Origin of the sequence: Bacteroides cellulosilyticus, from assembly GCF_020091405.1 — a bacterium.
Classification (GTDB): Bacteria; Bacteroidota; Bacteroidia; order Bacteroidales; family Bacteroidaceae; genus Bacteroides.
The window spans coordinates 288,356-519,041 of sequence record NZ_CP081903.1; the positions used below are offsets into that span (position 1 = coordinate 288,356).

The 230,686-nt window shown below is 42.6% G+C and carries 156 protein-coding genes, 5 tRNA genes, 3 rRNA genes, 2 pseudogenes and 1 riboswitch (2 of these 167 cut by a window edge); of the genes and pseudogenes, 37 read left to right on the forward strand and 129 right to left on the reverse strand.

Annotated features, from left to right (window positions below; all coding sequences use genetic code 11):
- A protein-coding gene (locus K6V21_RS00925; protein WP_007218803.1) for an NAD kinase crosses the window boundary here: on the forward strand, window positions 1–653 show its 3' portion. The gene continues 217 nt to the left of window position 1, outside the view; the window shows 653 of its 870 coding nt (coding positions 218–870); its start codon lies beyond the left edge, outside the window; it ends in the stop codon at window positions 651–653.
- A gap of 64 nt (window positions 654–717) precedes the next feature.
- Here the strand turns inward: K6V21_RS00925 and K6V21_RS00930 are convergent, their stop codons facing one another.
- From K6V21_RS00930 to K6V21_RS01005, 16 genes are all read right to left on the reverse strand, one after another.
- Entirely contained in the window at window positions 718–813 is a 96-nt protein-coding gene (locus K6V21_RS00930) for a smalltalk protein (protein WP_157445240.1), read from the reverse strand.
- A 47-nt stretch (window positions 814–860) separates the two neighbouring features.
- A complete protein-coding gene (locus tag K6V21_RS00935; protein ID WP_007210068.1) occupies window positions 861–1,370 on the reverse strand; it encodes an HU family DNA-binding protein in 510 nt (169 codons plus the stop codon).
- Window positions 1,371–1,689: 319 nt separating this feature from the next.
- The gene (locus tag K6V21_RS00940; protein ID WP_224320574.1) at window positions 1,690–2,637 is read right to left on the reverse strand and encodes an MraY family glycosyltransferase; all 948 of its coding nucleotides are present in this window, start codon (window positions 2,635–2,637) and stop codon (window positions 1,690–1,692) included.
- A gap of 35 nt (window positions 2,638–2,672) precedes the next feature.
- On the reverse strand, window positions 2,673–3,665 hold the full coding sequence (locus K6V21_RS00945) for an NAD-dependent epimerase/dehydratase family protein (protein WP_224320575.1): 993 nt from the start codon (window positions 3,663–3,665) through the stop codon (window positions 2,673–2,675).
- Between the two features lie 15 nt (window positions 3,666–3,680).
- Window positions 3,681–4,763 (reverse strand): GDP-mannose 4,6-dehydratase, encoded by a 1,083-nt coding sequence (gene gmd, locus K6V21_RS00950; protein ID WP_224320576.1) that lies wholly within the window; start codon window positions 4,761–4,763, stop codon window positions 3,681–3,683.
- On the reverse strand, window positions 4,763–5,527 hold the full coding sequence (locus K6V21_RS00955) for a glycosyltransferase family 2 protein (RefSeq protein WP_224320577.1): 765 nt from the start codon (window positions 5,525–5,527) through the stop codon (window positions 4,763–4,765). Before K6V21_RS00955 ends, gmd begins: the two co-directional genes overlap by 1 nt.
- A 35-nt stretch (window positions 5,528–5,562) precedes the next feature.
- Entirely contained in the window at window positions 5,563–6,537 is a 975-nt protein-coding gene (locus K6V21_RS00960; protein ID WP_224320578.1) for a glycosyltransferase, read from the reverse strand.
- 77 nt (window positions 6,538–6,614) lie between these two features.
- Window positions 6,615–7,721 (reverse strand): EpsG family protein, encoded by a 1,107-nt coding sequence (locus K6V21_RS00965; RefSeq protein ID WP_224320579.1) that lies wholly within the window; start codon window positions 7,719–7,721, stop codon window positions 6,615–6,617.
- The gene (locus K6V21_RS00970; protein ID WP_224320580.1) at window positions 7,718–8,860 is read right to left on the reverse strand and encodes a glycosyltransferase family 4 protein; all 1,143 of its coding nucleotides are present in this window, start codon (window positions 8,858–8,860) and stop codon (window positions 7,718–7,720) included. Before K6V21_RS00970 ends, K6V21_RS00965 begins: the two co-directional genes overlap by 4 nt.
- A gap of 3 nt (window positions 8,861–8,863) precedes the next feature.
- Entirely contained in the window at window positions 8,864–10,027 is a 1,164-nt protein-coding gene (gene wecB, locus K6V21_RS00975) for a non-hydrolyzing UDP-N-acetylglucosamine 2-epimerase (RefSeq protein WP_224320581.1), read from the reverse strand.
- Window positions 10,017–10,832: a phosphorylcholine transferase LicD gene (locus K6V21_RS00980; protein WP_224320582.1), complete on the reverse strand. Its 816-nt coding sequence runs from the start codon at window positions 10,830–10,832 to the stop codon at window positions 10,017–10,019. Before K6V21_RS00980 ends, wecB begins: the two co-directional genes overlap by 11 nt.
- 17 nt (window positions 10,833–10,849) lie before the next feature.
- On the reverse strand, window positions 10,850–12,271 hold the full coding sequence (locus tag K6V21_RS00985; RefSeq protein ID WP_224320583.1) for a lipopolysaccharide biosynthesis protein: 1,422 nt from the start codon (window positions 12,269–12,271) through the stop codon (window positions 10,850–10,852).
- 68 nt (window positions 12,272–12,339) lie between these two features.
- Window positions 12,340–13,287 carry a hypothetical protein gene (locus K6V21_RS00990; protein ID WP_224320584.1) on the reverse strand — a complete coding sequence of 316 codons (948 nt, stop codon included), beginning with the start codon at window positions 13,285–13,287 and terminating at the stop codon, window positions 12,340–12,342.
- Window positions 13,287–15,095 (reverse strand): aminotransferase class I/II-fold pyridoxal phosphate-dependent enzyme, encoded by a 1,809-nt coding sequence (locus K6V21_RS00995; RefSeq protein ID WP_224320585.1) that lies wholly within the window; start codon window positions 15,093–15,095, stop codon window positions 13,287–13,289. The genes K6V21_RS00990 and K6V21_RS00995 overlap by 1 nt, the downstream gene beginning before the upstream one ends.
- 30 nt (window positions 15,096–15,125) lie before the next feature.
- Entirely contained in the window at window positions 15,126–15,608 is a 483-nt protein-coding gene (locus tag K6V21_RS01000) for a UpxZ family transcription anti-terminator antagonist (RefSeq protein ID WP_224320586.1), read from the reverse strand.
- A 33-nt stretch (window positions 15,609–15,641) separates the two neighbouring features.
- The gene (locus K6V21_RS01005; protein WP_224321982.1) at window positions 15,642–16,175 is read right to left on the reverse strand and encodes a UpxY family transcription antiterminator; all 534 of its coding nucleotides are present in this window, start codon (window positions 16,173–16,175) and stop codon (window positions 15,642–15,644) included.
- A 690-nt stretch (window positions 16,176–16,865) separates the two neighbouring features.
- Between K6V21_RS01005 and K6V21_RS01010 the strand changes: the two genes are divergently transcribed.
- The 3 genes from K6V21_RS01010 (at window position 16,866) to K6V21_RS01020 (ending at window position 18,486) form a co-directional block, all read left to right on the forward strand.
- Window positions 16,866–17,126: a hypothetical protein gene (locus tag K6V21_RS01010; protein WP_007217151.1), complete on the forward strand. Its 261-nt coding sequence runs from the start codon at window positions 16,866–16,868 to the stop codon at window positions 17,124–17,126.
- Between the two features lie 169 nt (window positions 17,127–17,295).
- A complete protein-coding gene (locus tag K6V21_RS01015; RefSeq protein WP_224320587.1) occupies window positions 17,296–17,649 on the forward strand; it encodes an SH3 beta-barrel fold-containing protein in 354 nt (117 codons plus the stop codon).
- Window positions 17,650–17,682: 33 nt separating this feature from the next.
- Entirely contained in the window at window positions 17,683–18,486 is an 804-nt protein-coding gene (locus K6V21_RS01020) for a DUF4373 domain-containing protein (RefSeq protein WP_224320588.1), read from the forward strand.
- A 139-nt stretch (window positions 18,487–18,625) separates the two neighbouring features.
- Here the strand turns inward: K6V21_RS01020 and K6V21_RS01025 are convergent, their stop codons facing one another.
- The gene (locus tag K6V21_RS01025; protein ID WP_224320589.1) at window positions 18,626–19,852 is read right to left on the reverse strand and encodes an ATP-binding protein; all 1,227 of its coding nucleotides are present in this window, start codon (window positions 19,850–19,852) and stop codon (window positions 18,626–18,628) included.
- A gap of 172 nt (window positions 19,853–20,024) precedes the next feature.
- Complete coding sequence (mdh, locus tag K6V21_RS01030; protein WP_007210525.1) at window positions 20,025–20,966, reverse strand: malate dehydrogenase; 942 nt, start codon at window positions 20,964–20,966, stop codon at window positions 20,025–20,027.
- Between the two features lie 205 nt (window positions 20,967–21,171).
- Between mdh and K6V21_RS01035 the strand changes: the two genes are divergently transcribed.
- The 5 genes from K6V21_RS01035 to K6V21_RS01055 all read left to right on the forward strand — a co-directional run bounded on the left by K6V21_RS01035 (window position 21,172) and on the right by K6V21_RS01055 (window position 27,190).
- On the forward strand, window positions 21,172–22,050 hold the full coding sequence (locus tag K6V21_RS01035; RefSeq protein ID WP_060408283.1) for a hypothetical protein: 879 nt from the start codon (window positions 21,172–21,174) through the stop codon (window positions 22,048–22,050).
- Between the two features lie 117 nt (window positions 22,051–22,167).
- Complete coding sequence (locus K6V21_RS01040; protein WP_224320590.1) at window positions 22,168–23,658, forward strand: TolC family protein; 1,491 nt, start codon at window positions 22,168–22,170, stop codon at window positions 23,656–23,658.
- Between the two features lie 102 nt (window positions 23,659–23,760).
- Entirely contained in the window at window positions 23,761–24,747 is a 987-nt protein-coding gene (locus tag K6V21_RS01045) for an HlyD family secretion protein (RefSeq protein ID WP_007659678.1), read from the forward strand.
- Window positions 24,748–24,779: 32 nt separating this feature from the next.
- Entirely contained in the window at window positions 24,780–25,958 is a 1,179-nt protein-coding gene (locus K6V21_RS01050) for an ABC transporter permease (protein WP_007210521.1), read from the forward strand.
- A complete protein-coding gene (locus K6V21_RS01055; protein WP_044269465.1) occupies window positions 25,958–27,190 on the forward strand; it encodes an ABC transporter permease in 1,233 nt (410 codons plus the stop codon). Before K6V21_RS01050 ends, K6V21_RS01055 begins: the two co-directional genes overlap by 1 nt.
- A 16-nt stretch (window positions 27,191–27,206) precedes the next feature.
- Here the strand turns inward: K6V21_RS01055 and K6V21_RS01060 are convergent, their stop codons facing one another.
- The 3 genes from K6V21_RS01060 to K6V21_RS01070 are packed head-to-tail and all read right to left on the reverse strand — an operon-like array spanning window position 27,207 to window position 32,098.
- Window positions 27,207–28,721: a beta-N-acetylhexosaminidase gene (locus K6V21_RS01060; RefSeq protein WP_224321983.1), complete on the reverse strand. Its 1,515-nt coding sequence runs from the start codon at window positions 28,719–28,721 to the stop codon at window positions 27,207–27,209.
- Window positions 28,721–31,012 (reverse strand): GH92 family glycosyl hydrolase, encoded by a 2,292-nt coding sequence (locus tag K6V21_RS01065; protein ID WP_224320591.1) that lies wholly within the window; start codon window positions 31,010–31,012, stop codon window positions 28,721–28,723. Before K6V21_RS01065 ends, K6V21_RS01060 begins: the two co-directional genes overlap by 1 nt.
- A 21-nt stretch (window positions 31,013–31,033) precedes the next feature.
- Window positions 31,034–32,098, reverse strand: coding sequence for an SGNH/GDSL hydrolase family protein (locus K6V21_RS01070; RefSeq protein ID WP_224320592.1), 1,065 nt, complete (start codon window positions 32,096–32,098; stop codon window positions 31,034–31,036).
- A gap of 202 nt (window positions 32,099–32,300) precedes the next feature.
- On the opposite strand from K6V21_RS01070, the gene K6V21_RS01075 reads away from it, so the two are divergent.
- Window positions 32,301–32,657 carry a BlaI/MecI/CopY family transcriptional regulator gene (locus K6V21_RS01075; RefSeq protein WP_007210515.1) on the forward strand — a complete coding sequence of 119 codons (357 nt, stop codon included), beginning with the start codon at window positions 32,301–32,303 and terminating at the stop codon, window positions 32,655–32,657.
- Window positions 32,658–32,803: 146 nt separating this feature from the next.
- On the forward strand, window positions 32,804–34,831 hold the full coding sequence (locus tag K6V21_RS01080; RefSeq protein ID WP_217712768.1) for a M56 family metallopeptidase: 2,028 nt from the start codon (window positions 32,804–32,806) through the stop codon (window positions 34,829–34,831).
- Window positions 34,832–34,936: 105 nt separating this feature from the next.
- Here the strand turns inward: K6V21_RS01080 and K6V21_RS01085 are convergent, their stop codons facing one another.
- From K6V21_RS01085 to mnmA, 7 genes are read right to left on the reverse strand one after another with little or no spacing between them, the layout of a single operon-like run.
- On the reverse strand, window positions 34,937–36,037 hold the full coding sequence (locus K6V21_RS01085) for an Mrp/NBP35 family ATP-binding protein (RefSeq protein ID WP_224320593.1): 1,101 nt from the start codon (window positions 36,035–36,037) through the stop codon (window positions 34,937–34,939).
- 10 nt (window positions 36,038–36,047) lie between these two features.
- Window positions 36,048–36,806, reverse strand: a complete 759-nt coding sequence (gene trmB / locus K6V21_RS01090; RefSeq protein ID WP_195652775.1) for a tRNA (guanosine(46)-N7)-methyltransferase TrmB — start codon at window positions 36,804–36,806, stop codon at window positions 36,048–36,050.
- Between the two features lie 3 nt (window positions 36,807–36,809).
- Window positions 36,810–37,829: a branched-chain amino acid aminotransferase gene (locus tag K6V21_RS01095; protein WP_044269475.1), complete on the reverse strand. Its 1,020-nt coding sequence runs from the start codon at window positions 37,827–37,829 to the stop codon at window positions 36,810–36,812.
- Between the two features lie 52 nt (window positions 37,830–37,881).
- Entirely contained in the window at window positions 37,882–38,097 is a 216-nt protein-coding gene (xseB, locus tag K6V21_RS01100; RefSeq protein WP_044269476.1) for an exodeoxyribonuclease VII small subunit, read from the reverse strand.
- Between the two features lie 8 nt (window positions 38,098–38,105).
- Complete coding sequence (gene xseA / locus K6V21_RS01105; RefSeq protein ID WP_217712770.1) at window positions 38,106–39,344, reverse strand: exodeoxyribonuclease VII large subunit; 1,239 nt, start codon at window positions 39,342–39,344, stop codon at window positions 38,106–38,108.
- A gap of 38 nt (window positions 39,345–39,382) precedes the next feature.
- Window positions 39,383–40,750 (reverse strand): S8 family peptidase, encoded by a 1,368-nt coding sequence (locus tag K6V21_RS01110; RefSeq protein ID WP_224320594.1) that lies wholly within the window; start codon window positions 40,748–40,750, stop codon window positions 39,383–39,385.
- A 16-nt stretch (window positions 40,751–40,766) separates the two neighbouring features.
- Window positions 40,767–41,846 carry a tRNA 2-thiouridine(34) synthase MnmA gene (gene mnmA / locus K6V21_RS01115; protein ID WP_224320595.1) on the reverse strand — a complete coding sequence of 360 codons (1,080 nt, stop codon included), beginning with the start codon at window positions 41,844–41,846 and terminating at the stop codon, window positions 40,767–40,769.
- A 268-nt stretch (window positions 41,847–42,114) separates the two neighbouring features.
- On the opposite strand from mnmA, the gene K6V21_RS01120 reads away from it, so the two are divergent.
- Window positions 42,115–42,588, forward strand: a complete 474-nt coding sequence (locus K6V21_RS01120) for an HU family DNA-binding protein (RefSeq protein ID WP_224320596.1) — start codon at window positions 42,115–42,117, stop codon at window positions 42,586–42,588.
- Window positions 42,589–42,656: 68 nt separating this feature from the next.
- On the opposite strand, the gene K6V21_RS01125 is transcribed toward K6V21_RS01120, so the two are convergent.
- The 5 genes and pseudogenes from K6V21_RS01125 to K6V21_RS01145 all read right to left on the reverse strand — a co-directional run bounded on the left by K6V21_RS01125 (window position 42,657) and on the right by K6V21_RS01145 (window position 53,361).
- On the reverse strand, window positions 42,657–46,007 hold the full coding sequence (locus K6V21_RS01125) for a glycoside hydrolase family 2 TIM barrel-domain containing protein (protein WP_410490272.1): 3,351 nt from the start codon (window positions 46,005–46,007) through the stop codon (window positions 42,657–42,659).
- A 60-nt stretch (window positions 46,008–46,067) separates the two neighbouring features.
- Window positions 46,068–46,790, reverse strand: a pseudogene (locus tag K6V21_RS01130) (metallophosphoesterase); the annotation flags it as partial.
- Between the two features lie 143 nt (window positions 46,791–46,933).
- Window positions 46,934–48,391: a LamG domain-containing protein gene (locus K6V21_RS01135; RefSeq protein WP_224320597.1), complete on the reverse strand. Its 1,458-nt coding sequence runs from the start codon at window positions 48,389–48,391 to the stop codon at window positions 46,934–46,936.
- A gap of 24 nt (window positions 48,392–48,415) precedes the next feature.
- Window positions 48,416–50,158 (reverse strand): RagB/SusD family nutrient uptake outer membrane protein, encoded by a 1,743-nt coding sequence (locus K6V21_RS01140; protein ID WP_224320598.1) that lies wholly within the window; start codon window positions 50,156–50,158, stop codon window positions 48,416–48,418.
- Window positions 50,159–50,169: 11 nt separating this feature from the next.
- Window positions 50,170–53,361: a SusC/RagA family TonB-linked outer membrane protein gene (locus K6V21_RS01145; protein ID WP_224320599.1), complete on the reverse strand. Its 3,192-nt coding sequence runs from the start codon at window positions 53,359–53,361 to the stop codon at window positions 50,170–50,172.
- Between the two features lie 303 nt (window positions 53,362–53,664).
- Here K6V21_RS01145 and K6V21_RS01150 point away from each other — a divergent pair, with 303 nt between their 5' ends.
- Complete coding sequence (locus K6V21_RS01150; protein WP_224320600.1) at window positions 53,665–54,906, forward strand: DUF2264 domain-containing protein; 1,242 nt, start codon at window positions 53,665–53,667, stop codon at window positions 54,904–54,906.
- A 34-nt stretch (window positions 54,907–54,940) separates the two neighbouring features.
- On the forward strand, window positions 54,941–56,362 hold the full coding sequence (locus K6V21_RS01155) for an alkaline phosphatase (RefSeq protein ID WP_224320601.1): 1,422 nt from the start codon (window positions 54,941–54,943) through the stop codon (window positions 56,360–56,362).
- A 45-nt stretch (window positions 56,363–56,407) separates the two neighbouring features.
- Here K6V21_RS01155 and K6V21_RS01160 read toward each other — a convergent pair whose 3' ends face one another.
- Entirely contained in the window at window positions 56,408–60,424 is a 4,017-nt protein-coding gene (locus K6V21_RS01160; protein WP_224320602.1) for a hybrid sensor histidine kinase/response regulator transcription factor, read from the reverse strand.
- Between the two features lie 177 nt (window positions 60,425–60,601).
- Entirely contained in the window at window positions 60,602–62,752 is a 2,151-nt protein-coding gene (gene xyn10D/fae1 / locus K6V21_RS01165; protein ID WP_224320603.1) for a bifunctional endo-1,4-beta-xylanase/feruloyl esterase, read from the reverse strand.
- 324 nt (window positions 62,753–63,076) lie between these two features.
- Here xyn10D/fae1 and K6V21_RS01170 point away from each other — a divergent pair, with 324 nt between their 5' ends.
- Window positions 63,077–64,132 (forward strand): porin, encoded by a 1,056-nt coding sequence (locus K6V21_RS01170; protein ID WP_224320604.1) that lies wholly within the window; start codon window positions 63,077–63,079, stop codon window positions 64,130–64,132.
- 22 nt (window positions 64,133–64,154) lie between these two features.
- Here the strand turns inward: K6V21_RS01170 and K6V21_RS01175 are convergent, their stop codons facing one another.
- From K6V21_RS01175 to K6V21_RS01185, 3 genes are all read right to left on the reverse strand, one after another.
- Window positions 64,155–64,403 carry a DUF3098 domain-containing protein gene (locus K6V21_RS01175; protein ID WP_224320605.1) on the reverse strand — a complete coding sequence of 83 codons (249 nt, stop codon included), beginning with the start codon at window positions 64,401–64,403 and terminating at the stop codon, window positions 64,155–64,157.
- A 15-nt stretch (window positions 64,404–64,418) separates the two neighbouring features.
- Window positions 64,419–67,553 (reverse strand): DUF2723 domain-containing protein, encoded by a 3,135-nt coding sequence (locus K6V21_RS01180; RefSeq protein WP_224320606.1) that lies wholly within the window; start codon window positions 67,551–67,553, stop codon window positions 64,419–64,421.
- Window positions 67,554–67,695: 142 nt separating this feature from the next.
- A complete protein-coding gene (locus K6V21_RS01185) occupies window positions 67,696–68,784 on the reverse strand; it encodes a tetratricopeptide repeat protein (RefSeq protein ID WP_224320607.1) in 1,089 nt (362 codons plus the stop codon).
- A gap of 193 nt (window positions 68,785–68,977) precedes the next feature.
- Here K6V21_RS01185 and K6V21_RS01190 point away from each other — a divergent pair, with 193 nt between their 5' ends.
- From K6V21_RS01190 to K6V21_RS01205, 4 genes are all read left to right on the forward strand, one after another.
- Window positions 68,978–69,829, forward strand: a complete 852-nt coding sequence (locus tag K6V21_RS01190) for a hypothetical protein (RefSeq protein WP_217712778.1) — start codon at window positions 68,978–68,980, stop codon at window positions 69,827–69,829.
- 54 nt (window positions 69,830–69,883) lie between these two features.
- A riboswitch (TPP riboswitch) is annotated at window positions 69,884–69,978 on the forward strand.
- 59 nt (window positions 69,979–70,037) lie between these two features.
- On the forward strand, window positions 70,038–70,658 hold the full coding sequence (locus tag K6V21_RS01195; protein WP_224320608.1) for a thiamine phosphate synthase: 621 nt from the start codon (window positions 70,038–70,040) through the stop codon (window positions 70,656–70,658).
- 17 nt (window positions 70,659–70,675) lie between these two features.
- A complete protein-coding gene (gene thiC, locus K6V21_RS01200; RefSeq protein ID WP_224320609.1) occupies window positions 70,676–72,367 on the forward strand; it encodes a phosphomethylpyrimidine synthase ThiC in 1,692 nt (563 codons plus the stop codon).
- Between the two features lie 110 nt (window positions 72,368–72,477).
- Window positions 72,478–73,251, forward strand: a complete 774-nt coding sequence (locus K6V21_RS01205; RefSeq protein WP_044269488.1) for a sulfide-dependent adenosine diphosphate thiazole synthase — start codon at window positions 72,478–72,480, stop codon at window positions 73,249–73,251.
- A gap of 140 nt (window positions 73,252–73,391) precedes the next feature.
- Here the strand turns inward: K6V21_RS01205 and K6V21_RS01210 are convergent, their stop codons facing one another.
- From K6V21_RS01210 to K6V21_RS01220, 3 genes are read right to left on the reverse strand one after another with little or no spacing between them, the layout of a single operon-like run.
- Window positions 73,392–73,994: a thiamine phosphate synthase gene (locus K6V21_RS01210; protein ID WP_217716637.1), complete on the reverse strand. Its 603-nt coding sequence runs from the start codon at window positions 73,992–73,994 to the stop codon at window positions 73,392–73,394.
- Between the two features lie 4 nt (window positions 73,995–73,998).
- Window positions 73,999–74,817, reverse strand: coding sequence for a bifunctional hydroxymethylpyrimidine kinase/phosphomethylpyrimidine kinase (thiD, locus tag K6V21_RS01215; RefSeq protein ID WP_224320610.1), 819 nt, complete (start codon window positions 74,815–74,817; stop codon window positions 73,999–74,001).
- Between the two features lie 8 nt (window positions 74,818–74,825).
- Window positions 74,826–75,881, reverse strand: a complete 1,056-nt coding sequence (locus tag K6V21_RS01220; RefSeq protein ID WP_224320611.1) for a Gfo/Idh/MocA family oxidoreductase — start codon at window positions 75,879–75,881, stop codon at window positions 74,826–74,828.
- 177 nt (window positions 75,882–76,058) lie between these two features.
- On the opposite strand from K6V21_RS01220, the gene K6V21_RS01225 reads away from it, so the two are divergent.
- Complete coding sequence (locus K6V21_RS01225) at window positions 76,059–77,429, forward strand: glycoside hydrolase family 28 protein (RefSeq protein ID WP_224320612.1); 1,371 nt, start codon at window positions 76,059–76,061, stop codon at window positions 77,427–77,429.
- Between the two features lie 106 nt (window positions 77,430–77,535).
- Here K6V21_RS01225 and K6V21_RS01230 read toward each other — a convergent pair whose 3' ends face one another.
- The 13 genes from K6V21_RS01230 to K6V21_RS01290 all read right to left on the reverse strand — a co-directional run bounded on the left by K6V21_RS01230 (window position 77,536) and on the right by K6V21_RS01290 (window position 96,158).
- Window positions 77,536–78,552, reverse strand: a complete 1,017-nt coding sequence (locus K6V21_RS01230; RefSeq protein WP_224320613.1) for a metallophosphoesterase family protein — start codon at window positions 78,550–78,552, stop codon at window positions 77,536–77,538.
- A gap of 47 nt (window positions 78,553–78,599) precedes the next feature.
- Window positions 78,600–79,079, reverse strand: coding sequence for a 2-C-methyl-D-erythritol 2,4-cyclodiphosphate synthase (gene ispF, locus K6V21_RS01235; RefSeq protein WP_217716628.1), 480 nt, complete (start codon window positions 79,077–79,079; stop codon window positions 78,600–78,602).
- Between the two features lie 188 nt (window positions 79,080–79,267).
- Complete coding sequence (locus tag K6V21_RS01240; RefSeq protein ID WP_224320614.1) at window positions 79,268–80,563, reverse strand: histidine-type phosphatase; 1,296 nt, start codon at window positions 80,561–80,563, stop codon at window positions 79,268–79,270.
- A 73-nt stretch (window positions 80,564–80,636) separates the two neighbouring features.
- Entirely contained in the window at window positions 80,637–82,334 is a 1,698-nt protein-coding gene (locus K6V21_RS01245; RefSeq protein WP_224320615.1) for a RagB/SusD family nutrient uptake outer membrane protein, read from the reverse strand.
- A 21-nt stretch (window positions 82,335–82,355) separates the two neighbouring features.
- Complete coding sequence (locus K6V21_RS01250; RefSeq protein ID WP_224320616.1) at window positions 82,356–85,298, reverse strand: SusC/RagA family TonB-linked outer membrane protein; 2,943 nt, start codon at window positions 85,296–85,298, stop codon at window positions 82,356–82,358.
- Window positions 85,299–85,645: 347 nt separating this feature from the next.
- Window positions 85,646–87,265, reverse strand: coding sequence for a DUF6377 domain-containing protein (locus K6V21_RS01255; RefSeq protein WP_224320617.1), 1,620 nt, complete (start codon window positions 87,263–87,265; stop codon window positions 85,646–85,648).
- Window positions 87,266–88,048: 783 nt separating this feature from the next.
- On the reverse strand, window positions 88,049–89,041 hold the full coding sequence (locus K6V21_RS01260) for a DUF4249 family protein (RefSeq protein ID WP_224320618.1): 993 nt from the start codon (window positions 89,039–89,041) through the stop codon (window positions 88,049–88,051).
- 31 nt (window positions 89,042–89,072) lie between these two features.
- Entirely contained in the window at window positions 89,073–90,062 is a 990-nt protein-coding gene (locus tag K6V21_RS01265) for a DUF4249 family protein (protein WP_224320619.1), read from the reverse strand.
- A gap of 5 nt (window positions 90,063–90,067) precedes the next feature.
- The gene (locus K6V21_RS01270; protein WP_224320620.1) at window positions 90,068–92,290 is read right to left on the reverse strand and encodes a TonB-dependent receptor; all 2,223 of its coding nucleotides are present in this window, start codon (window positions 92,288–92,290) and stop codon (window positions 90,068–90,070) included.
- Entirely contained in the window at window positions 92,287–93,201 is a 915-nt protein-coding gene (locus tag K6V21_RS01275; protein ID WP_224320621.1) for a thioredoxin domain-containing protein, read from the reverse strand. The genes K6V21_RS01270 and K6V21_RS01275 overlap by 4 nt, the downstream gene beginning before the upstream one ends.
- Window positions 93,202–94,200 (reverse strand): hypothetical protein, encoded by a 999-nt coding sequence (locus K6V21_RS01280; RefSeq protein WP_224320622.1) that lies wholly within the window; start codon window positions 94,198–94,200, stop codon window positions 93,202–93,204.
- A gap of 45 nt (window positions 94,201–94,245) precedes the next feature.
- Window positions 94,246–94,623, reverse strand: a complete 378-nt coding sequence (locus tag K6V21_RS01285) for a DUF3244 domain-containing protein (protein ID WP_224320623.1) — start codon at window positions 94,621–94,623, stop codon at window positions 94,246–94,248.
- A gap of 137 nt (window positions 94,624–94,760) precedes the next feature.
- Window positions 94,761–96,158: a tetratricopeptide repeat protein gene (locus K6V21_RS01290; protein ID WP_224320624.1), complete on the reverse strand. Its 1,398-nt coding sequence runs from the start codon at window positions 96,156–96,158 to the stop codon at window positions 94,761–94,763.
- Window positions 96,159–96,665: 507 nt separating this feature from the next.
- Here K6V21_RS01290 and K6V21_RS01295 point away from each other — a divergent pair.
- Window positions 96,666–98,108, forward strand: a complete 1,443-nt coding sequence (locus K6V21_RS01295; protein WP_224320625.1) for a retropepsin-like aspartic protease — start codon at window positions 96,666–96,668, stop codon at window positions 98,106–98,108.
- Window positions 98,109–98,173: 65 nt separating this feature from the next.
- Here K6V21_RS01295 and porV read toward each other — a convergent pair whose 3' ends face one another.
- The 5 genes from porV to K6V21_RS01320 all read right to left on the reverse strand — a co-directional run bounded on the left by porV (window position 98,174) and on the right by K6V21_RS01320 (window position 107,196).
- A complete protein-coding gene (gene porV, locus K6V21_RS01300; protein WP_224320626.1) occupies window positions 98,174–99,346 on the reverse strand; it encodes a type IX secretion system outer membrane channel protein PorV in 1,173 nt (390 codons plus the stop codon).
- 130 nt (window positions 99,347–99,476) lie between these two features.
- Window positions 99,477–103,313 (reverse strand): type IX secretion system sortase PorU, encoded by a 3,837-nt coding sequence (gene porU / locus K6V21_RS01305; protein ID WP_224320627.1) that lies wholly within the window; start codon window positions 103,311–103,313, stop codon window positions 99,477–99,479.
- A gap of 16 nt (window positions 103,314–103,329) precedes the next feature.
- Window positions 103,330–103,947, reverse strand: coding sequence for a fumarylacetoacetate hydrolase family protein (locus tag K6V21_RS01310; protein ID WP_007210477.1), 618 nt, complete (start codon window positions 103,945–103,947; stop codon window positions 103,330–103,332).
- Window positions 103,947–104,609, reverse strand: coding sequence for a redox-sensing transcriptional repressor Rex (locus K6V21_RS01315; RefSeq protein WP_007218733.1), 663 nt, complete (start codon window positions 104,607–104,609; stop codon window positions 103,947–103,949). The genes K6V21_RS01310 and K6V21_RS01315 overlap by 1 nt, the downstream gene beginning before the upstream one ends.
- Window positions 104,610–104,706: 97 nt before the next feature.
- A complete protein-coding gene (locus K6V21_RS01320; RefSeq protein ID WP_224320628.1) occupies window positions 104,707–107,196 on the reverse strand; it encodes a DUF5686 family protein in 2,490 nt (829 codons plus the stop codon).
- 109 nt (window positions 107,197–107,305) lie between these two features.
- Here K6V21_RS01320 and K6V21_RS01325 point away from each other — a divergent pair, with 109 nt between their 5' ends.
- Window positions 107,306–107,653, forward strand: coding sequence for a translation initiation factor (locus K6V21_RS01325; RefSeq protein WP_007210473.1), 348 nt, complete (start codon window positions 107,306–107,308; stop codon window positions 107,651–107,653).
- A gap of 127 nt (window positions 107,654–107,780) precedes the next feature.
- On the opposite strand, the gene tsf is transcribed toward K6V21_RS01325, so the two are convergent.
- The 11 genes from tsf to K6V21_RS01380 form a co-directional block, all read right to left on the reverse strand.
- Window positions 107,781–108,773 carry a translation elongation factor Ts gene (gene tsf / locus K6V21_RS01330; RefSeq protein WP_217716549.1) on the reverse strand — a complete coding sequence of 331 codons (993 nt, stop codon included), beginning with the start codon at window positions 108,771–108,773 and terminating at the stop codon, window positions 107,781–107,783.
- A gap of 111 nt (window positions 108,774–108,884) precedes the next feature.
- Complete coding sequence (rpsB, locus tag K6V21_RS01335) at window positions 108,885–109,721, reverse strand: 30S ribosomal protein S2 (RefSeq protein WP_007210471.1); 837 nt, start codon at window positions 109,719–109,721, stop codon at window positions 108,885–108,887.
- Window positions 109,722–109,895: 174 nt separating this feature from the next.
- Window positions 109,896–110,282 (reverse strand): 30S ribosomal protein S9, encoded by a 387-nt coding sequence (rpsI, locus tag K6V21_RS01340; protein WP_007210470.1) that lies wholly within the window; start codon window positions 110,280–110,282, stop codon window positions 109,896–109,898.
- 5 nt (window positions 110,283–110,287) lie between these two features.
- On the reverse strand, window positions 110,288–110,749 hold the full coding sequence (rplM, locus tag K6V21_RS01345; protein ID WP_007659593.1) for a 50S ribosomal protein L13: 462 nt from the start codon (window positions 110,747–110,749) through the stop codon (window positions 110,288–110,290).
- A 289-nt stretch (window positions 110,750–111,038) separates the two neighbouring features.
- Window positions 111,039–111,530: a DUF4488 domain-containing protein gene (locus K6V21_RS01350; RefSeq protein WP_224320629.1), complete on the reverse strand. Its 492-nt coding sequence runs from the start codon at window positions 111,528–111,530 to the stop codon at window positions 111,039–111,041.
- A 141-nt stretch (window positions 111,531–111,671) separates the two neighbouring features.
- Window positions 111,672–113,075, reverse strand: a complete 1,404-nt coding sequence (gene asnS, locus K6V21_RS01355; RefSeq protein WP_217716547.1) for an asparagine--tRNA ligase — start codon at window positions 113,073–113,075, stop codon at window positions 111,672–111,674.
- Between the two features lie 28 nt (window positions 113,076–113,103).
- On the reverse strand, window positions 113,104–114,582 hold the full coding sequence (locus K6V21_RS01360) for a pseudouridine synthase (protein WP_224320630.1): 1,479 nt from the start codon (window positions 114,580–114,582) through the stop codon (window positions 113,104–113,106).
- Between the two features lie 145 nt (window positions 114,583–114,727).
- A complete protein-coding gene (gene purB / locus K6V21_RS01365; RefSeq protein WP_224320631.1) occupies window positions 114,728–116,074 on the reverse strand; it encodes an adenylosuccinate lyase in 1,347 nt (448 codons plus the stop codon).
- Between the two features lie 152 nt (window positions 116,075–116,226).
- Window positions 116,227–116,301 (reverse strand) — tRNA-Val (locus K6V21_RS01370).
- A 29-nt stretch (window positions 116,302–116,330) separates the two neighbouring features.
- Window positions 116,331–116,405, reverse strand: a tRNA-Val gene (locus K6V21_RS01375).
- 176 nt (window positions 116,406–116,581) lie between these two features.
- Window positions 116,582–117,139: a sugar O-acetyltransferase gene (locus K6V21_RS01380; RefSeq protein WP_224320632.1), complete on the reverse strand. Its 558-nt coding sequence runs from the start codon at window positions 117,137–117,139 to the stop codon at window positions 116,582–116,584.
- A 253-nt stretch (window positions 117,140–117,392) separates the two neighbouring features.
- Between K6V21_RS01380 and K6V21_RS01385 the strand changes: the two genes are divergently transcribed.
- Window positions 117,393–117,932, forward strand: coding sequence for a DUF5043 domain-containing protein (locus K6V21_RS01385; RefSeq protein ID WP_224320633.1), 540 nt, complete (start codon window positions 117,393–117,395; stop codon window positions 117,930–117,932).
- A 99-nt stretch (window positions 117,933–118,031) separates the two neighbouring features.
- On the opposite strand, the gene carB is transcribed toward K6V21_RS01385, so the two are convergent.
- Window positions 118,032–121,250: a carbamoyl-phosphate synthase (glutamine-hydrolyzing) large subunit gene (carB, locus tag K6V21_RS01390; RefSeq protein WP_224320634.1), complete on the reverse strand. Its 3,219-nt coding sequence runs from the start codon at window positions 121,248–121,250 to the stop codon at window positions 118,032–118,034.
- 301 nt (window positions 121,251–121,551) lie between these two features.
- Between carB and K6V21_RS01395 the strand changes: the two are divergent.
- From K6V21_RS01395 to trpS, 3 genes and pseudogenes are all read left to right on the forward strand, one after another.
- A pseudogene (locus K6V21_RS01395) lies at window positions 121,552–121,686 on the forward strand (ATP-binding protein); the annotation flags it as partial.
- A gap of 270 nt (window positions 121,687–121,956) precedes the next feature.
- A complete protein-coding gene (locus K6V21_RS01400; RefSeq protein ID WP_224320635.1) occupies window positions 121,957–122,589 on the forward strand; it encodes an HU family DNA-binding protein in 633 nt (210 codons plus the stop codon).
- A gap of 210 nt (window positions 122,590–122,799) precedes the next feature.
- Window positions 122,800–123,894 carry a tryptophan--tRNA ligase gene (gene trpS / locus K6V21_RS01405; RefSeq protein WP_044269539.1) on the forward strand — a complete coding sequence of 365 codons (1,095 nt, stop codon included), beginning with the start codon at window positions 122,800–122,802 and terminating at the stop codon, window positions 123,892–123,894.
- A gap of 90 nt (window positions 123,895–123,984) precedes the next feature.
- Here the strand turns inward: trpS and K6V21_RS01410 are convergent, their stop codons facing one another.
- From K6V21_RS01410 to tig, 19 genes are all read right to left on the reverse strand, one after another.
- Window positions 123,985–125,175 carry an OmpA family protein gene (locus K6V21_RS01410; protein ID WP_007210422.1) on the reverse strand — a complete coding sequence of 397 codons (1,191 nt, stop codon included), beginning with the start codon at window positions 125,173–125,175 and terminating at the stop codon, window positions 123,985–123,987.
- 247 nt (window positions 125,176–125,422) lie between these two features.
- The gene (gene mutL, locus K6V21_RS01415; protein ID WP_224320636.1) at window positions 125,423–127,354 is read right to left on the reverse strand and encodes a DNA mismatch repair endonuclease MutL; all 1,932 of its coding nucleotides are present in this window, start codon (window positions 127,352–127,354) and stop codon (window positions 125,423–125,425) included.
- Window positions 127,355–127,450: 96 nt separating this feature from the next.
- Window positions 127,451–127,741, reverse strand: coding sequence for a hypothetical protein (locus K6V21_RS01420; RefSeq protein ID WP_007210305.1), 291 nt, complete (start codon window positions 127,739–127,741; stop codon window positions 127,451–127,453).
- Window positions 127,742–127,746: 5 nt separating this feature from the next.
- A complete protein-coding gene (locus K6V21_RS01425) occupies window positions 127,747–129,408 on the reverse strand; it encodes an OstA-like protein (protein ID WP_217716205.1) in 1,662 nt (553 codons plus the stop codon).
- A 26-nt stretch (window positions 129,409–129,434) separates the two neighbouring features.
- Window positions 129,435–130,799 (reverse strand): peptidylprolyl isomerase, encoded by a 1,365-nt coding sequence (locus K6V21_RS01430; RefSeq protein WP_217716204.1) that lies wholly within the window; start codon window positions 130,797–130,799, stop codon window positions 129,435–129,437.
- A gap of 14 nt (window positions 130,800–130,813) precedes the next feature.
- Entirely contained in the window at window positions 130,814–131,656 is an 843-nt protein-coding gene (locus K6V21_RS01435; RefSeq protein WP_217716203.1) for a peptidylprolyl isomerase, read from the reverse strand.
- Between the two features lie 57 nt (window positions 131,657–131,713).
- Window positions 131,714–133,255, reverse strand: a complete 1,542-nt coding sequence (locus K6V21_RS01440; RefSeq protein ID WP_217716202.1) for a peptidylprolyl isomerase — start codon at window positions 133,253–133,255, stop codon at window positions 131,714–131,716.
- Window positions 133,256–133,410: 155 nt separating this feature from the next.
- Window positions 133,411–134,886: an IMP dehydrogenase gene (guaB, locus tag K6V21_RS01445; RefSeq protein ID WP_224320637.1), complete on the reverse strand. Its 1,476-nt coding sequence runs from the start codon at window positions 134,884–134,886 to the stop codon at window positions 133,411–133,413.
- 627 nt (window positions 134,887–135,513) lie between these two features.
- Window positions 135,514–137,736 carry a GH92 family glycosyl hydrolase gene (locus K6V21_RS01450; RefSeq protein ID WP_408912638.1) on the reverse strand — a complete coding sequence of 741 codons (2,223 nt, stop codon included), beginning with the start codon at window positions 137,734–137,736 and terminating at the stop codon, window positions 135,514–135,516.
- Between the two features lie 5 nt (window positions 137,737–137,741).
- Window positions 137,742–139,544, reverse strand: a complete 1,803-nt coding sequence (locus K6V21_RS01455; RefSeq protein ID WP_224320639.1) for a GxGYxYP domain-containing protein — start codon at window positions 139,542–139,544, stop codon at window positions 137,742–137,744.
- Window positions 139,545–139,593: 49 nt separating this feature from the next.
- Window positions 139,594–140,340 carry a DUF3823 domain-containing protein gene (locus K6V21_RS01460; protein ID WP_217716198.1) on the reverse strand — a complete coding sequence of 249 codons (747 nt, stop codon included), beginning with the start codon at window positions 140,338–140,340 and terminating at the stop codon, window positions 139,594–139,596.
- A gap of 20 nt (window positions 140,341–140,360) precedes the next feature.
- Complete coding sequence (locus K6V21_RS01465) at window positions 140,361–142,292, reverse strand: RagB/SusD family nutrient uptake outer membrane protein (RefSeq protein ID WP_224320640.1); 1,932 nt, start codon at window positions 142,290–142,292, stop codon at window positions 140,361–140,363.
- Window positions 142,293–142,309: 17 nt separating this feature from the next.
- Entirely contained in the window at window positions 142,310–145,441 is a 3,132-nt protein-coding gene (locus K6V21_RS01470; protein WP_224320641.1) for a SusC/RagA family TonB-linked outer membrane protein, read from the reverse strand.
- 151 nt (window positions 145,442–145,592) lie between these two features.
- Window positions 145,593–148,292: a GH116 family glycosyl-hydrolase gene (locus tag K6V21_RS01475; RefSeq protein WP_217716195.1), complete on the reverse strand. Its 2,700-nt coding sequence runs from the start codon at window positions 148,290–148,292 to the stop codon at window positions 145,593–145,595.
- A 257-nt stretch (window positions 148,293–148,549) separates the two neighbouring features.
- The gene (locus tag K6V21_RS01480; RefSeq protein ID WP_224320642.1) at window positions 148,550–151,099 is read right to left on the reverse strand and encodes a kelch repeat-containing protein; all 2,550 of its coding nucleotides are present in this window, start codon (window positions 151,097–151,099) and stop codon (window positions 148,550–148,552) included.
- Between the two features lie 110 nt (window positions 151,100–151,209).
- Window positions 151,210–153,393 (reverse strand): DNA helicase RecQ, encoded by a 2,184-nt coding sequence (gene recQ, locus K6V21_RS01485; protein WP_007210216.1) that lies wholly within the window; start codon window positions 153,391–153,393, stop codon window positions 151,210–151,212.
- Window positions 153,394–153,562: 169 nt separating this feature from the next.
- Window positions 153,563–154,810 (reverse strand): ATP-dependent Clp protease ATP-binding subunit ClpX, encoded by a 1,248-nt coding sequence (gene clpX, locus K6V21_RS01490; RefSeq protein WP_224320643.1) that lies wholly within the window; start codon window positions 154,808–154,810, stop codon window positions 153,563–153,565.
- A 2-nt stretch (window positions 154,811–154,812) separates the two neighbouring features.
- Window positions 154,813–155,475, reverse strand: coding sequence for an ATP-dependent Clp endopeptidase proteolytic subunit ClpP (gene clpP / locus K6V21_RS01495; RefSeq protein ID WP_007210214.1), 663 nt, complete (start codon window positions 155,473–155,475; stop codon window positions 154,813–154,815).
- Between the two features lie 139 nt (window positions 155,476–155,614).
- Window positions 155,615–156,970: a trigger factor gene (tig, locus tag K6V21_RS01500; RefSeq protein ID WP_217716193.1), complete on the reverse strand. Its 1,356-nt coding sequence runs from the start codon at window positions 156,968–156,970 to the stop codon at window positions 155,615–155,617.
- Between the two features lie 454 nt (window positions 156,971–157,424).
- Between tig and K6V21_RS01505 the strand changes: the two genes are divergently transcribed.
- Entirely contained in the window at window positions 157,425–157,673 is a 249-nt protein-coding gene (locus K6V21_RS01505) for an RNA recognition motif domain-containing protein (RefSeq protein ID WP_007210212.1), read from the forward strand.
- Window positions 157,674–157,784: 111 nt separating this feature from the next.
- On the opposite strand, the gene lptB is transcribed toward K6V21_RS01505, so the two are convergent.
- On the reverse strand, window positions 157,785–158,540 hold the full coding sequence (lptB, locus tag K6V21_RS01510; protein WP_007218708.1) for an LPS export ABC transporter ATP-binding protein: 756 nt from the start codon (window positions 158,538–158,540) through the stop codon (window positions 157,785–157,787).
- Between the two features lie 123 nt (window positions 158,541–158,663).
- Between lptB and K6V21_RS01515 the strand changes: the two genes are divergently transcribed.
- Together K6V21_RS01515 and K6V21_RS01520 are read left to right on the forward strand one after the other, a co-directional pair.
- Window positions 158,664–159,407 carry an MlaE family ABC transporter permease gene (locus K6V21_RS01515; RefSeq protein ID WP_007210210.1) on the forward strand — a complete coding sequence of 248 codons (744 nt, stop codon included), beginning with the start codon at window positions 158,664–158,666 and terminating at the stop codon, window positions 159,405–159,407.
- A complete protein-coding gene (locus K6V21_RS01520; RefSeq protein ID WP_007210209.1) occupies window positions 159,404–160,174 on the forward strand; it encodes an ABC transporter ATP-binding protein in 771 nt (256 codons plus the stop codon). Before K6V21_RS01515 ends, K6V21_RS01520 begins: the two co-directional genes overlap by 4 nt.
- 120 nt (window positions 160,175–160,294) lie before the next feature.
- On the opposite strand, the gene ltrA is transcribed toward K6V21_RS01520, so the two are convergent.
- The 20 genes from ltrA to K6V21_RS01620 all read right to left on the reverse strand — a co-directional run bounded on the left by ltrA (window position 160,295) and on the right by K6V21_RS01620 (window position 189,830).
- On the reverse strand, window positions 160,295–161,701 hold the full coding sequence (ltrA, locus tag K6V21_RS01525; RefSeq protein ID WP_224320454.1) for a group II intron reverse transcriptase/maturase: 1,407 nt from the start codon (window positions 161,699–161,701) through the stop codon (window positions 160,295–160,297).
- A 628-nt stretch (window positions 161,702–162,329) separates the two neighbouring features.
- The gene (locus K6V21_RS01530) at window positions 162,330–162,983 is read right to left on the reverse strand and encodes a response regulator transcription factor (RefSeq protein WP_224320644.1); all 654 of its coding nucleotides are present in this window, start codon (window positions 162,981–162,983) and stop codon (window positions 162,330–162,332) included.
- 7 nt (window positions 162,984–162,990) lie between these two features.
- Window positions 162,991–165,192, reverse strand: coding sequence for a tetratricopeptide repeat protein (locus K6V21_RS01535; RefSeq protein ID WP_224320645.1), 2,202 nt, complete (start codon window positions 165,190–165,192; stop codon window positions 162,991–162,993).
- A gap of 153 nt (window positions 165,193–165,345) precedes the next feature.
- Entirely contained in the window at window positions 165,346–166,659 is a 1,314-nt protein-coding gene (der, locus tag K6V21_RS01540) for a ribosome biogenesis GTPase Der (protein WP_007210036.1), read from the reverse strand.
- Window positions 166,660–166,706: 47 nt separating this feature from the next.
- Entirely contained in the window at window positions 166,707–167,588 is an 882-nt protein-coding gene (gene era, locus K6V21_RS01545; RefSeq protein WP_044269564.1) for a GTPase Era, read from the reverse strand.
- An 80-nt stretch (window positions 167,589–167,668) separates the two neighbouring features.
- A complete protein-coding gene (locus K6V21_RS01550; protein WP_007210034.1) occupies window positions 167,669–168,673 on the reverse strand; it encodes a beta-ketoacyl-ACP synthase III in 1,005 nt (334 codons plus the stop codon).
- A gap of 111 nt (window positions 168,674–168,784) precedes the next feature.
- Window positions 168,785–168,970, reverse strand: coding sequence for a 50S ribosomal protein L32 (gene rpmF / locus K6V21_RS01555; RefSeq protein WP_002562387.1), 186 nt, complete (start codon window positions 168,968–168,970; stop codon window positions 168,785–168,787).
- Between the two features lie 12 nt (window positions 168,971–168,982).
- On the reverse strand, window positions 168,983–169,567 hold the full coding sequence (locus tag K6V21_RS01560) for a YceD family protein (RefSeq protein WP_224320646.1): 585 nt from the start codon (window positions 169,565–169,567) through the stop codon (window positions 168,983–168,985).
- Window positions 169,568–169,641: 74 nt separating this feature from the next.
- Window positions 169,642–170,790: a sensor histidine kinase gene (locus tag K6V21_RS01565; protein WP_217716211.1), complete on the reverse strand. Its 1,149-nt coding sequence runs from the start codon at window positions 170,788–170,790 to the stop codon at window positions 169,642–169,644.
- Between the two features lie 112 nt (window positions 170,791–170,902).
- Window positions 170,903–171,012 (reverse strand): 5S ribosomal RNA (rrf, locus tag K6V21_RS01570).
- Window positions 171,013–171,081: 69 nt separating this feature from the next.
- A 23S ribosomal RNA gene (locus tag K6V21_RS01575) occupies window positions 171,082–173,964 on the reverse strand.
- A 142-nt stretch (window positions 173,965–174,106) separates the two neighbouring features.
- Window positions 174,107–174,180, reverse strand: a tRNA-Ala gene (locus tag K6V21_RS01580).
- 31 nt (window positions 174,181–174,211) lie between these two features.
- Window positions 174,212–174,285 (reverse strand) — tRNA-Ile (locus K6V21_RS01585).
- Window positions 174,286–174,423: 138 nt separating this feature from the next.
- A 16S ribosomal RNA gene (locus K6V21_RS01590) occupies window positions 174,424–175,946 on the reverse strand.
- The 16S, 23S and 5S rRNA genes sit together here with 2 tRNA genes alongside, the layout of an rRNA operon.
- Window positions 175,947–176,904: 958 nt before the next feature.
- Window positions 176,905–177,702 carry a DUF6266 family protein gene (locus tag K6V21_RS01595; protein ID WP_224320647.1) on the reverse strand — a complete coding sequence of 266 codons (798 nt, stop codon included), beginning with the start codon at window positions 177,700–177,702 and terminating at the stop codon, window positions 176,905–176,907.
- Between the two features lie 300 nt (window positions 177,703–178,002).
- The gene (gene bglX, locus K6V21_RS01600; protein WP_060407589.1) at window positions 178,003–180,327 is read right to left on the reverse strand and encodes a beta-glucosidase BglX; all 2,325 of its coding nucleotides are present in this window, start codon (window positions 180,325–180,327) and stop codon (window positions 178,003–178,005) included.
- Between the two features lie 2 nt (window positions 180,328–180,329).
- Complete coding sequence (locus K6V21_RS01605) at window positions 180,330–182,840, reverse strand: beta-glucosidase (protein WP_224320648.1); 2,511 nt, start codon at window positions 182,838–182,840, stop codon at window positions 180,330–180,332.
- A gap of 217 nt (window positions 182,841–183,057) precedes the next feature.
- Entirely contained in the window at window positions 183,058–184,734 is a 1,677-nt protein-coding gene (locus K6V21_RS01610; protein WP_060407588.1) for a RagB/SusD family nutrient uptake outer membrane protein, read from the reverse strand.
- A 20-nt stretch (window positions 184,735–184,754) separates the two neighbouring features.
- Entirely contained in the window at window positions 184,755–187,835 is a 3,081-nt protein-coding gene (locus tag K6V21_RS01615; RefSeq protein ID WP_060407587.1) for a SusC/RagA family TonB-linked outer membrane protein, read from the reverse strand.
- A gap of 90 nt (window positions 187,836–187,925) precedes the next feature.
- Window positions 187,926–189,830, reverse strand: coding sequence for a hypothetical protein (locus tag K6V21_RS01620; RefSeq protein WP_224320649.1), 1,905 nt, complete (start codon window positions 189,828–189,830; stop codon window positions 187,926–187,928).
- A 233-nt stretch (window positions 189,831–190,063) separates the two neighbouring features.
- On the opposite strand from K6V21_RS01620, the gene K6V21_RS01625 reads away from it, so the two are divergent.
- Complete coding sequence (locus K6V21_RS01625; protein WP_224320650.1) at window positions 190,064–194,056, forward strand: response regulator; 3,993 nt, start codon at window positions 190,064–190,066, stop codon at window positions 194,054–194,056.
- 79 nt (window positions 194,057–194,135) lie between these two features.
- Here the strand turns inward: K6V21_RS01625 and K6V21_RS01630 are convergent, their stop codons facing one another.
- From K6V21_RS01630 to K6V21_RS01640, 3 genes are all read right to left on the reverse strand, one after another.
- Window positions 194,136–195,500 carry an efflux transporter outer membrane subunit gene (locus K6V21_RS01630; protein ID WP_217716747.1) on the reverse strand — a complete coding sequence of 455 codons (1,365 nt, stop codon included), beginning with the start codon at window positions 195,498–195,500 and terminating at the stop codon, window positions 194,136–194,138.
- 131 nt (window positions 195,501–195,631) lie between these two features.
- Complete coding sequence (locus K6V21_RS01635) at window positions 195,632–198,811, reverse strand: efflux RND transporter permease subunit (protein WP_224320651.1); 3,180 nt, start codon at window positions 198,809–198,811, stop codon at window positions 195,632–195,634.
- Window positions 198,812–198,826: 15 nt separating this feature from the next.
- Window positions 198,827–199,930, reverse strand: coding sequence for an efflux RND transporter periplasmic adaptor subunit (locus K6V21_RS01640; protein WP_060407582.1), 1,104 nt, complete (start codon window positions 199,928–199,930; stop codon window positions 198,827–198,829).
- Window positions 199,931–200,153: 223 nt separating this feature from the next.
- Between K6V21_RS01640 and K6V21_RS01645 the strand changes: the two genes are divergently transcribed.
- On the forward strand, window positions 200,154–201,065 hold the full coding sequence (locus tag K6V21_RS01645) for an AraC family transcriptional regulator (protein WP_224320652.1): 912 nt from the start codon (window positions 200,154–200,156) through the stop codon (window positions 201,063–201,065).
- A gap of 686 nt (window positions 201,066–201,751) precedes the next feature.
- Window positions 201,752–203,788, forward strand: coding sequence for a patatin-like phospholipase family protein (locus K6V21_RS01650; protein WP_224320653.1), 2,037 nt, complete (start codon window positions 201,752–201,754; stop codon window positions 203,786–203,788).
- A gap of 2 nt (window positions 203,789–203,790) precedes the next feature.
- Here the strand turns inward: K6V21_RS01650 and K6V21_RS01655 are convergent, their stop codons facing one another.
- Both K6V21_RS01655 and K6V21_RS01660 read right to left on the reverse strand, forming a co-directional pair.
- Window positions 203,791–204,126 (reverse strand): hypothetical protein, encoded by a 336-nt coding sequence (locus K6V21_RS01655; RefSeq protein WP_022208652.1) that lies wholly within the window; start codon window positions 204,124–204,126, stop codon window positions 203,791–203,793.
- Window positions 204,123–204,431, reverse strand: coding sequence for an FtsB family cell division protein (locus K6V21_RS01660; protein WP_007211125.1), 309 nt, complete (start codon window positions 204,429–204,431; stop codon window positions 204,123–204,125). Before K6V21_RS01660 ends, K6V21_RS01655 begins: the two co-directional genes overlap by 4 nt.
- A gap of 147 nt (window positions 204,432–204,578) precedes the next feature.
- Between K6V21_RS01660 and K6V21_RS01665 the strand changes: the two genes are divergently transcribed.
- The 3 genes from K6V21_RS01665 (at window position 204,579) to K6V21_RS01675 (ending at window position 210,354) form a co-directional block, all read left to right on the forward strand.
- A complete protein-coding gene (locus K6V21_RS01665) occupies window positions 204,579–206,426 on the forward strand; it encodes a DNA polymerase III subunit gamma/tau (protein ID WP_217713695.1) in 1,848 nt (615 codons plus the stop codon).
- Window positions 206,427–206,527: 101 nt separating this feature from the next.
- Window positions 206,528–208,405: an ATP-binding protein gene (locus K6V21_RS01670; protein WP_224320654.1), complete on the forward strand. Its 1,878-nt coding sequence runs from the start codon at window positions 206,528–206,530 to the stop codon at window positions 208,403–208,405.
- On the forward strand, window positions 208,402–210,354 hold the full coding sequence (locus K6V21_RS01675; protein ID WP_224320655.1) for a histidine kinase dimerization/phospho-acceptor domain-containing protein: 1,953 nt from the start codon (window positions 208,402–208,404) through the stop codon (window positions 210,352–210,354). The genes K6V21_RS01670 and K6V21_RS01675 overlap by 4 nt, the downstream gene beginning before the upstream one ends.
- Window positions 210,355–210,356: 2 nt before the next feature.
- On the opposite strand, the gene K6V21_RS01680 is transcribed toward K6V21_RS01675, so the two are convergent.
- Window positions 210,357–211,058, reverse strand: coding sequence for a porin family protein (locus K6V21_RS01680; protein WP_217713698.1), 702 nt, complete (start codon window positions 211,056–211,058; stop codon window positions 210,357–210,359).
- 173 nt (window positions 211,059–211,231) lie between these two features.
- Here K6V21_RS01680 and K6V21_RS01685 point away from each other — a divergent pair, with 173 nt between their 5' ends.
- Entirely contained in the window at window positions 211,232–211,402 is a 171-nt protein-coding gene (locus K6V21_RS01685; protein ID WP_007211130.1) for a DUF362 domain-containing protein, read from the forward strand.
- Between the two features lie 73 nt (window positions 211,403–211,475).
- Here the strand turns inward: K6V21_RS01685 and K6V21_RS01690 are convergent, their stop codons facing one another.
- From K6V21_RS01690 to K6V21_RS01705, 4 genes are all read right to left on the reverse strand, one after another.
- Entirely contained in the window at window positions 211,476–212,669 is a 1,194-nt protein-coding gene (locus tag K6V21_RS01690; protein ID WP_217713703.1) for a pyridoxal phosphate-dependent aminotransferase, read from the reverse strand.
- A gap of 83 nt (window positions 212,670–212,752) precedes the next feature.
- Window positions 212,753–213,967 carry a bifunctional 3,4-dihydroxy-2-butanone-4-phosphate synthase/GTP cyclohydrolase II gene (locus K6V21_RS01695; protein ID WP_217713704.1) on the reverse strand — a complete coding sequence of 405 codons (1,215 nt, stop codon included), beginning with the start codon at window positions 213,965–213,967 and terminating at the stop codon, window positions 212,753–212,755.
- A 26-nt stretch (window positions 213,968–213,993) separates the two neighbouring features.
- Window positions 213,994–215,892 carry an LptF/LptG family permease gene (locus tag K6V21_RS01700; protein WP_217713705.1) on the reverse strand — a complete coding sequence of 633 codons (1,899 nt, stop codon included), beginning with the start codon at window positions 215,890–215,892 and terminating at the stop codon, window positions 213,994–213,996.
- A gap of 76 nt (window positions 215,893–215,968) precedes the next feature.
- Window positions 215,969–216,355 carry an START-like domain-containing protein gene (locus tag K6V21_RS01705; RefSeq protein ID WP_217713706.1) on the reverse strand — a complete coding sequence of 129 codons (387 nt, stop codon included), beginning with the start codon at window positions 216,353–216,355 and terminating at the stop codon, window positions 215,969–215,971.
- Window positions 216,356–216,611: 256 nt separating this feature from the next.
- Here K6V21_RS01705 and K6V21_RS01710 point away from each other — a divergent pair.
- Window positions 216,612–216,685: transfer RNA gene (locus tag K6V21_RS01710), tRNA-Met, on the forward strand.
- Window positions 216,686–217,675: 990 nt separating this feature from the next.
- Here the strand turns inward: K6V21_RS01710 and K6V21_RS01715 are convergent.
- The 8 genes from K6V21_RS01715 to K6V21_RS01750 all read right to left on the reverse strand — a co-directional run.
- Window positions 217,676–218,428 (reverse strand): NigD-like protein, encoded by a 753-nt coding sequence (locus tag K6V21_RS01715; protein ID WP_224320656.1) that lies wholly within the window; start codon window positions 218,426–218,428, stop codon window positions 217,676–217,678.
- Window positions 218,429–218,514: 86 nt separating this feature from the next.
- Window positions 218,515–219,333 (reverse strand): MBL fold metallo-hydrolase, encoded by an 819-nt coding sequence (locus K6V21_RS01720; RefSeq protein ID WP_224320657.1) that lies wholly within the window; start codon window positions 219,331–219,333, stop codon window positions 218,515–218,517.
- Between the two features lie 124 nt (window positions 219,334–219,457).
- On the reverse strand, window positions 219,458–222,706 hold the full coding sequence (locus tag K6V21_RS01725) for a S41 family peptidase (RefSeq protein ID WP_224320658.1): 3,249 nt from the start codon (window positions 222,704–222,706) through the stop codon (window positions 219,458–219,460).
- 86 nt (window positions 222,707–222,792) lie between these two features.
- Window positions 222,793–226,785 carry a hybrid sensor histidine kinase/response regulator transcription factor gene (locus K6V21_RS01730; RefSeq protein WP_224320659.1) on the reverse strand — a complete coding sequence of 1,331 codons (3,993 nt, stop codon included), beginning with the start codon at window positions 226,783–226,785 and terminating at the stop codon, window positions 222,793–222,795.
- Entirely contained in the window at window positions 226,782–227,666 is an 885-nt protein-coding gene (locus K6V21_RS01735; RefSeq protein WP_224320660.1) for a DMT family transporter, read from the reverse strand. The genes K6V21_RS01730 and K6V21_RS01735 overlap by 4 nt, the downstream gene beginning before the upstream one ends.
- Window positions 227,667–227,712: 46 nt before the next feature.
- Window positions 227,713–229,041 carry a DUF6055 domain-containing protein gene (locus tag K6V21_RS01740; RefSeq protein ID WP_224320661.1) on the reverse strand — a complete coding sequence of 443 codons (1,329 nt, stop codon included), beginning with the start codon at window positions 229,039–229,041 and terminating at the stop codon, window positions 227,713–227,715.
- A gap of 5 nt (window positions 229,042–229,046) precedes the next feature.
- On the reverse strand, window positions 229,047–230,225 hold the full coding sequence (locus K6V21_RS01745; protein WP_224320662.1) for a CotH kinase family protein: 1,179 nt from the start codon (window positions 230,223–230,225) through the stop codon (window positions 229,047–229,049).
- A gap of 245 nt (window positions 230,226–230,470) precedes the next feature.
- Window positions 230,471–230,686, reverse strand: the final stretch of a protein-coding gene (locus K6V21_RS01750) for a DUF6055 domain-containing protein (RefSeq protein WP_224320663.1). It continues 2,130 nt past the right edge of the window; the window shows 216 of its 2,346 coding nt (coding positions 2,131–2,346); its start codon lies beyond the right edge, outside the window; it ends in the stop codon at window positions 230,471–230,473.

Below are 230,686 nucleotides of genomic sequence, written 5' to 3' on the forward strand. Positions count from 1 at the left end.
GTACGTTCCTGAAAGCAGCCAGCCGGGTAGGCAAAAAGAATATTCCCATTCTGGGTATCAATACCGGCCGCCTCGGTTTCCTGGCAGACATTTCTCCGGAAGAGATGGAAGAGACTTTCGATGAGATTTATAATAACCACTACAAGGTGGAAGAACGTAGCGTGTTGCAATTACATTGTGATGATAAAAAATTGATGGAATCGCCTTATGCACTCAATGAAATTGCAGTATTGAAACGCGATAGTTCTTCAATGATCAGCATTCATACTGCTATCAATGGTGCCCATCTCACCACTTATCAGGCGGACGGGTTGGTGGTATCCACCCCTACCGGTTCCACGGCTTATTCGCTGAGTGTCGGTGGTCCGGTTATCGTGCCTCATAGCAAAACGATTGCTATCACTCCGGTAGCTCCGCATAGTTTGAATGTCCGTCCCATCGTTATTTGCGATGATTGGGAAATCACTCTTGACGTAGAAAGCCGCAGCCACAGTTTTCTGGTTGCCATCGACGGTCGTAGTGAATCCTGCAAAGAAACAACCCGTCTGCGAATCTCACGGGCTGATTACAGCATTAAGGTAATCAAACGCTTCAATCATGTGTTCTTTGATACGCTTCGCAATAAGCTGATGTGGGGAGCGGATGTAAGATAAAAAAGAGCCGTTACCCGAACTTCAACTTCTCGGATAACGGCTTCTCTTCGTCTATCAACTATACTTAAAATGTCATAGCCTGCCCTCCAATCACACCTGCGATGGCAGTAGCAACAGCAATAATCACTTTTAAAATCACCTTCCAATTCGTTTTCTTCATAGCGATTCTTTTGATTTTCACTCTCAACTTTTACTTTTCAGTTCTCCTTATCCGAGTGGATTCTCATCCAGTCCTCCATCGCCCGAGTTATCTCCCGAACCACCGTCCGAGCCACCTCCCGCAGGAACGTTTGATAGACCTTTCAGATAATCGTCCAAACTGACCAGATCCAACTTTTCACCGGCACGCGTAGCAGTCTTGGTTATCTTCAACTCTTTATTGGCTTGAAAGAATATGCGAACGCTGTCCACACTCTTGGCAGTCACATCTTCTGCCTTTTCCTCTCCTTTCGACTTAGCAGCCAGCAGAAATACACCCAACCCGGCAATATTCACTGTCTTACCTTCCAGCAACTGCTCTTTCAACTTCTCCACAAAGTTCTGCATGGTACTCTTGATATCACCAATAGAGAGTGAAGAACGATCCTGCATCTTCTGAGCAATAAATGCCAAATCTACAGTCTGTCCTAAAGTTATTAACTGCGGAAAATACTTTTTGGGAGAATTCTCAACCCGAGGGTCGGACGGTCTCTCCACCGTTCTAAAAATTACGCTCATACTTTTTTCATTTAGAGATTTAAATTCTATTCTTAATTCACTCGTTATGTTGATCAACGATGCAAAGGTGAGGATAAAATCTCAGATGAGAAGAAGAAAAAAGCATGTCAGCGACAGTTTTTCTGAGAAAAGTTGTAAGTAACAATAAATCAATCGGTAATCATATAGGCTCTTACCTCCAATATATAGCGTTTCACTCAAAATCCTACAATCCATTATTACCCAAACAACCGGAACCACTCTTTTTATAGAGTGATCCCGGCTGCTATCTAAAACAAAACAGTTATAAGTCAATTGTTTATCACTTTTTCAAGAATAACTAGTGCTGATGCAAATGGAAAAACGCTTTCATAAACAACACATAAATACCACTCAATAATACAATTATCCCCAACAAATACCAATAACCATATCCCACGAAACAGAAATAGCCCAATATGACCAAAGCCTGTGCCGCCATATAAATTAAGGATACCCCAACATGAGGTATCTTCAACTCGTTTGCCATCAATTGATACATGTGTTTCCGGTGGGGCAAACCAATGTTCTCATGAAGCATCAAACGATGAATAATAGTCAGGACACTATCAACACCATAAACAACCAATAGGATTATCCAGCTAAAATCTCCGGTCGTTAGAATCAACTTACCTATCAGAAAAAGAAGAATAAAAGCAATACTAACCGAACCAACATCACCCGCAAAACATTTGGCTTTCTTACGGAAATTGAAAAAACAAAAGACCAAGACGGAACAAAGAACTGTATTGATCAAAGCCAGCTCTACGAACGTAGTGATCTCAGAATTGATATATGCCAATGCAGCAAGGATAACCAATGAATAACCACCTGTGATGCCGTTGATGCCATCCATAAAATTATAGGCATTAATGATACCTGTACAGATAATCAAAGCTATGACAATCCACCACCAGGAAAGAGAATACAAACCCCATTGATAAAACATCAAGGCCATGGCAGAAAAGTGAAACACCAACCTCAGACCTTGAGAAGTAGAACGGATATCATCTACAAAACTGATGAAAGTAATTAGGGTTAATGCTAACATAAACCATGGATACTCCCAATGGTTACTCAGGAAATAGGCCAAAGCTCCGAAATAGAAAATAATGCCACCTCCACGCAAAGTTACTTTTGTATGTGAACTACGTTCATTGGGTTTATCAATGATATTGCACTTATCAGCCACTCTAAAATAAAAAAGTTCTGCTACAAAGAGCAGAACTAATATAATGATATAATACACGATTTACAAGTTATAAGTAGGTTAGAAACTTCGTATTACTCTGTGCTCTCCGCGGTGAAACTACGGATCGTTTTCATTATTCCATCCGCCGCACGGACAGGCATCCTGTCAATACCAAGGGCGGATTTTATTTTCTCATTACTCACCACGTAATTCTCAGTCAGCTTTCTCAGCCGCTCTGTATTCAAAGGCAGATGAAGCAGCGTACCCAGTCCTGCGCAGCCTTCCATCATTTTCCTGTTCATTTTCCAGATGTGAGGCACCTTACCCATAGCTTCACACATAAGAGCTATCAGTTCATTCGTAGACAAGGCTTCATCATCACCCATGTGATAAATACCGCTCGCTACGTCTTTTGTCAACAAACCTTCCACCACATAGCAAAGATTATCTATAGAAGTAAAAGAACGCTTGTTCTCAAAATCGCCTAAAGGCCAAGGAATACCTTTCTTTACCACATTATAAAGCAAGTTCAGATTACCCTTATTACCAGGACCATGAATCATACAAGGACGAAGTATATAGACCTGCTTATCACGCTGCATAGTAACTTTCAATTCCCCATGCTCACTTCTCAACTTACTAAGAATATATTCTTCAGCTGCAATCTTACTTTCTCCATAAGGACCAACCGGAGTAGGTATCACATCTTCTGTCAGCATATCCCCCACTACACTGTCTGCGGCAGCTTTTACAGAACTGAAAAAGATAAATTTCTTCACAGAAGATTCTAAAAAGAAATCGAATATCTTCTGCGTCAGCCCTGTATTGATATCAAAATATACCTGAGAAGCAGACTGATTCTTTGTATCATGCGCCTTGCCTGCCAGATGGATGATGGCATCAAAACGAGGTAAACGTTGCATGGGGAAAGAAGTTGTTTCAATATCTTTCCACGAGAAAGTCCTCACAACTCCCTTCTTTTCGGGAGAAATGATATCAAGACCATAGAGAGTATGATGTTCAAATAAGGCCGCTATAAGATTAGAACCCACAAAACCGTGAATCCCTGTTATAAGTATCTTCATGGAAGATTTAAAGATTTATTTTGCTATCTGTGATTTGAGATATAGCTTCTTCACGAAACGCATATCATGCGCCACCATTATTCTCACCAATTCAGGGAAACTGGTCTTCGTCGGATTCCAACCAAGCAGCGTCTTTGCTTTAGTAGGATCACCAAGTAGTTGCTCAACCTCGCAAGGACGGAAATATTTAGAATCAACCTCAACAAGCACCTTACCCGTTTTCAGATCAACACCTTTTTCATTAACGCCCTCACCTTCCCAGCGCAGTTCAATACCAACCTCATGGAATGCCAAAGTGGCAAACTCGCGAACAGTATGCATCTCACCAGTAGCTATCACAAAATCTTCCGGTGTATCATGTTGTAGAATCAACCACATACACTCCACATAATCCTTTGCATATCCCCAGTCTCGACGGGCGTCCAAATTTCCCAAATACAACTTATCTTGAAAACCTTGTGCAATACGAGCAGCAGCAAGAGTGATCTTACGAGTTACAAAAGTCTCACCTCTCCGCTCACTTTCATGGTTGAACAGGATACCGTTCACGGCAAACATATCATAACTTTCACGGTAGTTCTTAGTTATCCAAAAACCATATTGTTTGGCTACCCCGTATGGACTACGGGGATAAAAAGGAGTGGTCTCTTTCTGAGGAACCTCCTGTACCTTACCATAAAGCTCCGAAGTAGAAGCCTGATAAATCTTAGTCTTCTTCTCCAAACCCAAAATACGGACAGCTTCCAACATGCGAAGTGTACCTACCGCATCAGCTTCAGCCGTATATTCAGGAACATCAAAAGATACCTTTACATGACTTTGTGCCGCAAGATTATAGATTTCATCAGGTTGTACTTGCTGAATAATACGAATCAATGAACTGCTATCTGTCATATCGCCATAATGAAGATTGACTAAACGCTGTTGCTTCATATCACGCACCCATTCATCTAAATAAAGATGTTCAATACGTCCAGTATTAAATGAAGACGAACGACGAAGAATACCGTGAACTTCATACCCTTTTTCTATTAAAAACTCGGCAAGGAAAGAACCATCCTGACCGGTAATTCCAGTTAGTAATGCTACTTTTTTCATTATTCTTTCGTTAAAAACAACTCAAACACTTTTATAAAATATTTAAAAAACAGTAACGGCATGCATGTCCAAATCTCATTCTCACTACATGCACGAACTATTTCCTTATTTAGTAAAATATTACTTTTAATAGAGGCAGTGCTTGCACCACCTGTTCTCATTTTCATAAAATCCAGAGAAAGATATTTTGACTTCAATTGATGTGTATACAAAAAACGAATCAGCAATTCATAATCCGCTGCTATATGATAATCAGTTTTATAATATCCGAATTCTTCGAAATATTTCCGATAAGTGAAGAAAGTAGGATGAGCAGGCATAAAACCATACCGAAAACGACTAGGAGAAAAAATTCGGGACGAATAATAACGTACAGTCTTATCCAAATTATCCGGATTCACAAAGCGCACATCTCCATAAACGGCTTTAGTTTCCTCATTTTGAAAAGCCTCTACAACCCTTGAAATGATATCTCTCCGATGATAAAAATCATCGGAATTAATAATACCGACAATACCACCGGTTGACATACGAATGCCTTTATTCATGGCATCATAAAGACCATTATCCCTTTCACTTATCCATTTCAACCGTCCTTGAAACTGCGGCTCATATTTACGAATAATATCAACCGTATTGTCTTGGGACAGACCATCAACAATAATATACTCAATATCCGAATAGGTCTGATTAAGTACTGACTGAATAGTATCACGAAGAGTTTTATCACTATTAAATGTAACAGTAACAAGAGAAACCTTCATAATAAAACAACTATATATTTAAGCATTAATATAAATCAACTCTTTGACAACCGTTTTATCACTGCACATACCTCATGAACATCTTTAAAAGGCATATTCATAAATGCAGTGATAGCACCTCTATAAATAGCTTTCTTGTCTCTCTTTCTAAAAACAAAAGTTCCAATATAATTGAATACCAACCCTAAAAAATACAGGTAATAAAAAACATATAAATTAAAATAAGGAAATCTTATGGCACATTCATATAAGCAAATTACAGGATAAGCTAATCCAAAGCCATACAACATCTTATAGAAATATTCCTTATTAAGTCTATTAGATGGCATAATATGTTTATATAACAAAGAGTCATTCGCTTCTAATTTATATCCTAATAATAAAATGGCTTTTGTAAGCTCCGAATCTTCACCAGCTAATAACCCTTTCCCCTTTCTCCCCGTCAAAAACGAATGGAATTTCTTCTGATATAACTCATCAATTATCGAATGTTTTATACAAAGTCCCGCACCGTACAAAGAATTTCGTACAAGTTTTCCTGATTGTGACAATTGAGAACCCAAAGCATAAGAAGGTGCTGCCTTCTTAAACCATTCAGGCTCTTCCACTCCTAAAAACTCTGGAATTCCTCTACCACCACAAGCCCCAATCCACTCATTTTGTGATAAAATATCATATGCATTCTGAACATAATCAGGAAATAATAAATTATCGTCATCGCAAAACAATAAATACTCATACAGAGCATTCTTTATACCAGCATTACGAGCATATGTCAATCCCTGATTCATCTCATCGATTACTGAACAACTCCACAAAGGAAATAAAGTTTTCAATAACTGAGTAACTATTTTTTTTGTTTCATCAGTAGAAGCATTATTCACCACTATGAGCTCAACATTAATTCTTGTCCGAAACTTTTGCTTTGCCAAATAAGCCAACGTATGTTCTATTCTCCCTATACTATTATAACAACAAACAATTATCGATACTCCAAGTTGATATTTCATACTACTATCTTTTTAATTGTACAAAAACTAATTATCAATTTATCATGGTACAAAACAATAATTTTTGAATCAGCAAACTATTTATAAGGTGAATGCTTAAAATTATAATTAGATCTATAATCATAATCTAATTCTGTTCCCTCTATAGCATAGGGTATTATATTAGTATATGGCACATAATATGGCCGTTCTGTTATTGTTTTTATTGTTATCAGAAACGCAACCAGTAAGTAAAATACCTTAAACACGCATTTATTTAAAAAGGAAAAACGCTGTAAAATAAAAAACATCATTAACAAATAGAAAGGAGCTAAGAAAAAAGGCATTCTAAAAGTTATAGGAATAGAATAGGAAAGTAAACTAAATAATAAATAAGCATAGCACATATTAAAAACAAATCCAGAACTATCATAATGTCTATGAATCCAATTTCGATATTGCAACATAAAGAAAAGACAAATTAATCTCAAGACCAACCCTACCGACAAGACACTTCCTTGAAACATCGACGTATCTTCATAGAAGAATATTCTATCATAAATATACGGAAATGGGGCTAAGATTGCCTTTAGTACGAGTTTATCAACATGAACTAATAAAAGAAACAAAAAAGTAAAATAAATCAAATAAAGAGTTTTATTACTCATCTTTTTAAAATTCATAATTGGAAGAACCAACAATATGCTTCCTGACAAATGAAAAGAACAGACCAGTATTACAAATCCATAATATAAAATATATTTTTGTTGTTCTAAAAATTTAAAAGCCAATATAGCAATACCCATCGCTATTAGGTTACGAAAGGGACAATCTATGAAAAGATAAAAACCAAATGAACATAAAAAAAGCATCCAAACAAAAGCCAATCCTTGCCCGCTTACCCGATTTCTAAATATATAATAATAAGAAAAAAAAGAGAACGATTTAAAAATTATATGAAAAGGCCAAAACCCCACTCCCAAATCTGCAAAGAAGTTAGACAACATCATATATCCAGGCTCAACTAATCTCATTTTAAAATGAGCATAATATTCCTCTTCATAAATACGCCAATCACTGCCGCACATATAACCGTAACAAAGAAATAGATAGACTAATAAAAAAGAAAAAAAGAAAAATACTCTATTTTCCTTTATCAACGATAGTAGAAAAAACAGAAAAACAACAATTAAGTACGCAATCATAATCGTTCATTTTTCATTACTTCATCAATAAAAGAAAGCCATTCTAAAGTCCACTTTTCTTTTGAAAAAGATTTTTGAACAGTCGCATAAGCATTCAGCACTATTTGGCAAAAGTCTTTTTTATCCAATGACAACACATCAACAATCGCTTTATACAACATTCCCTCTGAAGGATAAACAAGTTTTCCATTATAACCATCTATCAACATATTAGTCATCCCCCCCACGTGAGTAGCTATTGGGAAACATCCTGAAGCCATTGCTTCACACAGTGACAATGATGTTCCTTCAGAAAAAATTGTAGGTACTACAGCAATATCAAAATTATAATGGAATAAAACACTTTCCGAACTTTCAAAAGATGTTATCGTTACACGTTTCTCATCCTTAAAGACATCACTAATCTGTTTTTTCAATGGGCCATCACCAGCAAATGTTATTTCAATATCATCATATTCAGCAATAATCCTCTTAGCTACACTTAGAAATAAAAGAGTTCCTCTATAGTCAACGAATCTCCTCGCAAAAATTATTCTCTTTTGATTGGAAGATTCCATTTTCTTCTTTATATCCCCAAAAGATATAGAAGAAGTAGAAAAATTAGGAATAACTTTCAAATGCATGCTTTCTGTTATCGTCCCAAGTGTCCTATACCAATTAAAATAATTATAATCTACACATACCGTATTGGGTGTATTATAAAATCGGTGAACATTCTTTATACATCGCAGCATTTTATTTAGGAGTTGAAGTGCAGCACTCTTTTTCCAGAATCCAGATAACATATTACCTGGTATGTCAAATGCTATACCATGTTGAATTGTAATTACATTCCTATAAGGAGCCCTTATGTCTAACTGATCAGTAGCCAAAATATATAGCCCTTTATTTGAATATATATTGTCAAATAATAATTGATAAATATTCTTTCTCCAAGTCTGCTTAATAGATATTGACTTTATCAATACTCCATTAAGAGACACTTCCTTTGTAAAATTGTCAATTTGGTAAATTGAAACATCCATTTTAGCAGATTTCAGAATGTGAGCCAAATCATAAATATAAGTTTCTACCCCACCTATCTTCAAACTATAATTTTCAAAGTCATATATTAATGGAGAAATAATAGTAACATCCATAAATCAATCTCTAAAACTGTCTATAATCCTCTGGCTAGCTTTCCCATCCCCATAAGGATTTATAGCCATACTCATCCTCTCATAATATTCTGCATCGTTAAGCAATGCCGAAACTTCGCTTACAATCTTATTGCAGTTAGTACCTACCAATTTCACAGTACCTGCATCCAAGGCTTCCGGTCGCTCGGTAGTATCACGCATTACCAATACAGGCTTACCCAATCCAGGAGCCTCTTCTTGAATGCCGCCACTATCCGTCAATACCAAAGTACTCTTCTCCATTAGATACACAAATGAGAGATATTCAAGTGGCTCAATAAAAAACATATTACCCAAATCAGACAATTCGTCACCAAATACTTCATGAATGGGTTTGCGTACATTGGGATTAAGATGCATAGGATATACAAAATCCACTTTCGGATATTTTCTTGTTAAATCCTTGATAGCAGTACACACTGATATGAATCCATCACCGAAGTTCTCACGACGATGACCAGTGATAAGAACCAACTTTCGTCCATCCGCCAAACGATTTACATCGTAGCCAACATTAGTCAGAACATTCTTCAACTCCATATCCAATGCCTTATTGCTTTTTATTTTATCCACCACCATATAAAGCGTATCAATCACGGTATTACCTGTCACGATAACAGTCTCAGGATTTACACCTTCAGACAACAAGTTCCGCCTACTGAGAGGTGTTGGCGAGAAATGATAGGCCGCAATACGTCCCGTAATAAGACGGTTCATCTCTTCCGGCCAAGGGCTGTAAATATTATGTGTGCGCAATCCTGCCTCCACATGCCCTACAGGAATCTGCTGATAGAAAGCAGCCAAGGCTGAAGCAGTGGAAGTGGTAGTATCGCCATGCACCAGCACCACATCAGGTTTGGCTTCACGTAATACATCACGCATACCTATAAGTACACTAGCTGTTACATCATAGAGATCTTGCCCCTGCTTCATTATATTCAGATCGTAGTCCGGCTTTATATCGAATATTTGTAATACTTGATCCAACATCTCACGATGCTGTCCCGTAACACAGACAATCGTCTCAAAAAAGTCTGGATAATTTAAGAACCCCTTTACTAGTGGTGCCATCTTTATAGCTTCCGGACGAGTACCGAAAACTAACATTATCTTCTTTCTATTTGCCATAAAATTCAATCCTATTGATATGTTTTTTTATTTTATTCAAATCTGGTAATTTCATATAATCACCATAAATATTCTTCAAATAATTATCATAATTCCAAGGGACAGGAAATGACAGACCTTCAAATTTCAAGTTATCCAATGGAAAAATATCCGTTGAGTATCTTGGCTTTACAAAATAGCTGCCATGTACATGCCGGAGTTGATTTCTTGCACCTATTTTACCCAAAGCACTAAAACAAGGAAAAATAAACTTATAAGCAATACAATAAGAACACTTAGTTAGTATTTTCCTCCATAATTCCAATTTTATTGTATTTACACAATAAAGTGTCCTTCTTTGAATTCCTCCCGATATTCTAGTTAACCAGTAAGAGGAAGAAGGTTCCAATGCAAATATATCAATATAAATTCCATGATATTTATAATGCAAATCATTCATATTTTCTTCCTTCAAATAAGAAAACATATCTCTGAGTTTTCCATATGGGGCAAAATAATTAGGATCATTTTTATGAATTTGAAGCGAATAATCTTCACTCTTCTCTTGTTCCATAACCTCAACAAATTTTCCGAAATCTTCTTTTAACATTTCAATGTCCAAATCATCATCCCATGGAATAAAACCTCCATGTCTTACAGCACCCAATAAAGTTCCTGAAGTTAACCAATATTTGATATTATGCTTCTTGCAGATAACATCTATATATTGAAGCATCTCAAGCATTCTCAATTGCTGCCTGCGTAATGTGGAACCATCGGGGTTGTATCGTTCACGTAATTCGTTTTGTAAAGTATCAGTTATCATTATTATTATGAGTAAAATCAGTTATTATCAATTTTCCTTTTAGTAAACAAAACTACAATTTGAATGCAGTTCTTCCACGCCTCCATTCTCATCGACCAGGCCATCACCATATAAACAATCATGTACATCACGATAGTCACACCAAAAAGTAAAGGCAACCATTGATTGAACAGCCATACAAACACTGCCACCAAGAGTGACAATAAAAAGACAGGTAACAATTTTTTCAATTGCTTGGTTAGAGGATAATGGCAATATTTTGAAACTAATAAGGCATTAACCAAATAGATATTCAATGAACTGAGCACCATTCCCCATAAGATACCGTGTATCCCCCAGTGCATACCACCCAGCAAAAGGACAAACAGCATGCCCCATTTATAGAAACTCCATCTGAAAAGAGGTTTGCTCTTTCCCAAAGCAGCTACCGCATAATAATTCACATTTTGCAAGCAGGCAAACAATCCTCCTACGCACAATATTTGGAAATAAGGTATAGCTCCCTCCCACTTATTACCGTACAAGAAACCAATCAAGGGGTGAGCCACCAAAATGAATATCGCAACCAAAGGAAAGGTAACAAAAGAGATAACCTGCACACTCATGTCCAATGTTTTTCTCATCTGTTTCAAATCGTTTTGCAACTGCGCGTAAACAGGAAACAACACCTGCATAATAACATTAGGCAATGTCAGGCAGGCTACATCATCCAGTTTTTTGGCTTGTGAGTAAAGCCCCATTTCGGTGGAAGAAAACTTACGGCCTATAATCAACCCTTGCAGATTCTTGCATATTTCCTGCAATACATTGGAAGCCAAAAGAAAACCGCCAAAACCAAATAGTTCCTTCAGAGTAGCAAAAGAAAAAGTCCAAGAAGGATACCAACGAGCCACTAACCACAATGTTCCGGCATTGAGCAAAGCATTAATTAACTGCATAGCAACCAGACTCCAAACACCCCAGCCCCGATATGCCAAAAAAACTCCCACCAAAGAAGCGGCAGAAAGAGAAAGAACATTAACTAATGAAATTTTCTTGAAGGCCAGTAATTTACGCAACCGATTATTTTGAATGATTCCCAAAGAATTAATTATCAAAATAAGTCCTAAAACTTTCAAGACATCACTTAATAGCGGCATTTTAAAAAACAAAGCTATCTGGGGCGCAGAAAAGAACAACACGACATAAAGGAAACAAGCAAAAAATAGATTCCAAAAGAAAATTGTGGAGTAGTCCACCTGTGTCGGTTGCTTTTTCTGTATCAGAGCTGAACCAAATCCTCCATCAATCAACACCTGTGAAACCACTATAAAAATGGCTAGCATTCCAATACAACCATAATCAGCAGGAGTAAGCAGACGCGCCAATATCAAATTGACGAAGAATTGCAAGAACATTGTACCGAACTTATCAACCGAAACCCAAATTGTTCCGGACAAAATTTTCGCTCCTAATGACATTTAAATATTAGCTATATTTAAAGCTACGTCAATCTTAAGAAAAAATATTAAATCCAAAACCTCTCCTCCGGATAAGACATCGGCATCTGAATGCAATCATCCCCAGCCTTCTCCAAAATTTTCATAGCGTAGTATAAATCATGTATAGCAACTCCTCCGTCATATACAACAATTTGTTGTTCATCATTTTCACGTCCGGTAACTCGTTGATTGGCTACATCAGTAATCCTTATCATCCTCTCCTGAAATTCATTAAAATACCGATAACCTTTTACGTGCCCTATATCATCTACCACTACTTTATCGAAAGCCAAATCACAATTCTGAAAGCCACTTGTATGGACAGGCACTACCGTACAACCTTTTGGATACACCAATATATCGCATAATTCCTTTCTGGCAAAACTTACACATGACACTATTATATCCGAATGAAACAATTCCTCCAAATTATCGCATATCTGAAATTTCAAATTAGGATTAGACTTAAACTTATCAATAAACAGTTCTGCCTGATTTTTGTAACGCATCAACTTTATCGTAATGGGACGCTTAAATATAGCCGTAAAGAAAAACATAAAAGCGCGAGCTGTTAATCCCAAACCATATACAGCTAATGTCTCAGGCTTGGATTTAGCAAACGTTATCGCATTATACGCCGCATTAGCTCCTGTACGCATATTAGTAATATATGTACCATCCATAACAGCCAGTAAACCATGTTTGGAACAATTTTGCAGCATAATATTAGAGTTACGGGCAGGAACTCCATCCACATCATCCACATTCCGGCAGATAAATTTTACTCCGGAAATATCGTATTGAGGCAGCACACAAGGCATAGTGAAATACCGTCCACTTTCACCTTGCAACATTTTTGATTTCGGCGGCAATATGAATGAATCCTGTTGTTTCCATACATTTTCTGTCCAGCTATACATTTCCTCTGCTGACAAATTCAAAGATTTAATTTTATCAAAGTCCAGTATTTTCATTATAACTTCTTTAAAGATTCAACCAATTTATCATTATCCGCTTTCCCACGTACCGCAATACGGATATAATTCCTTCCTTCAAACCCTGACTTGGTACTACAATCTTTTATCAAAACTCCATACTTGATCAACAAAAGTTTCAACAAATCCTTCGAAGTGTATTTATCCAATACCTCGCAGAGAAAATAATTAGCTTGTGAAGGTATGACACGAAGCCAGGAAATTGCGGAAAGTTCTTTTTGGAATCGCGCGCGCTCCTCCACAAAAAGACGGGACGCTTGCCTATAGTCATCCTCATACTTTCCAAAGATCTGCATATAGAATTCTGCAAACGAATTAATATTCCAAATGGCAACATCTTTCCTCATCCATTCGATCAGTTCCTTATCAGCTGACGCCAATACGCCTAAACGAAGCCCAGGAACTCCATAGGATTTTGAAATACTTTTCATCACAGTCAAATGAGGATAACGAGAAAGTATGTCATTACGCAACAAGGTATTCTGTTCGTAACCCACACTAAAATCAACAAAAGATTCGTCCACCACTAACCGGATACCACATTCTTCGGTCCACGAAATCAAAGAAAGTAAATCAGCATACGGAATAAAATTGCCAGAAGGATTGTCAGGGTTGATAAGAAGAAGCGTAGAAATGGACTTACCCGCAAAGAACATCTGCAAATCCAAAGCCGAATAGGTAAAGTCCGCATTCTGAGGAACATATTTTACCAAACGATTCTCTGCATAGCGATTAGGATACTCTTCGAATGTAGGAAACACAACACCCACTTTCCCGTCCAAATAACGCATCAACGACTTTATTAATTCAGCAGCTCCATTTCCAACTACCGCATAATTTTTGTCTATATGAAAATATTTAGATATGAGTAGTGAATTAATTCTCATACCCGAAGGATATTCACTCAGCAACACATCGAAATTAGCTTTCAATTCTTCTTTCAGTTTCTGCGAAGGAAAGTAAGGATTAACCAGATAGCAGAAATCCAGCAAATTCGGGAAACGCCAATACCCGCCATAACGCTTTTGATAAAGAGGCAACTGCCTGTCTTCATCACTAAAGATAGTCTCGGCAATATCCAAATCCTGCACATCGTCTATCTCATACCATTTCTGTCCATCAAGCGGAAGTACTTTCAACGGACAATTATCAAGTAGTGTAACAACCCGCAATACTTGTTCGTAATACTCATTATTGCCTAACGCCTTGGTATAAGCCTCCAAAAAAGGAACATATTGCGAAGAGGAAAATTCACGACTGAATTTGTAGACATTTACCGTTTTATAATAAGAGTTTACATCACTGTACCTGAAAGCCTGCTTAGGTACAAAGTTTACAATATTATCCTCTTCGCCTATACATACCATGGTCCCGTCCATCCAAGTCTCATATTTGGCCACCAATGCCAGGTTGGGTGAGGGGTTACTTACCAGCATCGGAAGAAGAGCGTCATCCAATATCAGATCGGATTCTATCAATAACGTGTCATCCTCTTGAAGTTCCTTCTTTGCCAGCGAAAGCGAATAAATATTATTGGTTTTGTCATAAACTGGATTCTCAATGTATTGCAGAGGCATCCCTTTATAAGAATTACCCAAATAGTCCTGTAACTTTTTCCCTTGATAGCCCACTACAATGATAACCTTTGAGAGATTTATTGTAGATAACTGTGTCAAAACACGGTCTATCAAAGACACACCGTTCACTTTGACCATGCATTTTGTATTGCCCTTAGTCAGTTCGCCAAGGCGTTTGCCCATACCAGCAGCTAAAATAATTGCTTGCATTATGTATTATGAAATAAAATTATAGACACATCAATCAAGTACCTCAAAAGGATATTGATTCTCTTCAATATTCTTTAGTTCCTCCATGATCTCCGTTTGCTCGGGAGTCAAAGCATTCTTATCCCACTGTCCTATAATAACACGAGCTTCCTGGAGCAGAGCCTCTTCATAGATTTCACCATAACAATAAGTCAGCAAGCGAACTTTAAGCAAAGAAGTAGGAAGTTGTTCTAAGATAGTATATGCACGGTCTAGAACAGATTGCTTTTTCTGTTCTTTATCCCCATAATCATAAATAGTAGCGTTATAGCCCATTAAAAGAGCCAAACACAGGTTGGCTTCTTCTTCGATATCGGAACTCTTAGAGGAAAAAAGAGAATTGGATTTAACGAGAACTTCCTTATTCAAACGACAAAAAGTGTCGGAATATATAGGTTCTCCGTCCATACCAAGATACATCAGCTCATGAGCAGCATGCTGAAGCTCAAGAGCACAAGAAAGTAAAGAATTCATTTGGTATATGATTAAAATATAATTGAGAAAGTGTTACTCTATTATTTTCAGATAAGATTTGGGAACTTTGACACTTGCAACCAAAACGCCCTTGATGCGAATGACAACATATGTCTTATTGGCTTCCGTAGCAACCTCTCCCTCAATGCCGATAAATTCACCCTTGACAACTCTCACTCTGTTTCCAGCGGCAAGGGGTTCAACATCAAAACCGATACTATCAGGATTCAAATCCATCACAAACATGAAGTCTTCCATCTGCTTATCAGGAACAACCAGCATGGAATGAGTAAATAGATCCTTCATGTAGAAAAGCTGGACATTATAAACATTGGATATGTCGCAAGCGGTTTGTTTAGTAGCACGGATGAAGATTAAATTTCGGATAACAGGAACCTCACTACGTTTACGGCGATACTTCAGCTGTGATATCACAATTCGCGTGGGAAGATAACAGTCAAGATCCAGCTTCTCTTCGGACTTAAGCTTATCTAAGGATTTTCGGACAGCAAACTCTTGCTTGTCACGAGTGCGGGCAGCAAACCAATATTTTTGATTTTCAATCACTTGCAAAAAGAGAATCAAGGATTTTACTATAGTTCCGGGTGCGCTTCGCGGTTTGAACGAGACATATTCTCTTTCAAACCGTAGCAAATAGATATTTCGACTTAATGCGTTATAAACGAAGATATTAAATTCAAAAAAGTGTTTTTTAATCGTTCGTTTAATAGACAACACGATCATGCCTTCAACATGAAATTTGAAATCATAAAAATGAGAGGATATTAAATATATATATTATTAATATTATCACATTGATTACTAATAATATAACTGACAAAAAATGAAATAATAGAAATATTTTTATTAAACATCTTGCACGTTCGAAAAATACCCCTTATCTTTGCGCCCATTAAACGAACGTTTTTTAAACACCCCCTATTTTTTACTATACCATTCTAATTTACTGCATATTACATCTGCCAAAAAAGTTTTAATTTCATTTTATTCATCTTCCTCAACTCTGCACATCTACAATCCTAGTATCTTTGCACCCTTATTTACAAATTAACTGTTTTTAATTAAATATTTTCATAAAATGAGTAATTCAAAAAAAACGCTGCTAAAAGCGAAGAAAAAGAGTTAGTAAAACCAAGTGAACAGAACAGGCAATCCTCTGAACAAGCGGAAAATAAACCACACAGAGGCCGTCCTAAGGGTAAAAAGGTTAAAGGAATTAACAATAACCAAGAAAGTATGCTGGGAAATCTTTTGGATGGATACATCGAGGGTAATTTCTACGTTGGAAACAATGAAAAGATTCCACCCGAAAAACTCGAATTAGCCCCGTTCATAGAACGCATAGCGGAAACCAAACTCTTCCTAAATGATGACGGAACCCCTATGTCAAAGAGCACTTTAACCAAAATGGCAGAAAAAATGTGGCAAAAGGATAAAAGAGTCAGACACAACGAAAAGCATAAGGAGAAATCACACTCCAGAAGAGGCAGGAATTAAAAAGATACTGTCAAAACAGCAAGACCTACCTTTGCCCCCACGTTAACAAGACCAAGTCAGACTTCAATGAGATGCCGCTTCCTCTTATGCGAAGCGACATCTTTTTTTTATGCTATGGCATGGGCTTGAAAACGTAACCAACATTATTATTAATTAAATATATCGTAAGATGAAAAGACACGAGTTCAAAAATCCGGTTCCAGTCCGTGAAAGAATGGCAGAAAAATGGAAAAAACGGTTCATGTTCGAAAAGGGGTATTCCGAAGAATGTGCAGAATACATGGCACAAAGATTGATCGACCTCATTGACCACATGCAGTATGGCTATGCCCTTATTGCCTTTCACAAACAAGGCACAATATTCAAAATGGTGAAAGCAACCCTCATGCCCTATGAAAGTTTCTTCCACCGATTCTATGAAATGAAGCGCATAGAAAGTACTGTAGTTTACTGGGATGTAGAGTCACAGGCTTGGAGAAGTTTCCAGTTGGAGAATTTACTAGACTGGAGCCCCGTCTGCTAATCATTAATCACTAATCGTTTAATAACTAAAGAAATGGCAATGAATTGTACAGGGGTACTGTATTTCCCCATAACTATAAGTCTGCTCGAAGGAGTAGCAACAGAACTGATAGAAGCCCGGTTCGGACTGAAAGGTGTAGCGGCATTCATAAAGCTACTCGGAAAAATTTATAAAGAAGAAGGGTATTACCTGGTGTGGAACAAAGAGCAGTGCATGCTCTTTGCCCACAAATTAGGAAACGAACTATCGGACGAGGAAATGCAGGAAATCGTAGAACTTCTGATAGCGAAAGACATATTCGACCGGAAAATGTATGAGGAACATCACGTATTGACATCCGAACCTATCCAAAAAGTATGGTTGGAAGCCACCAAGCGCAGAAAACGGGACTTGAATCCTCTCCCTTACTTCCTCGTAGAAACTAAAGTTCCTAAAAACGGGAAAGAAGAAAATGAGGTACAGGATGTATTGTTTCCACCCGAAAATGCATGCAATTCCGAACAAAGTAAAGAAAAGCAAAGTAAAGAAAAGGAAAACACTCCCCCTCTAACTCCCCAAGGGGAGGATGGAGGAAAAGGAACGGAGGGTTCTTCGATCGAGATTCCGGGATACGCCTACAACAAGAAGACACACAATCTGGAAGGTTTGATGTTGGAGTTGCAACAACTTCATATCGTAGATCGAAATGAAATCAATGCCATTCTTCGACTATCCGACTACGGAAGACTGGGAGGATATGTGTTTAAAATAATCAGCAGTACACGGTGGAGTACCGTACTGGCAAAAGGGAAATACGTCATCGCCGCACTAAGAAAAGAGAAAACCGGAAACGGCTGATAATCAAGGCTAATATCTGATTAGCCAAGGCTACACCCTTTGCCTCCTATGGCTACACCCTTTATGACAAAGGGCTACACCATACGGGCGAAAGGGTGTAGCCATCCTAAAGTACCCGTCAAGACTTACAAAATATACATCAATGTATATTTTTGAAATAATCATATACAGGTAGTACACGAACCGTTTTATCCCCAATAATAAACTTGTCACGCTGATTAAATGACAGCAATAATCCCTCAGGCAGATTAAAAAAGGTCAAGGCATCCAACAGTCCTTCAACTTCACGCTTCCTGTTTTCGGCAGTCAATGAATAGCAAACCTGAATAGCTAAACAGGGTACACTGTTTTCAGCTATAATAAAGTCACATTCTTTCTGATTCTCATTATAATAAAAAATTTCCGAATAACGGCGACGCAACTCTGCAAAGACCATATTCTCCAATCGACGTCCTTCGTCACGGGTAAATGAAGGAGAGGCTATTGAAACTACACCATTATCCACGCAGTACACTTTCTTAGGATTTAGTAACTGTGCCTTATAAGAATATGAGAATCTCGGGACAAAACTTATTAAATAGGTTTGCTCAAAATAAGAAAAATAGTCCGATACAGTAGACGTACTTTTCACTCCAAGCACTTGCTTGAGTTTATTGGCGGAAACCAAATTTCCTATATTCCCTACTAAATAAGCCAATAAACTTTTTAATGAATGCTCATCACGAATATTATACCTTACTGCGATATCACGATAGACGATATCATTGACCAAATCAGATAACACATCCGGATTATCTAATTGCAAGTATTGCGGAAAGCCTCCTTTATACAGGTAATCATATAAAGAGCCTTCACCAATCTCTTGTTCTTTATAACCACAATATTCTGCATAAGAAAAAGGAAAAAGTTCCTTAGTAATGTGCCGTCCGGTCAATTTGGTCCCCAATTCACGACTCAACATGGAAGCATTGGAACCAGTCACCACCACATAGAATCCTTCATCCAGCTTACCCCTGACATACACCTCCCATCCTTCAACAACCTGAACCTCATCGAAGAAAAGAACTCTACACTTCTCATTTTCCTTAATTACTTCATCTACTATGCGGAAATCGTTAAACTCAAAACCATATAACAGCGGAGTATCAAAATTCAACAAAACAGTCTCTTCCAACTGATATTTATCCATTAGCATCTGAAACAGCAAAGTACTTTTTCCACACCGGCGTATGCCCGAAATAATTAGTGCATAATCCTGCAATAACGGAGAAAGAGAAGATAACAAATCACGCCTGTATCCCTGACCTTTTTTTATCCGCTCACTCTGCATGCGGATTGCTTCTATGATATCTGACCGACTTATCATAATATTTATCTTTTTAAGTTCAAGTGCAAATATAGGTATTCCATTCTGAATGGACAAATTCATCCATTCTAAATGGATACTCCTTTCCATTCTGAATGGACAAAAAAAATAGCGGCTGACTCACAAAGGGAGTCAACCGCTACTGAATATTAATATAAAAACGCTTTCTTGATTAGAGAGCACCTACTTCTTTCAATGCAGCGTTAGTTCCGTGAACAGCCTTAGCACTGGCAGCGAATTTTTCTTTTTCGTCAGCAGTCAGTTCCAGTTCAACGATCTTTTCGATACCATTCTTGCCCAGGATAACGGGAACACCGATACAAAGATCAGATTCACCATATTCGCCTTCCAGCAATACAGAGCAAGGAATCATCTTCTTCTGGTTGTGGATGATAGACTCAACTACATAAGCTCCTGCCGCACCCGGTGCATACCATGCGGAAGTACCCAGCAACTTAGTCAGCGTAGCACCACCTACCATAGTAGAAGCTACAACTTCGTTCAGTTTTTCTTCGCTCAACAGTGTGCTAACCGGTTGTCCTTTGTATGTAGCCAGGCGAGCCAACGGAATCATAGTAGTATCACCATGACCACCGATTACCATACCTTCTACTTCGTTTGCATTGCAACCCAAAGCTTGAGACAGGAAATATTTGAAACGAGAGCTGTCCAAAGCACCACCCATACCGATAACACGGTTCTTAGGCAGACCCAAAGATTTCAATGCCAGATAAGTCATTGTATCCATCGGATTAGAAATAACTACAAGGATAGCGTTGGGAGAATATTTCAATGCATTTTCAGCAACAGTTTTCACGATACCGGCATTCACACCGATCAACTCTTCACGAGTCATGCCCGGCTTACGGGGAATACCTGATGTGATAACAATAACGTCAGAATTTGCAGTCTTCTCATAATCGTTGGTGCAGCCTACAATAGTGGTATCAAAACCCAACAATTGAGCTGTCTGCATCATATCCATTGCCTTACCTTCTGAAACGCCTTCTTTAACATCCAGCATTACCACTTCGTCAGCCACTTCATTAAAGGCCAACACATTAGCGCATGTAGCACCTACGTTACCTGCACCTACTACGGTTACTTTTGACATAATCTTCAATTTTTTGTTTATATGTGTAATAAAGTTGCGACAAAAGTACAACGACATTCGTAATTAAGGAAATTTTTCCGTAATAATTTTAGTTAAATGATTATTAAGTTAAGGGTTGGTGATTAGCGATTGACGATTAATGCTTATTTTTGCGGCGGAATAGACCTAACCCTATTTTACACACCTATTATATTAATGAAACAATATGGCAAATAACAAAAATAAGCTGGTGATTATTGCAGGTACTGTATTAGTATTAGCCTTGGTGGGCGTCACTGTATTATTACTCACCGAAAAGCAGACCAACAAAGAACTGGTACAGGAATTTCAACTGGAAAAGGAAGACCTGGAAAACGAATATACACGCTTTGCACAACAATATGACGAACTGAAATTAACAGTCTCCAACGATTCCCTGTCCGTACTATTAGAACAGGAGCAATTGAAAACCCAACGTCTGTTAGAAGAACTGCGTACCGTAAAAAGCAGTAACGCCGCTGAAATACGCCGTCTGAAGAATGAACTTGCCACCTTACGTAAAGTTATGATAGGTTATATCAACCAAATAGATTCACTGAATAGGCTTACCGCTCATCAGAAAGAGGTGATCGCACAGGTCACGCAGAAATACAACGATGCTTCCCGCCAAATCAGTAATTTGTCCGAAGAAAAAAAGAACCTGAATAAAAAAGTAACTCTTGCTGCCCAACTGGATGCGACCAACATCAACATTCAAGCCGTGAACAAACGGGATAAAGCAGCCAAGAAAGTAAAAGACGTGGTGAAATTCAAGATAGGATTTACTATCGTCAAAAACATCACAGCTGAAACAGGCGAACGTACCATCTATGTCCGCATCACCAAACCGGATAATGACGTGCTGACTAAAAACCCTTCCAATACATTCCCGTATGAAAACCGCGAGTTGGGGTATTCCATCAAAAAGTACATTGAATACAACGGTGAAGAGCAAAATATAACCGTGTACTGGAATGTAGAAGAGTATCTATATGCAGGTACCTATCGGGTAGATCTTTTCGCAGACGGAACACTTATCGGCTCGCAATCCTTTACATTGGACTAAAAAAGATTAAATTATTTTGAGGTCTCACTGAAAGCCTATACATTTGCATCGTTGTTTATGCAATTATTGTTGCATCACAAAACAACGTTTTAATCACCTTAATAATGTATAGACACGATGAGAAAGTTCTTCTGTTTCATTTGGTTGGTATGTCTGACCTTCTCTGTCGGCGCACAAGAGGTTTTGAGCCTCGATAGTTGCCGTGCATTGGCCATTGCCAATAACAAAGAACTACTGATAAGCCAGGAGAAAATTAACTCTGCACATTATCAGAGAAAAGCGGCGTTTACCAACTACCTTCCCGATATTTCCGCCACCGGTGGATATATGCGTACCCAAAAAGAGATTTCACTATTGAGTGATGCCCAGAAAGGTGCATTAGGTTCAATGGGAACTCAGGTGAGCGGTGCTATGCAAAATGGTATACAAGGTATACTGACACAGCACCCTGAGTTGACACAGAATCCGCAATTCATGGCGTTGATCCAGGCGTTAGGAAGTGTGGACGTTGCCTCTCCGCTCAACGGCCTCGGAAATTCCCTCGTTGACGCATTTCGTACAGATACCCGCAACATGTATGCCGGTGCCCTGACGCTGACACAACCTTTATATATGGGCGGCAAAATCCGTGCTTACAACAAAATCACCAAATATGCAGAAGAACTGGCACGCCAGCAACATGACAGTGGTCTGCAAGATGTAATACTTAGTACCGACCAGGCTTACTGGCAGGTAGTATCACTCGCCAGTAAAAAGAAGTTAGCCGAAGGTTACCTCAAGTTACTGCAAAAGTTGGAAAGCGATGTGGACAAGATGATTGCCGAAGGTGTTGCCACCAAAGCGGACGGTCTATCCGTAAAGGTAAGAGTGAACGAAGCGGAAATGACACTGACCAAAGTAGAAGATGGCTTGAGCCTGTCCAGAATGCTATTATGCCAGTTATGCGGTTTGGACTTGTCCTCTCCTATCATGCTGAAAGATGAACGGGAAGACGATCTCTCTCCTGATCCGGTAGCAGCAAATGGAATTGATCTGAATACGGTTTATGCTACACGGCCGGAAGTACGCAGTCTGGAACTTGCCACGGAAATCTACAAGCAGAAGGTAAACGTCACTCGTTCCGAATATCTGCCGTCACTGGCTCTGATGGGAAGCTATATGATGACCAACCCCTCCGTTTTCAACGGTTTCGAAAAGAAATTCAAAGGTATGTGGAATGTGGGCGTGGTATTACAGGTTCCTATCTGGCATTGGGGTGAAGGCATGTACAAGGTGAAGGCAGCCAAAGCGGAAGCCCGTATCGCCCAATACCAATTGGACGATGCTAAAGAAAAGATAGAACTTCAAGTCAACCAGTCCGTCTTCAAGGTTAATGAAGCCGCTAAAAAGCTGATTATGGCAGAAAAGAATCTGGAAAAAGCAGATGAAAATCTTCGATATGCCACCCTCGGATTTGAAGAAGGCGTGATAGCTGCCAGCAACGTACTCGAAGCACACACAGCCTGGCTTTCAGCTCAGTCCGAAAAGATAGATGCACAAATTGATGTGAAATTGACTGACATCTATCTGAAGAAGGCATTGGGACAGTTGAAAACAACCGATTACTAATTATAAATTATAGGGATTGCACAACGCTTTCCGCTTAGTTTGAAATTAGTAATCAGTAATCAATAACACCATAATTAGTAATTCGTAATTAGTAATTAAAAAATGGATACCAAATCACAAAACAGTAACATGCTATTAGCGTTCTTAACGCTGACAGGCGTCATTGCCATTGTAGCCGTAGTAGGTTTCTTCATGTTGCGCAAAGGACCGGAAATCGTACAGGGTCAGGCAGAGGTCACAGAATACCGGGTATCGAGTAAAGTACCGGGGCGTATTCTGGAATTCCGTGTGAAAGAGGGACAAAGCGTGCAGGCCGGAGATACACTCGCCATACTGGAAGCTCCGGATGTATTAGCTAAACTGGAACAGGCTCGTGCGGCGGAAGCCGCTGCTCAGGCACAGAATGAGAAAGCACTGAAAGGCGCCCGTCACGAACAGGTACAGGCTGCCTTTGAGATGTGGCAAAAGGCTAAAGCAGGACTTGAAATAGCCGAGAAATCTTACAAACGTGTGAAGAATCTTGCTGATCAGGGAGTGATGTCGGCCCAAAAGCTGGATGAGGTAACTGCACAACGGGATGCTGCCGTCGCTACAGAAAAAGCCGCCAAAGCTCAATACGACATGGCAAAGAACGGTGCGGAACGAGAAGATAAAGCTGCTGCTGCCGCCTTGGTAGACCGTGCCAAAGGAGCTGTTGCAGAAGTAGAATCTTATATCAAAGAAACTTATCTTATAGCCCAAACAGCCGGAGAAGTTTCGGAAATCTTCCCCAAAGTAGGTGAATTGGTAGGAACCGGTGCACCGATCATGAACATAGCCATACTGGATGATATGTGGGTAACATTCAATGTCCGGGAAGATTTGCTGCAAGGTCTGACAATGGGAACTGAATTCGAAGCTTTCGTTCCGGCATTGGATAAAAATATCCGCCTGAAAGTGAACTACATGAAGGATCTTGGTACTTATGCAGCCTGGAAGGCTACGAAAACAACCGGGCAATTTGATCTGAAGACTTTTGAGGTAAAAGCTTTACCACAGGAGAAAGTGGAAGGCTTGCGTCCCGGAATGTCGGTGATACTGAAGAAGTGATTAACGGTTAGTGATTAGTGATAAGTAAAGGAATGGCACGAGATAAGAAATATATAGCTTTGTGGAACGTCATGAAACGGGAAGGCCGACGGCTCGTTTCCCGTCCGCTGTACCTGTTCTGCATGGTGATAGCGCCGTTGTTCTGCTACGTCTTCTTCACGACACTGATGGATTCGGGGTTACCGGTCAATATGCCTGTAGGGGTGGTGGATCAGGATATGACATCCACTTCGCGCCAATTGATGCGAAACCTGGATGCATTTGAGCAGACCGCCATCGTAGCCCATTATCCTACTATCAACGAAGCACGTGCCGCCATGCAGAAAGGAGAAATCTACGGATTCTACTACATTCCGAAAGGTACCACCGCCAAGGCGCAATCTCAACGACAGCCTACCGTATCATTCTATACCAACAATACGCTGCTTATCGCCGGTTCTCTGCTCTACAAAGATATGAAGATGATGAGCGAGTTGGCATCGGGAGCCGCCGCACGCACCAGTTTGTATGCTAAAGGTGCTACGGAAGACCAGGCTATGGCATTCCTGCAACCCATCGTCATCGATACACATCCGCTGAACAATCCGTGGCTGAATTACTCCGTATACTTATGTAATACATTTGCACCGGGTGTATTGATGCTGCTTATATTTATGATAACGGTTTACTCCATCGGCGTGGAAATAAAAGACCGTACCGCACGCGAATGGCTGCGCATGGGAAATAATTCCATCTACATCTCCCTTGCCGGAAAGCTGTTACCGCATACGGCTATTTTCTTCCTGATGGGAATATTATATAATGTATATTTATATGGCTTCCTGCACTTCCCCTGCAACAGTGGCATCATGCCGATGCTTCTTGCCACTCTCTGCCTCGTACTGGCTTCGCAAGGGATGGGCGTACTAATGATAGGTACATTGCCTACCCTGCGTCTGGGACTGAGTTTTGCATCCTTATGGGGAGTGCTTTCATTCTCTATGTGCGGACTATCATTCCCAGCTATGGCAATGCATCCGGTTCTGCAAGGATTAGCCAATCTGTTCCCGCTGCGTCACTATTTCCTGATCTATGTAGATCAGGCCCTGAACGGTTATCCGATGATTTATTCATGGATAAACTATGTGGCGTTACTTATTTTTATGATGCTTCCTTTCTTTGTCGTACACCGGCTCAAAGAAGCGTTGATTTATTATAAATACGTGCCCTAATGAAACATCTGACGTTCAAACAGAAAGTAGTACAAGGTATCCACGACCTATTCTATATCTGGATACGGGAATTCCGCACGACCTTTCGCGATCAGGGTGTGCTCATCTTCTTTGTGCTTGTCCCGTTGGTGTATCCACTGATTTATGCTTTCATTTATACCAATGAAACCATACGGGAAGTACCTGCTGTGGTAGTGGATAACTCACGCAGTTCGTTAAGCCGCGAATACCTGCGCAAAGTGGACTCCAGTCCGGAAGTGAAGATTGTATCTTATTGCGCCGACATGGAAGAAGCCAAACTGATGCTGAAAGATCGTCTGGCTTATGGCATCATCTATATACCTGCTGAATTCAGTGAAGATATTGCACGGGGAAAGCAAACACAGGTCAGTCTGTATTGCGATATGAGCGGATTGCTTTATTACAAATCTCTGCTGAACACCAATACCAGCGTGTCACTGGATATGAATGCAGATATCAAAATGCAACGTGCCGGCAATACCACCAACCGCCAGGATGAAATTACCGCCTATCCGATAAAATATGAAGATGTTACCTTATTCAACCCCGCAAACGGTTTTGCGGCTTTCCTGATACCTGCGGTATTGATACTGATTATTCAGCAAACCTTGCTGCTGGGTATCGGACTTTCTGCCGGAACAGCCCGAGAACAGAATCGTTTCAAAGATTTGGTTCCTATCAACCGCCACTACAACGGCACATTACGTATCGTACTGGGTAAAGGTTTAAGTTACTTCATGGTGTATGCACTTGTATCCGTATATGTACTCTGTGTAGTGCCACGTCTGTTCAGTCTCATCCAGATAGCTCAACCGGGTGTACTGACCCTCTTTATGTTGCCTTATCTGGCAGCATGTATTTTCTTTGCCATGACAGCTTCTATTGCCATACGCAACCGTGAAACCTGCATGTTAATATTCGTCTTCACATCCGTACCTTTATTATTCCTTTCAGGTGTTTCCTGGCCGGGAGCCGCCATGCCGGATTTCTGGAGATACTTCTCTTATATCTTCCCGTCCACTTTCGGCATCAATGGCTACGTACGCATTAATAGCATGGGAGCTACACTCAACGAAGTAGCCTTTGAATACCGTGCATTATGGATACAGGCAGGCATCTACTTCCTGACGACTTGCTGGGTATATCGTTGGCAGATTATCCAGAGCAGGAAGCATGTGATTGAGAAATATAAAGAGTACAAGAATAAATAGTAATTTCAGGAGATTATTATCCATTCTGCAGGACATCTTCTTTCTCCGGAGCAGTAGGCTCCGGCCTCCTTTCAGGGGCAAACGGGTCAAAATAATAAATATCTTTGGTGTCCAACCAATGCAGGAAAAAGGGCAAGCGCCGCATAAAACGACTATAATCCTTACGCACGGCAGGCGTCCAGGCAGCTTCAGCAGCAGCTACAAGACGCGGGAAGACCATAAAATCCAATCGTTTGACATCAGCGACACGTTCTGTCCAAAGTGAATACTGCATACCCATAATCTGGCTTTCGTACCCCTTAAACAAATGTTCTATCGAGCGAGGGAATGAGAAGACATCCTCTATCGGATTATATCCATCCCAGTAACGCCCAACATTGTGTGTGGAATACTGCACAAAGTCGCCATACATCGGACGACGCGGAGTCATAATAACACGATATCCACTTTCGAGAGCTTTCAATAACTGATACCTACGATCATGACGCCACCACATCACTACTGCTTTATCCGGCGATACACCGGCATCCACAATTTCATCCCAACCGATCATTGTTTTACCTTTGGCAGCAATAATATCTGCCACACGGCGCACAAAATATTGCTCCAATCCGGTTTCGTTCATTAATTGTTTATCTTTGATGAACTGCTGTATCTGTGGATCTGTAAACCATTCCTGATTACCAAAATGTACTTCATCACCTCCAATATGAATATAAGGAGAAGGAAACAGAGTGATCAGTTCATCCAGCACATCATTTATGAAACGGAAAGTTTCTTCTTTGCAAGGGTGAAAAGTAAAATCTTTCCATCGTCCTTCACCCCCACCAGACAATTCCGGATAAGCACGGCAAGCAGCAGTGGCATGTCCGGGCATATCGAATTCCGGCACAATCATAATGTGCCGTGCAGCTGCATAGGCAACAATATCTTTAATATCCTCCTGCGTATAGAAAGCAGCAGGTGCCGACGGATCATGATAATTCCCTTTGGATCCAACCTTTGTCAACAAAGGATATTTCTTTATTTCAATACGCCATCCCGGTTCATCCGTCAGATGCCAATGAAAAACATTCAGGCGAAGAGAAGCCATTATATCAAGTAACTGCTTGACTTTCTCCTTGCCAAAGAAATGACGGCTCTCGTCGAGCATAAAACCCCGCCACGAATAACGGGGAGCATCATTGATTACACAAGCGCTCGTAGTGCCTTTCCCGGAACGCAAGAGTTGCTTCAAGGTTTCTTCTCCCCGGAATGCTCCGGTTACAGTAGCTGATTGAATAAAAACAGAATCGGGAGTTATCTCCAAACGATAAGCCTCATCAGCCCCCGTAGTGCAATCCGGTGCAATACGCTGTACCACTCGTGACGGAAGTACATTATTTGTCTCAAATGCCTTATTTTCGGCAATAGACAGTACGAACTCTCCTTTTGCCGGGCGATATTGTGCCGGTTCAGGAATCACATTTTGCGCAGAGATAAAGACTGGCAGAAAAAGACTCGCTGCCAACAAGCTGATTTTAGTTGTCATCATTGATATATCTTAAAACTATTTCCCATTTCAAATTCCAGTACTCCACCCTTCACGATCTCATCATGCGTTATCCACAGGCGGTTCAATTTCTTACCGTTCAATGATACCGACTGGATATAGATGTTCTGAGGCGAGTTATTACGCGCTATGATTTTGAAATTCTTACCGGAGTAAAAATGTGTATCCAGTTTTATCTCTACGCTTTCGAAGACAGGGCTGGTAATCTCATAACGGGGATTTCCCGGACAAACCGGATGAATGCCCATAGCCGCCAATACATACCATGCCGACATCTGCCCTACATCTTCGTTTCCACACAATCCCAGAACATCATCACCATAAGCTTTATCACAAATCTTTCTCGTCCACTTCTGTGTCAGCCACGGGCAAGAAGAGTAATTAAAAAGGAATGGTACATGATGGTTCGGTTCATTAGGATGATTATAATAATCATTCCACAAAAAATCTTCCGGAACATTGGCAAAGAACTCTTCTAGTTCCGCATCAAACTTCTTTTGTCCTCCCATCAGAGCTTTCATTCCGTCAATGTCATGAGGGACAAACCAACCTTGTTGGAAAGGATTGCTTTCCGTAGTACCCTGATCCTGTGCCGTACGACCTCGCCAAGGCAACCAGCCTCCACCCTTCACGCGGGCACGAAACCATTGCACACTGTCGCACCACACATTCCGGTAAGCTTTGGCACGCTTTTCATATTCAGCTGCTTCTTTCTTTTTGCCTAAGGAGCTCATGAGTTGTCCTAAGCACCAATCCGTATAAGCATACTCCAAAGTATGGGAAAGACTGCCGGGAGTATACCCCAGGTCTCCATTACCAAACTGCTTCTGTGTATTCGCAGCATATTCAACGGCTTTCTGTACATCATACTCCCGGATCCCTTTTTCATAGGCATCCGCCAGTACCGAGATAGCGGGATTTCCCAACATACAGCCAGAATATGCATTCACTACTTCCCAACGCGGATAATACTCCGTACCACTTAACTGGGCTATCTGGATCAAAGAGTTTATCTCATCATTCACCAATCGGGGATTAATCAATGTTTGCAATGGGAACTGACTACGGAATACATCCCAACCACTAAATACTGTACGATAAGTAAAATTCTTCGTCTGGTGAATCTTCTTATCCGCACCTATATATCGGCCGTCACAATCAGAGAAGCAACGTGGATCGATCATTGTATGATACAAAGAGGTATAAAAGATAGTCTTATCCCTTTCGCTTCCCTCAACCTTCACTGAAGAGAGTGCCTGATTCCACAGATTACGTGTATTTTCTTTTACCCGCTCAAAATTCCAGTCTGGAATGTCCTGTTCCAGATTGCGCTGGGCACCTTCCATGCTAACAAACGATATACCGCACTTCAGTAGTACTTGTTCATCTTTCCGAGTAGGAAACTCTGTATAAAAGCCCAAGTGCTTTCCCTGTGCCTTCCCGGGAGCAGGTATGAGCCGGGCATCCTTAATATAGTTGAAATAGACCGGATTATCATTAGCATCATTCTTTCTGCTAACACCCTCAGGAATAGAAACACTCCAAACACCGTATTCCGTCAATGGGCGATCGAAACAGCAATAGAAGTAAACGGTATAATCAGAGTTACCCGAGCCGTTTCCCCAACCTCCACAAGCGGGTGTACATTTCATCCATCCCCGAATCGTATATTCGTCTACTTTTTCCACATACTGTTCATCAGATGTGCCACCAATTCTACGGGCCAGATCGATCTGGATACGTGACTTTTCCGACTCCGGATATGTGAAACGCAGAATCCCTGAACGAGGAGCGGATGTCAGTTCCACCTTCACCTGATAATCTTGCAAATATACCGAATAGTATCCAGCCTGTGTAATCTCCGTATCATGGGAATATCTGGAGCGGTAACCTTCCTCCGGTTTATTTTCGGTTCCCTTGAATGTTCGTAATGATCCGGTGGTAGGCATTACCAGAAAGTTTCCGAAATCACCATACCAGCCAATACCGCTTAAGTGCGTAAAGCTAAATCCTTCGATAGTAGAATGATGCCACGAATATCCGGGACCATTATCGCCACCGGTTTTAGTATCCGGACTCAACTGTACAAGTCCGAAAGGAGTACAACTTCCCGGAAAGGTTTTTCCCAACCCATGCCCCGACTTTCCGGCCTCTGCCGAAGTTGAGGCACCAATAATCGTATTAACATAATCCACCGGCTCTTTTTGGGCAAATGAGGAAATAGAAAAAGAAATCAATAAAGCCGATAGCCAAAATCTGTCATATTTCATAGAATAATAAAATAGAAAAAGTTACCGGATATGTTTTTTAATTAACGGATATAATACTTCCGCATAGCGCATAAAGCCTAAATCCGTGAAATGAATACCATCAACAGTAGCCTCACCATCGTGCCCGATGATATCCTTTGAAGAAAGAAGATAGATATTCTTCTCACCCTTTTTCTTCATTGACTGGAAAATAGCCGCAATCGTTTCATTTTTAGCTTTCACTTCCCTTGCAACCTTTTTATCAAAACAGGAATGAGTGAAAATAGGATCTTCTACAAAAAGGATGGGAGTGTCAGGATGTTTGCTGCGGACGATCGAGTAGAATTGCTCCGCCCGTTCTTTCATCTGTTCCACTGTGGCATTAGGGAGGAAATCAAGCACAAACATGGAAGCATCGACCGTAGCTATAAGTTCCGCAATCTCCAGATCGAGCAAAGCATTACCGCTAAATCCTAAATTGATACATTCACGATTGAGCCAACGTTCCAGAATATTTGTATGGGCCATTCCGGGACGGGAAGCACAACCACCCTGCAAAATACTGGTCCCATAAAAAACAACGGGCCTCTCACGTACCGGCAAATCAACAGTAGGCTGATCAAGGGTCGAAAGGCTATCCACACCGATGGCCAATGAGGTGACCCCGTCATACAAAGAGAGATATAAAAGATATTCCCGTTCTTCAGGATCCATATTCTTCACGATAGTAGCCTCATTTACCTTTCCCTGAGGACGCCCACTACCGGCAAAAACCCACTTACCATCTTGCAGACAATAAAGATCCAATCCTTTGATTCCGGTAGGAGTCATGTGGTTCATGCTTCTGTTATCCCTCACTTCCCACTTTGCCCCAATGCATGTAGAGTTGGAACGGAAGCGCAAAGCAAGTCCGGCACTATTGCGTCCTAAATCCCAAAGCGGTTTGCGGGAAACTGATTCCAAAGAAGCCGGAAGGCGTTCGTAACGAGTAAGAGTAGCATCCGTTGCCTTGCCCAACAAGGGGAAAACGGAAGCATCGCGATAAAGAAGTTGGGCCTGAGTGGATGCAGCCAGCAACAATCCCAAAATAAAAACTCTGATTCTCATGATTAGTAGATATTAAGATGATTCAAAGGTACACTGAAAAACTGCATTTATAAACAATTTTACATCAATTAACAGGTAATAGACCTCCTATTATGGCTCCACAGCTCTTTTGAGTGCATTCACACTTATTAACCGTCTGAAGTTTGCTTTATTACGAAATATTCGTAGTTTTGTATCGAATTCATTTTAATACTTTATTTCCATGGAAAAGTTGACTATACAAGAAGAAGAAGCAATGATTTACATTTGGGAACTGGGCAGTTGCTTCGTAAAAGACATTGTTGCCAAATATCCCCAACCGGCACCTCCCTACACTACCGTGGCTTCCATCATTAAAAACCTGGAACGCAAACAATATGTTACAGCCGCTCGCGTAGGGAATACATACCAATACACACCTGCCATTCGTGAAAGCGAATACAAGCGTACCTTCATGAGCGGCTTCGTGCGTAACTACTTTGAAAATTCTTATAAGGAAATGGTTTCTTTCTTCGCCAAAGAGCAAAAGATTTCAACTAAAGACCTGAAAGATATAATAGATATGATTGAAAAAAGATAAACATAAAAAAGAATCGCATGAAATACTATTTTTCTTTTTTTATTTGCCCCGGATGGCACTATTGTTGCACGCAATCTTAGGGGAGATGGAATGAAACAAAAAGTGGCTGAGATTATGAAAGACAAATAATAACAAAACAAATCAAGATGTTAGCTTATTTTCTAAAAATCAATGTAGCCATTGCGCTATTTTATGCGTTCTACCGGCTATTTTTCTATAAAGACACGTTCTTCACGTGGCGCAGGGCTGCTCTGCTCTGTTTTTTTGCCGTTTCTGCCGTTTATCCGCTACTGAATATACAGACATGGATTACGGAACAGGAGCCTATGGTAGCCATGGCAGATTTATACGCTGACATCGTTTTACCGGAATTTACGATAACACCGGAACAGGCAACTTCCGACTGGAAAACCCTCCTGCTTCAAACGGTCGGTTTTGCTTATTGGGGAATGGTAATTGTATTAGCGATCCGCTTTTTCATACAGTTGGCTGGGATTATCCGTTTAGCTTTCCGTTGCCGGAAAGCAAAGATAGGAAATACGAATGTACATCTGCTCAAACAAGCAAGCGGACCTTTTTCCTTCTTCCACTGGATTTTTATTCATCCGACTTCACATACAGAAGATGAACTAAGCGAAATATTAACCCACGAACAAACTCATGCTAACCAATGGCATTCCATTGATGTACTTGTCAGTGAGATTGTATGTACATTTTGCTGGTTCAATCCTTTTGCCTGGCTCATGAAACGAGAAATCCGCACCAATCTGGAATATCTGGCGGATAACCGTGTACTGGAAACCGGACATGACTCTAAAGCCTATCAGTATCACCTGTTAGGATTATCACACCATAAGGCTGCAGCAACTATCTATAACAGTTTTAATGTATTACCTTTAAAAAAACGCATCAAGATGATGAACAAAAAGAGAACCCGAGAAATAGGGAGAACTAAATACCTTATGTTTCTCCCCTTGGCAGCCTTACTTATGATAATCAGCAATATCGAAGCCGTGGCCCGTACCACGAAAGAGATGGCAAAAGATGTCATAGAAGCTGTAGAAGAAAATCTGGCGTCAAATGCAACAACGCCGGAGATGGAAGTTGCTACTGAAGCGGCACCGCTGGAAACACCGGCACCGCAACAGGACAAAGACAAACTTGTGAACTACAAAGGAGTAGTAGTGGATAAAGACGGAAAAGCAGTGGAAGGCGCTGAGTTTTTCATTGATGGCGACCACAAACTACCACAAGGTCAATCGTATGTCACGGGAAAGAACGGTAATTTTTCTTTCAAAGCATTCGAGAATGCTAAAATGATAGTAATTTGGAAAAAAGATGGAAAAATGATGGGACTACCCGTAGCTGTCAACAAAGAAAACAACTCCAACATGAAGATTGTCATGGATAGGGAATGGCTAAATCCGCCAGCCAATGATCCTGATAATCCTGTATTTGAAGTAGTGGAACAAATGCCTGAATTCCCTGATGGCGGCATGTCAGGACTGATGCAATTCCTATCGAAAAACATCCAATATCCCATTAATGCACAGAAAAACCATACGCAAGGTCGAGTTACAGTGCAATTTGTCGTCGATAAAGACGGCTCAATTTCTGAACCAGGCATCATTCGTGGAGTCGATCCGGATTTGGATGGTGAAGCTATACGTGTTATCAGTTTAATGCCTAAATGGAAACCCGGCATGCAAAAAGGCCAACCTGTTCGAGTGAGATATACGGTACCTGTCATGTTCCGCTTATCGGATGATGGTCAAAAAGAGGAGTATAAGCCTATACCTAAAATTGATGAAACCGTTGTTGTGGGATATGCCCCCAAACAAGTCCCTACAGAGGAAGACCCGGTTTTTGAAGTGGTTGAAAATATGCCTGAATTTCCCGGTGGTATGGGAGGTCTTATGCAATACCTGTCCAAGAATATCAAATATCCGGTAGAAGCACAAAAAGCAGGAACCCAGGGACGAGTGATGATACAGGTTATCATCGATAAGAATGGTAATATTACCAACCCCAAAGTTATCCAGCCCGTAGATCCCTTATTGGATACAGAAGCGATTCGCGTCACCGCAAGTATGCCTAAATGGAAACCTGGTACACAAAGAGGAATGCCGGTCAATGTAAAATATACATTCCCTATCGTATTCAGATTGCAATAAAACAATCTCTTTTCAACATTAATTCTCTCTCACATTAAAGATTATCTGCAATGTCCTACTCCTGATTTTTAACAGCTCAATCAAGAGTAGGATGCAGATAACCATTTATTTATGCATCTTCACTACTTCTGTCGGTGCCATCTCCACATTCCGCTTATCTACCTGGCGAACCACGCTTGCCGCTAATTGCAGGAAAGCACGTCCGGTCACGGTATTCTCGTCAAGTGCTACCGGAGTACCCTTATCTCCACTTTCGCAAATGCTTTGTACAATAGGAATTTGCCCCAACAAAGGCACATTCATTTCTTCCGCCAGCTTCTTGGCACCTTCCTTTCCAAAGATATAGTATTTATTCTCCGGAAGTTCGGCAGGTGTAAACCAGGCCATATTCTCTACCAAACCGAGAATAGGCACATTCACCTTATCATTGATAAACATGTTGATACCTTTGCGGGCATCTGCCAATGCCACAGCCTGCGGTGTGCTGACTACGATAGCTCCTGTCAGTGCCAATGTCTGGACCACTGTCAGGTGAATATCACTCGTTCCGGGAGGAAGGTCGATTAAGAAATAGTCAAGCTCTCCCCAATTCGCATCCCCTATCAGCTGTTTCAAGGCATTGCTTGCCATGCCGCCACGCCACAACGTAGCCTGATCAGGATCAACGAAGAAACCAATAGAAAGCAATTTGATACCATACTTCTCAACCGGTACAATCAAGTCACGGCCGTCTACGTGCTCAGCATAAGGACGCGCATCCTCCACCTGAAACATCTTCGGCATGGATGGCCCGAAAATATCGGCATCCAACAAACCAACCTTGTAACCCAACTTCGCCAAAGATACTGCGAGGTTAGCGGCTACCGTTGATTTACCTACGCCACCCTTACCGGAAGAAACTCCGATTATATTCTTTACCTGAGACAACAGCTTACCCGGTTCGGGACGTGTTGCCTGTTTGCTTTCCGTAGTAATGGCTACCTCTACATCATTAGATACATACGTATGAATAGCCGTTTCCGCCGCCTTTATTACAGATTTCATGAAAGGATCGGTCGGTTTCTCAAATATCAGTGAGAAACTAACTTTCATCCCATCAATACGTAAATTATCGGCAACCATTTCCGCCTCAACCAGATTCTTTCCGGTACCGGGATATCGCACTGTGGCCAGTGCATCTAAAATTAGTTTAGGATAAAGTGTCATTACTCTTTTTTTATTTTGAAGTTTGCAGCCCACTCCGCTTACTGCGGTTATAACTGCGATACTCATCTAACTCTATTTCCACATCGGGTTCGTGCAGTTCGCCTTCCTTCGGCAGATGGAACTTGATATACTTGATGTTCAGCCCACGCTCCAACCACTGTTGCTCGTAATAAGTTTTGATACTGAGAATTTCATCAGCCATGCCGGAGTGATACAGATCTTCTGTCAGCACATCCACCGGAAGATGATTTTCCTCGATCATGCAACGGGTATAAGTGAACATAAAGTTACTATCTGTCTTGAGATGAACAATACCATCCGGTTTCAGGAATTTACGATAACGTTCCATGAAATAAGTGGAAGTAAGGCGCTTAGTAGCTTTCTTCATTTGCGGATCGGAGAAAGTCAACCAGATTTCACTCACTTCATTTTCCGAGAAAAAGCGGTCGATTATTTCAATGTTCGTACGCAAAAAGGCAACATTCTTCATGCCTGCCTGTAACGACTCCGTAGCACCGGACCACATACGGGAACCTTTAATATCCACTCCGATAAAATTCTTATCAGGAAACAATCGTCCCAGCCCGACGGTATATTCACCACGTCCGCAACCTAATTCCAAAACAATGGGACGGTCATTCCCGAAGAATGACTCGTTCCATTTTCCTTTCATCTCAAAGGGCACGTTATCTACTGCTGAATAAGGATATTCGAACACATGCGGATAACTTGCCATATCGGCAAACTTCGCTAACTTACCTTTGCTCATGCGTTATTCCACAATGGTTACCCAGCCATGCGTGTCAGGCTCGTCACCATATTGGATTCCACGCAGCTTGTTGTACAACTTGGTGCAGACAGGTCCCGGTTTACCGTCCTTAGCTATCACATAAGAATGTTCATTTTCAGGATCATCTATGCGCTCAATCGGACTAATCACCGCAGCCGTACCACATGCACCGGCTTCCTCGAACGTAGTAAGTTCCTCTTCTGCAATCGGACGACGTTCCACCTTCATTCCCATATCTTCAGCCAACTGCATCAGGCTCTTATTGGTAATAGAAGGCAGGATGGACGTTGACAGAGGAGTAATATAAGTATTATCTTTTATTCCGAAGAAGTTGGCAGCGCCACACTCATCAATGTATTTCTTCTCCTTAGCATCCAGATAGAATTCTGCAGAATAACCGGCAGCATGAGCTTCCTGACTGGCACGCAAACTGGCTGCATAATTACCACCAACTTTATAAATACCAGTTCCAAGCGGAGCAGCACGGTCATACTTACGTGTAATGACATAAGGAGTAGCAGCAAAGCCACCTTTAAAGTATGGGCCTACCGGAGTAACAAATATCAGGAACATATATTCATTGGAGGGACGTACACCTACCTGTGCTCCGGTTCCAATCAGCAACGGACGGATATAAAGGGAAGCACCGCTCTCGTAAGGCGGGATAAAGCGTTCGTTCATTTTCACCGCTGTCAGCACAGCTTCTTTGAAACGTTCTGTCGGCAGTTCTGCCATCATGATACCACGACACGTAGACTGCAAGCGGGCAGCATTCTCTTCCAAACGGAAAATACGCACCTTACCATCTTTGCCACGGAATGCCTTTAAGCCTTCAAACGCTTCCTGTCCATAATGCAGACAGGTAGCTGCCATATGCAGATTGATAAGTTCGCTACTGCTGATTTCAAGTTTTCCCCACTCACCTTCGCGGAAATTAATTCTCACATTGTAATCTGTCTTCATGTATCCGAATGACAGATTAGACCAATCTATTTCTTTCATATCTCAAAGTATTAGTAATCTCATTACGTACATTCTGCAACAAATTTAGTCTTTATTCTTCACTTTCCCGCTTCTCCGACAGTAATTTTTCGATTTCCTTGTCAGCTTTGGTCAATTTATCGCTGCAAAACGCAATAATCTCATTCGCTTCCTTTATTTTTTCGGCAAGCGCATCAATTTCCAATTCATTATTGTCTATTTGACGGACAATCTTCTCCAAGCGCTCCATGGCTTGGGAATAGGTTTCTTTTTTCTTTGAAGTAGGCATAGAAGTATTTATGATTTATGAATTACGATTGAGGTTGCTTCGCCCCGGTAAAAACGGGTGAGTATTTCATCATTCTCATTCAGAGAAGCGGCATCTTTTACAGCTTTTCCATCTTTCAGAGTGATGCTATAGCCACGGGCAAGCATCTTTTCGGGTGAAGCATCAGTCAAGCGTTGCTGTAACAGTTCCAGACGATGACGTTGGCGCGAAAAGGAAGATGTAACTGCCTGGGAAATATCTCTCCGGGCAGCCAGCAGAGTCAACTTAGCATCAGAGATACGGCGTACAACGGCAGAGGGAATGCGGTTCCTGTATAAATTCAATTTACGATGCTCTTCCGTCAGACGGGAAAGGACGCTTTCGTGTAAACGGCTGGCAAGAACTTCCAGTCCATCGGCAGCAAGATCCATACAATCAATAAGATATTCGGCAGCTGCTGTCGGAGTTTTCACACGAGTGTGCGCCACGGAATCAAGCACTGTATCATCTCTTTCATGTCCTATTCCGGTAATTATAGGTAGCGGGAATTGGGCACACGCAGCAGCAAGCAAATACGTATCAAAACCGGAAAGATCGGAAGTAGCTCCACCTCCACGGATGATGACTACAACATCAAAATCATTCTGACGATTTAAAATAAGATCCAAAGCTGCCAATACGGACTCTTCTACACGGTCGCCTTGCATCAAAGCAGGGAATAGCTCCGTATAGAAGAAAAAGCCACGGAGATTATTCTGCAACTGATGGCAGAAATCACCATAACCGGCAGCTGTAGGGGAAGAAATTACGGCAATACGTTGCGGCAAATCGGGCATCTCCAACTCTTTATTCAGCGTCAAGACACCTTCTTCTTCCAGTTGCTTCAGTATTTCCCGACGACGACGTGCCATATCTCCTAACGTATAAGTAGGATCGATATCCTGTACGGTCAGACTATAACCATAAAGCTCGTGAAAGCTGACAGTAACCTGAACCAGTACCTTGATACCGGAAACAAAAGCCTGCCCTGTTGCTTCTTCAAAATAAGGTTTCAGCAGCCGATAGACATTCGACCAGATAGTACCCCGCGCCTTTGCAACCAAACCATTGCTACGGGGATCTTTCTGAATAAATTCCAGATAGCAATGCCCGGTACTGTTCGTTCGCACATCGCTCAACTCTGCCTGTACCCAATATTCATCAGGCAGGCATTGTTCAAGACTGCGACGCACCAAGGCATTAAGTTCTAAGAGAGATAAAGTTTCCATTATTTTCGGTTATGAATCTAACCCACCACTGATTCGTCTTAATTCTTTGACTTATAATCATTATACGCTTTCCACATATCAGGCACTCCATACCCGTAAATATTATCCGGGAAAGCCGCACGGTCACCAGCCTGGCGCACAAGTTCCACCAGTTCTTTAGCCGTCAACTTCGGGCAAGCCTGCCACAAGCAAGCCACCATGCCACACATGATGGGAGAAGAGAAAGAAGTTCCATTTGCCCGTCCCTGATTTCCATCCGTACGGATGACGTCAGATCCGGCGCCAACCGCCACAACATCCGGCTTCACACGGCCATCAGCCGTGTTACCAATAGAAGAGAAGGGAGCCAGCACAGCCTTCTTATCAACAGCACCCACTGTCAGTACATTGTCAGCATCTCCCGGAGGGGTTATCTTCTTCCAGGAACCCATACCCGAATTTCCGGCACTGCACACCAATACCATTCCCTTATCTGCAATAAGCGAAGCCTGACGCGACATCAACGCATGATGCCCGTCCAAGTCACGGTATTTATAATTCTTCGATTTATCGTCAAACGCATAGTATCCTAAAGAGGTGTTCAGCACATCCACTCCCACACTATCGGCAAATTCAACGGCAGCGGCCCAATAGTCCTGTTCTACCAGATGCTCGGAATATTCATCTTCACTACGAAGCAGCCAGAAAGAAGCTTCGGGAGCCGTCCCTGTCATAATACCAGGTTGGTTCGTACCAATGCAGGAAAGCACCGACAAGCCATGACTGCTCTCGGCAAAGATATCAGCTTGAGGATTCACAAAATCTTTCGTACCGAGAATACGGATATTCTGCATAGCAGTAATCTTATCCACATTATGGAAGCCAGCATCGATAACCGCAATCGTCATACCCTGCCCTTTGAATCCGGCTTCATGGAGCTTATCGCCGTTGCTCAACTGAATCTGAGTAATGGCACGTCCGTAAATACTATCCGGGTGCATTGTCGGCTGATTGACCACGGAATCCCGTTCCGTTGCCATCGACGGTTTGTCGGCACCGGGAGAAATCCAGACCTTTTCCGTGGAAAGAACAAAAGGCAGTGCTGCGATTCGGTCAATCAGAGTTGTATCGTTGCAAGATACCGTTACAAAATTATTCCATTTCCCGGTCACTACGATAGTAACTCCTTGCTGGCGGATTTCATCTATATATTTACGACAAACCGGAAGGTCGGTAGAGTCAATGGGAAGATTCTGTTTCTTGCGGCGTTCAATTGCTCTTTCAGACAGGAACTTTTCCGGCCGTTTCAGCGAATACTCTGTGGCAGCCTTGTCTTTCAGGCTAATGCGATACTTCAATGTATCTTGCTGTGCCGATACCCCTGTTGTAAACACGGCAATGGCTAAAAGGGAAAACAATTTTCTCATGCTATTATTTAATTACTTATTTATTTTCTGAAATAACCAACCCGATGCCCCGCTGGGAAGCAATGAAAGAGCCCCCTACTACCCGCCTTCCAATATAGAATACGGCAGACTGCCCGGGCGCAATAGCTGATGCTTCGGACAAGAAATGTACAAATAGCCGCCCGTCTTCCAACCTTTTCACCGTGCAGGGAATCGGCTTGCTGCGATAGCGGATACGCACCGCCAAGTCAGAAGCTGAAAAGAATTCCTGTTCATCGATGATGTTATCCTGTTCGGCCAGCATATATTCAGTCTGTAGTTGTTCGGCATCTCCCAGCATCACTGTATTTTTCTGCGGATTTATTTTCAACACATAAGCTGGTTTGCCTAAAGCTATTTCCAGGCCTTTCCGCTGTCCGATGGTATAATAAGGAAAACCTTTATGTTCGCCCAACTTCACCCCTTCGGAATTGACAAACCATCCGGGACCGATTTCACGGTCTATTTCAGGAGAATGTTCGCGCAGGAAGTCCCGGTAATCACCCTTGATGAAACATACCTCCATGCTCTCCCCTTCTTCCGCCTTCAACTGATAGCCTTTCTCGCGCAAATACTCCCGTACTTGCAACTTAGTATAGGTGCCCAGCGGAAAAAGGCAACGTCTCAGCACATCCTGCCCCAGTCGCCAGAGGAAATAAGACTGGTCTTTCTTATCGTCATCTCCAGCCACTATATATATATTCCCGTTCTTTTCTTCCAGACGGCTATAATGCCCGGTAGAGATAAATGCGCAGCCAAGCTTATCCGCCCACTCAGTGAGTATGCGGAATTTAAACGTAGGATTACACATCACGCACGGATTGGGTGTCCGCCCCTGACAATATTCATCAATAAAGTTCTGCACAATTACTTTGCGGAAAGCCTCGCGTTCATCAGCCACATGGTGTTCGATGCCCATGCTATCGGCAAGTTGCCGCGCCTCCACCGATTCATCTCCCCACACCCACATGGTTAGTCCGACTATCTCATACCCCTGTTCTTTCAACATCAGACAAGTGGCGGTACTGTCTATACCGCCGCTCATGCCTACCAATACTCGCTTCTCAGGTCTGTTCATTTTAGAATATTCATTCAATTAGCTTACAAAAATAAATGATTTCGGGGAGAAGAAATAGAAAAGGCATACCTTTTTCACATGACTTCACATCATTCTCTTTGTTTCTCCCTATCTTTCCGTATCTTTGCAGTTATGAAAAACTTACGAGTTGTACAACTAGAGCAGCTTAAGTTGTACTACTGTAGCATTACAAGTTGTACAACTCGTAAGTTTCCCGTAGTAACCAAAAACAAGAATAGTAGTAAGTTCACAACTTAATAGTAGTAACATGTCAATTCCATACTTAGTAAGACAAAAAACAAACCTGCTAAATAAGGCAAAAAGCGGACTATGGTATGCCGTCATCCGTAAATTACAACGCCGTGGCGGAGTAAATGAAAAAGAACTTGGAGAACTGGTGGCCATGCGCGGAGGTTTTAACCGCGGAGTGGTAGAGGGAGTGCTGACCGCCGTCAGCGAAGTTATAGAAACGGAACTCAGCAAAGGACAATCGGTCACTATACGGGGATTCGGTACCTTTCAGACTGCCTTGACCAGCAAAGGATTCGAGCATCCGGGCCAGGTGACTCCCGGAGAGGTCAGCGTATCGAAGGTCTATTTCATGGCAGACCGCAACCTGCTCAGACGCCTCAAGAAGGTAGACTGCTATCGCATACCCTTAAGCTATTACCTCCCCAAAGAGCTACTGACACCTGAAATTCTGGAAGAAGAAAAAGGATTGAAAGAGGAAGGAATTATATAAGATATACAAATTTACTTTAAACAAAAGGAGTTTGCCATAAGCGTTAATAACTTATGGCAAACTAAAGATTACATCGGCACAATAGTCACTCCCCACCGATACTCTTGGTTAGCAGGAATAAGATATTGTGAATCGGGGATAGCTCCCCAACTGTCATACCCGCCTACTCCCATTTGTTTCATATCAATGCAGACTTCCACAAAATTTTCAGGCGTTATATCATTGATATGAGTTTGGCGCGGTCTCACATTTTTAGCCGCTATAGTATCATGTTTCAATTCTTCTTCGTTGCGGTTGAGCCATTGATAATCTCGCAGAATAGCCTCTTCACCGTCAAAGTCCTCTATTGAATTGCGCAATGCGGTAAAGCCCATAGTATGGTCAGCATAAATTGTCAGCCCTTTACCATTCTTTTTTTTCAGAGTAAGCCAGCGGGTATCGGTACGGTGCCCATTCTCCTGTGGCCGTACATACGGAAAATACATCTGCTCGGCAGTATTTTGAAATAAATCTACAGTTACCCCGGCATTGCGATCTATGTAATTCTCTTCCGGACCACGCCCGAAATAGGTAATTAAGTTCATATCCACGGGCAGACGGAAACGCATTCCAATACGTGGTACCACAAGTTCCGATCTTCTTTTCTGAATATCCTCACTACCCAAAGTAAAAGGATCTATTTCTACCTCTGCATCTCCTGTCCGACTGGTATTCTGTTCCACAGGGGTAAAAGTATAACCAGCCTTTATTACACCGGAAGGATGGATACGATAAGTGACAATATATCTGTTTCCGGCAGGTAATAAATAGTCAACAGTCAGTACGGCATCTTTACCATCCATTTTTACATTCGCATCTGCAACCTTGAAGTCTTTGCTAGCCTGTTTCCACGTTTGTAACCGTTTAGGCGACTGACTTCCATAATCATTGTCATTGGGTGCACGCCAAAAGTTGGGTTGAAAACCAAAATTATCCGTGAAATATTCAGTGCCGTTCATTCTATAGGAAGTAACCAGTCCTTCTTTCTTGTTAAATACAAAATTGACTTTTGACGATGCAACTTCCAACAACTCGTCTTCTACACTGCAACTTAACGCCGGGCCATCAACTTTGTAAATACGCGCCAATGATTCTATTGGCAAACGAATTTGTTCTTTAGCTATTTCATAACCTACAGGAATTAACGCTTCCTGCTGAGTAGTCGTCACACTGAATTCTACAAAATATTCAGTTCCCACTTTTGGTTTCAATCCGTTCACATTCACGTTCAGTAGTTTACTATCCTGAGGTGCAATATCCAAACACACTTTGCCGCTACGAATCGTTTTAGCATTTTCTTTCACCTTATAATGAATCATGTATTTCTTCAGATTCGTAAAATAAAATCGATTCTTGACGATGAATTCACCACGAACCAGATCTATAGCCTCAAAAGCTATATTCTGATGCACATATTTCACTTCACTATAAGCCGGGTGAGGAGTGCGGTCAGGGTTGACAATGCCATTACAACAAAAGTTACCATCGCTTGGCATGTTTTTCCCAAAATCTCCTCCATAAGCCCAGAATGAACGTCCATTTTCATCTTGGGTTAGAATCCCCTGGTCCACCCAATCCCAGATATACCCACCTTGCAAATTGGGATACTTATAAATAGCTTTCCACTGATCCCAAAGACTACCAGTAGAATTACCCATAGCATGTGCATATTCGGATGGCACTACCGGACGGTCACTTCCATTCTTTCCGATGTTTTCCAACCAGCCTGCACTTGGATATTGCGGGACGTACAGGTCTGAGTTCCACTCCCACTGAGCACGTTCATAATTCACCGGACGATCCATAATGTCCTTGTCCGCCTGCTTCATCCACAAATAGGTCTGATAAAAATTATAGCCGTTCCCGCCTTCATTCCCCAATGACCAGAACGTTAAAGAAGGATAGTTCTTATTACGTTCGAACATATTAATCGTACGATACATGTGAGGTTTCAACCATTCGGGATTATTCCCCAATGTACCACCTTTTCGTAAATCATAGCGCATGCCGTGACTTTCGATATTGGCTTCGTCATAAACATAAAAACCATATTCATCACACAATTCGTAAAAACGCCGGTCTTGTGGATAATGGCACAAACGGACTGTATTGATATTAGCACGCCTCATCAACTCAAAATCTTTACGCATCAACTCTTCGGTAAGATAATGCCCGGTTTCCGGATCATGCTCATGAACATTCACACCTTTCAATTTCAACGGTTGTCCATTAATTAACAAAACCGTGTAATTCTTCCCATTAGCAGACTTTTGTTCTATTTCCTTGATTTCAATACGACGGAACCCCACATTAAATGGCACCACCTCGCTTGTTTTACCATTCTCCCTGACAGTCATCATCAACTTATACAGATTCGGAGTTTCCGAAGTCCAAGTTTCCACATCCAGCAATTGTCGCTCAAAAGTCACTGTAACCATACCTTTCGATTTCATAGACACATTTTTTTCTCCGGTAGCAACCACTCTGCCTAAGTGGTCAATCAATTCATACCCAATAGTCAGATTGGCATTAGTGTCCTTATGATTCTTTAAATCAAGGGCCAAACGGAAAACACCATTCCTGTAACTGTCATCTAAAGTAGAAGTTATGCGGAAATCTTTTATGGCAGCTTTGGGCTGCGAATAAAGAAACACATCACGCTCAATTCCGCTCATACGCCAAAAGTCCTGACACTCCAGATAAGAGCCGGTGCTCCAACGAAATATTTTCAGTACAAGTGTATTTTCGCCTGATTTCAGATATCTATTAATCAGATATTCCGCCGGATTCTTAGAGTCCTCGTTATACCCTACTTCATACCCGTTTATATACACATAGCATCCCGACTTGGCACCTGCAATATGCAAATAAACGTCACGCCCTTCCCAATCGGTTGGTAGAGTGAACTCCTTACGATAAACACCCACCGGATTTTCTTCCGGCAATTGAGGAGGCTGCGGATTACTCGATTGAAACTCATAACACTGATTGGTATAGATGGCAGTTCCATAACCCTGTAGCTCCCAGTTCCCTGGAACTTTGATCCTCTTCCATCCGACCACAGTAGCCGTAGTATCCACGATATCAGCCGGAAGCTCCTTATAGGAATCCACATAATAGAATTTCCAAATACCATTCAAAAGTTTATAATACGAACTTTCTTCATACCGCCCGGTCATAGCCTGCGCACGGTTGGCATACGTCATAAAAGAAGTTCGAGGATTTTCCGTATTTACAGAAGTCGTCTGAATATCTTTCCAATAAGGCAGATGCGAATACTTGAATGAACGCGAAGGTACTCTTCCATGTCCTTTCACAAGAATAGAATCTTGAGTAATCTCTACTATGGAGTATGCATTTTGCGCTTCCGTCTCTATCATGCCTTCCTGTGTAATCATCGGGATTCCTTTGTAATAACCAAATGCCCCGGTATGATGATGTCCTGAAAATACAGCTTTTACACATGGATATTTCGAAATCGTATTCAAAATTTCCATATTGTTTAAAGCCGTAAATTCACTCTGTGGATAAAGCGGATGATGTGTAAAGATCAGTACATTGTTATGATTCCTTTCACATTTTACCAACAAGTCATCCAGCCACTTCATCTGCTTTCTGCTGATTCCTCCATTCCACCTGTAGGCTTGTTTTCCCCCGGTTTGTCTTATCTGCTCCAGCATTTCAGCCAATTCCTGTTCTTTTTCAGTTCCCGTTACATTAGCATAAGCTGACACTTCATTGGTGTTCAACATGATGAAAACCCAATTTTGCTTCTTGAACGAATAATATTCGGAAGGCATACTCAACTGTCGATAGAGAACAGAATTATCTGTCACTTCTTTATAATCATGATTACCCGTAATATGATAAATCTCATTATTAAGATGAGCGAGAGAGGACATTATCTTTTTTAAATCACTGTTCTTCCTGTCAATAATATCCCCCAGATTAATAGTAAACCGGACATTCTGCTGATTGAAATAATTGATGCAAGTATCCAGTTTCTGCAATGCCTGCCTATAAAATCGTGCATTTTCCGAGGGGCAGTCTGCATACTGTGTATCGGCAAACAGCCCAAATTTAAGGATAGGAGAAATATCCTGCGCTAATGCACTGCCTCCCAGAAAGAACAAGCATATAAATAGTCTGATAAACATTTTCATGGTAATTTATTTTATAGTTATAAACAAAACGAAGAATCTGTATACATAAACTTGAATGCTTACAGATTCTTCTACTTGTTCAGTATGAGAATACAATCAGGAAATTCCTACATTTATAATCTCATTATCTAAAACCTATTGATTCAATTGGTTATATCTGAGTTACTCAATACTCCTTTATACAATTTAGCATATACAATCTTTCCAATGAAAGAATTTTGTATTGAAGGAGTAGCCGTATCACGATAATCTCCACCAATTCCTAACAGATAATCAGGTGCTTGGTCTTTTTTGGGGAAATTGAATGTTCCGGATACTTTTACTTCTTTCACTTTAGTACCATTAATATACATCCTGAAAGTTGTTTTATCGTATGTAACAACAGCATGGTAATAAATATCTTTTCCTAATTGAATGGGAGTCTGAAAATTATTATTTGGCAATACCCACTTATTATTTGCCCTATAATAAAACGCCAGTTGGCTACCGCTGGTAATTTCATACCCTAATCCACCGCTTTCCATTGAGGAGAATGGATTTACTCCTCCATCAGGAGAAAATAGGATTTCCATAGAAAACATCCCTTTCATAGCCTTACCAATAGCATCTTCTTTACTATAAGGAATATAGAAAAAATTACTTCCATCAAAAACGGCCTCATATTTCTCATACGAACTATTCCAACGTGTTTCTATGGCATTCGTCGTTCCTTCTACAATGGGCAAAGAAGATATTTCTTCATTCATATTAGTAGCTATCCCCTTATCTGCAAATTGTACATCCATGATTAATTTCGGAATTTCTTCATTAGGAAAACCTATTATGAGAACGGTCAAATGACTGTATTTCTTTATTTTTTCATAAATGTCCGGTTCATTATAATAGATTCTATAATTCCACGAATATTGTCTTACAGGCCTGTTATTGACTTGCGCATTCTCAAAGTTCGTTTTCATAGCCTGATAGACGTCAGAATCAAAACTTATTCCATCAACATTATTTTCCTGCATAGATTTCAGCCAACCATCACAAATTTCCTTTTGTTCTTGTTCGGTTTTTCCTACCAGACTACTCCAGGTAGAGTAAAAACTTACATGCCATCCATCATTTGCAAATGAGGTCAGATGCGTAATATAACGACTTTCAACCAAAACACGATGCTTGATATTATATTTGCTGTCTAAGCGATACAAGGTTTCACGAATAATCGCTTCATTCTCAGCCGTACTCAAATCCTTAAAATCAAGCCATAAAAAATTAAAATCAGGTTTCATTACAAGGAGATCATCCATATACTCCTCAAAAGTTTGGCCTGTTGAAGTTTCCAGCTCATGCCCAATCATCAAAACAGGAGTACCACTCTCTCTGGAAACATGAATATCTACTTCAAAATTACTTATCCCATAATCGACAGCATCCTGTAGCTTAACAATATCATTGCACTTATGGGCTCCCAAAATCATTGTTTGACCAAAATCGTCAGTAGAAAGGATACTTCTGGTCATAGGGCCGTCAACGTTAGTATTCAATAAATCAGAAGAACATGATGTCAATATCATCGTTCCCAGTAATAAACCAAATAACATCTTTAACTTTTTCATAAACATATATTTTTAATTCAATTATTAATTCCACCCCGGATTATTAGGTTTCAAATCCGGATTCCTTTCAATTTCCACTCCCGGTACGGGCCACAACAAATCTTTCTCTGTGAATACGCGAGTTACCAGTCTCCGTCCGGTTATTCCGTATACGTCTCCCGGCAATACTTCCAAGGCAACACCCCAGCGACGAAGATCGAACCAACGATGTCCTTCCGCAATAAGTTCAACGGCTCTTTCGTGTTTGATGCGTGTCAATACCTCTTCTTTAGAAGAAGCTTTCAGCCATGCAGGACCACTGTTGATAGCAGGCATATTGGTAGAAGGGCGTTGGCGCACTTTATTAATATATTCTACTGCCGTAGCTTGGTCATTCAACTCATTCTTGCACTCTGCATACATTAGGAACACATCTGCCAGACGGAGTATCGGAAAGTTAATAGGAGTATGTTCTCTATTATTTATCGCTCCATTCATATTGCCTTCGGGCACGAATTTCCGGAAAATATACGACTCTGTTCTGGCAGGGCTCAACCGAATGAAGCCATTTGTTTCATTCGGAGCTATATTCCGGGCAATTATAAACTCACAAGTCTTAGGCTGATTGTTTACCCATCCCGGATAAGTGGTATAAGGCATAATGATGGTTTCGCTCATTCTCGGGTCACGTTTCGGATACATTTCAAGCAACCTGTCCTTGTATTCGGGATAAGACGCAACCGTTTTACCTCCTTCTGCAAGTACCGATACAAAAGTCTTGTCCTTCACGTCCGTACTACTGAATCCCGGAATTACTTCTTCCCAGTCAAAAGGTTTGCCATCCTTATACTCGTACATACCCACCAGCGTAGCGGACGGTAGCACCACGTTCCAGCAACTGCCATACGTAGCACGGCTGCCCATATAGAAGGTCATTGGCATACCATAATCTTTGCCTACACCTCCTGAGTTCTGAATAGCGAAAATCATTTCATCGCTTTGATCGCCTTCCGGAGTGAATAACTTAGCATAATCAGCATACAAAGAGTAATTATATCCTCTGCCCGATGGATCCAATATAATTTCCTCGAAGTCCTTGGCGGCTTTTGCATACTCTTTCGTATACAGATATACTTTTCCACGCAACGCATAAGCGGCTCCCAGTGTCACGCGCCCATAATCATCTTGTATCCTCTTTACAGGAAGATTACTATTGACGGCGGCATCCAAGTCAGCAAGGATGAACTGTACGACTTGCTCTTCAGAGCTTCTAGGCTTCTTTAAGTCATTATAGTCTGTACTCAAGTTTACACTTTCGTCATACAGAGGCAATGCTCCATAGAAATTATAGAGTTCGAAATAATACAAGGCACGCAGAAATCTGGCTTCTGCCAAATATTGGGTTTTAAGTTCTTCACTCATACTTTCTATCCCAGGCACCTTTTGTAGCACCAGATTGGCTCTCATCACCCCGTCGTAAAGGGACTTCCATTTATCCTCCACTAAGGCATGCCGGTCACTATAAGTACCTAAGATAACCGGTCCGAAACCCTGAGAATCGTACCCCACACCTATATCCGACATACAATCATAAGCAAATCTCATTCCAAAAGCATTATCTTCTCTGAGAGCTGCATATACTCCCATCATTCCTTGTTTAGCATGAGTTTCTGTTTGCCAGAAGATCCCATCGCTTATTTGGTCAGCCGGATACCTGTCCAGATCATAACAACTATTCAAGCACATTGATGCAACAAACGCACCTAATATTATTCTATACTTTTTCATAAAACATCAATTTAAAATGAAAGATTAACTCCAATAACAGCCTGTCTCATAGAAGGGTAGTCGACGCCAGACACTTCCGGGTCCAGACCATCGTATTTGGTAAACGTAAAGAAGTTCTCTAAACTACCGTAGATTCTCACACGCTCTATAGGCAGAGATGGGAACACCGTTCTCGTAAAGGTGTATCCTAACTGGATATTCTTAATTTTAAGGAATGATCTATTCTGAATCCAGAAGTCACTAATCAATGTATTCCTGTTATCACTGAATTCCAGTAAGCGGGGATAGCGAGCTGATCCCTGAATACCTTCATACCAACGACCATCTGCTATCTTCTTGTTGAGCTGATAACTGTGGCGAACAACCGGACGAAAATAATTATCCAGCCAATAAGTTTCCACCCCGGTGACTCCCTGTAAGAGAACAGAGAAATCGAAACCTTTATAAGCCCCTCCCAGGTTCAAGCCGAAAGTACATTTCGGAGTAGCTCCATTACCGATAATCGTACGGTCATCATCATTAATCACACCATCACCATTCAAATCTTTATATAGCAAGTCTCCCAGTTCCGGACGATTAGAGGGAAATGTTTTTTTAGGCTTGCCTGTACTTGGGTCAATCGGAGTATTATCCACCAACTGCTGCACGAAGTCTAAATCCTGCTGTGTCTGTACAATACGATCAACAACATAGCCATACTGAACATTTATCGAATAACCTTCTTTAATCATATCAGCATTAGTGATAGCGCTCTCATTACCCTTAAACTTGGTTACCTCATTGTTTATAAAGGTGACATTACCATTCACGAAATAAGAGAAATCCTTTATCTTATCTTGCCAGCCCAAACTAATTTCCACACCTTTGTTCACCACTATGCCTGCATTCTGCCTTGGAATAGACGCATTCCCGTTCACAAGCGGAGCCGGAAGGTCAATCAGGATATCTTCCGTCTTTTTGTGGAAATATTCGACCGTACCGTTAAAACGGTTATTTGCCAAACCAAAATCCACCCCTACATTAAAGATTTTCGTCTTTTCCCAAGTCAGGTTTCCATTAGGAATAGCCTGCATAGCCACTCCGGTAGCTATATTATTATTCAGGATATAGTTGGATGCCGAATATAAAGATTGAGCATCATAATTACCTTCAATATCTGCATTCTTACTTCTCAACGCATTGTTACCCAACACACCATACGAAGCGCGTAGTTTCAGATTACTCAATGTCAGTTTTCCTAAAAAATCTTTCACGAAAGGTTCTTCACTGATTCTCCAGGCAGCGGAAGCTGAAGGGAAATATCCCCAACGGTTACCCTCCATAAAACGGGAAGAACCATCGGCACGGAGATTCACTTCAAACAGATATTTGTTATCCCAGTTCAATTTCAGTCGACTGAAGTAGGAACGCATCACCCATTCCACCGTATTACCTGAAGACGAAGCGGCTCCGGTGGCGCCGTCAATCACTCCTAATCCGGGATCCAGCAAGTCCTGCTTGGTTGTCTTGAACCACTTATACCGGAACAGTTCCTGACTGGCTCCCACCATAACGCTATAATCCAGTTTGGAAACCTTATTCTGATAAGCAGCAGTCACATCCATCAGATAGTCATTCCATTTATAATCACTGTTCATGATATGAGTTTTGCCAATGCCAGTAGAAGCAACCACATCGTTCAGAAAATTCCATTGCTCCAGAAATACCGGTTTAGAATCATCCGTCTTATTACGATGCATATAATTGAATGATCCGGTCAGCGTAAATCCTTTGAAAGGAGTCAATGTTCCGTAAAAACGGCTTTTCACATACCGCTCCTGGATATCTCCCGCAGTGTTATATAAACGATAAATAGGATTATTCGCCGCATTTTGTGCATCATCCTGGTCATTGTTTACAGAACCCAACCGACCATCAGGAGCGCGAAACACCATACCCGGAGAAGTAGCGGCAGCGTAAGTGAAGACATCTTCCATCTTATTCGTACCCTGCTCCGTAAAAGATACATATCCATTAATATTAGTTCCGATCTTCAACCAAGAAGTTACGTCAATGTCCAGATTAACGCGTGCTTGCGTTTTTTTATAACCAGAATTATCCATCACCCCCGGTGAGTGCAGGAAGCCAAAAGAAGTATAAAACTTGACTTTATCTGAACCACCGCTAATTGAAACACTATGGTTGTTACTCAAAGATGTTTTAAACAACTCATCCATCAGACTTGTATTTGGATATTTCAACGCATCTTTTCCTTCATTGGCACGCCACAATTTGATGGCATCATCCGAGTATTTGGTTGGCAAGTTTGAATTGGAAAAACCTTCATTAATCAATTCCATGTAATCAGCATAGTTAGACACTAAATCAAAGGTTTTTCCTACAGATTCCCAAGAGAGATAGCCATTGTAATCAACTTTTGTCTTACCCTGCTTGCCACTGCGTGTAGTAATCAAAATAACACCATTAGCAGCTCTCGAACCATAAATAGCTGCTGATGCAGCATCTTTCAAAACCGATAGATTCTCAATATCCTGAGGTTGCACGCTGTTTAATGAACCTTCTACTCCATCAATAATGACAAGTGGTGCCGAATTATTCAGGGTTCCTTGACCACGAATCATTATAGACGCCGTGTTATCACCCGGTTTGTTTGAACTGGAAGTAACCTGCACACCGGCAGCCATACCCGCCAATCCCTGTGATACATCTGTAATCGGACGGCTTTCACTCATTTCCGCCATATTGATATTGGCGACAGAACCTGTCAGGTTTACTTTCTTTTCAGAACCATATCCTACAACCACGACTTCATCCAGTGATTGCGTATCTTCCGTCAAGGCTATTTTCAGTTCCATAGTATTGCTGGCAACTTTAACTTCTTTAGTCAGATATCCAATATAAGAAATCTGAACAACACTGCCGACCGGTACATTGTCAAGCGTAAAAATTCCATCAATATCTGTTATGACTCCACTGCCCGTACCTTTTATAATTACGTTAGCACCAATAATAGGCTCACCTTGTGCATCCAAAACTTTACCTTTTATCGCTTTTTGTTGTGTGATACTCTCTACCATATCAGTATGGGGTGATATTGAACTGTTTCCTGTCGCCCATAGTGATCCGGTAGCAATTAAAGCTAACGATGCTCCCAATACCATTCTTTTGGGGAGAGAGCTGCAATGCTTGAGTTTTCTTTTCATAAATATTTTAAAGATTAGTTGTTATTAACGCTGCAAGTTTACGCCTTTTCATCTTATAAACATTATCCAAATCATCCAAAGAAACAATGAAAATTATCCGTGGACATTTTTAATAGGATTCAGGAAAATTTTCATAGATGTACACGTCATTCCTGTTTCAATGTCACATCTTTGTAAAAATACTCCTCGACAATAATCACATATATTCCGTACAATACTGCAATCCCGTTCTATTTAATAGCACTAATATTGCAGCGATAATATTTCAAAGAAGAAGTAAACCATTAAAAACAACTATTATATATGAAAACAAGAATTATCCTCTTAGCCGTCTTTTCTTTCTGCCTTCTGGGAGACACATTTGCAAAAAGAAAAGTGGAAGAACCTCCAAGCGACAGACAACAATGGGCTGACCTCTGTTATAAGATAGCACAACCCATTTTGGAAAACATGAGTAAAGGTGAACTGCAAAAGAATATGCAGTTGGAACTTAGCCCCACATGGGATGGACGTGATAAACGCGTAGCCTACATGGAGGCCTTTGGACGGCTAATGGCAGGCATCTCTCCCTGGTTATCGCTACCTGCAGATAATACAGCCGAAGGGCAGCAACGCCGCCAATTGCAGGAGTGGGCACTACAAGCATACAAGAATGCTGTAGATCCCCAAAGCCCGGATTACTTGTTATGGGAAGGACCAACCCAAATTCTGGTAGACGCAGCCTACATTGCCGAAAGTTTTCTTCGTGCGCCAGATGCCACCTGGAAGTTGTTGGATGAAACCACCCGGCAACGTTACATCCAATGTTTCAAAGGATTGCGTGTCATCCGCCCAGCTTACAATAACTGGCTGTTGTTCCGTGCCATGACCGAAGTTTTTTTACTCTCGATTGGCGAGGAAGCCGACCGATTTGCACTTACTGTGGCAGTGAACAAACTCAACGAGTGGTATTTAAGTGACGGTTGGTATTCAGACGGGCCGGAATTTGCTTTAGATTATTACAATTCTTATGTCATTCATCCCATGTATGTGGAAATATTAGAAGTTTGCAAAGCAAAAAAGTTTCAGACTCCCGTCAGCACTGTACTGGCTATTTGCCGTATGCAACGGTTCAATGTTTTCATCGAACGCCTGATTTCACCGGAAGGAACTTATCCTGCCTTCGGACGTTCAGTGATATATCGCATGGGAGCTTTCCAGACGTTGGCATTAGCTAGCTGGAAATATGGATTACCAGAAGAGCTAAGTAACGGGCAGGTGCGTAGTGCACTGAGTACAGTCATGCGGAATATGTTTAGTATAGAAGGGAATTTCGATGATAAAAATTTCCTTAGGCTAGGTTTTGCCGGACACCAGCCAGAACTGGCTAACTACTACACCAATAATGGTAGTCTCTATATGACTGCATTGGTATTTATGCCATTAGCTCTGCCTGTTACCCATCCCTTCTGGAGCGATCAAGCAGCAGAGTGGACTTCCCAGAAAGCATGGAGTGGTAAACCATTCCCAATCGACGGACATCACTCACTACGTAACGAGAAATAAAAGGAATTCAAACAAATCACTAAAAATAAATATTATGAGAAAACTTTCATCTTTATTACTTTTGCTAGTCTTATCCATCTGCTGGAGCTATGCGCAACAAGCCAAATATGTATTCTACTTTATTGGCGACGGAATGGGCGTCAACCAAGTGCAAGGTACAGAAATCTATCGGGCAGAACTGGAAGGGAAAATGGGAATTGCCCCTTTACTATTTACTCAGTTCCCCTATTCTACCGTCGCAATTACCAATTCTGCCACAAACAGGGTTACAGACTCGGCTGCCGCAGGTACAGCACTTGCTACCGGCCGTAAGACCCAAAACAGCGCAATTGGCGTATTGAAGGATCAGGAACCCCCAATTAGCAGTGTAGCTGTATGGGCAAAGAATAAAGGCTGCCGGGTGGGCATTGCCACCAGCGTCACCGTCAACCATGCAACTCCCGGAGCCTTTTACGCACATGCCGCTAAGCGTACACTTTATCACGAGATCGGAAAAGACTTATATAAGACCGGCTTCGATTTCTATGCCGGTTCCGACTTCCGGGATGCAACAGACAAGAACAATCCCACGACTGACAACTTATATGAGATGGCCGGCAAAAACGGATATACCATCGCACGCGGTTATAAAGATTATCTGAAACAGAGCAAAAAAGCTGATAAGATGCTCCTACTGCAAACTGAAGAAGCCTCTAAAAGTGAATTTGTAGCCATTCCTTATGCAATCGACCGTAAAAAGGGAGATATGACTCTTCAGGACATCACCCGTTCCGCCATCAATTTCTTGTCAAAAGATTTATCCAAAGGCTTTTTCCTGATGGTAGAAGGGGGAAGAATTGACTGGGCCTGCCACAGCAATGATGCTGCAACCACATTTCATGAAATAATAGACTTCGATAATACCATCAAGATAGCTTATGAGTTTTATTCGCAACATCCGGATGAAACACTGATAGTTGTCACTGCCGATCACGAAACCGGAGGCTTTGTACTGGGCACAGGCACTTATGACCTGAATCTACAGGTATTGAAAAACCAAAAAGTCAGCGAAAACGGCTTCACCCGTATCGTCAACGAAATGCGCGCCAAGACCAACAATCAAGTGAGCTGGGAAACCATACGACAGGCCTTGAAAGACAATTTCGGTTTCTGGGATAAGATAGAACTAACTGCCGAGCAGGAAGCCCGATTGAAAACGGTTCATGAAAAAAGCCTGATGCATCAGGAGATGAAGCTGGAAAAGAGCGAATATGCACAAGACGAACCGATAGCATCGGAAGCTAAACGTATCATCAATGAAATAGCTCTTGTAGGCTGGACCAGCGGAGGACATTCAGCCGGTTATGTTCCAGTATTTGCCATTGGAGCCGGAGCAGATCTGTTTCAAGGGCGTATAGACAACACAGAGATACCTACAAAAATCGCTCAAGCTGCCGGATATCCTATAGATTTCTAAATGATTATGAATTTATCTTAGGCACGAATTACGTGTAATCCGTGCCTAAACCTCCGAATCTTTTCTTTTCTGATAACTCTGTGGCGTACACCCGTACTGATTTTTGAAACAACGGCTGAAATACACTGGCGAACTGAATCCACAGCGATCGCTCACCTCCGCAATCGGCAAATCAGAATATCGACGAAGAAGAGTTGCAGCATGTTTCAAGCGGTAATTGAGTACAAAGTTATTAGGAGTCATGCCCGTCAAAGCTTTAAATTTGGAATACAGCAAAGAACGACCTATACCAACTTCCTTACATAATTCCGGTATATCAAAATCAGGATCGTCAATATGTTCCTCGATGATTTGTGACGTTTTGCGCAACATCTCCTGATCCAGCGGATTGATGCTGGTCAAATCTATTTCCGACAGAGGTTTCTTACGAAGCTGATGTTGTATCAGCAATCTGTTCCTTACCAGATTATTAGCTCTTGCCAAAAGCAACTGTGCATTGAAAGGTTTGCTTATATAGTCATCCGCCCCACGATTCAACCCCTCAATACTCTGCTCCGTATTGTTGAGCGCAGTAAGCAGAATAATAGGAATATGGCACAAATCAACATTATTCTTTATTTGCAGGCACATTTCAATTCCAGTCATTTCAGGCATCATAATATCCGATATAATCAGACTCGGCTTATGCTCGTAGGCTTGAGCAAGCCCTTCTTTTCCATTATTCGCCAAGTAGACTTGATAGAAAGGTTCAAAAAGCTGTTTCAAGATTTGCAGCAGTTCTTTATTGTCTTCCACCAACAACAGTTTCCTGTCGTTCTCTTTTGCCGTTTCCTGCAATAGTGAGTCTTCCGGTACAGGCACTTCATAAAAAGAGGCTATTTTCTCGCCTAACAATGGTCCTGTAGTAGTCATCATATCAGATACACTATCAACAAATTGAATATGTTCGTCTTCCTTATAGATACTCATGTTGAGCGATAAAGTAATTGTAAAAGTGCTGCCCTTCCCTACCTCACTTTCTACAGAAATTGCCCCATGATGTTTTTCTACGATGCTTTTGGTCAAAGCCAAACCGATGCCCGTACCTGGAGATTGTTCGTTTCCCTTCTGATTCCCGCCCTGATAAAAGCGGTCGAAAATACGGGCGGAATCCAAATCTGAGATGCCACTACCGGTATCGCAAATCTGTATCTTCACATTACCGTTATCAGTGGCAATTATCATACCTATTTTCCCTCCGTCAGGGGTATATTTAAAAGCATTTGAAAGCAAATTAAAAAACACTTTCTCCAATTGTTTAGCATCAAACCAGCACACTATTTCCACCGGATTGCACTGAAAATCATAACAAATGTTACGTTGATGTGCAAAGTCACTGAACGAAAGAAATATCTCTTTCAGGAATTTCCCTATATCCCGCTTCTCTATTTGCAATATAAAGCGGTTCTGGGTAAATCGTCTGAAGTCCAAAAGTTCAGAAACCAAATTAGTCATCTGCTGTGCACTCTGCTTTATTTTCAATATCTTGTTGTATACTTGCGGAGGAAGCAGCTGATTTTGCAACAAAGTATCAATATGGCTGACAATCAGTGTCAATGGAGTACGGAATTCGTGACTCACATTAGTAAAAAATACCAGCTTGGCATGATTCATTTCTTCTATATGCTGTTTTTCGATACGCTCTTTTTCCAGCGATTGCGCCAAAGCCTGTTTTGCGAATCGGTTTCGGGCATAATAAGTGATACCCGAAACAATTGTAATCATATAGAATATCCATGCCCACCAAGTGGCATACCAAGGAGTGGCAATATGAATAGCCAATTGAATAGGAAGCTGACCGGAAGCATACGCCATACGTACATAAAGTGTATAATCGCCCGGATCGAGGTTTGTATATCTGGCCTCCGGAGTCGGAGTAAATGTCCAGGCTCTATCCAATCCTTCCAATTTATATTCAAAGCCTTGCTGCGCATATTTGTTCTGATAATCAGAATGGGCAAACTTGATAAGCAGATTATTTTCTTCAGTATCCAGCATTAACTTCTTCGTAAAAGGAAGCGCTGCAGTGAGTATTTTATTTTCAGGCGACGGTTCTATCAACCGATTGTTAACATGAAGAGTAGAGAAATAAAGAGAACTTATCTCTACCTGGGAAGTATGAAATTCTTCTTCTGCCAAAAGAGTAACCCCTTTTGTGTCTCCAATATAGATTTTATTGTCCGAAGAGACATAAATCCCGCAATCCCGGATGATCGGAGCCTTGAGATAGACTTCTTTCTGTCCCAAGCTGGTAAATGACTGCTCTTTCGGATCAAAAAGTATGATTCCCCGGTCTCCGGTAAGGATAAACTTATTGCTGGCAGTCTGTTTCACATTGTAGCAATAATTGCTGGGCAATGTGCTGTTCTCCGTATTATAAACAATCATTTTTCTGGTATTCCGATCATAATACAGTAATCCGCTTCCTAACGTACAGATATATGCACCGTCTTTTGTCACCCGCACATGCGATATGCTGCCCTTATAGCCCATATCCTGCAGCTTGAGAGTACTTCTTTGAGTAACATCAGAAAGAGGGACGATCACAACTCTGTCTGCCTGGTTAGCATAGAAGTTCCCTTCTGCATCAATATCAAAATTTATACAGTAAGACTCCGGTTTGAACAGAAACGTAAAGTGATTAGTCACCGGATCGAGTTGAAAAACACCTTCACGGGAAGAAAGATAAAGTTTACCATTCCACATCTTGACCTGATAGATGAAATGGCGCGGAACCGGAGTATTTTCCAACTGATGTTCCAGATAATTATAAAAGCTTTTTTTCTGAAAATCATAACGTGACAATCCTCCTAGGTGGGTTCCGATATACAGGTAGTCATTCTCCCGGTCATAGCAGATGCTCTTTACATTGTTATGCGGAATAGAGTTCGCCCCCCCCGCCGTAAATTGATGTACCAGTTCCCAGTTTTCATTTATGCAACCTAAACCTCCTCCGTCAGTACTGACCCAAAGATTTCCATGTTTATCAGCCGTCATCTCACCAATATATGAATAATATAGGTTGGAAAGATTTCCGGCCTGGTAGTCATAGTGTACAAATCCACTGCGGTCGGGAGTAAAATAGTTCACTCCTCCATAGAAACTTCCTATCCAGATAGTTCCTTGTTGGTCAGTATAAAGAGAAAAAATGGAAGGATGATTTAAGCCCCCCACATACTGAGGTATCTGTATCAGTGTATAGGTTTGCTTCCGGACATCATACTTTTGTAAACCAACGAAAGTTCCAAACCAAATATTATGCTCATCATCCTCGACAAAGGCACGTATCTGCATATTGCGGATCCCAGCACTTCCGGTAAGTGCGTAAGGAACTTTTTGCAATACATTATCCTTGAGCCGATACAATCCTTGCATGCGAGTGCCTATCCACACTTCTTCGTCCGAACTCTCGAAAATGCAATATACATCTATATTTTCCAGTAAAAACCGGGATGGTTGGAGTGTGTTTTGGGGAATGATATACATTCCTTCCATCATGCCGACATATATATTGGTTTCGCTAATTGCCAGCGTGTTTACGGTATAAGGAGGAAGTTTCACTTTCGACCGGACGGTGTGCTGTCGGCAATCATAAGCGAAAAGAGAATCTTTCCGGGCATACCATATTTCATTCTGATAGACAGCCAAAGCGGTAGTAGTATTGTCTGTCGTATATTGCTTAAATGTGGAGGCATGAATGTCATAGCCAAACAAATTATTATCAGCTATGAAGAAAATATCGCCATCGATATCATGAACAATGAAAGGTACATAATTACCGATCCAAAGTTTTTCTCCATCCGCATCTGTAATTTCACCTTTGACATAAGTGATTTGCTCTCCATCATACATATTGATGCCTTCCTGCGTTCCAAACCACATCCGTCCCAATCCATCTTGGGCAATACTCAAAACCGAAGGTTGTGATAGTCCATTTTGCAAGCCCAAATTACGGAAATATTCGGCAGTTGCCGGAAGTGTGCTAAATAGCAAAAGAAGTAGAGATATGATTCTGTTTTTCATTAGTATGGTTTCCGCATTTTATTATAAATGCAAAAATAAGGAAAAAAGAATATAGCTCCTACTAAAACAAAGTTTATTGTTGAAAGAACTGCCCCCAAAAGTTAGACATAAAACTTTAAGAGTGCAGTTCATATCCAACTCTTGAGGGACTTTATTTTTATCTTTTAAGGCATATCCTTATTTGAAAAGCAACTGTGCCATGTGATACAAACTTCTACGCCAAGTCAGGAATTCATGCGCCGTATCGGGAGAAACGAACGACGTTGCCTTGAAACCGGCAGCCTTGAGGTCGTTCACAGCCTTAGTCACACCATCCGGATTCTCCTTGCTTCCGCAACTGATGAAGATGGATTCCACCTGCTTTTTATCCTTGATGTCGTCCGGTGCATAAGTACCACCGCTCAACAGTCCATAGTAATTGAATACCTCCGGACGGCGCAGAGTAATCAGTTTCGTCTCAAAACCACCCATAGAAAGCCCTGCCATAGCACGGTGCTTCTTGTCGGCTTGTGTACGGAAGTTACTATCAATATAAGGTATCAGTTCGTCCACCAGTACCGTTTCAAACTCCTTAGCCGTGAACTCTTTGATATGCCCAAATTTCACATCATTCGTCATACCATACGTCATTACGATGATGAACGGTTCAATCTTGCCTTCGGCAATCAGGTTGTCCATAATCAGATTCGCATGTCCCTGGTTGGACCATGCCGTTTCATCTTCTCCCCATCCGTGCTGTAAATAGAGAACCGGATACTTCTTCTTATCCTTGCCATAAGTGGGCGGTGTATAAACAAATGCACGACGGTGAGTGTCCGTACTCTTGGAATAGAAATAAACCTGCTGAACATTGCCGTGAGGCACTTGTTTCATGGCATAGAAATCTTCGTCATGAGCCGGAATCTCAATGCCGCTTTCCCATCGGCAAGAACCGTAATAATTCTTGGCGCCCGGGTCATTAAACACGCCACCGTCGATAGTGAGATGGTAATAATGGAATCCCTCGTCCATAGGGCCATCTGTAGTACCCACCCATACACCTTCTTTATCCTTGCGGAGAACTGTACCGCCACGACCACCCAGTCCAAGGCTGACAATGACTGATTTGGCATCAGGAGCAACTACACGGAAGCGGGCATATCCTTGCGAATTAACCATAGGATACTGCTGTCCGGGCTGATTAAGCACAGAAGGACGGAAATCTTCTTTCACCACAGCATTATCGTGTGCTGGATCAAAATCCTTAATGATGCTATAGACACGTTTCGGCTTATAATTTTCATCGTAAGGCAACGGATAATTGCGTGCGCCGAGCCATGAGTCGCGGTCGGAAAGATTCCAGAAAGTAACATTGTCTACCACATCCTTATGCTTGCGAAGCACTTTAAACAGGCGAGCATACTGATCTTCCTGAAGCGTTTTCACTACCTGACTGATATTGCCGCCGTCACGGCTGAAGTTGAGCTGTCCTCCCATTTCCTGATTGGCACGAATATCCAACTCGGTAATATGAATATGTTTCACTATCGTAGAGTATTTTGTCAAGGCAGCATCTACATCTTCCATGCTCGGACCGTAGACATTGTAATGTCCCTGCATGCCGATACCATCAATGGGCACACCTTCTTCCTTCATGGATTTTACCATATTATAGATACGGTCACGCTTTCCAGGATCGGCAGCATTATAGTCATTATAGAAAAGGAGTACATTAGGGTCGGCCTCACGGGCATAAATAAAGGCTTTCTTAATGAACTCGTCACCGGCAATCTGATAAAGGGGGGAATTACGATATAGACTTGGTTGCTCTCCCATGCCTCGCCGGCCACCCTGCCAGCCACCATCGGAGATAGCTTCGTTCACCACGTCCCACGCATATATCACGTCTTTATAACGTTCCACGATGGCTGTGATGTGGTGCTTCATATTTTGGAACAATTTCTCTTTCGACACAAGATTGCCTTTTTCATCCTTATACATCCACTCTCCTATCTGGGCATGCCACATCAAGCAATGCCCGCGAAGTTTGATACCGTTGCTACGGCAAAAGTTGGCGATCTTGTCGGCATTCTCCCAGTTGAACTGTCCGTAGGCAGGCTCGGTGGGTTGCGGCTTCATGTCGTTTTCTGCCGTAATACTGTTAAAGTCTTTTTTGATAATGGCAATCTGTTCGGGATTTGCGATATTACGCATATTAACAGCCACGCCAATAGAGAAGTAATCTTTATAAGCATCCTTCAATCCTGTTTCGCCGCTTTGTGCGAACCCGTTATTTGCGCCTATGGTAAATGCCAACGCGCAAAGGGAAATTTTGAATAAATGTTTCATCTGATAATTATTTAAAAGGTTTTTCATTGTATATCTATTCATCTACAATTTCATGTATTTTTCCATGCATATCACTCACTAATTGGAAACGGTTACAAAAGAATGCTTTTTTCAGAGAGATTCTTCATATTTGTGTAACACGTTTTTTCGTTTATGTTACCTCCTTTAATAAAAGTGAAGGAAAATGGGTTCTCAAGGGCAATATCGCCACTGAAATGAAGAGATAAAGATGATTGTAATCAAAACGAAACATGCATGACACAAAAACATAACACACATGTCTGAACTTTGCCGCCATTAATTAATCGACTACAACTAATGATTATGAAGAAAAGCGTATTCATGCTGCTCATCACCCTGCTGTCACTGGCAGCAAACGCCCAGACGCCGTACCGCAACGAGGACGGAAAGAAGATTGATAAAGAAGAGTTGGAAACAAAGGATTACCTGCCGGAAATACACGGTACTATCCGTACTAAGTTTGAGTATCAGACTGAAATGGCTGCCAGTCGTTTCGAAGTACGCAACGCACGCATCAGCATTACCGGAAATGTATTGCCTATCGTAGCTTATAAGGCGGAAATTGATCTCTCCGATGAAGGACAAATCAAAATGTTGGATGCCTACGCCCGCCTTTTCCCGATAAAAGACCTGACCGTCACCGCAGGACAAATGCGAGTACCATTTACAATCGACGCCCACCGCTCTCCACATCAGCAATATTTCGCTAACCGTTCGTTTATCGCGAAACAAGTTGGTAATGTACGTGACGTTGGTGTTACATTGGGATATAAATTCGGCACAGGAGTACCTGTAACCTTAGAAGGCGGACTCTACAATGGTTCGGGACTGACTAATCAAAAAGAATGGCACAAAGAGGTAAACTATTCCGCCAAAGTACAATTCCTTTTCGCCAAAAAGCTGAATCTGGCTTTAAGTATACAGAGCATCCAGCCACAAGAGGTAAGGATAAACTCGTATGATATCGGTGCTTTCTATGAATTCGGACGCTTCCATATTGAAGGAGAGTATTTGTACAAAACTTATGCAGACAATGCCTATGACAACGTGCATGCCGTAAATAGTTTTATCAATTACGACCTCCCTTTACGAAAAGTATTCAACAAGATGTCCTTTCTGGCACGCTACGACATGATGACCAGCCAAAGCGATGGGAAAGCCATTGATGAAGAAACCGGCGCTTTGACTACCACCGACTACAAACGCCACCGTATAACCGGAGGTATCACTTTCAGCCTCAGCAAAGCGTTCCGTACAGACCTCCGGCTGAACTACGAAAAGTATTTCTACGCCAAAAACAGTATTGCCAAAGAGTCTGAACAAGATAAGATTGTATTGGAACTGATGGTGAGGTTCTAAGGCACGCAAAACTTTGAAATAATCAGCCCCGCCCAGGCCGGTACAGGATACCGAATATATTAATCAAATACCCTGTCAGACAAACGATGGGAGCTACCCTTATACGCAATCCGCTGAATATATCAGGGTTGTAGGCGGCGGGGGTACTCCCCTCACCGCTCATGAACAGATATCCTACTATTATTATTACCGAGCCAATTAGCAGAATCACATAATTTCTCCTGCCAAATACCGTTTCTGTCTCCTTCTGCTTCATTATTTTTGATCCCATATTCTGCTTTTGTTTTTAGTTCTTGTAACCCATGTTTGGAGCAAATAGTGCATATTTATCTTCAAACCGTCTGTTGCTCTCTTTATATCTCTCTTCATCTACCTCCTTCAGAAGTTCATTACATTGGTTCCATTGCCAGAATTTATAGATACAATCATTGTGGACCATTTCCATACGGTTTCCCTTTAATGAAAAAGCCCAGTTGATATAATCTTCCGCTTCGGCTATCAAATGCTCTGTCAGGGTTATCGCTTTCATCTTTTCGCCCAATGCGGCATAGGCTGTTGCTATGCTATAAGAACCGCTTTCATACGTTTCGGGAACATTATATCCCGGAACAGCCTGTTCCGCATAAGCAAGTACTTTCTTTGCACGCGCAGGGTCTCCTTGTATTATCAGTTCTTTGGCCAGTTGCGCGAAAAGCCTGCGATGATACCAACACGTACGCAGGGTTGTTTCATCCAGATAGAGCCCCGGGGTATTCAGCCCGCCATATTTATATCTGTTCATTACATTGTCATAAAGCCTTTCCACATCTACTGCATAAGGCCTGTTTTCGTCGGCATCTCCCCACTTCTTATAGTTAAAAGGCGTAAAGCGGAATGCTAATCCTTCCTGCACAAAGTAATTGTCAAACTTCAGTTTACTGACACTCCCTACGGAGATTGCAAGGTAAAGCGGACGTTCCCAATTACAGTTCGCCAGTATCTCCAGCATCAGTAAATCTACTTTGTTCAGCATACGTATATCTTTTAAAGGAATATAAAGTTTGTCCGGTATCGCATCTTTCAGTTCTTCCCCCTTCAAATGCCGGATTGCTTCAGGAAGCATGATTCCCGAACGAAGCAGCGCGTCCTTATCAATATGGATATTTATCGTATCCGTAGGGATTACATTAAATTCCTGTCTCTCTGAGAATATCCAATATTTCAAGATATTTTTTATTTCAAACGGGTCTTCTCCAAAGCTGTCACGTGCTTCCTCCGGATTTCTCCGGTACAATTCCTCTATTTGCTTTTTCAGTTCCGGGCGTACGACCACATATTCGTTTTTACCTTCCTGATATTGATTCTTATTCCAACTTATAGGTAGTCCGGGAGCATCATACAACGGACATTGCTGTTGATAAATATACCAATCGGTCTGTGCGTAGCTTAGGTTGCAGACACGTGCATCCCTGCGCACTTCCTCCGTATCCTGATTATACCACAATGGGAAAGTATCATTATCCCCGTTACAAAAGATAATCGGATTTCCCGTATCGGGAAGAGTCATCAGATAGTTAGCCCCAAAGTCGCGACAAGTGAAACGGGCACTCCGGTCATGGTCATCCCACGTCTGAGTGGCCATTTGCACCGGAATCAATAAACAGATTGTCATTAATACACCAACCTGTATCGTAGAAGTCGTTTTCCGGCGAAGCACATCACACAATCCGGCAGCACCTATCCCTATCCAGATAGCAAAAGTATAGAACGAACCGGCGTATGCATAGTCCCGTTCGCGCGGCTGACCGGGTGTTTGATTCAGATAAAGCACAATAGCCAATCCTGTCATAAAGAAGAGGAAAAACAGTACACTAAACTGCTGTTTGCCTTTCTTGCTGCGGTTCCATTGCCAATAGATGCCGAACAGTCCTAATAATAGCGGCAATCCGTAAAACACATTGTGCCCTTTGTTCTGGCGCAGGGATTCCGGCAACAAGCTCTGGTCTCCCAATCTTAAATTATCCAACCAGGAAATTCCTGTTATCCAGTTCCCATGTTCCGGTTCGCCACTTCCCTGCACATCATTCTGCCGTCCTACAAAGTTCCACAAGAAATAGCGCCAATACATATAATTGAGTTGATAGGTAATGAAATAAGTCAGGTTTTCTTTTTGTGTGGGAGCGGCCTCGTTTCCTCCTGTCCAATTTTTGTAAGAAGAAGCCATGCGCTCACTCCACATCCGGGGAAACAGCATATTCTGAGTATAGCACACATCTTCTTTATGCCGGATTATTTTATATTTGCCTTCTTCTTTATCCGGGCGATATACAGCACTCCCCTTTGTGGTTTTTACTCTGTAATAGTCACCCTCGGGCACATATTCCGGTTCGGAAGCGTAGGTTTTTCCATAAAGCAGGGGAGCACTTTCATACTGCTCTCGGTTCAGATAACTTTTGAGCGTAAAAATATTGTCCGGCGCATTCTCATTAAGCGGAGTATTGGCGTTGGCACGAATCAGTATCACCGCATAGGTGGTATAACCTACGGTGAGCATAAGCAAGCACCATAAAGAAGTATGCAACATACGTTTTCGGAAACGATAAATGGCTCCGGCCAGTACGAAAAATGTTAAAGCTAAAAAGCTTATCAGCCCTGTGTGGAAAGGAAGCCCGAATACATTGACAAAAAGCAGTTCGAACCAGCCTCCCATATCAGCCATGCCCGGAATATAAACAAAAAGAATAAATATAATGAGAAGACCGGATATAGCAATTGCCGCAGCTACTCCTTTAAGCGATATCGTCCGATATTTCTGATAATAGAAAACCAACACAATAGCCGGGATACAGAGTAAATTAAGCAAATGCACTCCGATTGACAGCCCTATGATATAAGCTATCAGGATAAGCCAACGGTCGCCATATACCGAATCCGACTCATCTTGCCAGCGAAGAATCATCCAAAACACCAGTGCCGTAAGAAAAGAAGAGAAGGCATAGACTTCACCTTCTACCGCACTGAACCAGAATGTGTCACTGAATGTATATGCCAAGGCTCCAACAAACCCTGCCCCCAGAATGATAATAACATCCGCCGTCGATAAATTCTGCCCATCATTTATTATCAGGAACCTTACTAAGCGGGTGATACTCCAAAAAAGAAATAAGATACAACCGGCACTCAGCAACGCATTCAGAAAATTAACCATCCAGGACACTTGTGACGGATCGGAAGCAAACTGAGTAAACAAGTTTCCAACAAGCATATAGAAAGGTGCACCCGGCGGATGCCCCACTTGTAACTTTTCGGCACACGAGATAAATTCGGGACAGTCCCAAAAACTGGCGGTAGGTTCAATCGTCATTCCATATACAAAAGCTGCTATCACAAAGACAATCCACCCACTAAAATCATTCCACTTTTTAAATAATAAGTTGCTCATTGTTCTGTAACTTTTTTGTTTGCAAAGTTATAGAACAGGCCTATAAAAGAGAAGGATTTTACCGGACGAGCACGGACATCCCGGCAACATAGTCAACTGATAACCAGCAACATCACATTACCAATTACAGACAAATTCAGACCTACAATGATTTTACAATATCTTCCAACGATTCTTTAGAGTTTGCCAACATCAGTTTCTCCGTTTTTATCCTGGAGATTCTCCGGGTCAGAGTCTCAACAGTCAGTTTCATTAAATCAGCAAAACAAGCAGGCTGAACGCCCTCGCGTAAAAAGGCACATACCCTTAAATCCTCTTCCGTAAGTTTCGGACTTATCCCTCTCAATTTGGATACAAGTCCGTAAACACTTTCCTGAAGCCGCAAAAGTTCTGTCCAGTCTTTCTCAGAGAAAAAAGATATTTTAGAAGATAAAGCTGTTCGTTCCTTCAACTGACGGACTTTTGAGACAACCGGAGAACTCTCATAAATATGTTGTTGAAGGGATTGATATTTTTCTTCGAGGTAATTACACTGCATCACCAGTTTGTCAGATTCAATCTCTTTCATCTGCATTTCTTCCTTAAAGGTATCCAGTTGCGAATGTACAGACAAATGTTTCTTCCAAAGTAATCCGAGCAAGAGAGACATAACACCCAACAAACCTAAGGCAGAAGATAGAATAATAGTAGAGTTATCTTTACTGTCAATCAACATCAACTGGCTGGCGTATGCTTTTCTTTCCATCTCCAGTGCTTCGTCAAAGTTTTCATATTTCTGATAATACAGGCTGCATCTCTTACAAATCTTAGTCATTTGCTCATATTCTTCTGCTTGTGCAGCTAATTTTATTGCTTCTTTGAAATGAACTTCGGCGTCTTTCTCATGATTCAAATCACTCTCTACGCATGCCAGATAATAATAGGCTTTCGACTTTTGAAGTTCATTTCCGTATTGCTCATAATAAGATACCGCCTGACGAATCTGATTATCAGAAGAATGAGGTATATTTTTATCTTCATTGAATTGAGTACAAAGCAAATTATATTCTGCAAGTTGCTCCTCATTCATTTGGTTCATTTGAATCGTTTCAAGAATAATGGATGCCGTATCCGGATCTTGCTCTATTAACTGAGCGGCTTTGTCCAATCCTTGTTTCACATTAGTCCCCTCCGGATGACATGCAACCAAAGAAAGGATAAATACATACAATAAAATTCGAAGATTACTCATATTCCCAATTTTTAATCTCTGCATACAAATATGCGACAAATTTATAAGATTATTGTTAGAGTAGCAAATAAAAGAAACACATCACAGCGAAAAGATGAATTGTATAAAAAAAGAGATACTTTCTAAACTTTTCCATACAAAACTTGATTATTTGCCCGAAAAATCATATATTTGAGTAAATAACTCAGAGCTTATGGCAAATCCGATTCTTCCTGGTATATCAGAAGCTGAACAAGAACTGTTGTACAAGAAACTAAACGAATACAATCAGGGAAGAACCTCTTACAAAGAGGCAGGTGCTTATCTGGTTGTACTGCCCCGTCCGGAATCTCCCCGTTACTCCTTATGGGTGTATTCCCCTCTTCCCGAACGCCAGTCCATCTTTTACGTCCAGGACCTCTCTACAGACATCCATGAAAGTCTGCGAGCGGCAAGCAGCCTATGTTATTATTCTCCACGTTGCATTCTGCTAGTAGAATACAATGTCAAACGCATGCAGAGTAAGGGAGACGACATTATCTCTTTCGGAAAGTATCATGGACATTTCCTGCACGAAATCTTCCGTATCGATCCGGCATATGTGAGTTGGATTGCTTATAAGTTTACTCCACGTATACCAAAACAGGAACGCTTCGTACAGATAGCACAAGTATATCATTCCGTCCATCTGGATATTCAGAAGCGGCAGGCACATCAGAAATATTCTACCAGCCGTTTTCTGGGAAAAGAAGGGGATAAAGTGAAAGAACTGACACTGAAAGTGCTCCGTGTCCGACTGGAAGACGATCCTTACAAAACCACCGTGAAAGGAACGACTCCTTATTTCTATGTCCGGCAGATACTTACCTTGGAAGACCCTATCGGCAATCTCGTCACTTTCAGAACCAGCTCGCGTACGGCAAGCCGGGAATCTTGCCAGGTACCTGCTACGGAGCACGCCTTCAAGCCCGGAGAATCGGTATATATTGCTTCGGCACGCATCTCTTGTACCTTTACTTCGGGAAACAAACAATACACCCGCCTCAATTATGTCAAGTTTAAATAAACTTAAAAGATAGAGCGGTATTATTCCTATTAAAAACATTCGTCCTTTCTTTGCCGGCAGAAAAGGGGGTGCTATAAAAATAGCTGAGATTATACCCAATGAACCTGATACGGTTAGTACCGTCGAAGGGAATTTTCTTTCTATATTCTACTATTCGTTTATACTACTATCCCTTTCTGTAAGTATAATTTCTAAATTCAGAGTTTGAATGTTTGACGTACAATTCATTACGCATTTTACGGCATCCATTTCTTATTCGGACTCCGCACGCATAGCCCTTGAAGGGGGATGCCGCTGGGTTCAGCTTCGGATGAAGGATGCTTCTTCAGAAGAGCTGAAAGCCACAGCCATGCAAGTGCAGGAACTCTGCCGCCAATACGGAGCCACGTTCATCATTGATGACCACGTGGAACTGGTGAAACAGATTGGCGCGGACGGTGTCCACTTAGGAAAACTGGATATGCCGATAAAAGAAGCAAGGGAAAGGCTGGGCAAAGATTTCATTATTGGCGGAACAGCCAACACGTTCGAGGACATCCGGCAACATGCCGCTGATGGCGCCGACTACATCGGTTGCGGCCCTTTCCGCTTCACAACTACCAAACAAAAGTTATCACCCATTCTGGGACTGGACGGTTATCATTCCATCCTGACGCAAATGCACGAAGAAGGAATAACAATTCCTGTCGTTGCCATCGGTGGAATCACACGTGAGGACATCCCATCCCTGAAAGCATCAGGACTGAGCGGAATAGCATTGAGCGGCGGTATTCTAAAAGCTGAGAATCCGGTACGTGAAATGGAAACAATTATACGACTGGCCCAATAGCAATCAATTAGTGAACCATGGAAGATAAAACAAAAATTACTTATCCCGAATCCGAGAAAGTCTATATGCAGGGGCAACTCCATCCTTATCTGAAAGTTGGGATGCGCAAAGTGAACCTTACCCCTACCGTAGTAGTGGAAAACGGGAAAAAAGTTATGACGGAGAATGCGCCCGTCTACATATATGATACAAGCGGCGCATACAGTGATCCGGAACAGAAGGTAGATTTAAAGAAAGGTTTGCCACGCCTCCGCGAACCGTGGATACAGGAACGGGATGTAGAACGGTTGACGGAAATCAGCTCCGAATATGGAAAGATGCGTCTGGCAGACAAAAGTCTTGACTCCCTGCGTTTTGATCATATCACTTTGCCCTATCGCGCCAAAGCAGGCAAGCAGATTACGCAGATGTACTATGCCAAGCAGGGTATCATAACACCGGAAATGGAGTATGTAGCCATCCGTGAGAATATGAACTGTCAAGAGTTGGGCATAGAAACCTACATCACACCGGAGTTTGTGCGTGATGAAATTGCGGCAGGACGTGCCGCCTTACCCGCCAACATCAACCATCCCGAAGCAGAACCTATGATTATCGGTTCAAAGTTCCTCGTAAAGATTAATACGAATATCGGAAATTCAGCTACCTCTTCCACGATTGAAGAAGAAGTGGAAAAGGCCGTCTGGAGTTGCAAATGGGGTGGAGATACGCTGATGGACTTATCTACAGGAGAGAATATTCACGAGACACGGGAATGGATTATCCGGAATTGTCCTGTTCCGGTAGGTACGGTTCCCATGTATCAGGCAATGGAGAAAGTACACGGAAAGGCGGAAAACCTTACCTGGGAACTATTTAAGGATACCCTGATCGAACAGTGCGAACAAGGAGTGGATTATTTTACAATCCACTGTGGCATCCGACTGAAGAATATTCACTATGCCAATAACCGCCTTTGCGGAATGGTGAGCCGGGGAGGAAGCATTATCTCCCAATGGTGTAAAATCCATCAGAAAGAGAGTTTCCTGTATGAGCATTTCGATGATATATGCGATATATGCGCACAATATGATGTGGCACTTTCATTAGGTGACGGTTTGCGTCCGGGAGCTATCCGCGATGCGAACGACCGGGCACAGTTTGCGGAACTGGATACGATGGGAGAACTGGTAGAACGCGCCTGGGCAAAAAATGTACAGGCATTCATCGAAGGTCCGGGACACGTACCCATGCATAAGATTAGGGAAAATATGGACCGGCAGATTGAGAAATGCCACGGAGCACCGTTCTATACTCTCGGTCCGCTGGTTACAGATATTGCACCGGGATATGATCACATCACAAGTGCCATTGGCGCAGCACAAATCGGTTGGTACGGAACAGCGATGCTTTGCTATGTGACACCCAAAGAACATCTTGCATTACCGCAGAAAGAAGATGTACGCGTAGGAGTGGTAACTTACAAAATTGCCGCACACGCCGCTGACCTTGCCAAAGGCCATCCGGGTGCCGAAGTACGTGACGATGCCTTAAGCAAAGCCCGCTATGAATTCCGCTGGAAAGACCAGTTCAATCTGAGTCTCGATCCGGAACGCGCCTTACAATATTACAAGGAAGCCAACCACCTGAACGGGAAGTATTGCACCATGTGCGGGCCCAACTTCTGTGCCATGCGCATCAGTCAGCAGTTGAAGGATTGCAATGAATGAGCTACAAGCTACGAGCTACAAGCTACAAGCTACAAGTGGCTGCGCTATGAAACAGCAAACCACTTGTAGCTCGTAGCTTGCAACATATTACTTTTTAAACTTATAAGAAAATGATTGAAACAAAAGTATCCAAAGGTATCATCAGTACCTATTTTGAGAAATTAGAGAGAAATCTTGATCTGGACGTCGCCATTGTAGGTGGTGGTCCGTCGGGCATAGTAGCCGCTTATTATCTGGCAAAGGCCGGGTTGAAAGTAGCGCAATTCGACCGTAAGCTTGCTCCCGGCGGCGGAATGTGGGGCGGTGCCATGATGTTCAACCAGATTGTGATTCAGGAAGAAGCGATTGACATTGTAAAGGAATTCAATATCAACCACGAGGAATATGAGGACGGCTTATATGTGATGGACTCTGTAGAGAGTACCTCTGCATTGCTTTATCATGCCGTACATGCCGGAGCCACCGTATTCAACTGCTATTCCGTAGAAGATGTTATCTTCAAGAATAATACGGTAAGCGGAGTAGTGGTAAACTGGACTCCCGTATTGCGCGAAGGTATGCACGTGGACCCGCTAAACATCCTTGCAAAGATAGTAATAGACGGAACAGGCCATGACAGCGAAATAGCCGCTACCGTAGCCCGCAAGAATGGCAGTCGCCTGGCTACCGAAACCGGTGGTGTAATTGGCGAACGTTCACTGGATGTAATTGCAGGAGAGGAAGAGGTTGTAAACGGTACGAAGGAAATCTATCCGGGACTTTACGTTTGCGGTATGGCTGCTTCCGCCGTTTCGGGCACTCCGCGTATGGGACCGATCTTTGGAGGAATGTTGATGTCCGGTAAAAAGGTAGCTGAGGAAATTATTGCGAAACTGAAGAAGTAATTTCTCAGAAGCCACTATTTATCAAGGTGGGCAATTTTTCACCACAGATTACACCGAATTCTAAGACCTACGCAAATATTTGCGTAGGTCTTAGAATTCGGTGTAATCTGTGGTGATCTCCGGCATACTCTTGTATAGACTTATCCTGCAATCTTTTTCAGCCTCCTGAAATGAGCAAGCAACTCTTCGGCATCTTTCCACGTATGGTAACGGTTCCAGATATCTCCTAATAAAGCTGCACCGCCAAAGCCAAGAGACTTTATTTCCACAAGGTTCACCTCACTTATTCCGCCTAAGGCTACTACCTTTTCATGGATGACTCCGCTTTCCTGTGCTTGTTTCAACTCATCCTTTGAATATCCCGAGCGATATCCCTGTTTGGAAATGCTATCGTAAACAGGACTCATAAGCACATAATTGAACAGGGAGACTGTACTTTCCACTTCTTCCAAGCTATGGCAGGCACGACTCAGTATTCCCTCATAATTTGCAGGTACCTCCGGATGACGGGAATTCAAGTGAATTCCGCCTAGAAGATACTTATCTTTCAAAGAAAAGAAATCATGAATGACAATCCGGGTTCTATATTCCGGAGCAATACCTTGCAGCAGATTTTCTACCGCATGAACATCCGCATCCGGTTTGCGTACATGCAGCAAGTCCAGTCCGGCTTTGAATAACTCAGTGACGATGCGTGCTTCATCCGGAATAAAATCCGGAGAGGTGATAATAATCAGTTTCATTTTTCTATCCTTCATTTACCGGATGCGTCGGAAACGGGAAATGCCACAAAGGACCATTCCCCTGCCCTATACGTAAATTCTTCCCGGCTTCAATAGCACAGGAAATGTATTCTTTGGCCTGTTCCACTGCTTCATACAAGGATGATCCTTGCGCCAGAAAAGTGGCAATGGCGGATGAAAGCGTGCATCCCGTACCGTGCAGGTTGGCGGAATGAATACGCCTGCCACCAAAGATATTCAGTTCTTTTCCGTCATAAAGTACATCGCACATTTCATGACCGGTCAGATGACCTCCTTTAATAAGAAAAGCACAGTGATATTTTTCGAATAACCGGCATGCGGCATCCTCCATTTCATCAATCGTCTGAACCGGTTGTTGCAACAATACTTCTGTTTCGTGCAGATTAGGAGTTACGAGAGTTACTTTCGGAATCAACTTAGTACGAATGGCTTCCAATGCCTCATCCGTCATCAGACTATGCCCGCTGGTAGAAACCATCACCGGATCGAAAACCACTTTCCGGGGAGAATAGCGACGCAGTATCCGTACTATTTCATAGATAATCTCTACGTTTCCGGTCATACCTATTTTAATGGCATCCGGTTGCAAGTCTTCCATCACCGCCTGCATCTGTTGGCCTACCAACTCTGCAGCAACAGGATGAACGGCTTGCACACCCAATGTATTCTGCACTGTAATGGCTGTGATGGCAGTAGCTGCATAACCTCCAAGTGCCGAGATAGCTTTTATATCTGCCTGTATACCCGCACCACCGGAACTGTCGGAACCGGCAACGGAAAGAACGATTGCTTTCTTATCCATAAACCAAATTACAACTTTCTAACATTCCCTGTACGACTACTCTCCCATGCCGCCTCAATCAGGCGGATAACGCCAAGCACTTCGCACGCATCACTTTGCAACACTTCGCCATTCCGGATATGCTGATAAATATTCTCATAGAAAGCAGCGTAGTTTCCGGGAAGGGTCGGATAAGGTTTCCGCACCACATTACCATCTTTTTCCGTATGGAGTATTCCCCATTGGGATTCATCCTCTTCTCCCCAATGCGGGGCATCCGGCAACAGACCTTTAGTCAGATCCGCCTCTTGAGGATCAAGACCGTACTTCACATAAGAGCCTTCCGTTCCATGAAGAACAAAGCGAGGCTCATTCTCACACATCAGACAGCTGGCTTTCAGGGTGATTTTCACTTCCGGCATCCGGGCAGGTTTCATCAGATGGATGATAAAATAATCATCTACTTTACCACCGGTACGTAAAGTTGCAATATCAGCAAATACAGCTTCGGGCATGCCAAATAGTTGAACAGCCTGGTCGATGACATGGGCACCCAGATTATAAGTCAGACCACCACCATTCTCGCCGGTTTCTTTCCAGGTGTTCGGCTTGATGAAATTCCGGTAACGGGGAAAGGTTGATTCAAATTCGACCAAACGGCCTAACAATCCCTGAGCCAATATTTCTTTCACGGTCAGGAAATCACAATCCCAACGACGGTTCTGGTAAACACTTAAGGTCAGTTCTTTTTCCGCAGCAAGAGCTACGAGTTCTTCACCTTCCTCTACAGTAGTGGTGAAAGGTTTTTCAACGATAACATGTTTTCCAGCTTCGAGAGCACGACGGGCATATTCGTAATGGGAACTGTCAGGGGTGTTCACTACCACTAACTCCAGTTCTTCCATTCCTATCAACTCATCAAAACTACGCACAATACGGGATTGCGGATACTTCGCCCGTGACAATTCTTTACTACGCTCAGTGACAGCAGTCAACTCAAAATGAGGATTTGTGGAAATAAAAGGAGCATGAAACACTTGTCCCGACATTCCAAAGGCAGCCAATCCGGTTCTTATCTTATCCATATCTTTCATTTTTTCTTTCGGCAAAACTAATGAATTTATCATTATTTGCTTCATGAAGCAACGATAATATCAAAATCTCCAATCCAAAAATCAATTCTGCCTATATACTTCGACTGGAAACAGGTATTTTTGCCACATGCATTATTTAGATTGAATACCATATTTAGATTGAATACCATGAAGAAATTAGCTTTTTTATCCTGTCTGCTTCCCATTCTGTGGGCAGCATGTAGCGGTACTGCAACCACCCGCAAAGAATCCGGTGAATGGGCAAAAGTCCCCGAAATCCTGAAGAACATTGTTCCGCCTACTTTTCCGGACAGTATATATGACGTAACTGCCTACGGGGCAAAAAGCGATACGAGTTTTGACAGCCGACCTGCCATATTGGAAGCCATCAATCAATGTAATACAAATGGTGGCGGCACCGTTCTCATCCCTGCCGGAAACTATTTCAGCAAAGGCACCATCCTGCTGAAAAGTAACGTAAACCTGCACGTTGCAGATGGCGCACGTCTGGAATTCTCGAGCGTGGCCTCTGACTATCTCCCCATGGTATTGACCAAATGGGAAGGAACGGAATGTTTCAACTACTCCCCTTTCATCTATGCCTACCAGTGCACCAATGTCGCCCTGACCGGCAAAGGCACGATTGACGGCAACGGAGCTGTAACTTTCAATGGTTGGCACGCCCTGCAAGGTCCCGCCCTGGATCGCTTGCGCCAGATGGGTATCGATTCCATCCCGGTATACGAACGCGTATTCGGAGAGGGATATTACCTGCGCCCATGCATGATACAATTCTACGGCTGCAAGAATGTACTTGTAGAAGATGTACAGATCTACGATTCTCCGTTCTGGATTATCCATCCTGTATTCTGCGACAATGTCACCGTACGCAATGTATATATAGACAGTAACAACTACAACAACGATGGTTGTGATCCGGAATCAAGCACGAACGTACTGATTGAGAACATGGACTTCAATGTGGGAGATGATGGTATCGCCATTAAATCAGGACGCGACCAGGACGGCTGGCGCATCGGCCAAGCCACGGAGAATGTGATTATCCGTAACTGTCACTTCGCCCGGTGGGCCATTACCATCGGTAGTGAAATGTCCGGTGGCGTGCGGAACATCTTTATCGAGGATTGCAAGATAGACAGTTGCCGCAACGGTATTTACTTCAAATCAAATCTGGACCGTGGCGGTTACTTTGAAAATCTGAACATGCGCCGGATAGAAGCGGACGTCTGCCTGTGGGGAGTGATTAATTTCCGTACGAACTACCACGGATACCGCGGTGGAAATCATCCGACACTCTTCCGCAATATCTGCATAGAAGATGTAACTTGCAACCGTGTGGACAGCGTAGCACTCATGGCAAACGGATTACCGGAAGCTAAACTTTATAATATCACCCTGCGGAACATAAAGGTAAAACAGGCACCGAAAGCCATACAGATGGACAATGTAGTGAACTTAACGCTCGAAAACGTAGAGGTGAACGGGAAACAGGTTACTTCCGCTGAGCAAGAAGACTAAGGGTAAAGACATAGAACACTCTGAGGCTTGATGTAAAAGATGCCATCTTTTGATATAAAAGGTGGCATCTTTTGCATAGTATATAAGAATGTTCTCTTCAGAAAGATTACTCCGTAACCAACGGACGTTTACGCCAGTCATCCTTCACATAGCTATCGGGATAGACTGTTTTATCTTTTAACTCACCACCTTTCAGGCGTATCCAGGAAGTAAAGGTACGTTCCCCCTCCTTCAACACAATTACGCGTGCACCATTAGATAGATGGTTATATTCCGTATTACCACCTGTGAAACGTCCATAAGCCAGTACGATACCTTTCCACATGACTGAATAGTCATTATCATGGTCATGTCCGACAAAAGTACCCATTACATCACCTGCTTCCTTCATAGCAGCAAACATACCGGTATTAATAGCAGCTGAACAAGCTTTTTCCATACGCGTACCATAAAGGATGGCGTTCTCATCAGAAGCCGCTTCGTTGTATTCGGACAGCGGGATGTGGAAGAATGCCAAAGCCGGCAAAGGCTTTCCGTTATTCTTGGCGGTAAAAGCTGCACTTTGCTGACGATACCAGTTCACCTGATCGAATGTAAGCCAGTCATACCCTTTCACATCCGGTAATTTGGAGTACGAGTGAGAATCCAGGCAATAGAGCACTGAAGCATCTTTCTTACCATCCGAAGATTTCACGGTGAGGACGTAGTCGGGAGACTCAACGCTACCGCGGTCGGGCTGGATGTTGTAAGGCATGGAACGGATAATATCGTATAATTCGGCACGCGTTTTGCCTTGTTCGTTATCATGGTTACCGAAAGTCACGACAAAAGGTATCTTACGGGAGGAAGCACAATCAAGTACGGCTCGCATAGCTGTATCAGCAGGCGGTGCATAAACTACATCCCCGGTAAAAACAATCAAATCGGGACGTTCGGCATCCAGAACTTCGTTGATACGCTTCAAGGCAATGGCTGAAGCTGGATTGTGATACTGAAAATGAATGTCGGTAAACTGGGCGATTTTAAACTCTCCGTTCTTGTTAAACTTTAAGGGGGCAACCTGTGCCTGGCAGAACAGAACTGTCAGAAAAGCCAGACAAAGGGTTAAAGAAATTCTCTTCATGTTGTTAGTAATTAGTTTTTAGGTAGTTTATTAGGTTGAAATCAGTATTATTCTTTGGTTATCAAAACTGTTGCATAAGCTGAGATACCTTCTTCGCGACCGGTAAAACCAAGCTTTTCCGTAGTAGTGGCTTTGATGGAGATGTCGTCTTCATCTATTCCCATTACTTTGGCAAGCGTCTGCTGCATGGCGGGAATATGGGATTTCAGTTTGGGGCGTTCCGCACAGATGGTTGCATCAATGTTGCCCACGGAATAGCCTTTGGTTGCAATCAGTTCTACGGTTTTCTTCAGTAATATTTTGCTGTCTATGTCCTTGAACTCTCCTGCGGTATCGGGAAAATGATAACCGATATCACGCATATTGGCGGCTCCCAGCAAGGCATCGCAAATGGTATGAATCAGCACGTCGGCATCCGAATGTCCGAGTAATCCTTTCTCATGTTCCAGGCGGATACCGCCTAACCAGAGTTCACGTTCTGCCACCAACTGGTGTACATCGAAGCCAAAGCCTACACGTATTTTCATATCGTTCTTCTTTTAATTTTATTGGATGAATGCACGAAAGTACGGAAAAAAAGCAAGTGGGGAATAAAGACAGAACGCAAATTACACAAATTACGCAATTTTTCGTCTTATATAAGGCAACCGATAGGAGGCCTGAAAGAAATTGCGTAACCTGTGTAATTTGCGTTCTATTCCGTATTCCTTATGATTTACGGTCTATCCGGCAATTGGGACAGTAGGTCTTTGTAGAATGCCCTGACGTCCTTCCAGTGATAGAAAGGAGCGATGTCGGTCTTCACCGGAATACTCACTTCTTTCTCGTTCAGCATGAACTTCACGATGATATCGTCTGCGCTGCCTTTCTTACGGAAGAAAACAATCTGCACATTGGCAGCCATAGGCACCATTTTGAAGTTACACCATGCCTGATAGAATTTGGCCGGATCGGACTCTTCATTATAGCAGTTCTCCAGTCTCAGCAAGCCCACCAGAGGAATAACATTACCGTCGTGTCCGAAGCGGAAAGTGGCCGAGTTTGTACCGGAGGCAATCGCCGCGTCTGCCGAGTCCATGATATTCTCAACCAGAGATTTGGCGTTTGCCAGCATCAGCCCGTTCGTCATGGGCGAAGGGCCGTCGCATACATAGTTCTTATAGTTATGTATCTGCCAGATATCAAACAATTCCTGCTTCTCAAAGATATCATAAAAACAAACCTCCGGTTCCACGTTCTGCATATCAGAAGCAACCCAATACAGACCGCGCATCAGTTCTTCAGGATTCACATTCTTACGAATATACTCTTTGCTATTGAACAGTGTATTCACCAGACGTTCCGGACGGACATGTTCTTCTTCGAACTTGCGGAATTCCTCATACCAGGGCCCTTTGCGTGAAGTAAACTTCATAGCTTCCTGTGTATGGAAATTTAGGTAATCCATATATTTATTGCTGGATTCGCGCTCAATCTGCATCTTCGGGTTGAATTCCTTCAGGCGTTCGCAGAATGCATCCATGCTGAGCACGCAACGGATAACTACGGTAGAGCGGGCAGACATCTGCGGTTCACCTTTAAATACTTCAGGGAATGCCTGATACATACGTTCGGCAATGCCTCGTTGTTGCTTCACTCCTACCGGACTGAGGTCGCCGCCATGTCCTTTGGCATCTGCCCAGACAATGTCCAGACGTTTACGGACATCTTCGCCCAAATCGGTTAATACTCCGGCTGCATGGGCTTTCTCAAAGACTTCCATCACGCGGACGTAGTCTTCATCCGCAATTAGCCAGCGGGAACCATGACGGCCATAGTGACTGATATAGAACGGTTCATAACCTTTCGGAGCCTTGGTCTGGACGCCCGAAGGACCGGGGTAAGCGTAATATACACCACCTGTCGTTGCAATATCATTGAAGATTTCTTCGCGTGTGGCTTGTGCATATAAACCTTGAACAGCAAAAGCTGCTAACAGGACGATTGAAAAAAGAGTTCGTTTCATTCTCATAAACAAGTTGTTATTCTTAATATATTTATTATTGCATTAGTAAAAAGGAAAAGTAATGAATCAACCTTCATCCTTATTTCTGATAATCCGGATTCTGCGTCAGATACGGGTTCGTGGTAAACTCATCCTGCGGAATGGGATACAATTTGTACTTATCGTTCACATCTTTACCCACATACGTACCAACTTCACCGTCGCTACTACCTTTCCAATCCCAGTTATATCCTTTTGTGAATTTGCCGAAGCGGATCAGGTCTGTACGACGCACCAACTCCATATTCATCTCACGGGCTCTTTCATCCAGAATGAAATCCAGATTCAACTGGCCGTCGGTAATACGACCGGATACCCCGTCACCATAGTTGCCGGACATATAAGCACGGTCTCTGATTTCATTTACATAACCCAGCGCCTCAGCACGCGTGCCTTCCGAAGCCCCGCGAAGAATAGCCTCAGCAGCCATCAGGTAAGCATCTGCCGTACGGAACATCGGGAGGTCTACAGACGAATACTTAGTACCGCCATCTACCAATTCCTTACGGTCCTTAGTTACATTTCTCCATTTGATGCACGCATAACCATTCTCAAAAGTCTTCTGGAAAGCCTTACCTTCTACCCAGGTTTCCTTTGTATGACCGATGGTAAAGAACTGTGCACGCTTATCCTTCTTATTATCTCCCCAGGGATCATTTTCATAGAAGGTTTGGTCAGCCTCATCAAACTTATCTACAAGCGCCACCTTCACACGGGCATTACCCCAGCCACGGCTACCTACTCCGGTTTTTACATAGCTATCCATCGGACCATTCATCAATGCTTTAATCAGGAAGTTGGTTCCGGCACTGCTCTGTGCATAGTCAGCATCCTGCACCAAGGGCCAGATGATTTCGGAGCAAGTATTGTTATCTGCCAGGAAGATGTGACGGTAATCAGAAGCCAACGGATAATTACCTTCCGTAATCACTTTCCTGGCATATTTATAAGCATTGGTATATTCATTCTTGCCTACCCATGTTTCGGCATTCAGATAGACACGTGCCAGGAGAAACCAAGCCGATACACGATCCACACGGCCATACTCATTCCGCTTCGGTTCTTTCAGCAAGGTTGTCAGTTCTTCCGTTTCGGAAACCACATAGTCGTAGATTTCCTGGCGGGTCTTCTGATGTGGAATCGTACCTACATCCATCGTTTCATCAATGAAGGGAGCCGAACCGTACAAGTCGCAAATCATGCTGTAGCAATAAGCACGGATGAAGCGTGCTTCGGCACGGTAATAAGGCATTTCAGCCTGCAAAGCATCGTATACGCCACGGGCTTTCAGCTTCCCTTCCGCACTTTCGCGCAAAAACTCATTACAGTAGTTAATGGCCATATACAGACGATAATATGAATAGCAAATAATCTTTGTCGAAGGGTCCCAGTTCATATACAACAGTGACAAACTTCCATGACTGCCACCGGAATGGAAAACGATCTCATCCGTACAAGCCTCTTGCAAATAGAACAGAGCACGTGTATAACCACTATAACCTTCATCAATACCCGGCACGTCGCCGTTTCCGCCATCACCACCCTTTTGTCCGGTCTGGATAAGGCTGGCATAACATTTTGCCAATACTCCGATGTATCCCTCAGGCGTAGAATAAACCTTCTCGCCCACCAACTCATTGTCGTCCAAAGGCAATGTATCCAAATCTCCCAGACAAGAAGAAAGAAGGAAGAGAGATACCAGACATATACTTGCTAACTTGAAATATTTCGTTTTCATTGTTTTCTGATTTTTCATGAATTAAAAATTAAAATTTACTCCCAGCATGAACATACGCGGGCGCTGATAGATGTTCTTATCGATACCGCTATAAATTTCCGGGTCAAGACCGCTATAGCCTGTCAGTGTACATACATTCTGCACGGTGAAAGAGAGACGAAGAGAGGTTTTTTCGTTCCACAACTTATCGAAGGTATGTCCTAACGTGATGTTGTCGATACGGAAGAAGTCACCTTTCTCCAGGAAGTAATCGGTATAGATGCGATCCTGCGTAAATCCGGTTTCAAGAGTAGAACGCAGAATATTGCTGGAAACGCCGGTTCCACCATAAAGTCCGTCCAAAGAATCGGAGGCTTTCACATAGTTATAAACATAAGCACCGAAGCTTCCATGTCCGTTGATACCCAAATCCCAGTTCTTATATGTCAAACGGGTAGAAAGACCGCAGTAGTAAGGAGCTTTGGAGCTTTTGCCGGTCACGTACTTGTTGGCATCTTCTTCGCTGCTGGTGACCGAACCATCTTTTGCGATATATTTGCCATCCAGCGGCTTACCATTATCGTCATAAGCCTGTTGCAACAGGTAGAAAGTATTCGGAGTTTCGCCTACCATGTGGACTTGCAGATATTTACCCGTACCACCGGCATTACCAGTCTTCACATAGTTATCTTCACGGTCGATGGTGTTCAGCTTCGTAATTTCGGAAGTATTCCAGGTAAAGTTACCGCTGACAGTCCATTCCCAATCCTTATTCTTCACGGGAATCACGTTGATACCGATTTCCAGACCTTTGCTCTTCATATTACCGATATTGGTTTCAATCATATTGGTAAAGTTGCTTCCGGCAGGAACGAATATCTTATTCAGCAGATCTTTGGTAGTACGCCAGTAGTAGTCAATCGTACCGGAGATGCGGTTGTTCAGGAAACCATAGTCGATACCGATATTATAAGTTTCGGTAGTCTCCCACTTGATGTTGGCATCGTAGCCATTGGGACGGTAAGTAGTGTACCATTGATCACCGAAGTAATAGCGGGATTCGTCATAAGACGCCGTATAAGTCGGCAGGTGCTGATAGTAAGAACCAATGGATTGCTGACCGGTCTGGCCGTAGCTCAAACGGAGTTTCAAATCGGACAGGGCTTTGAAGTTCGAGAGGAAAGCCTCTTCGTTCACACGCCAGGCTGCCGCAACTGAAGGGAAATACCCCCAACGGTTATCGGGAGAGAAACGTGAAGAAGCATCTGCACGCAGAGTAGCCGTCAGCATATAGCGTTGTTTCCAGGAGTAGTTTACACGTCCATAGAAAGAAAGCAGGTAAAGTTCGGCTTCGGCATGCTGGGGAGTAGCCAGTTCTTTGCCTTCGGTGTCGGTGGTTACACTATTATTCTTATACCAGAAACGTTGCCAGCCGTAACCACCCATAACATTGATGTGATGATCTTTCAGTTCCTTGTCGTAATTGGCATAGAAATCGAGCAAGGTGTTGCGCTTGGTCTGATGGTATTTATAGCGCTTGCCCGTACCGTCATTCTGATTACCAGTGTACATGGAGGGAGCAAGATCGGGCACATTTTCACGATTGTCATTCTTCTGGATGTCATAGCCCATATTCAGATTAAAGCGCAGGTCTTCCAATCCGTGCACCTTGTAGTCGAGGGCAATGTTACCGATAGAACGTTTTGTCTTTTCGAGTTTGTCAGCCAGTTCCAGATCGGCAACCGGATTTGCAGCGGCCAGCGTGATGGGTTTACCGCCATTCATCCATGTATAATATCCCAAACCTACATTACCTTCATAGTCTTCGTAAACGGGACGGGTAGGATCAAAAGAGATGGCACTGCCAATCACGCCTGTTGAAACCGGTTGATTATTCTCAATACTTCCCTTGACATTGATATCTACAGAAAGATGTTTATCAAAGAACTTCGGAGACAGACCTACACTGGCGTTGATACGCTCGTAGTTATTATTCTTCAATGTACCATTCTGGTTAGTATATCCTACGGATACACGGTAAGGCATATTCTTCAAAGCTCCGGTCATGGACAAGTTATGATCCGTACCCAGTGCCACGCGGTAGATTTCTTTCTGCCAGTCTACATCTGCACTGCCCAGCTTGAAAGTCTCCGGAGCATTGGCATGCTCGGCAAAAGCCTGACGGAATTCTTCGGTAGAAAGTACATCCATATACTGATATACATTGCTCACCGTCATGTTTCCGTTATAGTTGAACGACGGACGAGAGGTACCGTCGGCACTTCCCTTCTTGGTAGTGATGATAATGACACCATTGGAGGCACGCGAACCGTAAATAGCTGTGGCAGAAGCATCCTTCAATACTGTAAAGGAAGCAATGTCATTCGGATTGATGGCACTGATAGAAGTATTGCTTACGGGTACTCCATCGATAACAATCAGCGGATCATTATCTGCCGACAAAGAGGCTCCCATACGGATACGGATGGTACCGCCGCTACCCGGTGCACCATTGCCCGGCACGATATTCACACCGGCAACTTTACCCACCAGAGCATCTTCAGCAGTCAATTGCTTACCTTTGTTCAGCTCATCCGGTTTCACGGTCAGCAAAGATCCGGTCACGTCGCCTTTCTTCACCTGTCCGTAGCCGATGACTACTACTTCGTCCAGCAATTCGCTGTCTTCCTGCATGGTAACTACAATGAGAGGTTTGTTTGTCACGGTGATTTCCTGCCCTTTATAGCCGATACAGGTGACGGTAAGCACATTTCCGGTAGCCGCCTTCAGTGTAAAATTGCCGTCCACATCGGAAATCGTACCTATAGAAGTACCTTTAATAAGAATGTTAGCTCCGATAACCGATTCACCGGTAGCGTCCTTCACATGCCCTTTCACCACGATGTCTTGTGCTGAAAGCGACAGGGATAGTAGTAATCCCAACAAAGGGAGAAGTCCCTTGACAAGTCTAAAAATGTTTTTCATAAGGTTATTATTATAATTAATAAAAAATAATTCAGTCTTACCTTTGTACCTGTAGGGGCGAATCTCTGTTCGCCCGCACACGGCACAGACTTTTTTTCTATAATTCTCGCGTAACCTGTTTACCCGATAAAAACCAATACCCAAAGAAAATCTATTGTTAACTTTAATTTCTACGGCAAAGGTAGAGCATAACTTTCCGGATAAGAAAGTTGAGTAGATACGTAAAGTAGATATAAGTAGAAGTTTTTAAATGATAAGTGATTGAAGTACAACACAAAGTCACTTTCCTACATGAGTCAGGAAAGTAGATTTAAGTAGACATTTGAGGAAAAAAGAAAGAGGTTTTATTAGCCTATTTGCTGCACCGCTTCCATAAATTCATCCTTGGAAAGCAAAGATTTACTCCGCACTTTCAGACGATAGTTATACACCGTCTGGGCAGAATAATGAAGGAAGTTAGCAATCTTCCCACTATCTGTAATGCCCAATCTGATCAGAGCAAAGACGCGCAACTCGGGTGTCAGCAGTTCACCCTCCTTCGGACAGATACGCTCATCTTCCTGAAGCAAAGTATTGAACTGTTCTATGAACTTAGGATAGAGTTTCAAGAACACACTATCGAACGTGTAGAAGAATTCTTTCAACTCATTGGCAACAAAAGAAGAGGAATTGACAGTCTTATACAAATCATCCAATTGCCCGGTCTTGATTTTACGGGCAAGCATTTTCCGTTGTTCTTCCTGCTTGTTGATGTAGAGCGAACACATATTGAAGACGTAACCGATGTATTCTTCCTTCACCTGGTTGGACTCCTGCAACTTATCATTCAATGTATGCAGGTTTGCATTGATATGCTTGAGCTCCTCGTTCATATCGCTCACTGCCTTCCGGGCAACGTTCAGCCGTTTCATCTGATAGAAAATGAACATCAGGGCAATCAGCAGGATTATCAGCAGAACAGAAGTCAGGACGAACAAAGCAACCATCTGTGTTTTCTCCTGCCGCAACTTGTTCTCATAAGTCCGGCTAATAATAGGTAGCATTTCTGAAATCTCCTGTGTACGGTAGCGGGCATTACAGAATGTGGCATCCTGCATGGAACATTCTATATAGGTATAAGCACGGTTAATATCCCCTTCCTGAAACAAGAGGTTTGCCAGTTTCCAAAGAGAAATATATTCCTTCGTCGCTGCCTGAATGTCAGCGATAGCGGAAATAATCAGATACTTCTTCTGTAGTTCCGTCTTTCCCATCACACCATAAGCATTCGCCAGCCCGATGGAAGGAATAGCAACGCTATATCCTTTCTGTTTATGCGTCTCGTAACAACTGTTCAATATCCCAATGGCTTCATCGTATTTTTCTTCGTACAGAAGTTTCTCACTTTTCATCAGCAGATAGCCCTGCGAACCTGGCTTCCGGATATTGAGAATAGAATCTTTATACTGATAAGCAAGGCTCCGGTAATGATCTTTCATCTTATCGGAAAAAGCATAATCCGCCATTAACGTGTAAACCTGGTGATACTGATAATAATAGTAAGAAATGCCGGAAGCATCCAAGTCGCTGGATTTAATGCCGTCCAGTATCTCCAGCCCTTCCTTATACATGGCCACTCCTATCATGACTTCGGCCACATTCAGTTCTGCGGAATAAATGTGAAGGGGATTCTTCATGCGCTTGGCAAGCTCCACACGCTGGTTGGCAACCCACAAGGCGGAGTCCATGCGATAAGAACGGTATTTGCCGAACAATTCGCGATAGACATCAAAGCGTTCCTGGTCCGAATGAGGCAAACGGAGTTTCCGTTGCAAAGCATCTATCTGTTCCTGGCGTTCTAATGTATATTGAGGGCGGTTCCTGATAGACATATCAAGTACCCGAAGCAAAGAGTCTGTTTCATTGGCATAAGAATACAGGGACAGGGATACAAAGAAGACTGCCAAAATTACTTTCAGTTGCCTCATATGGATTTCTTTCACGGTTTAACAATAAATCTTCACGGACAAAAGTACGGAATAAATATTTGAAAAAGGAAAGTTTCCCTGTTCTTTCGGCAGAATTTTACCGATAACGTTTGACTTGCTTCGTTCACAATACTCGAAAGTGTAGCTTAGCACAGAAAGTCATTATCCCTCTTATAGCAGTATGCACATAATAATCTTATCATTAACTGTATCAGTAGACGTTTCTTTATCATCATGTCCTGATACAGTAGTCACTTCTTCCAAAGTCCTGCCGATAGAATAGACACAACTACGTGAGTTGTGCTGATTCTGCTGACAATGAATAATACCTGAAAACAAGTTATTTCAAGCAAGTCCGATTCCGCAAACGGAATACGTAAGAAGTATGTAAAAGCAGGTTATATATATTCACAAACACCCTTTTTATACAAAGGAAAATTATCACTGATTTTCAAGGCGCTACAAAGTATCAATTTCTTGTCGACAAGAAATTAGGAGTTTGTTTGCAAGAAGTTAACTTCCTGTCGACAAGCTCCTAACTTCCTGCAAAAGGAAAAACAGCAGATATTCCGCTTTCCTTACAGTGTGTGAACTGCATGATTGATAGATACAATAGGTCCAATATATACAGTTAATATTCGGAACATGAGTTATAAAGCATAGAGTATCACAGAGTTTAATCAAATTGAAATCAGAATAAATATAAGCAAGACTGAGAGAACACACGAGATATAAGAAGCCGACTTTATCATAGTGTACAAGTTCAAAGATATAAGTTAATTATTAATTTCTTTCCCCTACATATATCCCTTTTTCAGAAGCAGCACTTACCCGAAAACAGCCATATACGCCACCACTTATATTCCCGGTTATTGACGATGGAGCCGGAGTGTATGCACCGCCATCCGTACGGAACTGCTTCAACATCTGATCAAAAACATCATAACAACTCTTGGAAATGGTTTGCGCCCACACATATACAGAATCGCTCGAATGGTCATAACCCCAGCCATTAGGATAACCAAAAGCATTCTCTCCGTCATCTACGGCAAAGTCTACTACATTCTCCTGCAAGTGTTCATCACTTAAAACGGAATATCGCCAACGTGATTCTGCACCAAACAAAGTACCAGGTCTTGTGAATGGTTTAGCACGGGTATACGACCATGGAAAAAAAGAAAGTAAATAATAATTTTCTCCCGGAGGATTAATGAAGCTGATGCAGGGGGCAAAAGTCTCTCCCTTTTCGCCAAGATCCACTTTAGTTACCTTGAGATCAGTAATAATAAGAGCCGGTTCCATTTTCTGTACATCCGATTCAAAATGCTTACCAGCATAATATATATCTAATGAATACGAATGACCTTCAATACCATATAGCTTAGTTGTCACATACACCCCATCTGCTGCATTTTCAGATACACTATTTACATAATCTGTTTCATTCCGCTTCTTATCATAGTTATAATAGTCATAATACACAAAGTTTTCACGACGAGGTTTCACATATTGAAGCGTATCCCTGATACCCTCCGTAATATCTGTAATCACAATTACCGCATCATCTATTCCTTCATAATTATAATAATCACCCCCTGTAATTGCAGCAGGCCTGGTAAGATGAAAGAAATAGGGCGGACGCTCATTAGTTACAGTACCTTCAAAAACTATTGCATCCGAAACATAGCCCGACAAATCCACATCAAACACTTTCTCACAGCCCGACATAAGCAAGACTGAGAGAACACATGAGATATAAGAAGCTGACTTTATCATAGTGTACAAGTTCAAATATATAAGTTAATTATTAATTTCTTTCCCCTACATATATCCCTTTTTCAGAAGCAGCGCTTACCCGAAAACAGCCATATACGCCACCACTTATATTCCCGGTTATTGACGATGGAGCCGGAGTGTATGCACCGCCATCCGTACGGAACTGCTTCAACATCTGATCAAAAACATCATAACAACTCTTGGAAATGGTTTGCGCCCACACATATACAGAATCGCTCGAATGGTCATAACCCCAGCCATTAGGATAACCAAAAGCATTCTCTCCGTCATCTACGGCAAAGTCTACTACATTCTCCTGCAAGTGTTCATCACTTAAAACGGAATATCGCCAACGTGAATTCGCGCCAAATAAAGCACTAGGTTTCGAGAAGGTAAAATAAATATATGACGCAGGAAAGAAAGAAAGCAAATAATAATTTTCTCCCGGAGGATTAATGAAACTAATACAAGGTGCAAAGGTCTCCCCCTTTTCACCAAGATCCACTTTAGTTACCTTGAGATCAGTAATAACAAGAGCTGGCTCCATTTTCTGTACATCCGATTCAAAATGCTTACCAGCATAATATATATCCAATGAATAGGAATGACCTTCAATACCATATAGCTTAGTTGTCACATACACCCCACCAGCAGAATTCCTATATATCCCATTCACACTAGCTTCTTCCTTCCGCTTCTTATCATAATTATAATAGTCATAATACACATGATTTTCAAAACGAGGTTTCACATATTGAAGCGTATCCTTGATACCCTCCGTAATATCTGTAATCACAATTACCGCATCATCTATTCCTTCATAATTATAATAATCACCCCCTGTAATTGCAGCAGGCTTGGTAAGATGAAAGAAATAGGGCGGACGTTCATTAGTTACAGTCCCTTCAAAAACAAGTGCATCCGAAACATAGCCCGACAAATCCACATCAAACACTTTCTCACAGCCCGACATAAGCAAGACTAAAAGAACACACGAGATATAAGAAGCCGACTTTATCATAACTATCAGAATTTAAATGTATAAGTTAAAGAAGGCACAATGCCGTAAAGATATAATTTATACATAAGAGGCTGTGCAATGGAAAAGTTTCCATTACGCCCCGCATAAATGGAAAAAACATTTTCCCTGTTATATGCATTAATGATTGAAAGGGAAAGACTCCGATTCTTCCACTTATATGTTGTGGAGAAATCCAATTGGTGAAATGCCGGAGCACGATACCCGTTTCTACCGGAATAGATATAGAATACAGAGTGATGGAAATAATATTTTCCTACCGGCAACGTCAGATTCATTCCCGAAGCATAAGAAAAAGTAGATGACAGCGACCAATGAGAACCGATGTTCCAGTTCAGAAACAGTTTTAAATTATGCGGACGGTCATATATCGGTTTATATTTCTCGCCATTGATATTATTTCTTGCACGCGAAAGTGTATAACTAAGCCATCCGGTCAGGGCTCCCTGATTCTTTGAAAAGTACAACTCCAGTCCAGTCCCTTCAGCAGTGCCGCTCTCTACTTCCTTTTCAATCCGGTCATTCTGGAATATATTGGCATTTTCCACATAGTCCACCACATGGCGCATTTTCCGGATGTAAGCTTCTACTGACAAAGTATACTCTCTGTGCGGAAAGTTATATTCATAGCTAAGTGCTACCTGTCTCATAACAGATGGCTCCAATAACGCATTGGCAGGTATCCACATGTCCGAAGGGATTCCTACCGAGGAATTTGAGAGCATATGTATGCTTTGTGCCGCCTGTGTATAAGAGACAGCTATACGATTGGAAGGATTAAGAGTATAGGATAACTCTGCCCGCGGTTCGGGAACAACATACGTTTTTGCCCCATACGAAGAAGAGGACGGAGCATACAAAACGGATAAACGGACTCCGGCATTCAACTGGAAACGGGAAAGGAACTTATATTCACCCTCTGCATAGAAAGCCATATCCCACAAGGCCTTTTTGGGCAAACGGGAAGGTACCACATTCGATTCATCGCCATACTTTTCTACCGAACCGGGCATAGTGGTAAAGAAGTGTACGCTTGCTCCCGTCTTCAGGCTCAAGGAGTTATTCAAATGCGTTTCCCAGTCAGACTTCAACTGATAAGACTGCATATCCGATTTCCAAAGATATTGTAATCCGTCTGCCAAAGATTTATACCTATAATAATAATTACTGAAAACAGCACTTGTATTTATGTTAGTTCTATCATTCAGAATATGGTTCCATCTCACTGTAGCAGTGGCATTTCCCCAGTCCATACCATATCCCTTGATCAATTTATTGAAAACAGTATGGTCGCCTCCGCTATACAACGAAAAGAAAAGACGGTTACGGTCATCCAATGCCGTATTCACCTTAGCATTGACATCATAAAACCACATCTGTGGCTTAGAGGCCAGATCACCACCTAATAAACTGAGTGTGACTCCCGGATAACCAAATCTGCCGGAAACCAGATAAGAGCCTTTCTTCAAAGGACCTTCCAGCAATACTTTAGAGGCAATCAATCCCAGACTTGCACTCCGCTTGCGCTCTTTACTATTGCCTTCGCGCATACGGACATCGATAACCGATGAAGACCGCCCTCCATATTTCAGTGGAAAATAGGACTTATACAGGTCCACCTTTTGAATGGCATCATTATTAAATACAGAGAAAAAGGATAAAACATGAGTAGGATTATAGACCACAGCCTCATCCAGTAAGACCAGATTCCCCCATTGATTGCTTCCTCTCACAGAAATATTGTTAGCCCCTTCATTGCCACTCTGTACTCCCGGCAAAAATTGTAAAGTCTTTATTAAATCGGGCTCTCCTCCTACAACAGGCAGGGCTTGTATCTTCTGTGCATCCAACATAAATTGTCCGCTATGTTTTCGGGCTCCCAGTACTTCAACCCCTTTCAGCAAATAGTCATTAGGCTGCAAAGCTATATCGACCACTGCATTGCCCGATAGTTGCAATGTATCCGACCAAGTGGTATAGCCCAACATAGAACACTGAAGTACACACCTCCCCGTATGAAGGGTAATGGAATAGAGTCCGTATGCATTTGTAGCCATACCTGTACTCGAATTCTTTTCCAGTACATTGGCATCCGAGAGAGTCTCCCCTGTTTTCGCATCCGTCACACGTCCTCGTACTATCACTTTTTGAGCAAAGGCAGTGTGCAGACAGAAAAAGAGAAGAAACAAATATACAGATAAGACTTTCATTCGTTTTGCAGTTCTTTATCTAAAAGTTTAGTCAGTTCTTCATAAGAATTCGTAATATAAACCAAGCGATTATTAATTATAATGGTAGGAGTGGCAAAAAGTCCCCGTTCCATCAGTTTATCAATAGTATGGTTTACCTTATCATAAGTTTCGGCGGACAGCACATCTTGCTTATATGCGCCAACGTCCAATCCTAAAGCCCGGGCAAGGTCAAAGATATATGCAGAGTCCGGCAACGCATCATAGGAGAATATGGCATCATGAAACTCCCAGAATTTACCATATTTACCAGCCGCTTCACAAGCCAATGACGCAAGATTCGGTTCGTCGGCAAAATTAATAAAGCCAAATTTCACCCGGTCATGGTATTTATCATAAATACGTTTCAACGTTTTCTCAAATTCAGCACAACGTTTGCAATTGAAATCTGATGCTACTATCAAATGAGTAGCAGCATCAAGATTTCCTCTATATTGAACGCATAAATCGGCTACAACACAATTGGGCTGTTTAGGAGGATAGATATACCGCTTGATTTGTGCTCTATTAAATAGTGAATCTGCCAAATGCCGGATTAAAACACTCCGTACTCTGTTTTTGGCTAACAAATCCTCCATATATTCCTTTGTTGGATCGACCATAACACTATCAATATAAGCATTCAGAAACTCATCAGTGAGTACTCCCCGATCAATTGCCTCATACTCTATCAATTTTTGTTTGATTAAGTCGTCCAAGGCTCTTGACTTTATTTCATAAGCCATATTCAATAAATCGAAGGTCTCTTGGGTTGTCACCTGAGACAATTCGGATGCATAAAGCTTATGCCCGTTTATTTCTGCTACAACTTCCTTATTACCTTTAGAACAAGAGCAGAGTAACACAGTCAGCACTAATAATACATTTTTCATTTAATTAGCCATAACCCTCCCAGGATGATACCTATTCTTATTTTTAAAATAAGAGAGATCTGTATTGAATGTCAAGCTATACCATGTATTCTTTCCGGTATTCAAACCATATTCTCCATAGAAATGATCTGATAATAAATCTTTAGTAAAGGTATTTCCGGTATATAATTTAGCCCAGTTTTTATTACTTGAGTCTTCATCATCAAAATGGATTTTTCCCATTGTCGCAAGAGGAGAACCACAAATTACGCCATAATTTATCCGACTTCTAGGTCCAAAATTCCCACTTGCAATTGTACTCGGCACTCCCAATGCATCAGGGAAGGCCCAAGCTAAAACTGCATTATCATCTATCTTTGTATATCCTTTAGAAATAGCCCCTTTACCATTAAATTCAAGATTTGGACTTACCACCCTATTATCAGTATGTTTATCATCACAGTCATGATAACGAGCTACTATTTTCATCCAAGGATGATTAAAACTAAACCCCGGTCTGTAATAGTTTATATGATTAACAAGGAATACACCTCCCGGATAATATTGACTTGCTTCCGTTAAACAAAATTTCAAACGGACATTACCATTGCTATCAATGTATGAATCTCCTATCACACCCTCTGATTTAGAATTCTGCTTTGTATCTTCCGCATCAATATTAACTTCCAACTCCGTATAGACACCACACGAACCAATCTTAAAAACTCCTACGACATCATTAGAAGCACTGTAAACAGTTCGCATCACTTTCTCTTTTGCAATAGAGGTACGATTCATCAACTCAGTCACATAATCATCCATAAGCTTCTGAATAGTCTCTTCATCCGCAACTGTTTCAATCTTGACAGTATCAGCGTTTTCTTCCATTGACCTGGTTGATACTTCATAATCCGCAGCGGCCTTAGCCAACTCCATATCATTCTCTAATAAATCATAACTGTTACTGCATGAGTAGCACGTCAACACTCCTAAAAGAGTGAATAATAAATGTTTTTTCATGTCTTTGAATGGTTAAGCAACACCATAAGCTCTAAATTAAGTAAGTCAAATAGTGAAATCTCCGTATAGAATCACCTTTCCAATAGTCATCTCCAAACGGTAATTTTCTCCTCCTTGCAATAGTCCTGCCATATTCAGTACAATATTATCCGAAGCTCCATATAGTCCTGAATAAATTACGTCATTGGTTGAAAGATTAGTCACGGAAATAAAAGCATCATCTGAGCAGTTCTCAAAATTAAGTAATAGCAATTCATTGCTGAGATCTAAATAGGCGGAAGCAAATAAACCGGCAGAGCGTAATGTTCCATCAGAAGTAGTACTCTTCTTCAGTACAATACTCTTTCCAGACTCTTGTACAGTTGCACCTCCATTTACAAATGATAATAGAAATAAAAACAGTAATAAAGTTTTTGCTCTCATAGGTATGTGATATAAATTATTGTCGCAAATAACTTAATCATTTATATAAGAACAAAAAAACATGAAGTAACAATGGTAACAATAAATATAAAACAGCAGTAACAATGGTAACAAATTGCGTTCTAAATCACTAATTTTCAGCAACCAAAGATTTGTTCAAACAGTTCAATATCCATTTTGGTCCTAATGCGGCTTTTTCTCATTTTTATCGCATCCGGAGTAGAGTCCATTATATCCCAAATAACATCTTTGGAGGTATTCAGAAGAGTTAAAATACAATATAATAAATCGTCATTAGTCAAGGCCGTACAACGCTCCTTAAACCCGGCCATAACATCTATAAAGGTTCTTCGAATATCATTGATAATCTTCATCCTATAATTAGCAACTAACGAAATACGTTTTTTAGGAGATGAGTTCTCAAGTTCATATAGTTTTTTATAACCGTTAGTCGTTTTAAACAGAGATATGCAAATCTCCAATCGTTCTTCTTCCAACTTGCATAATTCTACCCCCTTATCTTCAGCTGTAGCATCAGGCTCTTCATTTAATAACATGACCTCAGTACGGTTCTTTGTTAATTGCTGTTGCAAGGATACGTATTTCTTTTGCCGGATCCTATCACGCCACAAGTATAGTACAACCAAAATAAATACCAGACACAAAAAAACAACAACTAGGATTACAACTACCTGCTGATTTTTAACAGACAGTTTATATTTATGCAATTCAACCAAATGATTGTCCATCAGTTCATCAAGCTCTGCACGGTCATTCATTATCTGAATAGAATCATAGAAGATTATAAAGGAATCAGCATACAAGGTAGATTTCTCCCAATCTCTCATTCTTTTACTCTCTTGAAAAAGAGAATGATAAGATGATGTTTTAGCGTATATATTAGATGACCTTGCTCCTATATTCCAATAATAAGCGGCAGAATCTTTCTTATTCAGATGATTCATTATATCCCCCTTAACAGAGCAAGCCGCGGTATACCCCTCACCTTCGGATAAATAAACCAAGGCTTTCGATATACAGGTATCAGCATCTACGAATTTATTTTGTTCATTATAAAGAGTAGCCATATTTTTATATACAGCCGACACCATAGCCGAATTATTCAAAGAAAGAGCTATGGGTAATGCCTTTTTGTAATAATAGTACGTACTGTCCCATTGTTGTCCCAATAAAAAAGCATTTGCTATATTCTTCAGATTATAACATGTACGCAAAGAATCTCGGCCTATACACAAGGCATACGCTTCTTTATACATAGATAAGGCAGTCTTATTCAGATCCTGCTCACTATAGCAATCGCCTAAATGACTATATATCATAGATAAAAATACAGGGTCTTTTCCTTTAGGCATTATATCTAGAGCCTTCAAATAAAAATCAATAGCTGCCGGAAGCTTTCTTTGCTCCAAATAAACACAACCCAAATAGAAATAAGACTTCGCAAGTCGCTCCTGATTCTTACTGTTTCTATAATAGTCTATTGCTATCTTTATTAAGGAATCATTCTGTACCAATATATAATTCTTATACCTCGCCTGTGTTAACAACAAACAGTACAAAGCCCGGTTTCCTTTCTTTATTTTCTGCGGATCGGATATTTGTTCAAGCAGATAAAGTGAACTGTCAGGACGCGATTGCATCAAAGAGTCAGCTGACAGTAAAATAGAATTAGCAAAATGAGAGTTATTCCTGCATGAATAAAGTAAAGGCATTATTGTCAATAAGAAAAAAGGCAAGAGCTTCTTCATAATAGTTAGTTTTATCGTTATAGGTTCACAAATATAATAACAAATCAGAAATAAACGGAGTCGTAATATTTACTTATTATGATTATTTCATATTTCCACAGAGGAAAGACATACGTATTTCCATATCTAAATGAACTACTTTTAGACAATACAACAGAAATCAGAACAAATAAAACTTTCATGTTATCCTTTAACCCATCCAAACAAAATATTTCGTATATTTGAAAAATGAATCACCCAGAAGATTGTCTAACCCTAAAACAATCTATAGATATGAAGACAATACTACTTTTTTTACTTCTCTGCATAAGCCTCAGCACATCTGCCCAAACAGCCGATGAACGTGCCGGAACTTACATGAATCAGGCAGACTGGTTCAGTCTGCAACGCGAATTCGCTATTAACAAAGACTCCCTACATCCTTTCCTGCAAGAATTCGGTCAGGCACTACTGGATAATTTCTTCAACCGCCCTGAAGCTGCCTGCGAATCCATAGGCAAATTGCTGAACGAACAACAAAATAATATGGGATTTGAGAATACAGCTTCCATGATATACTTACTATCCGAAAACCTAAGCAAACTGGGAGCTAACGACCAAGCTGCCGAAACGCTGAAAAGTTTTTGTGACCAACTGGAAGGTCAGGTGGACAGCGCTTTCCTTGCCGGCTACCGGACAAGGGAATGTCAATACCGGGCGCTGGCGAAATACGACCTATACCAATGGAACAAAGCGGATAACGATCTTATCCTCCCCTTCCGCATAGACAGTATAGGAACCAAAGGTTCTACCGCTATTACCCTGCAAGGAGAACTAAACGGAAAAGAACGAAACTATACACTGGATACCGGTGCCGGAGTCAATGTAGTGACACCCGAAGTAGCGGAAGCCTGCGGTATGAAGATGCTGGATGTGGAGATTACGGCATATGGAATACGAGCGGGCAGTGGGCATCTTGCCTTGGCAGAAGAAGTAAGAATAGGTGATCTCGTGATCCGGAACGTACCTTTCTATGTACTGGATATGAAGACCGGAGAAGAAAAAGCAGACCGCTATATGAAGCATTTGGAAGCTATCATCGGATTGCCTTTACTTAATCAGCTCCAGGAAATCAGACTGGATTTCCTTACCAACCGGCTGACTATTCCCAAAGTCCTGACTCCCGCACCGACGTTTGCACCGAATATCTGCCATACAGGGAAGAATATTCTTGATCTGGAAGTAGTGTATAACCAAGAACTGTTACGTATGAACTTCGACAGTGGTTCCGGCGTCAGCCAACTGAACTACGATTATTTCAAGCGACATAAAGATCGCATTGAGCAAATAGCGGAAAAGGATTCTATGAGAATGGCAGGTTTCGGCGGAACAACACGAGTTTGTGTCTACAAGATGCCGGGTGGAGGATGCTTCCAGATAGGAGAATATACAGGATGCATCGATAGCCTGAATGTAGTGGCAACACCCGAAGAAGATGCTCTTCATTTTGTTGGAGACGGAGTAGCAGGAATGGATTTCTTCCGGAGCTTCAACACCATTACTATTAATCTGAAGGACATGTTCGTAAAAACCACTCCGAAAAAACAAGAGAGAAACGCAATGATCTACGATAGCAAAAAGCTACGCTTAAAGTTACCGGAAGACAAACTGAATATAACGGATATATTATTGGGGATAGCGAATGTATATCTGGACTACTGGAACCAGCATCGCTAAATACTCTACACACAACTCCCCCCTTTCTGTCGAAAGGCACTTGTAGCCCGTAGCTCGTAGCTACTTCATCTTCTGCGACGTCCGAACAAGTCCTTTATCCCATCCAAATCAAAACCTAACGTAAAACGAAGTGTCTGGTCGAGCGGATTACTTTGTGCCGTAGATACCAGATAAGCAGCATCCAACGAGAATACGCTCATCTTGAATCCTGCACCAAAAGAAAAATATTTGCGGTTTCCTTTGTTCTCATGTTCCCAGTGATAACCGCCACGAATGGAGAACTGTTCGTGATAAGTATATTCCAATCCCAAAGACCACTGTATCTCCTGCAATTCTTCCTTGAAGCCACCGGGAGCATCACTGAAAGACTTAAAGATCCCCTTAATGGGAGAAATATCATTATAATCACGGTCCAAACGTTCTTCATACTCTTCCTGAGACTCATCTTCTCCACGAACAGGACGGGTAGGAACCATATACTTATTGGCATCAAAACTAACTCCGATTGTATTATAATCATCTATCGGGAATAACAGGGAAGCACCCAAACGTAAGTTGGTAGGCAAGAACTGACTGGTATTACCACTATCATAAGAAATCTTCGTACCGATATTGGAAGCATTCAGCCCGAAAGAAAGCATACACTCCCGTTGGGCAAGTATGACGTAATTCGTATAATAGAAGGCAATATCGGCAGCAAAAGCAGAGCCGGCGGAAACGTCTTCATCTTCCCTGTACGCCAAGTCAGAATAAATGTATCGCAAGGCAACCGCAGCAGAGAAATGTTCGGAAAGCATACGGGAGTACGCCACATCTACCGCCATTTCATAAGGTTTAATGGTATATCCGGGAGAATTCTCATCCTGATACGCTACGGGCACTTCACCCAAAGAGAAATAACGCAAAGAGCCGCTGACAGCCTGATAATCTCCGATACGGTAGTAGCCTGCCAGATATGCCAGATCAATATCATTCACCAACTTGCGCAACCAAGGTGTATAGGAAACCGCTACTCCGGCACGGCTGATCGTAAACGGATACTTAGCCGGATTCCAGTATTGAGAGTTTACGTCCGGATCTGTAGCCGCACCCACATCTCCCATACCACCGCCACGGGAGTCAGGGGCAATACCCAAAGAGTTAACACCGGTATTAACGGGATTAAACTGATTCTTGTCCTGGGCAAGAAGGTTTGCGGACAAGAAGGCTATGAGTAAGAGTAAGATAGATTTCTTCATACAATATCATTTAATTTTTCATCCGCAGATAACACAGATTTAAAAGCTATGCAAAAGAATATCCGCATAATCTGCGTCATCTGCGGATGAAAAATATCTTTTATACTAATAAAACAGAAAATCCCCCTGTTTATTGTGACAGGATAATGATTTTCTGTGATTTCGTACTTTCGCGACTACCGTCGGAGACAATAGATGCACGATACAGATAAACACCCGGTGCCAGACGTTGCCCGCCATTACTGCACAAATCCCATTCCACATAATAAGTTTGTCCTTCAGATACTCCCTTCTCCAGATGTGTCCACATTTCCCGTCCGGCAAAATCGTATACGGACATACGGACCGCAAGCGTGGAACCGGGGCGATTGTGAGAAAGAACGAATGTAGTACTTTCACGGGCAGGGCTCTGTGTACAAATAACAGAGAACAGACCGGGACGCAATCCGCGAACCACCTCAAACTCCAAAGTCTTTGTAGAGGAATTATTCAGCAAATCCCAGGCACGGAACGACAACGTATGTTTGCCCTCAGTGAGTTCGGGCACAGAAAAGTATACCGTTCCCCGGGTATAGTCTCCCGCTACCGGAGTATAATAATCATTCAGATTATAAGTCAGCACCGCACTGCCGTCAATACAAAGTGAAAGATCATGCCCGATGCCATTACCAACCGTATTGATACCATCCGCATCTTCCAATTCCGCCACAAACAACGGGGTGGTATTGGTTTGTCCACCGGGACTAAAGTCCGGCGTATTCAGATAAACGGTTATCTTAGGTCCTAATGTGTCCGTCAGAGAAACACCATCATCCGTTCCACCCACCAGGAAGCGGTCGAAAGCTCCACCGGCTTCATGAGAATGAACGGCATCCAGAGCATAAAGGCTCAATAAACCTTCCTCATCGGAATAGTTGATATCCAACGGCACGGGGAAAGTAAATTCAAACCGTCCCTGACGAACCGAGTCACTGCCGGAGAAAAGAGTTTTGCTGCGCTCGGTATAAGTGAAAGCTCCCTCATCACGATTATCAAGAGTCGTCACTTCTTCCTTACTATCCAACACTGTAGGATGCACTGTACCGGTAAAGTCTTCAGCCAAAGCTCCCTCGGGAGTCAGGATACGTCCTTTTACTGTAATCTTGCTACCGGCTTTCACCTGCGGATAGACGCTCGTTTCTTCTGCCACATTCACACCCGCAAATTCGTCTACCTGCACCTGGTAATCGGGATATGCCAAAGTCAGGGCAGGGTCGCCAATCAGAGAGAAGTTCAGTTTATTCCTATCGTTAGCCAAAGATTCATCGCACTTGGAAAGCCGCATGATGTCTCCAAGACGCAAACGTTTACCTTCGGGACGCGAAAAAATATGACGGAGGAAAGCCTGATTCAACGTGGAGTTTTGCGAAGCATATACCACCCGCGATGTAGTGAGTAAAGCTATAGCACCACCTTTAGTATTCAGGAAAGCCTGCTCTCCGGCAGAAGTTTGTATATCATCAAAACGGGTAAAGTCACAGGTGGCGGTAATCCATAGAGGAAGGCGGGGAGACGTCATTTTAGTGATGTCAGCCATCGTCAGCAGATTCTCTGCCGCCCATGCAGAAGTACTTCCATGACCTGTATAGTTGACTACCAACATTCCCCTGTTAAATAACTGCAAGAGGCGCTTCGTAGCATCAGGATAAGTTTCTCCGGTAGCGGAAGATTCACGATGGAAAGCATCGGCATAGATCCGGTTGACAAGCAGAGAAGGATAATTTCTCTCGGTGTAGCTTGCCAATAATTCAGATTGAGAAGCATGCATATTCTTATCTCCGTCATCAGCTACATAGCAAACTGTATGTTTCCACGGACCCGCCTGTTTATTTTCCATATAAGCAATTGTCTTATCTACAGCAGCTTTTGCCTCAGCCGCCGTACGAACGGGGAAACGTCCGATGCCAATATCCAACATACCGGTTGTAAGATCATCACCTTCTTCATCATCCAGAAAGCCGAAGTAATCGTCAGTTACATAGGAAGAAGTCTCTTCCAAAGAAGCTTCCGATTGATAAGATAGCAGAAAGTTTTCAGGCCGGTAACTCTTCCAGGAAGAAGTCAGCATACGATTGTCGTAGCTGCAATCTCCGAAGAATAACAGGTATTTGGGACGTTCAGCTTCATTCGGAAAGCGATCATACAACATCTTCATCAGACGGCGATAAGCCGTTCCATCCGGTGTACCGGAGGAAAACTCATTGTAGATTTGCGGAGCGGTAAGGACAAGGACGGACAATCCGTCTTTCTCACGATGGGCTTGTGCCAGTCGTTCCGCCTGTGCCAGCAGGTCTTTCCGGTCGGGAGCAATGATAATCATATCCGTAGCTTCCAGAGAATGCAGATTCTGGTTCGCAACCCCACCTACGTTTTCCACTGTATCAAAGCCTCCCGCTTCGGGAGTGATGGCAACAAACTCACGCAACTCTCCTGCGGGAATGGTAAATGTATAGGTGCCATCAGCAAAACTGCCTTCTATCCTGCCAATGTTTGCAGGATTGGTTACATCCCACACAACAGTAGAAGCTGTGGCACCGGAAAGAACGAACGTCGTCTCCTTATGAATGGAAGCCAAAGAGCGAAAAGTGAGATAAGGAGTGTTCAACGTAAGTGCACGCATATAGTTTAAGGCGATGTAATCCAGACGCCCCGATGTACCCGAAGGGCGGGTATGGGTGATGGTTACAACTGTATTTTCCGACTTAGTCCCTTGCCAGGAGCCATTCATCGTTGCAGAAGTAGCTCTGGTATAATATTGATTATCGGAATCGATGGATGCCAGTGCGATGTTTCCTTTCTGTTCACCGTTCACTGAAACAGAGTAGCTGGTAGACGCATCAATGGAGCGGGCGGCAAAGACAGTAGTCAACCATCCGGCAGCTTCCGGCACAATGCCCGGCAAGTTCAGCGTATAACTTTTCGTATTTCCGGCCACATAGTCATAATCTTCATAAAGCTGCCTGCCGGTACCTGCCCAACTATATGCATCTTTTTCATAGATAGCAAAGGAATTGAAAGTCGTCAGTCTGTTGGCCGAGGTCTCTTTCAAGGAAGAGAATATTTCAGTTTCCATTTCCGGAATATCCTCCCGATCAGTCAGGAAGTAATACCCTTCATCGGAGTAGAAGTTGCGCTCGCGGACAAAGTAAGTATTTTGGCTATCCGGCGTCCAGGATACAGTGCCACGACCATAAAACAACACACCATCTGACAAACGCAACAAAGGCACTTCGGGTAAGTCAGCTGCCGGATGTTCATTGAAACGTTGGGACAGCAAATAACCGCCATAACCAAATACGCGGACTTTTTCGGGTCTTGAGAATCCCATCTTTTTTAATTCGGCATTCGTGATTTTAAAGACTCCGGTATTTCTCACACTTATCTTCGTCCAACGGCCGGAAGCAAGAAGTGATGTTGTACAATCCTTTAGAGGTACTTCGGATAAAGTTGTTTTCAGATTTCGGGTAGCTGTCTCCTCTCCCATTTTATCTTTCTTAGGAAAAGAATTCACGGATAGTTTGAAAGAATTCAGCCGTTGATAACTTCCTTCACGAAAAACAACAGGAACAAAACTTATGGAGAGAAAACCGCGGTGTGTGGAGACCTTGATGGAAGAGTTTATCTGTGGAGATGCCGGCAAGCCTTCCCGGAAAGCCACATTTTCATTGGGTAGCTGACGTAAACTGTCGAGTCGCATCTCCAATGCTGCCACCTCACTCCGGTTTAATTTCTGATATTCCGGAAACTCTATTTCCACCTGATAGGTAAAGGAACGGAAGTTGGTCCCCAAAGGGAGTTCACGCGTCACTACGGGAAGCGTCTGTGCAGGAGACAATTCCTGCCAGTTCAGCGTAATGAATTCTTGCGCTGAAACCGGAAGAAGAAAAGCGATAAAGCAACAAAGCAACCAGCAACGTTTGATAAACATATCGTAATAAATTGACTCAACGAATATAAAAGTCGAGCAACTTATCTTCTCCGAGGTATCCTTCCAAATGCTGTCCTATCTGTACCGGACCTACGCCTGCGGGAGTTCCCGTAAACAACAGGTCGCCTATTTTCAGCGTCATAAAGCGGCTGACGTATGCAATGATCTCATCCACTTTGAAAAGCATATCCGAGGTATTGCCATGCTGCACTTCCTTGCCGTCTATTTCCAGACGGAAATCAAGCTGCTGCAAATCGCCTCCTGCCTGCTCCAAAGGAACAAAAGTTCCGATAGCTGCCGAATGGTCGAACCCTTTGCAAAGTTCCCAGGGATTACCCGCTTCACGGAACTTACGTTGTAAGTCGCGTGCCGTAAAGTCGATGCCTACAGTCACTGCGTCATAATAACGGTTGGCAAAGCGCGGCGCAATGTTTTTTCCCAAACGGCAAATACGTACCACCACCTCAGTTTCGTAATGAACCTCATCCGAAAAATCGGGAATAAAGAAAGGCTTTCCGTCTTTCAATATAGCCGAGTCGGGCTTCATGAAGATAACCGGCTCTTTATTAACTAACGTATGCCCCAGCTCTTTATTGTGCAGTGCATAGTTCATTCCGACAGCAATAATCTTCATTATTCGATTTCGTTAAAATTCAGGCGGTTGAACATCACCGCCAAATGAGCATATAGAGAAGTATTCTGAACAACAATATTTTCCGGCACACGGATACGGAACGGGGTAAAGTTCCATACAGCTTTGATGCCACCGGCTATCATGGTATCCGTAATGCATTGGGCTATCTCAATAGGTACAGTCAGCACACCGATGTTCACATCATATTCGCGCATCTTCTGCTCGAATTCACTGGAATGAAAGATCGGTATTCCGTTCAATGTAGTGCCTACCAATTCCGGGGTCACATCAAATGCTGCTACAATTTCCAGCCCGAAGTGCTTCAAACCGGAGTCGCGCAACAATGCACCACCCAGGCTACCTACTCCAAACAGAAATGCTTTATGCATATCGGTAAATCCGAGGAAGTCTTCCAGTACGGCTATCAGCGTATCGACTTCGTAGCCCACACGCGTACGTCCGGAGATGTTGACATACGACAAATCCTTGGCTATCTGTGAAGCATCTATATTGATTTCTTTGGATATCTGTGTAGAAGAGACGTACCGTTCGCCCCGCTGCTTGAGCAGCTTAACATTCGACAAGTACCACGGCAACCTGCGCAAAGTAGGCTCCGGCACTTTCATGCTATCCTTATATTGAATTGCCTGGTTCGTTGTCATTTTCTTCATTTCTTTCGGTTACGGATGGACAAAAATACGCTTTTTTTGGAAAAGAATACTCCAACAGAAGAAAGTTAACATAATTTCTACAAAAGTTTTACTTGTCAGCAAAGAGGGATAACGGCAAACTAAGGGAAACTCCCACCGAATGGAACTTCAGGCAATCGAAACCGGCAAAGACTCCTATCCGTGCCATATCAGAAAACCCGATCGAATATCCAATCTCCGTATAGGGGCGCCGACCATATATCACGATGGAACGAAGATGCAAGGCTTCATCAAATGCTTTTCTTGACAGAAAAGGAAGATATTTCAAAAGCAGATATGGAGTATACCAGGAGACATTAGCCTGTGCCCAGCGGGTATTAGTGGACAAAACGTAGTTATCCAGTAAACTAAACCCGGTATCGAAAGAACGTTCCGTAACCAATATGCGGGTAGAAGCGAAATGCTTAAAGTCGGGGAACTGAAGATTCTTTGCATCAAAGAATGAGCCTGCATTCACTGACCAATGCAGGCGATTGAACATACCGAATTCGATTTTCTGTTTAGCCGAGAATTGCATCAGGTGGTACGAGGTAAGATAACGACTTCCGCTCATAGGGAAAGCTCTGTCATATTTCAAGGCAAATGTAGGATAACGGGAAGCTTCATACACTTTCTTACCTTGCGACATGTGATAGTAGTGAGCCGGAGTGTACTCCAACTCAAAAGAAGCTTTCAGGATATCATTCTCCGGCATTGGTCGGAAAGCTGTGTTTTCCGGAATATTCGGTTCGGCATCTCTTTTGAACCAACTTTTACGGATATGGTTATCCAGCATCTTCCTGCGTTGCCAGGAAAGTGAGGAAGAAAAAAGTAATCCGTTAGCCGGCTCTATCGCATGGCCAACAGTGAAGAAGGCATTCTCATAAAGCTTCAGATGATTATGACCGAACAGCGAGCTGGACATACTGTTAATCAAACGGGATTCTCCGCTTTCCGAATTATAATCGGCGGACAGAAGACCTCCGGAAAGAGATAAATAACCACGGTTCCGGGGAGCATAATCCAGCGTCAGTTCTCCTTGTCCAATCCAGTTTCTGCGGGCAGTGGTATAATAGAAAGAAGGCACAAAACGAAGTGTAGAAGATTCTGATAACTTCACTCCTGTCTTTAGCTTAACTCCTAACCAGAAGCCATCCACAAAATTATATTCGGGAATATAAGCGGAAAGACCAGGTAAAGTTAACCATGCATTTTTGTTGGAAGTCCTGAAAGTCTTTCCCCACATAATGGTATTCAGTACTTGCCCGACCGCTGTTTTCTTCTCGGATTTTTCTCCGGGTGATAAATCTTTCAGCGCAATCTTTTCTTCTTTATATTGATAACTCTGCACTTCTTCCAATCGCAACGGCACACTACGGATAGTGGTCCAATAAAGAGAATCCCGCTTATCGGCAAGCGAATCAACCTGAGTATCTTTGCGTCCGATCCGTGCCGGACGTTCAAATTTATGTTTCTTCGGCTGCGCTACTGCAGTGGCAGTTACAGGTTTTGCCGTTTTATCCGTATTGGTCTCCGGCTGGATATCCGTTTTTACCTCTCTATAGTGTATTGCTGCCAGATAAGAAGCCTCTGCCTTGAAACCCATTATATCAATGGTAGAAGAGGTCGTAATAGAAACCGGCAGAAAAACAGAAGACTGTACTTCCTTGCAAGTGATTTTAATCTTTGCTCTCAACCCGGTAGCACGAACATTGACATCAGCAGCCGATATGCACCACAAATCTTCTACAATGAACAGGTCTCCTTCCAGCAAACGGTTATCGTCTTTCTTGGGAATCACACGGATCTTATTTATCATTTGTCCTTCTTCCACAAAGCAAGCGTCAAGTTTGAAACGATAGTACGAGAAAGCATTTTTATTTAACGGGGAAACTTTACCGAAAAGCTCGGGGGTATAGAGATTAATCGTAGTTATACCCATGTCCACCCCTATTTCTTCTGGAAAAGAGTTCTTATTGGCCAATACCTTATTATTCCAAACATTGGGGGCAGTAAAATTCACGATCTGCTGTTGCTCCAAGACAAACAGCTTTCCAAGCCATTCTTTTGCATCTTTCCGCACCTCTTTGGATAATTTCAGGACAGCGGGAATAGCGGTCCCTTTACCGGTTCCCTTCAGATACGTGCCGGCAGTGTAGCTTTTTATCTGAGTGCGATAATAAGGAGCACGTGCTATCGCTTTACGCATCACTGCATAGGCAGGGTCTTCATTTCCCTTGGTGATGTTTACTTCCGGCAGGCTATAGGTACGTTCGGCAAGCACTATATCCTTCTCATAATCACGATTCAGCATTTGAAAAGTAAAGGTCTGGGATATGAATCCTAAAGAAGAGACCTCACAGGTATATTGTCCGGCAGATAATTTCGTTTGAAACCGCCCATGCTCATCGGTAGTTAAACCTGACTTCATTTCTCTCAGATAGAGAGCGGCATAAGGAACCGGCTTTCCGTCAGTATCCGTAACAGTACCCTTGAAAGATTGTGCAAAAGATAGTATAGTAACCAAAGACAATAGGAATAGCCAGATGATTCTTTTCATATTTTGTATATTTGAAGCTAATTAGCGTTTTCTATTAGACGACAAAAGTCCCAAAAGATTGCAAAGTTCCATGCAAAATATTACTTTTGATTCTTAAAACAGAACGAATATGAAGAATAATGATTGGAAAGAACGGTTGAATGTTGTTTATTCTACCAATCCGGACTATAGTTATGAAATGGAAGATGATGGGGAACAAGTTACCCCGGAAGCTTCCAGGCAGAAGTTGCGTGTTCAGTTGGATCGCAAAAATCGAGGAGGAAAAGTAGTCACACTTGTCACAGGTTTCGTAGGTACGGAAAATGACCTGAAGGAGTTAGGTAAATTGCTGAAGTCCAAATGTGGCGTAGGCGGAAGTGCCAAAGACGGAGAAATCATCGTACAGGGAGATTTCAAACAGAAAGTGCTGGAACTACTTAAAAAAGAGGGATATACGCAGACTAAACCGGTCGGATAATCCGGTTCACCGAAACAGACGGTCTATCAGTAAGTATATCACTTCTTCCAAAGGAGGAAAATATGCATAAAAAAACGACCGCAACGGAAATTCCCGTGCGGTCGTTTTTTATATATATTGAGTTGAATTATTCAGCTTTCAAAGTGAAACGCTTGAAATCTACAATCTTCAATTCAGGGTCAGCTGCTGCCAACACTTCTCTTACAGTCTTCTTAGAGTCCATAATATTTTCCTGGTTCAGCAAGCAAACTTCTTTCAAGAACTTAGCCAGACGACCTTTAGCGATGTTCTGAATCATTTGTTCAGGCAGATGTGCAGCCTTTTCAACAGAAACAGTAGCAATGATTTCTTTTGCTTTTGCTATATCTTCAGCTGTAATCCAACCTTTAGCCATATTGCTTTCCATGTGGTCTTCGCTGTCCACGTGAGCCGGATTGATACCTGCTTTCTTCAAAGCAGCCTCAACAGCTTTCTGTACCTGTTCTGCTTTGGTCTTCTCAATAGCAACTTCAATCTCTTTCTGCTTCACTTCTTCAGAAACACCATCCTCGTCAATTGCAATCGGGTTCATGGCAGCAATCTGCATAGCCACTTCCTTAGCCAACTGCTCGTCAACTTCTTTATTGAAAGCAACGATAGTGCAGAGACCATTTCTATTCATATGATTGTAAACAACAGTACTTGCACCCTCTACAGTCATGTAGCCGTCAAGTTCCATTTTCTCGCCTGTAATACCGCTACGGTCAGTCACTGCATCCTGTACAGTACCGTTACCCATCGGCAATGCTTTCACTTCATCCAAAGTTTTGCAGTTGTTAGCTACAGCAAGATCAAGAACATCCTGAGTCAATTTTATGAAATCAGCATTCTGAGCTACGAAGTCAGTTTCACACTTCAATGCAATGATTACGGCAAAGTTACCGGTAGTTTTAGCCAAAACACAACCTTCAGAAGCTTCGCGGTCTGAACGCTTAGCGGCAACAGCCTGTCCCTTCTTACGGATTATTTCTATTGCCTTGTCGAAATCGCCTTCAGCTTCCGTCAATGCATTCTTACAGTCCATCATACCTGCTCCGGTCATTTTACGGAGTTTGGTAATATCAGCCATTGTTACAGCCATAATATATTTTCTTTTTATAATTAATATTCTAAATGATAAAATGGTAAGATGATAGGATGGTAAGACGATATTATCATCTTATCATTTTACCATCTTACCATTCAATTATGATTAAGCCTCTTCGTCTTCCTTCAGGAAAGCAGCAGCTTTAGCTGCATTGATTGCTTCCTCGTCAGATTTGTCGAGTCTTGCTTTTGTAGCTTTCTTCTTGCCTTTATTGGCAGGAGCTTCACCAGCAGCTTCCATATCTACTTTTTCAGCTTTTCTTTCTTCCAAGCCTTCCTGCATAGCAGCGCAGCAAGCATCCAGAATTACTTCTATTGATTTAGTAGCATCGTCATTAGCCGGAATTACGAAGTCGATATTAGAAGGATCAGAGTTCGTATCAACGATACCGAATACAGGTATACCCAAACGGTTAGCTTCGCGAACTGCAATATTTTCTTTCATAACATCAATAACGAACAGTGCAGACGGCAGACGAGTCAGGTCAGCAATAGAACCCAAAGTCTTGTCCAACTTAGCACGTTGACGTGAAATCTGCAGAACTTCTCTCTTAGACAGATTAGAATACGTACCGTCATTCGTCAATTTATCGATGGTAGCCATCTTCTTAACAGCCTTGCGGATTGTGGGGAAATTAGTTAACATACCGCCCGGCCAGCGCTCGATTACATAAGGCATATTTACAGCAGATGCTTTGTCAGCAACCACTTGTTTAGCTTGTTTTTTAGTAGCAACGAACAGGACTTTCTTTCCTGATTTAGCAATTTGCTTCAAAGCTTCAGCAGCTTCGTCTACTTTAGCAACTGTTTTGTGGAGGTCAATGATGTGGATACCATTGCGTTCCATGAAAATATAAGGAGCCATTGCAGGATTCCACTTTCTTTTGAGGTGACCAAAGTGGCAACCGGCTTCCAATAATGTATCAAAATTTGTTCTTGACATCTTGTTTTTTCTTTAAATCGTTTACTTTCTTTTTTGTTTTTTCTAAACCAACCGCCGGGTAGTCTATCAATCCAGAGTCCCGGTAGTTTAGATACTAAACGCTCTTTCAGTTGAGAGTTGAGAGATAAAAGTTGAGAATTAAGCAACTTGTCCGCCCCAACATTTCTGCAACTCTTAACGTTTACTGAACTGGAATCTTCTACGAGCTTTCGGTTGTCCCGGTTTCTTACGTTCAACAGAACGCGGGTCACGAGTCATGAAGCCTTCAGCGCGAAGAGCAGCTTTGTCTTCAGCATTCATCTTCACCAATGCGCGGGCAATAGCCAGACGCAAAGCCTGAGATTGACCGGTGAAACCACCACCGCAAAGATTTACTTTAATATCATATTTTTCAGCAACACCCAGCTTGCTCAGCGGTTGTTTAACTACATACTGAAGAATAGTTGATGGAAAGTACTCTGCAAGGTCTCTCTTGTTAATAGTAATCTTTCCTGTACCTTCGGTTACGAAAATGCGTGCAATTGCACTTTTACGTCTGCCTAATGCATTTACTACTTCCATATCTATTATTTAAGTAAGTTTATATCAATTGATTTCGGGTTCTGAGCATCATGTTTGTGCTCACTGCCGGCATATACGTACATATTGCTCAGCAATTTAGCGCCCAATTTGTTCTTAGGCAACATACCCTTTACTACTTTTCTCAACAGTCTGTCATCACCGTTCGGTTTAGCCTGCAGACGAGCAGGAGTCATTTCTCTCTGACCACCGGGATAACCTGTGTATGACAAATACACTTTGTCAGTCCACTTATTACCTGTCATTTTAACTTTGTCGGCATTGATAATGATTACATTATCACCGCAATCTACGTGAGGAGTAAAGTTTGGTTTATACTTCCCTCTCAACAGTTTCGCAACTTTTGCGCCCAGACGACCCAATACTTGGTCTGTAGCGTCAACAATAACCCATTCTTTGGTTACCGTAGCTTTGTTTGCAGAAATGGTCTTGTAACTTAAAGTATCCACTCTTGATTTGTTTTTTAAATGTTACTACTAAAAAAATCTTCATTACGGATTAGCCACCCCGGACAAAGGTGGATTAACTCGCTCTGAATTAATTGCTTATCCTTATTAGATAATAATCGGCTTGCAAAGGTACGGATTTTCCCAAAACTGGCAAACGTTTTCTTCTTTTTTTTAAAGAAGCTGACTATCAATCACAAGCAATGTTAGGACACAAAACAAGCAATGTCCCCATGCAAAAGATTGCTTGCTTTGCATCGGAACATTGCTTATTATATCCGGATAGCCCGTTTTAACGAACAATATCTTCAGGGAATACAGGCGGCATCGTTACCCGCTTCCAGGTTTCATGATACCAACAGTTCAATTCATTGCCGTTCAAATCTTTAGAAATAAAATACTTCAGATGCATAAGTCCGCCTTCTCCCATCTCAAACTCCAGGACATTATCTTTATTATCCAGCATGGGCAGATGAATATTCTTCTCAATACTTTCCCGATAGCTATTGTCCGTCAGCTGGATATAGGTACCATATCCGGTGATTATGGCATCTTTGCCGGGAATAAGAGTGAAATTGACGATACGCCCGTCATCGCTCAATACCTTGAATGTGTTACTGGGCTTCAAAGCACCGGGAACATCCGGAATTTCGGATACATAGTGACACAGCTGCCAGATACCTTTCAAATCCGCAGGTTTGAAACTCGCCTTCTTCTGCGCTGCCGCTCCTGTTACCGCCAACAGCATCGCTGCCAACATGGTAATGAAATACTTCTTCTTCATGTTCGTATATATTTGGTTAACGTATAGGCATCTGACTGTCACAAATATAAGTAATTATTTTAATATTATAACAGTTTCTTAGTAAAAAAAGAGCCCGCACAACAAGATTGTGCGGGCTACTTCACTTATTTATTTTAAGAGTTAGAACTCTGCATTACGTGGCGTACGCGGGAAAGGTATTACGTCACGAATATTTGCCATACCTGTCACAAACAGAAGCAAGCGTTCAAAACCCAGACCAAAACCGGAGTGAGGGCACGTACCGAATCTGCGGGTATCAAGATACCACCACATATCCTTCATCGGAATATGCATTTCGTCAATACGCGTCATCAACTTGTCATAATCAGACTCACGCTCAGAGCCACCGATAATCTCACCAATCTTCGGAAATAATACGTCCATTGCACGTACCGTTTTACCATCTTCGTTCTGCTTCATGTAGAACGCTTTGATTTCCTTCGGATAGTCAGTCAGGATAACCGGACGCTTGAAGTGTTCTTCCACGAGATAACGTTCGTGCTCAGAAGCCAAGTCCACGCCCCAGTATACCGGAAATTCGAACTTATGACCTTTAGCAACAGCCTCTTCCAGTATCTTGATGCCATCCGTATAAGGCAAACGTACGAAAGATTCTTTCAATACATCTTGCAGACGTTCAATCAAGCCTTTGTCAAACATATCGTTAAGGAACTTCACGTCGTCAGCACAGTTATCCAAAGCCCACTTCACACAGAATTTGATAAACTCTTCTGCCAGATCCATGTTGTCCGTAATGTCGTTGAACGCTACTTCCGGTTCCACCATCCAGAACTCAGCCAAATGGCGTGGAGTATTGGAGTTTTCTGCACGAAATGTAGGACCAAACGTATAAATAGCGCCCAGCGCCGTAGCAGCAAGTTCACCTTCCAACTGTCCGGAAACCGTCAGACTGGCTTGCTTACCAAAGAAGTCGTCATCATAAATGATGGAACCGGCTTCATCCTTCTTCAAATCATAAAGGTTCTTCGTCGTTACCTGGAACATCTGTCCGGCACCTTCACAGTCAGAAGCCGTGATGATAGGTGTATGGAAATAAACGAAACCTTTCTGATGAAAGAAAGTATGGATAGCTATCGCCATGTTATGACGGATGCGGAACACTGCACCGAAAGTATTCGTACGGGGACGCAGGTGGGCAATCTCACGCAGGAACTCCAGCGTATGACCTTTCTTCTGCAAAGGATATGTATTATCACAAGTACCCAGCACTTCAATCTCACGAGCTTGAATCTCAGCCTTCTGACCGGAACCTACCGACTCCGTCAATTCACCGTTCACACTCAGACAGGCACCAGTGGTAATATCTTTCAGCATCTCCTCATCAAAGTTTGCCAAATCTACTACAACCTGCACATTATTTATTGTAGAACCGTCATTCAGGGCGATAAAATTAACTTGTTTACTACCTCTGCGGGTACGAACCCAGCCTTTCACGTTGACCATAGCGCCGAAATCTTCGCGCTTCAACACGTCAACAATCTTTGTTCTACTAATCTTTTCCATAAATTTGTGTTAAACCTATATTATATAATTACTCAAAAGAGCCCATGCGCAGGTAGTTTACTTCCTGTTCGCTCAAATAGCGCCATTCACCACGACGTAAGCCTTTCTTAGTCAGTCCGGCAAAAAATACGCGGTCGAGTTTCACTACCTTGTAACCCAGTGACTCAAATATACGACGAACAATACGGTTCTTACCTGAGTGGATTTCAATACCCACTTCATCCCGTCTAACATCATCCGTATAACTGATAGCATCTGCATGGATTTCACCGTCATCCAACTGAATACCGGCTGCAATCTGATCCATATCAGCTTTCGTCACATTCTTATCTGTATGTACGTGATAAATCTTCTTCTTCAGGAACTTCGGATGTGTCAGCTTGGAAGCCAGGTCACCGTCGTTCGTCAGCAATAGCACACCTGTAGTGTTACGGTCCAGACGACCTACCGGATAAATACGCTCATCGCAAGCACCTTTCACCAAATCCATCACTGTACGACGTGCCTGCGGATCATCCGAGGTAGTCACAGTATCTTTCGGCTTATTCAGCAAGATATAAATCTTACGCTCAATGCTCACCGTCTGATCGTGGAACTTCACTTCGTCAGCACGTTTGATCTTAGTTCCGAGCTCTGTAACCACTACTCCATTTACTGAAACCACACCTGCCGTGATAAATTCATCCGCCTCACGACGAGAGCAGACACCTGCATTAGCCAGGAACTTGTTCAAACGGATCGGTTCATTAGGATCCGTAAACTGTTCCTTATATTCTATCTGTTTCTTACGGCTGTACTTTGCATTCGGATCATAATCCGGCGTACGGCGCTGTTGGGGACGACCATATCCGCCTCTTCCACCATCCGGATTGAAGCGTGGACGCTGCGGGCGGTCGCCATAAGAAGATCCTCCATAAGAAGAGCCACCATAAGGACGTTGTGGACGATCACCACCATCACCGCTATTATAGCGAGGACGATAAGGACGGTCGTTGTTATAAGAACGCTGTCCGTCACCACTATTGAAACGTGGGCGTTGGGGACGGTCACCATAAGAAGAGCCTCCATAAGAAGGACGCTGCGGACGATCACCACCATCACCGCTATTATAGCGAGGACGATAAGGACGGTCACCACCACTGTTGTTTCCATAAGAAGGACGTTGCGGACGATCGCCGCCTTCACGATTATAGGACGGACGATCACCATACGGGCGTTGCGGACGATCACCACCCTCACGATTGTAAGACGGACGGTCACCATAAGAACGTTGTGGACGTTCACCACCTTCAGCATTAGGGTTAAAGCGCGGGCGATACGGGCGATCACTGCTGTAAGCACGCTGTGGGCGTTCGCCACTCTCGCTGTTAAAACGCGGACGATAGGGTCGGTCACCACCTTCACGGTTGTAAGACGGACGGCTGTAATTGTTTTCTCTTTCAAATCTGTTGCCTGAATTCTCCTCACTGGAAGAATCGTCACGCCAATTTTCGTTTTCTGTACTCATTGTTTTATTCGAATAAAATTAAACGTTGGCCTCACGGCCATTCTATTATCACTCTTATACCTTATATTATATATGTATGCTATATTAACAATCACCGGATTTAAAATGTTGGCTTCATTATACAGCTAAATTTAATGTTTCTATCTTAGATTCCTGTATATGTATGAGGAGTAATCACACGCAATTCTTTCTTTATTTCCTCATCTACATTCAAACCTTCAATAAATTCCTTTATAGAAGCTTCCGTAATAGCCTGATTAGTGCGGGTCAAGGCCTTCAATGCCTCGTACGGATTCGGATATGCTTCACGGCGCAGAATTGTCTGAATAGCCTCAGCTACCACACTCCAGCAATTATCCAGATCACGATAGATAGCCGTTTCGTTCAGCAACAATTTACGCAAGCCTTTCAATGAGCTCTGAATGGCAATTACGATATGCCCGAACGGAACGCCTACGTTACGCAATACGGTAGAATCCGTCAGGTCACGTTGTAAGCGGGACACAGGCAGTTTCACCGACAGATGTTCCAGAATGGCACTTGCCACACCCAGATTACCTTCCGCATTTTCAAAGTCAATCGGATTCACTTTGTGCGGCATGGCGCTGGAACCTACTTCACCGGCTTTAATCTTCTGCTTGAAATATTCCATGGAAATATATTGCCAGAAGTCACGGTTCATATCGATCATTACCGTATTTATGCGCTTCATAGCATCGAATACAGCAGACAGATTATCATAATTAGAAATCTGCGTAGTATATTCTTCACGTTCCAAGCCCAGTTTTTCAGCAACAAACCGGTTACCAAATGCTTTCCAGTCGAACTCCGGATAAGCCACATGATGCGCATTGTAATTTCCGGTAGCACCACCGAACTTGGCAGTAAGCGGACAAGACTTCAAAGTAGCCAGCTGGCGTTCAAGACGATATACAAATACCATCACCTCTTTCCCCAAGCGAGTAGGTGAAGCCGGTTGACCGTGTGTCTTGGCAAGCATAGGAATAGCCTTCCATTCTTCCGCATACGTACGAAGTTGCGCAATCAGTTCCTCTATTTGCGGATAATAAACCTGTTCCAAAGCCTCTTTGATAGATAAAGGAACGGAAGTATTATTGATATCCTGTGAAGTCAGTCCGAAATGAATAAACTCTTTGTAGTCATCCATTCCACCCATTTTATCAAACTCTTCTTTCAGGAAGTATTCTACGGCTTTTACATCATGGTTCGTTACGCTCTCAATATCTTTGATACGCTGCGCGTCAGCTTCTGAGAAGCTACGATAGATATTTCTTAATGTTTCAAATACGTTTTTGTCTACGCCTTTTAATTGCGGCAAAGGCAATTCGCACAAGGTGATGAAGTATTCCACTTCCACTTGCACACGGTATTTTATCAAGGCAAATTCCGAGAAGTAAGCTGCCAAAGCATCTGTTTTTCCTCTGTATCTACCATCAATCGGAGAGATAGCAGTAAGTAAATCAAGTTCCATACGTGTATATTAGATAATTATCGAGCCGCAAAATTAGCTTTTTTTTCTGAGTAATAAGCCATAAAGGGGAAAGAAAGTTAAGTAAGGAAGTTAACAGATAAAAAAATAGCCTTACAATAACTTGCAAGACCACTCATCACAGAAATCGGATGTGGGCGCTGAGGGATTCGAACCCCCGACCCTCTGGGTGTAAACCAGATGCTCTGAACCAGCTGAGCTAAGCGCCCTTTTGTTCGAAAGTGTGCGATTTTTAATGTGGGCGCTGAGGGATTCGAACCCCCGACCCTCTGGGTGTAAACCAGATGCTCTGAACCAGCTGAGCTAAGCGCCCGTACACTTTCGTTTCAAAAGCGATGCAAAGGTACAGCTTATTTTGAGATTACCAAAACAATTGCGAACTATTTTCTAAGAAAAATATACAGAAAGATATATACTTATTGAAATTCAGCAATTTAACAAAGAAACTTTTTTTCATCATCTACGAACCGGTGATATAGAAGCACACCGTCATTCCGATATATTCTTTCTGATCACCTTCGCCGGATTTCCTACCGCCACACTATCATCGGGTATGTTTTTCGTCACCACACTTCCGGCGCCAATAATACAGCGATCACCAATTGTTACTCCGGGACAAATTACAGCACCACCGCCAATCCAGCAATCCTCTCCTATCGTCACCGGATAGGCATATTCCTTCGGGGTACGACGTTCTACATAATCCATCGGATGTTGTGGAGTATAAATCTGTACACAAGGTCCCACTAATGTATGGGCACCAATCGTGATATAACCTCCGTCCAGAAAAGTACAATTTGCATTCACAAATACGTGTTCACCCAGACGGATACCATCCCCATGATCGCAATGGAAAGGCGGGCACACAACGGATGTCTCCGGTATTCCCGGTATCAGGTCTTCCAACAATCCTCTGTAAGCCTCATCGTAAGTACTCAGTTTCCGCATTCTTGCCAGCAACTTCTTGGCATATTCAAACTTTACCTGTACTTCCGGGGCAGACATATCCGCCAGTTGCGAACTACGCATTTTCTCTACTTCATTCATATATTTCAATTACCAGATTATACTCTCAAAAGCGCAATTATTCACCCTTTCGCCATTACACTTTCCACAAAAATAGATATTTATTCCAAACAGCCAACCATACTGATAAAAAGAAACAGTAAATGTTTTCAAAAGAATCGCATCTATACTATTTTATATACAAAAAATATTCGTATATTTATTGCAATTTAAACAGAAACAAGCATTCGCAATAATACTATTTTAAAGACAAACTGGGAAGTTCCCGCACTTTATGAAAACTATATTCTTTTTTATATGCATATCACTTTGTACTACATATATATATGCACAGACAATTTATTATGCTGTAACTAAAACATTCAATGAAAATGGTTACACCTACCAATGCGATGTGGCAGCGTCAAAGACAGTCACACTCTATAACAAGAGTAACAAATTACTCTTTACCACTCAAAGTTACAAAAATACAGGAGAAACTTTCTCACAAACAGATGAAGGTATCGTTTTACTCCAATATGACGCATGGACACGAGCAGAGCGCCTTTCCATTGTAAACGCTGCATTTTCCGCTAGTGAAAAGCAAAGAGTAAAAGGCCACGAACTCATAATAACAATGTGCATAAATTCAGATACCGGCAAGGTTGATGAGGTCGAATTTTCTTTCATGAACTTCGGTACTTATGCCACAATCCCTATCTCTGTTTACCGTAAAATCGAAACAGATTTAAAAGAAAAGGTCTGGTATATCCCTACTGAAGAGGGCAAAAAATTAAATTATATATACTATTGGTGGGCACAAGAGCCCCAATAATAAGCCTTATAGGCAGTGATAGCGCCAGAAAAAAACTAAAGATAAAAAAAGGAGGACACTCTTTCTGATAGAGCATCCTCTTTTTTATTTCCTCTTCAGTTACTTATATTCCTGCCAATTCTTGATAGCAATATCCTCCAACTTCAGTTCGCAGAATGCTTCGATGAAAGCACTTGCCAGACGAGCATTCGTAATCAACGGAATGTTATGGTCGATAGCACCACGACGGATACGGTAACCGTTCGTCAATTCACGCTTCGTATGATTCTTCGGAATGTTGACAATCAAATCGAACTTGTGTTCGGCAATCATCTTCATCACGTTGTTCTCTGCATCAGGACGTTCATCGGGCCAGTAAACAGCTTCAGTGCCCACTCCATGAGCATTCAGGAAAGCGGCTGTACCTGCCGTTGCATAAATCTTATACCCTTTATTGAAGAGCATGCGGCTGGACTCCAGCAAATCTACTTTCGATTTCATGGCACCGGAAGAGAACATCACTCCCTTTTGAGGAATCTGGAAGCCGGTAGCAATCATGGCGCTCAGCAATGCTTCGGAGAAATCATCACCGATACAGCCTACTTCACCGGTAGAAGACATATCTACACCCAGTACCGGGTCTGCCTTGTGCAAGCGGGAGAAAGAGAACTGAGAAGCTTTCACACCAATCCAGTCGATATCGAACGCCGACTTGTCAGGACGAGTATAAGGAGCATCCAGCATGATGCGGGTAGCAGTTTCAATAAAGTTACGCTTCAGCACCTTAGACACGAACGGGAAACTACGTGAAGCACGAAGGTTACATTCGATTACCTTCACCTCATTGTTACGTGCCAGGAACTGAATATTGAACGGACCGGAGATATTGAGTTCCTTTGCAATCTGGCGGCTGATCTTCTTGATACGACGTGCCGTAGCAAAGTAAATCTTCTGTGCAGGGAACACCAATGTAGCGTCACCGGAGTGTACACCGGCAAATTCCACATGCTCGGAAATAGCATATTCCACTACTTCACCATTCTGAGCAACAGCATCAAATTCGATTTCTTTTGTATTCTGCAAGAACTGAGAAATTACCACCGGATATTCTTTAGATACTTCGGCAGCCATTTTCAGGAAGTTCTCCAATTCTTCTTCATCGTAGCATACGTTCATCGCAGCACCCGAAAGTACATAAGACGGACGAACCAGTACCGGATAACCCACTTTCTCTACGAAACCTTTCACATCTTCCAGACTGGTAAGCTCTTGCCAAGCCGGCTGGTCGATACCCAGTTGGTCGAGCATAGCAGAGAACTTATTACGGTTTTCAGCACGGTCGATAGAAAGAGGAGAAGTTCCCAGGATGGGCACTGACTGACGATGCAGTTTCATTGCCAGGTTATTCGGGATCTGTCCGCCTACAGATACGATTACACCGCGCGGCTGTTCCAGGTCTATAACATCGAGTACACGCTCAAAAGACAGCTCATCGAAGTAAAGACGATCGCACATATCATAGTCCGTAGATACGGTTTCAGGGTTATAGTTAATCATGATGGACTTGTAACCCAGCTTACGTGCAGTCTGCACAGCATTTACCGAACACCAGTCGAACTCTACGGAAGACCCGATACGGTAAGCACCGGAACCCAGTACAACCACTGACTTTTCATTCTTGTAATAGTTCACGTCATAACCCTCAACGGCATATGTCATGTACAGGTAATTAGTCAGTTCAGGATGCTCGGAAGCAATCGTATTGATGCGTTTTACAGCCGGCAGGATACCCAATTCTTTACGACGTGCACGCACCATCAGATTTTCTTTCTCCATATTGCCTTGTGGTTCGAGTACGAAACGCGCAATCTGGAAGTCAGAGAAGCCCAGCACTTTTGCCTGACGCAATACGTCGGCCGGAATATCTTCCACCTTATTATATTGGGAAAGTTTCAACTTATAGTCAACAATGTTCTTCAACTTGCCAAGGAACCAGGGATCAATCTTGGTCAGATCGAAGATGCGGTCTATCGTATAGCCATTCTCCAAGGCCTCAGCGATAGCGAACACGCGCAAGTCGGTAGGACGTGAGAGTTCACGATCCAGATCATCGAAATGCAGGTCGTTGCCTACAAATCCGTGCATACCCTGACCGATCATACGCAGACCTTTCTGGATGATTTCCTCGAAAGAACGTCCGATAGACATGATTTCACCTACAGACTTCATGCTGGAACCGATTTCACGGGATACACCTACGAACTTCGTCAAGTCCCAACGAGGAATCTTACAAATCAGATAATCCAGTTGCGGAGCTGCATACGCTGAATACGGAGTACCCATTTCGCCAATCTGATCGAGCGTATAGCCTAATGCAATCTTAGCGGCAACGAATGCCAACGGATAACCCGTAGCCTTAGAAGCCAAAGCAGAAGAACGCGACAGACGGGCATTCACCTCAATCACACGGTAGTCATTAGTTTCCGCATTAAATGCATACTGAATGTTACATTCGCCCACGATGCCCAGATGACGGATACACTTCGTAGAAAGATCTTGCAACATCTTCACCTGCTCGTCAGTCAGCGAACAAGTCGGAGCCACTACGATAGACTCTCCCGTATGGATACCCAGCGGGTCGAAGTTTTCCATGCTTGCCACCGTGAAGCAGTGGTCGTTGGCATCGCGGATTACCTCGAATTCAATTTCTTTCCAACCTTTCAGAGACTCTTCTACAAGAATTTGTTTAGAGAAAGCGAAAGAGCTTTCGGCCAACTTCAGGAACTCTTCTTTATCCTGGCAGATACCGCTACCCAAACCGCCCAGTGCATAAGCGGAACGAACCATAACCGGAAAACCGATGCGTTCAGCAGCAGTGATTGCATCTTCCATACTTTCTACAGCCTGGCTGACGGGAGTTTTCATATCGATCTCGTCCAGCTTCTTCACGAAGAGGTCACGGTCTTCCGTATACATGATAGCTTCCACCGAAGTTCCTAATACGCGCACACCGTACTTAGCCAACACACCGCTTGTGTACAACTCGGCACCGCAGTTCAGAGCCGTCTGACCACCGAAAGCCAACAGAATACCATCAGGACGTTCTTTCTTGATGATTTCTTCTACGAAATAAGTGGTTACAGGCAAGAAATAAACCTGATCTGCAATACCTTCCGATGTTTGGATAGTAGCAATATTCGGGTTCACCAACACTGAACTGATACCTTCTTCACGCAGAGCCTTCAATGCCTGCGAACCGGAATAGTCGAACTCCCCGGCCTGACCGATCTTGAGTGCACCTGAGCCCAAGACCAACACTTTCTTCAAATTCTTTTCCATATATTCTCTTGTTGTCTATTAAGTTTCTTCCTATACATTCGGGCACAAAAAAAATGCGTTACCCAACAAAGGATTAACGCATTACCAAAGAACTAACAATATCTTCTCAGAGAAAGAGAAATCATCGACTAACGAATGAAATTCATTCGAATGCAGATTATATGTATCTCTTTTCCCGTGTTGTTGCATCGTTGCTTTAAAATTTGTGCAAAGTAACGACTTATTTCGATAATAAACAAATTATCGTCCACAATATTCTTACAAGTATTGCAACCACACGAGAAAACAGGACCGGCATGAGATACGCAAAGTCGATGATTCGTTCAAAAAGATCATTATCATCGGAGAAGAAAGTCCCGTCACAAGGGATGAAGCAGGTATTACGACTATAAGCATATATGATTTCTTATTGAAGGACAATTCGTTGGAGCTATAAAAAACAAAGAACGATTCTCCCAATAAAAACTTGCTTTCCCAGTTGCAGATAGTTATCTTTGTGCCTGCCAAGACTCAGAGCAAGACTTTCATTCTTAAAAACGAAAGCCTTATTCTTAAAAACGAAGATTTCACTCTTAAAAATGAAGACTTCGTTTCAAGTCTTTCCTGCCATAAAAGGAAGTTTGCATTGTAAGACAAACACCTTTCCACCGCAGGAAGGCAACTAAGCAACCGGATTAATCATCAAACAAGAAAGGAGAGCCCAACAATGCCCCACTACATAATGAAAGAAATGCCCGATATGCAAGACACAGGCGAACAGACCACCTACCCGCAAATGGTGATGACAGGACAGACCAGTACACGAGAACTAGCCGAATACATCGCCATGAAATGCGCCTTCTCCAAAGGAGTGACTGAGGGAGTAATCTGCGAACTGGGCGAAGCACTTGCCCACGAAATGGGCATGGGACGCTCCGTAAAAATAGAAGGTCTGGGTATATTTACCCCGGCACTGGCCCTGCGCCCGGACAAGGAACGGGAAGGCATGGGAGAAAATGCAACGAAACGAAACGCACAAAGCATTCGTGTGGGTGGAGTGAACTTCCGCGTAGACAAAGACCTGATAAGAGAAACCAACGGTTGGTGCGACCTTAAACGCGCTCCCTGGAAGCCCGTACGCTCCTCGCGGAAATATACCGCCGAACAACGCCTGGCACTGGCGAAAGCTTATCTGGAAGAACATCCTTACCTCACCGTATCGGACTACCGCCAACTGACGGGATTGCTACAAACCGCTGCCACCACCGAACTGCGCAAATGGGCGCATACATCGGGCACTGGCATCGAGACCAGCGGAAGAGGCAATCATAAAGTGTATGTGAAAAGTGAAGGAAATTGATCAGACTTTCAATTATTATATCTACTTTTGTAAACTTTTTCAATATTGCAGGATATAACTATAAGGAGGTTCTCCATTAAAGAAGACTATCAGGCTATGGATGCCTTTAACCGAAAAATGACGGAAGTACATCGTGACTACGTTGCAAAAGAAAAAAATCCAGCATCTCTGCGAAAAAATTAGTATTAACAGACTAAAGAGAAACGATATATGACCAAAGAGAAAATCATCCTCACGGGCGACCGCCCTACAGGACGCCTGCACATAGGACATTATGTAGGCTCATTAAGAAGAAGAGTAGAGTTGCAGAACTCCGGTTTGTATGACAAGATATTTGTTTTCATAGCCGATGCACAAGCATTGACGGACAATGTGGACAACCCGGAAAAGGTACGTCAGAATGTTATCGAAGTGGCGCTTGACTATCTGGCATGCGGGCTGGACCCGGCAAAAAGCACCATCTTCATTCAATCTCAGATTGCCGAACTGTGCGAATTGAGTTTTTACTTCATGAATATGGTGACCGTAAGCCGCCTGCAACGTAATCCTACAGTAAAGGCAGAAATTCAGTTGCGCAACTTCGACGCCAGCATCCCGGTAGGTTTCTTCACCTACCCCATCAGCCAGACTGCGGACATTGCCGCTTTCAAGGCAACAACTGTCCCTGTGGGCGAAGACCAGGAACCAATGCTGGAACAGGCACGCGAAATCGTTCGTCGCTTCAACTATATTTATGGTGAAACACTGGTTGAACCGGAAATCCTTCTGCCCGACAACGCCGCCTGCCTGCGCCTGCCCGGAACAGATGGAAAAGCCAAGATGAGTAAGAGCCTGGGAAACTGCATCTACCTCTCCGACTCTGCCGACGAAGTACAGAAAAAAGTGAAAGGTATGTATACCGATCCCGACCACTTGCGTGTACAAGACCCGGGTAAAGTAGAAGGCAATCCTGTATTTACTTATCTGGACGCTTTCTGCCGTCCCGAACACTTCGGTCTTTACCTGCCCGAATATCCGAACCTCGATGAACTGAAAGCACATTATCAGCGTGGCGGTCTGGGCGATATGAAGGTGAAAGGATTCCTTAACTCCATCATGCAGGAGACGCTGGAACCGATCCGCAATCGTCGCAAAGAATTTGAAAAAGACATTCCTGCCATCTATGACATGCTGAAGAAAGGTTGTGACGCTGCACGCGAAGTTGCCGCCGCTACATTGGATGATGTACGCAAAGCGATGAAGATTAACTACTTCGACGATGCGGAACTGATAGCAGAACAAGTGAAGAAATTCAGCGGAGAATAAAAACAATATCCCCTGTAACGAGTAACGCCCTGACCTCCCGTAGAATCTACGAGAGAACAGGGCGTTCCCTTTTTAATGAAAAGACTATATTTAGTTAGCAGATTTCACTAATACCACACGGTTCAGAATCGGTTGACCAAACTTGTCTACACCACCACCGGCTTCCACATTCAAGCGGTCGGCAGCAATACCGTAATTCTTAACCAATGCATTCTTAACAGCCTGTGCACGTTTCAAGCTCAACTCCTTGTTGAATGCCGGAGTACCGGTTGCAGAGTCAGCATAACCGTTTACGGTGTACGTTGCATTCGGGAACTGTTTCATTTGTTCTGCCAGATAAGACAGGTTCATGATTTCACGCGGAGACAATTCAGCGGAACCAATCTGGAAGAATACAGTACGCGGTGCGATATCCGGATCCGGAACAATCACCTGAGTTTCTGTCACTTCAGCCACCGGCTGGTTTTCAGCCTGTACCAATGCATTCTTCAATTCTGCATTCTGTGCACCCATCATAGCCAACTTATCCTGCATGGCGGCCAGTTCGATCTGAGAGATCAACTGCGGCATCGGACGACGGAAACCACGAGCCGGGAAACGATAAGTCAAACCAACCGTAGCGCTCAATACGCCATCATATCCGTGATCACCACCTACTTCACCATCAAATTTATCTTCAGCAGCCATTGCACTCAATTCCAGGTTAATATCTACCGCATTCGAAATACGGAATTTATTGATAATACCTGCATTCACAGACAAAGCTTCGCGATGAGGTTTGGAGTAATTGTGAGTGAAACCGGCACCTACATAAGGAATAATCTCATAAACACGATGCTGATTATAACCTCCGAAAAGAGCATTCAGATTGAACATCACGTCACCGTGCAAGTTCATATAGTCAAAACGTTGTTTATAGTAACCGTCTTTCAGCTCGGCACCTTTCACGTAGTCGGCACCTTTATCATAAGTAAAGCCTCTTGCCTGTAAGCCGCTATATTGCAGACGCAATCCCAAACCGGGAGTAAACCATTTACCAACAGAGATATTCAATGTAGGACTGATACGCTTACCAAAACTTCCTGCACTATCATTATCACCAAAAGTTGCTTCAGCACCGCCGCCGATAGAGAAGAACCAATTGCTCCAGAAAGGATTGGTGATTACCTGATATTTATCCTGTACCTGGATAATTTCGTATTCGACTACTTCAGTCTTCTGTTGTGCCATAGCAGCAGAAGACAAACCGGCCAAAGCCAGTAACATTAGAATCTTTTTCATATACCTTAAATAGTTAAGTGGTTAATTTAAATTCATTATTGTAACTGTTTAAATAACACCATCCGAACTAAAAGGTTTTACGAAGAGAGTTTTTTTTGTTCCGACCGCGCCACAAGCCGGGCAGGAAGGCTTCTATACAGATAAATAAATGATAATTCGCCCCTACAAGTGCCTTAATAAGTCTTGTAGGGGCGAATATCATTCACACGTATGTGCGAAATTGTTTTAACAAATAGATTATACTACTTTAACGAGCAAATAGTTTTTCAATATCTTCTTCTTTAATCGTTGACAATACGGTACGCCCATCCGGTGTATAATTCGGAGTAGGACAAGCAAACAAATTATCTACCAGATTAGCCATTTCTTCATTACTCAACACCTGACCGTAAACAATGGCAGCAGCCTTTGCCAGTGTCAGAGCCAACATTGTTTGTACTTCTTCCTTCACGTCATTTCCCTTTTCCATAGCCGTATGCACCATATTGCGCACCAGCTCCACCGGATTTAACCCTTCAATGCCGGACGGAATACCATTAATCGCATAGCTTCCTCCTCCCAGTGGTGTCAGTTCAAACCCAACTGCCGAGAAGTCTTCCATGATACTTTCCAATACCGCAGCTTCCGAAGCAGGCAATTGCACGATTTCAGGGAACAAAACTCCCTGAGAAACCCCTTGTTTCTGGCGTATTTGATTCATATAGCGTTCAAACAGCACTCGGATATGTGCCCGGTGCTGGTCTATCAGCATCAAACCGGATTTTACCGAAGTCAGGATAAAGCGCCCTTTGAATTGAAAATGCTGCGCACCTTTCTCCACTGCCGGTTCGTTGGTATACAACGATGCAGATGGAGAGGATACAGTTTCCGTCTCCTGAACATACGGAGTACGTTCTTCGCCCATATCTACCGATGCAGGTGCGGAAGTCCAGTCCGTTTCGTCTACAAAAGGTTCTTCTTCCATAGGCGTATTCATCTTGCTGGCTTTCTCCAGACCATCATACAGTCCCTCCCAATCCACTTTCGGTCGGGAATAACTGCCACCACCACTATAAGAGGAAGCGGAAGAAGTCTTGAACGGGTTGAAGTCCGAATTATAATGCACCTTCGGAGGCTCTATCGGACGAGTCTGATCGAATGCGGGAATATCCGGCATACCTTCCGTATCGAAATCAATGGACGGCACAGCATTGAATTTACCCAATGACTCTTTTACCGCTGCGGAAACGATCTGCCAAATTGCCTGCTCGTTTTCAAACTTAATCTCGGTCTTGGTAGGATGTATATTCACATCAATGTTGGCCGGGTCCACATCAAAGTAAATGAAATAAGAAATCTGTTCGCCTGCCGGAATCAATTGTTCATAAGCATCCATCACCGCTTTATGGAAATACGGATGACGCATATAACGCCCGTTCACAAAGAAATACTGATGAGCTCCTTTCTTACGCGCCGTCTCCGGTTTGGCAACAAAGCCGGAGACCTTCACCATAGTAGTATCCACATCTACCGACAGCAGATGCTGGTTCAGCTTCTTGCCAAATACGGCAAGAATGCGTTGGCGAAGCGGCATCGCAGGCAGGTTGAATAATTCGGTATCATTACTATATAAGTAGAAAGCCACTTCGGGATGTACCAGAGCTATGCGTTCAAATTCAGTAAGGATATTACTCAATTCCGTCGAGTTCGCTTTCAGGAACTTGCGGCGGGCAGGTATATTAAAGAATAAGTTCTTAATGGAAAAGTTACTTCCTTTAGGACACGAAACGGCTTCCTGACTCTCTACTTTAGAGCCGGCTATCACAATCCGTGTACCCAGTTCCTCATTTGCAGTACGGGTTTTGAGTTCTACTTCCGCCACCGCAGCAACAGAGGCCAACGCCTCTCCACGGAATCCCATCGTACGCAAGGCAAATAAATCGGCAGCCTGCCTTATCTTAGACGTGGCATGGCGTTCGAAAGCAAGGCGCGCATCCGTTTCGGACATACCTTTGCCATCGTCAATCACCTGTATGCAGGTTTTCCCTGCATCTGTCACCAATACGTGTATTTCTTGTGCTTCGGCATCAATCGCATTCTCTACCAATTCCTTAATGACGGATGCCGGACGCTGAATCACCTCTCCGGCAGCAATCTGATTGGCAACCGAATCGGGCAGCAGATGAATTATGTCGCTCATGATAATTACAAATTATGAATTATGAATTACAAATAACGAATAACAACAGGTCCATGATGCTACATTGTAATTCGTAATTTGTAATTCGTAATTAAATTAAATGATTCCGGTGCTTATGGCATACCACAAGTATATCAGCAAAGCAATAATCACCAGTATCACCCCCAGGTGTACCGGTTTACGCCCGCTTTCCTTACGTCGTTTCAAGTGGGTAGTGCCTTCTACGAACTTTCCCCGGATATCTTCCGGTGAAAATTCCTTCTCAGGCAACATTCCCAATTCACGTTTGGCGCTTTCTTCCATCTTCGCCAACTTCTCTTTCCGCTCATCCACATATATATATGGATGATTAAAGCCGCGAGGCTTTCTCATTGTGAACATTCCCATAGCGCTTATTTATTTCTTTTTATATTCATATTCCTTGGTGAAACGATAGGCTTACGATCTGATTTCTGCAATTGTTCGCCAGCCCTTTTACCTCTCCACTCAAATATATCTTCCTTATTCCTCGGTCGGATATAGTCGAACCAGACAAAAGACGGCAGCTTATATTTGTCAGCCGGAATCTGATCCATCGGATAGAGCGTACCATTCGCTTTCCCTATAAAGGCTCCTTGCTCCATACGCCTTTCTTTGAGCAACATACGCAGGAAACTGCCCTCAGAATAGTTCAATCCTATCATGGTACTGTCTTTATCATCTATCGGATAGAAGACAACCAGCACATTACCGTTCACATCCACCTGACGCATATCTCCGCCGACAAAAAAGCCTTTCATCTCTTTGCCCGTCACCTGGTTGTAGTGAACAGAGTCTTTCTGCTCCACAGCTAAAGCCTGATTGATGATATGCGCCCAGTCTATGGTACTGTCATTCATATAGACTTTAATTTCCTCACCCAACAGTTGCTGTGAGCCATGCCACAAGATAGGATCAGTATACATAGTCATGCAAGAGTCTTTAGAATTATACACCAAAGAATCGCATACAGCCTGAACATCCGTACGATAAGCACGTACTTTATGATACACCCTCATCTCACGGAACATGGAGTCCGTATTTATATGATAGGTAATCAACCGCAGTGTATCACCATGCATAAACAAACTGTCACCTTGCGAATAATCAATGGCAACTGCACGTTGAGTGGCAAGTGCACTTCCCGTGATCTCATTATAGAAACAATAGTTACCCGTGAGCATATTCCTGTTAATGGTATCATTCATCTGCACATTGTCAAATGCTTCGCCATATCCCAAAACACGATCATAGAAAATACTGTCACCAGTCAGTTTCTTGCCTTCGTTGGTCAGCACGGAACGATCCAGCAGTTCAGCCTGCTCTGTAGTGGTGTTATAAATACCTCGTTCGGAATAGATGTGGTTCTTATCACTCACAATATCCGAAGGGCCCAGAATCGTAGCAATCTTCGTATCGGTGCTATATTTCAGGGTATCCGAAGTCAATACGAATTTCGGATTAACCAGCTTCACATCATGGTTGAATACGGATATTTTCGTGGCCGGACTATATTCTCCCCACTCGGAAGTCAGCACGTTCTCTTCATCAGTCAGTGTACCGCCATCGAAGTAATAACCCAGATTATACAAACGGTCGTAGTTTAAACTATCCGTTGTCAATACCGTATTCCGGTTAATCATGCGGACATTCTCACGAAGCATTGCCAACTGCGACATACCGTCATAATACAGATAATCTCCATAAATAAAGAGCGTATCCCCCTGTTCCATACGGACGTTACCGAAAGCTTCCACCGAATTTGTCTTCTCGTAAATCAACGCACTGTCACAGTACATATACATACTGTCATGGCGCAGCTTTACCGACCGGATCAGAATCTGAACATCCGGAAGCAGGATTTTATCCGCCTGCGCCTCCTCAGCGTGAAGCAAATCAACCCGGGTTTTCTTCTTTTCCGGCTGTTTTTGCTTATCCTGGGCACTCAGCAAACAGATGCCAAACAGGCATAGAAGGCCCGTGAGAAGGAATCTATGCCTGTTCAGAAAATTATTTCTTGTATTTTTCTTCTGCATACAAAAAGTTAGTGTATCACCCGGGATCAGTCTTTAATCCAACCCGGATACTTAAATGTACAGTTCTTCCAATTTTCGTTGATACGCACGTACGTATGCTTTTGTTTTTCGCGAATCCATTTATCCAGCATCTCGTCACGACGTTTCTCCAATACAATTTCCTTCAGGTTCTGATAGTCTTCCGAAATAGTTGCTTTGTGTCCGTTGATGCGGCTTTTCAGTTTCACGATTACACATTCTTCTTTACCGGTCTTCTGCGGAATCATAGTGAATGCCTCGGAGATTTCTCCTACTTTCATCTTATCCACCACTTTAGCAATCTCGGGCGGAAGTTCCTGCATCTCAAACTTTGATGTATTGGTTTGAGGGTTAGGTAACAGACCGTGATTGTTACGTGTATCCTTATCCTGTGAAAGTACGGAAGCTGCTTCTTCAAAAGTAAACTTACCGTTACGGATATCATCGGCAATAGAGTCCAAACGGGCAGTACCTGCCATCAACGCTTCTTCCGGTACGTGGGGCTTCAACAAGATATGGCGTACTTTGATACGGTCACCACGTTTTTCCATCAACTGGATAATGTGGAAGCCATATTCAGACTCTACAATCTTGGAAACCTTATTGGGGTCTTGCAGGTTGAAAGCCACATTAGCAAATGCAGGATCCAGATAACCGCGTCCCGTAAATGGCATTTCACCACCATTGATAGCCGTACCACGGTCGTCGGAGTACAAACGTGCCAACATAGAGAAGCTTTCTCCCTTATTCACACGATCCGTATATTCGCGCAGACGACTTTTTACATCTTCAATTTCCTCCAAAGGAATTTTCGGTTGCTGTGTGATGATCTGCACCTCTACCTGAGTAGGGATATAAGGAATACTGTCCTGCGGCAAATCCTTGAAGTGACGGCGCACCTCTGCCGGAGTGATTTTAATCTCTCCTACCAGTTTCTGCTGCATTCTCTGCACTTTCAATCCTTCACGGGCATTGTCGCGCAAAGCTTCGCGAATCTGACTGGATGTCTTATTGAAGTATTCCTCCATCTTTTCACGCGAACCGATATTGGCGATATACATATTCGTCATCTGGTCCACACGTTGGATTACCTCACTTTCAGAAACTTCGATACTATCGAGAGCAGCCTGATGCAAAAACAGCTTTTGTACTGCTATTTCTTCAGGAATCACACAGTAGGGATCACCGTCAAATTTACGCCCTTCGTACAGAGCACTCATCCGAGCTTCTTCTACTTCAGACTTCAATATAGCCTCGTCGCCCACTACCCAAACTACTTCGTCAATCACGTTGTCTTGTCCATAAACGGCAGAACCGGTCATCAGCGCCAAGGCACATAAAACTACAAACTTAAAGTTCATAAAATTTTTCATTCTGTGTATCTAAACTAATTATATTTAATCTCATTCTTCTTCACTGCCTGCTGATACAAGTCATCTTTCACTTTTCTCATAAACTCCACTTGCTTCAGGTTCAGCATCATATCTTTCACTTTAGGACGAGCAAACTCATAAGGTTCCTGCTCGCCCACCGAACGAAAATCGCTCACATTCAGGAAATAATAAAACGCCGTATCTTTCAATTCGATATGACGGTTCTTATTCACATAATCTTCTACTTCGGGTACTTTCAACGGTATCAGATCAAGCACATCTGCCATCGGTACCCATTTATCATAAAAGTACTCGTACTTCACGGCATTCTGCAAGCTATACTTTTCCAGATGTTCTACTGCATCTTGCGTAGCTGCTTTATACCAACGACGTACATTGTTTAGTTGTGGTGCGGTGAGGGGGACTTTGATGAACAACCCCTGCATCAGCGGCCGTTCCAACCTGAAAAGCTCTTTATTCTTTTCATAATAGTCCGCCAACTCTCCCTCTGAAATTTCATTCGAGAGTCTTTGGTGAATCAATGCCTGCTGATAGGTGTGCATAATCAGCGCCTTGCGATAATTCTCCACAAGTTTCTCAATCTCCCCGTTATCGGGAATATTACTCTGCGCTTTCTCATATAATAAGACATCTTCCACCCAATTGCGGATGTAATGTTCTGCGAACAGTAAACTATCATCTTTCGACAATCTCGCCGGAAGCGCAGATTGCAGGTCTTCCCGGTAAAGGAAATTGCCGTCCAATTCCACCAGTGGTGTCTTCCCTTTATGGTCGTGTTGCTCGCTACAGGCCACACACAAAAGGATGGAGAGGAGTCCCAGGAAAAATATTCGCATTACCGATTGATATTTACTTTATTTCAAGGTACGAAGATAACGGTTTAATCGGTTGCATCAGTGCTTATTAACGGTTTTTAAAACCTCTTGGTTTATTTCAACCTTAGCGGTGCTCCGTAATTGTGCAATCCAACGCTCCTCCAAATAGTTCTGATAATCGCCTACAAGCAGTCCACGCACCTCTTGATAAGTCTTCGGGCCCTTCACCTTTTCACCCAGAAAAGTGGTAAAAGGAAATGACGTCATAGGTTCAGTTTTCCCCTTTTTGAAGATTTCTTCATCTACATAAGCATTATCTCCGGGAGCAAATAAGCCTTGTTCTGCCTGCACTTGCCGCATCTTTGCATTAAACGTCAGCCGGATGGCATCCTGCCACTCCTCTTCCGGCAGAGATTTCAGGAATTTACGGGCTTGCTTTCCAAGCTTTTTCGTTGTAGTATGTAACACAATTCCTTTATAACGGGGGACTTTCCAATGATAATCCGAACGATGCTTTTCAAAATAGGCCGCCAGTCCGACCTCATCTGAAGGTACACGTTCCCAAATCTCCCGGTTACTGATTTCAAACAGTAACATTCCATTCCGATACTCTTGCATGAGCATACGGAATTCCGGATATTTATCTTCCAGACGACTATACTCATAATCCAGTACGGACTTCATGATAAATCCTTTCAGCTGGCGTTGCACACCCTGAGGGTGGGAAGCTGCAAAACCGGCAAACATCTTTCCTGTATATTCCCTGCCGTCAAGTGTAAACAGTCTCTTATCCGTCTGCCCTTTTGACAGCAGTTCATCCACTCCAGTCTTATCTGCCGTATATTGATATTCCTTTTTCAGTTTTTCCACTAGAGCCTCCGTCCCTCTGTCCATTCCGTAACGACGGCTCTGGCGACGCATGATTTCATCCTTCACTTTTTCAAAGGGCAGGATTTCTTTCCGTTCAATCGCCTTGACAATATGAATGCCTTGCGGTGTAAAAAAAGGTCGGGATATCTCTCCTTGTTTTAATGCAAATGCAACATCTTCAAACTCGACAGGCATCTGTAACCAACTTACCCAAAAAGATTTTTTTTCATCGGAGAAATTACGTACACACCCATCAAAGTCCGCCTGCCCATTCTGCAATGCGGCATAAAGAGAATCCATCCGAGCTTCCGCAGAACGCAGCACATGACTGGTTACTGTTTGGGGAAGAGATTTAAAGATATGACTTACCCGTATCTGTCCGGCACGATTGTTAGCTTTCATTTTATCATATACCTGACGGGCTGCAAGCTCTGATACAGACTCATCCGTCAAATAAGCTTTTGCCAACTGGCGACGGTATCCCTCCAGTTCTTCACGAAAAGCCCGGGTAGTATCCAATCCGGCAGCTTCGGCTGCAGCGACTTTCAGCTTAAAATTCACAAACAAATCAACATATTCACTCAATGTTTTCTGTTCGATACCAGCAAGGGCATTATTCTTATTATAGATATATTCGAACTCCGAACGGAGAATTTCTTTCCCGTTAATACGCATCAGCACCGGATCTTGCTGAGCAAAAACTGCCAATCCCAGGCAAAGGAGAATTATTGTCAATCCACTTCTTATCATAACTATTATCTTAGAAAAGAACAATGTAATAACGGGGAAACATCTTTTATATTGCCTCAACACCAAACAGATGATGCCTTTTCTTTAAACGAAAAATACCCGGAAAAGTATTTGTTACTCCCCGGGTATTTCTATATAAATTGCCTATATTTATTTTATTCGGGACGACTGTAATTCGGAGCCTCGCTTGTAATTGCCACATCGTGCGGGTGGCTTTCAAGTACGCCTGCATTAGTGATGCGGGTGAACTTGGCATCGTGCAACTGCTCTATGCTACCTGCACCGCAATACCCCATACCGGCACGCAAACCGCCAACCAACTGGAAGATCACTTCGTATAAAGTTCCCTTATAAGGTACACGGGCAGCGATACCTTCCGGCACCAATTTCTTAACGTCATTGGTACCACTCTGGAAATAACGGTCTTTTGAACCATTCTCCATTGCTTCCAGCGAGCCCATACCGCGATAAGATTTGAACTTACGTCCGTTGAAGATAATTGTATCACCGGGAGACTCTTCCGTTCCGGCAACCAGTGAACCGATCATTACGCTATATCCTCCGGCAGCCAAAGCTTTCACAACATCACCCGAGTAGCGCAAACCACCGTCAGCAATCAAAGGAACACCTGTGCCCTTCAACGCCTTAGCCACATCATATACAGCAGACAACTGAGGAACTCCCACACCTGCCACAACGCGAGTGGTACAGATAGAACCTGGTCCGATACCAACTTTCACTCCATCAGCACCGGCTTCCACCAATGCTTTAGCAGCTTCTCCGGTAGCAATGTTACCTACCACAATATCAATGTTCGGAAAGCATTTCTTAGCTTCCTTCAATTTTTCTATTACATAGATAGAATGTCCGTGAGCCGTGTCGATAACAATCGCATCAGCACCGGCATCCACCAAAGCCTGCATACGGTCGAGGGTATCAGCCGTTACACCTACACCGGCTGCTACACGCAAACGACCTTTCGAGTCCTTGCAAGCCATCGGTTTATCCTTAGCTTTCGTTATATCTTTATAAGTAATGAGGCCTACCAGCTTACCTTCCTTATCTACAACCGGCAACTTCTCAATTCTGTGTTCCTGCAAGATTTGAGAAACAGCTTCCATATCAGTGGTCGGATTAGTAGTGATAATATTTTCTTTTGTCATCACTTCGTCGATATGCTTATTCATATCTCTTACGAAACGAAGGTCACGGTTTGTTACAATTCCCACCAGATATCTCTCATCATCCACTACCGGTATACCACCAATTCTGTATTCCGCCATCAATGCCAATGCATCGCCTACAGTAGAACCTCTCTTAATGGTTACAGGATCATAAATCATACCGTTTTCGGCACGCTTCACGATGGCTACCTGACGTGCCTGTTCTTCGATAGACATATTCTTATGGATAACACCGATACCACCTTCACGTGCAATGGCAATTGCCATTTTCGCTTCGGTAACCGTATCCATAGCGGCCGTTACAAACGGAATTTTCAACTCAATGTTTTTAGAAAACTTTGTCGAGAGTTCGACAGTTTTAGGAAGCACTTCAGAGTAAGCGGGGATTAACAAAACGTCGTCATAAGTTAATCCATCCATTACAATCTTATCAGCAATAAATGACATAGGGCTATGCGTTTAAAATTTATTGCGTGCAAATATACGGTTTTTCTTGTTTAACCACACTATGTCTGCATAAAAAGCTTATAACAGTTCACTTTTTTTAAACCGTATAGCCTCAAAATCCCTTTATTTCCTTTCGGAAAAGAAAATGAATCAAACTTTTGATGCGGTTGTTCTGATTAGGAATAACTAACTTCAAGCTGTGCATCAATTAACTTCCTACAGTGCAATAATTATTTTTCTTTCATACAAGAAATTAATAAGATGTTTATAGCCATCCAATAAGCTGTCTATAGCCGACTTATTGGCTGTCTATAACCAACCGATAAGTTGCCTATAAACATCTTACTTATTTCTTGTATGAAAGAAAAATAATTATTGCACTGTACGAAGTTAATTTAGGCATCGCTTGAAGTTAGTAACGCTTAGGTGCGCAAACTAATCATGCGAATCAGAAGTTGAAACGGATTCATAACGATTTAGTAATGAGTTCTCACCACAGAGTAACACAGAGTCTCACGGAGTTCTATTCTTTTGATTTCAAATTGATTAAACTCTGTGATACCCTGTGTTACTCTGTGGTGAATTAATTCATAACCGAAAAGAAAGAAATTAATTCCGCCAACAAGTTTATTTATTATAGGAATACGGAGCGTCTTCAGGCTTTACTCCTCTTTCTTTATCAGGAACACAATCCATGATCAGTTTAAGTTCACCACCTTGCATTAGTTCTTCATGTTTCAGGAAATTATGGGAGAAATTCTTCCCATTCAGAGTTGCCGAACGAATATAGCAATTATCCTCTGAAGCGTTTTCTGCATGAATTACAAACTGTTTTCCTCCGGGCAAGGAAAGAGTTGCCTTATTGAACAACGGACTTCCCAGTACATATTCGGAAGCACCGGGGCATACGGGATAAAATCCCAATGCAGTGAATACGTACCACGCCGAGGTTTGACCGTTATCTTCATCTCCGCAATAACCTTGCGGACCGGAGTTATACAATTTGTTCAGCACATTGCGTGTATGGTATTGTGCTTTCCAAGGTTGACCTACATAATTATACAAGTAGATAGCATGTTGCACGGGTTGATTTCCATGGGCATACTGCCCCATATTGAGTGCCACCATCTCAGCTATTTCATGGATAACGAAACCATAAGTACCATAATTAAAGGTATTAGGAGCCGTAAACATGGAATCAAGTCGTTCTGCCATTTGTTCATGACCACCCAGAAGCGTAGACAAACCTTCCGGATCATGAAATACGCTCCAGGTCCAATGCCAGGAACAGCCTTCAGTGAAAGGTCCTCCCCACTCGGTGGCGTCAAAGTTGCCACGCCACTTACCATTGGCATCCCTTGCCCACATGAAACCTTTTTCGGGATAAAACAAATTGCGATAGTTCTGTGCCTTTTTATAATAGGCTTTCGCAATTTCCTGGTTTCCCGTAGCTTCTGCAAAACGTGCCAGACACCAGTCAGCATAAGCATATTCCAGAGTTTTGGCTGTGGCCTCGGGCACTTCAGGATAAGGCACATAGCCTAAACGGTTGTATTCCTCATATCCGTCGCGTCCTACCGACGCTATTTCTCCGCGTGCCTGCGTCTGATGTAACATGGCTTCCAAAGCTTTGTCTTTATCAAATGTCCGTATCCCTTTCATCCAGGCATCGGTAAGCAAAGAAATTGAATTGTTTCCGATCATACAGCCACGATGTCCGGGACTGGCCCACTCTGGCATAAATCCACTTTCATCGTATGCATTCACTATGGACTGCATGATTCGTCCGCTGACCTCGGGATATGCCAGAGTAAACAACGGATGTACCGCACGGAAAGTATCCCAGAATCCGTTATCAGTATACATATATCCGTCATGCAATTGTCCGTCGTAAGGACTGTAATAAACAGGGTTGTTGTCCGAATCAAATTCATAGAACTCACGTGGAAATAAAAGGGTACGGTATAAGCATGAATAGAATGTTTTCTGCTGCTCATGTGTCCCGCCTTCCACCTGAATACGTCCCAATTGGTCATTCCATATTTTTTTCGCTTCTGCTGAGACTTCTGCCAGTGAGCGCCCAGCCACTTCACGATTGAAATTCAGACGTGCCTGATCGTGACTAATAAAGGAGGAAGCTGTACGGACAGTCATTTTTTCGCCAGCTTCCAGTTGAAACTTAACGTACGCACAAGAATTTTCATCGGTACCGGACTCAACAACGGGTTTATCAAATTCGATAATAAAGTAATTAGCAAAGTTTTCGGGCACTCCACCATTATTATAATGAGTGATACCATAGATGCAGTTCTCTTCTTTGTCCCATACCACACTTCCACCGTGCTGATAAGCATCCACCACGATATACTGCCCTTGTTCCGAAGGATATGTAATCTCAAAAACAGCTCCGCGTGAAGTAGCGGACAATGCTGTACTGACTCCATTATCGAACTTTACCTGATAACAATCGGGAGCCGCTTTCTCATTTTCATGCAAAAAATGCATTCCACGTTTCTGATTATCCATAGTCAGTTCACCCCATACGGGCATAATGGCGAATGTTCCATAATCATTGATCCACGGACTGGGCTGGTGTGTCTGGCGAAAGCCTCTTATCAAGCTATCCTTATATGTGTACATCCAGCCACTTCCATTTTCTCCTGTCTGCGGACTCCAGAAATTCATCCCCCAGGGTACAGCCACTGCCGGATAAGTATTGCCATGTGAGAACTCGAAAGTCGACTCAGTTCCCATCAGTGGATTCACCAGAGATACTAAAGATACCTGAGACTTCTGTCCGCACGAAACGAGCAGAAGGCAAAGGTTGAAAAAGCAAATCAATTTCTTCATAAGCATTAATAGATTTTATTCAAATAGTCCAGAGTTTGTTCAGAACGTCGACTCATACGTAAACGCCAAACCAATTCCTGCATATTAACCGCCTCAAAACGGTCGTCCAATCGTTCGGCACACCGCTTGGCAGCCGAGGCTCCATAAGTATCGCCTTCAAAACGACTCCAGGCGTGCACACATACCACTGAAAAGCTTTCTTCCTGCGCTTCGTCTTTCAGCTTCGAAGCTATAAAGTCGGGAGAACCTTCACGTTCATGTATTCTGTCCCAGAGAGAATATTTCACCGTAATAACCGGAATATCATATCCTGCCTTATTAGTCACCCAGAAGACTTCTCCCTCACCTCCGGCATACGGAGAATATTGCAAAACAATGATACCTTCCAACTGGTCATTAGCGTCCACATAAACTTGATAGGCTTCTTTGGCCGCTTCCGACTTCACATCCATAGCCATTATTCCCAATAACTTGATCTGATATTGACGCATAGAAACCGCCAGGCGTTTTGCCGCCACTCTCAGATTGGTTTTCCGGTTATTATCCTGACTGTACGTATCTACATAATAATAGCCTCCGCCCAGCATTTCCATAAGCGAGCAATTCTGTTTCTGCAAGCCCATCAGATTGTTGAACTGTACAGGAGCCATCATCGCCAACGTAGCAACCGGCAATCCAAAAGTCATCTTCACATCTTCAGCCTCCGGAACATCATAATACCGGGAAGCAAAATCCTGCATCATCCACTGAATGTTATCACCATCGGAAAGGAAAAAAGAAACAAAGTTTTTCTTTTTCTTGAAATCAATAGACCGGGGATCGAAAATCCGAGGCAACACCTGTTCCCGACCTTTTTCATAAAGCAGGGACAGTAACGAATGATTATAGCTCCAATCACAGGGAATCATCGGATGTCCGCTTTTGGATACACGGGCTACAAATTGATCTTCACTCACTCCTTGCTCCCAGCCGTATACCGGAGCATTGGGTTCCAGCCAGGCAAGCACTTCTTCGAGTAATGAAATGTTTTGTCCGGCCTCAGCGTCTCCCAGTTCCTTGTTCAGGTTCAATACAAACAGATTGTTCTTGATGGCAAATTCGCGCAATTCTCCGGTTTGCACCGGCATTATGACCAGTGCCTTTTTACTGCATTTATTTCTGAATTCACGCCAGGCATCCACTGTAGTCTTTCGGGTGGCATCATATTTCATCTTATACCCCGCTTTCTCAAAATACTCCTTATCACGAATATCCACAATAATGGAATTGTACACATGAGAAGCGACAGATGCCACTACACCACTTTCCGGATTATTCTTCACATCGGTCAATACATATCCATCGAACATTCCTTTTAACTGGACTTTTACACCATCCACAGAGGAGTATTCATTGCATGCCAGTTCAAGACCATTCTGCATGCCTTGTTCATGTATCCCCATATCTTCCAAAGCCTGTCTGGAAAGTTTATAAGAAGTCTTTCCACCGTGGTCGCACAACCAGACCGCTATTTCGCTCTTGCCTTTTTCTACCGCACGGTTCGTCAGTCCCGCCAAGGACTGACACAAGAGATGGTATTGCAATCCGCGCATCTCATCTGTTTCGTCTACACTATTACGGCTATCCACAGGGATTACACCCACACAACTCCAGTACTTCTTCGGCTTAGCCTTCATTCCGGGCATGTGATATTTTCCCTCATCTGCCACAGATTCAGATATCCATGGACTTTCAGAGAAACGATAAGGAACACTGCCAATCGCTTTCAGCCCAGCAAAAAGCAACAGGAAACCAATAATAAACTTCATGATTCAACTAAAAAAAATACCTATTGAAAACTGTTATCCTACCTACTAACTATAACTGTATCTCAAAAACCGGAGAATAATTATACTTAGCCTGTATACCTTCACCCAGATCTTTGGGCAGTGCACCGATACGGAAGAAGTACTTCTGTCCGGCTTTCAACTTCTTACCTTCGTCAGAGTTCAAGTCCAATGTCAATGTAAAGACTTTATTCGCATTCCGGCTATTATTCTCAAAATTGATATCATCGCCTTCAATATTAGCCGTTACATGTGCCAGATTGAAAGAGTTGGACGGATTCTGATCCGATTGAGCAAACAGGGCCACCTTTTCGGCTTTACCTGTTCTGTGACCATACTGTAATTTAAAGGTGGCAACAATAGCATTATTCTCTTTCTTCACAACGGGCTCTTTGATACGGATATTCGGAATCACCCTGAAATCAAGCTTATTTTCTCCTTTGTCGAAACGATATCCTTTAATCGTATCCAGCTTCACAAAGTTGCCATTATTCATAATGACATCATAAGTACCGGAGAAAACAAGATTATTTCTGTATTCCCCATTCAGCATGAGCTTCCATTGCTGCACCTTGCGGATAGCATATCCATACTCTATAACCTGCACACAAGCTGCATCACCACTGGTACCAATTTCCTGCTGAATCAACTCTTCTGTTTCGGCATCAATTACCGCACCATATACTTGTGCATCCGGACCATCAAAATTATCCAGTTCGCAGCTTACCATGAAAACCGCTGCACTGATTCCGGCTATTATATATTTAATCTTTCTCATATTCTGTACTAATTTAAAAGTTAAGGATTCTGAATCATTTGGTTAATGGCATTGCGTGGTACATCTTCATAGTATTCGGAGATTGAATAGCTATTGGGACCATTCAGGCTTGCTCCCATAGTGGTTTTACGCACAAATATCAGGGAAGGATTCGTATCACGCAAATCAAGCATAGGCACCAGAATGTCATGAGAGAAATTATTCATCAACGTATGCAGCACTCTCCAACGACGCAAATCCCAGATACGGATGTTCTCAAAAGCGAGTTCTACAAAGCGTTCGTTTCTCACATTCTCTCTTGTTAATTCTATTTCATTGGTATGTGCGGCTCTCTTACGAATATCATTCAACGCTTTTGCTGCAATAGTCTTATCCCCCAACCCGCTTTCGCAGACTGCTTCTGCATAATTCAGCAACACTTCCGCATAGCGGAATACGATATAATCCAACGTCGTCTTATGATATTGTGCCGGCATGCTTTCACTGATCATCTTTCTCATGAGAAAACCAGACATGGAATGAGTTCCGTCTCCCGGCCAGAAACCGGACACCTGATGCTTTTCACCTCCTAAAGAATAGTAAGTCTTACCGTCTTTTCCGGTCACTGTAGTCGGAACACGATACAGTTCTGTTCCATCCGGTTGAATCACACCGCCTTGCATCACAATCTTAGTCCCTTTCCATTCGGTACCGGGAAGTATGATGGAAGCCCACAGACGAGCATCCTTCGCTTTTTTCTCATCTCCATAAGCGATGCCATTAAACAAATCATAAGGGGTATCCTTATTTACTTTGATATAATCAGTATAGCCAGTATCAAAACCTGCATTGGAATAATTGTCATTGACACGAGTCTTGACCTTTGCATCCGAACGGACACCCGGCAGGTCCGTATAATCTTCATAAGCATCTACCAAATTAAGAGCTGGAGACATTTTACCCTGTCCCTGTGTCTGGTAAGGCTCGATAAAGTAATTTAAACTACTGGCAAACTCAGATCCTTCTTTTACAATACCTTTAATAAAAATAGCCTCTCCGTCTGTTTGGTTCGGATTAACAAAGATACTACGATAGTTCTCCTCCGCTTCCTTCGGACTGGCAGGATTCGGTTTATACAGTTTATGGTTCGATTCTGTCATAATGGCCAGGGAAGCATCAATGCAATGTTGATAGAAATAGGCTGCATTTTCGGGTTTCATTCCGGCTAAACCTTTTGTCACAGCCTCTCCTTCCATCGGCGCCAGTTCTCCGAATTTGGCAATAGAAGCAGCATACAAAGCAGCACGAGATTTTAAAGCCAATGCCGCCCATCTAGTCGCCCGCCTGTCCGAACGCTCTTTGGGAAGTTGCGCAGCTGCAAGATCACATTGCTGCATTACATAATCCCATGTTTCATACTCTGTGCTGCGTGGAACCACCAAAGCTCCCGGATTGGCCGGATCATACTCCTGCAATTCCCTGATCAGCGGTACTCCACCAAATTTTTCTGCCAGGTAGAAATATACATAAGCAGTCATGAAAGCAGCCTCTCCTTCCAGTTCTTTCTTTTCACTGTCACAAATATCCAGTGTAGGGATGATGCTTTTCAGCAAATTGATATTACGAAGCGTTTCATAGCCATGATTAAAATAATCCGCACGAATAACGTATCCCGGTGATTGCTCACCCCACTGACTTTGTACAGCTTCCTCACAGATATTGGCATACCATAATAAACCGATATTCCCCGTCGGATTATTGAAACCTCCTTCTCCGCTGGTACCCGGCATAAACATGTAATCCTCAATAGGCAAATCGCGATAAATAGTTGCCATAAAAGCTTTTGCCCCATTAGGGTTATTAAACAGCTCATTGGGAGTGATCTTGTTATTAGGCTCAATGTCCAGCAAGTCCGTACATGCCGTAAACACAGCTGATAGACCGATAACCAAATAATATTTTATATTTTTCATATCTAACGTTTTTTATATTAGAAGCTAACATTTACACCGAAGTTGATAGAAGACGATAACGGATAATTCATCATACGATTATCCTGACCGGCTGTTTTCTCCGGATCCAGTTTCAAATCCTTCTTCAAATAAGAGTCACAGAATGTGAAGATGTTATAAGCATTTACATAAACACGCAGGTTTTGCAAGCCTACATGACTGGCCCAACGTTGAGGTAACGTATAACCGACTTCAAGACTCTTCAGACGAAGATAGCTTCCATCCACCGTATTGCGGTCTGTCTCCTGTGCATTGTTCCCCATCGGATTGTAGTTGGCCACACGGGCTGCCGGGAATCTTCCCGGAATCCAGTTGCTGTTTGCATCAAACGGATCTTCACGATGCCATCTGTCATACAGATAAGCAGATGAATTACCTTCCCAAGGTGCATAATTGCGCAGGTTGTCGGGGATCTGGATAGAATAACAGGCTGCTCCTTGGAATAAAGCCATGAAATCGAACCATTTCCATTCAGCTGTCAGAGTGATGCCATAATTCAGAGCCGGCATATTCAATCCATAATATTTAGGCTTCATGTCATTGCCATCGATGTATCCATCACCATTTACATCTTGCAGGTAATAGTCTCCCGGAAGAATCATGGTGTTACCTCTATCACCGCTTTGCACAGGCGCATTATAAATCTGATCATAGTTCTGGAATTGCCCAGCTGTTGTATATCCCCAGCCGATACCACTCCAACGCCCTTCGGTAGCGGATTTCCAAACATCCCAACTACTTTCGTATTCACCATGTATCTGGCGGGTCATCTTACTGCGGGCAAAGTTGAAGTTTCCTTGTACACCGTATGAAACCTGACCGATCTTGTTCCGGTGCCCCAAGGTAAACTCAATACCTTCGGTACGGTCGGCATTCAGATTCTCTTCCGGCAGGGAAGCTCCGAATGTATTGGTCAGTTGACTGCCTCTGGTAGCCAGCAGCCCATCTCTGTCACGACGATAGACATCAAATGTGAAATCCAACAAGCCGTCCCACAAGGTTATATCCACACCAAGGTCATAAGTACGTGTCGTAATCCAGGTCAGGTTCTTATTGATAAGTGCCGGAGTCAGTACTCCATTGGTTTGTGTACCGTCAACGAACTCATACCCCTTTGATCCCATTGTAAAGCCTTCTATGAACTGGAATTCATTACCGGCATCAATACCGGTTTCTCCATAACTGGCTCTTATCTTCAAGTTACTGACAAACGGTATATTATCCTTAATAAAGGATTCCTCGGACATTCTCCAGCCTGCACTGACAACCGGGAAAAATCCCCAACGACTCCCCGGAGCATAACGATAAGAACCATTATAACGGAAAGCACCTTCCAACAGATATTTGCCTTGGTAGTCATAATTCAGACGCCCCAGATAAGAGATGTTTGCCGTCTCTCCATAGCCGCCAGAATTCTGGATGTTCGTTTGAGAGCCTAAGTCAAGAATAGGTTTAGAGTAAATCTCATACTCGCGGGTAGCAGAAACATTATCATTCCAGCCATGATTCATTTCGTACATAGCCATCAAAGAAATGTTATGGTCGCGCGCAATAGTAGTACTATAAGACAATTGCGCCTGAATATTGAGATTATTACCATTATTCATATTCACATACAAACTGCTCGGGTCATTAATTGTCTTTGATACATCATACGATTCATTCTGCGAATTATAACTGTACAATTGGTAGAGTTTTCTCTCATGCGAAGTACGGTTATCACTGGCATCATACGAAGTCATTAATTTAGCTTTCAATCCCTTTACCCAAGGAACATCATAGGTCAATGTGGCAGTTGACTGTAAGCTACGTCCTCTACTGGTATTCATACCGGTAAGATCACCATTCATTGCTGCCACTGGATTGTCCAGGAAAGGATAAGCTGCATTGTAGTATTCGGAATTGTTATTGGCATACACTCCGGATGTCGGTCTCATCAATGTAGATTTGAACAGTAAGTCAAAGACTCCTTGGATAGGGGCATTCGTCACGTCATATCTTCCGGAAACATTAACTTCCGCTTTGAGATACTTAGACAACTGGGCTGTAAAATTACTACGCATAGTATATCTTTCGTAGTTGAAATCGCCTCCTCGTGTCAAGTCGCCATCGTGAGCATAGCCAAAACTGGCGTAATAGGTCATCTTATCACTACCACCTTCGACAGAAAGAGTATGTTGCTGGCTACCTGCACTTTTTTTAAATACGGCATCCAACCAGTCAGTACTTTCATAGCCGGGACCACCGGCCTTCCATTTAGCAAGTTCTTCAGGAGTGGTAGTAGGACCAGTACCTGCATTCATTGACAATTCATTGGAAATCTCCGCATATTGGGCAGCATTCATAACCTTCATCATGGAAGTGGGGAAAATAGCAGTGAATGAACCGTTGTAATTAAAACGGGCTTTACCTTTTCTTCCTTTTTTAGTGGTAATAATCACGACTCCATTAGCTGCATTCATACCATAGATTGCCGCAGCACCATCTTTGAGTACAGAAATATTTTCAATATCTTCCGGATTCAAGCGCTGAAATTCAGAACCACCGTCACCACTATCGCGGACAACGCCATCGATTACATACAGCGGACTACCAAAGCCACGAATTTGTACCATAGAACTGAACGAACCTGGTTGACCGTCCTGTTGACGGATCTGTACACCGGCAATCTTTCCCTGCAAGCTCTGAGCCACACTTGTGCTTTTGGTCGTCAGCACTTTGTCACCACTAAGAGTAGAAATAGCTCCAGTCAGTGTCTGTTTCTTCTGAGTGCCATATCCCACAACTACAATTTCGCCCAAAACGGCTTCATCTTCCTTTAACACCACTCTTACTGAGTTTTCGGCTCCTATTCTGACTTCCTGAGTCTGAAAACCAATATAGGATATCTGAAGAACAGCGTTCTTCTCAAGATTTTGTAGTACAAATTCACCCGACATATCTGCCACGGCATTCTTATTATTGGCTCCTTTCACTACAACTGTTGCACCAACCAGCGGATTCCCTTCCTGGTCTATCACCTGTCCTTTAAACTGTGCATGTTGCGCATATACCATTGTGGTACAGAGTAACATGATGCATCCCAACAAGGTGCGTGCTAAATGATTCATGTGTTTTATCATATAAAAAAAGATTTTTAACTTTACAATTACATAAAAGATTTCTAAATGTTACGTTTCCAACTTTTTTCTGTGGATACATTCCTGGGGTCATTTAATCTTTTCTTTCAACATAGGCATTTTCTTTTAAGGGTTAACATTCTTATTTTATTGTTACGTAACGAAAGTCATGTTTATCTGCCTCCGGAAGTACCGGGGCTTCCAGACGATTGTCAATAATACGATCCCAATACGGACTCAGATCCAACGTTTTTCCCTCTTCCACCACAAACTCTTTAATTTCGATTTCTCTCTTTTCGGAAGTGGAAAGTCCTGCAGGTTCCGATATCACTTTATTGAAACTGATCCGCTCTTTACCATATTTCTTCGTTATTTTGAAAGTGATGGATTTCTTCTGAGGATCAGCAGTTACTACTCCCCAAAAGTTAGGATAAAACAGAGGGATGCTGATTACTTTATCATCGGCCACTACAGGAGCCAAACGCAATTCTTTTCGGGGAATGTTAACGCCTGCACCAGCCAATACATCTGTAGAGAACCAAGTTACCGGAGCTGTCATATAAGTAATGTCACTGGGGTTCCACAAATTTTGAGTCCATGTCCAGCCTTTACGCAGATGTACTAATTGAATGTGTTTCATAATGTCCATAGCATCTTCATAAAATCCGGCCTGCATACCGGCCAAAGCAGTATAGCTTTCCAGATAGAAGGGCCAGCATTGTGATCCCCTATTATCAATGCCCCGGTTCAGATTGATATCCCACACTTTATTAGCGTAATAATCAGGAGACTTGGAAAGAGAAATCTTGCATTGAGACATCATAGATGCCTTCACTATATCCATAGGATACACATCTCCCCATCCACAGTAACGGCTCAGGAACTGGCCTGCCAACTGTCCCGTAAACAATACATTATCCAGTCTTTTGGAACCATCCGGTTCACAGCCGTAGGCAAAAAAACGTCCGTTCCACAACTTCTCAAGAGCCTCTTTCTGAGAGGTAGCAAACTGTTGTTGCGCCTGTTTCACAATGCTTTCATCTCCAATAGCTTTTCCTATAGCTTCGTAAGCCTTGAGTGTAGCCAGCCATACACCTGCATAGTAAGAATACAAAGGGGGATGAGTAAAATCATCGTACGTAGTAGGGCCTACAGGTATTGTACTGCCTTGGGGCATACGACTATATAAGAATTTCATGGCTCTTTTAACTCCCGTAAGATGCGCTTTCAAGTACTCTGCATCACCAGTCTGCTCATAGTCTTTAACAAGTTGTATGATCCAGCCGGAAGCATTGTCCAACATCCAACCCTTTTCCGTTGGCACACGGCCACCTACGGTACCCATACCTACATAGTAATGTCCGATGAAATGAAGTATATAACCTTCCGGATCCATTGCATCTGCAAAAATATCCATCTCCGAACGATCCAGTTGAGTGAAAAATTTCTGGTAAAAAGGATGTGAACTCAAACGTTGATCCATTGTTCCGGCAAAGCCGCCCATGGCTCCCTCATTAACCATAACATCACCTCCTTTAGTAAGCACCATATTGGTATAAATGACATATCCACTATTAATAAGCTTAAACTTATACCAGTCAGGAAGGCTACTCTCAAGAACCGGGATCTGCCACTCCGTAGTCTGTCGGGCAATTCTTGTCCTATTGGATACAGCATAGCTCACCAGAGAATTCATACTATTAAAATAATTATGATAGTATTTATTGTAGTCAGCCCCACAAGGCCAGTAGCTACCAATAGGAAGGGCTTCCGCATCAATCTGCAGTTCAGGAGCATACCATGCCAACATAAAACGAATTGTTTTCTTTTGACCTGCTTTCAACTGTGTCTTAACAGCCAGTGCAGAAGCAGAAGAAGTTTGAGATTGCTCCGTCAGTACATTTTTAGTTAGTGAAGAAGTGAATTCTCCATTATTTCTAAACTGATCCCATGCTTCAGAATTCGAACGATAAGCTGGAAGATAAGATACATTCTTTTCTTCTTCCACTGCAATCACCACTTGATTCACATAGTTCTGAAAAGTCAATTTACGAGGTTGCAAGCTATCTGCAGCATATTGTATCAACCCTTTCAGGCTTCCCATCTGATAAGGTTCTACATAGGTTTTAGCCTTCTCACGCAACGGCCAGTTCTCTCCATTATTTATATTAGCTCTACCTTCACTCAATAGCTGGCCATTGTCAAAACCTTCCAAGCTCTTCGGATCATTAAACAATCCGATAAAATCTTCCCAAGAAAACGCTAATGCAGCTTCCATGTCCTCCTGAGATATGAGATCAACCTCAAACCATACTACCGGCAAAGAGGAATCTTTCACATTGTGCGGCACCAATCCTGAATAGGCACGAATTACAGGGGTTACTTTCAAATTATTATCCGCATAACTTAATTCTGCTGTAGGAAATAATCCTTTATATTGAATATGTTCTATTCCTTTCATTCCATACAAAACATGACTATCCCTAACCAGACGAACAGCTTCTTTTTCATTTCCCTTCCGCGTCCATAAAGAGAAGAATGAATGCTCCGAACGTTTAATAGGAGTATGAATATTATTCATTCCTATCCTGGTGAATTTGCCACTTGGAGCGAAATTTATATTGCCTACTCCAATACCCCCCAAGGGCACTCCGCTTACGTCTTCATGATCTTTTAATGAAAGGTAAGTATAGTTGGTTTCTCCACCTAAAACTCCACTTTGAAGACCGAACTTGGTATTGGCTTCATCGACACCATAATTGTTCTGATTTTCTTCTTGCCCGTGCAGTGCAAATATTCCTGCAAGACAAAAGGCTAAAGAGACAAAGGTTCTTTTACTCATACATGTGTTTTTTAAGATTAATAATAGAAGTTATGAATCTACTTCTGCTTTCGTTAGCGTTCGAGTGCAAAAATAGATGCTGATAGATTACAATAGCGGTTACATTGGGGTTAATCGAGGGTTAATTTTGAGAGGTATTTTATTAATTACCCGATTAATTTAAGAAAATCTATGCTCTATGGCATAAAGTTACAGACATAAAAAGATTACCTCTAAATATAGAGACTTATAAATAGGAAACAGTCCTTTTTTTCTGATTATTGAAAACTTGTCCTTAAGTCATTGTGTATGATATCAGAGTAAGAATATGAATAGTTATTACCCATACTTTTATTATATTCTGCAATATACAGATAATATTTCTTCATTGCCTGATCTTCCTTCTTCAGCTTATGGCAGGCATTCAGCATATACCACAAAGCCATATCATTCAAAGAATCTACTCTCAGCCAGATTTCAGCCAATTGAACAACCTGCTCATACGCAGCTTTCATATATAGATTATTCAACTCAATCGTCAACATCTCATGCAATTCATATTCTTGTTCGCTCTTAAAGGAATCAAACATAGAGTCGTCAATAGACTTTAAAAATTTCCCTCGCGACAAAATTCCGATCAGTGATTGGCTGACTTCCTGAGATGCATCACTTTGCCGGATTTTATTCATTTGTTCAAGATATTGTTGATAATCGCAATAGAAAGCCTCCGACAATTGGATAGAATAACGACTATTAGTATACACCAATTCAATACCTTCTAGATCATCCAGTATTTTTCTTAATCGATTTATTGTAACGCCCTTCAGATTTTTGGCACTACTCAATTCTTTTTCTGGCCATAACAACCCATAAATATAATTCGAGGTAATACCTTCCTTATTACCTAAACCATTCAGAAAAGTAAGTAAGAACAGTTGCTTTATCTTGGAACTAAACAAATGAGTGATATCTTTTCCTTTTTTATCTATTATAGTGAATTCCCCAAACAGATACAAAGCATTTGCCTGTGGTGACTTTCTATTTTCAACCTGAGTGCAAGTTTCACGAATAGGTGTGACTTTAGGTATCGGTTGTTTCTCTTTCTTCCTTTTCAAGTAATACGTAATGCCAACAATCAATACCAGTACAACAACCATTACAAAAATAACAGCACGCAAAGAAAGTCCTTCTTCAACAGCATATAAAAACAATGCGTTCTCTGCAATGGCAGGTGCCGACAATGAATAAAAACGTGTAACAGAAGATTCTCCGCCACGTTCATTAAATTCTTGCGTACAACAATAAAACTCCTTTGTTTCTTTATTATAATAAAGATTTGCATTAGATAAAATAGCCTTCGACTCCATAGGAATAGAATTACCTAATACTTCATAGGAATCATTCTGCAACGAGAACTTATAAAGCTGCAAATGGGAAGAAGCTTCCTGCATAGGATAACACAACGTATAGAAAGAAGCTCCATCATCAGATAAAAGAAGGTTTCTTACCGGAACAATCTGAGTTCCATCATAAGAGAAGTCCCTCACTTTCTGCACGGTTGAATCTTTCAGATTTATCTTATAGAGATCATAATAGTATATTTTCCCGATACTCTGATCCCCACTACTATTCCCAGTGCCACCAAACAAAAGCAACTCATTAGCATTCAATGCTCCCATAGAAGAGAAAAAACGAGGGGCTACAAAATCACCTTTCAATTTAATAGTATTCCATGACTTTTGGTCCAAATCATATACTTCCAATGTATTGGTATATTTGCGTGAGCCAAAACCTCCAAAAATATAGAACTTATTATGAATAGTATCCAGATAAGAAGAATGGTGGTGTCGCTGTGAAGGCAAAAATTTATCATCAACCTTTTCCACTTCTCCTGTAAGTACATTCAAAGCACAAATGGTGCAAACATCTGCATGATTATCCACTTCATAGATATAAACAGAATGAGAATCCGGATAGAAAAAGTTTGTTCCCAAATACATCTTCATCGGCAGGGATTGATGCTTATACCCTTCCCAAATATTACGGCGGATATCCAAAGTATATAAAGAATCGCTGTTAAAATAGACAAAATTGCCAGAATTGGAATCATAATTATACCCCGCCGTACTCTCAGAAGCCTGCGAATGAAGCAAATTCCAATAATAGGATTTATTTATTAACCAGATTGGGTTAATTGCTTTTCCCCTGATCTTTCCTTGTTTATCATGAACAAGAATACCGGAACTTTCATTCAGAGGAAAATTGATTTGTTGATTCATGTCAGAGATTACTAAATTCCGGATTGCAAAAGAAGGTATTTCTTCAGAAAACTTACTACTTCCGAACATGATGGTAGGAGTCAATTCTCCGGATAAGCCTAATTTTCCTGATTGATATTGTCGCTTATCAATAGTAAGGCATACAGAATCTTCTTTTAAAAAAAAGGAGATTTCTATGGGTATCCAACGCCGAGGGCCAAGTTTTTTATTACATAGAGTATCTACAATAAGACATTCTTTTGCCTCAATATTAAATTTCAGATAACTCCGTTCGTCATTGTCATAAGAGAAAACAAAACTATAAATATCTGCATTTTCACGCTTCAGATCTTTTAATCGGAATATATAACCGAAAGACCCATAATCCTGAATAGCCAAATCATAAGATATAGAGAAATGACCTTTAAAGGTCAAAGGATTTTCATCAAAAACAGAATAGCTTGTCTTTTGTATAGTTTCAGATTCATAAGTATTAAATTCAAGACCTTGAGCATTGGCTCGCAAGCATAAAAAGCAAAGTAGCAATATGAAAGATCCTATATATCTCATTATCATCTCCTTGTCATGTAGTTACTTATTTATTAACCAGACAAATATATAACTTAAAAACCGGACTCATGAAACATAAGCCCGGTTTTAACAAAAATGCATTCCTATCTTTAATTCGCCATCTCAGAAATAAACTTAATGCGAACCAACCTTACTTCTTCTTCCGTGAAATCATCACCCAGTTCATCAAGTGCGTCATCTATCTTGTCAGTAGTAGATTCCTTGAAATAATCATAGATATCCAACATGTGGTCTTCGTCCATAATCTCATCCAGGAAGTAATCAATATTCAACTTCGTACCAGAATAAACGATTGCCTCGATTTCGTCCAATAAATCACCAAACTCAATGCCTTTGGAAAGTGCGATATCATCCAATGCCACCTTACGGTCTACAGCCTGAATAATAGCCACTTTCATCTTGGATTTATTAGCAACCGTACGAACACGTAAGTCTTCAGGGCGTTCGATTTCATTCTCTTCACAGTGACGTTTTATCAGCTTGCAAAACTCCTCACCGTAGCGTTTAGCCTTACCTGCACCTACCCCGGGAATGTTTTGCAATTCATCCAGTGTCACCGGATAAATGGTTGCCATGGCTTCCAATGAAGGATCCTGGAAAATTACATAAGGCGGTACTTCCAGTTTCTTGGAAAGCTTCTTACGCAAATCCTTCAGCATGGAATAAAGAGCCGGATCAACAGCGCAAGAACCACCGCCCCTTGCCGGAGCTTCTTCTTCCACTTCTTCGAAATCATTATCTTCGGTTATCTTGAACGATTTAGGATGTTTCAGGAACTTCTTTCCTTCATCCGTTACTTTCAGCAAACCGTAATTTTCCACATCTTTACTCAAGTAACCAGCAATGAGTGCCTGACGGATGACAGCATTCCATGTTCTGTCTTCTTCTCCCATGCCGGAGCCGAAAGCTTCCAGGTCTTCATGCAGATGCGCCTGCACTTCGGTAGTTTCACGTCCTTGTATAATGTCGATGATATAATCTGCCTTAAAATTTTCTTTCACCGCGAGAATAGCCTCTATCACGGTACACAATAATTCTTGAGCCTCCACTTGTTTTTTCGGGTTTAAACAGTTGTCACAATTTCCACAGTTCTCTTCCATATACTCTTCACCGAAGTAATGCAACAGCGTTTTTCGGCGGCATACGGAAGATTCGGCATAAGCAGCGGTTTCCAGCAGAAGCTGTTTACCGATTTCCTGCTCTGCCACAGGTTTACCTTGCATGAACTTTTCAAGTTTCTGCAAGTCTTTATTGGTATAAAAGGTAATACACTGTCCTTCGCCTCCATCTCTTCCGGCACGTCCTGTTTCCTGATAATATCCTTCCAGACTTTTCGGGATATCATAATGAATAACATAGCGCACATCAGGCTTGTCAATACCCATACCAAAAGCAATGGTAGCTACAATCACATCTATTTTCTCCATCAAGAAGTCGTCTTGATTTTGCGTGCGTGTTGCAGAATCCATTCCTGCATGGTATGCGCGGGCATTAATACCATTCGCCTGTAGAATCTCAGCAAGTTCCTCTACCTTTTTCCGACTCAGGCAATAAATAATGCCCGACTTTTCCGAATTATTCTTGATGAACTTGATGATATCTCTATCTATGTTATTGGTCTTGGGACGTACCTCATAATAGAGGTTCGGACGATTGAACGACGACTTGAACACTTCGGCATCAATCATACCCAGATTCTTCTGGATATCATGTTGCACTTTAGGGGTCGCAGTCGCAGTCAGAGCAATCACCGGAGCTTTTCCGATTTCATTGATAATAGGGCGGATACGGCGATATTCCGGGCGGAAGTCATGTCCCCATTCAGAGATACAGTGGGCCTCGTCTACAGCATAGAAGGAAATCTTCACTGTCTTCAGAAACTCTACATTTTCCTCTTTCGTCAGCGATTCGGGAGCTACATACAGTAACTTTGTCTTACCGCTGAGGATGTCAGACTTCACCTGATCTATCGCACCTTTATTAAGAGAAGAGTTGATAAAATGGGCAATACCATCTTCTTCACTGAAGTTACGCATCGCATCGACTTGGTTCTTCATTAGGGCAATCAACGGAGAAATCACAATACCCGTACCTTCCATCATTAATGACGGTAACTGGTAGCATAGTGATTTTCCTCCACCTGTAGGCATCAGCACGAATGTATCGTTACCTGCCAACAGATTTTGTATGATAGCCTCCTGATTTCCTTTAAATGTGTCAAATCCGAAGTACTTCTTCAGCTGGTCTGTCAAATTAATCTTCTTCCCTGCCATGATTCATTAGGTTGTTTTTTGAGTGATTGTTTAACATCTCGGTTAGCTATTCTTTTTGTAAGAACTCTAACAAAGTTATAAACAACTTCTTAAATTTCAAGCATAATCCAATGAATATTTTTCAATAAAAAACAAAATAGTCAGTTTCGTGTACCCTTACCATTTGATTTTAAGCAGTTTGCAGTTTTGCAATGTTTGCTTTTTCAAGCTGGTGTTTAGCATAATCCAACGTCACTTCAAAGTGATCCTTGTGTTCGGACGGGATTTCGAACATAGCATCCATCATGATGGTTTCCACAATGGATCGCAATCCACGAGCTCCCAACTTGTATTCCACAGCTTTATCTACGATGTACTCAAAGACAGTAGCTTCGAATGTCAGTTCCACATTGTCCATCTCAAACAGTTTAACATATTGTTTGATAATGGAATTCTTAGGTTCAGTCAGAATAGAGCGCAAAGCGGCACGATCCAACGGATTCAAATAAGTCAGCACCGGCAGACGACCGATGATTTCAGGTATCAGACCGAATGACTTTAAATCCTGAGGAGCAATATATTGCATCATATTGCTTTTATCAATTACCGCAGTGTTACGCACTGCACTATAACCCACCACATGTGTGTTCAGACGCTGGGCAATTTTCTTCTCAATGCCATCGAATGCTCCACCGCAAATAAAAAGAATGTTCTTTGTGTTCACCGGAATCATCTTCTGATCAGGATGCTTGCGTCCTCCCTGAGGCGGAACGTTCACAACAGAACCTTCCAACAATTTCAGTAAACCTTGTTGAACACCCTCTCCGCTTACATCACGTGTAATGGAAGGATTATCTCCCTTACGGGCGATCTTATCAATTTCATCAATGAACACAATGCCCTGCTCAGCTTCGGGAACATTGTAATCTGCCACCTGAAGCAGGCGGGTCAAAATACTTTCAATGTCTTCGCCCACGTATCCAGCCTCGGTAAGCACCGTAGCATCTACAATAGTAAAAGGTACGTGAAGCAATTTAGCAATGGTACGTGCAAGCAGTGTCTTTCCCGTTCCGGTACTACCTACCATGATGATATTAGACTTTTCAATTTCCACATCATCACCGCCGTCTTTTTGCAACAGGCGTTTATAGTGATTGTATACCGACACGGAAAGGAAGCGTTTTGCATCATCCTGTCCAATGACGTATTGATCAAGGAATTCTTTTATTTCTAAAGGTTTCGGAAGTTCTCTCAGGTTCAGTTTCGTTGCAGCGCCACTCCTTTTTACTCCACCCAGCGCCTCCTGAGTGATCTCATAGGCCTGAGTGGCACAACTATCACAAATGTAGCCGTTCATTCCCGTAATCAGAAATCCGACTTCATCTTCCGTACGCCCACAGAAACTACACCTATTTTTGTTTCTTTTTGAGTCTGCCATATTTATTTTTTAATCAACACTTCATCTACCATGCCATACTCTTTGGCTTCCTGTGCCGTCATCCAGTAGTCACGGTCAGAGTCTGCCCAAACTTTATCGAAAGGAGTATGAGAGTGGTCAGCAATAATAGTATACAGTTCCTTTTTCAGCTTCTGAATTTCACGTGCCGTGATTTCAATATCCGAAGCCTGTCCCTGTGCACCACCCATTGGCTGATGTATCATTACACGAGAGTGAGTCAGCGCCGAACGCTTGCCTTCTGCACCTGCCACCAGCAACACTGCAGCCATACTTGCTGCCATACCTGTACAGATAGTAGCCACATCGCTCGTGATAAACTGCATTGTATCATAGATACCCAATCCCGCATATACGGAACCACCCGGTGAATTAATATAAATAGAGATATCTTTACCCGGTTCTACCGAATCCAGATACAGTAACTGCGCCTGTAAAGTATTAGCGGTATAATCGTCAACCTGTGTACCAAGGAAAATGATACGATCCATCATCAAGCGGGAGAAAACGTCCAACTGGGTTACATTGAGTTGACGTTCTTCCAGGATATAAGGATTTAAATACCCGGCTTGTGATTTAATCACATCGTCCAACACCAAGCTATTCATACCTAAATGCTTGGTAGCGTATTTTCTAAAATCATCCATATTACTTTCTTTTTTAGGTTTAGTAAATTGAAATGCAAAGAAACAAAAAAGAACACAGAGACACAAAAAAACACAGAGTTATATGATATAAGACTCTGTGTTTCTTAATGTTTTTAAACTGTTTTCAGAATAAAAAAGCTTATTCAAACATCTTATTGAATTCTTCTGCAGAAATTGTTTTGTTTTCCAGCGTCACCTGAGACTTCAAAGCAGAAGCCAATTTAGTTTCAACAACACGGTTTACCAAACCTTCAACGCTTTCTTTCTTCTTCAGCATTTCTTTTGCATAGTTTTCCAGAAGATCTTCAGGAACACTCATCATACCATATTGTGCGAACTGTGCACGGGTAGCTTCCTTAGCCATATTGACTACATCTTCCTGTTCAACCTTGATATCGTTAGCTTTCACCAACTGTTCCTTGATCAGGTGCCATGTCAGTTCTTCGATACTCTTATCATAGTTGTCTTCTACAAATTTCTCGTCTTTGTCCTGGTTGTTCATGCGCATGATGCGTTTTAGCAATGCATCCGGGAATTCCAACTTGCCAACTTTCTCCATCAACATCTTACGAGCGTCGATCAGAAATTTATAATCAGTGTCTGCAACAAACTGATTAGCAATTACTTCTTTTACTTTAGCACGGAATTCTTCTTCAGTCTTCACAACATCTTTACCACATACCTGATCGAAAATTTCCTGAGTCAGTTCACCGGCTACAAAACGAGTCACTTCTTCTACCTGATAGCTGAAGTTAGATTTCATCTCAGCGGCTTCTTCTTTATCGATCTTCAACAAAGAAGACAGTTCAGCTGCATTACCATCCCATGCAGTATAAGGATTGAATACGAGTACATCATTTACTTTTGCATTGGCAAAGATAGCTTTTTGCTCATCGTTCTTCATGTAAGACGGCATCATTACAGCAGCTTCTACCTGAATGCCACCTTCTTTGGTATTGCCGTTTTCATCCAATTCAGCCAGCAATCCCTTCAGCATATCGTTATCTTCGTAAACGTCCACTTGTTCGTACTTACCATTACGTTGGGTGTAAGCCTTCACCTGATTGTTTACCATATCTTCAGTAACGTCAATCAAATAATAGTCAACTTTATCTTTAGTGCTTACTTCAGCTTTGAATTCAGGTGCCAGAGCAATATCGAAAAGGAATTCGAATTCTTCCATAGTATCGAAGTCGATATCCGGTTGCTTATCTTCATTTGGCAGCGGTTCGCCGAGAATAGATACATTATTATCTTGAATATACTTATATACAGCTTCTGAAAGTGCCTTGTTTACTTCTTCAGCAATAACAGATTTACCATACATTTTCTTCACCAGACTCATCGGAACCATTCCCGGACGGAACCCCGGAACCTGAGCTTTCTGACGAAGATTTTTCAATGATTTATCAACTTTTTCCTGATAATCGGCTTTCTCAAGCTTCACAGTAAGCAGAGCGCTTACTTTGTCAATGTTTTGTAATGAAACGTTCATTCTGACAATTATTTATTTGATTTATACTTTGTTCCAATCTCAAATGAGGGTGCAAAATTAGCGTTATTCTTTCAATTATCAAAAAAACATTGCTGAATTATTTCTTTATAACAAAAGGAGAGATTAGTTATCACTAAATCATACTCTCTGTATTGTTTAATGAAAATATAATTATGATTATTCTCCATAAGCTACAGATCGTAATTATATAAGGCATTTAGCTTCAGAATCGGAAGAAAAAGCAAAAAAAAACAGAAAGAAAATATGGAAAATCCGAAATAATTATGTTTCTTTGTTGCGGAATGGTAATACATTAGTTCTTAGATTTTCAGTACATGGTTTTTACTTCCGTTTTTCATGAAACGCTTTTGTAAACTCTCTGTTGTTGTGATCCTTTTATTATAGTTACCCTTCCAAGAGAGTTTTATTCATTTATTTATTTTACATTTTCATTATGAACATTTACGTAGGAAACCTTAACTACAAAGTTAGGGAATCAGACCTCCAAAAGGTCATGGAAGATTACGGTGCTGTAACCGCAGTCAAATTTATTAAAGATCGCGAAACCGGTCGTTTCAGAGGTATCGCATTTGTAGAAATGGAAGATGCAGCAGCTGCAGCTAAAGCTATTGAAGAACTCGATGGAGCCGAATATTTTGGCCGTAACATGGTAGTGAAAGAAGCAAGACCTCCGAAATACTAATTATACAGGAGAAAAAAACAAGTCCGCCTGCTCCCTTTCAGAAAGAGAGCAGGCGGACTTTGTTTTTAGTGATTAGGAATAAATGATTAATGTTGCGCTAATCACTAATCACTATTTCATAAAGTCTTTGCGACGCAGCACAAAGCTATTACTCAGGTATTTTTCACGCACAATTTTATTTTCTGCTAATTCTTCCGGTGTTCCCTGGAACAAGATTTTACCTTCAAACAACAAATAAGCACGGTCAGTAATACTTAATGTTTCCTGCACGTTATGGTCAGTAATCAGAATACCAATATTTTTATCTTTCAGCTTCCACACAATCTGCTGAATATCCTCTACCGCAATCGGGTCAACTCCTGCAAAAGGTTCATCGAGCATGATAAACTTAGGATCAATAGCAAGACAGCGAGCAATCTCCGTACGGCGGCGCTCACCACCCGAAAGTTGATTACCCTTATTCTTACGCACTTTCTGCAAACGAAACTCCGCAATCAGACTTTCCAGCTTTTCTTTCTGATATTCCAAAGGCTTATCTGTCATTTCAAGTACCGAAGCAATGTTATCTTCCACACTCATCTGGCGGAATACGGATGCTTCCTGTGCCAGATATCCGATTCCGGTTTGCGCACGCTTGTACACCGGATATTTCGTAATATCCAGATCATCCAGAAAGATACGTCCCTCATTCGGCGTAATCAATCCAACGGTCATATAGAATGAAGTCGTTTTACCGGCACCGTTCGGTCCCAGCAAACCTACAATCTCTCCCTGCTTCACATCTATGGAGACGTGGCTCACTACTGTACGTTTACCGTACTTTTTCACCAAGTCTTCGGTGCGAAGCACCATTTTACTTTCTTCCATATTCTTTCAGTTACAAACTGTCAAAACCACAAGTGACAAGCTTGTCACTCACACATTTTGCGGCAAATGTAGCAATTATCAGCTGAAAATGGGCTATATTTGCAGACAAAATAGTTAAGAGTCATGATAAAAGCACTTAAAACTGTCGGAAGATACATCATGTTGATGGGGCGTACTTTTGCCCGACCAGAGCGTATGCGTATGTTCTTCCGCCAATACATTAACGAAATGGGGCAACTCGGTGTGAACTCTATCGGCATTGTGTTGCTGATTTCGTTCTTTATCGGCGCTGTTATCACCATACAAATCAAGCTGAATATCGAAAGCCCGTTTATGCCGCGTTGGACGGTAGGCTATGTGACGCGTGAAATCATGTTATTGGAATTCTCTTCCTCCATCATGTGTCTGATATTAGCGGGAAAAGTAGGTTCCAATATCGCTTCAGAGCTGGGAACCATGCGAGTGACACAACAGATCGACGCACTGGAGATCATGGGAGTCAATTCAGCCAATTACCTGATACTACCCAAAATTTTTGCCATGGTCACCACTATCCCTTTCCTGGTGACGTTCAGTATCTTTGCCGGTATCATCGGAGCCTTTGCCACATGTTGGTTCGGTGGCATCATGTCGGCGGTGGACCTGGAATACGGTTTACAATACATGTTTGTGGAATGGTTCATTTGGTGTGGTATCATCAAATCATTGTTCTTCGCTTTTATCATCGCCAGTGTATCGGCCTTCTTCGGTTATACCGTCGAAGGCGGTTCCATAGAGGTTGGCAAAGCCTCTACGGACTCTGTAGTATGCAGCAGCGTGCTTATCTTATTTGCCGACTTAATATTAACTAAACTCTTAATGGGATGATTGAACTGAAAGGACTTTGGAAATCATTTGAAGACAGGGATGTATTGAAGGATATCAACGCCACTTTTGAGAACGGAAAAACGAATCTTATCATCGGACAAAGTGGTTCAGGAAAAACGGTACTGATGAAATGCATCGTCGGACTACTGACGCCGGAACGTGGTGAATTATTATACGATAACCGAAACTTCCTTGCCATGGGCAAGAAGGAAAAGAAAGCATTGCGCCGGGAAATGGGAATGATTTTCCAGAGTGCAGCATTGTTCGATTCCATGACTGTGTTGGATAATGTGATGTTTCCATTAAACATGTTCAGTAACGATACATTCCGCGACCGTACCCGCCGTGCTATGTTCTGCCTGGACCGCGTGAACCTGGCAGAAGCAAAGGACAAATTTCCGGGAGAGATCAGTGGCGGTATGCAAAAGCGCGTCGCCATTGCCCGTGCCATTGCCCTGAATCCTCAATACCTGTTCTGCGATGAACCAAACTCTGGTCTGGACCCAAAGACATCGCTCGTCATTGACGAACTGGTACACGACATCACGCATGAGTATAATATGACCACCCTCATCAATACTCATGATATGAACTCCGTCATGGGAATAGGTGAGAAAATTATCTATATCTACGACGGATATAAAGAATGGGAAGGCAGTAAGGATGATATCTTTACCTCTAGCAACAAGAAATTGAATGACTTCATCTTTGCATCCGATCTCTTCCGTAAGGTAAAGGAATTGGAGGTACAAAACATAGAAGGATAAGCCGCTTAATCTCATCCATCTGTCATAATCGAGTAGGAGGAAAACGGAGTAGTTTTCTTCCTACTTTCGTTTTCCGACCTCTCACACCACCACGCATGCCGTTCGGCACGTGGCGGTTCTTTATCTGCGATGCAATTTACTGTAATACTCCATCAAGGTAGGGTATCCCGATAGTTTCAATTTGTCATTGTTCATTGCAGAGGTAAGTATGCGACTACCGGCTACACTCCAATATCCCAATCGAGTATTGGCATGTTGCCAAGCATAAAACCTACTGATACCACACTTCTGCAAGTTTACAAACTTCGTTCTAATCTTCTTCCAACATTTCCAGATGCACATCCGTATTCTACGGCGAAGCCATTCGTCTATTCGTTTCAAATAACTCTGCATATCTGCTAACTGAAAGTAGTCTATCCACCCTCGTATAAACAGACGAAGTTCCACCTTGCGTTTATCATAGCCCATACCATTACTTCTTCCTGTCAACTCTTTCAACCGAGTTTTCAATTTAAGATAGCTTTTAGGATGGACAGATAGGCGACACTCTCCTTTATGAACATAAAATGAGTATCCCAAAAACTTCATTCCGCGAATATAACCAACGCTAGTCTTATCTACATTAACCTTTAAGAAAAGGTGCCTCTCAAGAAAAGTAGTTATACTCTCCTTTACACGTAACACAGAACGTTTACTCTTACAGAAAATCATGCAGTCATCAGCATAACGAACAAACTTGTGACCACGAGATGCCAACTCAATGTCCAATTCATGGAGCATGATGTTGCTCAGCAACGGACTCAAAGGACCACCTTGGACGGTGCCATGAGCACGGCTTTCGTAATGTCCACCCACCATTACACCAGAGATAAGGTATTTATGGATGAGGGAGATAACACGACCATCCTTCACTGTGCGAGACAAAATCTCTATCAGCTTGCTATGGTTGACCGTATCGAAGAACCTTTCCAAGTCCAAATCAACACAGTATCTGTAACCGTCACTGATATATGATTGGGCACGCTGCAAGGCCTGGTGAGCACTCCGTTTAGGCCGGAAACCAAAACTGTTGTCACTGAAGTGACGTTCGTAAAGTGGACTAAGCACCTGGCTGATGGATTGTTGAATAAGACGGTCAACAACGGTGGGAATACCTAATTGACGCTTCTTACCTCCATCTTTGGGAATTTCAACCCGGCGAACAGGATTGGGACGGTAGATACCGTCAAGCAAAGAGTTTATCAACTCATCCTTATGGAATTTAAGGTAAGGAAGTAAATCTTCCGTTTCCATCTTATCGACACCTCCACTGCCGCCATTGGACACAACCTGTTTGTAAGCACGGTTCATGTTCGCAGGTGACAAGATGCGCTCTAATAAATCATCTTTGGTAAATTGCACTTCCACGAGGTGGTTTTCAGTTATCCCAATAAAAGTCTGCACTCCGACATAGCTTTCGGATTCCGTCCTATCCTTCTGCCGGTAGTTATCACTCAATGTTGATATTTTCTGCATTCGTTCCTTCATCGGGTAACATTCATTGACTACTCGCTTAAATAAAGTTCAGACCTTCCCCGACTGTCGATTTTTTTTCCGGGTACTATGTCTTCTGCTGACTTCTCACAACAAGCTTTACTCCGTGCCTCTGAAAAAAAAATACATCCGCACGTCTGTGAGACCTCCCCAGTTAAGAATATATTCTTTCCATCTTATACCTGCCGGATTTACTTTGGATGTTTCCGGATAGTTATCGGGCTTTGTCTTGCATTGCAGACTTACCCACATCCTTTAGCCTTTTATCCGGTTTCTGTTCGTCAGGCCAGATGTTTGCCGAGACCTTCCTTTGGATTCCACCTCACGATGGACACCCTTGGCGTTGGCTAAACACTTCCCACTATCAGGGTGTGTAAGGGACTTGCACCCATTAGAATATATCCATGCTGGGCGAACAATAGAAGCGTCCGGAGATCCCTCCGGACGCTTTTTTCTCATAAAACCAGTTAATAGAATTGACATATATCCTCACGACATACTTTGATTGTCCCTATATCTTCATGAGAAAACATGAAGAACAATTTCAATTACGCAACAAAGATAACCAAAATATATTAATAAAAAATCACGGAAAACCGTTACTTATTGAATTTTCTGTAAATCAATCTAGCTTTATCCATCCTTGTGAAACAGCCTTGACCACCATATCTATTGCATTTTTCGCCCCAAATTTACTAATAAGCCTCTTGCGAAATGTTTCTACAGTATTTTCTGAAATTTTTAATAACGCAGCAATCTCATGTGTATTCATTCCTTTGGCTACAGCTTCCAGAACATCGCGTTCGCGCCGTGTCGGAGCATCTTTTGGTTGTAAACTTGATGATGAAGAATTTAACTTCTGCAATATAGAAGCAAAACGAGAACAAGTATAGCTCTCTCCCCTCAGCACACTGCGAATAGCTGCCACCAGTTCTGCATGAGCCGAAGATTTCAGAATAACCGCATTTACTCCGCATTGCACTAATCGGTTCACCATCCATACCTCCTCATGCATCGTATTTACGACAATCCTCGCCTGGTCATTCAACTCACGAATTTTGGCTATCAATTCAAAACCTGAAATATCGGGGATACTGATATCCAGAATATATACATCATAATCACGCTCTTCAATCAACTTTATAGCCTGCTTTCCGGAAGTCACTGCATCCGCCACTGTTACTTCCGGTATCTTATTCACAATTTTGCAAATACCTTCTAAAATCAGGCTATGGTCATCCACTACCAATAATTCCGCTTTCACATTCTTTTCCATTGCTCGATTAGATTATTACATTTACTCTCAGCCGGGTTCCTTCACCCGGAGCAGAAGTCAGTTCAACTTTAGCACCAATCGTTTCAGCCCGTTGCCAGATGGTATGCAAGCCAATACCTTTGGTTTTCTTGCTCATATCAAACCCTTTTCCGTCGTCTGTAACAAGTATGGAAAGGTTCTTGTTTTCCAGTGCTAACTCCACCTGTATACGGGCAGAGCTGGCATATTTCACTGCATTGCTCACTGCTTCCTGAACAATACGATAACATTCAAATCCAACAACTTTAGGAATTATATTCCAGTCGACATTTTCTGTAGAGTGATACTCCGCATACATACCCTCCGGTAATGCCAAATGCAGCACATAGTCTCCCAACATCTCGTCGAGCGTAGCATACTGGAAGGCGGGTGGCATCAACTCATGCGAAAGAGTTCTCAACCTTTCGCGGGTATTACTCAATAGTCCCAACTGTTCACTCAAATCCGAACTTTCCTCACCGGAAATAGTACGAATATTCATTTCAAGCGCAAGCAAACTGTTACACACATCATCGTGTAATTCTGTCGCCATACGTTCACGCTCACTCTCCAAACCATCAATGTATTTTCGTGTCAGGCGCTGCTCAGTCTCTTTCTGAAGTTCCAGAAACTCACGTTCTTTCTCATTAGCGGCATTAGCCAACACAGCGATCCTTGCCCTTTGGCGTTGACGTGCATAGAGAGAACCTAATAATAGAATTCCCAACAGTGAAATTACTGATCCTACAATGATACGGTGACGCAACATATACGTCTCCTGCTCCAACTGTTCCCGCCTCAAAGTAACGATCTCCAGTTCTTTCTCTTTCGTCTGATATTTTACTGAATACTCAGATAGCTGTTCGGTCTGTTCAGTATGAAAGGCTGAATCACGCAGCGCATAGGCCTGAGTCAGAAACTCATAGGCCTGAGATGAGTTGTTCACAGCCAGATAGCAATCTGCCAACCGCTTATAATGCTCATAATCACGGGTGTCCTTGTAGCCACTTCGGAGCATATCGATTATTCTCCGATAATAAACAATGGCTTCCGTATAATTTTCACTCTCTTGCAATAAACCCGCCTTCGCCTGATAATATCGGAACCGTTCCGCATCAGTTTGCATTTCATGTGCCAGCTTATCAAGCTTTTGCAAATAATACATTGCCTGGTTCAAATTTCCATCCATCCGATAGGCGTTCACCAAATAATTATAAGCATCGCACAATAGTCGTCTGTCATTCACTTCTTCCAGAATAGGTATGGCTTTCAATAATGTAGCAATTCCCTCCGCACGCATTTGCACCAATCGGGTCTGAATAGCTCCCAAATTGACATAACATGTACCTATCCTTCGCTTATTACCTGTCTTCAAAGCATATTCCACGGCTTTCTCAGAAAAAGGAATCGCATCTCCCGGACGATTCCAATCACAATAAGCCGTTGCTATATTTCCATATATAAAAGCAACTGCATTATGATTTCCACGTAACTCGCATAAATGGAGTGCCTGTTCAAAGTTGGCAATGCAATTCTCTAAATCCTTTTTCCGACGATAGATAGTACCTAACTGATTCAAATTTTCAATTAACATGGCTGTATCCTTATCAGCAGCAGAACGCTCGCTGGCACGAATAGTATAAACTAGAGCAGAATCCGTCTTCCCTTCAAAAAGAAACGAGCTGGCATAATTTGTCAACATGGTACGGCATGCCTCTCCTGCCTCCGATAAATCCTCTCCGGCTTCCAACCCTTTACGAAAATAGTAACGTGCAGAATCATAACGAGCATCCACATTACAATAATACCCCATATCACAACAAGACTGGCTTATTGCAAATTTCAACCCCGCTTTTTCAGCCAGAGCAATAGCTTTCCGCTTTAAGGCATATCCCTGTTGGAAATCTCCCTTGATGAAGTTTCCCTCACTTGCCCAAATATAATATTCTACGAGTTGTTCCGGCTTCTTGCTTTTCGTAGCCAACTGATGAATAGAATCTGCATATAAAAGGAGTAATTCAGGATTTTCTTCCGTTTGGTAGAGATATTTACAAACTCCGACATAGCCCTCCATATCTCTGCTTTGGGCAGCCTTTTGTTGAAGCATACGTAAATCCGGCTCATCCGCAGCCCATAGCATACCTATGGACAGGAACAAGCAGCATACCAATAACCACCCGTAGCGTTTCATCTAATCCTTTTTTTCTGTTACCTAAGCAAAAATAAATATTATATTCATACTAACCTACTTTTTGTTTGCATTTCACTGATAAAACGTAAAAAACCGCCCGATTTATAACTAAATCAAGCGGTTTCATTTCAATATCTTAAAGTCCTAATAATCCTACTTCTGACGGATATAGATGTTTATCGGAGTTCCGGTCAAACTCCACTTCTCACGCATCTTATTTTCCAGGAAACGTTTATAGGGTTCCTTTACATACTGCGGCAAGTTAGCGAAATACACAAAAGAAGGTACCTGCGTATTAGGTAACTGCGTGATATACTTAATCTTAATATACTTGCCTTTGGTTGCAGGAGGCGGATACGCCTCAATCAAGGGAAGCATTTCTTCATTCAGTCGGGCAGTAGGAATACGCGTCATACGATTATCATACACTATACGCGCTTCTTCCAGCACCTTCAGAATGCGTTGTTTGGTCAATGCCGAACCGAAGATAATAGGGAAATCAACAAACGGAGCAAAACGACTACGGATAGCATCTTCGAAAGTCTTCATTACCTTCACAGTTTTGTCCTGTACTAAATCCCATTTATTTACTACCACTACCAAACCTTTGGCATTTTTCTGTATCAGTGAGAATATATTCAAGTCTTGACTCTCAACACCACGGGTAGCATCCAACATAAGGATACACACATCGGCGTTCTCAATAGAACGGATAGAACGGATTACGGAATAATATTCCAAATCTTCATTCACCTTGTTCTTCTTACGGATACCGGCAGTATCTACCAGATAGAAATCAAAACCAAATTTATTGTAACGTGTATAGATGGAATCACGTGTTGTACCGGCAATCTCCGTCACAATATTACGATCTTCACCTATAAAAGCATTCACGATAGAAGACTTACCTGCATTCGGACGTCCCACCACTGCAAAGCGGGGAATATCTTCATCCAGTATTTCGTCAGCTTCTTTCTTGAATGTACCAACAATCAAGTCCATCATATCACCCGTTCCACTACCCGTCATAGCCGAGATACAGTAAGGATCACCCAATCCCAGCTTATAAAATTCGGGAGCATTGTATTGCAGTTCTCCGTTATCGGTCTTATTGGCAATCAGCAATACCGGCTTTTGAGTACGGCGCAGAATAGCAGCCACCTGCATATCAAGGTCAGTTACTCCATTCATTACATCTACCACAAACAAAATCACGTCTGCTTCATCCACAGCCATCAATACTTGTTTGCGTATCTCTTCTTCGAAAATATCGTCAGAGTTCACCACCCATCCGCCGGTATCTACCACGGAGAACTCCTTCCCCAGCCATTCCGATTTACCATACTGGCGGTCGCGTGTTGTTCCTGCTTCTTCGTTCACAATCGCCTGACGTGTTTTAGTCAAGCGGTTAAATAAAGTAGACTTTCCCACATTGGGGCGTCCTACGATTGCAACTAAATTTCCCATAGTTCACTCTCATTGTTTTTTGCGACTATCCCAGTCGTATGAATATTCTAATCCAGTTGATAACCAAAATTGCGCAACTCTTTGTCCGAACTACGCCAATCCTTATCCACTTTCACAAATGTCTCCAGGAAAATAGTCTTTCCGAAGAACCTTTCCAAATCACGGCGCGCCTCAGTAGCCACTTTTTTCAGTGCCTTACCCTGCTTACCGATAATAATTCCTTTCTGCGAATCACGCTCTACATAAATCACAGCATTGATATGTATCTTCTTCGCATCCTCCTTAAATTGTTCCACCACTACCTCTACCGAATAGGGTATCTCTTTGTCATAATATAATAGAATTTTCTCGCGGATAATCTCATTTACAAAGAAACGCGCCGGTTTATCCGTCCATTGATCCTTGTCGAAATAAGGCGGTGAATCTGGCAATAATTCCTTCACCCGCTTCATCACATATTCCACATTGAATTTCGTAGTTGCAGAAATCGGAACAATTTCCGCATTAGGCAACAATGCTTTCCATGCCTCCACCAGCTCCACCAATTTCTCCTGATTCGACAAATCGATCTTGTTGATAAGCAGCAGGACAGGTATTTCCATACGTGCCACCTTTTCTATAAATTCATTATGCTTGTCAGGAGTCTCAACCACATCCGTCACATATAGCAAAACATCCGCGTCCGTCAATGCCGAGGTAGAAAAATTCAGCATAGACTCCTGCAACTTATACTGTGGCTTCAGCACGCCCGGAGTATCCGAGAATACAATCTGCATATCGTCCGTATTATAGATACCCATAATGCGATGGCGAGTTGTCTGCGCCTTAAAAGTAGCAATCGAAATCCGCTCACCCACTAAGGCGTTCATCAGCGTAGACTTACCTACATTCGGATTTCCCACGATGTTTACAAAACCAGCTTTATGCATCACATTCCTCTATTTTAGTTGAGACAAAAAAACGCATCGAAAATAGGATGCGTTTTTTCTTATTTATTAACGTAACGTTGTTACTGTTTTTTTCCATCATATCCCCACTTCACATAAACGGCTCCCCAGGTAAATCCTGCACCGAATGCCGTAAAGATCAAGTTATCGCCTTTTTTAAGTTTATCCTCGAAATCCCACAGGCAAAGCGGAAGCGTACCGGCACTTGTATTACCATAACGTTCTATATTAATCATTACCTTTTCGCGGGGAACTTCCAAGCGGTGAGCTACTGCATCAATGATGCGCAAGTTCGCCTGATGAGGAATAATCCAGTCGATATTATCCTTAGTGAGATTATTTCTTTCCGCAATGGCAACACAAGCGTCCGACATATTGGATACGGCATACTTAAATACCGTACGACCTTCCTGATAAAGAAAGTGCATGTGATTATCCACTGTGAAATAAGAAGGAGGACATACAGAACCGCCGGCCTTCATATGCAAGAAAGGTAACCCTTTACCGTCTGTTCTTAAAATAGCGTCCATGACACCAACATCCTCAGTAGTCGGTTCCATCATAACCGCAGCTGCCCCGTCACCAAAGATCGGGCAAGTAGCACGCTCGGTATAATCCACCATAGACGACATTTTGTCACCACCCACTAAAATAATTTTCTTATATCTCCCCGAACGGATAAAATTAGCTCCCGTTTCCAACAAGTACAAGAAACCGCTACAAGCAGCCTGTAAGTCAAAAGCAAAAGCATGTTTTAATCCAAGCTTATCACATAGGATAGAAGCTGTAGAAGGGAAATGATAATCAGGAGTAGTAGTAGCGACAATCACCAGATCAATATCATCAGGATTAGAACCTGTACGCTGCATCAACTGCTTTGCGGCTTTACGAGCCATGTACGAAGTCCCCAATCCTTCTTCGTTCAAGATATGTCTTTCCTTTACTCCGATACGGGTCATAATCCATTCATCATTGGTATCCACCATTCTTGATATCTCTTCATTCGTCAAGATATAATCGGGTACATATCCGCCGACTCCTGTAATTACTGCATTTATTTTTTCCATTAATCCTGCTTAAGTTAATGAATACCTAAACAACGGTAGTCTAAAAAGGTTTGTACTTACAAATCTTTTTAGACATCCGGCATTCAAGTATATTCTTTATCAGGCTGCAAATTAAACAGCAGCTTCTTTCTCAATAGCAAGCTTGCCTCTGTAATATCCGCAAGCACCACACACAGTGTGATATACATGCCATTCGCCACAGTTCGGGCAAATTGCCAATGTAGGAGCTACTGCCTTATCATGAGTTCTTCTCTTTGCAGTTCTTGTTTTAGACTGTCTTCTCTTAGGATGTGCCATTTTTTTTAATCTTTAATTGTTATCTAATATTTTCTTTAATTCGTTCCAGCGCGGATCAATCTGAGTTTCCTCTACATCACCTCCCGGCAGTGCATCTTCACCTTCAATAAAGATTTCATCTTCCGCATCATCTTCGTCCGCTTTCGTCCGTAAATGCTTATGCAACTTACTGCTCACTGCCTTGTTACACTTTCCGGGAGCATGTACATGCTTCATCGGAATAGCCAATGCAATAAACTCATACATAAACCATGCCACATTGATCTCTCCTTCTTCTTCGGGAATCACAATGAGGTTATCACCTTCTTCAGCATACTCATGACCGAACTTCACCATCAGCTTATCTGTAGAGCTTACCGGTTGTTCCATATCATCCAGGCAGCGGTCACACGGTACCCATACCATTCCATCCGTCTGGAAGTTCAATTCGAAAGCACGAGATGTTTTCTTTACAACCAGCGTAACATTAACCTTACCCTTTTGTACTTCTGGTCCATCAATGTTAGCATAAAAAAGGTTATCCAGTACAAACTCATACTTACAAGAGTCTGCCTGCATGCCTTTCAAATCAATTTTGTATTTATCAAACTTTCCCAAAGCTTCTTTTATTTATTCGGGCGACAAAGATACAAATAATTATCCTCATAATGTAGAAATTAGCAACGAAATATTCATTTTTTAAGCTCTATTCTGAATATCGTCCCCTTATTGATCTCCGATTGCTTCACAAAAATGGATCCAGAATGATACTCAACCACAATCCTTCGTGCTAATGAAAGGCCCAATCCCCATCCCCTTTTCTTAGTGGTATAGCCAGGAGCAAAGACCGTTTCAAAATATCGTTTGTCAATTCCTTTCCCCGTATCTGCCACATCAATACACCAATATCTTGACGTTTCCTGTACCGAAATAACCAATACTCCTACTCCACCCATTGCATCAACAGCATTCTTACAAAGATTTTCTATCACCCATTCAAACAGAGCAACATTCAGCCGCACAGGGGGAAGTGAATCGGGTACATGGGTACTGATTTTCACCTTATCTGAAGTACGGTGGGCTATATAATCCGTCACCCGTTCCAACAGAGCTTTTAAATCAGCATCCTCCAGCTCAGGAATAGAACCGATTTTAGAGAAACGATTAGCAATCATCTGTAAACGCTCCACATCTTCCGCCATAGCAGGAATCAAATCATCCTGTGGGTATTGTGTCTTCAGTAATTCCGTCCATGCCATCAGTGAAGAGATCGGAGTTCCCAGTTGATGGGCAGTTTCCTTGGATAACCCAACCCATACTTTATTCTGTTCTGCCTTTTTAGAACTCAACAAAGCAAAGATAGCAATAAGAACAAAAATAAGTACTACCGTTAATTGAACATAAGGATAAACAGCCAACCGGGTAAGCATAAGGGAAGGTCCATAATATACATTCAGATAATCGCCACCACCATTGAGATCTATGCGAATACAGTTACCTTCACGGTTAAAATCACTCAGTTTTTCCTTTAAGGAGACTATTGTATCGGCTGAAGACAGTTCTATATTCCTATATGTCTGTACATCCTCATTCTGATCAACCACGATTACCGGAATAGTATGATTGGCATTCAAAACTTTCAAGACCATAGTCAAATCCGTATTTCCATCTGCAGTTTGCAAATTCTTCATTGCTTCCGCCCACACTTCCATACGTACCCGTTCTTCAGCAGATAAATCGCTTATCAGAGAATGTGAGACGTAAAGAGAGGCAACAGCTATCACCATGGCAGCTAATACCAACCAGAATTTTATCGGATGGATTTCCTTTATAAAGCGCATTATATATAAATAAGATGTAAACTTACGGTATATAAACGGAAAAACAAAAGAAATATTATACCTATAAACACAAAAAGCCTCCATATCATTTCGATATGGAGGCTTTCCTCTAAAACGGCAACTACCTACTCTCCCACTTGACGCAGTACCATCGGCGTGACCAGGCTTAACTTCTCTGTTCGGAATGGGAAGAGGTGGAACCCTGATGCTATAGTCACCTGAAATAAGTTAGACACGATGTAAAAAGTAAAGTTCGAAAACTGAACGTATATATCCGCCATACAAGGCAAAGACCAAAAGTCAACGGGCAATTAGTAATGCTCGGCTATGATGTTACCACCTGTACACCTGCATCCTATCAACGTTGTCGTCTTCAACGACCCTAAGAAATCTAATCTTGTGGCTGGCTTCGTACTTAGATGCTTTCAGCACTTATCCAATCCCGACTTAGATACCCAGCAATGCACCTGGCGGCACAACTGGTAAACCAGAGGTCAGTCCAACACGGTCCTCTCGTACTAGTGTCAGAGCCACGCAAATTTCATACGCCCACGATAGATAGAGACCGAACTGTCTCACGACGTTCTGAACCCAGCTCGCGTGCCACTTTAATGGGCGAACAGCCCAACCCTTGGGACCTTCTCCAGCCCCAGGATGTGACGAGCCGACATCGAGGTGCCAAACCCCTCCGTCGATATGAGCTCTTGGGAGGGATCAGCCTGTTATCCCCGGAGTACCTTTTATCCTTTGAGCGATGTCCTTTCCATACAGAAACACCGGATCACTATGCTCTAGTTTCCTACCTGATCGACTTGTAAGTCTCCCAGTCAAGCGCCCTTATGCCATTACACTCTGCCGCCGGTTACCAATCGGCGTGAGGGCACCTTTAGAAGCCTCCGTTACGTTTTTGGAGGCGACCACCCCAGTCAAACTACCCACCAAACAGTGTCCTCGCATCAACGAGTTAGAACTCAAATAACCAAAGGGCCGTATTTCAACAGCGGCTCCACAAATACTGGCGTACCTGCTTCAAAGCCTCCGGCCTATCCTACACATCAATTACCCAAATTCAATGTTAAGCTATAGTAAAGGTTCACGGGGTCTTTTCGTCCCATCGCGGGTAATCGGCATCTTCACCGATACTACAATTTCACTGAGCTCACGGTTGAGACAGTGTCCAGATCATTACACCATTCGTGCAGGTCGGAACTTACCCGACAAGGAATTTCGCTACCTTAGGACCGTTATAGTTACGGCCGCCGTTTACTGGGGCTTCAATTCAATGCTTCTCTTGCGATGACATCTCCTCTTAACCTTCCAGCACCGGGCAGGTGTCAGGCTATATACTTCATCTTTCAATTTGGCATAGCCCTGTGTTTTTGTTAAACAGTTGCCTGGACCGATTCTCTGCGCCCCACCTCGCAGTGGGGACCCTTTATCCCGAAGTTACAGGGTCAATTTGCCTAGTTCCTTAACCGTGAATCACTCAAGCGCCTTAGTATATTCTACCCGACCACGTGTGTCCGTTTACGGTACGGGTACCTTAAAGATTAAGTTTAGCGGATTTTCTTGGGAGTATGTTTACATGCGCTATTGGATTGTTCCGAAGAACGCTCCATACTATCAGGTTCGACTCTCGGGGCGGATTTGCCTACCCCGATCAACATCTACACCCTTCAACGGACTATTCCGTCAGTCCGCGGCACTGTCACGCCTCCGTCTCCACGTCACTCTTTAAGGTAGTACAGGAATATTAACCTGTTCTGCCATCGGCCTCACCGTTCGGCTGAGCCTTAGGACCCGACTAACCCTGATCCGATTAGCGTTGATCAGGAAACCTTAGTCTTTCGGCGAGGGGGTTTCTCACCCCCTTTATCGTTACTTATACCTACATTTGCTTTTCCACACGCTCCAGCAAAGCTTACGCTTCACCTTCAACGCAGAGTGGAATGCTCCCCTACCGATGTTTGCACATCCCATAGCTTCGGTAAATTGCTTATGCCCGATTATTATCCACGCCAAACTCCTCGACTAGTGAGCTGTTACGCACTCTTTAAATGAATGGCTGCTTCCAAGCCAACATCCTAGCTGTCTTAGCAATCTGACTTCGTTAGATCAACTTAGCAATTATTTGGGGACCTTAGCTGATGGTCCGGATTGTTCTCCTTTAGGACATGGACCTTAGCACCCATGCCCTCACTCCTGATATAGAACTAATACGCATTCGGAGTTTGTCAAGACTTGATAGGCGGCGAAGCCCTCGCATCTTATCAGTCGCTCTACCTCATATTAGTATAAATCAAGGCTGCACCTAAATGCATTTCGGGGAGTACGAGCTATCTCCAAGTTTGATTAGCCTTTCACCCCCACCCTCAGCTCATCCGGAAGCTTTTCAACGCTTATCGGTTCGGTCCTCCAGACAGTGTTACCTGTCCTTCAACCTGGCCAAGGGTAGATCACTTGGTTTCGCGTCTACTCCTTCCGACTATCCGCCCTATTAAGACTCGCTTTCGCTTCGGCTGCAGGTCTCAAGACCCTTAACCTTGCCGGAAAAAGTAACTCGTAGGTTCATTATGCAAAAGGCACGCCGTCACAGTTTACACTGCTCCGACCGCTTGTAGGCGCATGGTTTCAGGGACTATTTCACTCTTCTGTTCGAAGTGCTTTTCACCTTTCCTTCACAGTACTGGTTCGCTATCGGTCTCTCGGGAGTATTTAGCCTTACCGGATGGTCCCGGCAGATTCACGCAAGATTCCTCGTGTCCCGCGCTACTCAGGATACCACTAGGGTTAAATTAGCTTCGTATACCGGGTTATCACCGTCTATGACTGAACTTTCCAGATCATTCTACTCACTAACTGTCGTCCCATGACGTGGTCCTACAACCCCATACATGCCGTAACACATATGGTTTGGGCTATTCCCCGTTCGCTCGCCACTACTAGGGGAATCATTATTTATTTTCTATTCCTACAGGTACTAAGATGTTTCAGTTCCCTGCGTTCGCCTCCATCAAAAGATGGATAATATCTCTTCAAGATATTGGGTTGTCCCATTCGGAAATCCGCGGATCAAAGGTCATTTGCACCTACCCGCAGCTTATCGCAGCTTATCACGTCCTTCATCGCCTCCGAGAGCCAAGGCATCCGCCATGCGCCCTTACTTACTTTTAGTCTTACCTAGCCGTATGGCTCGATATATACTTTCAGCTTGTTATAACTTTACTTTTTTTTGTACATCATGTCAAAGATCGTATGAGAAAAACTTCGACCAGTCGAAGTTAGGATTGACTAAAGTCTATCCTATTCTCAAGAGTGGAGAATAACGGATTCGAACCGTTGACCCCCTGCGTGCAAAGCAGGTGCTCTAGCCAGCTGAGCTAATCCCCCGAAGTAAGCAACCAATAGATTACCAACTGCGTAGTCCCAGGCAGAGTTGAACTGCCGACCTCTACATTATCAGTGTAGCGCTCTAACCAACTGAGCTATAGGACTGTCGAGTTCAACCTCGCCTTGCGGCTCGGCTTCTTCTTTCTCAATATATATTATATAAACAAGTACGCGTAGTGCAAGAGGTTCTCATGGAAGCATACGAAAAGAACCGACTTCTAATCTTCGTGAGCGTCGCTCCAGAAAGGAGGTGTTCCAGCCGCACCTTCCGGTACGGCTACCTTGTTACGACTTAGCCCCAATTACCAGTTTTACCCTAGGCCGCTCCTTACGGTTACGGACTTCAGGTACCCCCGGCTTTCATGGCTTGACGGGCGGTGTGTACAAGGCCCGGGAACGTATTCACCGCGCCGTGGCTGATGCGCGATTACTAGCGAATCCAGCTTCATGGAGTCGGGTTGCAGACTCCAATCCGAACTGAGAGAGGCTTTTGGGATTAGCATCACATCGCTGTGTAGCTGCCTTCTGTACCCCCCATTGTAACACGTGTGTAGCCCCGGACGTAAGGGCCGTGCTGATTTGACGTCATCCCCACCTTCCTCACATCTTACGACGGCAGTCTCTCTAGAGTCCTCAGCATAACCTGTTAGTAACTAAAGATAAGGGTTGCGCTCGTTATGGCACTTAAGCCGACACCTCACGGCACGAGCTGACGACAACCATGCAGCACCTTCACAACTGCCTTGCGGCTATAATGTTTCCACTATATTCAGTTGCAATTTAAGCCCGGGTAAGGTTCCTCGCGTATCATCGAATTAAACCACATGTTCCTCCGCTTGTGCGGGCCCCCGTCAATTCCTTTGAGTTTCACCGTTGCCGGCGTACTCCCCAGGTGGAATACTTAATGCTTTCGCTTGGCCGCTTGCTGTATATCGCAAACAGCGAGTATTCATCGTTTACTGTGTGGACTACCAGGGTATCTAATCCTGTTTGATACCCACACTTTCGAGCATCAGCGTCAGTTACAGTCCAGTAAGCTGCCTTCGCAATCGGAGTTCTTCGTGATATCTAAGCATTTCACCGCTACACCACGAATTCCGCCTACCTCTACTGCACTCAAGACGACCAGTATCAACTGCAATTTTACGGTTGAGCCGCAAACTTTCACAGCTGACTTAATAGTCCGCCTACGCTCCCTTTAAACCCAATAAATCCGGATAACGCTCGGATCCTCCGTATTACCGCGGCTGCTGGCACGGAGTTAGCCGATCCTTATTCGTATGGTACATACAAAACAGTATACATACTGCACTTTATTCCCATATAAAAGAAGTTTACAACCCATAGGGCAGTCATCCTTCACGCTACTTGGCTGGTTCAGACTCTCGTCCATTGACCAATATTCCTCACTGCTGCCTCCCGTAGGAGTTTGGACCGTGTCTCAGTTCCAATGTGGGGGACCTTCCTCTCAGAACCCCTATCCATCGATGTCTTGGTGGGCCGTTACCCCGCCAACAAACTAATGGAACGCATCCCCATCGGTTATCGAAATTCTTTAATAACAAGAAGATGCCTTCTCGTTATGCTATCCGGTATTAATCTTTCTTTCGAAAGGCTATCCCGGAATAACCGGTAGGTTGGATACGTGTTACTCACCCGTGCGCCGGTCGCCATCAACCTATTGCTAGGTCATGCTGCCCCTCGACTTGCATGTGTTAAGCCTGTAGCTAGCGTTCATCCTGAGCCAGGATCAAACTCTTCATTGTAAAAGTATTGTTATTACTAGTATGAATACTAGTGATTTTGCTCTGTTCAGGACGCTCGGTTTATTAAAAGTTTTCAAATTACCTATATATATAAGTTACTTGACGGTTCTTTTTTATACCCAGAATGTACGTTCGGTTATTAATTATTCATTACTAACCACTGTAGCATTCTGCTCTTGTACTACTTGTATTGTTTATGTAAATTCTTCAAAGATCGCTTCTTTTTAAAACTGCTTTTCTTTTCAGAAAGCGGATGCAAAGGTAAGAACTTTTAAGTATATCTTCCAAATAATTTCAGAAGTTTTTTTTCTTTTTTCTTTTTCTCGTCGTCTCTCTTTGCGAAAGGGAGATAAAAGAGGAAAGAGAAAGGAGTTCTTAGCAACACCGGTTTCTTAATCAGCAAGTCAATTATCGATTGCCTTCGTTCGGAAAGCGGGTGCAAAGGTAAGAACTTTATCACATATCTTCCAAATGTTTCCGGAAGTTTTTTTTTCTTTTTTCTTTTAGAATGCTGTATTCTTGGTCGGAATTAAGGCAAAAGAAAAGAAAAACGTTGGAGTTCCTACGCCGTTTCTGTCAGAATGTCAATTTCAAGGCTTACCGTCTCTCGGAAAGCGGATGCAAAAGTAGCCGATATATCCATTCACTCCAAACATATCTGTCTTTTTTTCGAAACTTTTTTGAAACAATTTCGTAAATGGCTGATTGATAAGAATGTTGTAGAACATAATTTTGAAAGGGAGGATGAAAGGAGGGGGAAGGGGGTACATTATTATATATACGTGCGCGTGATATGCGCATGCAAATTGAATATGCAGACCTTAGCGAAGTACTGTTTCAGGTACACACTTCCACTAAAACCTCCTCTCACGAAAGAAAAGGATTAGAAAAATGGAATAAAAAAGAATGGATCATGCAAGCAGCCTTCCATTTTTAAATAGAAAGTAAAAAAAATCGGCTAAGTAGGCGGCCTACTTTCGCATAGACGGTCTTCGTCATAAAAAACAGATGGAATGTGTGCCACTATAGGAGATGCAATATTCAAATGCTGAAAGGAGAATAGTTTTTCAGAAGGAACCAGGGCAATTACTTCCCGTTTTTCGGTATCACCTGTAATTTCTTCCATTATCGACACCGACAGACGAATACTATTAGCTACACTATTTCCATCAACACTGCGAAAACTAAGATAAGTTATCAGTTCATCGTCATACCAGTCATTCGGAAGTGGCAGTTCGGCATACCCATCAGAACGAAGAGCCGCTTCTGTATTATAAATAGCAATTTCTTTATCCTTGTTGTAAACCAACAGCATGGCCATATCTGCATTTTCTGCATTTCCGATCCCACTGTTATTGTACCAGTTAAATAGCATTTGCCCCTTACACAGCGTAGCTGTACCGTTAAATACGGGCATCAAAGTCCCCATAGATACCAAGGCACAATTAAAGTCGATTGTAATTTCAGTTCCATTACTGTTCACTGCTTTCTTCAGCATATAGGACATAGCAGAATTAAAGGCAGATTTTTCTTGTGAGAACTCCTTGTAACCAAGTCGTATGAAGGGTTTGATTGTTTTAAGAAAACTGAAAACCGTGGAAAACTTACCACGTTGTGCCTGTTGTTTAGGTGTGCGAGGATTGCTGACTTTAGCAGCACGCGAACGGATATAGTAGTTGGACTTCCAGCGAAACCCTACTATTGGGCCCACTTTACCGGAGAAGCCTCCCAAAATGCCGTGATTGATAATTCCCATGATGCGTGTTTTTAGTTATTTGCTTTTTGTATACCACAAATGTATTGAAAAAGATCCTATCAAACCAAACGATTTTGGAATAAGCGATCAAGTATTATGAATTTTGTGTTCAATTACGGCCAGTTGCTTAATACAGCCGGAACAGTCTGTGATGAGAGATATCATATCCGCCCCTTACCCGGGATGGACTTACTCCGTACCAAAACCGTACATTCTTCGCTCAGAGGTACCTCTGAGCGAAGAATGTACGGAGCAAGACAGGCCAGGTACGTCCCTGATACATGCCAATCATACCAATATCTATTTTAAGACAGTAAACATAGACATTTTGAGATCACGACTATTCGGTCCAATCAAAACCTCAAAATCGCCAGGTTCACATACATATTGTAAGTCATGATTATAATACTTCAAGTCATCAACAGTTATTTCAAAAGTAACCTCCCTACTCTCTCCAGCCTCTAACGCTACTTGTTTAAAAGCCTTCAGCTCCTTTACAGGTCTGGTGCTTGTGCTATATACATCGCGAATATATAATTGAACAGTCTCCTTACCGCTTCTCTTCCCTGTATTTTTTATATTTATCTTGGCCGTCAACTTACCATTTATAGGTATCGTTTTACTGGAAAGAGTAATTTCGCCATATTCATAGGTAGTATAACTTAAACCAAAACCAAACGGATATAGAGGCGCATTAACAACATCAATATAATTACTCTTGAAACGAACATACCCGGCATCATCACTTTCTTGCGGACGTCCCGTGTTTTTATGGTTATAATGAATAGGCAATTGCCCTACATTACGCGGGAACGAAGCCGTGATTTTTCCACTCGGATTGGCATCTCCAAATAATACATCTGCAATAGCCGGACCAGCCTGCACACCCAAAAACCATGCATTAAGTATCGCTGGAATATGTTCATCTTCCCAGGATAAGACAAGTGGCCGCCCCGTAAAAAGCACAAGTACTACCGGTTTTCCAGTCTTCACCAATGCTTTCAATAGTTTTTGCTGTGGTTCCGGAATATCCGGTTCGGAACGAGAAGCCCCCTCTCCATTCATATTTATATTTTCTCCTAAAGCAGCAATAATGATATCAGATTTCTGAGCAATAGCAATGGCTTCTTGCAACATTTCTTCTTCGGAACGTTCATGAACACCATATCTTCTGCCACCAGAAGAAGCGAAGCCCATAGAATTGCCAACCAATATCTTCTCCAATTCCTTATCAGCCACCAGATAACTTCCTTCTGCAAAGGTGACAGTTCCCATTGGCCCGACCGCTTCCTTCAATCCTTCTAATAGTGATATAGGTCTGACTATCTCAGAATTACCACTCCAACATCCAAGCATATCCTGTGCTCTATCTCCCAAGGGTCCTACCAAAGCCACTTTTGAACTCTTTTTCAGAGGCAACAAATTTCCTTCATTTTTAAGCAAGACCTGACTTTCCCGAGCCGCTTTACGAGCCTGTTCCACATGACTCCGGGTTCCTAATGTTTCTTTTGCACGTTTCTCATCACAATATTTATATGGATTATCGAATAAGCCTAACTTATATTTAGCTTCCAGCACACGCCTGCAAGCCTTATCGATATCAGCCAGTTCAATGATACCTTTCTCCAAAGCCTCTTCCAAATGCTGTGAGAAGTATTCACTCACCATATCCATATCTATTCCAGCTTTTAAGGCACGTGCTGTAACCTCCACTTCATTACCGATTCCATGATTAGTCAATTCCATCGTCCCCGTATAATCTGTTACGACAAATCCATTAAATCCCCATTGTTTACGGAGGACATCATCTAGCAAATATTTATTAGCAGTAACCGGTATACCTTCAAATTCATTGAAAGATGCCATATAGCTACCCGCCCCCTGCTCACAAGCAGCTTTATACGGCAGCATATATTCATTCATTGCCTTTTGACGGCTCATATCGACCGTATTATAATCCCGCCCAGCCTCAGCAGCACCATATAATGCATAGTGTTTGACGCATGCCATAACATTATCCTTCCGGCTTAAATCATTATTAATCTGATATCCTTTGACCCAGGCTTTAGCTATGACACTACCCAAATAAGGATCTTCTCCCGCACTCTCAGCGATGCGTCCCCAACGGGAATCATGGCAGATATCCACCATAGGAGAATACACCCAGCAGACTCCATCGGAACTCGCTTCAATAGCAGAAGTCCGGGCCACCTGTTCTATCAACTCCATATTCCAAGAAGAAGCCAGAGCAAGAGGAATGGGAAATGTCACATCATAACCATGTATCACATCCAGACCAAAAATCAGCGGGATATGCAAACGGCTATTTTCAACAGCTACCTTTTGCCATTTCTTTATGACGGCTGCATTTTTAAGCCCAAACAAACCTCCGACTTCTCCATCCGCAATTCGCTGTTCCAATGGATTAAGTCCTTTTTCAAGAGTCTCACCGGCAACGAATCCACCACTAACCGTTAAATTGAGCTGACCAATCTTTTCCTTAACAGTCATTTTATCCATCAGGTTCTTAATGAACGTCTCCATGGTATTTGCCTTTTCCTGAGAGTGCATCGCAGCAGCATAAGCGGCCAGGAAAAACAGCGATAATAAAATTTGCTTTTTCATCTTTATTCAATATTTGGAGTAGTACAACAATAATCTTCAACGCATGTAATATTTAGAAACTTCCCACCTATCATCATATTAAAATCTCCTTTTTCCAACAGCCATTTACCTCCCGCACCAACAAAAGCCAAATCAGTGCCCCGGATTTTTAGACTAACGGTCTTGCTTTCACCGGGTTCCAGTTCTATTTTATCAAAAGCCCGGAGACGACGGTTATCAGGAATCAAAGAAGCATATAAATCCGAAGAGAAAAGCATAACCACTTCTTTTCCTTTACATTCGCCTGTATTTTTCACATCAACGGTAAAAACTAATTCATCTTTCGCTGTGAATTTAGTCTTGTTCACTCTGAAATTACTATAGTCGAATTTAGTATAACTAAGTCCCTCACCAAACCACCATTGCACATTTGTATGCGCTTCGTAGTTGTAAATACCAGGCATTGTTTCCCGATTCTCGCACACCTTAAAGTCATAGGTTGTAAAAGAATTGGGATGTGAAGGATAAGTAAAAGGCAAACGTCCACTAAAATTTTCATCACCTGCAACCAAGTCGGCCAGAGCATCTCCCCCATAATTTCCGGGAAGCATTATATTGACAACAGCCTGGGCATCAGGAACAAGATCACTAATCAAACGGGGACGGCCCTGATTCAAAATCAGAATTACAGGCTTGCCTACTGTTTGTACTGCCTTCACCAGGCTCTTCTGGTTATGCGATAAGTTCAAATCATTTATATTGCCTGTTGTCTCCGCATAAGAGTTCTCACCGATACAAACCATTATATAATCGGCAGCTCCTGCTTTTTCTATCACTTTTTCTATCTCAGGTGTATTTTCTACATACCATTCTTCCTTTTCAGCATAGGTAACTCCAGGTTCATAGATGATATTTTCCACCCCAAACTTATTTTGCATGGCTTTCAATATTGTATTGTAGGATGTGGTAAAGGTTTCCACATTATTTCCCTGCCATGAATAACTCCACCCACCGTTAAGTCCACGCATCGTATTCGCATTAGGACCACATATCAGTATTTTCTTTCCACGCTTCAACGGAAGGGTCTGATTTTCATTTTTCAGCAAAACTTCTGATTCTATTGCCATCTGTTTAGCAACAGCGGCATGCTCATTACTGCCAAACAATGGATAATCTTCAACATCCGTATAAGGCATTTCAAATAATCCGATACGAAATTTTAAACGTAAAATACGCCGCACTGCATCATTGATCCGATCCATCGAAACAGAACCATCATCTACCAATTCTTTCAATAGGGAACCATAACCATATTCAGAAGGTACCATCATCATGTCTACACCAGCATTAACCGCCAGCTTTATCGCTTCTTTTTTAGTGGGCGCTATGTGGTCCCGAACACGAATATTCTCAATATCTCCCCAATCGGTCACAATCATTCCATCCCAGTTCAGATCTTCTTTCAACCAATTTGTCAAATAGCGCTTATTGACCACGCCATTCATGCCGTTTAATATGGAAGAGTTGGTCATGGCCGACAAAGCTCCCGAACGAAAGGCTCTAAGAAAAGGCGCATAATGCTTTTCTCTCAAATCCTGTTCAGTGATATTGGCCGGAGTACGGTCAATACCATTATCCGGCGCTCCATATCCGAAATAGTGTTTCAGACATGTACCTACATGATATTTACCGATGTGGTTAGGATCATCTCCTTGTAAGCCGGAGAGATAAGACACACCCATCTCCGCTGCCAGATACGGATCTTCGCCAACTCCCTCATATTGACGGGGCCAGGAGGCTTTGCGTCCGATATCCAGAGTCGGACCAAATATCCAGGGCACACCGCATGCCCTTGTTTCATAAGCACAAATTTCTCCCATACGTTTTGCCAAATCACGATTGAAAGTGGCTACCATGCCAATATGTTGAGGAAACAAAGTGCCTCCTTTGGAATAGTTGGTCCCATGCACTTGGTCCAGCCCATAGACACATGGAATATTCAGATGTTTCAATGATGATTCCTGAATCTGTCTGATTGCATCGTGCCAGGTGCGTACATCCGAAGCGTAACTGCCTCCCAACATATTTAATATTGAGCCGACATGATACGTATTGAAAACTAAATCTAATTTATCATTATCAAGTTTGAAGCCAAGCTCATTATTTATGGCTCGTGAAAGTGTGTAAAACTGATAGCCGGCTTCCGGTAAGGGGCGACCATTGGCATCAGTCATACTTTTACTATCATAGTAGAAACCCAGATCAAACTTCCGGATTATCTCTGCTAACTCTTTTTCGGACTTTGATAGTAATGCCTCGGTACTATACTCAGGATCGGTATATGTCACCATATTTACTTCCAATTGGATCATCTGCCCTATTTTCTCTTCTATCGACATTTTTGAAATCAGGGCTTCGATTTTCTTCTCTATTTCAATATCACCCGGAATAGAAGGTTGTCTTTTATTTTGGGCTACACTACCAAAAACTACACAACAGATAAAAAAAGTCGTAAATACTTTCTTCAAATTCATAACAATACAAATAATAATGTTTCAATTAATACTATCTTGCCAACAATCCGCTTTCCCTACAAAATCATAAAGTATCAGAGAGGGTATGCTCCTAAAAGAAATTCTATAACCAGCCCACATCAGAGCATAGAAAATCAAATCCCTAAAGCCAGGAGTCTAACTTTAGGGATTCACTCCCGTTATTTTAAGGCCAGCATTGCAGCGGATGATTGCCGGACTATTCTTTCAGCAAAGGATTCTTTTCTTGTTCAGAAAGCGGAATTGGTAAATAATAGTGCTCTCCCGTAAATACCCGGTCTTCCACTTTAGAAATTTCATATTTCAATGTAATATTATTATTATAGATATTCATACCCATAATCGGTTCCGCCAGCACATTTCCATCTTTCCAACGGCGTAAATCATAAAAGCGGTGTTCTTCTAACAATAATTCTACTCTACGCTCATTCTTGATTCGTTTCCGCATTTCTTCTTTAGACAAGCCAGTGGGCAGATTGGGCTGATTGGAACGTGCACGCACCTCGTTGACTGCATTATATACACTTTCATCAGGTACACTCAGCGATTCATTTTTTGCCTCTGCGTAATTCAGCAATACTTCGGCATAGCGGAAATACGGCCAGTTGTTACTTTGAGCGTATCCTCCATATATATTAGTAGAAGGATCTAATTCTTCAATGAACTTCTTCGGTCCATACCCACAGCGAGCCTTTCCTAATCTGGGTTTGCACGATCCGTTTTTCGACGGGTCTACAGTATTGGTCACCATAGACATCAGATAAGTTTCCCACGTTGAACCATTATAAATGATACTTTGATAAAAACGGGCATCCCTGTTTGAATACGGGTCCTGGGCATCATACATTGTATTTGTAGGATCATCAATCAGTTTTCCGTCAATAGTCTCATAAGCATCTACTAAATTCTGGGTAGGATACAAACCATTCCATGACCCGGCATCCTCAGCATCCAAACTCCACATCATATGAATATTGTGAGGAGCTTCGGGAAAAGAAAAACGACGCTCAAAAATAACTTCCTTATTAGCAGCTGTTTTATCAAATTCCATAGAGCGATAAGGGGTTTCACCCACTTTGTAGAGTTCATAGACATGTAAATCCATTACAGCCTGAGCCGCAACTGCTGCATCATCCCATTTCCGGGCATCATCCTCACTATTCAACGGACTGGCCAAATACAACAGAGCCCGCGATTTCAGTGCCAGGAAAGCTCCTTTCGTGGCATGACCGGCTTCTTCTTCCGGATAAGTCAAAGGTAAATTATCAGCATATAGATCACATTCATCTTTTACGAATTCTACAATTTCAGCAAATGAGGAGGGAGCTACCAACAAATCCTCTTCCAGATTCTGGGCTTTAAGTATCAATGGAGCTTTACCAAAAGTACGGCCTAAATCGAAATAACAGAATGCACGCAAGAAGCGAGCTTCAGCATCTATTCTCAATTTCTCCTTTGCAGTCAGTACTTTATCATCGACACCGGCAACACGCTCAATAATAGTATTACACTTCCGTATCACAAGGTATTCCTGAATCCAGATTTCACTGACAAACGGGCAACTTTGGGCGGTGATTGCATCTTTATTCAACTGTGTATAAATAGGTGAATCGGATACACTGGCAAAATCGTCTGTAGCAGAATCCATATTCCCGGCCCATGACATGGACCAGTTTTGTCCGAACCCGGCAGTACATCTGTTGAACCCACACAACATTGAACCGTATGTATTAGCCACAAATTTATCTATCAAAACTTTATCTTCCCAAATGGCTTCATCGGAAATAAAAGAAGTAGGCTTAATATTCAGCATATCAGAGCAACCAGATGCCAAAGCCACAAACAATGCCAACAATAAATTCTTATACTTTTTCATAATATCTTATGCTTTTGAGATTAAAACTGAAGAGTAAGTCCCACGTTAAACGCTTTCATTTGCGGATAAGTCCATCCTTGCTGCTGTGTGTTTTCAGGATCAATTTGCGGTACATCCGAAATAGTGAACAGGTTCTGTGCATTCACATAGACACGCAGTCCATTTATTGCAGCCGATTTCAACCACTTGGATGGGAATGTATATCCGATCTCGATATTTTTCAAACGTAAATAAGAAGCATCATAGAGATAGGTCTGTACACCACTGATATCCGTCGTAGGATTATTATGGATAGAATTTGTCAAACGCGGATATTTCGCATTTATATTCTGTTCGGTCCAGCTTTCATTCACCCAAAGTTGAGGAAGATTTCCCTGATTGAAGTAAGGTTGAATAACTCCACCCTGCAAATAAACTTGCACGCGGGCAGCCCCTTGAAACAAAAAGCTGAAATCCAGATTCTTCCAGTTCAATGTGCCATTGATTCCATAAATAATTTCAGGAATATTTCCATTGCCTAAATAGGTCATATCATTAGAATTGACAACTCCATCACCGCTTACATCGACATATTTAATATCACCCGGTTGGGTAACATAGCCTGTACCAGCTACTTCTTGCTTCGCGTACGCATCTATTTCTTCCTGAGATTTGAAGATGCCGTCTGTCTTATATCCATAATAGCCATTAATGGGACGGCCCGTTTTACGCATATATTCAGAAGTACCTACAGCCTCAGCCATTTCTACAATTTTATTTCTGGCAAATGTGAAATTGCCTCCTAATGTAAAATCCACTTCACGGACTTTCTGATGATAACTCAATGAAAAGTCAACACCTTTATTTTTCACCTCACCTAAATTTTCCAAAGGCAGTGTTCCACCGAAAGAAGACGGAACTTCATCATATCGTTGAACCAGAATATCCGTTCTCCGTTCCATGAAGAAATCTACAGTCAGGTTCAATCGATTAAACAAGGTAGCATCCATCGCGATGTTCGTTTTGGTCGATTTCTCCCAAGTAGCCATAGCATTAGCCACTGCGCCTGGTACCAAGCCTTTCGTCAACAGAGAGCCAAAGACGTAGTCGCCCAGGTTATTAGGAAGATAATTACTTGCAGTAGCACCTGAATACAATTCAAAACGGCTATAATAGGGAAAAGCCACACCACCCGTATTATCATTACCTAAGGTACCATAGGAAGCTCTTATTTTCAGGAAGTTTACCGTTTTCTTCAGTTTCTCAAAGAACTTCTCCTCCGAAAGTACCCAACCTAAAGATGCAGACATAAATGTACCCCACCGTTTGGACGGCGCAAAATTCTCGGAGCCATCCCGGCGCAGATTAAATTCAGCCAGATATTTTTGTGCATAATTATAGTTGATTCTCCCCATATAACTGGCACGCGCAGTCTTACTGTCATACGCACTCAATGATTGGTCTTTTGAGTTTCCGGCATTCATCTGATCCAAAATCTCAGAGTCGAAAGATATCCTATTCATGCTAGAGCCGTCAAAATCTCCTTTTCTGGCCAAAGCCATAGCCATTGCGGTTACATTATGATTTCCAAAAGAGCGGGAATAATTAAACTGCAACTGATATTCCTGGTATTCGGAACCATTCTGAGTTAATCCTAAACTGGCACTTGAACGTGGTTTCAGTACATATTCTCCTTCCGCATCTTTAGTATACACATAAGGAGATACGTTCCAAGATTTATTCTTATATATATTCTTACTGAAAGAAGCAGTCCCCTTAACAGACAATCCGGAAGTTATAAAATCCAGTTTCTGTTCCAGATCAACCCGCGCATCTACTACGAATATATTCCCCTTGCTATAACTCCCTCCAGGTTGGTTAGCAGCAACAATATTAGTATGAGTAGCATCGGGCACTGCAAAAGTACCATCCTGAAAACGACATAATAAAACAGGAATGTTACGTACCAACCCGGCAAAGATACCTTCTGCCGATCCTGTATTCAGTGTCTTTTCCATTCTTCCCGAAACATCCACTCCCAAACGGGTTGTTTTGGTAATATCAGCATCAATATTGCTACGCAGATTATAGCGTTTATAATCTATATCCTCCCAAAGTCCGCCCTGACTGAGAAATCCGGCACTTACATAGTAGCGTATTTTTTCCGTACCACCCGACACGGACAGGTTATGTTGATGCTGAATGGCATTTCGTGACAGCATTTCTTTATACCAATCCGTATTCGGATAATTATCAGGATCTGTACCATCTCTGAATTTTATCAATTCATCTTCCTTGTATATCTCTTGCCCCATGAATGTATTATACAGACGTGCATAGTCATAAGAATTGGCAAATTCCGGCAACTTTGTAGGAGACTGTATAGAGACATTCCCTGAATATTTAATGCTCGTTTTATCCTGCTTTCCCCGCTTAGTAGTTACAACCACTACACCATTAGCGCCACGCATACCAAAGATTGCTGCCGAAGCCGCATCTTTCAGCACATTAACGGACTCAATATCATTAGGGTCCATACGTGCAAAATCTGCCGAAGAGCGTTCTACCCCATCAATGATAAATGCAGGAGATGTATCTCCCCGGAAAGTTGCAATACCACGTATATACAAAGAAGCATCATCTGCTCCCGGCTCGCCCTTAGCTTGTTTCGAGATAAGCCCAGGAATTTGCCCTACCAATGTATTAGTAGAATTAGCAGACTTAGCCTTCAGCAATTCATCACTTTTTATAGAAGCTACAGCACCGGTCAGATTGGCTTTTTTCTGAACGCCGTAGCCCACCACCACCACTTCATCCAGAGCTTCAGTATCTTCCAGAAGAACGATTTTAAGTGTTCTTTGCCCTTTCACCAAAACATCTTGAGATTTAAAACCTATATAAGTCACTGAAAGAACTGCATCAGAAGGAACCGACAAGGAGAAGTTACCATCTACATCAGTGATTGTTCCTATAGAAGTATTTCCTTTCACCACTACATTTACTCCGGGCAATGGTTCCATGTCCGAACCACTTATCACCAAGCCCTTTACCTGAACAGTCTGAGCATATACAGCCCCCAAGGTAAATACAAACAAAAATAAAACCAACAATAATTTTTTCATATAAATAATAAATTAAAGATTATCAACTTAAAATTCTACTTTCATGGAAACAGACAATTACCCTTACATCTTATATAAAAAGGAACGGGATCATGTCAGCAACATCTTACAGGTCGTATACCTCCCCTCCATATCATAAGCCCGGACCAGGTACAATCCTTTTGCCAATGTTCCCACAGGCAATTCGAGCCTTGAACTTTCGGCACGATATGCTGCAATCACCTGCCCATTGATACCCACCACTTCCACATGGCTAAGTTGCAAGTCCGCGTAACTAACCAAAGTCAGACTTCCACTATGCGGGTCACCCTGAATCCGGATAGCCAAAGAAGATTCAACAAATGTATTTTCCTCCACACCTGTGCTAAGGTCATGCCGGGAAATCGTCATTTGATTAAAAATACGCTTTTGAAATCCATTATAATAGATATTAAACGCAGCTCCTACTGTAAAAACATCTATATTTCCGGATATACTATGCCGACCGGATATTTCAACTTGGTTCTGGTTGCCTATAATCGAACTGAATTTCTGCCCGTAATCAAATCCGATATGCGGATAATAGACATAGTCAAATGTCGGACTGACAGTAAAATCTGTAGATTTAGTAACCTTGTATGTGACATTAACCTGGTTGGTTTGCCAACAATTGCTATTCACAGAGAGTTGAAGAGTAGGTAAAGTCAGTTCAGTTGCAGTGATCAAAATACTCTTCTCTTCTGTTTTTATCAGATTGTTTTTATCATCATAGCAATTAAACACCAATCTCACATCTTTGATATCTTTATAATCAATTTCAAGAGTGTCCAGCAAATAGTCATCTGTCATATCTCTTTGATAAATCAATTTATCCTCCAGTAAAACCTTGATTTTTTTAATTGTATCATTGAAGAATATCTCAACAGGAACTTTATCTATATATATTTCCTCTGATCTCGGCTGTGCAATGATTGCGGACTGGAAGTCCCGTATTGCTTTCCAAACCGGGCGTTCATGCCCCTGCTTATCCGACAAACTGCTATATTCAATCAATCCAAACCATTCTTCCGGTAAATCACTATGCACAAATTCATCATCAGCCTTCCACCAGCCATCACTATAATTGAATATACAGGCACCATTTGCCCCGCCATCAACCAAAGACTTATACATATATACATCTCCCGACTCCTGTTCGGACAAACTATTACCACCATATCCCCAACCGCCCGGACCAGTAGGCGAAACGGCCAGTCCATATTCGGTTATTATCAACGGATGATCCGATGAGTTAAGTTGTTGCAGATAATCAATATGGTTTCTATAACCATGAAGATAATTAACCGTGACCGGATTATAGATATATACATTATATGCACTGAAATCGAATATATGCGGGTGAATATAAGTACCATTCGGAGTATTGGCTATACTGACAGGACGGTTGGGGTGTTGCGAATGAATGATATTGACCAGCTCCGTCCATAGGTTCACAGTATGTTGATACCCAGCTCCCAGAACTGCCGTGGGATGGGGTTCATTCATGATTAAATAGCCTATTATATTATTGTAATTCTTGGAATAACTCAACACATCATTAACTATCGTTTTGGCATTATCAACGAATTGTGTATTTGAAAAGTCACCAGCCGGATCAATCCAGATACCCATAATTATTTTTATATCATATTGCCGAAGAACTTCCAGTTCCTGTTCTGTAAACGCAGCCCAGGTACGAATAGTATTAAATCCACCGGATAAAATACGCCGGATATCGAAATGTAACTGGTCGGGATTGAATTTTCTTTCATTCGGTAGTTCCCCCGGCAATGCTCCAATTTCATAGCCGATACCTTTAATGAAGAATTTCTTCCCATCAATATAAAACGAATTATTTTTCACTTCCACATCCGGAGAAGAACTGAATTGTGCCCACGTATCCGTCATACTCAAAAGACACATTATAACCAGCATTGCCAGTTTCTGTTTCAGGGTTCTTGTTTTCAAGTTCATCATAATAATAAGGTTAAAAAAAAGTTTCTATTATCGCACATTCTGCATTTCATTTTTCTGTTGGCAAAGTTATATGCATATCTGATATATCACTGTAACCATTCTCCAAACCTCTATAACCAAGGTCCACATATCTGTAATCACAGTCCGAATGAGTATAATCAAAATCCAATTGGGCATATTTATTTTGCTTAACTCACCATATATTGTAACTTTGCCTCAAATATTTGTATACTATGAAAATGAAAATTCTATCCCATATTTTGGGATGTATTCTTTTTCTGTCTTGTCACAACAGCATTGACGAACGGGGACAAAAGGATGTCGCAATCACCCGCCAACCCCAGATCGGTTATAATCAGATTAAAGATATTGTTGAAGACAAACAAGGATACATCTGGATTGGTACCCCAGGTGGAGTTTACCAATACAACGGAAAGCGCTATTATCACTACAGAAGCACAGAAGATACAACCAGCTTATGTAATGACGCAGTCCTGAAGATGTATTGTTCTTCCAGGGGACAACTATTCGTACTGACAGAATTCGGGACTTCGGTCTACAACAATGACGGAAGTTTTCAAACTATCTTTAAAGAAGGAGTATACCCCTACTCCAACGGGATTACAGAAACAAGCGATGGAAGAATCTTTCTCAGCATCTCAGATGTCGGCACCAATATCTATGAGTATGATGCGCGGAATAAAATATGTACTAAACGGCTTTCCGGCTTCTTACCATTAGCCGACCGTAATGATAATCTCTGGATATGGAGAGACGGAGAAGCCTGCTGTCACTCCATTAAAGATTTTAGTCTGATTAAATCCATCCGGATAGATGACCTTTCGGATGTAGCCGGATTACTACCAAATGAGGACCTGTTCTACCATACTTCCCAGGGAATATTCATTATAGATCCTAATACTTTCCGCCGGGTAATCAATGATTCCATTGAACGCGTTTCTATGGTGCTGAAGAATAAGCATATCAAAAGAGTTACTCCTTATAACAGTTCCTCTATGCTACTATATGCCAAAAACAATCAACTCTATCTATGGGACACTGTAAAAATGACAATCATCGACCAAAACCATACAGACTTTCCCTTCCACATACCATTGGATGATATTTCAACTGTATATGTTGATTCCCACCAGAATGTCTGGATAGGGTCCGAAAGAGATGGGTACCAAGTATTATATCATCAGCAATCGCGATTTAAAAAAGAGACAGAAAACATCGAGTTTTTCCGTAACAAGGATATCACCAATATTTTCAGAGGAACAAATAATGATTACTATATAATAGTATCTCACAGTGAACTCTATCATGTACTGGCTGATCAGCGCATCTTCCGATTAGATATCTCTTCTTTTATTTCTAAAGAAGAAATAGACCAGTGCTTTGTCGACAGCGAAAACTTGCTATGGCTGGTAACCAACCGCAATCTGATAAAATGTAAAGTTTATGATGAAAATAAGATTGAAAGTCTGAAAATCTATCCTTATTACTGCTATACGGTAGGAGAAGACGGTACAGGAAATATATGGTTCGAGAGCAATCATAATCTATATTATCTCAGCAAAGGAGCGGAAACACCTGTTGCTATAAAGGAAAATATAGGAATTGTGAACACTATCAGAAAAATAGATTCTAACAGCATTATTGTCAGTACATACGCAGGTAACATTTATATAGTAGATTCCAATAAGATGACAATAGAGGAAATAGAAATTCCCCGTTCCCGGAGCACAGGAATCATATGTATGGATCTGATGATTGACCACACCGGCAATGCATGGGGAGTTTCATACGGACAGGGATTAATGCACATCGACCTGACCTCGAAAAAAATAAGTTTCTATAATGACACCAACATCTGTGGGCAGATGTGCAGTGTAATAGAAGACTGCCAACAGAATATATGGATAGGAACCTTACATGGCTTAATACGCTTCGACACAGCCAACAAACGGTTTATCTCATATTACAAAGAAGATGGAATTATGAATGATTCCTATGTTCCCATGTGTGCAATTCATGGGCAGGGTGACGAGTTGATATTTGGAGGAACCAAAGGGCTCACCCTATTCGACCCTAAAGAGATAAAACCATACGAAACCTGCAAGATTAAAATCGAATATATTTCTTCTAACGAACAGCTATTGAAGCCATATGAACATAAGAGAGTTAAAATGCAAGGAGATAGCATTGCTCAGGTTTGCCTTACCAATAACAATAGCGGAGTATACTTTTATTATACAACATTAGATTATGGAAACCTGAATAAATACAAAACGGAGTTCTATCTGGAAGGTTTAGACCAGCAATGGCATTCCCTGGAAAATGAAGATTATGCTTACTATTCGCATATTCCTGCGGGACACTATGTTTTGCAAATAAGAGCAATCAATGAAAATGGAGATGTGATTGATGCAAAAACAGTGGACGTATTCGTAGAGCCTGCTCCCTGGGCCCAGAAGTGGTTATTATTCGGAGTATACCCTTTATGTCTGTTGATCTGCTTATATACCGGATGGAGGATCTACCGCCGTATTAGGCAGAACAGGGATCAGATACGAAAAATAACAGTCCAACGTGAACAGGAGAAGTATGCCAACATGATGAACATCAAGTATTTCACAAATATCTCTCATGAGTTCCGAACTCCATTGACCATGATATACGGAGCATTCCGGACGCTTGAAGAGAATCCGAAAGACAGCCTAAGTTCGTCCAGTCTTTTTCAGGTAATCAGACATAATACCGAACGTATGCTTAAACTAATCAATCAACTACTGGATTTCAATAAAATGGAGAATGGCATCTTAAGACTGAAAGTATCAAAAACCAATGTCATTCCCCTATTCAATGCCTGCGCAGATCGCTTTATTGTAGGGTTCCAGCAAAAGAAAATAAATGTCCGGCGTTCCATTCAGTCCGAAACAATCAATCTCTTACTGGATGATGACAAATTCGACAAGATATTGACTAACATACTTTCAAATGCGTTGAAATACTCCCCGGAAGAAGGAAGCATATCTATCGGAATACAGGTCATTACCCAGGATATAGCCCATGCAGAATTTCCCATGAGTATGAAAGTTAAGTCGGATGAATGGTTGGAAATAAAAGTCGCAGATACGGGAATTGGTATCCCCGAGGATAAGCAGAAAGCTGTTTTTGAACGTTTTTACCAGATTGAACATCCTGACTACCAAAGTGGATGGGGAACCGGCATAGGCTTATTTTATGCAAAATCATTGGTTGAGTTGCACCATGGCTTCATCAAATGCAGCAGCAATGCGCCCAACGGTTCTGTTTTTACCTTTATTATTCCTATGAATCCGGCTTTATATGACAACAATCAGCAGGTCGACTCTCCCAAAGGAAGTAATGCTATAACAAAAATACAGGAAAATGTAAGAGAAGAACTGAACTTGATATCCCCACCCTATCAACCGGATGACGACCAAGCTGCTAAAATCCTGGTAGTAGATGACGACACGGAAATTCTCAATTTCATGAAACTGTTGTTGAAAGATTACGTTGTGGAATGCAGAACAAATCCGAATACAACCATCGGAGAAATTGGCGATATAAAGCCGGATTTAATAATCAGTGACATCCTGATGCATGGCATGAATGGATATGAATTCTGCCACAAAATAAAGAGTGATGCAACCACATGCCATTTACCTGTCATATTGCTAACCGCACAAAGCTCGTCGGAACATCAGGTACAAGGTCTTTCGGCAGGTGCAGATGCTTATGTAGTGAAGCCTTTTGAGCCCCGATATTTAACGGCACTCATCAAATCAACACTTCTAAATCGTGAGAAAATACGCAAAGTGCTTACTTCATCTACTCAAATAGATATCCAGGAACAGCCTATACTACAATCGCAGGATGGTATCTTCATGGAGAAATTATATTCATACATGGAATCCCATTTAAGTGAGGCAGAGATTGATTTAGGAGAAATCCTTAATATCTTCTCAATCAGTCGTTCCAAATTCTATTATAAAGTCAAGGATCTGACAGGATTGAGTCCTAACTCTTTCTTCCGAACCTACAAACTGAACCGGGCTGCCCAGATGATTAAAGAAGGGAATGAGAAATTGACATATATTGCAGATGTTACAGGCTTTTGCAGTCAATCTTACTTCACAGCTTCATTCAAGAAACAATTCGGCTGTTCCCCAAGTAAGTACAAAGAGGAATACTGAAAAGAGCTGCCACGGAACACCTTCCGGGCAGCTCTCCTTTCATTGAAGTAAAGTAACAGAAAGAGAGTATGATACAGTTTTAATTCTGTCCGCCTCCCAACGCTTGGAATAGGTTAATTAAGCTTTGTATTTCGGTAAAATGATTAGCAGTCTGCGACAATTGTGCGCTAAGCAATGTCTGCCGGGCTGTGAGTACTTCCAGATAAGTGGTATTGCCATGCTCCATCAGCAAGGAAGTACTTCTCAGGGCGGTTTGTAAAGAAGCGACCTGTTTATCCAACAGAAGTTTCTTGCCCTGACTGGTCTGATAAGCCGTTAAAGCATCGTTCACCTCGCTGCCTGCATTGAGCAAGGTTTGCTGGAAGCCAAGTGCGGCTTCTTCCTGCTGCGCACGGGCAATGCGATACTGGGCAACTACCTGTCCGCGGTTGAAGAGCGGTTGCGTCAACGATCCTACAGCAGATGCCAGAAACTTGCCCGGATTGAGTATCATCACTCCGGCAGAGTTCGTCCAGCCGGCACTTCCACTTAAAGTAATGGAGGGATAGAAAGCCGAACGGGCCTTATTGGTACCATAGAACGCTGCTTCGAGTGAACGCTCGGCACTGCGGACATCGGGACGACCGGAAAGCATTTGCACCGGAATACCTACCGAAAAGTCGGCGGGGAACTGCTGCTGCGCCAGACTACCACGTTCATAATGACGGGGTGTTTCAGCCAACAGAAGGGCAAGACTGTTCTCTGCCTGGTTGATTTGCTTCCTCAAGTCGAGCACGGAACCCTGTACCTGATAGTACGTCGCCTCCATCTGCGATACAGCCGATTCATTCGCCATTCCGGCATTCATCAGGGCACGAGTAGACGCCACGGTTTCTTTCCACGCTTCTTCCGTTTGCCGGGAAATGGCAAGTTGCTCGTCGAGCATCAGCAGCGTATAATAGGTATTGGCTATCCCAGCTATCAGTTGGGTACGGACAGCCTGACGATAATCCTCACTTTGAGCATAAAGAGCTTGCGACTGTTTCTTGGCATTGCGCATACGGCCGAAGACATCCAACTCCCAACTGGCAGTGACGGGCAACGAATAAGTTTGCGTTGCCTTTTGCGTATCGAAACTACTCACGGTTCCCTGCGGAGCAAGAGCAAAGGCAGGCAGGAAAGCTAGTTTGGCAGACATCAGTGTTGCCTGTGCTTCCTCTACGCGAAGCTGGGCAGACTGATAATCAGTATTGGTCTGCAATCCCAGTTCAATGAGGGATTGCAGATAAGGATCGGTGAAGAGTTCCCGCCAATCCATATTGCCCAGACTGGCGGTGTCTTCGGCCACTACTTCCCCGCCATAAAGCTGGTCGGGGACGGAAGTAACGGGCTCGTATTTAGTATAGATGCCACAACTGCTCAGCAGCAGGCCGGTGACAGCTAATGTGATGATTTGCTTTTTCATTCTTCAGTATCTTTAATATGTTTCCTAGAATTGATTTTATCAATAATGCACCATAGAATAGCAGCAATGCAATACGCTATCAACTGCTCTACCCAAAATATGTCACCTTGATACATCATCTTTTCTTTTATTTATTTATTATTCCGTTCAGCTTCACTCTTCTCCTTCTCAAGCAACACTTGTACGTCTGCTTCTTCCTCCATCGGCGGACGGATCTTCTCCTGCAAGAATTCAAAGATGATATAGAAGACAGGTACTACGAACAGCAATGCCAGTGTACCTACAAGCATACCGCCTACAACACCCGCACCCAGCGAACTGTTACCATTAGCACCCGCACCGGAAGAGAACATCAACGGAAGCATACCAAAAATCATTGTCAACACCGTCATCAGGATGGGGCGCAAGCGGACCTGCGCGGCAGAATAAGCAGATTCCACAATACCCATTCCTTTACGACGACGCTCTATGGCGTATTCCGTAATCAGGATAGCCGTCTTGGCCAGCAAACCAATCAACATAATCACACCTGTTTGCAGGTAGATGTTATTCTCCAGCCCGAGCAATTTGGCAAACAGGAATGATCCCATCAATCCGAACGGTACGGAGAAAATAACGGCAAACGGTACAAAGAAACTTTCGTAAAGACATGCCAGAATCAGATAGATAAGGAATATGCAAATGGCATAGATGAAAATAGTCTGTGCACCACCACTACTTGCTTCTTCGCGTGCCATACCACCATATTCATATCCGTAGCCCGTAGGCAAAGTCTGTTCAGCTACCTCTTCAATCACCTTCTGCACTTCACCGGAAGAGTAACCTTCGGCAGGATTTACATTGGCAGAGATAGAGCTATACAGGTTGAAACGATTGGTAGTTTCCGGTCCCAACACTTTCTTCAGTGTTACGAACTGACTCACCGGAGCCATTTCCGTACCATTCCGTACAAACATATTGTCCAGAGATTGCTCGTCCAGGCGGTATTCAGGCGAAGCCTGCATCATCACACGATACACTTTACCGAACTGGTTATAGTTGGATATGTACGCACCACCGCAATAGCTGCCCAATGCATCGAGCACTGCTCCCGGAGAAATACCGGCACGCTTACATTTAGCCGCATCCACTTCTACCGATACCTGCGGGAAATTGATGGCATATGCCGTGTAAGCCATAGCTACTTCCGGACGCTGATTCAACGCACCGAGGAACTCCATTACCGACTGGTAGAATGTTTCCATATCGCCACCCGTCTTGTCCTGAAGATTCAGTTCGAGGGAGTTACCCATACCATACCCCGGAATCATAGCAGGCTGAAAACTGAATATCTGCGCTTCCTTAATGCCATAGAACTGTCCATTGAGGCGGGCAACCACGGCATCCGAACCGTGCTCCTTCCCTTTTCGTTCGCTCCAGTCCTTCAAGCGCACAATGATTGTACCGTAAGAAGTTCCCTGACCGGATATAAGTCCATAGCCTGCTACGCGGGCATAATGTTCTATTTCGGGCGTATCCTGCAGAATATCTTCCAGTTTATCCATTACCTTCGTTGTTTCATCAAGCGTGCTTCCCGGCGAGATGCTGACATTCACCATGATGACACCCTGGTCTTCCTGAGGAACAAGTCCCGTTTTGGTAGTGCTCATCAGATAAACCAACAATGCAATAGCGGCTATCAATGAAGTCCATACCATCCAGCGGTGGCGGATGAAGAACATCACACCTTTCTTATATTTACCCAGCACAGCGTTGAACGAGGCATTGTAAGCTGCACGTACCCGTCCGTTAATACTCTTGGCACTCTTGGTCCCGTCCGACGGACACATCATGATAGCACACAAGGCCGGGCATAGCGTCAAAGCCGAAATCATGGAAATACCTACGGCAGTTGCCATCGTGATACCGAACTGTGTATAGAACACACCGGAGGTTCCTCCCATAAATGTTACAGGAATAAACACTGCCATGAATACACAGGTACAGGAGATGATAGCCATCGTCACATCGCCCATCGCATCTTTAGTGGCAAGATAAGGAGATTTGTATCCGGCATCAAATTTGGACTGCACCGCTTCCACCACCACAATGGCATCGTCCACCACCGTACCAATGGCAAGCACCAGTGCAAACAGTGTCAGGATATTCAGACTGAATCCCGCAGCCACCAGGCAGGCAAACGTACCTACCAACGACACTATAATGGATATGGACGGGATGAGTGTACTCTTCAAGTCCTGCAAGAAGAAATACACCACCAAGATAACCAGGATAATAGCGATGATTAATGTTTCTACCACATTGTGGATAGATGCGAAAAGGAAGTCGTTGGAACTCATCATCGTGACGAACTCTGTTCCCTCCGGCAGACTCTTTTCCATCTGCTTCATCTGGGCAGTAATTTCCTTATTCACAGCGGTTGCATTGGAGCCTGCCGTCTGGAATACCATGTAAAGAACCGCCGGTTTGCTATCCATCTCACTGCGGAAGCTATAAGTCATCGTACCCAATTGTACATCGGCCACATCTTTCAGGCGGAGTACAGAGCCGTCTTTCTGCGAACGGATCACCGTATTCTGGAACTCCTCCACACTCTTCAATCGTCCGCGATACTTCATAGTGAACTGGAAGACATTCTTCGAACTCTCACCCAGCGAACCGGTAGGAGCTTCAATGTTCTGCTCACCCAGCACGGCAGTAATATCCGAAGGAACCAGGGCATATTGTGCCATCCGTTCCGGCTTCAACCAGATACGCATACTGTACGTATCACCCAATTCCATTACATCCCCTACCCCCTCTACACGTTTAATTTGAGGCAGTACGTTGATGTCCAGATAATTGGCAAGAAATGTCTGATCATAACGCCCGTCGTTACAGACCAAAGCACCAATCTGGAGGAAACTGGTCTGACGCTTCTGCGTGCTTACACCGATTTTGGTTACCTCGGCCGGCAGTAACCCCTGTGCCTTAGCTACACGGTTCTGCACATTCACTGCCGCCATGTCCGGGTCCGTACCTTGCTTGAAGTAGACCTGTATAATAGCGAGGCCGGAGTTGGATGCCGTAGAAGTGATATACATCATATTCTCCACACCATTGATACTCTCTTCCAGCGGCATGATGACGCTGTTCATTACCGCCTCGGCATCGGCACCCGTATACTGGGCACTTACATATACTGTGGGAGGTGCAATGTCCGGATACTGCTCTACCGGCAGCGTAAGGAGCGAAATAAGCCCTATGACCAGAATCAGCACGGAGATGGAGATAGCCATCACCGGCCGCTTTATAAATACATTTCCTTTCATAATTTGTCTCCCTTCTTATTTTACTTGTGTGCCCTCGCGCATTAATCCGGCACCTTCCGATATAATTTCATCACCGGATTGTAATCCGCTGAGCACCACATATTCGCGCCCGTCGCTTATTCCGGCTACAGTGATCAGTGTAGAGACGGCTTTACCGTCCACTACCTTATATACCACAACTTTGTCCTGCATCTGCACAGTGGCTCCCTGCGGAATGGCAATGCAATCCTTATAGATGCTGGGCACCACTACCGTACCGGATGCTCCGCTATGAAGCAGGCGTGATTCGTTAGGAAATACCACGCGCGCCATTACAGTGCCCGTCTGACGGTCGATAACTCCACTAATGGATTCTATGACACCTTTCTTATTATATACCGAATTATCATTCAATATCAATTCCACTTCCGGCATGTTCTTCAGAGCTTCATCCATGCTACCATACTGGCGTGTAAGGGCAAGTAACTGATTCTCAGTCATGGAAAAATAGACATACATGTCCGAATTGTCACTGACCGTAGTCAACGGATACGGCAGGTTGGCACCTACCAATGCACCCACGCGATAGGGTAATGCACCCACTACTCCGTCACTGGGACTTTTCACTTCAGTATAGGAAAGATTGTTGCGTGCGTTCACTTCCTGGGCTTCGGCCTGCGTCAGCTGTGCTTTGGCAGTGAGATAGGTGTTCTCAGCTGTTTTCAGACTGAACTCTGAAACTACTTTCTGTGCATACAACTCTTTATTGCTGTTGTAGGTGAGTTCGGCAGTCGCCATTGCAGCACGTGCGGCTTCCACATTGGCAACGGCAGTCTTGAGCGCAGCTCTGTAGGGAATCTGATCGATAACGAAAAGCAACTGCCCACGGCGAACTGTCTGTCCTTCAGTCACACAAAGTTTTTCGATAGTACCCGATACTTGCGGATAGATATCAATGTCCTGCCGCCCACGGATAGTGGCCGAATACGAAGTGGAAAGTTCTTTATCCGCCGCTTTTACTTCCATTATTGCATAAGAAGGTTTCACTCCCGCATCCGTTGCCTGTTTGCAAGATGCCATCCACACTGTACAACCGACAATCCCTATCAGCCGTAACCATTTTTTGTTCACTGTAATCATACTTACTCTAATTGTCTTTTTATTAAAACTGGGACAAATGTAGGAGAAAGGAACAAAGCCATAGTGATCAATTTTCCCCCAAGAATGTCCCATTTTCGTTATTCGTCACTTTTAAAGCTAACTAATTATCAATAAGCATCATATAGAACAATATTAAAGGATAATAGGACATCCTGTTTTCCCCATAATTTACCAACTTTGCAAAAAAGAAAAATGAAATAATATGGAAAAAGAGAACATTAAGACCGTAACCATTGAAGACTTTAAGAACAGTCAGCATATTCTTGACTATATAGATGATGACTTTGCGATAGTCAACAGTCTGGATGAAATACCTTATAATAATGAGGTTGTCAGACTGGAATATTTCCTTATTGCCGTTTGTATAGAAGGGTGCATACAACTGGATGTCAATAACCGGACTTACCAGCTACAGCCGGGCGACTTACTGCTTGGCCTTCCCAACACCATTATCGGACACACAATGATGAGTCCTAAATATAAAGTAAGGCTTGCAGGATTTTCCACCCGATTCCTGCAACGTATCCTCAAAATAGAAAAAGATACGTGGGACACTGCCATCCATATCCACAACAATCCGGTGAAATCTGTGAACAGGGAAAGTGATAACACCATTTTTAAACACTATGGAGACTTAATCCTGGCGAAGATTAACGATGAACCCCATTGTTATCATAAAGCGGTGGTGCAGCATCTGTTTGCCGCTATCTTTTGCGAGATGATGGGGTATCTCAACAAAGAAATCGCCGATTCGGAGAAAGCCAAACTACCGAAAGAGGGCATCAAGCAGGCTGACCATATTCTACGGAAGTTCATGGAACTGTTGTCTAAAGACAATGGTATGCACCGCTCAGTGACTTACTTTGCCGATGCACTTTGCTATACGCCCAAACACTTTTCGAAGGTCATCAAGCAAGCATGCGGAAGGGCTCCTCTGGATTTGATAAATGAGACTGCGATAGAGCACATCAAATACCGACTGAAGCATTCGGACAAGTCTATCAAAGAGATTGCGGAAGAATTCAACTTCCCAAATCAATCTTTCTTCGGGAAATATGTAAAAGGACACCTGGGAACATCACCCATTCGCTATCGGAGCACAAAAGAAGAGTGAGGTTCATTAATTTGCGGTTATGAATCTTTTCACCACAGAGTAACACAGAGTCTCACAGAGTTTAATCAATTTGAAATCAAAAGAATAGAACTCCGTGATACTCTGTGTTACTCTGTGGTGAAAACTCATTACTTTTCAGATATGAAACTTTTATTGCGGTTACCCTAATCAATATGTAAATGTCGCATTTTTTCATCTCTGTATCTTTTTACCCAAAGCCGGAGCATCAACGTCCAAATCACCTCTACAGCACCTTCTGAGAGGGGGTAAGGAAAGGTAACGACTTTGGGGTAGGAAAGGTAACGACTGAGGCACCCAAAGGTAACGACTGAGGCTGGCAAAGGTAACGACTTTCCCTAACACAGGTTTTCGGAAGGTTTCAAAGCAAGTGAAGCACTCCCTTTTGTACTATTTAATCATCAAGAAATAAAGTTTTTTATATATGTTGATCCTTTTCAGACATTTATTCATATCTGTAGCGGTTTTGAATTAATTCACCACAGAGTAACACAGAGTCTCACAGAGCTTAATCAATTTGAAATCAAAAGAATAGAACTCCGTGATACCCTGTGTTACTCTGTGGTGAAAACTCATTATGGTACCGTTTTACCATAACACATTTTATCGTAATCCATTTGCCCACTTTATTTGTTACTTATCTGAACAATTAGTAACAATCCCCGATTATGAAATATAAATCCTTGTCCTTATTAATTATAGTATTGTTTTCTGCCTGTACGCTCGGAGCACAGAACCGTAAGAAAGTGGGAATAGTATTGAGTGGCGGCGGCGCCAAAGGAGTAGCGCACATTGGAGCACTGAAAGTGATAGAGGAAGCCGGTATTCCGATAGACTACGTAGTGGGCACCAGTATGGGCGCCATCGTGGGCGGCCTATACTCCATTGGTTACACCCCGCAACAACTGGACAGCATTGTCAATGCACAGGACTGGAAATATCTGCTTTCCGATGCCCTTGATCCGGAAACCACACTGTTGAGCGAGAAGCTAAGAGAAGAACAATACCTGCTGTCTGTACCAATTGCAGGGAAATCGGCACATGTATCCGATGCCGGAATTATAAAAGGAAGAAATATCTCCCGGCTACTTTCCGAACTGACAGTGGGATATCACGACTCCATTTCTTTCAACCGGATGCCTATTCCATTCGCCTGTGTATCGGACAACATCGTGAATGGCAGCAAAGTCGTTTTCCACAACGGTATTCTGGCAACTGCCATGCGCGCCAGTATGTCCATTCCGGGAGTATTCGCCCCTGTTTATCTCAATGGCATGGTATTGGTGGACGGCGGACTGACGGATAATTATCCCGTAGACATTGCCCGGCAGATGGGAGCGGAAATTATTATCGGAGTCGATGTACAAAATCCATTGATGAAAGCGGATGAACTGACAAGTATGTCGAATGTACTCGGGCAAATTCTGAATCTGGTGGGAGAAGAGAGTTACAGGAAAAATGTGAAGGACAGCAACATCCATATTCAGGTAGATGTAGACGGTTATTCAGCGGCAAGTTTCAACCACGAGGCACTGGATACCCTGATGCACAGAGGTAAAGAAGCCGCCATGAAAGACTGGGACAAGCTGATTGCACTGAAAAAAGAAATAGGTATCCGTACGAATTACCGGGCGGAATATCCCGAACCGTTCAAAATACCAACACGGGCTATGCTGGATACGATACCTTCCGTAGCACAAATCACTCCCCATGAAAAGCCGGTCAATACTATAAATATTGGAGGACGGTTTGATAATGAAGAACTGGCAGTATTGTTATTGAATGCGAGGGGTTATTTCGGAGCACAGAAGAAATCGCAGTTAAGCCTCACTACCCGGTTGGGAAAGCGGACCTTTGGAAGGCTTGAATATACTTACTCACCACAAAAAAGCTGGGATATAAATACAGGATATCAGATAGGATACAATGATTTTAATCTTTACGAAGAAGGTAAGCGACTGATGAACCTGACCTACGTGCATCACATGGCTTGGGTCGGATTCACGAAGAGCTGGTATAAAATGCTTGTCAAGGCGGGAATCCACTTCGAGAAGTTCAATTACCATGACTGGCCCTCGGGACCGGACGTTTCCATTACAAGATCCAGTGACAAGGCTTTGCTCAGTTATCAGGCGAGTATCATGTACAATAGTCTGAATAATCAGCGATTCTCTACTCAAGGGATGGAATGGGAAGCAGCGTACAGGCTCTATACAGATAACATGGTAACGTATGGTTCAAACAGTCCCGTGTCCGTATTCCAAACTCATTGGAGCGGATATTTCTCACCGAACCGGGTATTCACCATCATGCCATCGGTGTATGGAAGGGTAGTTGGGAAGAATACGCAGTCATTGGCCATATCTAACTTCGTGGGCGGTAATGTGCCGGGACGGTATATGGAACAACAGATCCCTTTTACAGGTATCAATCACATCGAAATGAGTCCGGATGCCATCTTGACAGGAATGTTGGGAGTCAGGGCAAGAACTTACAAGAATCAGTATATCGTAGTTCGGGGCAGTTATGGACGGACAGCCAACAAGATAGAAAATCTGTTTGGCGGAACAAATACACACGGATTGGCGGGCGGCAGTATAGGATACTGCTACAATAGTATCATAGGACCTATCGAGGCGGAACTCAACTATTCCAATCAGTCAAAGAAGTTAGGATACTATATCGGGGTGGGATTTACGTTTTAGCGTTATTCTTTCGCCTCTTCCTGTGGAATACGGATAGCCGTGTACAACTCCAGTACGGCAGCAACCGTCAGACATACAATCCATTCGTTTCCATGAGTAAAGAACATGAATGCACCCGTAAGTACCAGCAGCAACGCACCGAATATTTGTTGGCGACGAAGACGCTTCACATTGGCTCTATTGCTCTTGGAAGGTGAATTGATCTGTGCCAACGCTACCATAGTGGCACCAATCGTATAAACATAGGGAGCAGGCTCCCAACCGGTAATATAGACGGCAGCACCAAACAGCACCATCAAAGCGCCTACAGTAAACAAAGCAGGTATCAGGGATTTCATTTTTCGATGTCTTCTTCAAATACGTAAATATCCTCATTCGGTTTCTTCATCAGGTACTTCTCACGCGCTATGCGTTCGATGGCACCGGAGTCCACAGCTAGTTCGTTCAACCGCTCTGTGTTCTCTTCATATTCTGCCCGGTATTTCTCTATCTCATTATTCAAACGGCTGATTTCATTCGCATAGCCCATGCGGCGCACAATGCTATTCTCGTCCAGAAAACCGACAATAACCACAAACACCACAAGCGTAATCAGGTATTTACGCCTGCAGACAAAGGCCCAAAGTGTCGCTAATTTATCCATTGATAAACAAATTAAAGAATGAAAGATTTAATAATTAAAGAAGCCCGGGAGAGATTCTTCGCCTACAAAGATAAGAGGAATAACTGAGAAATTCCTTTTTTTTGTGTACATTTGCACAAATTGTAACGGACAAGAATATCCCAAATCATGGAAAACTATATCGTATCGGCACGAAAATACCGCCCTACCACCTTTGAGTCGGTAGTGGGACAACGTGCCCTGACCACTACGCTGAAGAATGCCATTGCCACCGGCAAACTGGCACATGCTTACCTGTTCTGCGGTCCGCGCGGCGTGGGAAAAACCACTTGCGCCCGTATTTTCGCCAAGACCATCAACTGTATGACTCCCACGGCTGATGGAGAAGCGTGTAACCAATGCGAATCATGTACGGCATTCAACGAACAGCGCTCATACAATATTCATGAACTGGATGCCGCGTCCAACAACTCCGTAGACGATATCCGCCAGCTGGTAGAGCAGGTACGCATTCCGCCCCAGATAGGTAAATATAAGGTATATATCATCGATGAGGTACACATGTTGTCTGCCTCGGCTTTCAATGCTTTCCTGAAAACGCTGGAAGAACCGCCTCGCCACGCCATCTTCATTCTGGCTACTACGGAGAAGCATAAGATTTTGCCAACCATCCTTTCCCGCTGCCAAATCTATGATTTTAACCGTATCGGTGTGGAAGACACCGTTGCTCATCTGGCATACGTAGCGTCGAAGGAAGGAATTACCGCCGAACCGGAAGCACTGAATGTGATTGCCCTGAAAGCTGATGGTGGTATGCGTGATGCCTTGTCTATCTTCGACCAAGTGGTCAGCTTTACCGGCGGACACATCAGCTATAAGAGCGTAATCGAGAACTTGAATGTACTGGACTACGAATATTATTTCCGACTGACAGATCATTTTCTGGCAAACCAGGTCAGCGATGCTTTACTGCTGCTAAACGATGTGCTGAATAAAGGATTCGATGCCAGTCATTTTGTAACAGGACTGTCTTCTCACTTCCGCGACCTGTTGGTAAGCAAAGACCCCGCCACACTGGCATTGCTCGAAGTAGGTGCCAGCATTCGCGAACGTTACCAGTCTCAGGCACAGAAGTGCCCGTTGCCCTTCCTTTACCGGGCTATGAAGCTCTGCAACGATTGTGATCTGAACTACCGTGCCAGCAAAAATAAGCGCTTGCTGGTGGAACTGACTCTGATTCAGGTAGCCCAGCTTACCGCCGAGGGGGACGATGCAGGCGGTGGGCGTGGCCCTAAACAATCTATCAAACCCATATTCTCGCAGCCTGCCGCCGCTCAGCAGCCACAGGCCGCAAATGCTATGCCCCAACAGCAGGCTACAACCGCTGCTCCGGCACAGCCCCGACCTGTACAACAAGCTCCCGCAGCCCAGGCTGCCCCTCTCTCGCCGGAAGTTCAGCAAGCTTTTAGCTCGCAGACGACCATGCGCCCCACTCCTACTGCCGTATTGATGGCGCAAGGAAAAGAGGAAAAGAAAATACCGGTCATGAAAATGTCCGGTCTGGGTGTTTCCATCAAGCATCCGCGGGCAGACGAAGAGCAACAGAAACGTACTGTTTCCACCGTTCAGCAGAATGCACAACCCGAAGAAGATTTCATCTTCAACGAAAAGGACGTGAACTACTATTGGCAGGAATATGCCGGCCGCTTGCCACAGGAGCAGACTGCTCTTGCCAAACGTATGCAAGTAATCCGCCTGACCATGCTGGATGCGACCACTTTCGAAGTTGTTGTAGAAAATGACATTGCAGCCAAGGAGTTTACCGATCTGATTCCTACCTTGCAAGGTTACTTACGTAAACGCCTAAGAAACAGTAAAGCCACCATGACCGTCCGTGTCAGTGCCCCCACTGAAAAGGTACGTGCTTACAGTCGTGTAGAGAAATTTCAACTGATGGCCCAAAAGAACAATGCACTGCTACAACTGAAAGATGAGTTCGGTCTGGAACTATATTGATAATTATAAGTAAAAGATTGCATTATTTATTCAACAAATAATTTTGTTTTTTTAGTTTTATCACTACATTTGCGAATAATCTAAATAAAATATCTTCTACTTTGAGAAAGATTGCTATTATATCGGCAGTGGCTACTATTTTGCTCTTTTCCTTTGCGACGAGAACATACGCTACTCGTACAGACAATGAACACTTGTCTGCATTGCAATCACTTATCAGCAGAGAAATTCCTTACGATGCCAACACACCGATAGACAGCATTATCTCCTGGACAAATCAACTGGCTCCTACTCTGAAATTTCCCCGGACAGAAGAATCCTATTTCACCTTACTGTTATGGCAAGTAAGTGCATACATCATGCGAGGCGACCTCAGTCTGGCAGTAGACCGGGCACGGTATATGTACGAAAGTGCCAAAGATATGAACTCCAACTTCGGTATTGCCCTTGCCAATCAAGCCATCGGTCAGGCATATACTGCCTCTTACATACAGGACAAGGCGTTAAGTTCCTATCTGGATGCCCTGCACCACTTATCCCCGAATAATCCGCAAACTTATCGGCTCCTGGTGAAAATCTCCACTCTTTTGCAACAGATGAACCGACTGGAAGAGGCCATGACGTATGTAAATCCCCTGAACCAGCTTCTGGAACAGCAGCCCGAACATCCGCTCGCCATTCCCATACTCATAGAAAATGCTACTTACTATATTTCCTCGGGAGATCAGCAAACTGCGCTCCGATATCTGCAAAAGGCAGATTCCATATACCAAAACCATACTCACGAACCGGCCCATGGGTTCTCCATCGACTATTATACAGCCGCCTGCTACCGTGCATTGGCAGCAGATGATCATGACAAGCAAAAAGCAGACGAAGCACTTGCCCTTTACAATAAACTGCTCGAACTGGTTTCCGGCAACAAACGTTCCCTGGAGTATCGCTCGATTTCTGCCGAAAAGATATATTTGTATAAATTACTGGGGCGCTTTGATGAGGCTTGCCGGATATATCAGGAGTTATATACCGTTACTGACACCCTCGCTTCGAAAAGTTACATCCGCCAGATAAATGCATTGAAAGCAACCTATCAGATAGATGAACTGGAACTGGGGAATAAAGCACAGGAAAACAGAATTGTACTTGCTTCCATCTTCATCGGACTTGGATTATTGGCTTTCATCTCCATGTTAGCCGTATGGCAAAGAAAACAGAAAAAGAAAGTGGCACTATCCAAGAGGAATCTGGAACAGTCCCGGTGGAACGCAGAGAGTGCAACGCGCGCAAAAAGTGTATTCTTGTCGAATATGAGCCATGAGATACGTACTCCCCTCAATGCTTTATCCGGTTTTTCTGCACTGCTGACCGAAGAAGGGCTGGATGACGCCACCCGACTACAATGTACTGAGATTATTCAACAGAACTCTGAACTTCTATTGAAGCTGATAAATGATGTGATTGACCTGTCGAGCCTGGAATTCGGTAAGATGCAGTTCTCTATCGGAGAACATGATGCAGTAGCTATCTGTAGAAATGTTACTGACACAGTGGGTAAAGTAAAACAAACACAAGCGGAACTGCTGTTTGTAACCTCACTGGAAGAATTGAAAATAGAAACAGATGATTCGCGGTTACAGCAAGTGTTGATAAACCTGCTGATAAATGCAACTAAGTTCACAGCAGAAGGTGCCATCACACTGAAACTGGAAAAAGAATCGGATGACATGGCTCTATTCTCCGTTACAGACACCGGTTGCGGTATCCCGAAAGAAAAACAAGCTCATATATTTCAACGTTTCGAAAAGTTGGATGAGAACGCACAAGGAAGCGGACTCGGATTGTCTATCTGCCAGCTAATTATAGAGCATATAGGAGGCAGGATATGGATTGATCCGGACTATGACGAAGGCTCCCGTTTCTTATTTACACACCCCATACGCCAGACAAAAGGCACACAAAAAAAGGAGGGTCGCGCATGATAAAGCGTCTGATTATAGCACTGGCATTAGGCACCGGAATTTTATTCACCGCCAATGCCCAAAATAGCGCCGTTAAAGACAGCCTATTGCGCATTTACGTCACTGCGCCGCACGACTCTATGCGCCTGGATGTACTGCATGACATCGCCCGCCTGGACCAGCAGACACCGGTATTCCTCTATTATGAGAATAAATTGCTGCAAGAGGCTACGGAGCAAAACAACCTGCGTTATCAGAGTCTTGCCACCTATGAGCATATCATCTACTTTTTCAATAAACTGGATCTGAAACGCGTAACGCAGTGGATGAACAGAATGGAAGTTCTGGCAGAGAAGCATAATTATTACAATGATTACTTCAAAGCCAAGAAGTTACAGATTGAAATGTATACAATCAACCAGCAGATAGAACTTGCCATCCATGAAGCGAACATCATGTATGATAAAGCTAAAAAACTGAATGACAGCAATGGTATGCGGGAAGCCTGTCTATGCCTCATGACCAGCTACATTGCCACACTACGTTACGAAGATGGTGCAAAGGCCTTGGAAGAAGCATTCCATCTAATGAGTCCGCAAGACAGACCTATGGATAAAATAAATCTGTTGTCGAAGGCTGTGCTGGCTTATTCATTCCTGCATAATAATGAAAAAATGTATGCTTCGCTGGAACAGATGAAAGTAGCGATACAAGACTTAATAACCGCCACACCGGCACTCAAGAATGCATACTCAGCCCTATATATGGGAATGGAAACTCAATACGCCCTTTACTATGTCCGCACGGGAAACCTCAAGAAAGCCTGGGAACACCTGCAAAAAGCAGATGAATATGATACCCCCAACACCTTCCTGCCGTACAGAGTATCCCGTCTGCAAGCTTATGCAGAATATTATCGTGCCCGAAAAGAATACGAAAAAGCCTTGGAAGCATTGGATAATGCCATTACCCTGACACTTCAGATGTCTTTCCCGGATGCCATACTATATATGGCAATGAAAGCAGATGTTCTGGTGGATATGGGGCAGCCAGAAGTTGCTATCAACATCTACAAGAAAGTAATGCATGATAAAGACTCTCTATACCGAGGATTGTCTAATGCGCAAATGGAACAAATACAAAGCTTGTACAATATGGATAAGCTGGTGGTGAAACGAGAACAGCAACAGGAAAAGATACATTATTTTATATTGATCGTTATCGGGATTGCCCTGCTGGCACTGATCGCTTTCGTTATCCACATGTACTTCAGCAGAAAAAGATTGCAGAAAGATGAGAGAGAAGTGGCCCGTCTGAGTGAAATAGCTGAGGAAGCGAATGAAGTAAAGAGCCGCTTCCTTGCAAACATGAGTTACAATATCCGTATTCCACTGAATAATGTGGTAGGTTTTTCACAGTTGCTCTCTACAGATATGGGATTGGATGATAAAGAAAAACTGGAGTATTCTGAAATCATTCAGGCAAATTCTACTGATTTGATTCAACTGGTGAACGATGTACTCGACCTCTCACGACTGGAAGCTAAAATGATGAAATTCCAGATACTGGATTGCGAAATGCGGGAAATATGCAACGACCTGATATATATGGCCCGTAGAGACAGTAACGGACATATACATGCCGAACTGGAAAGTGATGTGGAACACCAGATGCTTAGAATGGACGCCAACCGCTTCAACCAAGCTGTATTGAGTATGCTGATTTATCCTGTCCCCAATGATACTGATCGTGAAGTGAAGATGCAACTGAGCAAAGACGAAGAAAATCAATTACTGATATTCCGTATCACAAACAGCCCGTTAGTTGACTCTGCATTTGCCTCCCAGCAAGTTTCCATACGACTAAAAATCAATCAATTGTTATTTGAACATTTTGGTGGTAGCTTTATGGTAAGTGAAAGTGCCGAGGATGGCTATCCCATCACTTTTAGTATCTCCTACAAAGAATAAGACTATTCAAAATAAAAAGTGAGTACAATCATTCGGGAAGTAATTTTGTCGACTGACTGCGTGAACTTCAACAACGATTGGTCCGTAAGATCTTTACGGTCTTTCTTAATAAGGTTTGCCAGTCCGAAACAGAACTTCAACTCCGGGATTAGCTTGAAATAAGGCAGATAGAAATCGCATCCCAACCCTACTTCAACATAACAATCGAAAGGCTTTACCAACAAGGCACCCTGCTTCTTCACACTGAAGTCATACGTAGGAGCAATACCCGCCATCAAATAAGGACGGTAATTATTAAAACGTTCAGCAGCAAACTTCAAATCTATCGGTATAGAAAGATAGGCGGATTTCATCGACTGTGAATGTTCTTCACCACTGGCTTGCTCGCGGAATACAACTTTCTTATCCCCGAAATGTAATGTGGGGACAAGACGCAAGGAAAGGAATCGATTCAAATAAAGTTCGCCCAGCACTCCGACCGTAAATCCGGGAGAATATTCAGGCACATCGGCAAACCAACTCTGACCGTCTTCCGTTACATATCCGGTGTTCACCAATTTATAATCCTGCACATGGATACCTGCCAAAAAACCATAGTGCCACCTCCGCTGATCAATATACGGGCGGTTCTGTACCTTCCGTTTCTGTGCCGAAGCACCGAAAGCAAGGAGTAAAGTAAGGATTATCAGACAAATGCGCTTCACATCCTTAAAACGCCAAAAATGACATTTTATTGCATTTTCCTCCGGTTTTCTCCACACTATTATTTAGACAAGGTACAAATTAAGGGAATTTAAACAGGTTTGATAACAACTAATCAAGAAAACCATTATTTTTGCCGAACTAATTAGTACTAATAATTTAAAATCTAAAGAAAATGGCTTACGTAATTAATGACAGTTGTGTTGCTTGTGGTACTTGTATTGACGAATGTCCGGTAGGAGCTATCTCAGAAGGTGATATCTACGCTATCGACCCTGAAACTTGCACAGATTGTGGTACTTGTGCTGATGTTTGTCCGTCTGAAGCAATTCACCCGGCAGAATAATAACAACACTCAAAAAAAAGAAAAGCCCGGTTTCAATTATGAAACCGGGCTTTTCTTTTTTATATACTGTCATTTATTTCAGTTCAGCCAATGCTTCCTTAATACGGCGGATAGACTCCACAATATTCTCATCGCTGGTCGCATAACTCATACGGATACATTCAGGCGCACCAAATGAAGCACCACCCACACAAGCTACATGAGCAACTTCCAACAAGTACATTGCCAAATCATCCGAATCTTCAATCTTACGGTCACCGGCAGATTTTCCAAAGAAAGAATCACATTTCGGGAACAGATAGAAAGCACCCTGCGGTACGTTTACTTCAAATCCCGGAACTTCTTTTGCCAACTTCACAATTAAATCACGACGACGTTCGAAAGCCTTACGCATTTCTTCTACAGGAGCCTGCGTTCCAGTGTAAGCAGCTTCAGCAGCCTTTTGAGATACTGAACAAGGGCCTGAAGTATATTGACCTTGCAGCTTATTACAAGCTTTTACAAGCCATTCCGGTCCGGCAATGAAGCCAATACGCCAACCAGTCATGGCATATGCTTTAGATACACCATTTACGATTACCGTGCGATCTTTCATTTCGGGGAACTGAGCAATACTCTGGTGCTTGCCAATATAATTGATATGCTCGTAAATTTCGTCAGCAATAACAATAACTTGCGGGTGTTTTGCCAACACCTCAGCCAAACCTTTTAATTCTTCCTGAGAGTAAACTGAACCGGTCGGATTAGAAGGTGAGCAAAGAATTAATGCTTTAGTCTTCGGAGTGATAGCAGCTTCCAACTGTGCAGGAGTAATCTTGAAATCCTGTTCGATACCTGCGGTAACAATCACCGGAGTACCCTCAGCCAACTTCACCATTTCCGGGTAACTTACCCAGTAAGGAGCAGGCACAATCACTTCATCACCTGGATTCACCAGCACCAATACTGCATTACAAACTGATTGCTTAGCACCATTGGCACACGAAATTTGTGCGGCTGTATATTCCAGACCGTTTTCCTTTTTCAGTTTCTCCACGATTGCATTACGCAAAGCCGGATATCCCGGAACAGGAGAATAGCGAGAGAAGTTGTCGTCTATCGCTTTTTTCGCAGCCTCTTTGATGTGGTCAGGAGTATTAAAGTCAGGCTCTCCCACACTCAGGTTAATTACGTCAACGCCTTGTGCCTTCAACTCGGCGCTCTTTTGCGACATAGCCAGCGTCGCCGACGGCGACAAACTGTTCAAACGATCTGATAATTGATTCATTTTTCTATCCATTTTATGGTTGTTGCATAAATTTGGCTGCAAATTAAGCCATTTTCTTTGATATTAGAAAACAAAACAGCAAATTACTTATTAAAATGTAATGTATGCCCCATGCGTTCCTTCTTTGTACGCAGGTAACGTTCATTGTACTGATTCGGGGTAGTTTCAATAGGAACAATCTCTGTAATCTCCAGTCCATAAGCCTCCAGCCCCACACGCTTCACAGGATTATTTGTCATCAGTCTCATTTTGTGTACACCCAATTCACGCAGAATCTGAGCACCTACACCATAATCACGCTCATCAGCCAGGTGTCCCAGACAGATGTTGGCATCCACCGTATCCAGTCCGTCTTCCTGCAACTTATACGCTTTCATCTTCTCCATCAAACCAATACCACGCCCTTCCTGGTTCAGATAAACAACTACTCCTTTACCGGCTTTATTAATCATTTCCATAGCCTTATGCAGTTGTTCGCCGCAGTCGCAACGCTTGGAGCCAAATATATCTCCTGTGGCACAAGAGGAATGCACACGTACCAGAATCGGCTCATCTTGCTCCCACGTACCTCTGAACAGAGCCACGTGCTCCAGACCGTTAGATTTCTGACGGAAAGGGATCAATCGGAAATGTCCGTGTTCGGTAGGCATATCTACTTCTACACCTTCTTCCACAATGGATTCTTGTTTCAGGCGATAGGCAATCATGTCACGGATAGAAATCAGCTTCAGGTTAAATTCGTCAGCCATCTTACGCAATTCGGGCAGACGAGCCATTGATCCATCTTCATTCATGATTTCCATAAGTGCACCCGCAGGATAAAGACCTGCCATACGGGCCATATCAATCGTAGCTTCTGTATGTCCGGCACGACGTAATACACCTTTTTCCTGAGCATACAAGGGATTGATGTGTCCCGGACGTCCGAAGGTTGCCGGAGTAGAAGCCGGATCGGCAAGCGCCTGAATGGTAGCTGCACGGTCGGCAGCAGAAACGCCGGTAGTACAACCTTCCAATTTATCGATAGTCACCGTAAAAGGGGTGCCCAATACGGAAGTATTGTCACTGACCTGATGAGGCAAATCTAATTCTTTACAGCGTGACACGGTAACCGGCGCACAAAGCACACCACGTGCATGCTTCAACATAAAGTTTACCTTCTCAGGAGTTATTTTCTCCGCAGCGATAATCAAGTCACCCTCGTTTTCACGGTCTTCATCATCCACCACAATCACAAAGTTACCAGCCTTGAAGTCTTCAATCGCCTCTTCTATTGTATCTAATTTCACTTTTTCCATTCTGTATTCTCCTTTATTTATTTAGGTTATTTCAGATTAGTTTCTATTATCTTTTGAACGTCTCCATTAGTCTTGATAATCCGCTCCATATCCTTATTCAACCGGATACGGAATGCCCAGATGCGGAAGTAGAAGAACAATCCTATCGGCACCAACAATCCACAGGCCATATTCAGCCAATAATTACGGAAAGGACGCAAGTGAGCATGAACCGGAATAATAGGATAGTTATTCAGTGCATTCAGCAAATGAACAGATTTAGTATTGGACATCTCTTCTACTAATTTCTCAAGACGCTCATTTATATCTTCTATTTCTTCATCGATTGAGTCTGCCATCCACAACTTGAAATAGTTGGGAGCACGCTTCAACGCTTTCTTTTCAGCATACGCACGGCAATCAGCAGACAGTGCCTGCAAGTCGGCAGGCAAATGAGTATAGTCAGGATCGTGTATAATCACCTCTTTACGGAATAGATGGCGCACACTGCGTATACCGACGATCTTCTTAAACCAACTCACATAGGCATCGGCATTCAATACCACGGAGTCATTATTGGACTTATAAGTAAGGAATGCACCCAATGGAGCCAAGATAGCTGTACTGGTCCACATACCCATCCAGACAACCCACTGTCCATCACGTGCCATTTTATAGCCCGTATTATTAATAATGTAGTAAATAATAAAAATAAGAACGGATACCACAACCGGCATACCTAAACCGCCTTTACGGATAATTCCACCCAACGGAGCACCGATAAAAAAGAAGATAAGGCATGCCACCGAAAGTGTTAATTTCTCATGCCAGGACGTCATATGACGGCGAAGGCTGGTATCTGTCTGCGACATACTATAACTCTTGACACTCCAATCACTCCCCGCACTCTCTGCACGGCTCACGGCAGTAGAGATAATCTTCTGCTTCTGTGATAAGGTAGCCACATTGAAAAGACTGTCCACATTGTATTCTCCCAAATGTGCCTGCTCTATCTTCAGTGTATCAGCTTTCTTCAAGTCAGCAGAAATCTTGTAAGTGCCATTCATCGCTTCCTTGAAATAGACACGCCCCACACTGTCATTCTGCACCCTCATGGAGTCAATACCCGCTTGCAGCATCGCCATATCCTTGCTGTTGGACTGATTACTCATGATACCGGCATCCACCATATTAAAATCGGAATTGAACTCAATAATAGCATGCTTCTCCCGGAACGCTTCCCGACGATAAGGCACATTCTTCTGATTCATATTCTGCGATTTCAGATTTTCAAACTGCTCACCACTATAAAGATGCAAATACAAATGCTGTTTATCAGCCGTCATTTCCAGTCTTCCAGAATCAGACTTGATAATCTGCGCATTCTCAAACCCCTTTTCGAAGTTATAAATCAGCACGTCGTAAAGCATACCCGTTTTACGGTTCTTATGTTTTACATAAAGGTTATAGCCATCAATCTCGTCATAGAAAACTCCTTCCGGTATATCCAATTCCGGAGATTTCTGCTTCATGGAAATTAGCAATGTCCACAACTTAGTCTGCGCCTTCGGTCCTATTACATTTTGGAAATAAAAAGAAACGCCACAGATGAAAATGATAAACACAATCAACGGGCGCATAATCTTAAGTAGTGAGATACCCGCCGCCTTCATGGCCAGCAGCTCAAAACGTTCACCAAAATTACCAAAAGTGATAAGTGCCGCCAGCAGAATAGCCAACGGCAATGAAGCCGGCACCAATGTTAGGGCGGAATAAAAGAAAAATTGTGCAAGGACACTCATTTCTAATCCTTTTCCCACCATTTCATCAACGTACTTCCATAGGAACTGCATCATGAAAATGAAAAGGCAAATGAAAAAAGTGCCCATAAAGAGCGTGCAGAAGCTCTTCAATATAAATATATCTAACTTTTTTATGCGCAGCATTTTACTCGTTTCATGCAATGAAGACACAAAATTAGCATAAAAAAGGGAGTGTGGAAAATTTTTATATCAAAGTTAACTAAAAACCGCACGTTCTCCGCAGAGTATCTACCTGAGAGTCCCATAACTCGCGCAAATCTTTCACCTCATCCGCCGCAGCGAAATCAGTAACTTCTAGCACGAAATCGTTAGTCAGTTCATTGTTTGTCATCTTTAATTCAAAATATTCCCGCTCATATTCATCATCCAGCCAACGGAAGCGAATAAAAGAGAAAGCCCGCACAGCGATAATCTCTGCGTCACGACGTTCCGTCTTTCCCCAGAAGAAGGTGACAATCTTATCGTCCGACTGTACCCTGTCTGCAAACCAGCCCTCCAAACCGGTGGGGGTACTTATCGCGGACCAAAGAATGCTTTTAGAAGTTGCATTCAAGAGGTATTCCCGATGAATCTTTTGTCTTTCCATAGTTCATATTTGCTTTTTATTGCGGCGGCAAGATAGAGACTTTTTTCTAATTACGGAATATATTTCTCCAAATTTATTCATCCGGCCTTTCCTTTTACCACATAACTCCCTGATACTGTTCTTAAAAGAGGTATATAGAAAGGTTATTTTTCTTTGTATCGTTTCTATTCAATAAATTATTTCGCAGAAAATCTTCACAAATATTTTGGCGATTTAAAGAAAAGCTATATCTTTGCACCCGCAAACAAGAAATGATGGCGGGATAGCTCAGCTGGTTAGAGCGCATGATTCATAATCATGAGGTCCCCGGTTCAATCCCGGGTCCCGCTACAAAGAAGATTTAGACTGTTAGGAGGCTTCCACTCTTGGCGGTCTTTTTTGTTTTTTGCCTCAATTGGTAGCAGGTGACGCTATAGGTGACGCTAATTATCCCCCCGTTGGGGGTACCCGATTCCGTTGACGGAATACGTAAGAGGTATGTAAAAAAGCAAGTAATATATGTGTATAAATTCCCTTTTTGTACAAGGAAAATTTATCGCTGATTATCAAGGCACTACAAAGTATCAATTTCTTGTCGACAAGAAGTTAGGAGTTTGTCGACAAGAAGTCAACTTCTTGCCAACAAACTCCTAACTTCCTGCAAAAGGGGAAATAGCAAATACTCCGGTTTCCATACACCGCATGATTGATAGAACGACTAGTCCAAAATGACAAAATGTCAATAGTACCGTCTTACGTTTCTTTCTTTCGCATCAATGCTACTGTGATGCAGGAAAACGCAAGGATTTTCTATTAAGCAAATACTACATGATACATAATAATATCATAAAGCGTCTTTTCGGAAGAAAACTCAATCTGCCTCATCCTTATTAATCATAAATTGGACAGATTTCTAAAAAAACGATTATTGGACTCCGTTGCTTATCCTCTTCAAAATAGAGAAATATCACCTGTTTTTCGGAGGGGCTACACCCTTTTTCAGTGATGGCGTCACCTTGTTATGAATAAGGTGTAGCCCTGTGAAGTAAAGGGTGTAGCCTTAATAAATGAAAGAGTATTTATTTTCGCAGAAAAGATAGTCTGTTTGGGTGAAAAAGATCATGTAATTATATAAGATAGACCATCTGTTGCATGCAAACAGATGGTCTGATTCTGACAAACTAAGGTTTCAATCTTCTGGAAACACCTTTCTGGCCGAAAGCCTTATTACCAATAATGAGGAAAAGCAGACATAATGCAACAAAACATCCTATTTGGCTATCCTATTGTCATATCAAGTCAGAAATGGAAGTTCCAACATAAATAAAACAGCTGATGAAACTATTTCAACTTTAAATTACTTCTTACAGCCGCAGCAGCGGGCTCACTTGGTGCAACGGATTTCCGGGTACAATAATCAAACTCGGCTGATTTATCACCGCTGAATGACTTCCATTTCAGTTTCAACTTAACAGTTTTACCCTCCGTATCAGGCAATTCATCTAACTTAAAGGCAACCAAACCATCATCCGTATTTCCATACGTATCACCATACGCATTATGCCGGAACTCCACTTCATAAGGATTATCCGGATTTTGTCCTAACAATAAGTTTACAAAATGTTTCTGCGAGCCTCCCCATACAGTTCTGAAACGAAGTGTCAGATAGCCATCTTCTGCGAGAGTCACCCAGTCATTTACTATTTCTACAGGATCTGTACCATATATTTTATCATTTTCTTCTCCCAAATCCGGAGCAATAGGCTTTGTCAAGATACTGTCTATCCAGTTGATGTGCACAGCTTTCGTGTATTCACCACTGGCTTCGTCCACTTCACTGTAATTCATCAATGCTCTGACCTCTTTGTCTCCAAAAGGAGAGGTTTTCACATTGGTCGGTAATAAGGTCGTCTTATCATCCAACTGCAAGAAAAATGCTCCATCGGCAGCTTCCTTCACTGTCACAAGGGCGTTAGGATACCTCAGGTAATAAGCGTTATTGTCGTCGTCGTCCAGACAGGACTGAAAACCTATAGAAGTGGCTACTACTGTTGCCACGGCAAGTGCTTTACTAAATACTGAATTAATTTTCATAATGTACTTCCTCTAATTAAATATTCAAAATAACTTCTTTGTATTAGAGAAATAACAAATTAGAAAAAAGACTGCATGGCATATTGTTAATTAACAATAATGTCTATTATTTCCAAATCATCCGGCACGTGTACCACACCGGAAAATCCCTGAGCTGCTTCTTCCATATAACACGCTTTACGCGTATTCAGCGTCTTATCTTCCGTATGATATAACAACAGATTCTTCACTTTCAGTTCTTCCGCCAGCTTCCCGGCATCCAGTGCCGTACTATGGTGTTTCTCATAAGGTTTGAATATATCACGGTCTTTATACAGACAGAAAGCCTCGCACAACAACCAGTCAGCCCCTTCCACATAAGGACGATTCTTCTCATTATAAGGTTCATCTCCAAGACAAACCAGCGATTGGGCATTCGGCAATGTGGTACGAAACCCATATTGTTTCTCTTTAGTCGATCCTATATCAAAAGATTGTAGTTTTAACTCCCCTGCTTTAAATGTCTCTCCGTCCTTAACCTCACAAAGTTCAATACCATTTCCCAAATACTGTACTATTTTCTTAGGCAACGTCATCCGGCAGATCCAATCCAGAACTTGTAATACTTTATCATGTCCATACACCCGGAAGACTCCTGCATATTTTCCACTTTGCATCCGTTGTGCCACCATCCGGATTACCCATACCACACCCAATATATGATCCGTATGAGCATGTGTCACAAACATATCATGAATACGTTCAATGGCGATACCGGCTTTCTCCAACTGAACCAATATTCCATTTCCTCCACCGGCATCCACAAGCAGCACATTTTCAGCTGTCCGGATTGCGAAACAAGTATTATAGCATCTGGTAACGCCTGCATTACCTGTACCTAACATAATAATCTGAATATCCTTCATCCTCTTAATTCTATAATTACGAAATCTGAGCCACAAAGATAAACAGAATATGCCATTCTATAAGGAAAAATCAAAGCTCTCCTTATAGAATGGCATATTTATAACAGTATAGTAAAGTATATAATTACTTACTGAAATCTCTTGGAGCCGGAACAGGCGGCAATGGTTTACGGTTCTGCAACTCCTTCATTACTTCCTCAATAGCCTTATTGAGCTGTTCGTCTTCACCGTTCCATTCCTTCACAGGATCGTTATCAATCAAGATATCCGGATCGACACCATGATTTTCAATAATCCACTGGCCTGTTTTCGCATCATAACTGGTGAAGAAAGGAACACGGATATCCGTACCATCCATATAAGGCAATGGTCCGCTAATACCTACAATACCACCCCAGGTACGGGTACCGATTAGTTTACCAAGCCCCAATGCACGGAAGCCCCATGGAAAGAGGTCACCGTCGGAAGCAGAATATTTATTAATCAAACAAACCTTCGGCCCCACTTGCACGGCATCGGGTATAGTGCCGACACGCTTCGTTCCACGTCCCATCGTCAAGCGGTAAGGTTCGCGAGACAAACGTTCCAGAATCATCGGAGATACATTACCGCCACCATTAGCACGATCATCTATAATCAGACCTTCCTTGTCGAGCTGCGGATAGAAATAACGGGAGAACTCGTTCAGACCTTCAGGGCCCATATCAGGAATATAGATATAACCAATACGTCCATTGGATGCCTTATCCACCTTCTTCAGGTTATTCTGTACCCAGTTATAATGATAAAGAGGATATTCATTTTCCAGCGGACTGATGACAATCTTTCTTGCACCTGCCAATTGCGGCTTGCTGTTCAACGAGATTTCTGTCGGTACATCAGCCTTTCCTACCAGTAAAGCATAGATATTCTTCACCGTATTCGTCGGTATGCCATCAATGGCGACAATGTATTCCCCAGCCTTAGCCTCAATACCCGGTTCAGTAAGCGGAGAACGCAGTTCCTTACTCCAGGAAGCACCGGGAAGTATCTTATCCAAACGGAAGAAACCGCTCTTATCTGCCGATACCTCAGCACCCAGCAAACCAGTCTTGATACGTGCCGGTTTATCCGTTTCACCCGGATTGACATATGCGTGTCCGCAGTTAAGCTCACCAATCATCTCTCCAATGATATAGTTCAGGTCGAGACGCGTCTTTGCATAAGGCAGCAGAACAGAATATTTCTGTTTGATTGCTTTCCAATCCACACCATGCATATTCTCCAGATAAAAACCGTCACGATAAGCACGCCACGCCTCATCAAAGATTTGTGCCCATTCCTTGGAGTAATCTATCGTAATGGACATATTATCCATATTGACAGGCGTACTCAGATTAGCCGCTCCTTCCGGTATAGCGGTTACATAAAGCTTGTTATCCTTGTAGAACAAAGACTTTTGACTACCCGGAGTAACCGTCATCATTGCACCATCGGCAACCGTTTCTTCTTTCTGACCTTCAAGATCAAAAAACTTCGTTCCGCCATTGCCCCAGTAATATACCTTCTTTCCGTTTGAATAGAAATTAGCATAATAAGAAGCCGACAATGGAAGCTTGACGATACGGTCGGTGATACCTTCCGGATCAAACTTGACGAGTGACGCAGAAGCTGTTTCCTGTTTCGCGTCTTTCTTTCCGGCAGTCTTTTCAGCAGCCTTCGGGGCCTCACTTTCCCTGTCACTCTTCACTCCGGCATCTTTCTGTATGAAAGGTGACGGGGTATCTTTCGAGAGCAAAGCAAGATAAACTCCATACATATTATTATAGACATGGTTCCATTCCAACCAGCCGTATGTAGGATTGAAATCGCGGGCAGATGAGAAAATCAGATACTTACCATCCGTACTGAATACCGGTGATGAAGAATTATACCACTTGTCCGTCACCGGATATTCCTTCTTTCCAGCAATATCATAGACATATACAACTGTTATTTCATTATCTGCATCACGGGTATAGGTCAGCCATTTGCTATCCGGCGAGAAAGTCACATCCTGTGGTTCCCCCATCGGGTCCTGCAATAGCATAGTCACCTGTCGTGAAGCTACATCCAGAAGATTGATACGATTCTGACGGTCGGTATAAACAATCTTCTTACTGTCCGGACTCCATTCGAAAGAGCGGATATACGTATCATTATTCTTGGTCAGCTGCACCGGATTGCCTTCCACTGCATCCTGAAGATAAAGCTCGGTCTCTCCGGTAGCATCCGAAATATAAGCAATGTATTTTCCATCAGGAGACCATTGCGCATTACGTTCGTGAGCACCCGGAGTGCGGGTTATATTTTTCGTCACCCCCTTGGTCGAGGGCAGATTAAAAACCTCTCCGCGGGCAGTTACCACCACCCGTTCTCCATCGGGAGATGCACTGGCAGCAGTCAGATACTTAGCTCCATTCTTTATGGCGCTACGAGCATAGATATTATCCGAAGCAAGACTGATATTTACTTTCTCGGGCTGACGGGTGGCAGCATCCATCTTATAGATATATCCGCCATTCTCAAACACAATGGTATTGCCGGAAGCACTCGGAAACTTTACATCATATTCGGTAAAGTTAGTAATCTTCGACGTCTGTTTTGTCTTCGTATTATAAACAAAGATATTCATGGTGCGATCACGATCGGAAAGGAAAAAGACATCATCGCCGATCCACATGGGGAAGATATCCTGAGCAACATTATTCGTTATATTCTCCACTGATTTCTTTGCGGGATTGTATATCCAAATGTCATCCGCCATACCGCCTTTGTAGTACTTCCAGGTGCGGAATTCGCGCATGGTGCGGTTATAAGCCAGTTGTTTCCCGTCGGGAGAGTAGCTACAGAAGCCACCTTCCGGCAAGGGAATGATTTCGGGCAAGCCGCCTTCCTGGTTAACAGTATAGAGTTTGCCGGAAAAACCACTGCTGATGCGGTTACGATATACGATTTGTTTGCCGTCGGGGCTCCATGCCATTACGATATTATTAGGTCCCATGCGGTCGCCCAAGTCATCACGGGCATTGGTTGCGGTGTAAGTAAGGCGTTGCGGTTCGCCGCCTATGGAGGGGATGGTATACACTTCCGTATTTCCATCATACTGGCCTGTAAAGGCAATTGTCTTACCGTCCGGTGAGAAACGGGGAAACATTTCGTATCCCACATGCGAAGTCAGGCGTTGAGCCTCTCCTCCCGTGACAGGCACTTTGTAAAGATCGCCTGCATACGAGAAGACAATCTCACTACCGTTCGTGGCCGGAAAACGCAACAAACGTGCTTCATCTGCCGCAGAAAGCCATGCAGATGCACCGATCAGAACGAATAAGGATAAAAGTAATTTCTTATTCATGTTATTTGAATTTAGTCAACTTACAAAAGTAAGAAAAGAATAAGAATAATTACACGAAAAGCATGCAAAAAATCAATCTTGCCACTTTAAGTGCAGTTCAACTGATGCCCCGGATTATTAACAAATTCCCCCGGCTTTATACCGAATTGTTTCTGGAAACACTTTGCAAAATACGACGGATTATTAAAACCTACCATATAGCAGATTTCATTAATACGGTATTTATTTTCCGCAAGCAGGGCTGCCGCTTTCTTCAACCTCACTATCTGTATCAATTCATTCGGAGTAACATTAGCCAGCGTCTTGATCTTGGCAAACAGACCGGAACGGCTGATACCAAGCTGTTCAGCCAGGAAATCAATTGTCAGTTCCGGTTCAGAGAAGTTTTGTTCGATAACCTCATTGATACGGGTCAGGAATTTATTGTCCACCGAGTTGCTGGCTATGCTGTTCAAAGGCACCATCGGCATTTTAGAAAACTTCTGGCGGAGCAGATTACGCAAGTCGAGAAGATTCTTGATACATGCCTCCAGATATTGTACTGAGAAAGGTTTCTCGATATAAGCATCCGCACCGCAGTCCATACCCTCTATCTTAGAGTTCGTATCCGTTTTTGCCGTCAGCAATATGAACGGGATATGACTGATAGCCTGGTCCGCCCGCAAAGCCTTGCAAAATTCCACCCCATCCATGCGTGGCATCATCCAGTCGCTCACAATCAAGGTCACCTCATGCACCTTCAGTTTTTTCAACGCTTCCACCCCATCTTCTGCCGTCAGAATGGAATATTGAGCGGAGAAACTGCTTGAAAGGAAGTTCAGCATCTCTTCGTTATCATCCACAATCAGCATTACCGGCTTATCTTTAGAGGACACCACCGACAGACTTTCCGACAAGATATCTTCGGGAACCGCCGGATTGAGAACACTTGCCTCCCCATTCTGCACCGTCTCCCCAACTTGTTCAATAGGCAGTGTCACTATGAAAGAGGAACCTTTATTGATTTCAGACTCTATCTCTATGCAACCGTTATGTGATTCCACAATGCTCTTCACAATACTGAGTCCGATACCCGTACCGGGTTTATTATCCATTGCCTGATAGAAAGGTTTGAAGATTTTCTTCCGGTCTTCTTGGCTGATACCGATTCCGTTATCAGTTACTCTCACCACAAACGTATGCTGTTCCGGCTGAATAAGACAAGAAAGGATTACTTTATCCTTGGTATATTTGCTTGCATTCGTCAGCAGATTGCTTATCAGCTTGGTGACCGCCTCACTATCAACCATAGCCGTAAAATCAGCATCGGGATATTCCACTTCCAGATGTGCACCATGCTGGGTGATAAACGGTTTAAACCGCTCGCAAACCGCCTGTAGTAATTGGCGGATATTCTGCGAAGCAAACCTAATAGTCATTCCCTCCTGCTCCACCTTACGGAAGTCCAGCAGTTGATTGACCAGAAACAGCAGTCGCTGACTATTGCGGTCGATAATATTCAGATCGTCCCGCAGCACTGCCGGCATTGGTATGGACGATTTCATTATCTTTTCCAAAGGACCAATGATAAGGGAAACCGGAGTACGGATTTCATGGGCTATCATCGTGAAGAACTTAATCTTAGCTTCATGTACTTCCTTCTCCTTACTCACATTCAACTGATTGATTTCCGCAGTGTGCTTCTTCTCCGTCCGCTTCAACAGGAAACGAATAAAGAAGGTCAGCGCTATGCACACCAATATGAAATAAAGTATTTTGGAAGCCGTGCTCCAGTAGAAAGGAGGATGAATGGTTATCTTTAAATTTGCTTCCTGGTCGCTCCAAATCCCATCATTATTCGTGGCTTTCACCTTAAAAACATATGTTCCGGCAGGCAAATTGGTATAAGTAGCTTTATTCTGCGAACCTACATAATTCCAGTCTTTATCGAAACCTTCCAGTTTATAAGCATACTGGTTCTTTTCGGGTGTGCAATAGCTCAATGAAGCATAAAGAAGGCTGAATACATGGTCTTTATAAGACAAATCCAGTTCCGTCATCTGATTCAGAGCCTTTGGTAACTGTTTATCTCCTATCCGGATTTCCTTGTTGAAGATTTCCAATCCAGCGATAATGACCGGTGGAAGCACTTTATTCGTTTTTATCTGATAAGGGTAGAAAGCATTGAAACCATTTACCGAACCGACATATATCTTCCCGTCGGAAGCTTTCAAAGCTGCATTAGGCAGGAATTGTTCGCTCTGCAACCCATCGCTGCGCGTAAAAACCTGACAACTCTCGCCGGGAGCATAACGAACCAGTCCCTTCGTTGTGGTCAGCCACAGCACACGCTGGTCTTCAACAATGCCGCAAATGTTACGGCTGGGAATATCCAAAGGTATCGCTTCAAACCGGTCTTCTTCAGCATTATACTTGCAAAGCCCGTTCATCGTCCCCACCCACATATTCCCGTTGCCATCTATCAGCACGCAATTCACTTGATCGTTAACCAATGCACCGGGAACATTGCTGTGCACATAGTTCTTCCAAGTCTTTTTATCCGGATTATACTTAAACAAGCCCTTCCCTTGCGTAGAAAACCAGATATTGCCGTTGGCATCCTGATCTATATCGATGGTTAACGATTCAAGATCTTTGACACGGATAAAGTTGTCTTCCTCACGGTTATACAGGTTTACCCCTGCCATAGAAGTCACCCATATCCGTTTCTCCCGGTCACGGAAAATGGCGTAAGAACTGGTGCCGTCAAGGGTGGTCAAGTCTCCTCCCCTGGTGGTATATATCCTGAACGCGCCTGTTTTCGTATTCAGCACGTTGACTCCTCCCGTATAGGTGCCAATCCATAAATCATCATCATCCATACAAAGAGCATGCACATTATGGTAAGAAAGACTGTTTCTATGTTCATCGGGCATATAATGAGTGAATTGTTTATCCTTGGGAGAAAAGCGGCTCAGCCCTCCATCATCAGAGGCTATCCAGATATATCCAGAAGAGTCTTCACAAAAACGTCCGATAACAGTTCCGTTTACCGAGTTGTAAAAGCGCGAATGGGCAAAGCATTCAAACTGCCCGGTATTAGGCGAAAGATAATTTACCCCACCGTAATACGTCCCGACCCATATTCCTCCTTCACGGTCTTTCACGATGGGATAGACAAAACGATTAGATAATGAATAAGGGTTTGTTTCATCTTCCGTGAACAGTTGATGTTCACACGTAAGGGTATTAAACAACAAAAGTCCGTCATCCGAACCTATCAATAGTTGGTGGGGAGCATATTCCATCAAAGAGTGGATATGTGTAGCCCCCTTACCCTCCGACGGATGCAAATAAGTGGTTGCCTGACCTGTGTATCTGTCTATCTTCTGCAAACCGCATTCCCAGGTTCCCAACCACAGTGCATGTTCAGAGTCCTCCAACATGACCAGAGAGTTTGAGTCATATTTGCCTGTTTCGTAAGTGATAGGGAAAGGATCGAACTTATTCTCCGCCTTATTCAGTTTGGAGACAGTGGGGCTTCCCCAATTAGTGACTGCCCATATCTGATTTTCACTATCAATCAGCACACTGGCCATTAATCCATTGGCATCTTTAAATTCATAATGTTCCAGATAGTGTTTGGATATATTATACTTGAAAATACCTTGCCCTACTGTCGAGAACCACAAGTTGCCGTCTCTGTCTTCTGCAATATGATTCACATTGCTCTTAATGCTGTCACCTTGGGCTGTCAATACATTGAATAGTTCAAAGCTTTCCGTTTCATAATCAAATATATACACCCCGTCTTCTGTCCCTACCCAGATATTGTCCGTAGTGTCGTAAAGAGAAGAGATATAATCATTAGACCCTTGCGGATTCAGATTATAAACCTTTATAGTGGTGCCGTCGTAACGGTTCAAGCCGTCATCCGTACCAAGCCACATAAAGCCATATTTATCCTGCATAATAGCACGCACAGAGTTGGAGGATAATCCATCTTCCACGGAGAAATGGCGGAACCAGAAATCAGTAGAAGCTGCCGGAAGCACCAACGGAATAATACCGGCTATAATAGCAAGGATAATCTTTTTCATTTCTTCACCAGATATTGATTGAACATAATTCCCATTACAATCAATGCAAGACCGATGTAAGTTGTAAACACAATCTGTTCACCCAATATGATTGCAATGAAGAATAAAGACAAGAAGGGAGATAAGTAACAAAGCTGGTTGACCAGTGCCGGATTGGATGTTTTTCGCATGGCAAGGCTGAAAAAGATGAAAGGAATACCCATTTCGAACCCGCCGACATACATACCCGACAGTATACCGGGCAACGTATTAAGATGTACGCCTACCCCCACAGCTCCTATCAGCAAATAGGCCGTGCCAAACAGGAAACTCATAAACAACGCAATACTGCCATCTGTTTTATCTTTGAACTTATTGTTTATCATCCAATACATAGCCCACAGAAAGGCGCTCAATGCTGCCAGCAATAAGCCATGCACAGGTATGTCCATACCTCCCGACTGTCCCGTACCTACAGATATAAGTACCACTCCACCCAGCGAAATGAACATGCCGATATATTTCTTCGGTGGTATGGGCTGATGGGCGAACAAGGCCAACAGAATAAGCAGTACAATAGGCCATGCATAATTGATGGGCTGTGCCACCTGTGCAGGTAGCAGGTCGTATGCTTTGAACAACACCAGATAATAAGCGACAGGATTCAGTAATCCCAATAATGCAAAGTATCCCCATTGGCGACCGGAAAGTTCTGACACCAGTCTCCACTTCTTCTGGAAAGTCAGCAAAAGGGCAAATATGACTAATGAAGTACAACTGGCTATCAGCAGCATCTCAAAATGAGTTAGATGCGTCAAAGCTATCTTAAAAGCAGTGGCTACAGTAGACCAACTAAGCACTGCAATGCAGGCATAAACAACGGCACTTGTACTGTTTTTCATCGGTTCATATATGTTTCTTTTGCAGACATCGTATTTATCTGTATGTTTATAAAGGATTGCTTCCCGTAACCCTGATGCGATATGGCCATTGAGCATCTTTCTCTCCCGGAGCGGGATTCATCCAATGCTCCGTCGGCGCTCCCATCACAACCAACCACAAGTGGGTCAGAGTTTGATTTTTTGGAGCTGTAAAAATAATACTTTTCCCGCTATTATCGCCCATTTCCCCATAAATAGATTCACCTTCTGCCGTTACGGCAACAAAACCATAACGCCAACCTGCCTTATCTGTGTGGATTGCAGTATATCCTTCCTTTCCCGCTTCTCCGCAGAAGTCCACTTTCACTTTCTCTCCCGGTTGAGGAACAGCCAAAGAAATAGCATTGAATCCATAATTTTCAGGACAATTCTCCGGTGCTATCCCATACCAACCATCCGGCTGAGCTATTAGCTGAGAAGTATATTTATTGGTATACGGGCGTGTTTCTTTCCAGACGCGCGGAAAATCCCAGTTGATAAAGTGGCGGTAAGTATCAAACATCTCGTCACAGAATTGTTTCTGATTCAAAGCAGCCAAACGTTTGTAGGTGATAACCGGGTCTTCTCCCCGCTTTCCCTGACGGTAAAGTTCGGCTATAATGGGAAGTCCCCGTTTCATACCCCAATATTCCAAGACGTAAGGTGAATGATAAATGTTCTCCATGTGGAGATAAGCCTTGTGAGTCAACTTCATGAAAGCCTCCCAATGATATTTTTCATCAGTAATCCATTCGGGATTAACCTGCCACAGCATCCATTGCGAAGTCATTTCAAAGAAACCGCATCCTCCCCAGGCTTCACCCTGCCCGTCGCAACTGATCTGTGCCTGAAAACTATGTCCCAATTCATGGGCGATACAGTTCAGTTTCTTATCTTGCACACGGTTGGGAGCAATCCACAAAGCGCCGATTTCTCCGTCATAATCTCCACCGTATGCCGTGCCTTCCAGGGAATAGTTCAGCATCACCATCATGCGATACTTGTCGCACTTGGAACCGGGACGTGAGAATTCCAGTGTATCACGGAAGAAACGGTAAAAACTCTCCAACTTATCCATCAGATTCGGTAAATCGACCTGCATATTGTGCCCTTCCAGCTGAGGCGGATTGGATAAGTCATTCCCAAACCCTTTCTCCCAGAAGATGACAAAATTCTCCGTACAAGCCATACGATGATAACTCCATTTGCTTTCAGGGTTTTGCAAGTCTATGTCCTGAAGGTCTTTGGGAATGTAGATGGCTTTGCCGGCAGGCATAGGAACAGATGCCACATTCTGCGCCTTCAAGGCTAATCCCCAAACGATAGCAAGACTTAATAAAAGGATATACTTCTTCATAATCTTTATTTTGTTCCTGACGGATAGTTTTTAATAACAGTATCTAAATAATCGGTACGTTGTTGAAGCCATTGTTTCATCCGGGTTATCTCCGTCTGATAATTTTTATCAATAGGCCAGCATTCGGCATTACGCTTCATTGCGCCGGAACATCCTACGGCAAAACGACGTGTTTCTTCCCAAAATTCCGACATAATCTCACCCTTTATTTCCATCCAACGTGCCTTGTATTCGCTCACAAAGCGCTTATTTTTGAAAAGATCCGTAAAGAAAGACGGAACACGATAGCCTCCGGTATGATTGACCGGATCAGTGCCCAATACAAGTTCCCGATAGCTGGTGAAATAGTTATGTCCGGTATACATGGTTCCCCAGTCAAAGTCAAATCCTGCATCAAAATCCCAAAGTGGCCCCATAGTCCAAAGCCCGTTTTTATCTTTATGCATATAGATGCTGCGTGGAGCATCTACTTCCACATTGTACACCAGTTCCTGTATTATCATATAATCTATAAACGAAGCAATATTCATCAGCCGAGCGGTTGTTTCATAATCGCTGTCATGTATGCTCTGTTCTAATCGGGCAAAGTCATCCTGCACCCCCTTCAGTTGTGTGGCAGTAGCGTCTTCCGGATATTTCACACAAATGGGCATTCGGTAAACTGTCGACCAGAAGTTGTCTTCCCCGTTCGGATTCAATTCCGGTCCATCGTCCGCATCCAGCGAAATCAGCATACCCTGTTCATCATCCACCGCTACGCGGCTACTCCCTTGTTCCACCTGCTCTGTCAACTGATAGAGCCCGATGTACTCACCGTTCAATGTTACTTCCACATAACGAGAATGATTAGTATAAGGCAAACCTAACTTCTCACCTGCAATAAATGTAAAGGTATTCATCATGTGGGTCGGATCACGGTAATTGGCAAGAAGCACCCAATCCTTTTCAGTAGCCAGTCCAAGTATTTCCGACTTCTTATCCAGCTTAATGCGATAAGGTTTCTTCGGATACCAAAGCCAGGTAGAATTCCCACGTCCGCGAATACGTCCTGTTCCGTTATAATCCCATTCTTCTATTTCAGAGTCAATGATGAAGTTACAGTTTACATAATCCTTTTTATCCTTCCCCATAATAGGGGCAGCGTTTTCGGTGTTGATGGTCAGTTGAGCAACTTGATAGATCATTTCTTTAGTAGATATCGGAAGAGTGCAAACAGGTTCTGAATCATCGGAGCAGCTTGCTAAAAATAGGGATAAGCATATCAGCTCTCCCCAAAATACATTCCTGACTATTGAGTTCATATTAACAGCTAAAATTAATAAATAAAATAAGCAGTAATTCCGCCTATACATTTTATCTTACTATATTACAATTAAGAGCCTGTGTCTGTCGGTACAAACACAAGCTCCTAATATTATTTTGAGAATAGTTATTCTACAATAAAATTGAATTTAAGAGTAGCAATGTATTCTTTACCATCCTTGGTATAGACAAGTTCAACCACTTGAGGATAAGTTTCTCCGGCAGTAATCGTACCTGGCATAAAACCGACTTCCATATCGTAGATCGTGTGAAGTTTGGTATAAGTACGTGCATCTGCGCCCCATCCTTGCGGTTTACCAGCAGCATTACACCAGAATCCTCC

Coding starts and splice junctions, on each gene's coding strand:
- K6V21_RS00930 (WP_157445240.1), bottom strand. CDS start 813: ATGAAGAAAACGAATTGGAAGGTGATTTTAAAAGTGATTATTGCTGTT.
- K6V21_RS00935 (WP_007210068.1), bottom strand. CDS start 1,370: ATGAGCGTAATTTTTAGAACGGTGGAGAGACCGTCCGACCCTCGGGTT.
- K6V21_RS00945 (WP_224320575.1), bottom strand. CDS start 3,665: ATGAAGATACTTATAACAGGGATTCACGGTTTTGTGGGTTCTAATCTT.
- gmd (WP_224320576.1), bottom strand. CDS start 4,763: ATGAAAAAAGTAGCATTACTAACTGGAATTACCGGTCAGGATGGTTCT.
- K6V21_RS00955 (WP_224320577.1), bottom strand. CDS start 5,527: ATGAAGGTTTCTCTTGTTACTGTTACATTTAATAGTGATAAAACTCTT.
- K6V21_RS00960 (WP_224320578.1), bottom strand. CDS start 6,537: ATGAAATATCAACTTGGAGTATCGATAATTGTTTGTTGTTATAATAGT.
- K6V21_RS00965 (WP_224320579.1), bottom strand. CDS start 7,721: ATGATTGCGTACTTAATTGTTGTTTTTCTGTTTTTTCTACTATCGTTG.
- K6V21_RS00970 (WP_224320580.1), bottom strand. CDS start 8,860: ATGGATGTTACTATTATTTCTCCATTAATATATGACTTTGAAAATTAT.
- wecB (WP_224320581.1), bottom strand. CDS start 10,027: ATGGCAAATAGAAAGAAGATAATGTTAGTTTTCGGTACTCGTCCGGAA.
- K6V21_RS00980 (WP_224320582.1), bottom strand. CDS start 10,832: ATGATAACTGATACTTTACAAAACGAATTACGTGAACGATACAACCCC.
- K6V21_RS00990 (WP_224320584.1), bottom strand. CDS start 13,287: ATGAAAATACTGGACTTTGATAAAATTAAATCTTTGAATTTGTCAGCA.
- K6V21_RS00995 (WP_224320585.1), bottom strand. CDS start 15,095: ATGCAAGCAATTATTTTAGCTGCTGGTATGGGCAAACGCCTTGGCGAA.
- K6V21_RS01000 (WP_224320586.1), bottom strand. CDS start 15,608: ATGAATTCTTTACTTTCTTGTGCTCTTGAGCTTCAGCATGCTGCTCAT.
- K6V21_RS01010 (WP_007217151.1), top strand. CDS start 16,866: ATGCTGGGAAATCTTTTGGATGGATACATCGAGGGTAATTTCTACGTT.
- K6V21_RS01015 (WP_224320587.1), top strand. CDS start 17,296: ATGAAAAGACACGAGTTCAAAAATCCGGTTCCAGTCCGTGAAAGAATG.
- K6V21_RS01020 (WP_224320588.1), top strand. CDS start 17,683: ATGGCAATGAATTGTACAGGGGTACTGTATTTCCCCATAACTATAAGT.
- K6V21_RS01025 (WP_224320589.1), bottom strand. CDS start 19,852: ATGATAAGTCGGTCAGATATCATAGAAGCAATCCGCATGCAGAGTGAG.
- mdh (WP_007210525.1), bottom strand. CDS start 20,966: ATGTCAAAAGTAACCGTAGTAGGTGCAGGTAACGTAGGTGCTACATGC.
- K6V21_RS01035 (WP_060408283.1), top strand. CDS start 21,172: ATGGCAAATAACAAAAATAAGCTGGTGATTATTGCAGGTACTGTATTA.
- K6V21_RS01040 (WP_224320590.1), top strand. CDS start 22,168: ATGAGAAAGTTCTTCTGTTTCATTTGGTTGGTATGTCTGACCTTCTCT.
- K6V21_RS01045 (WP_007659678.1), top strand. CDS start 23,761: ATGGATACCAAATCACAAAACAGTAACATGCTATTAGCGTTCTTAACG.
- K6V21_RS01050 (WP_007210521.1), top strand. CDS start 24,780: ATGGCACGAGATAAGAAATATATAGCTTTGTGGAACGTCATGAAACGG.
- K6V21_RS01055 (WP_044269465.1), top strand. CDS start 25,958: ATGAAACATCTGACGTTCAAACAGAAAGTAGTACAAGGTATCCACGAC.
- K6V21_RS01060 (WP_224321983.1), bottom strand. CDS start 28,721: ATGACAACTAAAATCAGCTTGTTGGCAGCGAGTCTTTTTCTGCCAGTC.
- K6V21_RS01065 (WP_224320591.1), bottom strand. CDS start 31,012: ATGAAATATGACAGATTTTGGCTATCGGCTTTATTGATTTCTTTTTCT.
- K6V21_RS01070 (WP_224320592.1), bottom strand. CDS start 32,098: ATGAGAATCAGAGTTTTTATTTTGGGATTGTTGCTGGCTGCATCCACT.
- K6V21_RS01075 (WP_007210515.1), top strand. CDS start 32,301: ATGGAAAAGTTGACTATACAAGAAGAAGAAGCAATGATTTACATTTGG.
- K6V21_RS01080 (WP_217712768.1), top strand. CDS start 32,804: ATGTTAGCTTATTTTCTAAAAATCAATGTAGCCATTGCGCTATTTTAT.
- K6V21_RS01085 (WP_224320593.1), bottom strand. CDS start 36,037: ATGACACTTTATCCTAAACTAATTTTAGATGCACTGGCCACAGTGCGA.
- trmB (WP_195652775.1), bottom strand. CDS start 36,806: ATGAGCAAAGGTAAGTTAGCGAAGTTTGCCGATATGGCAAGTTATCCG.
- K6V21_RS01095 (WP_044269475.1), bottom strand. CDS start 37,829: ATGAAAGAAATAGATTGGTCTAATCTGTCATTCGGATACATGAAGACA.
- xseB (WP_044269476.1), bottom strand. CDS start 38,097: ATGCCTACTTCAAAGAAAAAAGAAACCTATTCCCAAGCCATGGAGCGC.
- xseA (WP_217712770.1), bottom strand. CDS start 39,344: ATGGAAACTTTATCTCTCTTAGAACTTAATGCCTTGGTGCGTCGCAGT.
- K6V21_RS01110 (WP_224320594.1), bottom strand. CDS start 40,750: ATGAGAAAATTGTTTTCCCTTTTAGCCATTGCCGTGTTTACAACAGGG.
- mnmA (WP_224320595.1), bottom strand. CDS start 41,846: ATGAACAGACCTGAGAAGCGAGTATTGGTAGGCATGAGCGGCGGTATA.
- K6V21_RS01120 (WP_224320596.1), top strand. CDS start 42,115: ATGTCAATTCCATACTTAGTAAGACAAAAAACAAACCTGCTAAATAAG.
- K6V21_RS01125 (WP_410490272.1), bottom strand. CDS start 46,007: ATGATAGAGACGGAAGCGCAAAATGCATACTCCATAGTAGAGATTACT.
- K6V21_RS01135 (WP_224320597.1), bottom strand. CDS start 48,391: ATGAAAAAGTTAAAGATGTTATTTGGTTTATTACTGGGAACGATGATA.
- K6V21_RS01140 (WP_224320598.1), bottom strand. CDS start 50,158: ATGAAAAAGTATAGAATAATATTAGGTGCGTTTGTTGCATCAATGTGC.
- K6V21_RS01145 (WP_224320599.1), bottom strand. CDS start 53,361: ATGAAAAGAAAACTCAAGCATTGCAGCTCTCTCCCCAAAAGAATGGTA.
- K6V21_RS01150 (WP_224320600.1), top strand. CDS start 53,665: ATGAAAACAAGAATTATCCTCTTAGCCGTCTTTTCTTTCTGCCTTCTG.
- K6V21_RS01155 (WP_224320601.1), top strand. CDS start 54,941: ATGAGAAAACTTTCATCTTTATTACTTTTGCTAGTCTTATCCATCTGC.
- K6V21_RS01160 (WP_224320602.1), bottom strand. CDS start 60,424: ATGAAAAACAGAATCATATCTCTACTTCTTTTGCTATTTAGCACACTT.
- xyn10D/fae1 (WP_224320603.1), bottom strand. CDS start 62,752: ATGAAACATTTATTCAAAATTTCCCTTTGCGCGTTGGCATTTACCATA.
- K6V21_RS01170 (WP_224320604.1), top strand. CDS start 63,077: ATGAAGAAAAGCGTATTCATGCTGCTCATCACCCTGCTGTCACTGGCA.
- K6V21_RS01175 (WP_224320605.1), bottom strand. CDS start 64,403: ATGGGATCAAAAATAATGAAGCAGAAGGAGACAGAAACGGTATTTGGC.
- K6V21_RS01180 (WP_224320606.1), bottom strand. CDS start 67,553: ATGAGCAACTTATTATTTAAAAAGTGGAATGATTTTAGTGGGTGGATT.
- K6V21_RS01185 (WP_224320607.1), bottom strand. CDS start 68,784: ATGAGTAATCTTCGAATTTTATTGTATGTATTTATCCTTTCTTTGGTT.
- K6V21_RS01190 (WP_217712778.1), top strand. CDS start 68,978: ATGGCAAATCCGATTCTTCCTGGTATATCAGAAGCTGAACAAGAACTG.
- K6V21_RS01195 (WP_224320608.1), top strand. CDS start 70,038: ATGTTTGACGTACAATTCATTACGCATTTTACGGCATCCATTTCTTAT.
- thiC (WP_224320609.1), top strand. CDS start 70,676: ATGGAAGATAAAACAAAAATTACTTATCCCGAATCCGAGAAAGTCTAT.
- K6V21_RS01205 (WP_044269488.1), top strand. CDS start 72,478: ATGATTGAAACAAAAGTATCCAAAGGTATCATCAGTACCTATTTTGAG.
- K6V21_RS01210 (WP_217716637.1), bottom strand. CDS start 73,994: ATGAAACTGATTATTATCACCTCTCCGGATTTTATTCCGGATGAAGCA.
- thiD (WP_224320610.1), bottom strand. CDS start 74,817: ATGGATAAGAAAGCAATCGTTCTTTCCGTTGCCGGTTCCGACAGTTCC.
- K6V21_RS01220 (WP_224320611.1), bottom strand. CDS start 75,881: ATGGATAAGATAAGAACCGGATTGGCTGCCTTTGGAATGTCGGGACAA.
- K6V21_RS01225 (WP_224320612.1), top strand. CDS start 76,059: ATGAAGAAATTAGCTTTTTTATCCTGTCTGCTTCCCATTCTGTGGGCA.
- K6V21_RS01230 (WP_224320613.1), bottom strand. CDS start 78,552: ATGAAGAGAATTTCTTTAACCCTTTGTCTGGCTTTTCTGACAGTTCTG.
- ispF (WP_217716628.1), bottom strand. CDS start 79,079: ATGAAAATACGTGTAGGCTTTGGCTTCGATGTACACCAGTTGGTGGCA.
- K6V21_RS01240 (WP_224320614.1), bottom strand. CDS start 80,563: ATGAGAATGAAACGAACTCTTTTTTCAATCGTCCTGTTAGCAGCTTTT.
- K6V21_RS01245 (WP_224320615.1), bottom strand. CDS start 82,334: ATGAAAACGAAATATTTCAAGTTAGCAAGTATATGTCTGGTATCTCTC.
- K6V21_RS01250 (WP_224320616.1), bottom strand. CDS start 85,298: ATGAAAAACATTTTTAGACTTGTCAAGGGACTTCTCCCTTTGTTGGGA.
- K6V21_RS01255 (WP_224320617.1), bottom strand. CDS start 87,265: ATGAGGCAACTGAAAGTAATTTTGGCAGTCTTCTTTGTATCCCTGTCC.
- K6V21_RS01260 (WP_224320618.1), bottom strand. CDS start 89,041: ATGATAAAGTCAGCTTCTTATATCTCATGTGTTCTCTCAGTCTTGCTT.
- K6V21_RS01265 (WP_224320619.1), bottom strand. CDS start 90,062: ATGATAAAGTCGGCTTCTTATATCTCGTGTGTTCTTTTAGTCTTGCTT.
- K6V21_RS01270 (WP_224320620.1), bottom strand. CDS start 92,290: ATGAAAGTCTTATCTGTATATTTGTTTCTTCTCTTTTTCTGTCTGCAC.
- K6V21_RS01275 (WP_224320621.1), bottom strand. CDS start 93,201: ATGAAAAATGTATTATTAGTGCTGACTGTGTTACTCTGCTCTTGTTCT.
- K6V21_RS01280 (WP_224320622.1), bottom strand. CDS start 94,200: ATGAAAAAACATTTATTATTCACTCTTTTAGGAGTGTTGACGTGCTAC.
- K6V21_RS01285 (WP_224320623.1), bottom strand. CDS start 94,623: ATGAGAGCAAAAACTTTATTACTGTTTTTATTTCTATTATCATTTGTA.
- K6V21_RS01295 (WP_224320625.1), top strand. CDS start 96,666: ATGAAGACAATACTACTTTTTTTACTTCTCTGCATAAGCCTCAGCACA.
- porV (WP_224320626.1), bottom strand. CDS start 99,346: ATGAAGAAATCTATCTTACTCTTACTCATAGCCTTCTTGTCCGCAAAC.
- porU (WP_224320627.1), bottom strand. CDS start 103,313: ATGTTTATCAAACGTTGCTGGTTGCTTTGTTGCTTTATCGCTTTTCTT.
- K6V21_RS01310 (WP_007210477.1), bottom strand. CDS start 103,947: ATGAAGATTATTGCTGTCGGAATGAACTATGCACTGCACAATAAAGAG.
- K6V21_RS01315 (WP_007218733.1), bottom strand. CDS start 104,609: ATGACAACGAACCAGGCAATTCAATATAAGGATAGCATGAAAGTGCCG.
- K6V21_RS01320 (WP_224320628.1), bottom strand. CDS start 107,196: ATGAAAAGAATCATCTGGCTATTCCTATTGTCTTTGGTTACTATACTA.
- K6V21_RS01325 (WP_007210473.1), top strand. CDS start 107,306: ATGAAGAATAATGATTGGAAAGAACGGTTGAATGTTGTTTATTCTACC.
- tsf (WP_217716549.1), bottom strand. CDS start 108,773: ATGGCTGTAACAATGGCTGATATTACCAAACTCCGTAAAATGACCGGA.
- rpsB (WP_007210471.1), bottom strand. CDS start 109,721: ATGTCAAGAACAAATTTTGATACATTATTGGAAGCCGGTTGCCACTTT.
- rpsI (WP_007210470.1), bottom strand. CDS start 110,282: ATGGAAGTAGTAAATGCATTAGGCAGACGTAAAAGTGCAATTGCACGC.
- K6V21_RS01350 (WP_224320629.1), bottom strand. CDS start 111,530: ATGAAGAAGAAGTATTTCATTACCATGTTGGCAGCGATGCTGTTGGCG.
- asnS (WP_217716547.1), bottom strand. CDS start 113,075: ATGGAAAAGATTAGTAGAACAAAGATTGTTGACGTGTTGAAGCGCGAA.
- K6V21_RS01360 (WP_224320630.1), bottom strand. CDS start 114,582: ATGAGTACAGAAAACGAAAATTGGCGTGACGATTCTTCCAGTGAGGAG.
- purB (WP_224320631.1), bottom strand. CDS start 116,074: ATGGAACTTGATTTACTTACTGCTATCTCTCCGATTGATGGTAGATAC.
- K6V21_RS01380 (WP_224320632.1), bottom strand. CDS start 117,139: ATGAATGAAGTAGAGAAAATGCGTAGTTCGCAACTGGCGGATATGTCT.
- K6V21_RS01385 (WP_224320633.1), top strand. CDS start 117,393: ATGAAAACTATATTCTTTTTTATATGCATATCACTTTGTACTACATAT.
- carB (WP_224320634.1), bottom strand. CDS start 121,250: ATGGAAAAGAATTTGAAGAAAGTGTTGGTCTTGGGCTCAGGTGCACTC.
- K6V21_RS01400 (WP_224320635.1), top strand. CDS start 121,957: ATGCCCCACTACATAATGAAAGAAATGCCCGATATGCAAGACACAGGC.
- trpS (WP_044269539.1), top strand. CDS start 122,800: ATGACCAAAGAGAAAATCATCCTCACGGGCGACCGCCCTACAGGACGC.
- K6V21_RS01410 (WP_007210422.1), bottom strand. CDS start 125,175: ATGAAAAAGATTCTAATGTTACTGGCTTTGGCCGGTTTGTCTTCTGCT.
- mutL (WP_224320636.1), bottom strand. CDS start 127,354: ATGAGCGACATAATTCATCTGCTGCCCGATTCGGTTGCCAATCAGATT.
- K6V21_RS01420 (WP_007210305.1), bottom strand. CDS start 127,741: ATGGGAATGTTCACAATGAGAAAGCCTCGCGGCTTTAATCATCCATAT.
- K6V21_RS01425 (WP_217716205.1), bottom strand. CDS start 129,408: ATGCAGAAGAAAAATACAAGAAATAATTTTCTGAACAGGCATAGATTC.
- K6V21_RS01430 (WP_217716204.1), bottom strand. CDS start 130,799: ATGAAAAATTTTATGAACTTTAAGTTTGTAGTTTTATGTGCCTTGGCG.
- K6V21_RS01435 (WP_217716203.1), bottom strand. CDS start 131,656: ATGCGAATATTTTTCCTGGGACTCCTCTCCATCCTTTTGTGTGTGGCC.
- K6V21_RS01440 (WP_217716202.1), bottom strand. CDS start 133,255: ATGATAAGAAGTGGATTGACAATAATTCTCCTTTGCCTGGGATTGGCA.
- guaB (WP_224320637.1), bottom strand. CDS start 134,886: ATGTCATTTATTGCTGATAAGATTGTAATGGATGGATTAACTTATGAC.
- K6V21_RS01450 (WP_408912638.1), bottom strand. CDS start 137,736: ATGAAGAAATTGATTTGCTTTTTCAACCTTTGCCTTCTGCTCGTTTCG.
- K6V21_RS01455 (WP_224320639.1), bottom strand. CDS start 139,544: ATGAAGTTTATTATTGGTTTCCTGTTGCTTTTTGCTGGGCTGAAAGCG.
- K6V21_RS01460 (WP_217716198.1), bottom strand. CDS start 140,340: ATGAGAAAGATTAAATATATAATAGCCGGAATCAGTGCAGCGGTTTTC.
- K6V21_RS01465 (WP_224320640.1), bottom strand. CDS start 142,292: ATGAAAAATATAAAATATTATTTGGTTATCGGTCTATCAGCTGTGTTT.
- K6V21_RS01470 (WP_224320641.1), bottom strand. CDS start 145,441: ATGAATCATTTAGCACGCACCTTGTTGGGATGCATCATGTTACTCTGT.
- K6V21_RS01475 (WP_217716195.1), bottom strand. CDS start 148,292: ATGAGTAAAAGAACCTTTGTCTCTTTAGCCTTTTGTCTTGCAGGAATA.
- K6V21_RS01480 (WP_224320642.1), bottom strand. CDS start 151,099: ATGAGATATATAGGATCTTTCATATTGCTACTTTGCTTTTTATGCTTG.
- recQ (WP_007210216.1), bottom strand. CDS start 153,393: ATGGCAGGGAAGAAGATTAATTTGACAGACCAGCTGAAGAAGTACTTC.
- clpX (WP_224320643.1), bottom strand. CDS start 154,810: ATGGCAGACTCAAAAAGAAACAAAAATAGGTGTAGTTTCTGTGGGCGT.
- clpP (WP_007210214.1), bottom strand. CDS start 155,475: ATGGATGATTTTAGAAAATACGCTACCAAGCATTTAGGTATGAATAGC.
- tig (WP_217716193.1), bottom strand. CDS start 156,970: ATGAACGTTTCATTACAAAACATTGACAAAGTAAGCGCTCTGCTTACT.
- K6V21_RS01505 (WP_007210212.1), top strand. CDS start 157,425: ATGAACATTTACGTAGGAAACCTTAACTACAAAGTTAGGGAATCAGAC.
- lptB (WP_007218708.1), bottom strand. CDS start 158,540: ATGGAAGAAAGTAAAATGGTGCTTCGCACCGAAGACTTGGTGAAAAAG.
- K6V21_RS01515 (WP_007210210.1), top strand. CDS start 158,664: ATGATAAAAGCACTTAAAACTGTCGGAAGATACATCATGTTGATGGGG.
- K6V21_RS01520 (WP_007210209.1), top strand. CDS start 159,404: ATGATTGAACTGAAAGGACTTTGGAAATCATTTGAAGACAGGGATGTA.
- ltrA (WP_224320454.1), bottom strand. CDS start 161,701: ATGAAGGAACGAATGCAGAAAATATCAACATTGAGTGATAACTACCGG.
- K6V21_RS01530 (WP_224320644.1), bottom strand. CDS start 162,983: ATGGAAAAGAATGTGAAAGCGGAATTATTGGTAGTGGATGACCATAGC.
- K6V21_RS01535 (WP_224320645.1), bottom strand. CDS start 165,192: ATGAAACGCTACGGGTGGTTATTGGTATGCTGCTTGTTCCTGTCCATA.
- der (WP_007210036.1), bottom strand. CDS start 166,659: ATGGGAAATTTAGTTGCAATCGTAGGACGCCCCAATGTGGGAAAGTCT.
- era (WP_044269564.1), bottom strand. CDS start 167,588: ATGCATAAAGCTGGTTTTGTAAACATCGTGGGAAATCCGAATGTAGGT.
- K6V21_RS01550 (WP_007210034.1), bottom strand. CDS start 168,673: ATGGAAAAAATAAATGCAGTAATTACAGGAGTCGGCGGATATGTACCC.
- rpmF (WP_002562387.1), bottom strand. CDS start 168,970: ATGGCACATCCTAAGAGAAGACAGTCTAAAACAAGAACTGCAAAGAGA.
- K6V21_RS01565 (WP_217716211.1), bottom strand. CDS start 170,790: ATGCGCTTTATAAAGGAAATCCATCCGATAAAATTCTGGTTGGTATTA.
- K6V21_RS01595 (WP_224320647.1), bottom strand. CDS start 177,702: ATGGGAATTATCAATCACGGCATTTTGGGAGGCTTCTCCGGTAAAGTG.
- bglX (WP_060407589.1), bottom strand. CDS start 180,327: ATGAAAAAGCAAATTTTATTATCGCTGTTTTTCCTGGCCGCTTATGCT.
- K6V21_RS01605 (WP_224320648.1), bottom strand. CDS start 182,840: ATGAATTTGAAGAAAGTATTTACGACTTTTTTTATCTGTTGTGTAGTT.
- K6V21_RS01610 (WP_060407588.1), bottom strand. CDS start 184,734: ATGAAAAAGTATAAGAATTTATTGTTGGCATTGTTTGTGGCTTTGGCA.
- K6V21_RS01615 (WP_060407587.1), bottom strand. CDS start 187,835: ATGAAAAAATTATTGTTGGTTTTATTTTTGTTTGTATTTACCTTGGGG.
- K6V21_RS01620 (WP_224320649.1), bottom strand. CDS start 189,830: ATGATGAACTTGAAAACAAGAACCCTGAAACAGAAACTGGCAATGCTG.
- K6V21_RS01625 (WP_224320650.1), top strand. CDS start 190,064: ATGAAAATGAAAATTCTATCCCATATTTTGGGATGTATTCTTTTTCTG.
- K6V21_RS01630 (WP_217716747.1), bottom strand. CDS start 195,500: ATGAAAAAGCAAATCATCACATTAGCTGTCACCGGCCTGCTGCTGAGC.
- K6V21_RS01635 (WP_224320651.1), bottom strand. CDS start 198,811: ATGAAAGGAAATGTATTTATAAAGCGGCCGGTGATGGCTATCTCCATC.
- K6V21_RS01640 (WP_060407582.1), bottom strand. CDS start 199,930: ATGATTACAGTGAACAAAAAATGGTTACGGCTGATAGGGATTGTCGGT.
- K6V21_RS01645 (WP_224320652.1), top strand. CDS start 200,154: ATGGAAAAAGAGAACATTAAGACCGTAACCATTGAAGACTTTAAGAAC.
- K6V21_RS01650 (WP_224320653.1), top strand. CDS start 201,752: ATGAAATATAAATCCTTGTCCTTATTAATTATAGTATTGTTTTCTGCC.
- K6V21_RS01655 (WP_022208652.1), bottom strand. CDS start 204,126: ATGAAATCCCTGATACCTGCTTTGTTTACTGTAGGCGCTTTGATGGTG.
- K6V21_RS01660 (WP_007211125.1), bottom strand. CDS start 204,431: ATGGATAAATTAGCGACACTTTGGGCCTTTGTCTGCAGGCGTAAATAC.
- K6V21_RS01665 (WP_217713695.1), top strand. CDS start 204,579: ATGGAAAACTATATCGTATCGGCACGAAAATACCGCCCTACCACCTTT.
- K6V21_RS01675 (WP_224320655.1), top strand. CDS start 208,402: ATGATAAAGCGTCTGATTATAGCACTGGCATTAGGCACCGGAATTTTA.
- K6V21_RS01685 (WP_007211130.1), top strand. CDS start 211,232: ATGGCTTACGTAATTAATGACAGTTGTGTTGCTTGTGGTACTTGTATT.
- K6V21_RS01690 (WP_217713703.1), bottom strand. CDS start 212,669: ATGAATCAATTATCAGATCGTTTGAACAGTTTGTCGCCGTCGGCGACG.
- K6V21_RS01695 (WP_217713704.1), bottom strand. CDS start 213,967: ATGGAAAAAGTGAAATTAGATACAATAGAAGAGGCGATTGAAGACTTC.
- K6V21_RS01700 (WP_217713705.1), bottom strand. CDS start 215,892: ATGCTGCGCATAAAAAAGTTAGATATATTTATATTGAAGAGCTTCTGC.
- K6V21_RS01705 (WP_217713706.1), bottom strand. CDS start 216,355: ATGGAAAGACAAAAGATTCATCGGGAATACCTCTTGAATGCAACTTCT.
- K6V21_RS01715 (WP_224320656.1), bottom strand. CDS start 218,428: ATGAAAATTAATTCAGTATTTAGTAAAGCACTTGCCGTGGCAACAGTA.
- K6V21_RS01720 (WP_224320657.1), bottom strand. CDS start 219,333: ATGAAGGATATTCAGATTATTATGTTAGGTACAGGTAATGCAGGCGTT.
- K6V21_RS01725 (WP_224320658.1), bottom strand. CDS start 222,706: ATGAATAAGAAATTACTTTTATCCTTATTCGTTCTGATCGGTGCATCT.
- K6V21_RS01730 (WP_224320659.1), bottom strand. CDS start 226,785: ATGAAAAAGATTATCCTTGCTATTATAGCCGGTATTATTCCGTTGGTG.
- K6V21_RS01735 (WP_224320660.1), bottom strand. CDS start 227,666: ATGAAAAACAGTACAAGTGCCGTTGTTTATGCCTGCATTGCAGTGCTT.
- K6V21_RS01740 (WP_224320661.1), bottom strand. CDS start 229,041: ATGAAGAAGTATATCCTTTTATTAAGTCTTGCTATCGTTTGGGGATTA.
- K6V21_RS01745 (WP_224320662.1), bottom strand. CDS start 230,225: ATGATCTATCAAGTTGCTCAACTGACCATCAACACCGAAAACGCTGCC.